Origin of the sequence: Bradyrhizobium sp. BRP19, assembly GCF_020194195.1 — a bacterium.
Taxonomy (GTDB): Bacteria; Pseudomonadota; Alphaproteobacteria; order Rhizobiales; family Xanthobacteraceae; genus Bradyrhizobium; species Bradyrhizobium yuanmingense.
In genome coordinates this window covers 1-228707 of record NZ_JADYVZ010000001.1, presented here as the reverse complement: position 1 = coordinate 228707, position 228707 = coordinate 1, and the positions used below count along the sequence as shown (strand labels likewise).

General features: G+C 64.8%; 213 protein-coding genes, 2 tRNA genes and 3 pseudogenes (1 of these 218 running past the window's edge). 117 read left to right on the top strand and 101 right to left on the bottom strand.

The window, feature by feature from the left end; translation table 11 throughout:
* From I6F36_RS01090 to gltX, 7 genes are all read right to left on the bottom strand, one after another.
* On the bottom strand, positions 1–311 hold the beginning of the coding sequence (locus I6F36_RS01090; protein ID WP_225170904.1) for an ABC transporter ATP-binding protein. The gene continues 799 nt to the left of window position 1, outside the view; only the first 311 of its 1110 coding nucleotides appear in the window; the start codon lies at positions 309–311; the stop codon falls past the left edge of the window.
* A gap of 10 nt (positions 312–321) precedes the next feature.
* On the bottom strand, positions 322–1179 hold the full coding sequence (locus tag I6F36_RS01085) for a carbohydrate ABC transporter permease (protein ID WP_036010046.1): 858 nt from the start codon (positions 1177–1179) through the stop codon (positions 322–324).
* Positions 1172–2095, bottom strand: coding sequence for a carbohydrate ABC transporter permease (locus tag I6F36_RS01080; protein ID WP_225112529.1), 924 nt, complete (start codon positions 2093–2095; stop codon positions 1172–1174). The genes I6F36_RS01085 and I6F36_RS01080 overlap by 8 nt, the downstream gene beginning before the upstream one ends.
* Positions 2092–3378, bottom strand: a complete 1287-nt coding sequence (locus I6F36_RS01075; protein WP_036025220.1) for an ABC transporter substrate-binding protein — start codon at positions 3376–3378, stop codon at positions 2092–2094. Before I6F36_RS01075 ends, I6F36_RS01080 begins: the two co-directional genes overlap by 4 nt.
* A gap of 60 nt (positions 3379–3438) precedes the next feature.
* On the bottom strand, positions 3439–4617 hold the full coding sequence (locus tag I6F36_RS01070; protein WP_193374984.1) for an ROK family transcriptional regulator: 1179 nt from the start codon (positions 4615–4617) through the stop codon (positions 3439–3441).
* 178 nt (positions 4618–4795) lie between these two features.
* Positions 4796–6097, bottom strand: a complete 1302-nt coding sequence (gltA, locus tag I6F36_RS01065; RefSeq protein ID WP_036009984.1) for a citrate synthase — start codon at positions 6095–6097, stop codon at positions 4796–4798.
* Between the two features lie 144 nt (positions 6098–6241).
* The gene (gene gltX, locus I6F36_RS01060) at positions 6242–7669 is read right to left on the bottom strand and encodes a glutamate--tRNA ligase (RefSeq protein WP_225125209.1); all 1428 of its coding nucleotides are present in this window, start codon (positions 7667–7669) and stop codon (positions 6242–6244) included.
* 165 nt (positions 7670–7834) lie between these two features.
* Between gltX and I6F36_RS01055 the strand changes: the two genes are divergently transcribed.
* The 3 genes from I6F36_RS01055 to I6F36_RS01045 all read left to right on the top strand — a co-directional run bounded on the left by I6F36_RS01055 (position 7835) and on the right by I6F36_RS01045 (position 12318).
* Complete coding sequence (locus I6F36_RS01055; RefSeq protein WP_036009979.1) at positions 7835–9511, top strand: glutamine--tRNA ligase/YqeY domain fusion protein; 1677 nt, start codon at positions 7835–7837, stop codon at positions 9509–9511.
* Positions 9512–9528: 17 nt separating this feature from the next.
* Positions 9529–9915: an SgcJ/EcaC family oxidoreductase gene (locus I6F36_RS01050; RefSeq protein WP_036009976.1), complete on the top strand. Its 387-nt coding sequence runs from the start codon at positions 9529–9531 to the stop codon at positions 9913–9915.
* Positions 9916–10038: 123 nt separating this feature from the next.
* Entirely contained in the window at positions 10039–12318 is a 2280-nt protein-coding gene (locus tag I6F36_RS01045) for a ComEC/Rec2 family competence protein (RefSeq protein ID WP_225170903.1), read from the top strand.
* Positions 12319–12324: 6 nt separating this feature from the next.
* Here the strand turns inward: I6F36_RS01045 and I6F36_RS01040 are convergent, their stop codons facing one another.
* From I6F36_RS01040 to I6F36_RS01010, 7 genes are all read right to left on the bottom strand, one after another.
* Positions 12325–13266, bottom strand: coding sequence for a GAF domain-containing protein (locus I6F36_RS01040; protein ID WP_225170902.1), 942 nt, complete (start codon positions 13264–13266; stop codon positions 12325–12327).
* 217 nt (positions 13267–13483) lie between these two features.
* Positions 13484–13918 (bottom strand): hypothetical protein, encoded by a 435-nt coding sequence (locus I6F36_RS01035; RefSeq protein ID WP_025036527.1) that lies wholly within the window; start codon positions 13916–13918, stop codon positions 13484–13486.
* A 385-nt stretch (positions 13919–14303) separates the two neighbouring features.
* The gene (gene lexA / locus I6F36_RS01030) at positions 14304–15005 is read right to left on the bottom strand and encodes a transcriptional repressor LexA (RefSeq protein ID WP_036009965.1); all 702 of its coding nucleotides are present in this window, start codon (positions 15003–15005) and stop codon (positions 14304–14306) included.
* Positions 15006–15181: 176 nt separating this feature from the next.
* On the bottom strand, positions 15182–16390 hold the full coding sequence (gene glp / locus I6F36_RS01025) for a gephyrin-like molybdotransferase Glp (protein ID WP_225170901.1): 1209 nt from the start codon (positions 16388–16390) through the stop codon (positions 15182–15184).
* 219 nt (positions 16391–16609) lie between these two features.
* Complete coding sequence (locus tag I6F36_RS01020) at positions 16610–16813, bottom strand: hypothetical protein (protein ID WP_036009959.1); 204 nt, start codon at positions 16811–16813, stop codon at positions 16610–16612.
* A 158-nt stretch (positions 16814–16971) separates the two neighbouring features.
* Positions 16972–17595, bottom strand: a complete 624-nt coding sequence (locus tag I6F36_RS01015) for an HAD family phosphatase (protein ID WP_225112522.1) — start codon at positions 17593–17595, stop codon at positions 16972–16974.
* A 28-nt stretch (positions 17596–17623) separates the two neighbouring features.
* Positions 17624–18757, bottom strand: a complete 1134-nt coding sequence (locus I6F36_RS01010; RefSeq protein WP_225125219.1) for an alpha-hydroxy acid oxidase — start codon at positions 18755–18757, stop codon at positions 17624–17626.
* Positions 18758–19061: 304 nt separating this feature from the next.
* Between I6F36_RS01010 and I6F36_RS01005 the strand changes: the two genes are divergently transcribed.
* Entirely contained in the window at positions 19062–20396 is a 1335-nt protein-coding gene (locus I6F36_RS01005; RefSeq protein ID WP_225125221.1) for a S41 family peptidase, read from the top strand.
* 81 nt (positions 20397–20477) lie between these two features.
* On the opposite strand, the gene I6F36_RS01000 is transcribed toward I6F36_RS01005, so the two are convergent.
* The 5 genes from I6F36_RS01000 to I6F36_RS00980 all read right to left on the bottom strand — a co-directional run bounded on the left by I6F36_RS01000 (position 20478) and on the right by I6F36_RS00980 (position 27679).
* Positions 20478–23210 carry an EAL domain-containing protein gene (locus I6F36_RS01000; RefSeq protein WP_225170900.1) on the bottom strand — a complete coding sequence of 911 codons (2733 nt, stop codon included), beginning with the start codon at positions 23208–23210 and terminating at the stop codon, positions 20478–20480.
* A gap of 177 nt (positions 23211–23387) precedes the next feature.
* Positions 23388–23921: a cyclic pyranopterin monophosphate synthase MoaC gene (gene moaC / locus I6F36_RS00995; RefSeq protein ID WP_225170899.1), complete on the bottom strand. Its 534-nt coding sequence runs from the start codon at positions 23919–23921 to the stop codon at positions 23388–23390.
* A gap of 1 nt (position 23922) precedes the next feature.
* Positions 23923–24744, bottom strand: coding sequence for an indole-3-glycerol phosphate synthase TrpC (gene trpC, locus I6F36_RS00990; protein WP_225133721.1), 822 nt, complete (start codon positions 24742–24744; stop codon positions 23923–23925).
* 8 nt (positions 24745–24752) lie between these two features.
* Complete coding sequence (gene trpD / locus I6F36_RS00985; protein WP_036044310.1) at positions 24753–25766, bottom strand: anthranilate phosphoribosyltransferase; 1014 nt, start codon at positions 25764–25766, stop codon at positions 24753–24755.
* A 14-nt stretch (positions 25767–25780) separates the two neighbouring features.
* Positions 25781–27679: a SurA N-terminal domain-containing protein gene (locus tag I6F36_RS00980; RefSeq protein ID WP_225170898.1), complete on the bottom strand. Its 1899-nt coding sequence runs from the start codon at positions 27677–27679 to the stop codon at positions 25781–25783.
* 222 nt (positions 27680–27901) lie between these two features.
* Between I6F36_RS00980 and tpiA the strand changes: the two genes are divergently transcribed.
* From tpiA to I6F36_RS00965, 3 genes are all read left to right on the top strand, one after another.
* A complete protein-coding gene (gene tpiA / locus I6F36_RS00975; RefSeq protein WP_225170897.1) occupies positions 27902–28657 on the top strand; it encodes a triose-phosphate isomerase in 756 nt (251 codons plus the stop codon).
* 140 nt (positions 28658–28797) lie between these two features.
* Entirely contained in the window at positions 28798–29181 is a 384-nt protein-coding gene (secG, locus tag I6F36_RS00970; RefSeq protein WP_036009912.1) for a preprotein translocase subunit SecG, read from the top strand.
* 166 nt (positions 29182–29347) lie between these two features.
* Positions 29348–30979 (top strand): CTP synthase, encoded by a 1632-nt coding sequence (locus tag I6F36_RS00965; RefSeq protein WP_057030501.1) that lies wholly within the window; start codon positions 29348–29350, stop codon positions 30977–30979.
* A gap of 42 nt (positions 30980–31021) precedes the next feature.
* Here the strand turns inward: I6F36_RS00965 and I6F36_RS00960 are convergent, their stop codons facing one another.
* Positions 31022–32680, bottom strand: coding sequence for a hypothetical protein (locus I6F36_RS00960; protein ID WP_225170896.1), 1659 nt, complete (start codon positions 32678–32680; stop codon positions 31022–31024).
* A 215-nt stretch (positions 32681–32895) separates the two neighbouring features.
* Between I6F36_RS00960 and I6F36_RS00955 the strand changes: the two genes are divergently transcribed.
* From I6F36_RS00955 to I6F36_RS00945, 3 genes are all read left to right on the top strand, one after another.
* Positions 32896–33222 carry an NIPSNAP family protein gene (locus tag I6F36_RS00955; RefSeq protein WP_057030503.1) on the top strand — a complete coding sequence of 109 codons (327 nt, stop codon included), beginning with the start codon at positions 32896–32898 and terminating at the stop codon, positions 33220–33222.
* A 113-nt stretch (positions 33223–33335) separates the two neighbouring features.
* Entirely contained in the window at positions 33336–34184 is an 849-nt protein-coding gene (gene kdsA / locus I6F36_RS00950) for a 3-deoxy-8-phosphooctulonate synthase (RefSeq protein WP_225170895.1), read from the top strand.
* Entirely contained in the window at positions 34184–35392 is a 1209-nt protein-coding gene (locus I6F36_RS00945; RefSeq protein ID WP_225170894.1) for an MFS transporter, read from the top strand. The genes kdsA and I6F36_RS00945 overlap by 1 nt, the downstream gene beginning before the upstream one ends.
* 57 nt (positions 35393–35449) lie before the next feature.
* Here I6F36_RS00945 and I6F36_RS00940 read toward each other — a convergent pair whose 3' ends face one another.
* Complete coding sequence (locus tag I6F36_RS00940) at positions 35450–36523, bottom strand: GTP-binding protein (protein ID WP_225170893.1); 1074 nt, start codon at positions 36521–36523, stop codon at positions 35450–35452.
* A 116-nt stretch (positions 36524–36639) separates the two neighbouring features.
* On the opposite strand from I6F36_RS00940, the gene I6F36_RS00935 reads away from it, so the two are divergent.
* Together I6F36_RS00935 and I6F36_RS00930 are read left to right on the top strand one after the other, a co-directional pair.
* On the top strand, positions 36640–37728 hold the full coding sequence (locus I6F36_RS00935; protein ID WP_225170892.1) for a cyclase family protein: 1089 nt from the start codon (positions 36640–36642) through the stop codon (positions 37726–37728).
* A 60-nt stretch (positions 37729–37788) separates the two neighbouring features.
* Positions 37789–38034, top strand: coding sequence for a cyclic nucleotide-binding domain-containing protein (locus I6F36_RS00930; RefSeq protein WP_225125250.1), 246 nt, complete (start codon positions 37789–37791; stop codon positions 38032–38034).
* Between the two features lie 199 nt (positions 38035–38233).
* Here the strand turns inward: I6F36_RS00930 and I6F36_RS00925 are convergent, their stop codons facing one another.
* The gene (locus I6F36_RS00925) at positions 38234–39121 is read right to left on the bottom strand and encodes a helix-turn-helix domain-containing protein (protein WP_036009887.1); all 888 of its coding nucleotides are present in this window, start codon (positions 39119–39121) and stop codon (positions 38234–38236) included.
* Between the two features lie 312 nt (positions 39122–39433).
* On the opposite strand from I6F36_RS00925, the gene I6F36_RS00920 reads away from it, so the two are divergent.
* Together I6F36_RS00920 and I6F36_RS00915 are read left to right on the top strand one after the other, a co-directional pair.
* A complete protein-coding gene (locus tag I6F36_RS00920; RefSeq protein WP_225125252.1) occupies positions 39434–41074 on the top strand; it encodes an NAD(P)/FAD-dependent oxidoreductase in 1641 nt (546 codons plus the stop codon).
* 55 nt (positions 41075–41129) lie between these two features.
* Positions 41130–42323 carry a serine hydrolase gene (locus tag I6F36_RS00915; RefSeq protein WP_225170891.1) on the top strand — a complete coding sequence of 398 codons (1194 nt, stop codon included), beginning with the start codon at positions 41130–41132 and terminating at the stop codon, positions 42321–42323.
* A gap of 78 nt (positions 42324–42401) precedes the next feature.
* On the opposite strand, the gene queF is transcribed toward I6F36_RS00915, so the two are convergent.
* Together queF and I6F36_RS00905 are read right to left on the bottom strand one after the other, a co-directional pair.
* A complete protein-coding gene (gene queF / locus I6F36_RS00910; protein WP_192893427.1) occupies positions 42402–42878 on the bottom strand; it encodes a preQ(1) synthase in 477 nt (158 codons plus the stop codon).
* A gap of 112 nt (positions 42879–42990) precedes the next feature.
* Complete coding sequence (locus I6F36_RS00905) at positions 42991–43968, bottom strand: lyase (RefSeq protein ID WP_225170890.1); 978 nt, start codon at positions 43966–43968, stop codon at positions 42991–42993.
* Positions 43969–44142: 174 nt separating this feature from the next.
* Here I6F36_RS00905 and eno point away from each other — a divergent pair, with 174 nt between their 5' ends.
* From eno to I6F36_RS00830, 15 genes are all read left to right on the top strand, one after another.
* Positions 44143–45426 (top strand): phosphopyruvate hydratase, encoded by a 1284-nt coding sequence (gene eno / locus I6F36_RS00900; RefSeq protein ID WP_036009930.1) that lies wholly within the window; start codon positions 44143–44145, stop codon positions 45424–45426.
* A gap of 46 nt (positions 45427–45472) precedes the next feature.
* Entirely contained in the window at positions 45473–46606 is a 1134-nt protein-coding gene (locus I6F36_RS00895; protein ID WP_225170889.1) for a zinc-binding dehydrogenase, read from the top strand.
* A 202-nt stretch (positions 46607–46808) separates the two neighbouring features.
* A complete protein-coding gene (locus tag I6F36_RS00890) occupies positions 46809–47360 on the top strand; it encodes an NADPH-dependent FMN reductase (RefSeq protein ID WP_225112505.1) in 552 nt (183 codons plus the stop codon).
* Positions 47361–47538: 178 nt separating this feature from the next.
* Entirely contained in the window at positions 47539–47856 is a 318-nt protein-coding gene (locus tag I6F36_RS00885) for a septum formation initiator family protein (protein WP_025036496.1), read from the top strand.
* Between the two features lie 220 nt (positions 47857–48076).
* Positions 48077–49036: a GAF domain-containing protein gene (locus I6F36_RS00880; protein WP_036009867.1), complete on the top strand. Its 960-nt coding sequence runs from the start codon at positions 48077–48079 to the stop codon at positions 49034–49036.
* Positions 49037–49303: 267 nt separating this feature from the next.
* Complete coding sequence (adh, locus tag I6F36_RS00875) at positions 49304–50821, top strand: aldehyde dehydrogenase (RefSeq protein WP_225170888.1); 1518 nt, start codon at positions 49304–49306, stop codon at positions 50819–50821.
* A gap of 265 nt (positions 50822–51086) precedes the next feature.
* Positions 51087–52109, top strand: a complete 1023-nt coding sequence (gene pdhA / locus I6F36_RS00870; RefSeq protein WP_225170887.1) for a pyruvate dehydrogenase (acetyl-transferring) E1 component subunit alpha — start codon at positions 51087–51089, stop codon at positions 52107–52109.
* Between the two features lie 28 nt (positions 52110–52137).
* The gene (locus I6F36_RS00865; protein ID WP_036009859.1) at positions 52138–53520 is read left to right on the top strand and encodes a pyruvate dehydrogenase complex E1 component subunit beta; all 1383 of its coding nucleotides are present in this window, start codon (positions 52138–52140) and stop codon (positions 53518–53520) included.
* Positions 53521–53523: 3 nt separating this feature from the next.
* Complete coding sequence (locus I6F36_RS00860) at positions 53524–53826, top strand: DUF5076 domain-containing protein (RefSeq protein ID WP_008547332.1); 303 nt, start codon at positions 53524–53526, stop codon at positions 53824–53826.
* A 2-nt stretch (positions 53827–53828) separates the two neighbouring features.
* Positions 53829–54281, top strand: coding sequence for a nucleoside deaminase (locus I6F36_RS00855; protein ID WP_225112501.1), 453 nt, complete (start codon positions 53829–53831; stop codon positions 54279–54281).
* A gap of 62 nt (positions 54282–54343) precedes the next feature.
* Positions 54344–55693, top strand: a complete 1350-nt coding sequence (locus I6F36_RS00850) for a pyruvate dehydrogenase complex dihydrolipoamide acetyltransferase (protein ID WP_036044339.1) — start codon at positions 54344–54346, stop codon at positions 55691–55693.
* Positions 55694–55742: 49 nt separating this feature from the next.
* Positions 55743–55949, top strand: coding sequence for a hypothetical protein (locus tag I6F36_RS00845; RefSeq protein WP_225171080.1), 207 nt, complete (start codon positions 55743–55745; stop codon positions 55947–55949).
* Positions 55950–55966: 17 nt separating this feature from the next.
* Positions 55967–57388, top strand: a complete 1422-nt coding sequence (gene lpdA, locus I6F36_RS00840) for a dihydrolipoyl dehydrogenase (protein ID WP_225170886.1) — start codon at positions 55967–55969, stop codon at positions 57386–57388.
* A gap of 144 nt (positions 57389–57532) precedes the next feature.
* Positions 57533–58774 (top strand): threonine synthase, encoded by a 1242-nt coding sequence (locus tag I6F36_RS00835; RefSeq protein WP_036031649.1) that lies wholly within the window; start codon positions 57533–57535, stop codon positions 58772–58774.
* 176 nt (positions 58775–58950) lie between these two features.
* Positions 58951–59922 carry a tripartite tricarboxylate transporter substrate binding protein BugD gene (locus I6F36_RS00830; protein ID WP_225143401.1) on the top strand — a complete coding sequence of 324 codons (972 nt, stop codon included), beginning with the start codon at positions 58951–58953 and terminating at the stop codon, positions 59920–59922.
* A gap of 55 nt (positions 59923–59977) precedes the next feature.
* Here the strand turns inward: I6F36_RS00830 and I6F36_RS00825 are convergent, their stop codons facing one another.
* From I6F36_RS00825 to I6F36_RS00815, 3 genes are all read right to left on the bottom strand, one after another.
* A complete protein-coding gene (locus I6F36_RS00825) occupies positions 59978–60364 on the bottom strand; it encodes a response regulator transcription factor (RefSeq protein ID WP_109143649.1) in 387 nt (128 codons plus the stop codon).
* A 96-nt stretch (positions 60365–60460) separates the two neighbouring features.
* Complete coding sequence (locus I6F36_RS00820; RefSeq protein WP_128265721.1) at positions 60461–61132, bottom strand: response regulator transcription factor; 672 nt, start codon at positions 61130–61132, stop codon at positions 60461–60463.
* On the bottom strand, positions 61129–63114 hold the full coding sequence (locus tag I6F36_RS00815) for a PAS domain S-box protein (RefSeq protein WP_225170885.1): 1986 nt from the start codon (positions 63112–63114) through the stop codon (positions 61129–61131). Before I6F36_RS00815 ends, I6F36_RS00820 begins: the two co-directional genes overlap by 4 nt.
* A gap of 640 nt (positions 63115–63754) precedes the next feature.
* Here I6F36_RS00815 and I6F36_RS00810 point away from each other — a divergent pair.
* The 3 genes from I6F36_RS00810 to I6F36_RS00800 are packed head-to-tail and all read left to right on the top strand — an operon-like array spanning position 63755 to position 64691.
* Entirely contained in the window at positions 63755–64147 is a 393-nt protein-coding gene (locus I6F36_RS00810; protein ID WP_036031659.1) for a hypothetical protein, read from the top strand.
* The gene (locus I6F36_RS00805; RefSeq protein ID WP_036009825.1) at positions 64144–64332 is read left to right on the top strand and encodes a hypothetical protein; all 189 of its coding nucleotides are present in this window, start codon (positions 64144–64146) and stop codon (positions 64330–64332) included. Before I6F36_RS00810 ends, I6F36_RS00805 begins: the two co-directional genes overlap by 4 nt.
* On the top strand, positions 64329–64691 hold the full coding sequence (locus tag I6F36_RS00800) for a hypothetical protein (protein ID WP_225156881.1): 363 nt from the start codon (positions 64329–64331) through the stop codon (positions 64689–64691). Before I6F36_RS00805 ends, I6F36_RS00800 begins: the two co-directional genes overlap by 4 nt.
* Positions 64692–64867: 176 nt before the next feature.
* Here the strand turns inward: I6F36_RS00800 and I6F36_RS00795 are convergent, their stop codons facing one another.
* Complete coding sequence (locus tag I6F36_RS00795) at positions 64868–67048, bottom strand: lytic transglycosylase domain-containing protein (protein WP_225170884.1); 2181 nt, start codon at positions 67046–67048, stop codon at positions 64868–64870.
* A gap of 317 nt (positions 67049–67365) precedes the next feature.
* Between I6F36_RS00795 and I6F36_RS00790 the strand changes: the two genes are divergently transcribed.
* From I6F36_RS00790 to I6F36_RS00765, 6 genes are all read left to right on the top strand, one after another.
* Positions 67366–69102, top strand: a complete 1737-nt coding sequence (locus I6F36_RS00790; protein ID WP_225170883.1) for an adenylate/guanylate cyclase domain-containing protein — start codon at positions 67366–67368, stop codon at positions 69100–69102.
* A 123-nt stretch (positions 69103–69225) separates the two neighbouring features.
* Positions 69226–69402, top strand: a complete 177-nt coding sequence (locus I6F36_RS00785) for a hypothetical protein (RefSeq protein WP_192893196.1) — start codon at positions 69226–69228, stop codon at positions 69400–69402.
* Between the two features lie 151 nt (positions 69403–69553).
* The gene (locus tag I6F36_RS00780; protein WP_109143656.1) at positions 69554–69766 is read left to right on the top strand and encodes a hypothetical protein; all 213 of its coding nucleotides are present in this window, start codon (positions 69554–69556) and stop codon (positions 69764–69766) included.
* 121 nt (positions 69767–69887) lie between these two features.
* Complete coding sequence (locus tag I6F36_RS00775) at positions 69888–70145, top strand: hypothetical protein (RefSeq protein WP_036009816.1); 258 nt, start codon at positions 69888–69890, stop codon at positions 70143–70145.
* Between the two features lie 1532 nt (positions 70146–71677).
* Positions 71678–73399, top strand: coding sequence for a dihydroxy-acid dehydratase (gene ilvD, locus I6F36_RS00770; protein ID WP_036012786.1), 1722 nt, complete (start codon positions 71678–71680; stop codon positions 73397–73399).
* A complete protein-coding gene (locus tag I6F36_RS00765) occupies positions 73386–74213 on the top strand; it encodes a tetratricopeptide repeat protein (RefSeq protein ID WP_225112491.1) in 828 nt (275 codons plus the stop codon). The genes ilvD and I6F36_RS00765 overlap by 14 nt, the downstream gene beginning before the upstream one ends.
* A 15-nt stretch (positions 74214–74228) precedes the next feature.
* On the opposite strand, the gene xth is transcribed toward I6F36_RS00765, so the two are convergent.
* Positions 74229–75026: an exodeoxyribonuclease III gene (xth, locus tag I6F36_RS00760; protein ID WP_036028256.1), complete on the bottom strand. Its 798-nt coding sequence runs from the start codon at positions 75024–75026 to the stop codon at positions 74229–74231.
* Positions 75027–75179: 153 nt separating this feature from the next.
* Here xth and I6F36_RS00755 point away from each other — a divergent pair, with 153 nt between their 5' ends.
* The gene (locus I6F36_RS00755; protein WP_225170882.1) at positions 75180–77489 is read left to right on the top strand and encodes an ATP-binding protein; all 2310 of its coding nucleotides are present in this window, start codon (positions 75180–75182) and stop codon (positions 77487–77489) included.
* Positions 77490–77494: 5 nt separating this feature from the next.
* Here the strand turns inward: I6F36_RS00755 and erpA are convergent, their stop codons facing one another.
* Positions 77495–77824: an iron-sulfur cluster insertion protein ErpA gene (gene erpA / locus I6F36_RS00750; RefSeq protein WP_024342679.1), complete on the bottom strand. Its 330-nt coding sequence runs from the start codon at positions 77822–77824 to the stop codon at positions 77495–77497.
* Between the two features lie 110 nt (positions 77825–77934).
* Between erpA and I6F36_RS00745 the strand changes: the two genes are divergently transcribed.
* The 12 genes from I6F36_RS00745 to surE all read left to right on the top strand — a co-directional run bounded on the left by I6F36_RS00745 (position 77935) and on the right by surE (position 90032).
* Positions 77935–79143, top strand: a complete 1209-nt coding sequence (locus I6F36_RS00745) for a deoxyguanosinetriphosphate triphosphohydrolase (RefSeq protein ID WP_225170881.1) — start codon at positions 77935–77937, stop codon at positions 79141–79143.
* A 9-nt stretch (positions 79144–79152) separates the two neighbouring features.
* Positions 79153–80943: an arginine--tRNA ligase gene (argS, locus tag I6F36_RS00740; RefSeq protein ID WP_225170880.1), complete on the top strand. Its 1791-nt coding sequence runs from the start codon at positions 79153–79155 to the stop codon at positions 80941–80943.
* 140 nt (positions 80944–81083) lie between these two features.
* A complete protein-coding gene (locus I6F36_RS00735) occupies positions 81084–82643 on the top strand; it encodes an SPOR domain-containing protein (protein WP_225125345.1) in 1560 nt (519 codons plus the stop codon).
* Positions 82644–82689: 46 nt separating this feature from the next.
* Positions 82690–83718 carry a beta-N-acetylhexosaminidase gene (gene nagZ, locus I6F36_RS00730; RefSeq protein WP_036028239.1) on the top strand — a complete coding sequence of 343 codons (1029 nt, stop codon included), beginning with the start codon at positions 82690–82692 and terminating at the stop codon, positions 83716–83718.
* Entirely contained in the window at positions 83715–84554 is an 840-nt protein-coding gene (locus tag I6F36_RS00725; protein WP_225125276.1) for a ScpA family protein, read from the top strand. The genes nagZ and I6F36_RS00725 overlap by 4 nt, the downstream gene beginning before the upstream one ends.
* Before the next feature lie 21 nt (positions 84555–84575).
* Positions 84576–85331, top strand: a complete 756-nt coding sequence (gene scpB, locus I6F36_RS00720; RefSeq protein ID WP_036012763.1) for an SMC-Scp complex subunit ScpB — start codon at positions 84576–84578, stop codon at positions 85329–85331.
* 165 nt (positions 85332–85496) lie between these two features.
* On the top strand, positions 85497–85730 hold the full coding sequence (locus tag I6F36_RS00715; RefSeq protein ID WP_036012762.1) for a twin-arginine translocase TatA/TatE family subunit: 234 nt from the start codon (positions 85497–85499) through the stop codon (positions 85728–85730).
* A 90-nt stretch (positions 85731–85820) separates the two neighbouring features.
* Positions 85821–86315: a Sec-independent protein translocase protein TatB gene (gene tatB / locus I6F36_RS00710; protein WP_225125278.1), complete on the top strand. Its 495-nt coding sequence runs from the start codon at positions 85821–85823 to the stop codon at positions 86313–86315.
* On the top strand, positions 86312–87124 hold the full coding sequence (tatC, locus tag I6F36_RS00705) for a twin-arginine translocase subunit TatC (RefSeq protein ID WP_036044242.1): 813 nt from the start codon (positions 86312–86314) through the stop codon (positions 87122–87124). The genes tatB and tatC overlap by 4 nt, the downstream gene beginning before the upstream one ends.
* Positions 87125–87342: 218 nt before the next feature.
* Entirely contained in the window at positions 87343–88674 is a 1332-nt protein-coding gene (gene serS / locus I6F36_RS00700) for a serine--tRNA ligase (RefSeq protein ID WP_057029283.1), read from the top strand.
* Positions 88675–88793: 119 nt separating this feature from the next.
* Positions 88794–89156, top strand: a complete 363-nt coding sequence (locus I6F36_RS00695; RefSeq protein WP_057029282.1) for a hypothetical protein — start codon at positions 88794–88796, stop codon at positions 89154–89156.
* 108 nt (positions 89157–89264) lie between these two features.
* A complete protein-coding gene (surE, locus tag I6F36_RS00690) occupies positions 89265–90032 on the top strand; it encodes a 5'/3'-nucleotidase SurE (protein ID WP_036012754.1) in 768 nt (255 codons plus the stop codon).
* Between the two features lie 3 nt (positions 90033–90035).
* Here surE and I6F36_RS00685 read toward each other — a convergent pair whose 3' ends face one another.
* Entirely contained in the window at positions 90036–90407 is a 372-nt protein-coding gene (locus I6F36_RS00685) for a response regulator (RefSeq protein WP_036044248.1), read from the bottom strand.
* Positions 90408–90636: 229 nt separating this feature from the next.
* Between I6F36_RS00685 and I6F36_RS00680 the strand changes: the two genes are divergently transcribed.
* On the top strand, positions 90637–91287 hold the full coding sequence (locus I6F36_RS00680) for a protein-L-isoaspartate(D-aspartate) O-methyltransferase (RefSeq protein ID WP_085969151.1): 651 nt from the start codon (positions 90637–90639) through the stop codon (positions 91285–91287).
* A gap of 109 nt (positions 91288–91396) precedes the next feature.
* Entirely contained in the window at positions 91397–92779 is a 1383-nt protein-coding gene (locus I6F36_RS00675; RefSeq protein ID WP_225125279.1) for a LysM peptidoglycan-binding domain-containing M23 family metallopeptidase, read from the top strand.
* 176 nt (positions 92780–92955) lie between these two features.
* Here the strand turns inward: I6F36_RS00675 and I6F36_RS00670 are convergent, their stop codons facing one another.
* Positions 92956–93936 (bottom strand): ATP-binding protein, encoded by a 981-nt coding sequence (locus I6F36_RS00670; RefSeq protein WP_225125280.1) that lies wholly within the window; start codon positions 93934–93936, stop codon positions 92956–92958.
* Positions 93937–94118: 182 nt separating this feature from the next.
* On the opposite strand from I6F36_RS00670, the gene yajC reads away from it, so the two are divergent.
* The 6 genes from yajC to I6F36_RS00640 are packed head-to-tail and all read left to right on the top strand — an operon-like array spanning position 94119 to position 99754.
* Entirely contained in the window at positions 94119–94487 is a 369-nt protein-coding gene (gene yajC / locus I6F36_RS00665) for a preprotein translocase subunit YajC (RefSeq protein ID WP_036012751.1), read from the top strand.
* A 47-nt stretch (positions 94488–94534) separates the two neighbouring features.
* A complete protein-coding gene (gene secD, locus I6F36_RS00660; protein WP_036012748.1) occupies positions 94535–96139 on the top strand; it encodes a protein translocase subunit SecD in 1605 nt (534 codons plus the stop codon).
* A gap of 10 nt (positions 96140–96149) precedes the next feature.
* The gene (secF, locus tag I6F36_RS00655) at positions 96150–97169 is read left to right on the top strand and encodes a protein translocase subunit SecF (protein ID WP_036012746.1); all 1020 of its coding nucleotides are present in this window, start codon (positions 96150–96152) and stop codon (positions 97167–97169) included.
* 60 nt (positions 97170–97229) lie between these two features.
* The gene (locus tag I6F36_RS00650) at positions 97230–97613 is read left to right on the top strand and encodes an Mth938-like domain-containing protein (protein ID WP_028179505.1); all 384 of its coding nucleotides are present in this window, start codon (positions 97230–97232) and stop codon (positions 97611–97613) included.
* Complete coding sequence (locus I6F36_RS00645; RefSeq protein WP_225170879.1) at positions 97610–98467, top strand: phytoene/squalene synthase family protein; 858 nt, start codon at positions 97610–97612, stop codon at positions 98465–98467. The genes I6F36_RS00650 and I6F36_RS00645 overlap by 4 nt, the downstream gene beginning before the upstream one ends.
* A 45-nt stretch (positions 98468–98512) precedes the next feature.
* A complete protein-coding gene (locus I6F36_RS00640) occupies positions 98513–99754 on the top strand; it encodes a threonine ammonia-lyase (RefSeq protein ID WP_225170878.1) in 1242 nt (413 codons plus the stop codon).
* Positions 99755–99761: 7 nt separating this feature from the next.
* Here the strand turns inward: I6F36_RS00640 and I6F36_RS00635 are convergent, their stop codons facing one another.
* Positions 99762–100940 carry an aminotransferase class V-fold PLP-dependent enzyme gene (locus I6F36_RS00635; RefSeq protein WP_036028214.1) on the bottom strand — a complete coding sequence of 393 codons (1179 nt, stop codon included), beginning with the start codon at positions 100938–100940 and terminating at the stop codon, positions 99762–99764.
* 148 nt (positions 100941–101088) lie between these two features.
* Between I6F36_RS00635 and I6F36_RS00630 the strand changes: the two genes are divergently transcribed.
* Positions 101089–101562, top strand: a complete 474-nt coding sequence (locus I6F36_RS00630) for a VOC family protein (protein ID WP_225170877.1) — start codon at positions 101089–101091, stop codon at positions 101560–101562.
* Between the two features lie 12 nt (positions 101563–101574).
* On the opposite strand, the gene I6F36_RS00625 is transcribed toward I6F36_RS00630, so the two are convergent.
* The 6 genes from I6F36_RS00625 to I6F36_RS00600 all read right to left on the bottom strand — a co-directional run bounded on the left by I6F36_RS00625 (position 101575) and on the right by I6F36_RS00600 (position 107363).
* The gene (locus tag I6F36_RS00625) at positions 101575–102126 is read right to left on the bottom strand and encodes a CAP domain-containing protein (RefSeq protein ID WP_036028219.1); all 552 of its coding nucleotides are present in this window, start codon (positions 102124–102126) and stop codon (positions 101575–101577) included.
* A gap of 95 nt (positions 102127–102221) precedes the next feature.
* Positions 102222–103316 (bottom strand): serine/threonine protein kinase, encoded by a 1095-nt coding sequence (locus I6F36_RS00620; protein WP_109145786.1) that lies wholly within the window; start codon positions 103314–103316, stop codon positions 102222–102224.
* A gap of 7 nt (positions 103317–103323) precedes the next feature.
* Positions 103324–104751 carry a methylenetetrahydrofolate--tRNA-(uracil(54)-C(5))-methyltransferase (FADH(2)-oxidizing) TrmFO gene (gene trmFO, locus I6F36_RS00615; RefSeq protein WP_225170876.1) on the bottom strand — a complete coding sequence of 476 codons (1428 nt, stop codon included), beginning with the start codon at positions 104749–104751 and terminating at the stop codon, positions 103324–103326.
* 127 nt (positions 104752–104878) lie between these two features.
* Positions 104879–105031 carry a DUF1127 domain-containing protein gene (locus I6F36_RS00610; protein WP_007590701.1) on the bottom strand — a complete coding sequence of 51 codons (153 nt, stop codon included), beginning with the start codon at positions 105029–105031 and terminating at the stop codon, positions 104879–104881.
* A 479-nt stretch (positions 105032–105510) separates the two neighbouring features.
* Complete coding sequence (locus I6F36_RS00605) at positions 105511–106335, bottom strand: lytic murein transglycosylase (protein ID WP_036028201.1); 825 nt, start codon at positions 106333–106335, stop codon at positions 105511–105513.
* 119 nt (positions 106336–106454) lie between these two features.
* Complete coding sequence (locus I6F36_RS00600) at positions 106455–107363, bottom strand: DUF2189 domain-containing protein (protein ID WP_225170875.1); 909 nt, start codon at positions 107361–107363, stop codon at positions 106455–106457.
* A gap of 338 nt (positions 107364–107701) precedes the next feature.
* Here I6F36_RS00600 and I6F36_RS00595 point away from each other — a divergent pair, with 338 nt between their 5' ends.
* Positions 107702–108100, top strand: coding sequence for a DUF3597 domain-containing protein (locus tag I6F36_RS00595; RefSeq protein ID WP_036028199.1), 399 nt, complete (start codon positions 107702–107704; stop codon positions 108098–108100).
* Between the two features lie 54 nt (positions 108101–108154).
* On the opposite strand, the gene I6F36_RS00590 is transcribed toward I6F36_RS00595, so the two are convergent.
* Positions 108155–108430 carry a GNAT family N-acetyltransferase gene (locus tag I6F36_RS00590; protein ID WP_036044205.1) on the bottom strand — a complete coding sequence of 92 codons (276 nt, stop codon included), beginning with the start codon at positions 108428–108430 and terminating at the stop codon, positions 108155–108157.
* Between the two features lie 276 nt (positions 108431–108706).
* Here I6F36_RS00590 and I6F36_RS00585 point away from each other — a divergent pair, with 276 nt between their 5' ends.
* The gene (locus I6F36_RS00585) at positions 108707–109147 is read left to right on the top strand and encodes an SPW repeat protein (protein ID WP_311735376.1); all 441 of its coding nucleotides are present in this window, start codon (positions 108707–108709) and stop codon (positions 109145–109147) included.
* Between the two features lie 48 nt (positions 109148–109195).
* On the opposite strand, the gene I6F36_RS00580 is transcribed toward I6F36_RS00585, so the two are convergent.
* Positions 109196–109471 carry a GNAT family N-acetyltransferase gene (locus tag I6F36_RS00580; RefSeq protein ID WP_036028195.1) on the bottom strand — a complete coding sequence of 92 codons (276 nt, stop codon included), beginning with the start codon at positions 109469–109471 and terminating at the stop codon, positions 109196–109198.
* Positions 109472–109554: 83 nt separating this feature from the next.
* Positions 109555–110010 carry a hypothetical protein gene (locus I6F36_RS00575; protein WP_225170874.1) on the bottom strand — a complete coding sequence of 152 codons (456 nt, stop codon included), beginning with the start codon at positions 110008–110010 and terminating at the stop codon, positions 109555–109557.
* Here I6F36_RS00575 and I6F36_RS00570 point away from each other — a divergent pair.
* From I6F36_RS00570 to I6F36_RS00545, 6 genes and pseudogenes are all read left to right on the top strand, one after another.
* Entirely contained in the window at positions 110009–110503 is a 495-nt protein-coding gene (locus I6F36_RS00570) for a hypothetical protein (RefSeq protein WP_225170873.1), read from the top strand. The genes I6F36_RS00575 and I6F36_RS00570 overlap by 2 nt on opposite strands.
* Before the next feature lie 105 nt (positions 110504–110608).
* Positions 110609–112210 (top strand): acyl-CoA synthetase, encoded by a 1602-nt coding sequence (locus I6F36_RS00565; RefSeq protein ID WP_225170872.1) that lies wholly within the window; start codon positions 110609–110611, stop codon positions 112208–112210.
* 9 nt (positions 112211–112219) lie between these two features.
* Positions 112220–113080 (top strand): DUF296 domain-containing protein, encoded by an 861-nt coding sequence (locus I6F36_RS00560; protein WP_225170871.1) that lies wholly within the window; start codon positions 112220–112222, stop codon positions 113078–113080.
* 96 nt (positions 113081–113176) lie between these two features.
* Positions 113177–113943: pseudogene (locus I6F36_RS00555) on the top strand (AAA family ATPase).
* A 1039-nt stretch (positions 113944–114982) separates the two neighbouring features.
* Positions 114983–115546, top strand: a complete 564-nt coding sequence (locus I6F36_RS00550; RefSeq protein WP_225112469.1) for an SRPBCC family protein — start codon at positions 114983–114985, stop codon at positions 115544–115546.
* Between the two features lie 2 nt (positions 115547–115548).
* Positions 115549–116502, top strand: coding sequence for a cytochrome D1 domain-containing protein (locus I6F36_RS00545; protein WP_109143677.1), 954 nt, complete (start codon positions 115549–115551; stop codon positions 116500–116502).
* Between the two features lie 63 nt (positions 116503–116565).
* On the opposite strand, the gene I6F36_RS00540 is transcribed toward I6F36_RS00545, so the two are convergent.
* Both I6F36_RS00540 and I6F36_RS00535 read right to left on the bottom strand, forming a co-directional pair.
* Positions 116566–117381, bottom strand: coding sequence for a DUF3313 domain-containing protein (locus I6F36_RS00540; RefSeq protein WP_306469099.1), 816 nt, complete (start codon positions 117379–117381; stop codon positions 116566–116568).
* A 29-nt stretch (positions 117382–117410) separates the two neighbouring features.
* Entirely contained in the window at positions 117411–118517 is a 1107-nt protein-coding gene (locus tag I6F36_RS00535) for an acetylhydrolase (RefSeq protein ID WP_225151696.1), read from the bottom strand.
* 105 nt (positions 118518–118622) lie between these two features.
* Here I6F36_RS00535 and I6F36_RS00530 point away from each other — a divergent pair, with 105 nt between their 5' ends.
* Positions 118623–119267, top strand: a complete 645-nt coding sequence (locus I6F36_RS00530; RefSeq protein WP_036028176.1) for a TetR/AcrR family transcriptional regulator — start codon at positions 118623–118625, stop codon at positions 119265–119267.
* A 53-nt stretch (positions 119268–119320) separates the two neighbouring features.
* On the opposite strand, the gene I6F36_RS00525 is transcribed toward I6F36_RS00530, so the two are convergent.
* Positions 119321–119968, bottom strand: coding sequence for an HAD-IA family hydrolase (locus I6F36_RS00525; RefSeq protein ID WP_036012680.1), 648 nt, complete (start codon positions 119966–119968; stop codon positions 119321–119323).
* 558 nt (positions 119969–120526) lie between these two features.
* Here I6F36_RS00525 and I6F36_RS00520 point away from each other — a divergent pair.
* Positions 120527–121063 (top strand): RNA 2'-phosphotransferase, encoded by a 537-nt coding sequence (locus I6F36_RS00520; protein WP_036028168.1) that lies wholly within the window; start codon positions 120527–120529, stop codon positions 121061–121063.
* A 1-nt stretch (position 121064) separates the two neighbouring features.
* On the opposite strand, the gene I6F36_RS00515 is transcribed toward I6F36_RS00520, so the two are convergent.
* The 5 genes from I6F36_RS00515 to I6F36_RS00495 form a co-directional block, all read right to left on the bottom strand.
* A complete protein-coding gene (locus I6F36_RS00515) occupies positions 121065–121634 on the bottom strand; it encodes a DinB family protein (protein ID WP_225125297.1) in 570 nt (189 codons plus the stop codon).
* Between the two features lie 82 nt (positions 121635–121716).
* Positions 121717–124698 carry an excinuclease ABC subunit UvrA gene (gene uvrA, locus I6F36_RS00510; protein WP_057029260.1) on the bottom strand — a complete coding sequence of 994 codons (2982 nt, stop codon included), beginning with the start codon at positions 124696–124698 and terminating at the stop codon, positions 121717–121719.
* 277 nt (positions 124699–124975) lie between these two features.
* On the bottom strand, positions 124976–125731 hold the full coding sequence (locus I6F36_RS00505) for an outer membrane protein (RefSeq protein WP_036028173.1): 756 nt from the start codon (positions 125729–125731) through the stop codon (positions 124976–124978).
* A 224-nt stretch (positions 125732–125955) separates the two neighbouring features.
* Entirely contained in the window at positions 125956–126654 is a 699-nt protein-coding gene (locus I6F36_RS00500) for an outer membrane protein (protein WP_157286061.1), read from the bottom strand.
* 239 nt (positions 126655–126893) lie between these two features.
* Positions 126894–127676, bottom strand: a complete 783-nt coding sequence (locus tag I6F36_RS00495; protein ID WP_225125298.1) for an outer membrane protein — start codon at positions 127674–127676, stop codon at positions 126894–126896.
* Positions 127677–128124: 448 nt separating this feature from the next.
* Between I6F36_RS00495 and I6F36_RS00490 the strand changes: the two genes are divergently transcribed.
* Both I6F36_RS00490 and gyrA read left to right on the top strand, forming a co-directional pair.
* Positions 128125–128619 carry a single-stranded DNA-binding protein gene (locus I6F36_RS00490; RefSeq protein WP_025036423.1) on the top strand — a complete coding sequence of 165 codons (495 nt, stop codon included), beginning with the start codon at positions 128125–128127 and terminating at the stop codon, positions 128617–128619.
* Positions 128620–128978: 359 nt separating this feature from the next.
* Complete coding sequence (gene gyrA, locus I6F36_RS00485; protein WP_225125299.1) at positions 128979–131711, top strand: DNA gyrase subunit A; 2733 nt, start codon at positions 128979–128981, stop codon at positions 131709–131711.
* A 179-nt stretch (positions 131712–131890) separates the two neighbouring features.
* Here the strand turns inward: gyrA and I6F36_RS00480 are convergent, their stop codons facing one another.
* Positions 131891–132148, bottom strand: a complete 258-nt coding sequence (locus I6F36_RS00480; protein ID WP_036012649.1) for a hypothetical protein — start codon at positions 132146–132148, stop codon at positions 131891–131893.
* Between the two features lie 267 nt (positions 132149–132415).
* Between I6F36_RS00480 and coaD the strand changes: the two genes are divergently transcribed.
* The 5 genes from coaD (at position 132416) to queA (ending at position 135626) form a co-directional block, all read left to right on the top strand.
* On the top strand, positions 132416–132910 hold the full coding sequence (coaD, locus tag I6F36_RS00475) for a pantetheine-phosphate adenylyltransferase (RefSeq protein WP_036012646.1): 495 nt from the start codon (positions 132416–132418) through the stop codon (positions 132908–132910).
* Between the two features lie 39 nt (positions 132911–132949).
* A complete protein-coding gene (locus tag I6F36_RS00470) occupies positions 132950–133513 on the top strand; it encodes a peptidylprolyl isomerase (RefSeq protein ID WP_036012644.1) in 564 nt (187 codons plus the stop codon).
* Between the two features lie 8 nt (positions 133514–133521).
* Complete coding sequence (locus I6F36_RS00465) at positions 133522–133947, top strand: hypothetical protein (RefSeq protein ID WP_225112461.1); 426 nt, start codon at positions 133522–133524, stop codon at positions 133945–133947.
* Entirely contained in the window at positions 133944–134408 is a 465-nt protein-coding gene (locus I6F36_RS00460) for a peptidylprolyl isomerase (RefSeq protein ID WP_018642141.1), read from the top strand. Before I6F36_RS00465 ends, I6F36_RS00460 begins: the two co-directional genes overlap by 4 nt.
* Positions 134409–134552: 144 nt before the next feature.
* Positions 134553–135626 carry a tRNA preQ1(34) S-adenosylmethionine ribosyltransferase-isomerase QueA gene (gene queA / locus I6F36_RS00455; RefSeq protein ID WP_225156863.1) on the top strand — a complete coding sequence of 358 codons (1074 nt, stop codon included), beginning with the start codon at positions 134553–134555 and terminating at the stop codon, positions 135624–135626.
* 121 nt (positions 135627–135747) lie between these two features.
* Here the strand turns inward: queA and I6F36_RS00450 are convergent, their stop codons facing one another.
* From I6F36_RS00450 to I6F36_RS00435, 4 genes are all read right to left on the bottom strand, one after another.
* The gene (locus I6F36_RS00450; RefSeq protein ID WP_225112459.1) at positions 135748–136773 is read right to left on the bottom strand and encodes an aspartate-semialdehyde dehydrogenase; all 1026 of its coding nucleotides are present in this window, start codon (positions 136771–136773) and stop codon (positions 135748–135750) included.
* A 258-nt stretch (positions 136774–137031) separates the two neighbouring features.
* A complete protein-coding gene (locus I6F36_RS00445; protein WP_225170870.1) occupies positions 137032–137634 on the bottom strand; it encodes a PepSY domain-containing protein in 603 nt (200 codons plus the stop codon).
* A gap of 253 nt (positions 137635–137887) precedes the next feature.
* Positions 137888–138634 carry a TetR/AcrR family transcriptional regulator gene (locus I6F36_RS00440; protein ID WP_036012628.1) on the bottom strand — a complete coding sequence of 249 codons (747 nt, stop codon included), beginning with the start codon at positions 138632–138634 and terminating at the stop codon, positions 137888–137890.
* Between the two features lie 134 nt (positions 138635–138768).
* The gene (locus I6F36_RS00435) at positions 138769–139953 is read right to left on the bottom strand and encodes a patatin-like phospholipase family protein (RefSeq protein WP_225147084.1); all 1185 of its coding nucleotides are present in this window, start codon (positions 139951–139953) and stop codon (positions 138769–138771) included.
* Positions 139954–140168: 215 nt separating this feature from the next.
* On the opposite strand from I6F36_RS00435, the gene tgt reads away from it, so the two are divergent.
* Positions 140169–141314: a tRNA guanosine(34) transglycosylase Tgt gene (gene tgt / locus I6F36_RS00430; protein ID WP_225170869.1), complete on the top strand. Its 1146-nt coding sequence runs from the start codon at positions 140169–140171 to the stop codon at positions 141312–141314.
* Positions 141315–141329: 15 nt separating this feature from the next.
* Here the strand turns inward: tgt and I6F36_RS00425 are convergent, their stop codons facing one another.
* Positions 141330–141548 carry a hypothetical protein gene (locus tag I6F36_RS00425; RefSeq protein ID WP_036028144.1) on the bottom strand — a complete coding sequence of 73 codons (219 nt, stop codon included), beginning with the start codon at positions 141546–141548 and terminating at the stop codon, positions 141330–141332.
* A 222-nt stretch (positions 141549–141770) separates the two neighbouring features.
* Here I6F36_RS00425 and cysK point away from each other — a divergent pair, with 222 nt between their 5' ends.
* A complete protein-coding gene (gene cysK, locus I6F36_RS00420; RefSeq protein WP_036012610.1) occupies positions 141771–142748 on the top strand; it encodes a cysteine synthase A in 978 nt (325 codons plus the stop codon).
* A 3-nt stretch (positions 142749–142751) separates the two neighbouring features.
* The gene (locus I6F36_RS00415; RefSeq protein WP_225156860.1) at positions 142752–142991 is read left to right on the top strand and encodes a BrnA antitoxin family protein; all 240 of its coding nucleotides are present in this window, start codon (positions 142752–142754) and stop codon (positions 142989–142991) included.
* 191 nt (positions 142992–143182) lie between these two features.
* Here I6F36_RS00415 and I6F36_RS00410 read toward each other — a convergent pair whose 3' ends face one another.
* Positions 143183–144616: a caspase family protein gene (locus I6F36_RS00410; protein WP_225170868.1), complete on the bottom strand. Its 1434-nt coding sequence runs from the start codon at positions 144614–144616 to the stop codon at positions 143183–143185.
* A 201-nt stretch (positions 144617–144817) separates the two neighbouring features.
* Positions 144818–145693 carry a DMT family transporter gene (locus I6F36_RS00405; protein WP_036012600.1) on the bottom strand — a complete coding sequence of 292 codons (876 nt, stop codon included), beginning with the start codon at positions 145691–145693 and terminating at the stop codon, positions 144818–144820.
* A gap of 153 nt (positions 145694–145846) precedes the next feature.
* On the opposite strand from I6F36_RS00405, the gene I6F36_RS00400 reads away from it, so the two are divergent.
* Positions 145847–146245 (top strand): RidA family protein, encoded by a 399-nt coding sequence (locus tag I6F36_RS00400; RefSeq protein WP_036012586.1) that lies wholly within the window; start codon positions 145847–145849, stop codon positions 146243–146245.
* 50 nt (positions 146246–146295) lie between these two features.
* Here I6F36_RS00400 and I6F36_RS00395 read toward each other — a convergent pair whose 3' ends face one another.
* The 3 genes from I6F36_RS00395 to I6F36_RS00385 all read right to left on the bottom strand — a co-directional run bounded on the left by I6F36_RS00395 (position 146296) and on the right by I6F36_RS00385 (position 147964).
* A complete protein-coding gene (locus I6F36_RS00395; protein ID WP_074447965.1) occupies positions 146296–146841 on the bottom strand; it encodes a hypothetical protein in 546 nt (181 codons plus the stop codon).
* Entirely contained in the window at positions 146786–147136 is a 351-nt protein-coding gene (locus I6F36_RS00390; protein ID WP_036012597.1) for a hypothetical protein, read from the bottom strand. The genes I6F36_RS00395 and I6F36_RS00390 overlap by 56 nt, the downstream gene beginning before the upstream one ends.
* A gap of 240 nt (positions 147137–147376) precedes the next feature.
* Positions 147377–147964 carry a formyltransferase family protein gene (locus I6F36_RS00385; RefSeq protein WP_036012580.1) on the bottom strand — a complete coding sequence of 196 codons (588 nt, stop codon included), beginning with the start codon at positions 147962–147964 and terminating at the stop codon, positions 147377–147379.
* A 638-nt stretch (positions 147965–148602) separates the two neighbouring features.
* On the opposite strand from I6F36_RS00385, the gene I6F36_RS00380 reads away from it, so the two are divergent.
* Together I6F36_RS00380 and I6F36_RS00375 are read left to right on the top strand one after the other, a co-directional pair.
* Entirely contained in the window at positions 148603–148818 is a 216-nt protein-coding gene (locus tag I6F36_RS00380; RefSeq protein ID WP_036012594.1) for a hypothetical protein, read from the top strand.
* Positions 148819–148944: 126 nt separating this feature from the next.
* A complete protein-coding gene (locus I6F36_RS00375; RefSeq protein ID WP_225170867.1) occupies positions 148945–149391 on the top strand; it encodes a hypothetical protein in 447 nt (148 codons plus the stop codon).
* A 24-nt stretch (positions 149392–149415) separates the two neighbouring features.
* Here I6F36_RS00375 and I6F36_RS00370 read toward each other — a convergent pair whose 3' ends face one another.
* Together I6F36_RS00370 and I6F36_RS00365 are read right to left on the bottom strand one after the other, a co-directional pair.
* Positions 149416–149718, bottom strand: coding sequence for a hypothetical protein (locus I6F36_RS00370; RefSeq protein WP_036012577.1), 303 nt, complete (start codon positions 149716–149718; stop codon positions 149416–149418).
* Between the two features lie 102 nt (positions 149719–149820).
* Positions 149821–150048, bottom strand: coding sequence for a hypothetical protein (locus tag I6F36_RS00365; RefSeq protein WP_057029249.1), 228 nt, complete (start codon positions 150046–150048; stop codon positions 149821–149823).
* A gap of 220 nt (positions 150049–150268) precedes the next feature.
* Between I6F36_RS00365 and I6F36_RS00360 the strand changes: the two genes are divergently transcribed.
* Complete coding sequence (locus I6F36_RS00360; protein ID WP_036012571.1) at positions 150269–151354, top strand: AI-2E family transporter; 1086 nt, start codon at positions 150269–150271, stop codon at positions 151352–151354.
* Positions 151355–151499: 145 nt separating this feature from the next.
* On the top strand, positions 151500–151892 hold the full coding sequence (locus I6F36_RS00355) for an NUDIX hydrolase (protein WP_225170866.1): 393 nt from the start codon (positions 151500–151502) through the stop codon (positions 151890–151892).
* Between the two features lie 4 nt (positions 151893–151896).
* On the opposite strand, the gene I6F36_RS00350 is transcribed toward I6F36_RS00355, so the two are convergent.
* Positions 151897–152142: a hypothetical protein gene (locus tag I6F36_RS00350; protein ID WP_346656641.1), complete on the bottom strand. Its 246-nt coding sequence runs from the start codon at positions 152140–152142 to the stop codon at positions 151897–151899.
* Positions 152143–152681: 539 nt separating this feature from the next.
* On the opposite strand from I6F36_RS00350, the gene I6F36_RS00345 reads away from it, so the two are divergent.
* Complete coding sequence (locus I6F36_RS00345) at positions 152682–155780, top strand: DEAD/DEAH box helicase (RefSeq protein WP_225171079.1); 3099 nt, start codon at positions 152682–152684, stop codon at positions 155778–155780.
* Between the two features lie 1275 nt (positions 155781–157055).
* Positions 157056–157727 (top strand): hypothetical protein, encoded by a 672-nt coding sequence (locus I6F36_RS00340; protein ID WP_225170864.1) that lies wholly within the window; start codon positions 157056–157058, stop codon positions 157725–157727.
* Positions 157728–157740: 13 nt separating this feature from the next.
* Here the strand turns inward: I6F36_RS00340 and I6F36_RS00335 are convergent, their stop codons facing one another.
* The 8 genes and pseudogenes from I6F36_RS00335 to I6F36_RS00300 all read right to left on the bottom strand — a co-directional run bounded on the left by I6F36_RS00335 (position 157741) and on the right by I6F36_RS00300 (position 165962).
* Complete coding sequence (locus I6F36_RS00335; RefSeq protein WP_193374992.1) at positions 157741–157911, bottom strand: hypothetical protein; 171 nt, start codon at positions 157909–157911, stop codon at positions 157741–157743.
* Positions 157912–158235: 324 nt separating this feature from the next.
* On the bottom strand, positions 158236–158394 hold the full coding sequence (locus tag I6F36_RS00330) for a hypothetical protein (RefSeq protein ID WP_164936882.1): 159 nt from the start codon (positions 158392–158394) through the stop codon (positions 158236–158238).
* 207 nt (positions 158395–158601) lie between these two features.
* Positions 158602–158795 (bottom strand): annotated as a pseudogene (locus I6F36_RS00325) (hypothetical protein).
* Positions 158796–160242: 1447 nt separating this feature from the next.
* Positions 160243–160434, bottom strand: a complete 192-nt coding sequence (locus I6F36_RS00320; protein WP_225112455.1) for a hypothetical protein — start codon at positions 160432–160434, stop codon at positions 160243–160245.
* Positions 160435–160550: 116 nt separating this feature from the next.
* Positions 160551–160898 (bottom strand): response regulator, encoded by a 348-nt coding sequence (locus tag I6F36_RS00315; protein WP_036012559.1) that lies wholly within the window; start codon positions 160896–160898, stop codon positions 160551–160553.
* Positions 160899–162088: 1190 nt separating this feature from the next.
* Positions 162089–162164, bottom strand: a tRNA-Lys gene (locus I6F36_RS00310).
* A gap of 315 nt (positions 162165–162479) precedes the next feature.
* Positions 162480–165143 (bottom strand): glycosyltransferase, encoded by a 2664-nt coding sequence (locus I6F36_RS00305; RefSeq protein WP_109143693.1) that lies wholly within the window; start codon positions 165141–165143, stop codon positions 162480–162482.
* A 231-nt stretch (positions 165144–165374) separates the two neighbouring features.
* Entirely contained in the window at positions 165375–165962 is a 588-nt protein-coding gene (locus tag I6F36_RS00300; RefSeq protein WP_036012549.1) for a hypothetical protein, read from the bottom strand.
* 327 nt (positions 165963–166289) lie between these two features.
* Here I6F36_RS00300 and I6F36_RS00295 point away from each other — a divergent pair, with 327 nt between their 5' ends.
* Positions 166290–167849: a beta-1,6-glucan synthase gene (locus I6F36_RS00295; RefSeq protein WP_036012546.1), complete on the top strand. Its 1560-nt coding sequence runs from the start codon at positions 166290–166292 to the stop codon at positions 167847–167849.
* Here the strand turns inward: I6F36_RS00295 and I6F36_RS00290 are convergent.
* Positions 167809–168189 carry a hypothetical protein gene (locus tag I6F36_RS00290; RefSeq protein WP_036012544.1) on the bottom strand — a complete coding sequence of 127 codons (381 nt, stop codon included), beginning with the start codon at positions 168187–168189 and terminating at the stop codon, positions 167809–167811. The genes I6F36_RS00295 and I6F36_RS00290 overlap by 41 nt on opposite strands.
* Positions 168190–168330: 141 nt before the next feature.
* Between I6F36_RS00290 and I6F36_RS00285 the strand changes: the two genes are divergently transcribed.
* Positions 168331–168477, top strand: a complete 147-nt coding sequence (locus I6F36_RS00285; RefSeq protein WP_156447140.1) for a hypothetical protein — start codon at positions 168331–168333, stop codon at positions 168475–168477.
* A 35-nt stretch (positions 168478–168512) separates the two neighbouring features.
* On the opposite strand, the gene I6F36_RS00280 is transcribed toward I6F36_RS00285, so the two are convergent.
* The 3 genes from I6F36_RS00280 to I6F36_RS00270 form a co-directional block, all read right to left on the bottom strand.
* Complete coding sequence (locus I6F36_RS00280) at positions 168513–168668, bottom strand: hypothetical protein (RefSeq protein WP_162131179.1); 156 nt, start codon at positions 168666–168668, stop codon at positions 168513–168515.
* A gap of 117 nt (positions 168669–168785) precedes the next feature.
* Complete coding sequence (locus I6F36_RS00275; protein WP_036012541.1) at positions 168786–169226, bottom strand: MgtC/SapB family protein; 441 nt, start codon at positions 169224–169226, stop codon at positions 168786–168788.
* Between the two features lie 133 nt (positions 169227–169359).
* Positions 169360–170739 carry a hypothetical protein gene (locus I6F36_RS00270; RefSeq protein ID WP_225170863.1) on the bottom strand — a complete coding sequence of 460 codons (1380 nt, stop codon included), beginning with the start codon at positions 170737–170739 and terminating at the stop codon, positions 169360–169362.
* Between the two features lie 175 nt (positions 170740–170914).
* Here I6F36_RS00270 and glmU point away from each other — a divergent pair, with 175 nt between their 5' ends.
* Positions 170915–172270 (top strand): bifunctional UDP-N-acetylglucosamine diphosphorylase/glucosamine-1-phosphate N-acetyltransferase GlmU, encoded by a 1356-nt coding sequence (glmU, locus tag I6F36_RS00265; protein WP_225170862.1) that lies wholly within the window; start codon positions 170915–170917, stop codon positions 172268–172270.
* Positions 172271–172276: 6 nt separating this feature from the next.
* Here glmU and I6F36_RS00260 read toward each other — a convergent pair whose 3' ends face one another.
* Positions 172277–172495: a hypothetical protein gene (locus tag I6F36_RS00260; protein WP_225170861.1), complete on the bottom strand. Its 219-nt coding sequence runs from the start codon at positions 172493–172495 to the stop codon at positions 172277–172279.
* A 220-nt stretch (positions 172496–172715) separates the two neighbouring features.
* Between I6F36_RS00260 and glmS the strand changes: the two genes are divergently transcribed.
* From glmS to I6F36_RS00245, 3 genes are all read left to right on the top strand, one after another.
* Positions 172716–174542: a glutamine--fructose-6-phosphate transaminase (isomerizing) gene (gene glmS, locus I6F36_RS00255; protein WP_225170860.1), complete on the top strand. Its 1827-nt coding sequence runs from the start codon at positions 172716–172718 to the stop codon at positions 174540–174542.
* An 83-nt stretch (positions 174543–174625) separates the two neighbouring features.
* Entirely contained in the window at positions 174626–175396 is a 771-nt protein-coding gene (locus tag I6F36_RS00250; RefSeq protein ID WP_225170859.1) for a DUF502 domain-containing protein, read from the top strand.
* A gap of 103 nt (positions 175397–175499) precedes the next feature.
* Positions 175500–176357 (top strand): NAD(P)-dependent oxidoreductase, encoded by an 858-nt coding sequence (locus I6F36_RS00245; RefSeq protein WP_225170858.1) that lies wholly within the window; start codon positions 175500–175502, stop codon positions 176355–176357.
* A gap of 160 nt (positions 176358–176517) precedes the next feature.
* Here the strand turns inward: I6F36_RS00245 and recG are convergent, their stop codons facing one another.
* A complete protein-coding gene (gene recG / locus I6F36_RS00240) occupies positions 176518–178626 on the bottom strand; it encodes an ATP-dependent DNA helicase RecG (RefSeq protein ID WP_225170857.1) in 2109 nt (702 codons plus the stop codon).
* Between the two features lie 253 nt (positions 178627–178879).
* Between recG and I6F36_RS00235 the strand changes: the two genes are divergently transcribed.
* Positions 178880–179170, top strand: coding sequence for a succinate dehydrogenase assembly factor 2 (locus tag I6F36_RS00235; protein ID WP_225170856.1), 291 nt, complete (start codon positions 178880–178882; stop codon positions 179168–179170).
* Positions 179167–182685 (top strand): transcription-repair coupling factor, encoded by a 3519-nt coding sequence (gene mfd, locus I6F36_RS00230; RefSeq protein WP_225170855.1) that lies wholly within the window; start codon positions 179167–179169, stop codon positions 182683–182685. Before I6F36_RS00235 ends, mfd begins: the two co-directional genes overlap by 4 nt.
* A gap of 132 nt (positions 182686–182817) precedes the next feature.
* On the opposite strand, the gene I6F36_RS00225 is transcribed toward mfd, so the two are convergent.
* The 3 genes from I6F36_RS00225 to I6F36_RS00215 form a co-directional block, all read right to left on the bottom strand.
* The gene (locus I6F36_RS00225) at positions 182818–184041 is read right to left on the bottom strand and encodes a hypothetical protein (RefSeq protein WP_109143700.1); all 1224 of its coding nucleotides are present in this window, start codon (positions 184039–184041) and stop codon (positions 182818–182820) included.
* An 87-nt stretch (positions 184042–184128) separates the two neighbouring features.
* Positions 184129–185631 carry a class I adenylate-forming enzyme family protein gene (locus tag I6F36_RS00220; RefSeq protein ID WP_225170854.1) on the bottom strand — a complete coding sequence of 501 codons (1503 nt, stop codon included), beginning with the start codon at positions 185629–185631 and terminating at the stop codon, positions 184129–184131.
* A gap of 4 nt (positions 185632–185635) precedes the next feature.
* Complete coding sequence (locus I6F36_RS00215) at positions 185636–187480, bottom strand: extracellular solute-binding protein (protein WP_225171078.1); 1845 nt, start codon at positions 187478–187480, stop codon at positions 185636–185638.
* Between the two features lie 258 nt (positions 187481–187738).
* Between I6F36_RS00215 and I6F36_RS00210 the strand changes: the two genes are divergently transcribed.
* Positions 187739–188569, top strand: coding sequence for an invasion associated locus B family protein (locus tag I6F36_RS00210; protein ID WP_036012492.1), 831 nt, complete (start codon positions 187739–187741; stop codon positions 188567–188569).
* Between the two features lie 74 nt (positions 188570–188643).
* Here the strand turns inward: I6F36_RS00210 and hspQ are convergent, their stop codons facing one another.
* Entirely contained in the window at positions 188644–188976 is a 333-nt protein-coding gene (gene hspQ, locus I6F36_RS00205; RefSeq protein ID WP_024341905.1) for a heat shock protein HspQ, read from the bottom strand.
* A gap of 106 nt (positions 188977–189082) precedes the next feature.
* Here hspQ and I6F36_RS00200 point away from each other — a divergent pair, with 106 nt between their 5' ends.
* Complete coding sequence (locus I6F36_RS00200; RefSeq protein ID WP_036012489.1) at positions 189083–190036, top strand: AEC family transporter; 954 nt, start codon at positions 189083–189085, stop codon at positions 190034–190036.
* A gap of 19 nt (positions 190037–190055) precedes the next feature.
* Here I6F36_RS00200 and I6F36_RS00195 read toward each other — a convergent pair whose 3' ends face one another.
* A complete protein-coding gene (locus I6F36_RS00195; RefSeq protein ID WP_225170853.1) occupies positions 190056–191240 on the bottom strand; it encodes a UbiH/UbiF family hydroxylase in 1185 nt (394 codons plus the stop codon).
* A gap of 129 nt (positions 191241–191369) precedes the next feature.
* Between I6F36_RS00195 and pcsA the strand changes: the two genes are divergently transcribed.
* The 3 genes from pcsA (at position 191370) to I6F36_RS00180 (ending at position 193890) form a co-directional block, all read left to right on the top strand.
* The gene (gene pcsA / locus I6F36_RS00190) at positions 191370–192107 is read left to right on the top strand and encodes a phosphatidylcholine synthase (protein WP_225131431.1); all 738 of its coding nucleotides are present in this window, start codon (positions 191370–191372) and stop codon (positions 192105–192107) included.
* On the top strand, positions 192104–192829 hold the full coding sequence (locus I6F36_RS00185) for a TerC family protein (protein WP_036012482.1): 726 nt from the start codon (positions 192104–192106) through the stop codon (positions 192827–192829). Before pcsA ends, I6F36_RS00185 begins: the two co-directional genes overlap by 4 nt.
* An 86-nt stretch (positions 192830–192915) precedes the next feature.
* Positions 192916–193890 (top strand): quinone oxidoreductase, encoded by a 975-nt coding sequence (locus tag I6F36_RS00180; protein WP_225158504.1) that lies wholly within the window; start codon positions 192916–192918, stop codon positions 193888–193890.
* A gap of 1 nt (position 193891) precedes the next feature.
* Here I6F36_RS00180 and I6F36_RS00175 read toward each other — a convergent pair.
* The 4 genes and pseudogenes from I6F36_RS00175 to I6F36_RS00160 form a co-directional block, all read right to left on the bottom strand.
* Positions 193892–193967: transfer RNA gene (locus I6F36_RS00175), tRNA-Arg, on the bottom strand.
* 116 nt (positions 193968–194083) lie between these two features.
* Positions 194084–195274 carry an acetylornithine transaminase gene (locus I6F36_RS00170; protein WP_225170852.1) on the bottom strand — a complete coding sequence of 397 codons (1191 nt, stop codon included), beginning with the start codon at positions 195272–195274 and terminating at the stop codon, positions 194084–194086.
* Positions 195275–195538: 264 nt separating this feature from the next.
* Positions 195539–196182 (bottom strand): annotated as a pseudogene (locus I6F36_RS00165) (hypothetical protein).
* Positions 196183–196284: 102 nt separating this feature from the next.
* A complete protein-coding gene (locus I6F36_RS00160; protein WP_225170851.1) occupies positions 196285–197442 on the bottom strand; it encodes a tetratricopeptide repeat protein in 1158 nt (385 codons plus the stop codon).
* Between the two features lie 123 nt (positions 197443–197565).
* Between I6F36_RS00160 and I6F36_RS00155 the strand changes: the two genes are divergently transcribed.
* Complete coding sequence (locus tag I6F36_RS00155) at positions 197566–198507, top strand: hypothetical protein (protein WP_057029232.1); 942 nt, start codon at positions 197566–197568, stop codon at positions 198505–198507.
* 100 nt (positions 198508–198607) lie between these two features.
* Here I6F36_RS00155 and rimO read toward each other — a convergent pair whose 3' ends face one another.
* Positions 198608–199927, bottom strand: coding sequence for a 30S ribosomal protein S12 methylthiotransferase RimO (rimO, locus tag I6F36_RS00150; RefSeq protein ID WP_225170850.1), 1320 nt, complete (start codon positions 199925–199927; stop codon positions 198608–198610).
* A 280-nt stretch (positions 199928–200207) separates the two neighbouring features.
* Here rimO and I6F36_RS00145 point away from each other — a divergent pair, with 280 nt between their 5' ends.
* The 6 genes from I6F36_RS00145 to I6F36_RS00120 all read left to right on the top strand — a co-directional run bounded on the left by I6F36_RS00145 (position 200208) and on the right by I6F36_RS00120 (position 206878).
* On the top strand, positions 200208–200771 hold the full coding sequence (locus I6F36_RS00145; RefSeq protein WP_036028100.1) for a hypothetical protein: 564 nt from the start codon (positions 200208–200210) through the stop codon (positions 200769–200771).
* Positions 200772–201018: 247 nt separating this feature from the next.
* On the top strand, positions 201019–201609 hold the full coding sequence (locus I6F36_RS00140) for an ANTAR domain-containing response regulator (protein ID WP_036012463.1): 591 nt from the start codon (positions 201019–201021) through the stop codon (positions 201607–201609).
* A complete protein-coding gene (locus I6F36_RS00135) occupies positions 201606–202769 on the top strand; it encodes a CmpA/NrtA family ABC transporter substrate-binding protein (protein WP_225131410.1) in 1164 nt (387 codons plus the stop codon). Before I6F36_RS00140 ends, I6F36_RS00135 begins: the two co-directional genes overlap by 4 nt.
* Before the next feature lie 334 nt (positions 202770–203103).
* The gene (locus I6F36_RS00130) at positions 203104–204888 is read left to right on the top strand and encodes a NirA family protein (RefSeq protein WP_074447961.1); all 1785 of its coding nucleotides are present in this window, start codon (positions 203104–203106) and stop codon (positions 204886–204888) included.
* Positions 204885–206501: a sulfite reductase subunit alpha gene (locus I6F36_RS00125; protein WP_225143710.1), complete on the top strand. Its 1617-nt coding sequence runs from the start codon at positions 204885–204887 to the stop codon at positions 206499–206501. Before I6F36_RS00130 ends, I6F36_RS00125 begins: the two co-directional genes overlap by 4 nt.
* Positions 206502–206725: 224 nt before the next feature.
* Complete coding sequence (locus tag I6F36_RS00120; RefSeq protein ID WP_036012446.1) at positions 206726–206878, top strand: hypothetical protein; 153 nt, start codon at positions 206726–206728, stop codon at positions 206876–206878.
* Positions 206879–206987: 109 nt separating this feature from the next.
* On the opposite strand, the gene I6F36_RS00115 is transcribed toward I6F36_RS00120, so the two are convergent.
* Genes I6F36_RS00115 through pxpB form a run of 3 tightly spaced genes read right to left on the bottom strand, consistent with a single transcriptional unit; the run spans position 206988 to position 209556 of the window.
* Positions 206988–207758, bottom strand: coding sequence for a LamB/YcsF family protein (locus I6F36_RS00115; RefSeq protein ID WP_225170849.1), 771 nt, complete (start codon positions 207756–207758; stop codon positions 206988–206990).
* Between the two features lie 32 nt (positions 207759–207790).
* Positions 207791–208828: a biotin-dependent carboxyltransferase family protein gene (locus tag I6F36_RS00110; protein WP_225170848.1), complete on the bottom strand. Its 1038-nt coding sequence runs from the start codon at positions 208826–208828 to the stop codon at positions 207791–207793.
* Entirely contained in the window at positions 208825–209556 is a 732-nt protein-coding gene (pxpB, locus tag I6F36_RS00105) for a 5-oxoprolinase subunit PxpB (RefSeq protein ID WP_225131385.1), read from the bottom strand. Before pxpB ends, I6F36_RS00110 begins: the two co-directional genes overlap by 4 nt.
* A gap of 257 nt (positions 209557–209813) precedes the next feature.
* On the opposite strand from pxpB, the gene I6F36_RS00100 reads away from it, so the two are divergent.
* Positions 209814–210512 (top strand): ribonuclease activity regulator RraA, encoded by a 699-nt coding sequence (locus I6F36_RS00100; RefSeq protein ID WP_036012452.1) that lies wholly within the window; start codon positions 209814–209816, stop codon positions 210510–210512.
* Between the two features lie 23 nt (positions 210513–210535).
* Positions 210536–210940, top strand: coding sequence for a cupin domain-containing protein (locus tag I6F36_RS00095; protein ID WP_036012436.1), 405 nt, complete (start codon positions 210536–210538; stop codon positions 210938–210940).
* Positions 210941–211079: 139 nt separating this feature from the next.
* Here the strand turns inward: I6F36_RS00095 and I6F36_RS00090 are convergent, their stop codons facing one another.
* Together I6F36_RS00090 and I6F36_RS00085 are read right to left on the bottom strand one after the other, a co-directional pair.
* Positions 211080–211436, bottom strand: coding sequence for a hypothetical protein (locus I6F36_RS00090; RefSeq protein WP_225170847.1), 357 nt, complete (start codon positions 211434–211436; stop codon positions 211080–211082).
* Between the two features lie 179 nt (positions 211437–211615).
* Positions 211616–212476, bottom strand: coding sequence for a DUF2147 domain-containing protein (locus I6F36_RS00085; RefSeq protein ID WP_225170846.1), 861 nt, complete (start codon positions 212474–212476; stop codon positions 211616–211618).
* Positions 212477–212777: 301 nt separating this feature from the next.
* Between I6F36_RS00085 and I6F36_RS00080 the strand changes: the two genes are divergently transcribed.
* Positions 212778–213275, top strand: coding sequence for a DUF1993 domain-containing protein (locus I6F36_RS00080; RefSeq protein ID WP_225143752.1), 498 nt, complete (start codon positions 212778–212780; stop codon positions 213273–213275).
* A 4-nt stretch (positions 213276–213279) separates the two neighbouring features.
* Here I6F36_RS00080 and I6F36_RS00075 read toward each other — a convergent pair whose 3' ends face one another.
* The 6 genes from I6F36_RS00075 to I6F36_RS00050 all read right to left on the bottom strand — a co-directional run bounded on the left by I6F36_RS00075 (position 213280) and on the right by I6F36_RS00050 (position 219405).
* Positions 213280–213771, bottom strand: a complete 492-nt coding sequence (locus I6F36_RS00075) for a hypothetical protein (protein ID WP_036028083.1) — start codon at positions 213769–213771, stop codon at positions 213280–213282.
* A gap of 166 nt (positions 213772–213937) precedes the next feature.
* Positions 213938–214927 (bottom strand): hydroxyacid dehydrogenase, encoded by a 990-nt coding sequence (locus tag I6F36_RS00070; protein WP_225138492.1) that lies wholly within the window; start codon positions 214925–214927, stop codon positions 213938–213940.
* Between the two features lie 37 nt (positions 214928–214964).
* Positions 214965–216065 (bottom strand): ABC transporter ATP-binding protein, encoded by a 1101-nt coding sequence (locus I6F36_RS00065; RefSeq protein WP_036012409.1) that lies wholly within the window; start codon positions 216063–216065, stop codon positions 214965–214967.
* A gap of 20 nt (positions 216066–216085) precedes the next feature.
* Positions 216086–216997: a carbohydrate ABC transporter permease gene (locus tag I6F36_RS00060; RefSeq protein ID WP_225152665.1), complete on the bottom strand. Its 912-nt coding sequence runs from the start codon at positions 216995–216997 to the stop codon at positions 216086–216088.
* Complete coding sequence (locus tag I6F36_RS00055) at positions 216997–217935, bottom strand: carbohydrate ABC transporter permease (protein ID WP_225152666.1); 939 nt, start codon at positions 217933–217935, stop codon at positions 216997–216999. The genes I6F36_RS00060 and I6F36_RS00055 overlap by 1 nt, the downstream gene beginning before the upstream one ends.
* A 129-nt stretch (positions 217936–218064) precedes the next feature.
* Complete coding sequence (locus I6F36_RS00050) at positions 218065–219405, bottom strand: ABC transporter substrate-binding protein (RefSeq protein ID WP_225170845.1); 1341 nt, start codon at positions 219403–219405, stop codon at positions 218065–218067.
* A 476-nt stretch (positions 219406–219881) separates the two neighbouring features.
* On the opposite strand from I6F36_RS00050, the gene I6F36_RS00045 reads away from it, so the two are divergent.
* A complete protein-coding gene (locus I6F36_RS00045; protein ID WP_109143715.1) occupies positions 219882–220685 on the top strand; it encodes a Spy/CpxP family protein refolding chaperone in 804 nt (267 codons plus the stop codon).
* Positions 220686–220797: 112 nt separating this feature from the next.
* Positions 220798–221175, top strand: coding sequence for a response regulator (locus I6F36_RS00040; protein ID WP_036012398.1), 378 nt, complete (start codon positions 220798–220800; stop codon positions 221173–221175).
* 33 nt (positions 221176–221208) lie between these two features.
* On the opposite strand, the gene I6F36_RS00035 is transcribed toward I6F36_RS00040, so the two are convergent.
* Positions 221209–221421 (bottom strand): hypothetical protein, encoded by a 213-nt coding sequence (locus I6F36_RS00035; protein WP_036012396.1) that lies wholly within the window; start codon positions 221419–221421, stop codon positions 221209–221211.
* A gap of 139 nt (positions 221422–221560) precedes the next feature.
* On the bottom strand, positions 221561–222532 hold the full coding sequence (gene glk / locus I6F36_RS00030; RefSeq protein WP_225170844.1) for a glucokinase: 972 nt from the start codon (positions 222530–222532) through the stop codon (positions 221561–221563).
* Between the two features lie 266 nt (positions 222533–222798).
* Between glk and pncA the strand changes: the two genes are divergently transcribed.
* The 5 genes from pncA to I6F36_RS00005 all read left to right on the top strand — a co-directional run bounded on the left by pncA (position 222799) and on the right by I6F36_RS00005 (position 228547).
* Complete coding sequence (pncA, locus tag I6F36_RS00025; protein WP_036028076.1) at positions 222799–223425, top strand: bifunctional nicotinamidase/pyrazinamidase; 627 nt, start codon at positions 222799–222801, stop codon at positions 223423–223425.
* A gap of 16 nt (positions 223426–223441) precedes the next feature.
* A complete protein-coding gene (locus I6F36_RS00020) occupies positions 223442–224557 on the top strand; it encodes an alpha/beta fold hydrolase (RefSeq protein WP_036028075.1) in 1116 nt (371 codons plus the stop codon).
* A gap of 142 nt (positions 224558–224699) precedes the next feature.
* Complete coding sequence (locus I6F36_RS00015) at positions 224700–226733, top strand: NAD(+) synthase (RefSeq protein ID WP_225170843.1); 2034 nt, start codon at positions 224700–224702, stop codon at positions 226731–226733.
* A gap of 30 nt (positions 226734–226763) precedes the next feature.
* The gene (locus I6F36_RS00010) at positions 226764–227147 is read left to right on the top strand and encodes a GrlR family regulatory protein (protein ID WP_036012369.1); all 384 of its coding nucleotides are present in this window, start codon (positions 226764–226766) and stop codon (positions 227145–227147) included.
* Between the two features lie 104 nt (positions 227148–227251).
* Entirely contained in the window at positions 227252–228547 is a 1296-nt protein-coding gene (locus tag I6F36_RS00005) for a DUF1236 domain-containing protein (RefSeq protein WP_036012366.1), read from the top strand.
* The last annotated feature ends 160 nt before the right edge of the window (positions 228548–228707 follow it).

Genomic DNA, 228707 nt, shown 5'->3' with positions numbered 1-228707 from the left:
TGACGGCATTCCATCCCGAAGGTGATGTTCTGGCGCACGGTCATCGAGGGATAGAGCGCGTAGGACTGGAACACCATGGCGATGTCGCGGTCTTTCGGCGCGACGTCATTGACGACGCGCCCGCCGATTTCGATCGTTCCCGCGCTCGGGCGGTCGAGCCCGGCGACGATGTTGAGCAGGGTGGACTTGCCGCAGCCGGACGGGCCGACCAGCACGGTGAACTCGCCGCTCTCGATGTCGAGCGCGATGTCCTTCAGCACCTCCAGATTGGCGTAACGCTTGGACAGGGCGCGAATGCTCAGTGCTGCCATGACAACTCCATCATTTCACGGCCCCGGCAGTCAGGCCGCGGACGAAGTACTTGCCGCCGAGCAGGTAGATCAACAGCGTGGGCAGCGCGGCGATGATTACCGCTGCGCTCTGCACGCCATGCTGCGGGATATCCGCGACGGCGGCGGACAGCGCGATAAGCGCTGCGGTGACGGGCTGCTGCTGGCCGGTGGTGAACGTCACGCCATAGAGGAACTCGTTCCAGATATGGGTGAACTGCCAGATCACCGTGACGATCAGGATGGGACCTGAGAGCGGCAGGATGATGCGCCAGAAGATGCGGAAGAAGCCGGCGCCGTCGATGCGGGCGGCCCTGATCAGTTCATGGGGAATGGCGACATAATAATTCCGGCAGAACAGCGTGGTGAATGAGAGCCCCTGAATGGTGTGAATCAGCACGAGGCCGGTCAGGGTGTTGATGAGGCCGACGTCCCGCAGCACGATGGTCCAGGGCAACAGGCGCATCTGCTGGGGGAGGAACAGGCCCAGCGTCACGATGCCGTAGATCCAGTTGTCGCCGCGAAAACGCCAGAGCGACACAGCGTAACCGGCGATTGCGCCGAGCAGGGTGGAGAAGATCGTGGCGGGAATCGTGACCAGCGCGGAGTTCAGCATGTAGGGCCGGATGCCGGCGCAGGTCTCGGCGACACAGAAGCCGCTCCAGGCTGCGGCGTAGTTGCTCCAGGCCAGATGCTGCGGCCAGCCGATCATCGATCCCTGCGCGATCTCCTCGTTGGTCCGCAGCGAGTTCAGCACCACGACCACGAGCGGCGCGAGCCAGGCCGCGGCGATCAAGAAGACGGCGAGATAGATCAGGATCCGGGTCGGTGCGAAGCTGCGGTCAGGCATGGGCGCCTCGCCGTCGCTGGATGTATCGCCACGCCGCGTAGGGCAGCAGCACCGCGAGAAGAATGAGCAACATCAGCACGGCCGCCGCCGCGCCGCGGCCGAGCAGGCTGCGCTGGAACATCAGGTCGTAGACGACGAGTGCCGGCAGCTGGGTCGCGATTCCCGGTCCGCCGTTGGTGAGCGCGCGCACGAGGTCGAAGGTCGAGATCGCGAACTGCAACTGGATCACCACGACGGTGACCGTGATCGGCCACAGCGACGGCAGGATGATACGCCGGTAGGTTCGGACCGGTCCCGCGCCGTCGATCTGCGCGGCCTTGATGATGTCGGGATCGACCGAGCGAAGGCCGGCAAGGAACAGCGCCATGGCAAAGCCGCAGGATTGCCAGATCGCGGCGATGACAATGGTCCAGATCGCCATGTCGCGGTCGATCAGCCAGTCGAACTTAAAGGAGGTCCAGCCGAGGTCGTGCACCAGCTTCTGGATCCCGAGACCGGGATTGAGCAGCCAGCTCCAGACCGTGCCGGTGACCACGAAGGACACCGCCAGGGGATAGAGGAAGATGGAGCGCAGCACGTTTTCGCCACGAATGCGCTGATCGAGCAGGATCGCGAGGATGAGGCCGGTCGCTGCGCTCAGCAGCACGAAAGCGCTGCCGAACAGCAGCAAATTGTCGAAGGCGATTTGCCAGTTGCGCGATGCCGTGACCGCCGTGTAGTTGCGCAAGCCGACCCAGCCCGCAACGGGAACGAGGGTGGACGGCGTGAACGAGATCCAGATGGTCCAGAGCGAAAACGAGACGAGGTGCGTCGCCGACAGCAGCAGCGGCACCCAGATCGTCAGATATTCGGGCAGCCGACGCACCCATTCGGGAAGCGCCGGCCGGCCCGGTCTCATCGTGGCGGCATTGCTCAACGCGCGCCCTCGACGGCCTCGGCGAGGCGGGTGGCTGCCTGCTCCGGCTTGATCGTCTTGTTCTTCACGTACTCCGTGATTACGTCGATCATCGCCGCGGTCATTCCGTTTTCCTGCGCCATGTTGTGCGCCATGCTGAGGACGGCCTGATTGCTGGCGATGGCCTCCTTCAAGGCCTTCGAGGTTGTTCGTTGCCCCTCCGACCAGCCTTCGCCTGATAGATCGACGTCAGTGCGCACGGGGATGGAGCCGGTGATCTGCGAGTACATGGTCTGGATCGCCGGATCCATGACGAGCTGAGCCATCAGGGTCTGGCCGGCTTGCAGGTCCGCCTCCTTGCGCTGCCAGAAGATGAAGGCGTCGGCATTCAACAGGAAGACCGGCTTGCCGTTGTCGCTCGGGCCTGGCGCAATCATGAAGTCCTCGAGCTTGAAGCCGGCATTGCGCAATACGCCCTGCGCCCATCCGCCCATGATCATCATGCCCATGTCGCCGTCGATGAAGCGCTTCAGGTTGGTCGAGAAATGCTGGGCGCCGACGTTGGGGTCCATCCAGTCGGCGATCTTGCGCACCTGGGCGAACGCGGCCTTGATCTCCGGACCCTCGAGGGCCTTCTTCTCGAGATTCATGATGGCCGCGCGATAGGCGAGCGGACTGATGCCCGCGAGAGCCGCCTCGAATTTCTGTCCGTCGTCCGGGCGGGTGCCGCCATTGGCGATGGGAGAAGCGACTCCGCCCGCCTTCATCTTTTCGGCGAGGTCGTTGAAGTCGGCCCAGGTGACGGGGACCTTGTCCGCCTTCGCCTTGTCCATCGCGCGCTTGGACAGGAAGAGCATGTTGGTGCTGTAGATCTGTAGCGGCAGCGCAATCCATTTGCCGCCGGGCTTGTGCAGCTTTGCAAGGTCCGGAGCGACGACCTTCTCGTAGCCGGCGGCCGCGACGAGGGCATCGAGATTTACGGTGGGCGCAATCTTCGACCAGGCCGCAATCTCGGGCCCCTTGAGCTGCGAGCAAGCCGGCGGATCGCCGGCCATGATCTGCGCGCGCAGCTTGTTCATCATCTCGGTGGTGAAGCCGGGGACGGGCGAGTGCTGCCAAACGCCGCCCTTCTCCTCGAATTTCTTGCCGAGCGCCGTAATGGCCGCCCCGTCGCTGCCCGCCGACCATTGCGAGATCGCGGTCAGTCGCGGCTTGGCCGCGCCTTGCGCGCGGGCAAGGTGCGGAAATGCGAGCGCGGCAGCAGATCCAGCGAGCAGACGACGCCTTGTTGTTGTGATCGGCATGGCAGTTCCTCCCGGTGTGAAATCTTTCGCGCTTTACAGGCCGTTTGGGCTCAGCGCATGTCAGGCCGCCTCCGTCGATGCCGCGGGCATGCCGCCACGGCTGGCGAGACAAAAGGCGGCGAAGGCGAGCGCAGCCTGCGGATCGTTGCCGGTCGACGGCGGCACGAAGGCGAGGGAGACCTGCGCCAGTTTGCGTCCGCCCAGCAGGCAGGCGTCGATGCCATCGACCAGTGCTTGCCGATCCTCTTCAGCGAGAAGCGACGGCCAGCCGCTGATCGCAACGCCGCCGCACGGCTTGACGTTCAGCGTATTGCCGATCGCAAGGCCGAGCCGGAACAGCCGACGGCGCAAATCCTGCCGCACGCGCGATGAGATCGGGACCGTGTTGACCCATTCGTTGCCGAGCTGGAGCAGCTCGGTCTCGGAAACGCCGAGAAGCGCAGCCAGCGCGGGAATCGACGTATAGGCCTCGACGCAGCCGTGATGTCCGCAGCGGCAGCGCGGTCCGTCAGGCCCGAACACCATGTGGCCGAGCTCGATTGGCTGCAGAGCATCGGTCTCGGCCGGATCATCCATCCAGGCGCCGGCGACGCCGTGGCTGACGAGCACGAACAGATGCGTGTCGTTGAACGGGTAGTTTTCCGTGCGGCAGCGGTGAAAGGTGGCATGCGCGACAACCGAATTGGTGAATTCGAGCGGCACGCCGGCGAACATCTCGCCGAACATGTCGCTGATGCGAGCGACGTCGCAGGGAATGATCGGATTGGCCGATATGCTGAGACGGCCGAGGCCGGGAATCGAGACGCCGATCTGCGAGAGGGTGATCCGGCGGCGCCGCGTCCAGTCGCGCAACAACGTCATCGCTTCGCGAAATGCCCGGCCGACGGTCTCGACGTCAGGCGTCTTCGGGAGCGGCACACGCTCGGTGTAGTGCAGCTCACCCGACAGGCCGCCGACCCCGACGCTGAGCCGCTGCGTCGTCAGCTCGAAGGCTGCCAGCGCCACCGCGTGGTCCAGCGACACGAGACCGGTCGGGCCGCCGACGTAAGGGGCAGGGCGCCGCACTTCCTCGATCAGGCCTTCGGCCTTCAGGTCAAGCAGGATGCGCGACAGGCTCGCTTCCGACAGACGCACGGCCTTGGCCAGTGGCGGACGAAACGAGCCGCCCGACTGAAGCAGATGAGTCAAAATGGCAGCGCGCGTCTGCCGCCGACTTCTCGGCTGCTCCGGCATTTCCATCCCTGTCGTCATTCTTACTTAGAGTAAGAATGCGCGCGGAGCATTTAGGCTGTCAAGGCGCTTGCCGCCGTGAGCATGGACTTGTTGTTGTGCGCGGCAGCACGAGGAAAGTGCGGGCGCAAAACAAAACGGCGCCATCTTGCGATGGCGCCGCTGCGAAAGGCGTGATGGCCTGACGTTAGCGCTTGTCGATCGGCACGTAATCGCGCTTGGCGACGCCGGTGTAGAGCTGGCGCGGGCGGCCGATCTTCTGTTGGGGATCCTCGATCATCTCGCTCCACTGGCTGATCCAGCCGACGGTGCGGGCGACCGCGAACAGCACGGTGAACATCGAGACCGGGAAGCCCATCGCCTTCAGCGTGATGCCCGAATAGAAATCAACGTTCGGGTAGAGCTTGCGGTCGATGAAGTACTGGTCGCTGAGCGCGATCTTCTCGAGCTCCATCGCCACCTTCAGCATCGGATCGTCGCCATGGCCGGTCTCCTTGAGCACGGCATGACACATCTTCTGCATGATCTTGGCGCGCGGATCGTAGTTCTTGTAGACCCGGTGGCCGAAGCCCATCAGGCGGACTTCGGAATTCTTGTCCTTCACCTTGGCGATGAACTCGGGGATCTTGTCGACCGTGCCGATCTGATAGAGCATGTTCAGCGCGGCTTCGTTGGCGCCGCCATGGGCCGGGCCCCAGAGGCAGGCGATGCCGGCCGCGATGCAGGCGAACGGGTTGGCGCCCGAGGAGCCGGCGATGCGCACCGTCGAGGTCGAGGCGTTCTGCTCGTGGTCGGCGTGCAGGATGAAGATCTTCTCCAGCGCGTCGGCGAGCACCGGGCTGACCTTGTAGTCTTCGCAAGGCACCGCGAAGCACATGTTCAGGAAGTTCTCGGCAAAGCCGAGCGAGTTCTTCGGATAAACGAAGGGCTGGCCGACGGTGTATTTGTAGGCCATCGCAGCCAGCGTCGGGATCTTCGCGATCATGCGCATGGAGGCGATCATGCGCTGCTTCGGATCGTTGATGTCGGTGCTATCGTGATAGAACGCGGCGAGGGCGCCGACGGCGGCAACCATGATCGCCATCGGATGGGCATCGCGGCGGAAGCCCTGGAAGAAGCGGGCCATCTGCTCGTGCACCATCGTGTGATGGGTCACGCGGTAGTCGAAATCCTTCTTCTGCGCGGCGGTCGGCAGGTTGCCGTAGAGCAGGAGGTAGCAGGTCTCCAGGAAGTCGCCATGCTCGGCGAGCTGCTCGATCGGGTAGCCGCGGTATTCCAGCACGCCCGCGTCGCCGTCGATATAGGTGATCTTGGACTGGCAGCTCGCGGTCGAGGTAAAGCCCGGATCGTAGGTGAACAGGCCGGACTGGCCGTAGAGCTTGCCGATATCGATGACGTCAGGCCCGACGCTGCCGCTGAGGATCGGAAGATCGAAATTCTTGTTTCCGACCGTCAGCGTCGCGGTCTTTGGGCTTTCTTTTGCGTCCATCAGAGGTCCCCGATGTGTGGTGAGACGGGCCGGAGCCGGAGACCCCCAGGGCGACCATGGGGGCAGGCCGGATGTTCCAGAATGTGGAGGAGATGGGTATATTATTGCTATGTGCGCTGCAAGATCGCCGCACGCATGGTCGACTTACGTCGTAGACTGATCCCTAAGTCGGCCGAGGCTTTCCTGGCGTCCAAGCACCTCCAAAACCTCAAATATACCAGGGGACGTCGTCCGTCCGGTGAGCGCCGCCCGAAGCGGCTGGGCGACCGCGCCGAGCTTGAGACTATTTTCCTCGGCAAAGGCGCGCAGCGCGGCCTCGGTGGTGGCGCCGCTCCACGTCTCGACTTTCTCCAGCGCGGAATGTAGCTGGCCGATCAGCTTGCGGTTCTCGGGCGTCAACAGCGCCTGCGCCTTGGGATCCGGCGCCAGCGGCCGGTCGGCGAAGATGAAATGGGCGCCGTCGATCAGCTCGATCAATGTCTTGGCGCGCTCCTTGAGCGCCGGCATGGCCTTGAGCAGCTGCGCGCGCGTGGTGTCGTTTAACTTGGCCTTGATCTCGTCGCGGCTCGGCACGACGTGGTCGAGCACGTCCTCGAACATCTTCACGAGCGATTGATCGTCGGCGTGGCGGATGTAGTGGCCGTTGAGGTTTTCCAGCTTGGCGAAATCGAAGCGGGCGGCGGCGCGGCCGACGCTGCCGAGATCGAACGCGTCGATCATCTCCTCGGTCGAGAAGATCTCCTGGTCGCCGTGGCTCCAGCCGAGCCGGACCAGGTAGTTGCGCAGCGCAGCCGGCAGGTACCCCATCGCGCGGTAGGCATCGACGCCGAGCGCGCCGTGCCGCTTGGAGAGTTTCGAGCCGTCCGGGCCGTGGATCAGCGGGATATGGGACATGCTGGGCAGCTCCCAGCCCATCGCATCGTAGATCTGCTTCTGGCGGGCGGCGTTGATCAGGTGGTCGTCGCCTCGGATCACATGGGTGACGCCCATGTCGTGGTCGTCGACCACCACGGCGAGCATGTAGGTCGGGTTGCCGTCGCCGCGCAGCAGGACGAGATCGTCGAGGTTCTCGTTCTGCCAGACCACGCGGCCCTGGACCTGGTCCTCGATCACGGTCTCGCCGGTCTGCGGCGCGCGCAGGCGGATGGTGGGCTTGACGTGGCTCGGAGCCGTGGCCGCGTCGCGGTCGCGCCACATGCCGTCATAGAGGCGGGTGCGCCCCTCGCTGCGCGCCTTCTCGCGCATGGCGGCGAGCTCTTCGGCGGTGGCGTAGCAACGGTAGGCCTTGCCATCGGCGAGCAGCTGCTCGGCGACCTCGCGGTGCCGGGCGGCGCGGGCGAACTGGTAGATGACCTCGCCGTCCCAGCCGAGCTCGAGCCACTTCAACCCGTCGAGGATGGCGCCGATCGCCGCTTCCGTGGAGCGTTCCCGGTCGGTGTCCTCAATCCGCAGCAGCATCTTGCCGCCGTGCTTCTTGGCATAGAGCCAGTTGAACAGCGCCGTGCGGGCGCCCCCGATATGGAGGAAGCCGGTCGGCGAGGGAGCGAAGCGCGTGACGACGGAATCGGACATTCTTGGCAGGGCCTATGCATTGGAGGCGGTGGTGTATAGCAGGAACGGGACATAACTAAAGGGCGACGGCGGACCCGGCAGGCCTTGCTTAAGCTCTTGTAAGCTCTTGGCGCGGCCACGCGAATTTGGCAGAAGGACCGCTGATTTCCCTACAGGATTTTCGTAATGACAGAACCGGTGGCAGCTGAGGTTGGGCGCGATTTCATTCGTGACATCATCCAGGCCGACCTCGATCAGGGCAAATACAAGGAGATCGTGACCCGGTTCCCGCCGGAGCCGAACGGCTACTTGCATATCGGCCACGCCAAGTCGATCGCACTCAACTTCGGCGTCGCCCAGGAGTTTCCGGGCCGCTGCCACCTGCGCTTCGACGACACCAACCCGGTCAAGGAAGAGCAGGAATATATCGATTCAATCCAGGCCGACGTGCGCTGGCTCGGCTTTGACTGGGGCAAGAACCTGTTCTTCGCCTCGGACTATTTCGACCGCCTGTACGAATGGGCGGAGCAGCTGATCCGCGACGGCCTCGCTTATGTCGACGACCAGACCCAGGAGGAGATCCGCCTCTCGCGCGGCACGTTGACCGAGCCCGGCAAGAATTCGCCGTTCCGCGAACGCTCCGTGGAGGAGAACCTCGACCTGTTCCGCCGCATGAAGGCGGGCGAATTCCCCAACGGCGCGCGCGTGCTGCGGGCCAAGATCGACATGGCCGCGGGCAACATCAACCTGCGCGACCCCGTGCTGTACCGCATCCTGCATGCCCACCATCCGCGCACCGGCAACGCTTGGTGCATCTATCCGAGCTACGACTATGCCCACGGCCAGTCGGACGCCATCGAAGGCATCACGCATTCGATCTGCACGCTGGAGTTCGAGGACCACCGGCCGCTCTACGACTGGTTCATCGAGAAGCTGCCGGTGCCCTCACAGCCGCACCAGTACGAATTCGCGCGGCTGAATCTCACCTATACGCTGCTGTCCAAGCGCGTGCTGACCCAGCTGGTCCGCGACGGCCATGTCGCGGGCTGGGACGATCCGCGCATGCCGACCATGGCGGGCATGCGTCGCCGCGGCGTGCCGCCGGCTGCACTTCGCGAGTTCGTCAAGCGCATCGGCGTCGCCAAAGCCAACAGCGTGGTCGATGTCGGCATGCTGGAGTTCTGCATCCGCGAGGAGCTGAACCGCACGGCGCAGCGGCGCATGGCGGTCTTGAAGCCGCTCAAGGTGGTGATCGAGAATTATCCGGAAGGGCAGACCGAGGAGCTCGAGGCGATCAATCATCCCGACGATCCCTCGGCCGGCACGCGGAAGATCACGTTCGGCCGTGAGCTCTATATCGAGCAGGACGACTTCATGGAGAACCCGCCGAAGAAGTTCTTCCGCCTGTCGCCTGGCAACGAGGTGCGGCTGCGCTATGCCTATTTCGTCAAGTGTACCGGCGTGATCAAGAACGACAAGGGTGAGGTGGTAGAGCTGCGCTGCACCTATGATCCCGCGACCAAGGGCGGCAACGCGCCCGACGGCCGCAAGGTCAAGGCGACCATGCACTGGCTGCCGGCGGCGGCCTCCAAGCCGGCGGAGATCCGCATCTACAACCAGCTGTTCGCCAATCCGAGCCCGGATGCCTCGAACTTCGCGACCGATCTCAACCCGAACTCGCTGGAGATCCTCGCCGATGCGCGGGTCGAGGCGTCCGTTGCGGAGAGCAATTCGACCGAGCCGATGCAGTTCGAGCGCCAGGGCTATTTCGTGCGTGACAAGGACTCGACGCCCGGCAAGCCGGTGTTCTCGCGCACGATCGGTCTGCGCGACACGTTCGCGAAGGAAGTCGCCAAGGGTTGAGAAGGGCTGAGCAGGACATGAGCAGCGAGGCCGACGCCATCGTTTCCGCCATCATCGCGAAATGGTGCGCCGGCTTCGCGACGCTCGATGCGGCCGCGCTGTCCTCGCTCTATGCGAAGGACGCATTCTTCTTCGGCTCCAACCCGAAGCTCTATCGCGGCCGGGACGGCGTCGCCGAATACTTCAACGGCCTGCCGCGCTGGCGCAGGCCAAGCGCCGCGTTCTCCGATGTGCACGCCGCGCAGGCCGGCCCTGATCTGATCAACATGGCCGCGACCATCACGTTCGATCTCGCGGGCGAGCGGGATGATCTCGTCGTCAAGATGAGCTGGGTCATCATCCGCGAGGACGGCGAGTGGAAGATCGTCAATCACCACGCCTCCTCGCAGGCGCCGCTGATCTAGCAACGGGCGCCAGCCCGGAGAAAAGTAGGGCGCTCTTCGCCTGTTCCCGATCCGTACCGCTATTCGTGCAGCCGCACGGTCCGGTAGCCTCCGCAGCCGTCGCGTATCGTAAGGTGCAGGGGAATGGCGGAGCCGGGCCGGCCAGGACGGTCCCAGGGAGTTGCCGGGACGTGGCCGGTCGGCCGCGCCGCCCCGGCCGGCGGCTTGGCGCCAGCGGGCCTCGGCATCTGGCCGGCGATCATCGAGACGCTGCGCCAATGGGCTCGGGGCGAGGCCGGGCCTGGCCGGCTGTTGCCGTGGGTGCCGGTCGCCTTCGGCGGCGGCATTGCGCTTTATTTCGCCGCCGATCATGAGCCGGTGCTGTGGGTGGTTGCCGCCACAGCCATCGCGCTGATGCTCGGCGCGGTGCTGCTCCGGCGGAGCCGGCTGTTTGCGCCCGCCATCATGCTCGCGGCGGTCGCGGCTGGTTTTGCCGTGGCGACCTGGAAGACCGCGCGTATCGCGCACACCGTTTTGGCAAAACCGCTCTATTCGGTGTCGCTGTCGGGCTTCGTGGAAGCGCGCGACATCCGCGAGCGCACCGATCGCTTCGTGCTGCGCGTCAGCGCGATGGAGGCGCAGCGCAGCGACGTCAAGCTCGAGCGCGTCCGCCTCTCGGTGCGCAAGGGCACGGCGCCGGAGGTCGGCAGCTTCGTGCAATTGAAGGCGCGGCTGATGCCGCCGATCTCGCCGGTGCGCCCCGGCAGCTATGATTTCTCGCGCGACATGTTCTTCCAGGGCATCGGCGCCTCCGGCTTCGTGATGGGCGCGATCACGGCGTCCACACCGCCGGATGGCGGCGGCCTGCGGCTGCGCTATGCCGCCTTCATGCAGGGCCTGCGCGACGCGATCGACGCGCGCATCCGCGCAACGCTCGAAGGCGACAACCGCGCGATTGCGACGGCGCTGCTCACGGGGCGGCGCGATGCGATCACCGCGCCCGTGAACGATGCCATGTTCGTCTCGGGACTCGGCCATGTGCTGTCGATCTCCGGCTATCACATGGCGGTCGTCGCCGGCGTCGTCTTCTTCGCGGTGCGCGCGCTGCTGGCCTTGATCCCGGGGCTGGCGGCCGGCTCTGCCATCAAGAAATGGTCGGCCGCCGCGGCGCTGGTCGCGGCCGCGTTCTACCTGTTGCTGTCGGGCGCGGAGGTTGCGACGCAAAGATCGTTCTTCATGACGGCGGTGGTGCTGATCGCAGTGATGGTCGACCGCCGCGCCATCACCTTCCGCACGCTGGCGGTTGCCGCGCTGATCGTGCTTGCGGTCGCGCCGGAGGCGTTGGTGCATCCAAGCTTCCAGATGTCGTTTGCGGCAACGCTCGGGCTGGTGGCGCTGGTGCAGATCGGCATGCCGAATCTGCTCGCATCGCCCGATCATTCCGCGACGGCGCGGATCGCGTTGTGGGGCGGCCGCGAGATCGCGATGCTGTTCCTGGCCTCGCTGATCGCGGGGCTCGCGACCACGCCATACGCCGCCTTCCACTTCCATCGCGTGACCCCATACGGCGTGCTCGCCAATCTCGGCGCCATGCCGGTGGTCTCGGCGCTGGTGATGCCGGCCGGGCTGTTGGGGCTGCTCGCGGCGCCCTTCGGGCTCGACGGCGTGTTCTGGTGGTTGATGGGGATCGGCATCGAGTGGATGGTCCTGGTCGCGCGCTGGGTGGCGGCCCTGCCGGGCGCCGTCGGCCGCATTCCCGCCTTCGGGATCGCGCCGCTGATCGCAGCGAGCCTCGGGCTCATCGTGATGGGCCTGTTGCGCACGCCCTTGCGCTGGTCCGGCGCCCTGGTGCTGCTGGCAGCGATCCTCTGGGGACTGTCGGTGCGGCAGCCCGATATCCTGATTGCCGGGGATGGCGCGAGCGTCGCGATCCGGGGCGGGGATGGGCGCTTGCAGGTGATCCGCGCCAGCAAGGACAGCTTCCTGCTGAAGGAGTGGTTGGCTGCCGATGCCGATCCGCGCGATGCCGGCAACGCCTCGTTGGCGAGTGGGGTGTCCTGTGACGAGTCCGGCTGCGTGGCGCCGCTCGCGGACGGACGACTGATCGCGTTGGCGACGCGTATCGACGCGCTGGCCGATGATTGCAGCCGCGCCGCGCTGGTGGTGACGGCGCGGCCTGCGCCACCCGATTGCGCGGCGATGGTGGTCGATCGGGCGCGTCTTGCCAGTCAGGGCGCACTGGCTCTGACGAGACGCGGCGAGGGCTTTTCGGTGCAGGCGGTGAGGACGAGGGGAGCAAGCCGTCCCTGGCTGCCGGCCGGCGCCGGCGAGGGAGATTTCGACGGCAGCCTCGTGCCGAAGGCGGCCGTGCCCCGCAATCGGGACGCAACGCCATCGGAGGCCGACTTGCAGGCCGACGATTGACGCGGATCACAAATACCAGGCCAGCACGGCGTCAAGCCTTCCGTTGCCGATGACCGGCAGGGCCACCATTCGGCTCAGCCCGGCTGCGCGGGCTTCGGAGCCGGCGATCGAGCCGTCACAGGTGAGATCGTCGTTGAGCGCGGGCATGCCGGCGGCCCAGGCGCCGCCGATGCTGCCTTCGCCCCTGGCGATGGACTGCGCCGCATAGCGTGCGGCGAGGTCGGTCTGCGCGCTGCAATCGCCGGCGCGAAAGACCAGCGCCGAACGGTCCTCGTTCGGGACCCAGATCTCGAAGCGTCGTGCAATCGGCGTTGCCTGCGCGGAGAGGAATGTCAGAACCCAGGTCTGTTTGGTACCGGTTCGGTAGGGCACGCCGACGCCGAGATTGATCCCGACCTTGGCGGCGTCCTCCCAGCGCAGGAAACTCTTGGCGTCGTGCAAGTCCTTGATGATCAGCGGCAGGCCCGCCTTCCAGGTGCGTCCGGGCAGGCCGAAGCCGCGCGGAAATCTGGTGTGGCGGGAGTTGAATTCGAACATGTCCGCGGTGCCGTAATAGCCATCGACGAGCCCCATCTCATGCGAGAGATCAGGATCGTTGTGCCAGAGTTCGATCGCGCCGACGTGCGCCTCGTCGTCGCCACAGAACAGCACCAGCACGGCTTGCAGGAATTCGCCCGCGAACACCGGCACCGCCACGCCGCAGGTGAGGCCGGCCGCAGCGGCCTGATCGGTCCGCTTGAAATAGGAGTTGGCGAATTTCGTGAGGATGACGGGGTGGCCACAGGCCCAGGCCTTGCCGGGAAGTCCCTCGTCATATCCGAAGTGCAGCTCTTCGCTGACGGCTTTGAACGCGGACAGCCCATCGTCGTAGAGGCCGCCGCCGAATTCCAGCCGCATGCGCGTCCGGTCGGGTACCCAAAGTTCAACGACGCGAATGAAGGTCTTCATCGAGCGTGTCCGCCGCCTCAAACCACGACAGCATCGGTCATTTGGCTGCGGAGCGGACGTTCAAAATGCGGGCAGCACGGCCCAAACTTCGTGCGACGACGAGGCGCGGCGGTGGGCTCGCCGATCGAATGTCCTGAAACACAAACTTACCGGGCTCGCCGGCCTCGGCCGGCGACGGCAATTTCAATCCCGGGCTCGGCCTGTTGGCCGAAGGGCGTCAGCCGATCGGCAGGCGCGTGATCGTGGGCCGCGTGTCGGCGACGATCTGCGGCTTGTGCTCGCGCTCGGGGGCTGGCTGCGTCACCGGCAATTGCAGCACGGTCGCGCGCTGGCCTTCGACGAGCTGCGTCACCAGCACGTATTTGCCGTCGGGGAATTCGATCGCGTCATGATGGCGATCGGGAATGTGCGGGTCGATCTTGCCGAACTTGCCGACGCGAGAGTTCACGGTGCGCGTCCAGATCCAGCGGTTGTCGTAGCGGACGTTGTCGGCGAAAGCGAGCTCCGTCCCCGGCAGCAGACAGACCGCGACGGAGGGATCGGCTTCGGAAGCGAAACCGCGCGTCGAGGTGCCGCGGAAGGTTGTCGTGACGATCGTCTCGCCGACTTCGGCGGGGCGCGTCGCGACGGCATGCAGGCTGTAGTCACACATCGGGTGCTCCTCATGCTGGGATAGCGACCCGCGTCTCTTTCGAGGCGCAGGCCTCTATCAGAGTGGAAGCATACAACGCTCTGCTCGGTTATGGGCAAATCTGCGGCTCGCGTCCGCAGCGCGCGATCACATTATCTTTCCCGGATTCGATAGGAACAAACCTCGCGTCCTTGCATTCGGCCGGAGCTATCAGCACTGCCGGCACAACTCTACCGGCGAAGCAGAAATGGCTGCGCGCCTGCGCGGGGGAATGTCGCGCGGGAAGATGGACCGGACAGCCGGCGCAGAACCAGAGAAACCGTCCAGCCGGAGCGGACAAGTATCCGCTCCGATCCTGGATCGCCGATGCCGATCGAAACGCGCGCGGCGCTTGATGTTTCCCGTATCAGTACTTCCGGTAAAGCCCGATCAGCTTGCCCTGGATCTTCACGCGGTTCGGCGGAAGAATGCGGACCTCGTAGGCGGCATTGGCGGGCTCGAGCGCGATCGAGGCGCCGCGGCGGCGGAAGCGCTTGAGCGTGGCCTCCTCGTCGTCGATCAATGCCACCACGATGTCACCGGTATTTGCGGTCTCGTTGCGCTGGATCAGCGCCATGTCGCCATCGAGGATGCCGGCCTCGACCATCGAATCGCCGCGCACTTCGAGCGCGTAGTGCTCGCCCGAGCCGAGCATGTCCGGCGGCACGCTGATGGTATGGCTGCGGGTCTGCAGCGCCTCGATCGGCGTGCCGGCGGCGATGCGGCCCATCACGGGCACCGCGACGGGGCGTTCGCCCTCGTCGGCGGGCGGGCTGGAGCTCGCGCGCACCTTGCCGAGATTGCCCTCGATCACGCTCGGGGTGAAGCCGCGGCGATTGCCGGCGGCGGCCTGGAGCTCGGGCAGCTTGATCACCTCGATGGCACGGGCGCGGTTGGGCAGGCGGCGAATGAAGCCGCGCTCCTCGAGCGCAGTGATCAGGCGATGGATGCCTGACTTCGAGCGCAGGTCGAGCGCATCCTTCATCTCGTCGAAGGACGGCGGCACGCCGCTTTCCTTCAGACGTTCGCTGATGAACCGCAGAAGCTCGTATTGTTTGCGCGTCAACATCTCGACCAAAGTCCCCCGGTTGATGTCGTTCGATTCCGACACGATGAAGCCGGCACTAAGCCGCTACATCCTCGAAACAAATCATGAACGGACACTATATGTTCGATATGTGTTCCGCAACTGCTTAATTTATGGTGAACGCGGCCAAGCTCGCGGAATGCGTGTGGCTGGGCGGCTCAGACGGGCAGCCGGAGCACCTCGCAAGGCGTGCCGGCCTCGGCCTTCGGCGCGAACGGTGCGCGCACCAGAAGTACCTGTGCCGCAGCGAGATTCGCAAGAAGGGAGGAGTCCTGATGGCTGACCGGAAGGGCGACGCGCGTGCCGTCGTCGCGCTCCTCCAGCCGCGCACGCAGATAGTCCTCGCGCTGGTCGTTGGCGGCGAGATCGCGGCCCAGCACGGCGCGCTCGCGCCGATGATGAATCGCTGAACGGCCCGACAGGGCGCGAATCAAGGGGACCATGAACAGGAAGGCGCACACGTAGGACGACACGGGATTGCCGGGCAGGCCGATCACGCGCATCGCGCCTATCCGACCGTGCATCATCGGCTTGCCCGGCCGGATCGCGATCTTCCAGAACGCCATCGCGATGCCTTCGCCCTTGAGCGCCTGCTGGACCAGGTCGTGGTCGCCGACCGAGGCACCGCCGGTCGTGATCAGGATGTCGGCGCCGCTCTCGCGCGCGCGGCGGATGCCGGCGGACGTCGCCTCCAGTGTATCGGCGGCAATTCCGAGGTCGATGGTCTCGGCGCCCTCGCTGCGGGCGAGCGCATGCAGGGCATAGCCGTTGGAATAGACGATCTGGCCGCGACCAGGCGTGGTGCCCGGCATCACGAGCTCGTCGCCGGTGGCGAGAACGGCAACCCTCGGGCGGCGGATGACGGCGAGATGCGGATGATTCATTCCGGCGGCAAGGGCGAGATCGCGCTCGGTGAGGCGGATTCCCTTGCGCAGCAGCACGTCGCCTTCGCGGAAGTCGACGCCTGCAGGGCGGATGTGGCGGCCGTAAATGGCGGCTTCCTTGATCGTGACATGTTTGCCGTCGGCAGCCGTGTCCTCCTGGATCACGACGGCATCGGCGCCGTCGGGAACGACGCCGCCGGTGAAGATCCGCACGGCTTCGCCGGGGCCGACGCTTCCCGCGAACGGCCGGCCCGCTGCGACCTCACCGACGACGGTCAGGCTGGAATCGATGGCTGCGTCGGCCGAGCGCACGGCATAGCCGTCCATCGCCGACATTGCCTCCGGCGGCTGCGTGCGCCGTGCCGCGACATCGCGGGCGAGCACACGATGGTAGGCCTCGTCGAGGCAAACCATCTGTTCAGCCAGCGGCTCGACGCCGGCCAACACCGCGGCGAGCGCGTCAGAAACCGGCATCAGGGCCAAGAGCGAACTCCTGCTGAGCACATCAGTCAATGGGCGGCGAGAGTTCTAGCCGAGTGCAGGCGTGAGGCAAAGCAGCACGCGGGATGATTTATCCTGCGTGATCGCGGGGTGGAGGAGGTCGGCTCAACTCTGCCACGGCATGATGCGGAAGGCGAGACAGACCGGAACGAGGATTGCCATGGCAAGGACGAGAATGACGAGCGCCACGGCCAACATCGTTCAACGCCCCGTCGGATCGCCCGGACTGATGTCCGCGACGTCGGGCGGCTTGGGACCCTGATCCTTGTCCGGCAGCGGGTCCGCCTGGGATTTTAGGTCGGCGGCCTTGCTGATCAGCTTGGCGGAGAGGTCAGAATCCGAGGTGGTTCTGGCGAATTCGAGCAGGAGAGAGGCTTGCTTGGTGAGATAGGTCTTGCCCAGCACGTCGATCAGTCCAATGTAGAAGTCCCAACGGACTCATGAGTCCGAAGGGTGGTATTCCGTTCCCGGAACTCTGTATAAAAATGCACAAAGTGATCAGGTTCCACATTTTCAGCAGTTTTTGTTCCGGCAAGTGAGCGCGCTCCGGGCTTTCCCGCGGCTCAGATCCCCAGTGCTTTCAATGCGTTCCCGACATCACGCGGCGAGGTGACATGCACGGCGGTCAACCCGCGCGCCCGCGCTCCCTCGATGTTCTCGGCGAGGTCGTCGAAGAACACGATGCGCTCGGCCGGCACGCCGATCGCCGCCACGACATGGTCGAAGGCCTCGGCATCCGGTTTGCGCAGGCCGATGCTGGAGGACAGATACAGCTCGCGGAAATGGCCGAGCAGACCGGCATATTCCTTCGAGAAATAGTCGACGTGCGGCCGATTGGTGTTGGAGAAGGCATAGAGCGGCATCTGCTTCGCCGCTCGCGGCAGCAGCTCGGCGATATCAGGCATCTCGCCGGCGAAAATCGCGTTCCAGCCTTCCAGGAATTGCGCATCCGAGATGCCGATCCCAAGCGAGGACCGCAGCGAGGCGAAATAGTCCCCATCGCTGATCTTGCCCATCTCGTGCAACCGGTAGGCCTCGTCGCGCACATAGCGCGCGATGATGGCCTCGGGCTGGCAGCCGGCATGTCCCGCCCAGCAGGCGATCGCCTTGGAGAAGTCGATGTCGAGCACAACGCGCCCGAGGTCGAACAGCAGCGCATCCGCGCTGCCGGGAGAGAGCGATGTCATTGCGTCCTTTTCACTTCAGTATGGCGCGTCAGTAACGATAGGGCTCGTGGTCGAACAGCGGGAACGCGCTGAACACGCTGGGCGCGTTGGTGGCGGCCGCCGGATGCAGGCAGGATTTGTCGAGCTCGGCGAATGAGGTGGCGCCCAGGAGGCCGAGGCAGCGCAGCACCTCGTCTTCGAGCAACTCCAGCATCCGCGCGACGCCGGCTTCGCCGGCTGCCGCCAGCGCCCAGCATTGCAGCCGGCCGATGCCGACGAGGTCGGCGCCCGCCGCAATCGCCTTCACGATGTCGGTGCCGCGGCAAAAGCCGCCGTCGACCATGATCCTGGCGCGGCCCTTCACGGCGTCGACGATCTCCGGCAGCACGTGCATGGCGCCGCGGCCGTGGTCGAGCTGGCGTCCGCCATGGTTGGAGACGTAGATCCACTCGACGCCGTGATCGAGCGCGATCTGCGCATCCTCGGCCGTGGCGATACCCTTGAGGATCAGCGGAATTTTGAACGTGTCCTTGATCATCTTCACGGTCCGCCACTCCAGGCCCTTCTGGAAATCGCCGCCGGTGGCGCGCAGGCGGCTCTCGCGAACGTAGCGCTTGGCGATGTCACGTTCACGACGGCTGTAATGGGCGGTGTCGACGGTCAGGCAGAAGGCGGCATAGGCGTTCTTCTCGGCCCGGCTGACGACGTCGGCGACGAAGGCATCGTCGCCGCGGACATAGAGTTGATAGAGACGCAGTGCATCGGGGGCAGCCTCGGCGGTCGTCTCGAGGCCGGGCTCGGACACCGAGCTCAGCATGTGCGCCGCGCCGAACCTGCCCGCAGCGCGCGCGACGCTCGCCGCGCCATCCGGATCGAAGATCTCGAGTGCGCCGACGGGAGCCAGCACCACCGGCAGACGCAGCTTGCGGCCGAACTGCTCGACGCTGCCATCGATCCTGCGCACGTCGCGCAGCACGCGCGGGCGGAAGGCGATCTCGTCGAGCGCCATGCGGTTGCGCCGCATCGTGGTCTCGGTCTCGGCGGCGCCGATGATGTAGTCCCAGGCATTCTGGTTGAGGTTGGCGCGCGCCTTCCGGATGAACTCGTGCAGGTTCTGGAACGGCTCGTCGCTAGCGCCGAGCTCGACGTTCCGTTCCGGCCGGATGCGGGGCGCTTCATTCATTGTTGTCCTCCCGAGAATTTGAAGTCTTGTCGCCATCGCCTATCGCGTCCGGCCCTCCAAAACCATCCTAAAATCGCATAGCTGCGAAGCGTGGGCGGCCCGGACCGGTGTCGTGTTGCTTCGAAACAGTTTCGGAACGTTGCCAAAAGTTTAGGCCAAGGCGAAGGGATTTCTTCGGTGTACCCGCCAGCGCGGCATCCCGGCCTTGAAGAAACCAGAATGGTATTGTGAGAGATGGACTGGATCGCCATTTGCATGGCGTCTCCCAGCCTCAAGAGAAACGCCAAGCACAAAAGGCACCTTCATGCGGAAAACCCTGCTGTTCCCCCTGGGCACGCTCACGGGAGCGTGCCTGACCCTTCTGGTAGCCAGCCCGCAGGGCGGCGTATGGGCAGCGCGGGCGGCAGTGAGTGCGGGTGATGCTTATTCCCAGCTCAATCTGTTCGGCGCGGTGTTCGAGCGGGTCAAGGCCAGCTATGTCGAGAAGCCGGACAATGCCAAGCTGATCGAGGGGGCGATCACCGGCATGGTGACCTCGCTCGACCCGCATTCGCGCTACATGAACGCCAAGGCCTGGACCGAGATGCAGGAGACCACCTCCGGCGAGTTCGGCGGGCTCGGCATCGAGGTCACGATGGAGGATGGCCTCGTCAAGGTCGTCTCGCCGATCGACGACACGCCGGCTTCGAAGGCCGGCATCATGTCCGGCGACCTCATCGGCAAGATCGACGGCGAGGCCGTGCAGGGCATGACGCTCGAGCAGGCGGTCAACAAGATGAAGGGACCGGTCGACACCAAGACCAAGCTGACCATCATCCGCAAGGGTGCGGATGCGCCGCTCGAGGTTGCGATCACGCGCGAGATCATCCATGTGCGTCCGGTGCGCTTCCGCGTCGAGAACGGCGACATCGGCTATATCCGCATCACCTCGTTCAACGAGCAGACCGCCGACGGCCTGAAGAAGGCGATCGCCTCGGTCTCCAAGCAGGTCCCGCCGGAGAAGCTCGCCGGCTACGTGGTTGATCTGCGCAACAATCCGGGCGGCCTGCTCGACCAGGCCGTGTCGGTGTCGAGCGCCTTCTTGCAGCGCGGCGAGGTCGTTTCGACCCGCGGCCGCAGTCCGGAAGAAACCCAGCGCTTCACCGCCCATGGCGGCGACCTCACCAAAGGCAAGCCGATCGTGGTGCTGATCAACGGCGGCTCGGCCTCGGCCTCGGAGATCGTTGCCGGTGCGCTGCACGACCACAAGCGCGCGACGTTGATCGGCACGCGATCGTTTGGTAAGGGCTCGGTGCAGACCATCATTCCGCTCGGCTCCGGCAATGGCGCGCTGGCGCTGACCACGGCGCGCTACTACACGCCGTCGGGCCGCTCGATCCAGGCCCAGGGCATCGCGCCCGACATCGAGATCCTCCAGGACGTGCCGCCCGAGCTGAAGGGGCGGATGGACACCATGGCGGAATCCCAGATGCGCGGGCATCTGTCGGCCGACGGCACCGAGCAGACCGGATCGCAGTCCTACGTTCCGCCGGAAGAGAAGGACGACAAGGCTCTGCACGCAGCCTACGACTTCCTCCACGGCGTTACGGCAAATGCGGTCGCCGCCAAGCGCGCGACGAAGGCTGCAGTGCCGAACTAGATCTTACGACGTTCCGGATCATGTTTCGCCCGGGAGCGGAGGACCGCTTCCGGGCGATTTCGTTTGCAGCGCCGTTTCGACCTAACCGACCTCGCGGCGGCGGCTCTCGCTGCCTTCGCGCCGGGCGAGCCGGCTGCGATGCAGCGCGAACAACTCCAGCATCTTGTCGGCGGGCTTGGCGGCGCTGAACAGATAGCCCTGCATCTCGGAGCATCCGAGGGTGCGCAGCAGGCGCTGCTGCTCCTCGGTCTCGACACCCTCGGCCGTCGTTGTCATGCGACGGGCGGCCGCCAGGTTGACGACGGCTTGAACGATGCTGGCGGAGCCGTCGGGACGGGCGATGTCCTCGACGAAGCAGCGGTCGATCTTGATCTTGTCGAACGGGAAGCGGTGCAGATAGCTCAGTGACGAGTAGCCGGTGCCGAAATCGTCGAGCGCGATGCGCACGCCGATGGCGCGGAGCTGGTGCAGGATGGCAAGCGCGGCATCGTCGTCGCGGATCAGGACCGCCTCGGTGATCTCGAGCTCGAGTCGGCTCGCCGGCAGGTTCGACGCGGCGAGCGCCGCCATGATCTTCAGCGCCAGCGTGCCGCTCTTGAACTGCACCGGCGAGACGTTGACGGCGAGACGGATGTCGTCGGGCCAGCTTGCCGCGTCCCGGCACGCGGTCGCCAGCACCCATTCGCCGATCTCGTTGATCAGGCCGGTGTCTTCGGCGATCGGGATGAAATCCGCCGGCGAGACCCAGCCGCGCTCGGGATGGCGCCAGCGCACCAAAGCCTCGCAGCCGGTGATGCGGTCGTCCTTCAGGCCGAGGCAGGGCTGGTAATATACCTCCAGCCCGCCTTCGCGATCTCCTTGCGCGATGGCGTGGCGCAGGTCGCCCTCGAGGTCGCGGCGTTCGCGGACCTTGGCGTCCATGTCCGGCTCGAAGAAGCGATAGGTGCGGCGCCCGGCGGACTTGGCCGCGTACATTGCCATGTCCGCGTTCTTCAGGATCTGGTCGAGCGCCGTGCCGTGTTCCGGCGCGAGCGCGATGCCGATGCTGGCGTCGCTGGTGAGATGATGGCCCATGCAGTCGATCGGCGTGCGGATGGTTTCGAAGACGCGCGCGACGAGCTCGTTGACCTGATCCAACGACGTCACCGCGCCTTGCACGATGGCGAATTCGTCGCCGCCGAGGCGCGCCACGAAGTCCGCCGGGCCGGCACAGCGGCGGAGGTTCGTCGCGATCGATTTCAACAGCTCGTCGCCGACGAGATGGCCGAGCGCGTCGTTGACGCCCTTGAACTCGTCGATGTCGATGTAGTGCACCGCGGTCTGCTCGCCGTCGCGCGCCGTGGCCAGCTCCTGCCGCAGATGCTCGTGGAACATAGCGCGGTTGGGCAGGTCAGTCAGTGCGTCGTAATGGGCGAGGTGGGTGATGCGCTCCTCGATGCGCCGGCGCTCCGTGATGTCCTCGTGGGTCGCCACCCAGCCGCCATCCGCGAGCGGCTCGTTGAGGATGTGGATCGAGCGGCCGTCGGCGGTATCGACCACCATGGAGTTGCGGAGATGAATGTCCTTCAGGACGCGCGCGGCGTAGGCATCGACGTCGCCGGTAAACGAGCCGGTCGTCTTGCGATGGGCGATGATGTCGCGAAAGCTGCAGCCGGGCTTCACGATCTCGGCCGACAAGCCGTACATCTCGATGTAGCGCTGATTGCAGACCACGAGCCGCTGCTCGGAATCGAACAGCAACAGGCCCTGCGTCATGTTGTTGACGGCGCGGTCGAGCCGCTGCTTCTCCAGCGTCAGCTGTTCGCGCGAAAGGCGGTGCTGCTCCAGCAGCTTGCGCACGACGGCAATCAGCACGCCTGCGATCGCGAGCGCGGAAGAGGCTGCGATCGAGATCAGAATGCCGATCTGCTCGCGCCAGTCAGCCAAGGCCGCTGCGCGCGTCGTGGTGGCCATCACCAGGATCGGGAAGTGGGGCAGGGCACGGGAGGAGATCAGCCGGTCCTCGCCGTCGACGGGGCTGTTGAAGCGGCCGGCGAAATGATCGAGCCCGAACACCCTTTGATGCTCGAACGGTCCGGTCTTGAAGTTTCGCCCCATCAATTCGCCGGACTGCGGATAGCGGGCGAGCAGTGTGCCGTCGCGATGCAGCATCGAGATCGTCGCGCCTTCGCCGAGCACCACGGAGGCGAAGAATTTCTCGAAATTGGCGGGCTCGATCCCGCGTCCGACCACGCCGAGGAACTCGCCGCGTGGCCCGACGACCCTCCGGGCCACCAGAATGGTCCACGCACCGGAGACGCGGCTGTGCAGCGGCTCGATCAGGACATCAGGTGCATTGGGATCGTACTTGAAAGTGCGGAAGTAGGCGCGATCGGCGACATTCACCTTGGGCGTCGGCCATGCGGTCGACGAATTGATCAGATTGCCTTCGGCATCGATGATGTTGAGACCGCCCATATAGGGCAGCGCCTCGATCTTCGACCGCAGCATCCGGTGCACGTCCTCGCCCGAGAGGCGCTTGCGATACTCCTCTCCGGAGGTAATTCCGGTGGTGCGGACGTAGTCGACGAAACCCTTCTGGATGACGGCGAAATCCTGCAATTGCTGATCGAAATGATGAGCAAGCAGCAGCACGGTGTTTTCCAGCTCGCGACCGGAATTGCGCAGCGCCCGCTCCCGGAAGTTCTGCGCCATCAGGACCGAGCCTATGGCGATGGCCGCGATCAGCAGCGTGCCGCCAACCACAAGCCAGCGGATCGGGCCGCTGCGCACGAAGACCTGGTCAAAGAGACGACTGCCGAGTTTCATCTTCATGCTGGATTCGTTGCCGCGCACACGTCAGGATCAATTCAGGACCCCGAGAACATCCGTTGGTTTACGGTGACGGTGTGGAAGCAAAGTTAGGAAGCGCGGTTAACGAGACGTGAATACTCGCGCGCAAAAGCAATCCATGCGCGCGGCGCGAAAGTGGGGCGCTAACGCAAGCCCGCTTCAGGCGCGGTAATGGCCGGATTTGCCGCCGAGCTTCTCGACCAGATGGATGCCCTCGATGCGCACGCCGCGCTCGACGGCCTTGATCATGTCGTAGATGGTGAGGCAGGCGACCGACACCGCCGTGAGCGCCTCCATCTCGACGCCGGTCGGTCCCGTCACCTTCACGGTGGCCCGTACCACGCAGCCCGGCAGCTTGGCGTCAGGCTCGATATCGACAATGACCTTCGACAGGGCGAGCGGATGGCAGAGCGGGATCAGCTCCGAGGTGCGCTTGGCGGCCATGATGCCGGCGATGCGCGCGGTGCCGAGCACGTCGCCTTTCTTGGCGTTGCCCGACACGATCAGATCGAGCGTCGCCTTGGTCATGACGACGTGGCCCTCGGCGACCGCCAGCCGCTCCGTCGCTGGCTTGTCCGAGACGTCGACCATCCGCGCCTCGCCGGAGGCGCCGATATGGGTAAGGGCCGGCCCGGCCTTTGCTTTGGCCTGCTTCGTCTTGGCTGAAATGGTCTTCGCCGGCTTGCGCGCCATGTCAGCGCGTGCCCGCCGCGCGCGCCGTCGCCTCGCGCGCGAGCAGCGCGCGCGTCGCCGCCGTGACGTCGGCCTGCCGCATCAGGCTCTCGCCGACCAGGAACGTCGACATACCGACGCGCTCGAGCCGGGCGAGGTCGGCGGGCGTGAAGATGCCGCTCTCGCCGACCATCAGCCGGTCCGAAGGGATCAGCGGCGCCAAGGCCTCGCTGGTCGCGAGCGTGGTTTCGAAGGTCCGAAGATTACGGTTGTTGACCCCGATCATCGGCGAGCGAAGTCTCAGCGCCCGGTCGAGCTCGGCGCGGTCATGGATCTCGATCAAGACGTCCATGCCGTAGGCGAGGGCGGCGTCTTCGAGGTCTCTTGCCGCGGCGTCATCGAGCGCCGCCATGATGATCAGGATGCAGTCGGCGCCGTGTGCGCGGGCCTCGACCACCTGATAGGGATCGAACAGGAAATCCTTGCGCAGCACGGGGAGCGAGGTTGCTTCGCGCGCGGCTACCATGAAGTCGAGATGGCCCTGGAACGAGGGCGTGTCGGTCAGCACCGACAGGCAGGCAGCGCCGCCGGCTTCATAGGCCTTTGCGAGTGCCGGCGGGTCGAAATCGGCGCGAATGAGTCCCTTGGAGGGCGAGGCCTTCTTGATCTCGGCAATCAGCGCGTAGCCGCCCTTGGCGTGCTTTGCCTTGATCGCGCGCAGGAAGCCGCGCGGCGCGGAGGCGGCCTTGGCCTGCGCCTCGACGGTGGAGAGCGGACGCGCTCGCTTCGCCGCCGCGATCTCCTCGCGCTTGTAGGTCTCGATCTTGGTCAGGATGTCGGACATGCGGGAGTTCAGCTCTTGGAGATCGTGACCAGGTGCTTCAGCTTCGCGTTGGCCGCGCCGCTGTCGATCGAGCGGACGCCGATCGCGACGCCCTCCTTGAGGTCCTTGGCGCGGCCGGCCACGACCAGCGCGGCGGCTGCGTTGAGCAGCGCCACGTCGCGATAGGGGCTCGGCTTGCCGTCGAGCACGCTCTGCAACGCGATCGCGTTGGCATCGGCGTCACCGCCTTTGAGCGCACCGGCCTCGCAACGCGGGAGCCCGGCTTCCTCCGGCGTCACCTCGAAATTCCGGATCTCGCCGTTGTGGAGCGCGGAGACGAAGGTCGGGCCGGTGAGGGTGATCTCGTCGAGACCATCGGACCCGTGCACCACCCAGGCGGAGTCGGAGCCGAGATTCTTCAGCACCTGCGCCAGCGGCTGCACCCATTGCCTGGAGAACACGCCGACCATCTGCCGCTTCACGCCGGCCGGGTTCGACAGCGGCCCGAGCAGATTGAAGATCGTGCGCGTGGCGAGCTCGACCCGGGTCGGGCCGACGTTCTTCATGGCGGGATGGTGGGCGGGGGCGAACATGAAGCCGATGCCGCATTCGCGCACGCAGCGGCCGACCTGCTCCGGCTTGAGATCGATCTTCACCCCGAGCGAGGCCAGCACGTCGGCAGCGCCCGAGCGCGACGACAGCGCGCGGTTGCCGTGCTTGGCCACGGGCACGCCGGCGCCCGCGACGATGAAGGACGCGCAGGTCGACACGTTGACCGAGCCGGAGCCGTCGCCGCCGGTGCCGACGATGTCGACCGCCTCCGGCGGCGCCTGTACGGTCAGCATCTTCGCGCGCATCGCCGCGACCGCGCCGGTGATCTCGTCCACGGTCTCGCCGCGCACCCGCAGCGCCATCAAGAGCCCGCCCATCTGCGAGGGCGTGGCCTCGCCGCTCATCATGGCATCGAAGGCGGAAGCGGCTTCGTCACGCGACAGGCTCGCGCCGGTCGCCACTTTTCCAATGATCGATTTCAGGTCGTCCATCGCGTGCTTTCAACTCACTGGTTCGCGCCGGTCACCTGCGCGAAGGCGGCCTGATTAATGGTGGTCCCGATGTCGGTTTCAAGCTTGTTGACGTAGGAAGCGACCTGCTCCTCGGTCTGGGCGCGGTCGAGGCTCTCCTTGAGCTTCTTGACCGCGTCCGAGGCAATGTCGACCGCAGGATCGACGATGTCGGTGACGCGGAAGACGATCACCTCGCTGCCGCCGCTCACGGCCGTCTGTCCGATGCCGTCCTTGGCGGTGCGGAAGGCGGCCGCCACGACGGTGCCGGCCACGCCAGCGGGCGAGTCGTCGCGCTTGAAGCTGGCCGCGGTCTCGACCTTGGCGCCGACAGCGGTGGCCTCGTCGGCGAGCTTGCCGCCCGCATCGAGCTTTTGCACCATCTCGGTCGCCTTGGCCTTCAGCTTGGCGGCGATCTGGTCCTGGCGCCATCGCGCCTCGACCTGATCGCGGACCTCGTCGAGATTGCGGTCGCGCGAGGGGGTGATGGCGAGCACGTCGTACCAGACATAGCCGCCTTTGAACGAGATCGCGTCGTTGTCGACGCCGACATCGGTGTTGAAGGCCTGCGATACCACGTCGAGGCCCTGCGGGATGCTGGCGACCGGCTGGCCGTTCGGGGCGCGACCGGAGCGGTCGACGGCCTCGATGGTCACGGCGGTGAGGCCGAGCTTCTGCGCCGCGTCGATCACGCTGGAGCCGCCGCCACGCTCGTCTTCCATCTTGTCGCGGAGGTCGGCGACCTTGACGCGTGCACGCTCAGTCGCGATCTCGCGCTTGATGTCGCCGGCAAGCTTGGCGTAGTCGGCCTCGGCGCCCGGCTCGATCTTGTCGACCCTGACGATCGCAACGCCGAGCCCGCTCTGGATCGGCTGGCTGATCTCGCCGGCAGGCAGCGCGAACGCGGCATCGCCGACGGCGGGCGCGAGCGAAGACTTGGTCACCAGTCCCAGGTCGACGTCGGAGGCGCTCAGCCCGCGTTCCTTGCCGATGTCCTCGAACGACGTCCCGCCGACGAGGCGCTCGCGAGCGCCCTGCGCTTCGGCAACGTTCGGAAACACGATCTGCTGGATCTGGCGCTTTTCCGGCGTGCCCAGCCGATCCTTGCGCTGCTCGAACACCTTCCGGGCATCCTCGTCCGAGACCTCGGTCCATTTGCCGATCTCTTCCGGCGAGACCACGACGAAGGAGATCTTGCGATATTCGGGCGCGCGGAACTGGACCTTGTGATCCTCGAAATAGGCGGCAAGCGCCTCGGGCGAGGGCGGGTCGATCGGACCGGCCTGCGCGGCGTCGAGCCGGACGAATTCAATCGAGCGTTGTTCGTTCTGGTAGCGCGTCAGGACGTCGACCATGGCCTTCGGGGGCTCGAGGCCGGCGCCGACCGTGCCGGTGATCTGCCGGCGCAGCGATACCTTGCGCTGCTCGGCGACATAGCGCTGCTCGGTGTAGCCGAAATTGCGGATCAAGGCTTGGAAGCGATTGGGGTCGAAATTGCCGCCGATTCCCTTGAAGTTGGGGTCGTTCATGATGAGCTGGCGGATCTGCTCGTCGGATTGGCCAAGGCCGAGCCGGCGCGCCTCTTCGTCGAGCGCGGCCTCGGCAATGGTCTGCTGCAGCACCTGGCGGTCAAGGCCGAACGCGCGCGCCTGGTCGGGCGTCAACGGACGGCCGAACTGGCGGCTGATCTGTTGCAGGCGGTCGGTGTAGATCTGGCGGAACTCGTTGAGCGAGATCTCGGTGCTGCCGATCTTGGCGACCGTGGACTGGCCGAAGCCCTTGAAGATGTCGGCAATGCCCCAAATGCCGAAACTGATGATCAACACGCCCATCACCACGGCCATAACGATCTTGCCGAGCCAGTTCGATGAGGCCTTGCGTATTCCTCGGAGCATTTGGTCCAACTTGTTTGGTCAGGAGGGGAACGGAGCGCGTCTTAATGCAGATTCCGCAAAAGCGCGTCACCAAATTGATAGATCATCATAAAGTGGTGGCTTTCCCCCCGCAACCTCGCCCCGGGTGACCACTTGAAGCTGCGGCGAAAGGGCCTCTGCTCTCTAGAACTGCGGGAGCACCTCTGCTAGCGCAAGAACAAACCTCTTCTGCTGGACATTGACATGACTGACGCCATCCGACCGCTGATCGCGGGCAATTGGAAAATGAACGGCCTGAAAGCCCAGGCTGCTGAATTCGACGCCATGCTCAACGGCGCGGCAGACGTGGCTGGCAAGGCCGACCTGCTGGTCTGCCCGCCGGCGACCCTGGTTGCGGCGTTCGCCGAGAAGGCGCGCGGCAAGAAGGTCGCGGTCGGGGCCCAGGACTGCCACCCCAAGGCCTCCGGCGCCCACACCGGCGATATCGCCGCCGAAATGCTCGCCGATGCAGGCGCGACCGCCATCATCGTCGGCCATTCCGAGCGCCGCGCCGACCACGGGGAGGGCGACGCGCTGATCCGGAAGAAGGCCGAGGCGGCCTGGCGCGCCGGGGCCGTTGCGATCGTCTGCATCGGCGAAACGCAGGGCCAGCGCGACGCCGGCCAGACCCTGGACATCCTGCGCGGCCAGCTCGACGGCTCGCTGCCAGAGGGCTCGACGGCGGCCAATCTGGTCGTGGCCTATGAGCCGGTCTGGGCGATCGGCACCGGGCTGACCCCCACAGCCAAGGATGTCGAGCAGATTCATGGGTTTATCCGGGAACTACTGACCATCAGGTTCAAGGCTGAGGGCGCGAAGATGCGAATCCTCTACGGCGGCTCGGTCAAGCCCTCGAACGCGGCCGAACTGATGGCGGTGAAGAACGTCAACGGGGCTCTGGTCGGCGGTGCCAGCCTGAAGGCGGCCGATTTCCTTGCGATCGCCAAGGGCTGCCCCTAGCTAAGTCCAAACCGCGGGACCGGGCCCGATCGGGGGTGGCAATGCCACCTCCGATCGTGTAACACCGCGCAACTTCAGGAAAACCCGCGAAGCGCGATCGGCCGCCGTCAGGCGCCGCCCGCTTGTGACGGAAGGATATCATGCAGACCGTTGTCATCGTCATCCACCTCATGATCGTCGCCGTCATGATCGGTGCCGTCCTGCTCCAGAAGTCGGAAGGCGGCGGCCTCGGCATGGGCGGCGGCGCGGGCTTCATGTCGAGCCGCGGCACGGCGAACCTTCTGACGCGGACCACCGCGATCCTGGCCGTCGGCTTCTTCCTCACCAGCCTGTTCCTGTCCTGGTATGCCGGTTACGACCGCAAGCCGTCGTCGATCATCGGCCAGCCCTCGCAGACCCAGCCGGCCGGCGGGTCGCCGATCGCGCCGCCGACCTCGGGCGGCATCCTGGATTCACTGAAGAAGGCCGACGAGCAGCAGCAGGCACCGGCTCCGACCGGTCCTCAGGTGCCGCGCTCGCAATAAAGCAGGGGGGCCATGCAGGGCGGTGGCTACCGTCCTGCATCAACAATCCCCATCAAGGCACTGTCATCACTCTTCGTTTCGGCTCACCCACAGGCCCGCAAAATCTTTGGGGCGGAATACGAATCGCTTTGGCGAATCGTATTTAGGGGATTAGAGGTTAAGTCCCATGGCGCGGTACATATTCATCACCGGCGGCGTGGTTTCTTCGCTCGGCAAGGGTCTGGCTTCGGCGGCACTGGGTGCCCTGCTGCAGGCCCGAGGCTACAAGGTCCGCCTCCGCAAGCTCGACCCCTATCTCAACCTCGATCCCGGAACGATGTCGCCGTATCAGCACGGCGAAGTGTTCGTGACCGATGACGGCGCGGAGACCGATCTCGATCTCGGTCACTACGAGCGCTTCACCGGCCGTCCCGCGACCAAGGCCGACAACATCACGACCGGACGCATCTACCAGGACATCATCTCCAAGGAGCGCCGCGGCGATTATCTCGGCGCGACCATCCAGGTTGTTCCGCACGTCACCAATGCCATCAAGGAATTCGTCCTCGACGGCAACGACGATTACGACTTCGTGCTGGTCGAGATCGGCGGCACCGTCGGCGACATCGAGGGCCTGCCGTTCTTCGAGGCGATCCGCCAGCTCAAGAACGAGCTGCCGCGCGATCACGCCGTCTACATCCATCTGACGCTGCTGCCCTATATTCCCAGCGCCGGTGAGCTGAAGACGAAGCCGACGCAGCATTCCGTGAAGGAGCTGCGCTCGATCGGCATCCAGCCGGACATCCTGCTCTGCCGCACCGACCGCGAGATCCCGAAGGAGGAGCGGCGCAAGCTCGGGCTGTTCTGCAACGTGCGCGAAAGCGCCGTGATTGAGGCGCGCGACGTCGACAATATCTATGCGGTCCCCGAGGCCTACCACAATGCGGGCCTCGACGACGAAGTGCTCGCCGCCTTCGGCATCGCCTCGCGGATTCCGCCGGAGCTGCGCAGCTGGCAAGAGATCAACGAGCGCATCCGCAACCCCGAGGGCAACGTCACCATCGCCATCGTCGGCAAGTACACCGGCATGAAGGATGCGTATAAGTCGCTGATCGAGGCGCTCTCGCATGGCGGCATCGCCAACAAGGTGAAGGTCAATCTCGACTGGATCGAGAGCGAGATCTTCGAGAAGGAGGATCCGGCGCCGTTCCTCGAGCACGTCAACGGCATCCTGGTGCCCGGCGGATTCGGCCAGCGCGGCGCAGAGGGCAAGATCAGGGCGGCGCAGTTCGCGCGCGAGCGCGACGTGCCGTATTTCGGCATCTGCTTCGGCATGCAGATGGCGGTGATCGAGGCCGCGCGAAACCTCGTCGGCATCGAGGACGCCAACTCCACCGAGTTCGGCCCGACCAAGGAGCCGCTGGTCGGCCTGATGACGGAATGGCTGCGCGGCAACGAGCTCGAGAAGCGCTCGCAGGCAGGCGACCTCGGCGGCACGATGCGGCTTGGCGCCTATCCTGCAACGCTCAATCGCGGCAGCCGCGTCTCGCAGGTCTATGGCGGCGCAACCGAAATCTCCGAGCGTCACCGCCATCGCTACGAGGTCAACACCGCTTACAAGGACCGCCTCGAGCAGCACGGCTTGAAGTTCTCAGGCCTCTCGCCCGACGGCGTGCTGCCTGAAATCGTCGAGTACGAGGATCACCCCTGGTTCATCGGCGTCCAGTTCCACCCCGAGCTGAAGTCGCGCCCCTTTGAGCCGCATCCGCTGTTCGCTTCGTTCATCGAGGCGGCGGCGAAGCAGAGCCGGCTGGTGTAGCCGGCTCGGTCTGCCCTGACAAAGTCTTGCTCGCACCTCCGGCTACGCGGCCGCGATGTCCATCCTGCGGCAGAAGCAAGATGCCTTGATCGGCACCTCCGCGCGCGACTGGGCGAGGTCAAGTCGCTGCTTGATCAGCGGCCTCTCGGCGCTGTCGCCACGCCGCATGAGACATTCGTGCAAGCCGTGAAGCGACCACAGATTGTCGGGATGCTGGCAGGCCCGGCTCAGCTTTCCATCGAGGCCGAGATCGGAACGGTACACTGCCTCGGCTTCCTCGATCCGTCCCTGCTCCAGCAGCAGCGCGCCGAGTGCGTGACGCGGTGGCTGCATCCATCCCCACGGCTCGTCATAGGGCAAGGCGTCGCTGAGTGCGACCGATCTGCGCAGCTCAGCGAACGCGAGGTCGTAATTGGCTTTGCGATATTCCAATTCGCCATTCAACATGGCTTCGGCCACGCCGAGCAGGGCGACGACCTTGTTGTTGTGCACGAGCCGGCTCTCCGGCACGCGTGTCTTCGCCTGAGCGAACAACGCTTTCTCGGTTTCGGCCTCAGTGACGTGGCCAAGCGCTGAATGAGCCACCGCCTTGGCGTAGTGGATCATTGCCGTCACGGAGCAGTATAGCTCGCGATCCTCCGGCAGCTGTTGGGCAATGATGTCGTGCCATTTGCCGAAACGCACGAGAACGTGCTGCTTCATCGTCAAATAGCCTTCCAGGAAGTCCGCCATGGGGGGCGATTGAATGCGCAGCACTGGCTCGGGCACGGTGGCAATGAGTTCCTCGGCCGCTGCGATAGCGGGGGCGTATTGACCCAGGAACATCGCGCCGTAGATGGCGAAGTGGAAGTTGTGGATGACATAGACCAGGTAGACACCCGGATCGTCCGAATAAGCGAGGAATCTGCGGTCGGTCGCCAGCGCCTTCTGATTGTAGAGCAGGACGTCGTTGTACTGCCCGCACAGCACGTCGAGATGCGTCGGCATGTGGATCAGATGGCCGCTATCGGGGGCGATCCCGCGCAGCCGGTCCCCAGCCCGCATCGCCTTTTGCGGGAAGGGCGACATCTCCATGAGGTGGACGTAGAGATGGAGCAGCCCCGGATGATTCCACGCAGCCGGCCATCGATCGAAAGCTTGTTCGAGCACGGCCCTGCATTCCTCGGTGCCAGCGCCCTTGGTGGGTTCTCCAGACTCGAGGTCCCACATCAGCCACGGCGTCTCGTTCATGATCGATTCGGCAAAGATGGCTCGGACCTCGAGATCTTCGGGATACGTGGCGAAGACCTTTCGCATCTCTCGCGTGAAGGCCTTGTCCCACGGCGCCATGTCCTCGATCGCTTCACGCTGCGGATAGCGCGCCGACAAGGCGCGGATCAGCGCTTGCTCGACCGGGCTCGCCCTCTCCGCCTGCGCGAGGGCGTCCTGCGTCGCATCGTATGATCCCGCCAGCGCCAATTGACGGCCTTGTGCGTCATAGCGGACCCAGGGCAGGTTGTAGTTGGGACCCGCGGCGTAGCCGATGCCCCAATGCGCCATCGCGCAGCTGCTATCGAACTCGAGCGCCTTGCGAAAACATTTGATCGCCTCGCCGTGGTTGAATCCGAACACCCAGTTGAGCCCTCGGTCAAACCAGAGCTGCGCATCGGGCGAAGTCGTGGTGATTTTGCGGCTGTAGGGTCCGAGATCAAAATAGGTCATTGCCTTCGCCCCCTTTGATCGCTTCGGTCGTTTTGCCGATTGCTCTCGGGCCGTCGGCGGCTGAAGCGCCCTGACCGAGCCTGCACATTATCAAGAGCGCCGGCCCCGCGCTATCGAGCTATGCGCGGAACGCCATGAGGGGGCCCCGGGTGAGGCTCAAGACAGAGTTGTGGCCAGCGGGTATAACCGCCGCTCCTGTCAGGGAGGGAGCAAGAATGATCTACGAAATGCGCGTCTATCGTTGCGTGCCCGGCCGCCTACCGGCATTGCTCAAGCGGTTCGAGACCGCCACGCTGAAGATCTGGGAGAAGCATGGCATCAAGCAGGCCGGGTTCTTCACCACCCTGATCGGCGAATCCAACCAGGAGCTGACCTATTTCCTCGCCTGGGACTCGCTTGCCGAGCGCGAGAAGAAGTGGGGCGCGTTCATGACCGATCCGGACTGGATGAAGGCGCGCGCCGAGAGCGAAGCCGACGGCCAGATCGTCGCCAACATCGTCAGCCAGATCCTGGCGCCGACCGCCTTCTCGGCGGTGAAGTAGCAGGCAGCGGACAGGGAACCCTGGCGCAACCCTGATATTCGGACCGTCCGGGCGGAAGAGGGTTGATCCAACCCTCATGCCGGCTATGGTCGCGCCGAAACGAGGGATGTGCCTTGAGCTCTTCGAATTCAGCGGCGCCGGTTATCACCATCGGCAGGGTCAAATTCGGCAATGATTTGCCGATTGCGGTCATTGCTGGGCCCTGCCAGCTCGAGAGCCGCCAGCATGCGCTGGAGGTCGCCTCCGCGCTGAAGGAGATCGCGGAGCGGCTGAACATCGGCCTCGTCTACAAGACCTCGTTCGACAAGGCCAATCGCACCAGCGCGGCGGCGGCGCGCGGGCTGGGTCTTGCGCCGTCGCTGCCGATCTTCGCGGAAATCCGATCCTCGCTCGGCTTGCCTGTTCTGACCGACGTGCACGAAGCCACGCAATGCGCCGAGGTGGCGCAGGCCGTGGACATCCTGCAGATTCCAGCCTTTCTGTGCCGGCAGACCGATCTGCTGCTGGCGGCGGCCGCGACCGGCAAGGTCGTCAACGTCAAGAAAGGTCAGTTCCTGGCACCCTGGGACATGGCCAATGTCGTGACCAAGATCACGAGCGCTGGCAATTCCAACGTGCTCGTCACCGAGCGCGGTGCGTCCTTCGGCTACAACACGCTCGTCTCCGACATGCGCGCGCTGCCGATCCTGGCGCGCACCACCGGCGCGCCCGTGATCTTCGACGCCACTCATTCGGTGCAGCAGCCGGGCGGGAAGGGGACGTCCTCGGGCGGCGAGCGCGAATTCGTCCCGGTGCTGGCGCGTGCAGCTGTCGCGGTCGGCGTTGCCGGCGTCTTCATCGAGACCCATCTCGATCCCGATCGCGCGCCGTCCGACGGTCCCAACATGGTACCGCTGCGCGAGTTCGAAGGGCTCATCGCCCGGCTGATGGCGTTCGACGCACTGGCAAAGAATCCGCGCTGATGCAGCAGAGCGAGGCGGGGCCGCAAGATCACGGCTTGCCGGCGGCGCTCTACGTCATCTCAGGCGCAAGCTTTGCCGCCGCCTTGTCGGCGCGCGCGCTCGATCCGGTGCTGCCGCACGTCGCCGACGATTTTGGCGTCAGCATCGCGACCGCCGCGGGCTTTGCCGCGGTGTTCGCCTTCACCTTCTCGATCATCCAGCCGATCATCGGGGCCGCCGCCGACCTGTTCGGCAAGACGCGGCTGATGATCGGCTGCCTCGCGCTGCTCGGCCTCGCCAACATCCTGGGCGCATTCTCGACGTCGTTCTCGTTTCTGTTTGCGACCCGCATCCTCGCGGGCATCGGCTCCGGCGGCGTATTTCCGGTGGCGCTCAGCCTGACCAGCGATCTCGTCGGTCCCGAGAAACGTCAGGTTGCGATCAGCCGCACGCTCGCCGGCGCCATGACGGGCAATCTGCTCGGCGCCTCGGCCTCAGGCCTGATCGGTGATTTCCTCGGCTGGCGCGGCGTGCTGGCGGTGCTCGGTGTCCTCGTGATCATCGCATCGATCGCGGTCGCGGCCGGCTTTCGCGGCGCCAAGGTCAAGCATCCGCCGAAGACGAGCCTCTCGGCGCTGAAGGCCGGCTATCGCACCATCTTCACCAACCCGAATGCCTATGTCTGCTATTCGGCGGTGTTCATCGAAGGCTGCTGCGTGCTCGGCCTGTTTCCTTACATCGCTTCGTTCCTGTTCGAGCTCGGCCAGACCTCGCTGTCGATCGCCGGCATCGTCATCGCCGGCTTTGCGGTCGGCGGCCTGTTCTACACGCTCACGGTGTCGCGCCTGCTGCCTTGGCTCGGCGTGAAGGGCATGATGATCGCAGGGATGACGCTGGTGGCCTCACAGCTCATCGCCGTCGCCTTCGGTCCACGCTGGGAAGTGCAGGCGCTGAATCTCGTCGTGATGGGCTGGGGCTTCTACATCGCCCATGGCTGTCTCCAGGTCTTCGCCAGCGAGCTCTCGGTCGAGGCGCGCGCCACGGCAATGTCGCTGCATTCGTTCTTCTTCTTCATGGGACAGACGGTGGGACCGCTCGCCTATGGCTTCGGGCTTCAGCATGCCGGCAAGATGGCGACCCTGTCTTCGAGCGCCGCGATCATGGTGCTGCTCGGCCTCGTCTGCGCGCGGCTGCTCAAGCAGCGGGCGCCGTCAGACGCCCGCGTCTGAGGCCGCGTCCGGACGAAGCGCCCTCTCAAAAACCTTCGCGAGCGGTCTTTGTGGCGCTCAAGCGCCCGCGTGGGCCTCCTGCCAGAGGTCAAGCACCTCGTGACGCGGAATGCCACGGGTGATGAACACGATGCGCGAACGGCGGTCGGCAGCATGGGGCCATTTTGCAAGCGCCACCGGCGGATGGAAGACGTGGTGGACGCCATGGACCGCGACCGGCGTCGCTTCATCGCGAAGATTCAAGATGCCCTTGACCCGCAAGAGGTCCTCGCCCCGGGTGGCGCGCAGATGTGCGAGCCAGCGCGATACGGCCATCCAGTCAAGGGGATCGTCGAATGCGATCATGAAGTTAAGGATCGATGCATCGTGGCTATGATGCTCGTGATGGGCATGACCGTCATCGTGATGGGGGCCGCTCTCATGTGCAGCCTTGGCGGCGTCGGCGAACGCCTGCTCGTTGAGCCAGCGCTCGATATCGGCTGTCTTCTTTTCGGGGTCAATGAGGGCTGCGCCGAACAGCTGAGCCGGATCGACATCGCCATGCGCCACGTTCTCGATCCTGGCGCTGGGATTGAGCCGACGAAGCCGCAAGTCCAGTGCGTCAGTATCATTGACCAAATCGCGTTTGGTGATCAGCAGCCGGTCAGCGAGCGCGACCTGCTTCACCGCCTCGTATTGGCGGTCGAGCTGCCGCGCAGCATTGACCGCGTCGACGGTCGTCACCACGGTGTCGAGCCGCAGGAAATGCGAGACCAAGGGGTTGTTCAGCAGCAGCTGAGCGATGGGAGCGGGATCAGCCAACCCCGTCGTCTCGACCAAAATCCTGCGGAACGCCGGTACCTCGCCACGATCGCGGCGCACCAGCAGCGCGCGCAGGGTTTCTTCCAGATCGCTTCGAATAGTGCAGCAAATACAACCACTCGCAAGCACGGCGACTTCGCCATCCACGCGTTCCACGAGGAGGTGGTCGAGGCTGACCTCGCCATATTCGTTGATGACGACGGCGCTGTCCTTCATCGCGTCGTGGCGCAGCAGGCGGTTGAGCAGTGTGGTCTTGCCGCTGCCAAGAAAGCCGGTGATCAGTGACACCGGAGTCCGCTCGGCGGATTTGTCGCTCTCGAACAGGCTCATCGGCGTCCTCAACCCTGGTCTTATTTTTGTCGCTGGACAACAGCCTAATGGAGGACGAGCATTCCGAAAACAGGATCTTAAGCCCGATCTTAGCGGGCGCACCCCGGGAGGAAGCGATGGACGATACCAAAGGCGATGAAGAGAAGGGCGGTGCGGCGACCGATCGGCGGACCTTGCTCCGCACGGCAGGCCTTGCTGGTGCGGCCGGGGCGGCATTCGCAGGTGCGATGCACGGCAAGTTCTCACTTGCACCGATCACCGCGGCCCAAGCCCAAACCCCGGCGATGCCAAAGGGCGTGGACAAGCCTTGGTGGCCCTCGAAATGGGGCAAGGACGACGAGGCTGGCGCGTCGAACCACATCACGCCGGCGAAGGTTCTCGATGCCGTGAAGTGGATCAAGGATGGCAAGATCTACAAGATCGGCCGCGTTTACGAGCAAGGCATGCCGTTGTTCGGCGCCCGCGCATTTTCGTTGCGCATTCCCGGCGGGCCGACTGGCGGCCCGTTCGGCGACAACAAGCTCGTCTATCACGACGAGTTTCTCGCCACCGAAATCGGCCAGACCGGCACACAATTCGACGGGCTCGGCCATATCGGCATCCAGCTGGGCAAGGACGGCGACAAGAGCGAGATGCGCTTCTACAACGGCTTCACTGCCGCTGAGATCGGCGACGCCTACGGCCTGAAGAAGCTTGGCACCGAGAAGCTCAAGCCGCTGTTCACACGCGCCCACCTGATCGACATGGTCGCGCTGAAGGGCGGCATGATGGACGCGGGCCAGGAGATCACCTCGGCCGATATCAAGGCGGCGCTAGCGAAGCAAAGCATCGCGGAGGGCGACATCAAGCCAGGCGATGCGATCATGTTCCACACCGGCTGGGGCTCACTGTGGATGAAGAACAACGATCGCTATAATAGCGGCGAGCCTGGAATCGGCCTCGATGCCGCGAAGTGGATCATCGAGAAGGATCTCGCGCTGACTGCGGCCGACACCTGGGCGGTCGAAGTGGTGCCCAATCCCGACAAGTCGCTCGCCTTCGTGGTTCACGCCGAATTGCAGACCAAGCACGGCATTCTCAACCACGAGAACCTGATCTTCGACGAGTTGATTGCCGACAAGAAGTACCAGTTCGTCTACTGCTTCACGCCGTCGCCGATCAAAGGCGCGACCGGCAGCAATGGCTGTCCGATCGCGATCACCTGAGGCGGATAAAAAAGCGGGTGGGCGGGACGTCCCCGCCCACCACGCGAGCTGCGGAGCGGCGTGCGGCTCGCCTCGCATGGTCCCGGCATGGAATTCGGCGAGATGGCGATCCTGGAGCACAGCCGCAGCGCCGACGTCTTCGCCGACACGCCTGTCACCTGCCTCGAACTGCCGCTCGACAGCTTTGCCGATTACCGCCGCCTGCACCCGGAAACGTCGTTGAAGATCATGCGCAATCTTGCCGCCATCCTGGCGCGGCGGCTGGTGCTGGCGAATGCCAAGGTGGATTTGCTGAGCGCCTACTGACTATACCGAGACATTGTTTTTCGTTCCCCTGATGCGACGCAGCGCGCCGCACTTGCGGCGTGGTGCGTTGCTGATCCGGGGTCCGGAATTCTTGGCGCTCGGTCCCGGCTGTGCGGGGCGCAGCGTTTCGCGCTGCACCTTGCGCGGAACACGGGTGGGGGCTGTCTCACTTCGTCCACGTCACACTGGGCGGAGGAGGCTAGCTCGCGCAGCTCTTGCGATACTCAGCCGGCGTGACGTTCATGTGTCTGCGGAAAATCCGATTGAGATGGCTTTGATCGGAAAATCCGCTCAAGAGCGCAATTTCCTTCAGGGCGAGCCGATCCTTGCGCAGATGTTGGCGGGCGCGCTCCACCTTGCGGCTCAGGACATAGGCATGCGGCCGCATGCCATAGTGCACCTGGAACTTGCGCGCGAACTGCACCGGCGAGCAGTTGCAGATGTTGGCTAGCTCCTCGAGCGTGATGTTCCTGGAGATGTTCTGTTCGACATAGTCCTCGATCAGCCTTGCATGCGCTGGCCTGAAGCGCCCCTGCGGACAGGGCAGCTTGAATTCCACCGAGGCGTATTTTCGCAAGATGTGCACGCTCGCCTGAAGTGCCAGCGCATCGTAGCAGAGCCGGCCGCCCGGGCCGCCTTCGGACACTTCCTGCACCATCCGGTCACCGATCCAGGTCAGCACCGGATCTTCGATCCTGAGCAGATCGTGGAGTTCGACGCCGTCTGACTCGCGGTCGAATGCCTCGCTCGCGGTCTTCGTCATCAGGCTCGGCGAGATGTAGAAATGGCTGACTTCGAGGTCATTGCTCCAGCGCCAGTTCGAAGGCTCCGCACGTGTCAGCAGGGTTGTGACACCGCGTCCGACGTGATCCTGCTTCCACGCGCCGGTCACACGGCGGTTCATTGACGTGGTGCCTTCGCGATAGACGACGATCAGGAAATTCTCGGACGGCGGCACCCAGATGTCGGACGGCGCATAGCGGAAGACGCGCAACCGAAAGTCAGCCTTGCCCACGGCGGAACTGTCCAGCATCAATTGGCCGGGAGCGTAGCGGGGGAGCTCCTCAACCGTGATTAATTGGCCCATCGCGCGCGACTCCTTCCCTGATTCTAAGGCGCGGTTGACCGCTTCTGCTTCTCATTGGCCGAACGGCGGAGACGAGCATAAGCCGGTTTTGCCATTTGCCAAGCGAGCCGCGTTGCCGAACTGCAGAACCGGCAACGGACGTCCGGCTTCGTTCAAAGAATTGTCCGATTTGTTCAAGCTCCAGCCGCCGGAATACTCATAGCTTCCCCCGTCCCGCACTGATGGGATCAACAATGACGCGCTGCACCACCATCCGATCGTATGACGGATGGGGAAGGTCGTGCGCACTCAAAAATCACCGAGGAGGAAGAAATGGCGGAAGCCCTGACCAAATCCAATGGAAGCAACGGTTCGCATGGACCAGCGAGATTCGATGCCGTGGTTGTCGGAGCCGGCGTCGCCGGGCTCTATCAACTCTATCGTCTGCGCGAGCAGGGATTGAGCGTCAGGGGGATCGACGCCGCGTCAGGCGTAGGCGGCACGTGGTATTGGAATCGATATCCCGGCGCGCGCTTCGACTCCGAGGCCTACATCTATCAGTATCTTTTCTCCGAGGAGCTCTACAAGGATTGGAGCTGGAGCGAGAAGTTTCCGGGCCAGCCCGAAATCGAGCGCTGGATGAACTACGTCGCCGACCGTCTCGATCTGCGCAAGGACATCCAGTTCAGTACGACGGTCAAGAGCGCGCACTTCAACGAGGCCACGCAGCGCTGGCTGGTCACGACCGACCGGGGCGACGTGATCGACACCCAGTTTCTGGTCACCTGCTGCGGCATGCTGTCGGCTCCCTACGTGTCGTTTCCGGGGCAGGAGACTTTCAAGGGACGGTTGTTCCATACGGCGCGCTGGCCGGAGCAACCTGTCGACCTCGCAGGCAAGCGCGTCGGAGTCATCGGCAACGGTGCGACCGGCATCCAGGTCATCCAGACGATCGCCGGCGATGTCGGCCATCTCAAGGTGTTCATCCGCACGCCGCAATACATCATCCCGATGAAGAATCCGAAATTTGGGGCCGCGGAGGTCGAGGACTACAAGTCGAGATTCAAGTCACTCACCGAACGCCTGCCGCGCACATTCACCGGCTTTGAATACGACTTCGAGCACGCCTGGGCAGACCTCACGCCGGAGCGCCGCCGCGCGGTGATCGAGGCCTGCTGGAATGACGGTTCTCTGAAGCTATGGATATCCTCGTTCGCCGAGCTGTTCTTCGACCCGGAGGTCAATGCCGAGATCTCCGAATTCGTGCGCGGGAAGATGCGCGAGCGGCTCGGGGATCCGAAACTGTGCGATGCGTTGATTCCTGCCGATTATGGCTTCGGAACGCACCGTGTGCCGCTCGAGCAGAACTTCCTCGAGGCCTTCCATCGCCCCAACGTCGAGATCGTCAGCGTCAAGAGCAATCCGATCGATCGCGTCACGCCCACTGGTATTCAGACCGCTGACGGTACGGTCCATGAGCTGGATGTCATTATCCTAGCAACCGGCTTCGACGCCGGCACCGGTGCCTTGACGCGCATCGATATCAGGGGCCGCGACGGCCGATCGCTGAGGGAGGACTGGGGCAGGGACATCCGCACCACGATGGGCCTGCAGGTTCACGGCTATCCCAACCTGTTCACGACCGCCGTTCCGCTCGCTCCATCGGCCGCGCTGTGCAACATGACCACGTGCCTGCAGCAGCAGGTCGAATGGATCGATGACTGCATCAAGTACATGCGCAGCAAGGATCTGAAGATGGTCGAGCCGACAAAGGACGCCCAGGACAGCTGGGTGGCCCATCACGATGAGATCGCAAACGCGACGCTGATCGCGAAAACCAATTCCTGGTACCTGGGCTCGAACGTCGAAGGCAAGCCGCGCCGTGTCCTGTCGTACTGCGGCGGCGTCGGCGCGTATCGACAGAAGTGCGACGAGGTCGCGGTGAACGGTTACGAGGGCTTCGCGATGCAATGAGCGCTCGCGACGCGAGCGTCGACCACATCAAACAATCCAGCACGGGAGGACGATCATGATCATGAATTTTGGCGCGACGGCAGATGCCGTTCTCGACGGCGTCGTCACATCCACGCCGCGCGTGCCCGGCGTTGTCGCGATGATGACGGACCGCCGGCGCAACATCTATGAAGGCGCAGCCGGCAAACGCCGTCTCGATCGGCCGGCGGACATGACCACCGACAGCGTCTTTGCCCTTTTCTCCACCACCAAGGCGATTACCGGCACGGCCGTTCTGCAACTCGTCGAGGAGGGCAAGCTCGATCTCGATGCGCCCGCGAAGCGTTACGCGAACGAGATCGGAAAGCTGCAGGTGATCGAGGGCTTCGATGCAGCGGGCGAGCCGATCCTGCGTGCACCGAAGCGCGATATCACCACGCGCATGCTGATGACCCACACGGCGGGCCTGAGCTACGATTTCATCAACCACACCTACAACCGGCTGGCGCAGGAGAAGGGGCAGCCCAGCGTGATCACCGCGACCAAGGCCTCCCTGATGACCCCGCTGCTGTTCGATCCCGGCGAGCGCTGGGACTATGGAACAAATCTCGACTGGTGCGGCCAGATCGTCGAGGCCATCACGGGCAAGCGACTCGGTGAAGTCTTCAAGACACGCATCTTCGAACCGCTCGCGATCGAGGACATGACCTTCGAGCTGACCGATGCGATGCGCCAGAAACTGGCCGGCATCCACGCGCGGAATGCCGACGGGTCCCTGGCGCCGATGGATTTCGAGCTTCCGGCAAAGCCCGAAGTCCATATGGGCGGCCACGGCCTGTACGGCACGCTCGGCGACTACATGCGTTTCATCCGCATGTGGCTGAATGATGGGGTTGGCGAACACGGCCGCGTGCTGAAAGCCGAAACCGTTCGGATGGCGGAAAGGAACCATCTGGGCGACAGGAAGGTAACGCCGATCACGGGTGTCATCCCGTCACTGTGCAACGACGCGGAATTCTTTCCGGGCCAATCCAAATCCTGGGCGTTGAGCTTCATGGTCAACGACGAGGAAGCCCCGACAGGACGTCCCGCCGGCGCGCTGGGCTGGGCCGGGCTTGCCAACCTGTTCTACTGGATCGATCGGCAGAACAACGTCGGCGGGTTCTGGGCCACCCAGATTCTGCCCTTCGGTGATCCGACATCATTCATCGGCTATATGAACTTCGAGACGGCGCTCTACCAGAGCCTGAGGCAGCGCTTGGCAAGCTAGGACCGTGCTGCGAGAGCGGCCTCGTCGCTGTCGACCGAGGCCGTTTTCTCTTGATGGTCACACGTGACCGAGCATGCCCTAGCCCCGCCCGCGATAGGGCGCCACGCCTTGCTCCGGCACCCAGAGTCCCTTCGGCACGCGGCCGGTCTGCCAGAACACGTCGATCGGGATGCCGCCGCGCGGATACCAATAGCCGCCGATGCGCAGGAATTTCGGCTTGATCTCGGACGCGATACGCTTGCCGATCATCACGGTGCAGTCCTCGTGGAAGGCGCCGTGATTGCGGAAGCTCGCGATGTAGAGCTTGAGCGATTTCGATTCCAGCAGCCAAGCGCCTGGCGCGTAGTCGATCATCAGATGCGCGAAATCCGGCTGGCCCGTAACCGGGCAGAGCGAGGTGAATTCCGGCACGGTGAAGCGCACCAGATAATCCGTGCCTTTCTGCGGATTGGGCACGCGGTCGAGTTGGGCCTCTTCCGGCGTGTGCGGCCATTCGACCGCGCGGCCGAGCTGGAGGGACTTTTTCGCCATCGTCGTCAACATCCTGTGGAGCATGATCCGGAAAAGTGGGCACCGGTTTTCCGAAAGATCATGCTCAATTAAGCAATAGGAGCGCGATAAGATCGCGCTCCAGAGGATGCCGGGATGGACGCAAACGGGCTCGTCGTCAACCGGCGGCGATTGTCTGGATCATGACGATGCGGTCGTTGCCGGACTCGCAGCCCCAAAGCTCGCCCGGCCGCCCGTCGAGCTGGCGGACATTGGCGTTGGCCTTGTCGCTGGCGAAGACGTTGAACTTCTCGGTGGCGGGATCGAAGCGCACGATGGCGTTGGCGGAGAAATCGGTCAGCCAGACCTTGTCCTTGTCGTCGACATAAACGGCATAGGCGCGGGGACGTTCGCCTGGCAGCTTCCAGGTCTTCCACGAGCGGTCCGCGGGATCATGCACCGAGACGTGGCCGCTGTTCCACTCGCTGACCCAGATCCGGCCCCTCGAATCCGACCAGACGCGCCGCGACCCCTGGTTCGGGGTCGGCGGCTCGACCACGGTCGCATTGCCGCCCGCGCGGTCGATCTTCGCGATATGGCTGCCGCCGAGGGAGGCGTACCAGATATCGCCCTTGGGCGTGACCGTGATGCCGTAGGGGCCGACCCCCTTCGGTGCCTTGAACACGTTCATCTCGCCGGTCTTCGGAGACAGCCGGCCGTAATAGCCGGACTGGCCGGTGAACCAGTAGGTGCCATCCCTGTCGAACACGCCGGTGTTGAGATTGGCGGAGGCTAACTTTTCCGGCAGGCGGAACAGCGTCACCTTGAGATCGGCAGGGTCGACCCGCGCAATCGCGTTCTGGCCGCCTTCGGTGATCCAGGGCGCACCGTCGGGCCCGACGGTCACGCCGTGTGGGGCTGCGCCCTGGCCGAGGCTGACCGTCTTGAAACGGCCATCGCGTGGATCGAGACTGCCGAGCAGACCCTTGCCCTGCGCCGTGAACCAGATGGTGCCGTCAGGGGCGGGCGTGAGATCGTGCAGGCCGATACCCGGACTGATCGGGTAGTATCTCGTCGGGAACGGGCCTTCCTGCGCAAAACCTGGGCGGGCGGCAAGCAGCGCGGCACTCGAAGCAAGAAATTGGCGGCGATTCATGGCGTTACCCCGACTGTTTGAGATTGAGGTTGGGCACGCGGACCAGATGCGGTCGAGCATATTCTGAGGCGCCTTTCGCGTCAGTCGGAGCCGTGCGTCCAAGCGTTCACATTTGCTTGCGGCCCGTGTAAGACCCGCGGCACCGATCAGCCCCAACGAACGGAAGTGGACATCATGACCGCCATCATCGACATCATCGGCCGCGAAATTCTCGATAGCCGGGGCAATCCCACCGTCGAGGTCGATGTCGTGCTGGAGGACGGGGCGCTCGGCCGCGCCGCGGTTCCGTCCGGCGCCTCCACCGGCGCCCATGAGGCCGTGGAACTGCGCGACGGCGACAAGGCGCGCTATCTCGGCAAGGGCGTGACCAAGGCGGTCGGCGCCGTCAATGGCGAGATCTTCGAGGCCCTGAGCGGCCTCGATGTCGAGCAGCAGGCCCAGATCGACCAGATCATGATCGACCTCGACGGCACGCCGAACAAGAGCCGGCTCGGCGCCAACGCCATCCTCGGCGTCTCGCTGGCCTGCGCCAAGGCGGCCGCGAATTCGCTCGACATGCCGCTCTATCGCTACGTCGGCGGCACCTCCGCGCGCCTGCTGCCGGTGCCGATGATGAACATCATCAATGGCGGCGTGCACGCCGACAACCCGATCGACTTCCAGGAATTCATGATCCTGCCGGTCGGCGCCTCGAGCTTTGCCGAGGGCCTGCGCTACGGCGCGGAAGTCTTCCACACGCTGAAGTCCGAATTGAAGAAGGCCGGCCACAACACCAATGTCGGCGACGAGGGCGGTTTCGCTCCGAACCTGCCGTCGGCGGACGCCGCGCTCGACTTCGTCATGAACGCGATCGGCAAGGCCGGCTTCAAGGCGGGCACCGACATCATGCTCGGCCTCGACTGCGCCTCGACCGAGTTCTTCAAGGACGGCAAATACGTCTATGAAGGCGAGGGCAAGACCCGCTCGATCTCCGAGCAGGCGAAGTATCTTGCCGACCTCGTCGCGCGCTATCCGATCGTGACCATCGAGGACGGCATGTCGGAAGACGACATGGACGGCTGGAAGGAGCTCACCGACCTGATCGGCAAGAAGTGCCAGCTGGTCGGCGACGACCTCTTCGTCACCAACGTCAAGCGCCTTGCCGAAGGCATCAAGACCGGCCGCGCCAACTCGATCCTGATCAAGGTCAACCAGATCGGCACGCTGACCGAGACGCTCGCCGCGGTCGAGATGGCGCACAAGGCCGGCTACACCTCGGTGATGTCGCACCGCTCCGGCGAGACCGAGGATTCCACCATCGCCGACCTCGCGGTCGCCACCAATTGCGGTCAGATCAAGACCGGCTCCCTTGCAAGGTCCGACCGGACCGCCAAATACAACCAGCTCTTGCGCATCGAGCAGCAGCTCGGCAAGCAGGCGCTCTATGGCGGCAGGGCGGCACTGAAGGCGCTGGCGTAAGCCGGCGTCTCCATCCGCGCGAACAGAAGGACAGGGGAGGATCGACATGAGTGACGGCAAGACCGGACTGGAATTGCGTTCGCTGCTCAAGAAGAGCGGCGAGCTGGAATTGTCTCTCGTGACGGTCCCGATCGCGGAGCCGGCCGACGATGAGGTCGTGGTTCGCGTCGAGGCCACCCCGATCAACCCGTCCGACCTCGGGCTCCTGATCGGTCCCGCCGACATGTCGGCCGCCAAGGCTTCCGGCAGCAAGGAGATGCCGGTCATCACCGCCACGATGCCGGAGGCGGCGATGCGGATGATGGCGGCGAGATTCGATCAGTCGCTGCCGGTCGGCAACGAGGGCGCCGGCACGGTGATACGGACCGGATCGTCGGATGCGGCCAAGGCCCTGATGGGCAAGACGGTGTCGATGATCGGCGGCGCGATGTACACGCAGTACCGCGTGCTCAAGGTCCGCGACGTCATGGAGCTGCCGCCGGGCACCACGGCGGCGGACGGCGCTTCCTGGTTCGTCAATCCGCTGACTGCACTCGGCATGACCGAGACGATGCGGCGGGAGAACCACAAGGCGCTCGTGCACACGGCCGCAGCCTCCAATCTCGGTCAGATGCTCAACAAGATCTGCATCAAGGACGGCATCGGCCTCGTCAACATCGTCAGGAACAAGGAGCAGGCCGACATCCTGCACAAGATCGGCGCAAAGTACGTCGTGGATTCCAGCGCGCCCAGCTTCATGGACGATCTGACCAACGCGCTGGTCGAGACCGGCGCCACCATCGCCTTCGACGCCATCGGCGGCGGCAAGCTGGCGAGCCAGATCCTGACCGCGATGGAGATCGCGGCCAACAAGACCGCGAAGGAATACAGCCGCTACGGCTCCAACGTGTACAAGCAGGTCTACATCTATGGCAGCCTCGACACGCGGCCGACGGAGCTGAACCGCTCGTTCGGGCTCAGCTGGGGCGTCGGCGGCTGGCTGCTCACGCCATTCCTTCAAAACATCGGCCCGGCCGAGATCGGCCGCCTGCGCCAGCGCGTGGCATCCGAGCTCAAAACCACCTTCGCCAGCCATTACACCAAGGTTGTCTCGCTCGCCGAGGCGCTCGATCCCGCCAATATCGCAGTCTACGCCAAGCGGGCCACCGGCGAAAAATTCCTGATCAACCCGAACAAGTGATCGCTTCGGACCGTTACCGACGGACATCAGGCCGCCGCTTGGCGGCCTGATTGCTGTTGATCTTGGCCGGATGAAGCGCGCGCGCACCCATTTCCAGAAACGCAGCGTTTCCAAATCGGACCAGTTCATGCACTTGCATCTATTGGCCCGGATGGCTTAAGTGCCGTTCCGGCATTTCCGCTCGAGCCTTCAAGGACACCCAATGGCCTACAACATCGTCACGATCGCTGGCAGCCTGCGCAAGGACAGCTTCTCGCTCAAGATCGCCAATGCGCTCGCCAAGCTTGCGCCTGCCTCGCTCAAGCTCGAGGTGATCACGCCGGCCGGCATCTCGTTCTTCAACCAGGACCTCGAGAGCGCGCCGCCCGCGGACTGGCTCGCCTTCCGCGAGAAGCTCAAGACGTCGAATGGCGTCCTGTTCGTCACGCCCGAATACAACCGCTCGATCCCGGGCGTTCTGAAGAATGCCATCGACGTCGCCTCGCGCCCCTACGGCAAGAGCTCGTTCCTCGGCAAACCGGTCGGCATCATCTCTAATTCGCCGGGGCTGCTCGGCGGCGTCAGCGCGGCCAAGCATCTGCAGAACATCCTGCCGGGCATTTCCGGTCCGGTCCTCCAGCAGCCGGAAATCTATCTCAGTAGCGTCGGCGATGCCTTCGATGCGGACGGCAACCTGACCAAGGACTCCCTCAAGACGGTGCTGCAGCAATACATCGACGCCTTCGCCGCGCATGTGGCGAAGAATCAGGGCTGAGCTTCCGGCCAAGCCGACGCTCCGTCATGCCCGGGCTTGTCCCGGGCATCCACGTTCTTCGTTATCGCCGGCAAAGCACGTGGATGGCCGGGACAAGCCCGGCCATGACGCGTCGTGGGGATAGTGCCTCTTTCTGGCAATTAGCACTCCCTTAACCAACCTGTCCCATCTTCCGAAGATGGTCTCCCGCGCGCGCCTGAAATCGATCCTGACCGGTCTTGCCCTCTATGCGATGGCGGCGGCGATCGTTGGCTATTTCGGCGTCAACGCCTACACCGGCAAATACGGTCTCAACGCCCGCCAGGAGCTCGACCAGGAGATCATCGCGCTGACCAGCGAGCTGGCTCAGCTCAAGCGCGAGCGCGCCAGAAGCGAACAACGGGTGTCGCTGCTGCGGTCCGAGAAGATCGACCCGGACATGCTGGACGAGCGGGCGCGCTTCCAGCTCGACTATGTCCATCCGCGCGATCTCGTTCGAATGATCCCGGCGAACTAGCGGCATCCGCAGCTTTCGAACGCCGCAGGGAAAGTCGCTGCTGACATCCGACCACCACAACTTTGCCTCCTCCTGCGAAGGTCGTAACCCCCGAACCGGGCGGTTCCCTTGACGGCGGCGCCGCGGCGGGCTCATGCCTTTGCTGGCGCGCGCTGAAGTTGACGCAGATCAACCGGGGAGCACCGGCGCGTCCTACAATCGATATCCGGAGGAAACTGTGATGAATGGGACAATGCCCCGGCATCACGCGGCCCGCGTCGAGGCCGCCATCGCGTCAGGCCAGGCGGCCCGGTCCGCGCTCGTGGCCTCGTGGCGCCGTTCCTCCCGATTGCACCATCTCGATCCCGGCGGCCACGCCGCGCCGATGCGGCTGACCGAGGCCGAGCTGCAGCAGGCGCGCGAGCGCATCGCGCCGCTTCTGGCGGCCGCCCAGGGCGCCATGGACCGGCTTTATCAGGCTGTCGGCGCTGCGGGCTGCTGCGTGCTGCTCGCCGATCGCGAGGGCGTGCCGGTCGATCGCCGCGGCACGGTGGCGGACGATGCGACGTTTCAGTCCTGGGGCCTTTGGACCGGTGCACTCTGGAGCGAGGAGCACGAGGGCACCAACGGTATCGGCACCTGTCTCGTCGAGCAGCGTCCGCTGACGATCGATCGCGACCAGCACTTCTTTGCGCGCAACACGCTTCTGAGCTGCACCGCCGTTCCGATCTACGATCACGAGGCGGCGCTCGCGGGCGTGCTCGACGTCTCCTCCTGCCGCGCCGACCGCACCGACGCCTTTGCCAGCCTGATCGCGCTCGCGGCAGGCGAGGCGGCCAGGCGGATCGAGGCCGACCTGTTTCGCAAGGTCTTCGCCCATGCCCGCATCGTGCTGACACAGGCGGCGGATGGAAGCTGCGGCGGCCTCGTTGCGGTCGATGCGGACGATCTCGTGATCGGCGCAACGCGCTCCGCCCGGCTGGCGCTCGGCATCGCGCCCGGCGGTGCGTTGCGGCCGGTGCCCGCGGCCGATCTTCTCGGCGGCGATGCCGCGCGCGATCATCTTGCCGGCGGCCAGCGCGCGGTGCTGCAGCGGGCGCTGCTCCGCGCCGGCGGCAATGTCTCCGCCGCCGCCAAGGCCCTCGGCGTCAGCCGCGCCACGCTCCATCGGAAGCTGAAGCGGTTCGAGCTGAACCACTGAGTTCATCCGTCATTGCGAGCGCAGCGAAGCAATCCAGAATCTTTCCGCGGAGGGACTCTGGATTGCTTCGCTGCGCTCGCAATGACGGTAGGGTGGCCGTGAGCGCTCCATCTCACGCTTACCTCGTCCACGACTGTCGCAGTTCTGCGACAGGTCCGCCCCACCATCGCTTCCGCCCGGGCTGACAGAAAACACCTCCCGCATCATCGTCGGCGCAAGTCGCGAACAGGCGACGACAAGCGCAAACAGCAACATCGGGAGTGATCAATGAACAAGGTGGAATTCCTCAGCGTCACCAAAGTGCCCTTTGCCGAACGCTACGACAATTTCATCGGCGGCAAGTTCGTCGCGCCGATCTCCGGGAAATATTTCGACAATGCCTCCCCCCTGACCGGCCGGGTGGTCTGCAAGATCGCGCGGTCCGACGCGCAGGACATCGAGGCAGCGCTCGACGCGGCGCATGCCGCCAAGTCCGCCTGGGGCTGCACCAGCGTCGCCGAGCGCGCCGCGGTCCTGAACCGGATCGCCGACCGCATGGAAGAGAACCTCGAGCGCCTCGCGATTGCCGAGACCTGGGACAACGGCAAGCCGATCCGCGAGACGCGCGCCGCCGACCTGCCGCTCGCGATCGACCATTTCCGCTATTTCGCCGGTGTCGTCCGCGCCCAGGAAGGCTCGATCGGCGAGATCGACCACGACACCATCGCCTATCATTTCCACGAGCCGCTCGGCGTGGTCGGCCAGATCATTCCCTGGAACTTCCCGCTTCTGATGGCCTGCTGGAAGCTCGCGCCGGCGCTGGCCGCCGGCAATTGCGTGGTGCTCAAGCCCGCCGAGCAGACCCCGGCCTCGATCATGGTCTTCGCCGAGGTGATCGCCGACCTGCTGCCGGCAGGCGTGCTCAACATCGTCAACGGCTTTGGCCTCGAGGCCGGCAAGCCGCTGGCGTCGAGCCCGCGCATTGCCAAGATCGCCTTCACCGGCGAGACCACGACGGGCCGGCTGATCATGCAATATGCCAGCCAGAATCTTATTCCGGTCACGCTAGAGCTCGGCGGCAAGTCGCCCAACATCTTCTTCAAGGACGTCACCGCCGAGGACGACGATTTCTTCGACAAGGCGATCGAGGGATTCGTCATGTTCGCGCTGAACCAGGGCGAGGTCTGCACCTGTCCGAGCCGGGCGCTGGTCCACGCCGACATCTATGACCGCTTCATGGAGCGGGCGCTCAAGCGCGTCGCTGCGATCAAGCAGGGCGATCCGCGCGATCCCACCACCATGATCGGCGCGCAGGCCTCCAGCGAGCAACTCAGCAAGATCCTCTCCTATATCGACATCGGCAAGCAGGAGGGCGCCAAGGTGCTGGCCGGCGGCGGACGCGCCGATCTCGGCGGCGATCTCACCGGCGGCTTCTACGTCCAGCCGACCGTGTTCGAGGGCCACAACAAGATGCGAATCTTCCAGGAGGAGATTTTCGGCCCCGTCGTCTCGGTCACGACCTTCAAGACCGACGAAGAGGCGCTCGCGATCGCCAACGACACGCTCTACGGCCTGGGTGCCGGCGTTTGGAGCCGCGACGCCAATCGCTGCTACCGCTTCGGCCGGGAGATCCAGGCCGGCCGGGTCTGGACCAATTGCTACCATGCCTATCCCGCCCATGCGGCGTTCGGCGGCTACAAGCAGTCGGGCGTCGGGCGCGAGACCCACAAGATGATGCTCGATCATTACCAGCAGACCAAGAACCTCCTGGTCAGCTACAGCCCGAAGAAGCTCGGCTTCTTCTGATCGGATCGGAGAGGGCGGCGCCGCTTCGGCGCCGTCCGCTCCGCATGTCGGGATTGGCGTCGTGCACCGTTCTTGATCCGGTCACGAATCTGCGCGCGCGATGGCGCTCATAGATTTGTTGCCCGATCAGCGCCAAAGATTTTGCAATATTTCGATCACGTTGCAGTGCGGCATAATGAAAGTCGTGCCATGCCGCCGCGGTGCTTTCCAAGGGCGTTTGACTTGGGTTAGAGAGGGCGAAAGTTTTCTCTGACCCGGAATTCCCATGGCCGCACCCAAGAAAGCCGCCGCAAGCGCTCCACAGGACAAGACCGACGGCGGTTCGCCCCCGGAATTCACGAAGGAGCAGGAACTCAAGGCGCTCCGCGACATGCTCCTGATCCGGCGCTTCGAGGAAAAGGCAGGCCAGCTCTACGGCATGGGCGCCATCGGCGGCTTCTGCCACCTCTATATCGGCCAGGAGGCCGTGGTGGTCGGCATGCAGATGGCCCTCAAAGAGGGCGATCAGGTCATCACCGGCTATCGCGACCACGGTCACATGCTCGCGACCGGCATGGATGCCAACGGTGTCATGGCCGAGCTGACGGGACGTCGCGGCGGTTATTCCAAGGGCAAGGGCGGCTCCATGCACATGTTCAGCAAGGAGAAGCACTTCTACGGCGGTCACGGCATCGTCGGCGCCCAGGTCTCGCTCGGCACCGGCCTCGCCTTTGCCAACCACTATCGCGGCAACGACAATGTCAGCGTCACCTATTTCGGCGACGGCGCGGCCAATCAGGGCCAGGTCTATGAGAGCTTCAACATGGCGGAGCTCTGGAAGCTGCCGGTGATCTACGTCATCGAGAACAACCGCTACGCCATGGGCACCTCGGTCTCGCGCGCCTCGGCGCAGCAGGATTTTTCCAAGCGCGGGGCGTCATTCAACATCCCGGGCAAGCAGGTCGACGGCATGGACGTCCGCGCCGTGAAGGCGGCGGGCGACGAGGCGGCGGCCTGGTGCCGTGGCGGCAAGGGTCCCTTCATCCTGGAGATGCAGACCTATCGCTATCGGGGCCACTCGATGTCCGATCCTGCAAAATATCGTACGCGCGAGGAGGTCGAGAAGGTTCGCCACGACCAGGATCCGATCGAGCAGGTTCGCAATCGGTTGCTCGCCGCCAAGGTCAGCGAGGCCGATCTCAAGGCGATCGACGCCGAAGTGCGCGACATCGTCAACGCCTCCGCCGATTTCGCCCAGCATGATCCCGAGCCGGATGCCGCCGAGCTCTGGACCGACGTGTACCGCTGAACGCGCGCAAGCTTTCTTTGGAGAAGATATGCCAATTCAAGTGCTGATGCCCGCGTTGTCGCCCACGATGGAGAAGGGCAACCTCGCCAAATGGCTGAAGAAAGAGGGCGAGACGATCAAGTCCGGCGACGTCATCGCCGAGATCGAGACCGACAAGGCGACCATGGAGGTCGAGGCGACCGACGAGGGCACGCTCGGCAAGATCCTGATCCCCGAGGGCACGGCCGACGTCGCGGTGAACACCCCGATCGCGACCATCCTCGCAGACGGCGAGAGCGCGGCTGATCTCGCCAAGGCACCCGCAGCGGCGGCGAAGGCTGCGGAGTCCGCGCCGCCGGCCGCAGCAAAGGCCGAGGCGCCCACGCCGAAAGCCGCTCCTGCTCCGCAGGCCGTCGCCGAGCCGGATCCGGAAGTCCCCGCTGGCACCGAAATGGTGACGCAGACCATCCGCGAAGCGCTGCGCGATGCCATGGCCGAAGAGATGCGCCGCGACGCGGACGTGTTCGTGATGGGCGAAGAAGTTGCCGAATATCAGGGCGCCTACAAGGTGACCCAGGGCCTGCTCCAGGAGTTCGGTGCCAAGCGCGTGATCGACACGCCGATCACCGAGCACGGCTTCGCGGGCGTCGGCGTCGGTGCCGCGATGACCGGTCTCAAGCCGATCGTCGAGTTCATGACCTTCAACTTCGCCATGCAGGCGATCGACCAGATCATCAACTCCGCGGCCAAGACGCTCTACATGTCCGGTGGCCAGATGGGCTGCTCGATCGTGTTCCGCGGTCCGAACGGTGCGGCCGCGCGCGTTGCCGCCCAGCACAGCCAGGACTATTCGGCGTGGTATTCGCACGTCCCGGGCCTCAAGGTGGTCGCGCCGTATTCCGCCGCGGACGCCAAGGGCCTGCTCAAGGCTGCGATCCGCGATCCCAACCCGGTGATCTTCCTCGAGAACGAGGTGCTGTACGGCCACACTGGCGAAGTCCCGAAGCTCGACGACTTCATCATCCCGATCGGCAAGGCGCGCATCGTGCGCGCCGGCAGTCACGTCACGATCATCTCCTGGTCGAACGGCATGACCTATGCGCTGAAGGCTGCGGACGAGCTCGCCAAGGACGGCATCGAGGCCGAGGTGATCGACCTGCGCACGCTGCGCCCGATGGACACGGAGACCATCATCAACTCCGTGAAGAAAACGGGACGTGCGGTTACGGTGGAAGAGGGGTGGGCCCAGAGCGGCGTCGGCGCCGAGATCGCCGCGCGCATCATGGAGAACGCCTTCGACTATCTTGATGCGCCGGTGACGCGCGTGTCTGGCAAGGACGTGCCGATGCCCTATGCCGCGAACCTGGAGAAGCTCGCGCTGCCCTCGGCGGCGGACGTCGTCGAAGCCGCCAAAGCCGTCTGCTACAGGTAGATCATGGCAGGCCCCAAGGAGCAGCCACTGCCGCCAGACGTCATGACCCGCGACGACGCGGTCGAGATCCTGCGCGTGTTCGTCCTAGATGGTGGGCTGTCGATGGCGTTCCAGCGCGCCTTCGAGGAGCCGGACATGTGGGGCCTCCTGCTCGTCGATCTCGCCCGTCATGCCGCGCGCGCCTATGCGCGCGAGAGCGAATATACCGAGGAGGACGCGCTGAACCGGATCCTCGACATGTTCCAGGCCGAGATCGAGCGTCCCACCGACACGGGCACCACCACGCCACGTGGCAAGGGGCACTGACCATGGCGATCGAAGCCCATCATTACGATTTCATGCTGGAGGCGATCCGCGAGGCGGAAGCCTCGATCGCGCAGGGCGGCTTGCCGATCGGCGCGGTGCTGACGCGCGACAACAAGATCATCGCCCGCGGCCACAACAACCGCGTGCAGGAGAACAATCCGATCCTGCATGGCGAGATGAGCTGCCTGCGCGAGGCCGGCGCGATCTCGTTCCACGACACCGTCATGTACACCACGCTGTCGCCTTGCTCGATGTGCGCCGGCGCGCTCGCGCTGTTCAAGGTCAAGCTGGTGGTGATCGGGGAATCCGTCACCTTCGAAGGCTCCAAGGACATTCTCGACAAGTTCGGGATTCCGTGGATCGACCTTGCCGACGACCGCTCCATCACCATGATGAAGAATTGGCGTTCCATCCCAACCAATGAGCGCCTGTGGCAGGGCGACATCGGCAACTAAACCTGGTCTGTTCGTCTTCACATCGAGGACGACGTTTTTGAGAAGTTCTTCTTGAGGTCAGCATGCCCATCAACATCCTGATGCCCGCTCTCTCGCCGACGATGGAGAAGGGCAACCTCGCCAAGTGGCTGAAGAAGGAGGGCGACAAGGTCAAGTCCGGCGACGTCATCGCCGAGATCGAGACCGACAAGGCGACCATGGAGGTCGAGGCGATCGACGAAGGCACGATCGCCAAGATCCTGGTGCCAGAGGGTACGCAGGATGTCCCAGTCAACGACGTGATCGCCGTGCTCGCCGGCGAGGGCGAGGACGTGAAGGCTGCGGGTAGCGCCAAGCCCAGCGCCTCGGCCGCGCCGCCAAAGGCCGCTGAGGCTCCCGCTGCGCCGGCTCCCGCGCCTGCGCCTGCCGCACCGAAAGCTGCTGCGCCCGCCGCGGCACCCGCGCAGCAGGCTGCAGCTCCGGCAGCGCAAGCCAATGGTCATGGCGGCCGTGTATTCTCGTCGCCGCTGGCGCGCCGTCTCGCCAAGGAGGCCGGCATCGATGTCGCCATGGTCGCCGGCACCGGTCCGCACGGCCGCGTGGTCGCCCGCGACGTCGAGCAGGCCAAGTCCGGCAAGGGTCTGAAAGCGCCCGCCGCGGCACCGTCAGGCGCGCCTGCGATTGCGCCGACCATGTCGGACAAGCAGATCCTGTCGCTGTTCGAGCCCGGCTCCTACGACATCGTCCCGCATGACGGCATGCGCCGCACCATCGCCCAGCGCCTGACCGCATCGATCCAGAACGTCCCGCACTTCTACCTCACCATCGACTGCGACATCGGCAAGCTGCTCACTGCCCGCGAGGAGATCAACGCCGCCGCGCCGAAGGACAAGGAGAAGAAGCCGCTCTACAAGATCTCGGTCAACGATTTCGTCATCAAGGCGATGGCGGTCGCGCTGCAGAAGATCCCGAACTGCAACGTCAGCTGGACCGAAAGCGGCATGGTCAAGCATCACCATTCCGACGTCGGCGTCGCCGTCGCGATGCCCGGCGGCCTGATCACGCCGATCATCCGGAAAGCGGAGACCAAGACGCTCTCGACCATCTCCAACGAGATGAAGGATTTTGCCGCGCGCGCCCGCTCGCGCAAGCTCAAGCCGGAGGAATACCAGGGCGGCACCACGGCCGTTTCCAACCTCGGCATGTACGGCATCAGCCACTTCACTGCGGTGATCAATCCGCCTCATGCCACGATCCTTGCGGTTGGCACCAGCGAGGAGCGTCCCGTGGTGCGCGGCGGCAAGATCGAGATCGCGCACATGATGAGCGTGACCTTGTCCTGCGATCACCGCGCCATCGACGGCGCGCTCGGCGCCGAGCTGATCGGCGCGTTCAAGCAGCTGATCGAAAACCCCGTGATGATGATGGTCTGAAGCGGCGGCAGAGGGGGCAACCTTGCATGTCCGGACCCGCTGGCCATGGATATCGCTATTGCTCGGAGTCATCGTCGCGCTCCACCCCGTCGGGCTCGATTTTCTTCACTCTGCGTTCTTTGCCGGCGAGCAGCTGGCACGGAACATCGCCCAGCCGATCGTGCTCACTGCGCTTGCCACCATAGTCCTGGTGGTGCTGCTCGAATGGCTGGTGAGGTCTTTTCTGGTCAAGCGCCGCGCCCGCGGCGCTTCTTGAGTTGAACGGGAGCCGCTATGGCCGACACATCCTTCGACGTCATCATCATCGGCTCCGGCCCCGGCGGCTATGTCACCGCCATCCGCGCCGCGCAGCTCGGCTTCAAGACCGCGATCGTCGAAAAATCCTATCTCGGCGGCATCTGCCTCAACTGGGGCTGCATTCCGACCAAGGCGCTGCTGCGTTCGGCCGAGATCTACCACTACATGCAGCACGCGAAGGACTACGGGCTCTCCGCCGAGAAGGTCTCGTTCGATCCGAAGGCGGTGGTGCAGCGTTCGCGCGGCGTCTCCAAGCGCCTCAACGACGGCGTCGGCTTCCTGATGAAGAAGAACAAGGTCAGCGTGATCTGGGGCGCGGCCTCGATCGATGCGCCCGGCAAGGTCACGGTGAAGAAGTCCGACGTCGAGGGCCCGAAGGGCGCGCTAGGCGAGGGGACCTACCAGGCCAAGCACATCATCGTCGCCACCGGCGCGCGGCCGCGCGTGCTGCCCGGCCTCGAGCCGGACAAGAAGCTGGTCTGGACCTATTTCGAGGCGATGGTGCCGGAGCGGATGCCGAAGTCGCTGCTGGTGGTCGGCTCCGGCGCGATCGGCATCGAGTTCGCCTCGTTCTTCCACACCATGGGAAGCGACGTCACCGTGGTCGAGGTGCTGCCGCAGATTCTGCCCGTCGAGGACGTCGAGATCGCGGGCCTCGCCCGCAAGCGGCTGGAGAAGCAGGGCATCAAGATCATGTCCTCGACCAAGGTCACCAAGCTGGAGAAGAAGGCCGACAGCGTCCTCGCCACCATCGACGACGGCAAGGGCAAGCCTGTCACATCAGAGTTCGAGCGCGTGATCTCGGCGGTCGGCGTCGTCGGCAACATCGAGAATCTCGGCCTGGAAAAAGTCGGCGTGAAGACCGACCGCGGCATCATCGTGGTCGACGGCTACGGCAAGACCAACGTCCCCGGCATCTACGCGATCGGCGACGTTGCCGGCCCCCCGATGCTGGCGCACAAGGCCGAGCATGAGGGCGTGATCTGCGTCGAAGCGATCAAGGGCCTCAATCCGCATCCCCTCGACAAGAACATGATCCCGGGCTGCACCTATTGCCACCCGCAGGTTGCATCGGTCGGCTTGACGGAAGCCAAGGCCAAGGAGAACGGCCGCGAGATCCGCGTCGGCCGCTTTCCCTTCGTCGGCAACGGCAAGGCGATCGCGCTCGGCGAGGATCAGGGCCTGGTCAAAGTCATCTTTGACAAGAAGACCGGCCAACTGCTCGGGGCCCACATGGTCGGCGCGGAGGTCACCGAGCTGATCCAGGGCTACGTCGTCGCCATGAATCTGGAGACGACGGAAGAAGAGCTGATGCACACGGTCTTCCCGCATCCGACCCTATCGGAGATGATGAAGGAAGCCGTGCTGGATGCGTATGGACGGGTGTTGAACATTTGAGGGGCGAGCGCGTCGCCCGCCGCCGTCATTGCGAGCGAAGCGAAGCAATCCAGACTGCTGCTGCGGAAAGATTCTGGATTGCTTCGCTTCGCTCGCAATGACGAGCAGAGAGAGCTGTTTGCAGAACAAGAAGGAAATCATCCCATGCACGACAACGACAATCTCACCATCGAACGTCCGACCTTCGTCACCCATCTCGAATGCGCGATGGAGGGCGATCATTACGCGGCCGACGAGGTTCACAACCTCTCCAAGGCCGGCAAGCCGCTTCTGGTCCGCTACGACCTCGCGGGCGTGAAGAAGGCGCTGACCAAGGATGCGCTCGCCCAGCGCCCAGGCGACATGTGGCGCTACCGCGAGCTCTTGCCCGTGCGCAAATGCAAGGACATTGTCTCGCTCGGCGAAGTCACGACGCCCCTGGTCCGGCTGCCGAAGCTCGGCGCAAAACTCGGCGGCGGCGAGATCATTGTCAAGGACGAGGGACGGCTGCCGACCGGCTCGTTCAAGGCGCGCGGCCTCGTGATGGCGGTGTCGATGGGCAAGGCGCTCGGCATCAAGCACATGGCGATGCCGACCAACGGCAATGCCGGCGCGGCGCTGGCGGCCTATGCCACGTCCTGCGGCATCAAGACCACGATCTTCTGCCCGGCCGATACGCCCGAAGTGAACGTCAGCGAGATCGAGCTGCAGGGCGCGACCGTCTACCGCGTCAACGGCTATATCGACGATTGCGGCAAGATCGTCGGCGAGGGCAAGGCGAAAGTCGGCTGGTTCGACACCTCGACCTTGAAGGAGCCGTACCGCATCGAGGGCAAGAAGACGATGGGCCTCGAGCTCGCCGAGCAGCTCGGCTGGGACGTGCCTGACGTGATCTTCTATCCGACCGGCGGCGGCACCGGCCTGATCGGGATGTGGAAGGCGTTCGACGAGCTGGAGAAGATCGGCTTCATCGGCTCAAAGCGCCCGCGCATGGTCGCGGTGCAGGCCTCCGGCTGCGCGCCGATGGTGCGCGCCTATGAGGCCGGGACCGAGCATGCGACGCGCTGGGAGGACGCACACACCATCGCCTCGGGCATCCGCGTGCCGCAGGCAATCGGCGATTTCCTCATCCTGCGTGCCGTGCGCGAGAGCAAAGGTTTTGCCATTGCCGTCGATGACGACAAGATCTCGGCGGCGCTGAACGAGGTCGCGCGCGAGGAGGGGCTCTTGCTCTGCCCCGAGGGTGCCGCGACCTACGCCGCCTACAAGGAAAGTCTCGCCGACGGCCGGGTCAGCAAGACCGATCGCGTCATGCTGTTCAACTGCGCGACCGGGCTGAAATATCCGCTGCCGCCGGTCACCCGCACGCTCGATCGCCACAAGCCGATTGACTATTCGAAGTTCTAACTGGCTTCTCCCTCTCCCCGTTCTTACGGGGAGAGGGTCGGGGTGAGGGGCTGCTTCCGCAAACACAGTGAAAGTTGAGTTCGCGGAGACTCCCCCTCACCCGAATTGCTTCGCAATTCGACCTCTCCCCGCAAGCGGGGCGAGGTGAAGAAAAAGACATCACTGGGGAGAAGACAATGAAGAAGGCCTTCTGGGCTGCGCTGATTGCTGTTCTCGCTGTTGCAGGCGCCGCGCGCGCCGACGATTTTCCCTCGCGTCCCATTACCATCATCGTGCCGTTCGCGGCCGGGGGCCCTTCGGACGCAATGGCGCGGGTGCTCGCCGAGCGTATGCGGGTGCCGCTGGGCCAGCCGGTCGTGGTCGAAAACGTCACCGGAGCAGGCGGCTCGATCGGTGTCGGCCGTGCCGTGCAATCGCCGCCCGACGGCTACACCATCTCGTTCGGCCATCTCGGGACCCACGTCGCCAACGGCGCCGTCTACAAGCTCAAATTCGACCTCGTTGCCGATCTCGAGCCGGTGGTGCTGCTGCCGAGCAACCCGATGATCGTGGTCAGCAAGAATGCGGTGCCCGCGACCTCGCTGAAGGAGCTGATCGACTGGCTGAAGTCGCGGCCGTCGCCGCCGACCGCCGGCACGGCCGGCGCAGGCTCCGGCAGCCACATCGCCGGCGTCTATTTCGAGAGCGTCTCCGGCATCAAGTTGCAATACGTGCCGTATCGCGGCACTGCACCGGCATTGAACGATCTCATCGCCGGCCAGATCGACATCATCGTCGACCAGACCTCCAATTCCATCAGCCAGGTCCGCGCCGGCACCATCCGCGCCTATGCCGTCACCGACGACAAACGCCTCGCCTCCGCACCCGAGATCCCGACCGCGGAGGAGGCGGGCTTGAAAGGCTTCAACATGACGCTGTGGTCGGGCATGTGGGTGCCGAAGGGCACACCGAAGGAGATCGTCGCAAAGCTCAACGCCGCGGCCGTAGAGGCGCTGAACGATCCTGCGGTGCGCAAGCAGCTCGAAAGCCAGGGTCTCGAGATGACACCCAAGGATCAGCTCACGCCCGAAGCGCTCGGCAGGCGGCAAAGGGCCGAGATCGCCAAATGGTGGCCGATCATCAAGGCGGCGAACATCAAGGTGGATTGAACCGGGCGGCGCACTCCTCGCGGCGTCACCGCCGCGTTTGCTGGCGGCGGGGCGCTCACGACGTGGTTTGGTGACCTGGTGCCAGCGCACGGTCCAGGCATTGCATCAGATCCGAGGCGGCGAACGGCTTACCGAGAAAACAGATTGCGCCCGCATCGAGCGCCCGCACACGCACGCCCTCATCCGGGAAAGCTGTGATGAATATGAACGGCGTAGCCGACCCCTGCGCCCGCATTTGCGTCAACAGATCGATTCCGCTCATCAGCGGCATCTGCACGTCGGCGATCACGCATGAGGTGTCGCTCGAATCGGTCGAGCTCAGGAACTCTTCCGCCGAGGCGAATGTGTGGACGTTGTATCCGCGCGATTCCAGGAGATTGTTGATCGCGGCCCGAACGTAGGGGTCGTCGTCAAGCACCGAGATGACCGAAGCCACTGACAAGACGTCCGCTCCTCGCCGGGAATTACGCTTGCCGTCGCCACGGCTAGAACATAAAGGCGCAAGGTGGACCTGCCGGTCACGATTGGAAACTCATACTTAGGTTTGTGCATCGGGCTTGTTCGGGCCAATCCCGAGCGCCTCGCTCATTCTCACGAGATCGGCCAGCGACTTCGCGCCCATCTTCCGCATGATCTGGCCGCGGTAGATCTTGACGGTGATTTCGGCCAATCCGAGCTGGGCGGCGACCTGCTTGTTCATCAGGCCGGACGTCACCAGTGACAATACGTCTCGCTCCCGCGAGGACAGTGACTCGAAGCGTGATCTGACCGTCGAGACCAGCCTGTTGAGGTCGCGGCGCTTGCGGTCTCGCTCGATCGCGGCCTGAACTGCGTCGAGAATGTCCTGATCGCGGACCGGCTTGGTCAAGAAGTCGATCGCCCCGCTCTTCATGGCCCGAACCGTCATGGGGATATCGCCATGACCGGTAATGAAGATGATAGGCGTGTGGATATTTGCCTTTGCAAGGTCGGCCTGCAGCTCGAGGCCGCTCGTTCCGGGCAGGCGGATGTCGAGCACCAGGCAGCTCGGGACGTCTGGCGGCTTGGCCTGGAGGAGCTGCGGCGCCGAGCCGAATGCTTCGACCTTGAGACCGACCGACTCGAACAGATTGGTGAGCGCACGGCGCATGGACGCGTCGTCGTCGACGATGAGGACAAGGGGCTGATCGCCGTCCTTCTGCGGCGGCGAAGATTCCGCGCGCTCGGTCACGATGCTTCCTCTCGGTGGAGAGGCAAGGTGATCTGAAAAGTCGCGCCGCGCTCCTGATTTGGTATGGCGGAAAGTCGTCCGCCATGGGCCTCGATGATCGATCGACAGATCGACAGGCCCATGCCCATGCCGGAGGACTTCGTGGTGAAGAACGGCGTGAACAGGCGGTCTATCGCCTGTTCGCTGATGCCGGTTCCGCAGTCGGAAACGCTCACCTGCATCGCGCTATCGCCGCTCGCCTGTGAGCGAATCGCCAGCTCGCGCGGGCGATCGTGGACGTCTGCCATGGCCTCGATCCCGTTCATGATCAGGTTGATCAGGACCTGCTGCAATTGGATGCGATCGCCAAAGATCCTCGGCAGTGCCGACGACAGCTCCATGCGGACGGACACGGCGTGGCTGGCCATCTCGCGTTGAACCAGCGCGACGGCCTCCCGCACGACCGCATTGGCGTCGAGCGGAACCATCTCGATGTCAGAACGCTTGGCGAGCGCCCGAACGTGACGGATCACGTCGCCGGCACGCCTGCCGTCCTCGATGATCCACTCGACCGAGCGGCGGGCCGCTTTGAGATCCGGCGGACTGCGCTGCAGCCAGGCGAGGCAGGCGTCGGCGTTTGCGATCACTGCAGCGAGCGGCTGATTGATTTCGTGGGCAATCGAAGCGGTCAGCTCACCCAGTGTCGTGACACGTGTCACATGGGCGAGCTCGGCCTGGGCCTTGCGCAGCGCGTCTTCGGCTTGGTTGGCCCGGATGGCGGCGGTTACGTCCGTGCAAACGCCACGGTAGCCCAGGAAAGTGCCGTCCGCGTCGAAGAAGGGCTTGCCGCTGGTCCGGACGTAGATCGGCTGCCCACTACGGTCTTTGCTGCGGTACACCAAGTCGCGGAACGGGACGTGGGCGTCGAGCGCCGCTCGATGTTGTCGCCATTTTTCGGGCTCGAGAGCGGCGTCGGGCGCAATGTCCCAACGCGTGAGCCCGATCAGGCCGGCGGGGGCGGTGTTGGTATCGGAGTGCTCGGATATCTGGGTGACCCGGTGGTCCGGCCCGGTTTCCCAGAACCAGTCAGACGCGGTTTCGGCATAGTCGCGAAAGCGCTGCTCGCTGTCACGAAGCCTGCGTTCTGCCTCCTTGGTCGCGGTGATGTCGGTGACCGATCCGACGAACTCAACGCGACCGCTCGCATCTCGCGTTGCCCGTGCCACCGCTCGGACGTATTTGATGGAACCGTCGGGCATCACCAGCCGGTATTCGTGATCATAGTCCTTGCCCTCGCGCGCCGCCCGGCCCGTCGTCTGCTGCACAGCGAGCCGGTCCTCCGGATGGATCCGCTGGAGCATGAAGGGGATCGCGGGCTTCGTCCCTTCCTCGCATTCGAAGATGTGATAGGTCTCCTTGGACCAGGTGATCTCGCGGGTTGCGGCCTTCCAGCCAAAACTACCAGTGTGGCTCAATTCCTGCGCCTGGGCGAGATAAGCCTCGCTCTGTCGCAGCGCGTTCTCGGCCTCCTTCCGTTCGGTGATGTTCTCGCAGGCGACCAGCACGATCGGCCCGCCATTGGCCCGCAGCATGGCCTTGGCGTTCTCGCGCACCCATAACTTCGAGCCGTCCTTGCGAACCTTCCGGATTTCCCAGGTGTGTGACTGATCAAGGGTCTTGAGGCACAACGCGACACAGGCGCGGACAGTGGCGCGATCTTCCGCGAGGAAGACATCCAGCACGGATCGGCCGATCAACTCCGCCGGCGTGTAGCCCAGCTGCTCGGCGCCGAATGTGTTCACGTTGATCACGGTACCGGCCGGATCGACCATGAAGTACATGACCGGCGTGTGCTCGAAGACCTGCTGCCACTGCTTGACGGCCTCGAGCAAGTCGGCAGCATTAGGATCAGTGCGCTGCTTGGCGGGAACAGCTTGCCTCAGGCAGCCTACGAGGAATTGCGCGGCTGACTTCCCGAACGTCGCTGCCCGGCCAGGCTTCATCGCTGGCGCTCCCGGCGCTCTCTGCGTGAACAGAAGTAGAGCACGTTGCGGCGAGAGGAGCAATTCCAGCCAAAGTCGGGTCGGCTATCATGACGTTCGCCTTTGGACTGTCCGCTCGCCGCCGGGTCCCTTGCGGCGCATCAAGGACACCATGCCGGCCAAGGTTTCACGGTGACCGTGCAGCCGGTGCGTCGTGCGCCGTCTCGTTGAACTCGGGCCGCGTGGGCCCGGGCGAATACGGGACAAACTTAGGTATAGCTCCTCCATGCCTAGACATGTCGGCCATTTTACCTCCGTACAATTGAGCGTTTCGTGCCCGGCGGACTAGCCTCTCGACCATCGGGAGTGTCGAAGCGAACAGCCGAGAAAAGCGCAAGCAACAGAGGGAGACAGCAATGTGCGATATGTCGGTACTTCCTGAGCGTCGCCCATCGGCGTCCGAAAGTTGCTCCTCAGTCAAGGGCTGTGCGGTGTGCGGCGGCAAGTTTGGCCTGATCCGCTACTATTCCTGGCGCACGGCGCTCTGCTCCAAGAAGTGCGTTGATCGTTTCCGCACGCGAAGCGAACGCGACCGCCGGTGGTTGTTTCGGGCCCAGGTCGCATAAGGCTGGATTGGAGAGTTGATCCGGGAGGCCGTGCGTTGAACCGCTCATGCAAGCTCTTCTGCTGGATCGTTCTCATCGCCCCCATCGCGGCCGGCCAGGCACAGGAGACGGGACACGGTGCCGTTCATCGCAAGCACCCACCCCAGGACCAGGCGCTGCACGAAAAGTTCTATTCCACCTGGCACATGCCTGATAACCCGAGCCTCAGTTGTTGCAACAGCGCCGACTGTTATCCGACCGACATCAAGTACATCGACGGCCAGATCTATGCGCGGCGCCGGGAGGACGGGAGATACATTCTGATCCCACCGCAAAAGGTGGAGCGAAACAGGGATAATCCGGACGGCCGGAACCATCTGTGCGCTCCACCGCCCGCACTGTCTCCGCTCGACAGCGTTTACTGCTTCGCTTTGGGAGGTGCCACATGAGATTCGCTTTCGTGCTGGTCAACGGCCGGACCCCCTTCCGGCAGACCTCGTGCATGCAGTGCTGCGAGCCGATCAGCGGCAGCTATTTGCGCGAGATTGCGACCCGTCTGCCTTACTGCGATCATCAGTGCTACGCGCTGTTCTGCGAGACGCTCGCCAAAGATGGCGTGAGAGCGGCTTCATGAAATTCGTGGTGGTCAATCACGAGCCGCCGTTGCACGCGGCCGCGTGCAGCACATGCTCGCGGTCGCTCCGCTCCGGCTATGTCCGCCATGCGCGGACGCAGCGCCGTTACTGTGACGACGATTGTTACCGGCGCGGCGAATTCTCCACGCTGTTCATGCAGTGGCCGGTGCCTGGGCGGACGGAACCAATTGCCGGCAAGGTCGAGCTCGCCGCTGGCAGCATGATCCAGACGTTGACGGTGATGAGTGCCGTCTGGTGCTGGGGCTGCACGATCACTGCCTGGACCTTCGCGAGAGCTTTGACCGGCGCCTATTTGGACAGTCGCGACCCGATCACGATGGAAGGAGGTGACACCTAGAGCATGATCCGGAAAAGTGTGAAGCGGTTTTCCGAAACGATCATGCTCAAACAATAACGTAAAGCGCGATGACGATTCATCCTAATCGCATCGCGCTTTAGCTGCGCGGCTGCACGCGCGTAGAAGCCGCAGCACCGTATTCTTGCAGGCGCCGCGTCCAGCCCCGGCGGCGTTGATCAGGGAATGGGTGCTGCGGCCGCCGCTGGCTCCGTTGCGCTGGCCTCGTGCGTCACCACGCGCTGGTCGCTCTTGCCGGCGATCATGCTGCTGCCCTCGAACCTTGCCCGGTAGACCAGCACGTTCTCCATCACGCGCTGGACGTAGTTGCGCGTCTCGGACAGCGGGATGCGCTCGACCCAGTCGACCGGATCGATGTTGGGGTCCCGGGGATCACCGCGCTTCTGCACCCATTCACGCACGCGGCCGCGGCCGGCATTGTATCCGGCGAAGGTCATGATCTGGTTACCGCGATATTCCGAGAACAGCGCGCTGAGCTCGGCGGCGCCCATCTGCGTGTTGTAGACGGGGTCGGAGACCATCCTGTCCCAGTCGTAAGTCAGGCCGAAGCGCTTCGCGGTGTCGCGTCCCGCTTCCGGCGTCACCTGCATCAGCCCGACCGCGTTGGCATGCGACTTGTCGCGCTGCTCGAACGAGCTCTCGGTGCGTGCCACCGAATAGATCACGCTGGTCTCGATCGCCGGTGCGACCTGCTTGTGCTCGGGGATGCCGATGGTCGGGAAGGCGTAATAGTCGAGCGCGAGCCCGCGCGCCAGCGCGGTCTTGCCGACCTCCAGCATCACGCGCGCATCGTTGCGCCGGCCCGCAAGCTCGCCGAGCGCTTCCAGCGCGGCGACGTCGGTGCTCTCTTTGGCGAAATCCTCGGCGTAATAGAACACCATGTCGCGCTCGCCGATGCCGTAGAGCATGTCGGCGGCGCGCACGCGCTCGTCCGCAAGCTGCGCATCGGCCGAGGCCAGCACCGGCGAGGGCGGACGCAGTTCGATGCCGTCGAGGCCGAGCCTGGCGCGGGCGAGCTGGCCGTAATAGGCGGTGTGATAGCGCGCCGCCGCCCGGTAGCTCATGCGCGCGTCGGCCGCCGCGCCCATGGCTTCGGCCGCGCGGCCGCGCCAGTAATGCGCCCGCGACAGCGCGATCGGATTGGACGAGCCAGCGTCGATCGAGGCGAAATGCACCATCGCCGTCTTGGGATCGTCGAGATAGCGTAGCGCGATCCAGCCGCACATGAAGTGATAGTCGACGCGGTAGACCTCCTTTTCCGGCACCGCGGCCGTGTGCACCACGTCATAGGCGATCCTGGCCTTGCCCTGATCGAGCAGCTTGCGCGCCAGCATGCGGCGCTCGCGCCACCAGGCATCGGTGTCCTGCGCGGCCATCATGTCGGGCTTGGCAGCGAGGATCACCTCGGCCGCGTCGTCGATGCGGTCGTTCTGAAGATGCCACTGCGCGCGGCACAGCACGTAACCGAGATCGCGTCGCTCCTCGGCCGCGACGTCCTCGAGCAGATCCTTGGCCTTGCTCGCCTTGCCGGTGACGGCGGCGCAGGCCTTCACGATCGCGAGCGCGTCCTCGCCGAGCCGCTTCGCCGCGCGCCGCGCGCCTGCATAATCCTTGGCGCCGAGGCGCTTGTCCATGCGCGCGCGGTGATCGTCGGCGGACAGAAGGTCGCCGAACGCCGCATAGGAGTCCTCTTCGCTCCGCTCGGACAGTTCCTCCGCGCGCCAGGTTTCCCGGACCAGCCGCGCAGCCCTGTCGGTCTCACCTTCGGCGAGCAGGACGCGCGCGAGTGCGAACTTGCCCTTGGCGCTGGTCGGGCGATCCATCGTGAACTTGTGCACGATGGCCGCGTCGGCCTTCTCCTGCCACAGCCGTGCCTCGGCACGGCGGCGAAGCAGGGCGCTGCTCGGCCAACCGGGATTGGCGGCGAGGAAGGCGGCGTAGCGCTTGAAATTCGCGGTACTGTCGGGATGGCGCAGCATGAACCAGTCGGCGAGCTTCTGTCCGGCAGGGTCCGTGATGCGGTCGCGCGCAGCGCTCGCGTCTTCGGTCTTGCCCTTGCGCGTCAGGTCGATGGCGTCCTTGAGCGCGGCAAGATCGCCGGTCAGCGGCGGCTTGGCCGCGGGCTCCTCGACCGCCTTCTTCGATTTGCGCTTGGCCTCGGCGTGCTTGCCGTGCCGCGCTTTGCCGGCGGAGGCGTGGCGGTGCTTGCCCGCTTTCGCCTCATGCGTCTTCTTCGGTGCGGATGATTTTTGACTGCTCTTCGCCGCAAGCTCGGTGGGAAGGAGGGCCATCGCGGCCACGGCAACGACACACGCGAGCGAGCGTAGGCACTGGTTCATTGGATGGTCCCCCCTGCGAAAACCATTACAAACCAAGGTCCGCGACATGCGGCTTGCGAATCAAAGTACCGAACGATGCGTCGGCATCGTGTCGCATCCTCAGGCTGTCGCAACAATGCGGCAAAATACGGATTGGAACTGGGGAACTTCCGAAGTGACGGAAGAGGCAGTGGCTTTATCCTTTGTTAACGATCTGGACTCGCGCGACGATTGCGCACGGTACAAGACGCCGGAACGGCCAGATTGCGCGTGTTCCCTCGGCGAAATCCGGTGTATGAGTTCCTTCTCTTCATCCTTTCAACCTTTGCCTTGTACCTATGCCGATTTTCAACCAGTCGATCCGGCGCAAGATCGTCGGCATCGCGCTCGGATTGATCGTCCTGATGCTGGTCACCTCGATCCTGTCGATGGTGATGTCCAGCCAGGTCGGCATTTTGCTCGACGAGCTGACCAACCGCTACATCCCGGCCTATAGCCATCTGGCGCGCGCGAACATCCGCTCGCTGGAACGGGCGCTGGCGCAGCGGCGGATGGTGATGACCAGGATGGAGGCGCCGTCGGACGAGGAGGCCTACGCGGCGCGGCTTCGCGACTTCGAGGCCTTGGACCGCAATTTCGAGCGGGAGGCCGAGGCCGCTCGCAAGCTCATCAACGCGATCATCGACGACCCCAGGACGTATTCCGACAACGCCGCGCTGGCACGGCTCGACGTCCGGATCGAAAGCTCCGTCACCGAGCTGCGGCGCGATCTGGACGAGGGCAATGCGAAACTGCTCAAGCAGGTCGACGCCAAGGATATGGCCGCGGCCCGCGGCACGCTGGAACACCTCGACACGCTGCGCGATGCGTTCAACCGGAAGGTCGATGCGATCCGCGCCGACATGCTGGCGCAGGTCTATTTCTCGACGTCTCAGGTGATCGGCCGCCAGCACCAGACCATCATCGTGTCGGGGGTCGTAACCCTGCTCGCGGCGATCGTCGGCTTCGTGTTTGCGCTGCTGGTGAGTAGCGGCATCACGCGACCGGTGCGCCTGCTGCTGGCCGGCGCCCGCGAGGTCGAGGCGGGCCGGTTCGACAAGCCCATCACCGTCTCGACACAGGACGAGATCGGCGAGCTCGCTGCCGCCTTCAACCGCATGATCGAGCAGCTCAGGCACAACGAGCGCATTCGCGAGACCTTCGGCCGTTACATCGACCCGAAGGTGGTGCAGGGCCTGATCGACCGGCCGGAGGTCGCCATCGACGGTGAGCGCCGGGTGATGACCATCTTGTTCTGCGACATGAGCGGCTTCACCTCGATGAGCGAGGGCATGACGCCGCGCGGCCTCGTCAAGGTGATGAACCACTACTTCACCGTGATGTCTGCTCCCATCAGGAACAATCGCGGGATCATCGACAAATATATCGGCGACGCCATCATGTCCTATTGGGGGCCGCCCTTCATCGAGGAGGAGGAGCAGGGTCTGCTCGCAGGGCTCGCCGCCGTCGAGATGACCGATCAGGTGCCCGCGCTGCAGAAGCAGCTGCCGGACCTGCTCGGCATCCGCGCCATGCCGGCGCCGTGCGATCTTCGCGTCGGCATCGCCACGGGCGAGGTCCTGACCGGCAGTATCGGTTCCGAGCTGATGATGAGCTTCACCGTGATGGGCGATGCCGTGAATCTCGCCTCGCGGCTGGAGGCCGTCAACAAGGTCTACGGCACCCGCATCCTGATCTCGCAGGCGACCGCGGACGGGATCGGATCGCGCCTGGAATTGCGCGAGATCGATCGTCTGGCGGTCGCGGGCCAAAGCGCGCCGCAGGCGATCTTCGAGCTGATGGCGAGACCGGGCGCGCTCAGCGATGCGCAAGTGAGCTTGCGCACGCATTATGCCGATGGTCTCGCCGCCTATCGTGCGCGGCGCTTCGACGAGGCCCGCGCCGCCTTCAACGCGGCGCTCGAGGCGGTCCCCGGCGACGGCCCCTCGCGCACGATGCTCGGCCGCATCGCTCAATTTGTGGCCAATCCGCCGGATCCCGATTGGGACGGCGTCTGGCGGCTGGAGCAGAAATAGCCGTGCTTTGCGGTCGGGCACGCCGCGCCGGAAAAAAAGATGCTACTCCATAACGATGTTCGCCGTGACCTATTTCCCGGGCTTAGGTTGGATGTCCATGAGGCGTCTGATGGGGACACGCCGATGACACATCTCGAAGACAGGCTGGAACGGTTCGAGACGCTCAGCGCCGAATGCGAGCTGATCGCCAAGCTCGCCACCGACAGCAGCAAGCGCGAGTTCTATTTGAAGCTCGGGGAACAGTACCGTCAGCTGGCCGTCGATATCCGGCAGGCGATCGCGACGACGGCTGCGGCCTGAGCCGGCTGAAATCCGTTCTTAACGTTTGGCGCGCATCCTTGGAGCAAGCGAGCATCGCCGGTCGGTGACACTCGTTGGTGGGAAGGCCGGGGTTCGCTGCAATGCAGCGCGCCTCGTGAGTGTGATTTGCCATGTCTGACAGGGCAATCCCATGCGCCTCGTTGCAGTGATCATATTCGCGCTCATGACGGCGGCCTGCGATCAGGAGCAGGACATCACCGGCTCGACGAATCCGGCCTGTCCGTTGCGCAACTACAGCTACAATCCACGCGACATGAACCAGTGCGTCAGCGCCTGCAAAACGTGCGACCGCGGCACGACGGTCACCTGCACGACCTCCTGCACCCTCAAGGGCGCCCGCTGAGCACTTTGCGGATGCGCGGAACCGGTAGGGCCCTCGAGCCAATGCCGGCGGTGCTGGAGCACCGGAACGATTCACATGCATTAATCATTGAAGGAGGCGGCAGGACGCGGAGTCCAATGGAATGGGTATGCTCGATCCCGGTCGATTTCTGGTGTCGTGCTCGCATTGCGATGCCTGGCCGATGGCGGCCAATGTGAAACGGTCGAGCTGGTCGGCGTCGCCGCACGAGGTCCGCTTCGTCTGCACGCGTTGCCGCCGCGAAGAAACGGCGATCGTCTCGGCCTCCGGCGAATTGACCCCCATCAAGCGCGTCGATGCCCCGCCACGCGATGTCGCTGTCGCCTGGGCCCAGGCGCAACGCTCGCGCGGGCGGTCCTGATGTTCGGCGTCGCCGTCTCGTCGGTGTTTCGCTTCTCTGTCAATCTGCCCGCATAAAAATATTCCGCTTTACCGAAATTCGGAAATGACGTATGTGTCGCCCATCCCGGCTCAATCTCGAGGGGCGATCATGAGGTCGTCATTGTCGCGAGCCGGGCTTGCGGTGGACGCGGCAGCGTCGTGTACGAGAGGCCAAGGGTGGGGCGGATTGCTCTCCGTGAGCCCGAGGCTTCGTACGGACGAGCGGCGCTGTCAGGTTCGTCGCGCCGGCATTTCGATGGCAACGTGCACAACGCCGTCGAACCCTGCGGCGCCAACGAACCGCGCGTACGGCAAAACCGTGTGGTCCTGGCCGTCGTTGCTACGGTCAAGCTCTGGCGAATGCGGCCCTCGCGTCAACCGGCGCGGCGCCGGTGACTTTCGCGGGAGCGAGGGAGGCCAGAGGGAACTCGGCTCCCGGGAGAGCGCGGCATAAGCCGTCCGACCATCGCGCAGGGAAGGCCGTGTGTTGGGCTTCACCTGTATGCTGCTGTGCGGTTCTTCCTGCGTGTGCTCTAGCGCAGCGGACCGCGGGTGCCGCCGGCACCCGGCCTTCCCTGCGCCCTCTTGCATCTGAGGGCGGCGAGACGAAGCAAAGCTCGGGCGAAGCAGCCGCGAGGCCGAGTACGCACGTCTGCGTCCACACATTCGGTGTCATCGCCCGGCTTGACCAGGCGATCCAGTACTCCGAGACGCCAGTGATTGAATCGAGAGGCCGCGGCGTACTGGATTCCCCGCTCCAGTGCGCGATTGCGTACAAGGCGGGGAATGACAGTGTTACTTGGAGAACGCAGCGTCGCCTCACACTCCGTCATTGCGAGCGCAGCAACTTGTCCGCCGAAGCCTTTGGCGAAGGCGGAAGCAATCCAGAATCTTTCCGCGGCGGGAATCTGGATTGCTTCGTCGCAAGGGCTCCTCGCAACGAGGAGGAGAGTGCGAGCGCTAAACTCTCTCGTGCCCCGGACGCAGCGCAGCGTCCCCCCGGCGATGCGAAGCATCGTCCGGTTCGACGATGCGCTGCCGAGCCGGGGCCCATCCATCTGCGCCGTACCATGTCGCCCTGGGTCCCGGCTCTGCGCCGCAACGCTCCACGCGTTGCAGCTTGTCCGGACACGGGCGATGCGCATCGCTTCGCGTGGGGCCGCCGCCGACTCACTTCGGGAATGCCCGCCTGTCGTCCAGAGCGGATGTTCTGTGCCTTCCGAAAGATCTCAGGTTGTGGATCGTCACTTTAGCGAGGTATCTGCGTAAGCAGACCCGTGTCTTCCCGGTAACGATTGTGCTGTCTGTGCAACACCCACATCGGATTTAACCCTTATCACCGGCGGTTCGCATCGCCGCCGCTTTTTGGCCACACCCGAACATGAATAAAATCGCTCTAATGTTTTAAGGGCAGTGGCGGTCTTCGAAGGCGACGAGAAAATCCCAAGGTCGATTCAAATCTTGGCTCTGATTTTTCGGGTCTGAAAGGGTTGGCCGGAGAAGCTGGTTGCGATGGGCGCGAAGATCAACAAGCAAAGGCTGCCGAGCCGTCACGTGACGGAAGGCCCTGCGCGCGCGCCGCACCGGTCCTATTTCTACGCCATGGGTCTGACCACCGAGCAGATCCACCAGCCCTTCGTCGGCGTCGCCTCGTGCTGGAACGAAGCTGCTCCCTGCAACATCGCGCTGATGCGTCAGGCGCAGGCGGTGAAGAAAGGCGTCGCGTCCGCCGGCGGCACGCCGCGCGAATTCTGCACCATCACCGTGACCGACGGCATCGCCATGGGCCATGACGGCATGCGCTCCTCGCTGCCGTCGCGCGAATGCATCGCCGATTCGGTCGAGCTGACCGTGCGCGGCCATGCCTATGACGCGCTCGTCGGGCTCGCCGGCTGCGACAAGTCGCTGCCGGGCATGATGATGGCGATGGTCCGCCTCAACGTGCCCTCGATCTTCATCTATGGCGGCTCGATCCTGCCCGGCAATTTCCGCGGGCAGCAGGTCACCGTGCAGGACATGTTCGAGGCGGTCGGCAAGCATTCGGTCGGCGCCATGTCGGACGAGGACCTCGACGAGATCGAGCGCGTCGCCTGTCCCTCGGCCGGCGCCTGCGGCGCGCAGTTCACCGCCAACACCATGGCGACCGTGTCTGAGGCGATCGGCCTCGCGCTGCCTTACTCGGCCGGTGCCCCCGCACCGTATGAAATCCGTGACGCCTTTTGCATGACCGCGGGCGAGAAGGTGATGGACCTGATCGCCCAGAACATCCGGCCGCGCGACATCGTTACCCGCAAGGCGCTGGAGAATGCGGCCGCCGTGGTCGCTGCATCCGGCGGCTCGACCAATGCTGCGCTGCACCTGCCTGCGATCGCGCACGAGGTCGGCATCAAGTTCGACCTGTTCGACGTCGCTGAAATCTTCAAAAAGACACCATATGTCGCGGATTTGAAGCCGGGTGGCCGTTATGTCGCCAAAGACATGTTTGAAGTAGGTGGCATACCGCTTCTGATGAAGACGCTGCTCGACAACGGCTTCCTGCACGGTGATTGCCTTACCGTCACGGGCCGCACGATCGCCGAAAACCTCAAGAGCGTGAAATGGAATCCGCACCAGGACGTGGTGCACCCGGCAGACAAGCCCATCACCGTGACAGGCGGTGTGGTCGGCCTGAAGGGCAATTTGGCGCCAGAAGGTGCGATCGTGAAAGTCGCGGGAATGTCCAACCTCAGGTTTACCGGTCCGGCCAGGTGCTTCGACCGTGAGGAGGACGCGTTCGAGGCGGTCCAGAACCGCACCTACCGCGAAGGCGAAGTCATCGTGATCCGCTACGAGGGGCCGAAGGGCGGTCCCGGCATGCGGGAAATGCTCCAGACCACGGCAGCGCTGACCGGCCAGGGCATGGGCGGCAAGATCGCGCTCATCACCGACGGCCGCTTCTCCGGCGCCACCCGCGGCTTCTGCATCGGCCATGTCGGGCCGGAGGCGGCGGTCGGCGGCCCGATCGGGCTGCTCGAGGACGGCGACGTCATCGAGATCGACGCGGTGGCCGGTACCCTTAACGTAAAATTGAGCGACGCCGAGCTCGCCCAGCGCAGAACCAAATGGAGCGCCCGCGCGACTAACCACACGTCGGGTGCGCTCTGGAAATATGCTCAGCAGGTTGGACCGGCGGTCGGGGGGGCAGTGACCCATCCGGGCGGCGCGCACGAGAAACAGTGCTATGCGGACATTTAGGCGTGCCACAGTTGCGTTTGTGTTGGGGGCGGCTGCGCTGGCCGCGCCGGCGTTCGCCTTCGACGGTGCGCCGGTCAACCCGAAGGATGCCACCATCCCGGTCGTGACGACCTTGCCCGGCGCTGCGGGTGCGGTGCGCACCAAGGTTCCGCCGCAGGTCGCGACCCAGGAAACCTCGCTCACCGCCTTGCAATATGCCGCCGAGGGCGGCCACCCCATCGCGCAATGGAAGCTCGGCCGCATGTACGCCAACGGCGACGGCGTCGCCCAGGACGATTTGCGTGCCTTCGAATATTTCAGCCGGATCGCCAACGCGCATGCCGAGGACAGCCCGTCGGCGCCGCAGGCGCAGATCGTGGCCAACGCCTTCGTCGCCCTCGGCCGCTACTATCTGGCCGGCATCCCGAATTCGAAGGTCAAGGCCGACCCGGACCGCGCCCGCGAGATGTTCTCCTATGCCGCATCCTATTTCGGCAACGCGGACGCGCAGTACGACCTCGCCCGTCTGTACCTGAAGACCCCGGACGCCTCGCGCGAGGACTACCGCTATGGCGCGCGCTGGCTTGGCCTCGCGGCGCAGAAGGGCCAGCATCAGGCCCAGGCCTTGCTCGGTCAGATGCTGTTCAACGGCGACCGCCTGCCGCGGCAGGCCGCACGCGGCCTGATGTGGCTGACGCTGGCGCGCGACAGCGCCGGTGCCGACGAGGTCTGGATCAAGGAAAGCTACAACCGCGCCTTCGCCAAGGCCTCCGACGACGACCGCGCCATGGCCCTGCAAATGCTGGAGCAATGGGTGCAGGGGCGTCGGGAGTGATCGGCTGAGGCGGCCTTAAGCCGCCTCGAGATCGAGATCCGCCCACACCGGCACGTGATCCGACGGCTTCTCCCAGCCGCGCACATAGCTGTCGATGCCGACATTGGCGAGCTTGTCGCTGGCCTGCGGCGACAGCAGCAGGTGGTCGATCCGCAGCCCCTGGTTCTTCTGCCAGGCCCCGGCCTGGTAGTCCCAGAACGTGTAGAGCCCGCCCTCGTCGGTGACGGCGCGCAAGGCGTCGCTGAGGCCGAGGCCGAGCAGGGACTGGAAGCTCTCGCGCGTCTCGGTCTTGAACAGCGCGTCCTCGGTCCAGGCGGCCGGATTGTGCACGTCGCGGGCATGCGGGATGACGTTGAAGTCGCCGGCCAGGATCAGCGGGACCTCCTCCTTGAGTCGCTCCTTCGAATAATCAAGAAGCCGCGACATCCATTTGAGCTTGTAGGGATATTTATCGGTCCCGACCGGATTGCCATTGGGCAGATAGAGGCAGGCGATGCGCAGCACCCCTCGCTTCAGCGTCACCACGCCTTCGAGGAAGCGGGCATGGCTATCCTCGTCGTCGCCGGCGAGGCCCGACTTGGTCTCGTCGAACCTGAGCTTGGAGAGCAGGGCGACGCCGTTGAACGTCTTCTGCCCGTGCGTCACCACGTTGTAGCCGAGTGCCTCGATCTCCAGCCGCGGAAAGGCCTCGTCGACGCACTTGATCTCCTGCAGGCAGACGATGTCCGGCTGGCACTCTTTCAGCCAGGTCAGGAGCAGATCGATCCGCTGCCGGACCGAGTTCACGTTCCAGGTGGCTACTCTGATGGGCATTGGCAGGGCTCCGGGCGGGGGTCTTGGTTAGAACAAAATGCAAACGCACCCGTCAAGCCGGCCGCAAAATCTCCCACAAAATTAACCCGGCTTAAGCAGGCCGCAGGCCATTGTTCGTCAAGAGGTTCCTCGGATGGATGGCCGGACAAGGCGATGAATCGAACTCAGCCGCGTGACGGCCTGATCGGCGCGTTCCTGTATTGGCTCGGCGGCTTCGAGATCGAGGACGGTCTGACCGCCGATCTCAGCGAGCGCGAGATCCGCCGCATCCGCGCCAAGCAGATCGACGCGGTGACCCAGCTGATCCCTGTGACGATGGCCGTGACGATGCTGAACGTCGCCATCGTGCTGATCCTGTTCTGGGGCAGGGGCTGGAACGACTTCCTCGCGATCTGGGGCCTGACGCTCGCCGCCACCGCTTCGCTCGCGGTGCGCGCGTGGCACAAGTCGCATCAGAACCCGCCGCAGGAGACATCGCCGCACGCGGCGCGGCAGATGCTGCGGCAGGCGTTTTTTCTCGCCGCGATCTGGGGCGCGCTGCCGCTCGCTCTGTTCAGCCGCATCGAGCCGACCAGTCAATTGCTCCTGGCCTGCCTGATGGTCGGCATGATGTCCGGCGGCGCTTTCACGCTCTCGACCTTCCCGCGCGCGGGCCTCGTCTATCTCGCGACCATGACGATCGCCTGCGCCGGCGCGCTCCTCCTGTGCGGCACCGGCCCATATCTGGTGACCGCCGTGTTCCTGCTGCTGTTCGCATTTTTCATGGCGCGTAACATCGTCTCCCAGGGCAACCTCTTCCTCGGCAATCTCAAGGCCCAGCTCGAGCTCGAGCGCCAGACCGAGATCATCTCGCTGCTGCTGAAGGATTTTCAGGAGAACGCCAGCGACTGGCTCTGGCAGACCGATGCAGAGGGACGTCTCGTCGACGTGCCGCAACGCTTCGCGGACGTCGCGCAGCTGCCGCTTCCGCTGCTGAAAGGCGCGCAGTTCGCCGACGTGCTCGACATGCTCTGCCCCGAGGACAAGTCAGCGGCCTACAACATCGTCGGCCTGATGGAGCAGGCCGAGCCGCTGCACGAGATGAATCTCAAGGTCGTCGCCGGCGGCGAGGCCCGGCTGTGGTCGCTGACGGCGAAGCCGGCCCATGATCGTGACGGTCATTTCCTCGGCTATCGCGGCTTCGGGCGCGACGTCACCGAACGCTGGCGCGCGGAAAAGGCCGAGGCCGAAAGCCGCGCCAAGTCAGACTTCCTGGCGGTGATGAGCCACGAGATCCGCACGCCCATGAACGGCGTGCTCGGTCTTGCCAGCATGCTCCTCGAAACCAGGCTCGATCCGGAGCAGCGCGAGGCCGTCACCACGATCCGCGAGTCCGGCGACAACCTCCAGCGCATCCTCAACGACATTCTCGACCTCTCCAAGCTGGAAGCAGGCCGCTTCCAGTTCGAGGCGATCGACTTCGCGCCGCAGGCGCTGGTCGAGACGGTTGCGACCGTGGTGCGCGCCAGCGCCAAGAGCAAGGGGCTCACGGTCAAGGTCGAGCTCGATCCGAACCTGCCGCCGACGCTCCGCGGCGACGTCGCGCGCATCCGCCAGGTGCTGCTCAATCTCGCCTCCAACGCGGTGAAGTTCACCGACGAAGGCGAGGTGACGATATCGGCGACCTGCCAGGCGCGGCGCGACCTGCTGGCGACCGTCGAATGGACGGTGACCGACAGCGGCATCGGTATCGCGCCCGACAAGCTCGACCTGCTGTTCAGCGACTTCGCCCAGGCTGATGCCTCGATCAGCCGTCGCTTCGGCGGCACTGGCCTCGGCCTTGCCATCAGCAGGCGGATCATCGAGCAGATGGGCGGCACGATCGGCGTCATCTCGACGCCGGGAGAGGGCTCGACCTTCCGCTTCACGCTGGTCCTGCCCTGGAGCCAGGCGCAGGCGTCCGATCAGGCTGGCGGCCGCGACGAAGCCGACGAGCTCCAGGCCCGGATCTCCGGTCTCGACCGGCCGCTGAAGGTGCTGGTCGCGGAGGACGATGCGGTCAACCGCATGGTCGTGAGCAAGATGCTGGGGGCATTCGACATCGAGCTGCGTGTCGTCACCGACGGGACCGAAGCCGTCGCGGCAGCCTGCGAGGGCAATTACGACGTCGTGCTGATGGACGTGCGCATGCCCGACATGGACGGGCTCGCCGCCACCCGCGCGATCCGCGCGCAAGGCGAGCGCTTCGAAGCCATGCCGATCATCGCGCTGACCGCCAATGCCTTCCCCGAGGACATCAAGATCTGCCGCGAAGCCGGCATGTCGGACTTCCTGGCCAAGCCGCTGCGCAAGCCGGCACTGGTCGGAGCGCTCCTGCGGGCGCTGGACGGTCACGTCATGTCGGAGGACGCACCGCTCCAGCCGACGTTGATGCCGGTCGAGGTGGCCTGGACGGACGAGGAAAGGGAGATAACGGGCGCGTAGGCGCGCTAGACCGAGAAGCTCGTCCCGCAGCCGCAGGACGCGGTGGCGTTGGGATTGTTGACGCGGAACGAGGCGCCGATCAGGTCGTCGACGAAATCGACCTGCGACCCCGCCAGGAACGGCTGGGAGGCGGAATCGACCAGCACCACCGCATTGTCCTGCTCGATCACGAGATCGTCGTCGGTGCGGGCGCGGTCGATGTCGAACTTGTACTGGAAGCCGGAGCAGCCGCCGCCCTCGACCGAAATGCGCAGCATCGCGCCCGAGCCTTCGCCCTTGAGGATCTCCCCAATCCGGCGTGCGGCCCGGTCGCTGATGGTCACGGCAGTCGTCATTGCTGGTCTCCGATAGTCCCGGCGTCATACCCAATTCATTTGGTATCCCTCGCCCGACATAGTTAAGTGCCACCATACGCAGAATCAAATGGATAGGGACTAAATTCGCCGTGTCCGTCGGAATGGCAGCCCCCCGCGCGCCCTATGCCTGCGACCCCGATCGCAGCCGCGGCCGGCTGGTCGCCGAGCCTCCGAGCCGGACCCGCAGCCCGTTCCGGCGCGATTGCGATCGGGTGATCCATTCCACCGCGTTCCGCCGCCTCAAGTACAAGACCCAGGTGTTCGTGTTCCACGAGGGCGACCACTACCGCACCCGGCTGACCCATTCGCTGGAGGTGGCCCAGATCGCCCGCGCGCTGGCCCGCCAGCTCGGGCTCGACGAGGACCTCACCGAAACTCTGGCGCTCGCGCACGATCTCGGTCATCCGCCGTTCGGGCATGCCGGCGAGCGGGCCCTGGACGCCTGTCTGAAGGCGTTCGGGGGCTTCGACCACAATGCCCAGACGCTGCGCGTCGTGGCTTCGCTCGAGCACCGCTATCCCGAGTTCGACGGGCTCAACCTGACCTGGGAATCGCTGGAAGGCATCGTCAAGCATAACGGTCCGCTGACCGACCGCAGCGGCGCCCCGGTCGGGGGCTACCGCGAGCATGGCGTTCCCGTCGGGATCGCCGACTACGTCAAGACCTACGATCTCGAATTGTGGAGCTTCGCCTCGCTGGAGGCGCAGGTCGCCGCGATCGCCGACGACATCGCCTATGATGCCCACGACATCGATGACGGTCTGCGCGCCGGCCTGTTCCAGCTCGACGATCTCAAGGTGATGCCGCTGACGGCGGAGATCATCGCCGAGACTGCGGCGCATTATCCCGATCTTGAAGACGTCCGGCGCGGTGCTGAGCTGGTGCGCGAGCTGATCTCGCACCTGATCGGAGCGGTGTTTGCGGAGACAGGGAAGAACCTCGCGGCCGTGAAGCCGCAATCGGCCCAGGATGTCCGCCGGCAGAGCCGGGCGCTGGTCGCGTTCCCCGCCGAAGTGGCCGAGGAAGAGGCCGCCATCAAACGCTTCCTGTACCAGCACATGTACCGCCACGCGCGGGTGATGCGGGTGATGGGCGAGGCCGAGCAGATCCTGTTTGACCTGTTCGCAAAATACCTGACATCTCCCAGCGAGCTGCCGCCGGAATGGCTGCTGGGGTCGGAGGCGGACGATGAGGGCGACCGGGCCCGCCGGATCGGCAATTTCATCGCCGGAATGACCGACCGTTTCGCCCTGACCGAGCACCAGCGGCTCTTTGACTCGACCCCGGATTTGCGTTAGGCGGCGGCCATGCCCCAGACATCCTCATCGCTGCATCTGTTCGCTGACGTGCTCGCACGCGTGCACGGCGCCTGCCGCGCGCTTGCGGCGGAGTCCAGCTGGCCCGAGGGCATCGATTTCTCCCGCGTGGTGGTCGAGCCGCCGCGCGATGCCTCCCATGGCGACATGGCGACCAACGCCGCCATGGTGCTTGCGAAAGAGGCAAAGGCAAAGCCGCGCGATCTCGCCGAGCAGATTGCCGAACGGCTGCGTGCCGACGCCCTCATCGCCAGGGTCGATGTCGCCGGTCCCGGCTTCATCAATCTGACGCTGAAGCCGGCCGCCTGGGCCGAGGCGCTGCGTACGGTGCTGCGCGAAGGCGCCGATTACGGCCGCATCCGGGGCGGCACCAAGGTCAATGTCGAATACGTCTCCGCCAATCCGACCGGGCCGATGCATGTCGGCCATTGCCGCGGCGCCGTGTTCGGCGACGCGCTGGCGAGCCTGCTCCAGTTCGCCGGCCACGATGTCACGCGCGAATATTACATCAATGACGCCGGCGCCCAGGTCGACGTGCTCGCGCGCTCAGCCTTCCTGAGGTATCGCGAAGCGCTCGGCGAGGATATTGGCGCGATCCCGGAAGGGCTCTATCCCGGCGACTACCTCAAGCCGGTCGGGCAGGCGCTGGCGACGGAGCATGGCGACAAGCTGCTCGCGATGAGCGAGGCCCAGTGGCTGCCGACCGTGCGCGCCAAGGCGATCGCGATGATGATGGACGAGATCAAGGACGATCTCGCCGCCCTCAACATCCGCCACGACGTGTTCTTCTCCGAGCGCTCCCTGATCGAGACCGGCAACAACAAGGTCGCCGAGACCATCGATTTCCTGAAGGCCAAGGGCGACATTTACGAAGGCCGCCTGCCGCCGCCGAAGGGCGCGCCGGTCGAGGATTGGGAAGACCGCGAGCAGCTGCTGTTCAGGGCGACCGCCTACGGCGACGACGTCGATCGTCCGCTGATCAAGTCGGACAATTCCTACACCTACTTCGCCTCCGACATCGCCTATCACAAGGACAAGTTCGACCGCGGCTTTGCCGAGATGATCGACGTCTGGGGCGCCGATCACGGCGGCTACATCAAGCGCATGCAGGCGGCGGTGAAGGCGACGACGTCGGCTAAGGGATCGCTGGACGTCAAGATCGTCCAGCTCGTGAAGCTCCTGCGCAACGGCGAGCCGGTGAAGATGTCCAAGCGGAGCGGGGACTTCGTCACCTTGCGTGACGTGGTGGATGAAGTCGGCCAGGACGCCGTCCGCTTCATGATGCTGTACCGCAAGAACGACGCGGTGCTCGATTTCGACCTCGCCAAGGTCATGGAACAGTCGCGGGACAACCCGGTGTTCTACGTCCAGTACGGCCATGCGCGCGGCCATTCGATCTTCCGTAACGCGCGGGCCGAGGTGTTCCCGGAACTCCCAGAGGATGCCGGCGCGCGGATCGCATGGCTCGCTGAGTCGGCGGTGGAACGGTTGTCGGACCCCGTCGAGCTCGATCTTCTTAAGCGCCTCGCAATTTATCCGCGCATGCTGGAAGCTGCCGCCGCGGCCCATGAGCCGCACCGAATTGCCTTTTATCTCTATGATTTAGCCAGCGAATTTCATGCGCTTTGGACGAAAGGGCGCGATTTGCCCTATTTACGCTTCATTATCAATAATGATGCAGATCTTACAAAGGCGCGATTGGCAATGGTCCAGGGCGTCGTCTCGGTCCTGGCATCGGGCCTCGCCATCCTCGGCGTCCATGCCCCGGACGAGATGCGGTAGTTTGGGGCGAACTACTTAAGGGGAATTCGGGGGTAACCGGCAGAAGCCGGATCGCTTAGACTTGGTTGAAAGCCTTGTGGGTCGAAAGCCGTGCCTTGGTCGAGGGGCGCGCGGCTTTCCCGAAGGGACGCATCATCACGATGGCCGAACGATATCAGGACAGACCGTTTCCTTCCGATGACTATGGTCGCGGCGGCGACCAGCATGGGAAGGCGGATAGCGATCCGTTGGCCGAGCTCGCCCGTCTGATCGGGCAGACCGATCCGTTTGCGGCGCAGTCGCGTCCGCCCGCGGCGCCCGCCCAGAGCTATCAGGACCACGATTACCGCCAGCTCGACGATCAGCAGGACCACGCGGAGCAGGCACCGTCGCCGCCCTCATGGATGCGGCGTGCCAACGTGCAACCGCAGCCGGCACCCGCGCCGGAGCCTGACTATCCGGTCACCGTAAGCCCGGTCCACCCGCTGCATCGCTACGCCGCCAAGTCTGCCGCGCCCGAGCCTGTCGTTTATCAGCCCCAGGCCTATCAGGACACCTATCAAGATCAGGCTCATCAAGATCAGGCTCATCAGGAGCAGGCCTATCAGCAGCATGGTCAGGCCTACCAGGAGCAATCCTATCAGGAGCCGTATGCGCAGCCCGATCCGTCGCGCTACGACGATGCGCTCTATGGTCGGCTGGAGACAGGCGAGCAGGACTATCAGCGCGAGCCGGCCTATCCCGACGACCCTTACGCCGACCAGAGCGACTATCCGGAGGACGAGGTCGAGGAGCCGAAGAAGCAGCGCGGCGGCATGATGACGGTCGCGGCGATCCTGGCGCTTGCCGTGCTCGGCACCGGTGCTGCATTCGCCTACAAGACCTATATCGGCTCGCCTCGCAGCGGCGAGCCGCCGATCATCAAGGCCGACAACACCCCGACCAAGATCGTGCCGGCGCCGACGGACTCCGCGGCCAAGGTGCCGGATCGCATGGTCAGCGGTGACGGCACTGAAAAGATCGTGCCGCGCGAGGAGGCGCCCGTCGACGTCAACGCCAAGGCGGGCGGGCCGCGCGTGGTGTTCCCGCCGCTGAACCAGAATGCGAATCCGCCCTCGGTGGCGAGCGTGTCACCATCCACCGTGCCGCCGCCGAGCGCGGGTCCGAGCCCGAGCAACGGCACGCTGCCGAACAATTCGCCGCGCGCGATCAGGACCGTTGCGGTGAAGGGCGATCAGACCGATAGCGCCGTGCCGCAATCGGCCGCCGCCAAGCCGGCGCCCGCGGCGCCGAAGCCCGTTGCCGCGCCGGTTGCGCCCGCCGCGCCGCGCAATCCGCCGACCTCGGCCAATGCCAGCGCCAACCAGCCGATGTCGCTGGCGCCGCAATCGTCCCCGGCGGCCGAGCCGCCGCAGCGGATAGCTGCGACCAACCCGACGCAGATCGCGCCCACCAGCAGCGGTGGCGGCTACATCGTGCAAGTCTCCTCGCAGCAGAGCGAGGATAGCGCCGCCGCATCCTACCGGGTGCTTCAGAGCAAATACGGCAGCGTGCTCGGCTCCCGTTCGCCCGTCATCAAGCGTGTCGACCTCACCGACAAGGGCAAGGGAGTCGTCTACCGCGCCTTCGCCGGCCCCTATGGTTCGGCCGAGGAAGCGACGCAAGCCTGCAACAATCTGAAGTCCGCAGGCCTGTCTGCCTGCTTCGTCCAGAGGAATTAACGGTCGTTTCCTTGACCCCCTCGCGGGGCAGAGTTAATCGGCCGTTATGAGCACGCGGGCCTTCATTACCGGCGTATCCGGAACGGAACTGACCGCCGCCGAGCGGGAGTTTATCCGTGCCGAACGCCCATGGGGCTTCATCCTGTTCAAGCGTAATGTCGCAACACCAGCACAAGTTGCTGCGTTGGTTGCAGAATTGCGTTCGGTCGCGAAGGCCCCCGACGCGCCGGTCCTGATCGACCAGGAGGGGGGACGGGTGCAGCGGCTGGGGCCGCCACACTGGCCGGTCTATCCGCCGGGGGCCGTATTCGCGAATTTGTACGACACTGATTCGGCCCTCGGGCTCACTGCGGCGCGCCTCAGTGCCCGCCTGATCGCAGCCGATCTCGCCGATCTCGGCATCACCGTGGATTGCCTGCCGCTGGCCGACGTGCCGGTGCCGGGCGCCGATGCGGTCATTGGTAACCGGGCCTACGGCACGGAGCCGGGCAAGGTCGCGGCCATCGCCCGTGCAGTCACCGAGGGCCTGGAGCAGGGCGGCGTGCTGCCGGTGCTCAAGCATATTCCCGGGCATGGCCGCGCCACCGCCGACACCCATTTCAAGCTGCCGACCGTCGACACGCCGCGGGACGAGCTGGAGCGGACCGATTTCGCCGCATTCAAGCCGCTGGCTGATCTGCCGATGGCCATGACTGCACATGTTGTGTTTAGCGCCTTCGACCCCGCCCATCCGGCGACGACATCTGCGACAATGATTGCTGACGTGATTCGCGGCGCAATCGGGTTCCAGGGTTTGTTAATGAGTGATGACGTGTCGATGAACGCGCTGTCGGGAAATATCGCCGAGCGGACTCGCGCGATCTTCGCGGCCGGCTGCGACGTGGCCCTGCATTGCAACGGCAACATCGAGGAGATGCGCGACGTCGCCGGCGAGACACCTGAACTGGCCGGTGGGGCGCTGGAGCGGGCGAACGCCGCGCTCGCCGCACGCAAGCCGCCGCAGCCGTTCGACCGCGTGGCCGCACGCGCCGAACTGGATGCATTGATCGCACGGGCAAACACGGCATCGGCATGACTGCAGAAATCCTATCGTTCGAAACCGGGCGGCCCGCAGAGCTCGCCGAGGGTGAGCCGGCGTTGGTGGTGGACGTCGAGGGCTATGAGGGCCCGCTCGATTTGTTGCTTGCGCTGGCGCGGCAGCAGAAGGTCGATCTCGCCAAGATTTCGATTCTCGCGCTCGCCGACCAGTACCTCCATTTCATCGAAGCCGCGCGAAAGATCCGGCTGGAGCTCGCCGCGGACTATCTGGTGATGGCCGCATGGCTTGCCTTCCTGAAGTCGCGCCTGCTGCTGCCGGAGCCGCCGAGCGCGGAAGGCCCGAGCGCCGAGCAGATGGCGACGGCGCTCGCCAACCGGCTGCGCCGCCTGGAAGCCATTCGCGAAGCCGCCAACCGGCTGATGAACAGGCCGCAATTGCAGCGCGACATCTTCGCGCGTGGCGCGCCCGAGCACATCGCCGAGATCAAGCACCCGAAATACACGGCCACGCTCTATGATTTGCTCACCGCCTATGCCGCGCAACGCCAGTCGCGCGTGCTGGCGAGCGTGCATCTGGCCAAGCGCACGGTGTGGTCGCTCGCCGAAGCACGTGCCACGCTGGAGCGGCTGGTCGGCAGCATCACCGAGCAGGACGATTGGGGTGTTCTCGACGACTTCCTGATCCGGCATGTCGCCGACCCGACGCAGCGCGCGACGGTGTTCGCCTCGAGCTTTGCCGCCGCGCTCGAACTGGTGCGCGAAGGTCAGCTCGAGCTGAATCAGAAGGAAGCGTTTGCGCCGATCTATTTCCGGAAGGGGCGCCCAAAACCGGTCCCGGACGCAGCTCCTGCGCCTGATGCGCCGGTCGCTTAAGTGCAAGAAGGAGAATCTGCCATGGCAAGCCTGGCTGAAGTGCGGGTAGAAGAGGCCGAGCCGATGGAGAACGAATCCCAGGCGCGTCCCGAGGAGTTGCGGCTGCTGGAGGCGCTGCTGTTCGCCTCGAATGAACCGCTGGACACCGCGACGCTGGCCAAGCGCATGCCCGAGGGAGTCGACGTCAAGGCTGCGCTCGAGCAGTTGCAGGCCGATTATGCCTCGCGCGGCGTCAATCTCGTTCGCGTCGCCAACAAATGGACGTTCCGCACCGCGGGCGATCTGGCCTGGCTGATGACGCGGGAGAGCACCGAGACCCGCCGCCTGTCGCGGGCCGCAATCGAGGTGCTCGCGATCATCGCCTATCACCAGCCGGTGACGCGGGCCGAGATCGAGGAGATCCGCGGCGTCGTCACGTCGAAGGGCACGCTCGACGTGCTGCTGGAGACCGGCTGGATCAAGCCGCGCGGCCGGCGCAAGACGCCGGGCCGGCCCTTAACCTTCGGAACCACCGAGGAGTTCCTGTCGCAGTTCACCCTGGAACAGCTCGGCGACCTGCCGGGCCTGGAAGAGCTGAAGGGAACGGGACTGTTGGATTCGCGTCTGCCCACCGGGTTCAGCGTGCCGACGCCGTCGGATGATCCGGCCCTGCGGGAGGACGAGGATCCGCTGGAACCGGGCGATGACCTCGATCTCGCCCTTGCGCCTGCGGTCGAGCCTGAGAGCCCGCCAGAAGGCGGCAATGAGGGTGGCAGCGAAGGCGGCGCCGAGGACTGACGTACCGGCGAAATACGGGCCCCTGCGACCAGTTAACACTAGCAAGATTGCGTAGCGCCGACAGCGAATTGGCGCTGCCTTGGTCCTTGTTTTTGAGGTCTGCCAAGCCTAGGTTTCGGTGAGATCGGCCGGGTCCCCGGCCATGCGCGTTTGGAGGGTTGCAGGATGGGTTCACTCAGCATTTGGCACTGGATCTTGGTGATCGCAGTGGTCCTGCTGCTGTTCGGCCGCGGCAAGATTTCGGATCTGATGGGCGACGTGGCTCAGGGCATCAAGGCGTTCAAGAAGGGCATGCAGGACGACGACAAGGCTGCCGAGAAGCCCGAGCCGGCGAAGTCGATCGAGCACAATGCTGCGCCGACCGCGACACGGTCCGACGTCGGCAGCAAGGCCGTCTGAGCCGGAAGAAGCACGCGAGACGCGGGTAGCGGCCCGATCCTGCGCGCAAGGGATTGGGCCGGCTCCGGCTTCGCGTGAACGGAAGACCTCATGTTCGACATCGGGTGGAGTGAACTGGTCCTCATCGGGGTCGTGGCCCTGATCGCCATCGGCCCGAAAGAGCTGCCGGGCGTGCTGCGCATGGTCGGGCAGTGGATGGGCAAGGCGCGCAAGATGGCGGCCGAATTCCAGGGCCAGTTCCAGGAGGCGATGCGTGAGGCCGAGATGGCCGACCTCAAGAAAAGCTTCGACGAGGTCAAGGAAGCCGCCACGGGTTTCAATCCGATGAGCTCGCTCCAGAAGGACGTGAGCGACGCGCTTCGCATCGATGCGCTGGACAAGCCGGCCGAGACGCCGGCCGCTACTGCCGTCGATCCGCCCGTCACGCCCACGACACCGGAGACCCCGACGCCGTCGACCTTCATGGAAGCCGAAGCGCATGCGGCCGCGAACGAGCCGCTCGCGATTACCCGTGAGGTCGAACAGGCAAAGGTTGCGCAGGACACCGCGCCATCCGAAGCGATCAAGGACGCCAAAGCGTCATGACCGACGCCGATATCGAGGCCAGCAAAGCCCCGCTGATGGACCATTTGATCGAGCTGCGCTCGCGGCTGATCAAGGCGCTGCTCGGCTTTGGCCTGGCCTTCATCTTCTGCTTCTTCTTCGCCAAGCAGATCTACAACGTGCTTGTCTGGCCGTTCGTGTGGATTGCGGGGCCGGAGAACTCGAAATTCATCTACACGGCGCTGCTCGAATATTTCATCACCCAGCTCAAGCTGGCGCTGTTCGGCGCCGGCTTCATCTCGTTCCCGATCGTGGCGACGCAGATCTACAAGTTCGTCGCGCCCGGGCTCTACAAGCACGAGAAGCAGGCGTTCCTGCCGTATCTTGTCGCGACACCGTTCTTCTTCGTGCTGGGCGCGGCGCTGGTCTATTTCGTCGTGCTGCCGATGCTGGTGCGCTTCTCGCTCGGCATGCAGCAGACCGGCGGCGACGAGACCGCGCAGATCCAGCTGCTGCCCAAGGTCGGCGAATATCTGTCGCTGATGATGTCGCTGATCTTCGCCTTCGGCATCGCCTTCCAGCTGCCGGTGATCCTGACGCTGCTCGGGCGAATCGGCATCGTCAGCTCGACAATGTTGCGCGAGAAGCGCCGCTATTTCATCGTCTTGGCCTTCGTGATCGCAGCCGTGCTGACGCCGCCCGACGTGCTCAGCCAGTGCTCCCTCGCGTTTCCGCTGATGGCGCTCTACGAGGGCTCGATCCTCGCGGTGGCGATGGTGGAGAGGAAAGCGGCCGCCGCACAGGCTGCCACCGGCACTGACGTGTCGACGCCGGCCAATCCGGCGGAGTAGGGCGACCAAGCCCACCGGTGTCATTCCCCGCCTTGTGCGCAATTGCGCACTGGAGCGGGGAATCCAGTACGCCGCGGCCCCTCGGGGAAACACTGACGTCTCTGGAATACTGGATCGCCCGCTTTCACGGGCGATGACGGAATGCTAGGGGAAAGCGCGCCAACGTAAGTTGTCGGCATAAACGTTGACTATTTACGCGCTGATCCAGGACCACAGCCATGCACGACATCAAAGCGATCCGCGACAATCCGCAAGCCTTCGACGCCGGCCTCGCACGGCGCGGTTTGAAGCCGATGTCGGCCTCGCTGCTCGCGATCGACGAGAAGCGGCGTGCGGCGATCCTCGCCTCCGAGCAGGCGCAGGCGCGGCGCAATGCAGCTTCGAAGGAAATCGGCGATGCCAAGAAGGCCAAGGACGAGCCGCGTGCGGCCAAGCTGATGGCCGAGGTCGCCGAGCTCAAGACCACGATGCCCGAGCTCGAAGCGGCGGCAAAAGCCGCTGACGATGAGCTGACCAAAGCGCTGGCCGCGATCCCGAACATTCCGTTCGAGGACGTGCCCGACGGTCTCGACGAGCACGGCAACGTGCAGCATCACGTGTTCGGCAACAAGCGCAACTATGGCTTTGCGCCGAAGCTGCATGACGATCTCGGCACCGCGCTCGGCTACATGGATTTCGAAGCGGCGGCAAAACTCTCCGGCGCGCGTTTCGTCGTGCTGAAGAAGGGGCTGGCGCGGCTCGAGCGTGCCATCGGCCAGTTCATGCTCGATCTGCACACCACCGAGCATGGCTACACCGAGATCAATCCGCCGCTCCTGGTGCGCAACGAGGTGATGTTCGGCACCGGACAATTGCCGAAATTCGAGGACGATCAGTTCTGGGCGATCAAGGGCGAGCTGCTCGCCTCGCCGGACCATGAGCGGCTGAAGACCGAGCGCCTCGGTCTGATCCCCACCGCCGAAGTGTCGCTCACCAATCTCGCCCGCGAATCCATCCTCGATGAGAAGCAATTGCCGATGCGGCTGACCGCGCTGACGCCATGCTTCCGCGCCGAGGCGGGTGCGGCGGGGCGCGACACTCGCGGCATGATCCGCCAGCACCAGTTCACCAAGGTCGAACTGGTCTCGATCACGACGCCGGAAGTGAGCAAGGACGAGCTGGAGCGGATGCTGTCCTGCGCCGAACAGGTGCTGCAGAAGCTCGACCTGCATTACCGTGTGATGACGCTCTGCGCAGGAGATATGGGCTTCTCGGCGCAAAAAACCTATGACATCGAGGTCTGGATGCCCGGGCAGGGCGAGGGCGGGGCGTTCCGCGAGATCTCGAGCTGCTCGGTCTGCGGCGACTTCCAGGCACGGCGCATGGATGCGCGCTCGCGCGGGCCCGACGGCAAGCCGCGCTTCGTGCACACGCTGAACGGCTCCGGCACCGCAGTCGGCCGCGCGCTGATCGCCGTGATGGAAACCTATCAGCAGGAGGACGGCTCGATCGCGGTCCCGGACGTGCTCCAGCCCTATATGGGCGGGCTGAAGGTGATCGCGCGCGACTAAAGCGTTTTCCCGCGAAGTGGGCACCGGTTCGCGTCCGAAAACGCGGCATGACGAGAATCGCGTTGCGAAGATCGGGCGGCCGGCTATCCTGCCGGCCCGTCCACGCGAACCCTCCCTTCATGGCCTTGCACCGCGACATCTTCTGGGTCGGAAGACAATGGGCGGTGACCGGGGCCGGGATCCAGGCCATCGACCAGCGCCTCCGCGGCGTTCTCGACATCGGGATCGCGCGGCTCTGGGACGACGATCTCGTGCAGAGCCGGCGGGCCAAGCCCGGGGTCAATGCCGCGGATTTCGACAAGGCGTTGAGCGTGGCACGCGAACGCTTTCCGCAGGAGCCGACCTCCGATCCGTTCCTCGCGCAGCTGAAGGCGCTCGGCGTCATCGAGGCTTCCGTCGTGAACCCGGTCGTGCCGGCGATGCAACTGCGTGCAGAAGGCCGGCTTGCGCGCTTCCTGCCGCAATGGCGCGTTCGCCGCTAGCGGGACCAGCCAGGGAACCAGCCGCCGGACCGCAATCGTCCGGTTTGCCTGATCGGCGCTGGCCGGATAAGACGGCTCAGACCCGCTTTCAGGAATCGAACCTTCCGCATGCGCATTCTCTGCACCAATGACGACGGCATCCACGCTCCCGGCCTCAAGGTCGTGGAGGAGATTGCGCGCGCTTTGACCGATGATGTCTGGGTGGTGGCGCCCGAGCTCGACCAGTCCGGCGTGTCGCACTCGCTGTCGCTGAACGATCCCTTGCGTCTGCGCGAGGTCGGCCCACGGCACTTTGCCGTGCGCGGCACGCCGACCGACTGCGTCATCATGGGAGCGCGCCATATCCTGGGAGCCAAGCTGCCCGATCTCGTGCTGTCCGGCGTCAATAAGGGCCGCAACGTCGCCGAGGACGTGGTCTATTCCGGCACCATTGCCGGCGCATTGGAGGGCACCATCCTGGGGTTGCCGTCATTCGCATTGTCGCAGGAGTTCAGCGTCGAGACCCGCGAACGGCCGCCGTGGGACACGGCCCGCAAATTCGGGCCCGATATCCTGCGCAAGGTGATCGCCGCCGGCGTTCCGAAGGACACCGTCATCAACATCAACTTCCCATCCTGCGCGCCGGAGGATGTGCTTGGCATCCGCGTCACGCGGCAAGGCAAGCGCAATCTCGGCTTCCTCAGGATCGACGAGCGCCGGGACGGCCGCGGTAATCCTTATTTCTGGATCGGCTTCGAGCGGACCGCGATGCTCGACACGCCCGCCGACGGCACCGATCTCGCGGCGCTGCGCGAGCGCTACGTCTCGGTCACCCCGCTCAGGCTCGACCGCACCGACGAGGCGTTTTCGGAGCAGCTTGGCCTCACCCTGAAATAAAGGTTAGCTGCCGCGAAGCGCGGCCTCGATGGTCTTGCCGAGCGCGTCGAGCTGAAACGGCTTCTGGAGCGCCGGCCGGTCGCGATATTGCTCGGGCAGGCCGGAGGAGCCGTAACCGGTGGCGAAGATGAACGGGCAGCCCTTGGCCATGATGACATCGGCGACCGGCGAGATGACCTTGCCGTTGACGTTGACATCGAGAATGGCGAGATCGAACTCGGTGGATTGCGCAAGCCGCATGGCCTCATTGATGTCGCCCGCTTCGGCGGCAACCTTGTAGCCAAGCTCCTCCAACATGTCTGCGACCATCATTCTGATCATGACCTCGTCCTCGACGAGGAAAACAGAGCGGCCCGAAAGCCCTGTCGCAGTCATGGTTGAGTCCTTGCCCATTCTCGTAAACGTTCGCAGATAACGATAGGCGACGCAATGCGCGTTTCGACGAACGCAAACCTCGCAAATGGCTTAGCGCTTTGAAGGCCTTGTTGTGGTCAAATGCTGTGCCGAAAGGATATCATGAGTTCCTGAGCCGGAACAAGATTCTCGTCTCGGGTTCTTGCGGTGCAGTACGGCGATCCGCCAGACGAGACGAGCGATAGCAGCAATGACGTCCCACCAGCACCCGCCGGAAAAGATGATGTTTCAGCTCACGCTGAGGCGTCGGGGCATCAGCGATCAGGCCGTGCTGCGGACCATGGAAGAGGTGCCGCGCGAGCTTTTCGTCGACGAGGCCGATCGCGAGGGCGCCTATCGTGACAGCGCGCTGCCGATCGCCTGCGGGCAGACCATCAGCCAGCCCTTCGTCGTCGCCTACATGACCGAGCAGCTCCAGCTCCAGAAGCAGCACCGGGTGCTCGAAATCGGCACCGGCTCCGGCTACCAGGCCGCCGTGCTGTCGCGGCTCGCCGGCCAGGTCCTGACCGTCGAGCGCTATCGCAAGCTCGCCGACACGGCACGCGCCCGGCTTGAGAAGCTCGATTGTCACAATGTCGAGGTGATGCTCGGTGACGGTCTCAATCTGCCTCCCAACATCGGCCCGTTCGATCGCATCATCGTCACCGCGGCGATGGAGCAGATACCGGAGAACCTGGTCGAGCGGCTTGAGGTCGGGGGCATCCTGATTGCCCCGGTCGGCCCGCATCAGGGCGTGCAGACGCTGACCCGCCTGGCCCGCAGCGAAACCGGAATCGAGCGCAAGGAACTCGTCGAGGTCCGCTTCGTGCCGGCACTGCCCGGGGTGGCGCGGGAGCTGTAGAATCCCGGATCGGCAGTGCCGCCAACATCTTATTGTGAGGGTTAAGCCGTTATTTACTCGCCGCGTGTTTACTTAAAACACCAGTTCTGTTGCGTACGAGTGAGTAACCATGTCCGCTGTCGCCGAGTTGCTTTACTCGCGCCGCGTGCCGCAGGTCGCGGTGCTGGCGCTGATCTCCTTCAGCTTTGCAGGGTGCAGCGCCGACATGTCGTCGCGGCTGTCCCAGACCAACTTCTCCAATCCTTTCGCCTCCGAGCAGACCGGTTCGGTGCAGCAGCCGCCGCCGCAGCGTGAGTTGCCGCAATATGCGCGGCCGCAGACGCAGCCCGGTTACTACCAGTCGCAGGCTTTGCCTCCGCCCGCGGTATCTGCCCCGCAGTCCTATCCCGTTGCCTCCGGGGGCGGGGTGTCCGGCGGCGGACGCGGCGTCAGCTCATATGCGCCCCCGGCACAACCGCACCTGGAAACCACGGCGACCGTCCCGCCGCGGTCGGTCGCGGCCGCCCAGCCGGCCGGCGGAACCAAGATCATCGTCGGGACCAGCGACACGCTCGACGTGCTCGCCAAGCGCTATCGCGTCACGCCGCAGGCGATCCTTGCCGCTAACGGCTACAAGGGTCCGCGGGCGCTCTCGCCCGGCCAGCAGTTGATCATTCCGTCTCCTGCCACCGCAGCTGCACCGGCGCCCGCGATGGCTCCGGTCGCGGCAGCGCCTGCGGCGAAGCCGGTTGCTGCCGTCGCGGCACCGCCGAGCACGCACTTCGTCAACCGTGGCGACACGCTCGCCAGCATCGCGCGCAAGAACCGCATCTCGGCGGCAGAGCTCGCCCGTGCCAACGGCATCGATCCGTCGGCAAAGCTGAAGCTCGGCACCAAGCTGACCGTGCCCGGCGCCAAGACCGCCGCCGTCGCGGCGCCGGTTGCTGCGGCTCCGGTCGCGGCTGCACCGGTGGCCGGAACGCTCCAGCCTGTTGCGGCAGCTCCGGCACCCGCGACCAAGATGGCCACTGCCGCCGCGCCCGTGCAGAGCGCGCGGCTCGCCCAGGCCACGAGCAATGTGGAAGAGAAGGCTGCCGAGACGCCGGCGAAGGCTGCGGAGGCCACCGGCGCGCTGCCGACCTTCCGCTGGCCCGTCCGCGGCAAGGTGGTCACGAGCTACGGTGCCAAGACCAATGGCAAGTCCAATGACGGCATCAATCTGGCGGTGCCCGAGGGGACGCCGGTCAAGGCGGCCGAAGATGGCGTCGTCGCCTATTCCGGCAACGAGCTGAAGGGTTACGGCAATCTGGTTCTGGTTCGGCACTCCAACGGCTACGTCACCGCATATGCCCATGCGAGTGAGCTGTTGGTGAAGCGCGGCGATACCATCAAGCGCGGCCAGGTCATTGCCAAGTCGGGTCAATCCGGGGAGGTGGCGTCGCCGCAGCTCCACTTCGAGATCCGCAAGGGATCGAGCCCGGTTGACCCGCTTCAATTCCTCAACGGGGCGTGAGACTTACGTAGCCTCCGCACGAACCGTGTCGTCGCCCGGCTCGACCGGGTGACCCAGTACGCCGCGGCCTCTCGATTGACAACAAACGTCTCTGGAATACTGCATCGCCCGCTCCAGTGCGCAAGTGCGCACAAGGCGGGCGATGACAGTTGAATTCGGGGTAACAGCTCGCGCTACTACGCCGTCAGCTTCACACCCAGCCGTCCCGCCAGCTCCTGCACGAACTGCCAGGCGACGCGGCCCGAGCGCGAGCCGCGCGTCGTCGACCATTCCAGCGCCTCGCGCTCGAGCGTCTCGTCGTCGACCCTGATCCCGAAATGGCTGCAATAGCCGCGCACCATGGCGAGATATTCGTCCTGGCTGCAGCGGTGGAAGCCGAGCCAGAGGCCGAAGCGATCCGAGAGCGAGACCTTCTCCTCCACCGCTTCGCCCGGATTGATCGCGGTCGAGCGCTCGTTCTCGATCATCTCGCGCGCCAGCAGATGGCGCCGGTTGGAGGTGGCGTAGAGGATGACGTTCTCGGGCCGGCCCTCGATGCCGCCTTCGAGGACCGCCTTGAGCGACTTGTAGGAGGCATCATTGCCGTCGAAGGAGAGGTCGTCGCAGAACACGATGAAACGGAAGGAGGAGGCCCGCAGCTGCTCCATCAGGGCCGGCAGGCTCTCGATGTCCTCACGGTGGATCTCGATCAGCTTGAGCTTGTCGGCCGGTTTGCGCTCCGCGTTGATGCTGGCATGCGCCGCCTTCACCAGTGACGACTTGCCCATGCCGCGTGCGCCCCAGAGCAGGGCGTTGTTGGCGGGCAGGCCGTTGGCGAAGCGCTCGGTGTTCTCCATCAGGATGTCGCGCATCCGGTCGACGCCCTTGAGCAGGAACAGCTCGACGCGGCTCACGCGCGGCACCGCCGAGAGGCGTCCGTCGGGATGCCAGACATAGGCGTCCGCCCGCTTGAACGACTCGGCCTCGGTCGCCGGCTTGCCCTGCGCGGAGAGGTGCGCCGCAATGGTCTCCAGGGCGCGGACGATGCGCTCCTGCGGGAGGTCCGGGCCTGCCTTGGTGACCGCCGCCGTGGGGCGTTTTGCCGCGAGGCGGGTGGGCTTGTTGGCAGGGGTGCGGGGGCCTTTGCCGGCCGGGCTTTTGCTATGGTTTTTGGGCATGTCCGAAGTTCCTGAGAACGCAGCCTTATCGGGCCTGACGGGCCGCCGCAAGGTGGCCCAAAAGGGCAGTCTGGCAGCGTTGCAATTGGGGCAATGGCCGCTATAGTCCGCGCGAATTTGACCGAACCGGTCGCCTTTGAGGGCCTGACCGGCTTTCCCCCGTTCTCGCGAGGATCGTCCGAATGCTGATTACCCCTGCGTATGCCCAGGCCGCGGCCGCTGGCGACACCAACAGCATGTTGATGTCGCTGCTGCCGTTCGCCCTGATCTTCGTGATCATGTACTTCCTGATTCTGCGCCCGCAGCAGAAGAAGGTCCGCGACCACGCCGAGCTCGTGAAGAATATCCGCCGCGGCGACACCATCGTGACCTCAGGAGGTCTCGTCGGCAAGGTCACCAAGGTGGTCGACGACGACCAGATCGAGTTCGAGATTTCCGACGGCGTGCGCGTGCGGCAGATGCGCCAGATGATCTCGGGCGTGCGCGCCAAGGGCGAGCCGGCCAAGGAAAGCGCAAAAGAGAGCGCCAAGGACGACACCGCGGCGAAGTGAGAGCTTCACCGCGAGTCTCAAGTCTCCTGATCTGACAGGTCCAGTCGATGTTGTATTTCACGCGGTGGAAGGCGCTGGGGATTATCCTGACGGCGCTGATCGTGTGCCTCTGCGCGGTCCCCAACTTCTTCCCCGAGGCGCAAGTCAAGAGCTGGCCCGCCTGGGCGCAGCGCCGCATCGTGCTCGGCCTCGACCTCCAGGGCGGCTCCTATCTGCTGCTCGAGGTCGACGCTGCCTATGTGAAGAAGGAGCGGCTCGACCAGGTCCGCGACGACGTTCGCCGGACCCTGCGCGACGCCAAGATCGGATTCACCGGCGGCGTCACCGTGCGCAACGATGCCGTCGAGGTTCGCATCACCAAGGAGACCGATGCGCAGCCGGCGCTTGCCAAGCTGCGCGAGCTGTCCCAGCCGCTGGGCGGCCTGATGGGATCCAGCGGTCAGCGCGACCTCGAGGTGACTGATGCCGGCGGCGGGGTGATCCGCCTGAGCGTCCCGCAGGCTGCGGTGCTCGATCGCCTGCGCAAGACCATCGAGCAGTCGATCCAGATCGTCGAACGCCGCGTCAACGAGCTCGGCACCGTCGAGCCCGTCATCCAGCGCCAGGGCAACGACCGCATCCTGGTGCAGGTCCCCGGTCTTCAGGACCCGACCCGCCTGAAGGAACTGCTGGGCAGGACCGCGAAGATGGAATTCCGCATGGTCGACACCTCCGTGCCGCCGGATCAGGCGCAAGCGGGCAGGGTGCCGCCGGAATCCGAACTGCTGATGAGCGCCTCGCCTCCGCCGACGCCCTATGTGGTCAAGAAGCAGGTGCTGGTCGCCGGCGGCGACCTGACCGATGCGCAGGCGACCTTCGACCAGCGCACGGGTGAGCCGGTCGTCAGCTTCAAGTTCAACACCTCGGGCGCGCGCAAATTCTCGCAGGCCACGCAGGAGAACGTGGGACTGCCGTTCGCGATCGTGCTGGACAACAAGGTGATCTCGGCGCCCGTCATCCGAGAGCCCATCACCGGCGGCCAGGGCCAGATCTCCGGCAATTTCACGGTGCAATCGGCCAACGATCTCGCGATTCTCCTGCGCGCCGGCGCATTGCCGGCACCGCTCACGGTGGTCGAGGAGCGCACCGTGGGTCCAGGACTCGGTCAGGACTCGATCGAGAAGGGCCAGCTCGCGGCCTATGTCGGCTCGATCCTCGTCATCATCTTCATGCTGCTGACCTACCGGCTGTTCGGCGTGTTCGCCAACATCGCGGTGGCCATCAACGTCGCCATGATCTTCGGCTTATTGTCGCTGCTCAACGCCACGCTGACGCTGCCCGGCATCGCCGGCATCGTGCTCACCGTCGGCATCGCGGTCGACTCCAACGTGCTGATCTACGAACGCATCCGCGAGGAATTGCGCGGCGGCCGCAATGCGATCTCGGCGATCGACGCCGGATTCAAGCGGGCGCTCGCCACCATCCTCGATTCCAACATCACCACCTTCATTGCTGCCGCGGTGCTGTTCTACATCGGCACCGGTCCGGTGCGCGGCTTTGCCGTGACGCTCGGCATCGGCATCATCACCACGGTGTTCACCGCCTTCACCCTGACCCGGCTGATCGTCGCCTGGTGGGTGCGGTGGAAGCGGCCGCAGAGCGTGCCGATCTAGGAGCCTGATCGTGACTCACACCGTTCTCATCGGGCTCGGCGTCCTTATTGCCATCCTCACCGTGGTCTCGGCCCTCGGCCTGCTGCCGTCGCTGCGCATCGTCCCCGACGATACGCATTTCGACTTCACGCGCTTCCGTCGCATCAGCTTTCCGATCTCGGCGGCGCTGTCGATCGTCGCGATCGTGCTGTTCTTCACCCATGGTCTGAACCTCGGTATCGACTTCAAGGGCGGCACGCTGCTGGAGGTGAAGGCGAAGTCCGGCACCGCCGACATCGCGGCAATGCGTACCTCGCTCGACGGCCTGGGCCTCGGCGAGGTCCAGCTGCAGCAGTTCGGCGGTCCGGAGAACGTCCTGATCCGCGTTGCGGAGCAGCCGGGTGGCGACGCGGCCCAGCAGGCAGCCCTGCAGAAGCTTCGTGGCGCGCTTGGCGACAGTGTCGACATTCAGCGCACCGAGGTGCTGGGTCCGCGCGTCGCGGGCGAGCTCCTGGCCTACGGCATGCTCGGCCTGATGCTCGCGATCGTTGGGATCCTGATTTATCTCTGGTTCCGGTTCGAATGGCAGTTCGCGCTGGGCGCCATGATCGCCAACGTGCACGACATCGTGCTGACGATCGGCTTCATGTCGATCAGCCAGGTCGATTTCGACCTGACCAGCATCGCGGCGTTGCTGACCATTCTCGGCTATTCGCTCAACGATACCGTCGTCATCTACGATCGCATCCGGGAAATGCTGCGTCGCTACAAGAAGATGCCGATGCCCCAGCTGCTCAATGAATCCATCAACTCGACGCTGTCGCGCTCGATCATCACCCACGTCACGGTGACGCTCGCGCTGCTCGCGCTGCTCTTGTTCGGCGGCCATGCCATCCACAGCTTCACCGCGGTGATGATGTTCGGCGTGGTGCTGGTCGGCACCTACACCTCGATCTTCATTGCAGCACCGATCCTGATCTATCTCGGCGTCGGCGAGCACCGCGAAGACGCGCCCGATACGGCGACGCCGGCGAAGAAAAGCAAGGCATGATCCGAACCTCATGCCCTTGCAGGCGTTTGCGAGGGCAGTAAGCCCATTCGGACGAAGCTCATGGCCGGCGATCCCAACGCTCCGCATTTTCCGCGCTCGGCGCCGATCGATGCCTATGGCAAGGGCGGCTTCGCCTTTGCCGGCATGTCGCATCGGGGCTCGCTGCTCTGTCTGCCCGACGCGATCTGGGCTTGGGACGTGACCGACCCCGCGAAGATCGACCGCTACTCGCTGGATCGGGTGTTCACGGCGGCCAACAGCATCGACACGCTCCTGGTCGGCACTGGAACGGGGCTGTGGCTGCCGCCGCCGGAGCTGCGTCAGGCGCTCAAGGCGGTGAGGGTTGTACTGGACACGATGCAGACCGGCCCGGCCGTGCGCACCTACAACATCATGATCGGCGAACGGCGGCGGGTTGCCGCCGCGCTGATCGCCGTGCCATGAGCAACCGGCCATCCGACTCCGCCGCGTTCTGCGCCGATCTCGTGCGCAGCCACGACTTTCCCCGCTACGCCGCGACCCTGTTCGCGCCGGCCGCCGAGCGCCGCGCGTTACTGGCGATCTATGCCTTCAACGTCGAGATCGTTCGCATCCGCGACCAGGTGAGCCAGCCCTTGCCCGGCGAGATCCGCCTGCAATGGTGGACCGACATGCTGTCGGGCCACGTCCATGGCAGCGCCGAAGGCAATCCGGTGGCGGCCGAGCTGCTTCGCGCGATTCGCGATTTCGACCTGCCGGTCGAGTCGCTGTCGCTGCTTGCCGAGGAGCATCAGTTCGATCTCTACAACGACCCGATGCCGACGATGGCCGCACTGGAAGGTTACCTCGCGGCGACCTCATCGGCGCTGTTCGCCCTGGCAGCGCAGGTGTTGGGACCGCCTTCGGAGGCGGCCGAGCATGTCGCCCGCCATGCCGGGCTGGCGCAGGGTATCGTGCAGGTCATAGCCAATCTGCCGCGCGATGCCGCGCACCGGCAATTGTTCGTGCCGCAGCAGGTGCTGGAGAAGCACGATTGCAGCATGGAGGATGTCTTCGCCGGCAAGCAGACACCCAATCTCCATGCGGTGCTTGAGCAGCTCGCGGGTGAAGCCCGGCAGCATATGACTGCGGCTTCATCGCTGCTGGCGCAGCTGGCGCCGCCGTTGCGGCCGGCGTTTCTGCCGCTGCGCCAGGCGCAGGCCGATCTCGAGCGCCTGTCGCGCCCGGGACGCAATCCGTTTAGGTTGCAGCCGACCTCGCGGTTGCGCACGCTCTGGACGCTGTGGCGCGCCTCGCGATCGCGCGAATTTACCAAATAGACGCCGGCTTATCGCCTGGCCCGCCCAAATGCTCTATGCTGTCCTATGGCTGACATGTCCCAAAGCTCGTTCGATCTCAGCGGCCTTCCGGTCGCACCGGAAGACATTCACGCCGCAGCCAAGACCATACAAGGCGCCGTCGTCGAGACGCCTTGTAGCCATAGCCGGACGCTGAGCAGCATCTGCGGCTGCGACATCTGGCTCAAATTCGACAACCTGCAGTTCACCTCCTCGTTCAAGGAGCGCGGCGCGCTCAACCGGCTCGCCGCGCTGATGCCGGAAGAGCGCGCGCGGGGCGTGATCGCGATGTCCGCGGGCAACCACGCGCAAGGCGTTGCCTACCACGCCAAGCGGCTCGGCATTCCCGCCACCATCGTGATGCCGATCGGCACGCCCATGGTGAAGATCGAGAACACCCGGCATCACGGCGCCGAGGTGGTGGTCACGGGCGCGACGCTGGAGGAGGCGGCCGCCTTTGCGCGTAGCCACGGTGAAGCGCACGGCATGGTCTTCGTCCATCCTTACGACGATCCGCTCGTCATCGCCGGGCAGGGCACGATCGGGCTGGAAATGCTGAAGGCGGTCCCGGAGCTCGACACGCTGGTCGTCCCGATCGGCGGCGGCGGTTTGATCAGCGGGATTGCCATTGCCGCGAAGTCGATCAAGCCGTCGCTCAGGATACTGGGCGTCGAGGCCTGGCTCTATCCCTCGATGTACAACGCCATTCACGACGGCAATCTGCCGGCGCGCGGCGATACGCTCGCCGAGGGCATCGCGGTGAAATCACCGGGCAAGATCACCACCGAAATCATTCGGCGCCTCGTCGACGATATTGCGCTCGTCAACGAAGCCGAGCTCGAGCGTGCAGTCGCGACCCTGATCTCGATCGAGAAGACCGTCGTCGAGGGCGCCGGCGCCGCCGGCCTCGCCGCGCTGATGTCCGATCCGTCCCGCTTTGCCGGCGAGAAGGTCGGCCTCGTGCTGAGCGGAGGCAATATCGACACGCGGCTGATCGCCTCCGTGCTCACCCGCGAGCTCGCGCGCGAGGGGCGGCTGACGCAATTGTCGCTCGATATCCCCGACAGGCCGGGGCAGCTCGCCGCGGTAGCGGCACTGCTGGCCGAAGCGGGTGCGAATATCATCGAGGTCTCGCACCAGCGGACCTTCTCCGACCTGCCGGCCAAGGCGACGCTGCTGCAGCTTGTCATCGAGACCCGCGATGCCGCCCATCTCAACGAGGTGATGGCCAGGCTCAGCGCATCCGGACTGAGCGCGCGCTGCACCTGAGCACGCGCTAACGTGACGCCAAATCCGCGACGTGGTCGATCAGCCGGTCGATCTCGGCTTGGGTGTTGTAGTAGTGGGGGGAAGCTCGGACGAGCGGCGGCAGCTCGCGGTTCTCGGCATCGATGCGGGTACTCGACGGGTCTGAAGCGCCGATTGTGATGCCCGCCGCCGCGGCGCTGCTGACAATGGCCTCCGCTTCATATCCATCCAAAGTGAAGCTGACGATGGCGCCAGGCTTGCGGCCAAGGTCGTGAATAGTGATGCCGCGAATGGAAGCGAGGCCGCTGCGAAGGCGGCCCGCGAGCAGCCGGCAGCGCTCCTCGATGGCATCCATGCCGATGTCGAGCGCATAATCGACGGCAGCGCCGAGCCCAAGCCGGGCGGCGTAATTATTCTCCCATGTCTCGAAGCGGCGGGCATCGTCGCGGAGCCGGTATTCATCGCGCGAGACCCAGGGCGCTGCAAAATGGTCGATCATCGGTGGCTCGAGCTGCTGCAGGAGCGCCCCGCGCACATAGAGAAAGCCGGTACCACGCGGTCCCCGCAGGAATTTGCGTCCCGTGGCCGACAGCATGTCGCAGCCGATGGCCTCGACGTCGACCTCCATCTGGCCGACCGCCTGGCAGGCATCGAGCAGATAGGGGATGCCGTGTGCTCGCGCAATTCTGCCGATGGCCGCTGCGGGATTGGTCAGCCCGCCATTGGTCGGAACCCAGGTGATGGCGATCAGCTTCACGCGTTCGTCGATCATACGTTCGAGTGCGCCGACGTCGAACTCGCCCGTCGCATCGCTCGGCACCACATCGATGACCGCGCCTGTGCGTTTGGCGGCCTGAAGAAACGCAACATAGTTGGCGGCGTACTCCGCTTCGGCCGTCAGGATCCGGTCGCCCTCTCGAAATGAAAGCGAATAGAACGCCATCTGCCAGGCAACCGTCGCGTTCTCCACCAGGGCGATTTCATCCGGCGATGCGTTCAGGAGCCGGGCCACTGAGCCGTAAACGGCTTCGAGCCGATCTGACGCGCGATCGGCTGCGGCATAGCCGCCGATCTCGCTCTCGAGATCGATATGTCCCTTCATCGCCGCGACGACGGGCGCGGGCATGAGAGCCGCACCGGCATTGTGGAGATACGCGAGCCGGGAGGCAGCAGGCGTGTCGGCACGTATCTGGTTGATGTCGATCACGTCAGAGCCTCCATCTTCAGGTTCCTCGTAGACACAATGACGCGCGCGAGCAAGCTCGGGCAAACGACTGTTCCAGCTGGAGCATGCAGATCGGGATGCCTATGCTGATCGGAAGCGCAATCTGGCACGGAATCACAGGGAATACCCAATGGCAAAGAACACGATCTGCCTCTGGTACGACAAGGATGCTGAAGCCGCGGCCCGCTTCTATGCCGAGACGTTTCCCGACAGCGCGGTGAGTGCGGTCCATCGCGCGCCCAGCGACTATCCGTCCGGCAAGGCAGGCGATGTCCTGACCGTCGAGTTCACGGTAGCCGGCGTTGCCTGTCTCGGTCTCAATGGCGGACCCGTCTTCAAGCACAACGAGGCCTTCTCGTTCCAGATCGCCACCGACGATCAGGCGGAGACCGATTGCTACTGGAACGCCATCGTCGGCAATGGCGGGCAGGAGAGTGCGTGCGGCTGGTGCAAGGACAGATGGGGAGTCTCCTGGCAGATCACGCCGCGGGTGCTGACCGAGGCGCTGGCCGCCGGTGGCACGGAGGCCAAGCGCGCCTTCGATGCGATGATGGGGATGACGAAGATCAACGTCGCCGCGATCGAAGCCGCGCGCCGCGGCTGAGACGGTCGCGCCTCAGATGCAGAGGCCGAGCAGCTTGACGTGACAATTGCCGGACTTCGGCTTGCTCGCGGGCGGTACCTCGCGCTTCACCGCGACGACGGGCTCCTTGTCCTTTTTCTTGCCTTTGCCCTTCTCGTAGTCGCCGGCGATGACCATGGCCCAATAGGTGCGCTTGCCACTCGCATTCTTGGCGCTGGCAATGCCGACGCGGGAGGCATTGTGCAGCAACAGGTTCTTGCGGTGCCCGGAGGAGTCGATCCACTGGCCCAGCGTCTTGTCGAAACTGTCGTAGCCGTAGGCGATGTTCTCTGCGGCGCGGCCCGCGCCGGCCGGTGCGACGCGGCGATTGAATGGGCCGAGTGTGTCGTGGCTGAGGTCGTCCTTCGCCGCCATCGCGCGGGCCTGATCCATGGCGATGCGATCGAGGGTGGCGTCGCGCACGACGCGGGCCTCACCATGCTTGAGACGGAAGCTGGAGATCAGCTCCGCCGGTGAGTCGGCCAGCGCAGGCGCCCCTGCCAGCAGCACAAGGCCGGCGATCGTTCCGCCAACCATACGATGCATCATCGTCCCCCGAGCGCCCATGATCTCTGCCAACCCTTCCTGATCCAAGCGCTTCTCGATCGCCATTGTGGAGGCTTCAAGGCGCAGATTCCGCGCTAGCTCGTCGGGAGCTTCGCCTCGAAATTGAAGCGGTCGCGCAGGTTCTTGCGCTGCTCCAGGATATCCTTGAGGAAGGCGCGATCCTGCTCGTTCTTCATCATCGGCTCGATCAGGTCGAGCTGGTTCATGGCGACCAGTTGCAGGACCTCGATGCGTGGCTTGCCGCTGGCGTTGCGTGGCAGGGCGTGCACGACCTGGATGTGCTCGGGCGGCTTCGGTCCCTTGGAGGCGGCAAGCTCGCTGCGGAGCTGGCCCTCGAGCGCGGCCTGATCGGCTTCGACGAAGGCGTAAAGCCCGACACCGGAGCGACGGTCGGCAAAGGCGACGATGGCGGCGTCGCGCACGGCGGGATTCCGGCGGATCAGCTCGGCCAGCACCGGCGCGTCGTTGACGAGCCGACGGCCGCCGCCCTCGCGATCGGTGAAGTTGAACAGGCCGCGGGTGATGGCGCGATAGACCTTCTTGCCGGTGGCGAGCCATAGGCTCGCGGCGAACGACTTCCTCGCCAGGATCTTTCGCTCTCGCGGCGTCAGCGCCTCGGGCGCGTAGGAGCGCTTGTGCTTGAGCAGATGCCGGAGGTCCTCATAGGCGAGGATGCGATAGAGCCGGCCGCGGCGCTTGAAGCACGCGGCGAGCTGGAAGTCGGTGACATAGGCGCGGCCGTCGCGGCCGACCAGCCAGTTCTGCTCCTTGGCGAGATCGTTGTGGCAGATGCCGGCGCGGCGCAGCCGACGCAGTGCGGCCTTGGCGGAGCGGAAATAGGCGACATCGCCATGGGGCTTTGCCAGGTGCAGCGCGACGCCGTCGACGAAGCCGCGCACCAGAGCGCGGCGCCCGGCCCAGAGCAGCTCGGGGCCGACGTCGAGGCCTTTGGCCCGCACCAGGGCCTGCTTCTCGCGGGCGAACAGGTGGCGTGCCAGCAGAAACGACCACCATGGCACCTCGTCGAGCCGGCGCAGCACCGCGTCGATCTCGCCGCTTTCGCTGCGGAAACGGCCGCGCTCGACGGTCGAGAACACGTCGCGCTTGAGCATCACGCCTTCGGTCCAGCGCGCCGACAGCTCTGCCGCGTCGTCTTTGGGCAAGCTCATTGCAAACTCACGCGGCGGCGGCAATGCGCAGGTGATCGGCGATCCAGCGATCGAGATCGGCGAGCGCCCGTGCGCTCAGCGCCTGCTTCTTGGCCACCGTCTTCTCGTTGCCGCGCAGCCGCGTGCCGTCGGGCTTCTTCGTTGGCACGCTCGTGAGCGGTGGAAACAGGCCGAAATTGATGTTCATCGGCTGGAACGAGCGCGTGCCCGGCTCGATGGTCTCGATATGGCCGCCGGTGATGTGACCGAGCAGCGATCCCAGTGCGGTCGTAGCCGGCGGGCTGACAAGCGTCTCGCCGCGCGCTTCCGCGGCTGCATAGAGACCCGCGATCAAGCCGACGCTGGCGGATTCCACATAGCCTTCGCAGCCCGTCATCTGGCCGGCGAAGCGCAGCCGCGTCTGTGCGCGCAGCCGCAGCTGGCCGTCGAGCAGCTTCGGCGAGTTCAGGAAGGTGTTGCGATGCAGGCCGCCGAGGCGGGCGAATTCGGCGTTCTCCAACCCCGGAATGGTGCGGAAGATGCGCTGCTGCTCGCCATACTTCAGCTTGGTCTGGAAGCCGACGATGTTGTAGAGCGTGCCGAGCTTGTTGTCCTGGCGCAGTTGCACGATCGCGTACGGTTTCGTGGTGGGATCGTGCGGGTTGGTGAGGCCGACCGGCTTCATGGGACCATGGCGCAGCGTCTCGGGGCCACGTTCAGCCATCACCTCGATCGGCAGGCAGCCGTCGAAATAGGGCGTGTTGGTCTCCCATTCCTTGAACTCAGTCTTCGCGCCGGCGATCAGCGCGGCGACGAAGCCCTCATACTGCTCCTTGGTCATGGGGCAGTTGATGTAGTCGGCACCGTTGCCGCCGGGGCCGACCTTGTCGTAGCGCGATTGGAACCAGGCCACCGACATGTCGATGGATTCGCGGTGCACGATCGGCGCGATGGCGTCGAAGAAGGCGAGCGCGTTCTCGTCGGTCAGCTCGCGGATGGCGTCGGCCAGCGGCGCGGAGGTGAGGGGGCCGGTGGCGACGATGACGTTGCTCCACGCGGCCGGCGGCAGGCCCGCGATCTCGCCGCGCGCGATCTCGATCAGGGGATGATCGTTCAGCGCCTTGGTGACGGCCGCCGAGAAGCCGTCGCGATCGACCGCGAGTGCGCCGCCGGCGGGCACCTGGTTGGCGTCGGCCGCGCGCATGATCAGCGAGCCGAGGCGGCGCATCTCCGCATGCAGCAGGCCGACGGCGTTGTTGGCGGCGTCATCCGAGCGGAACGAGTTGGAGCAGACGAGCTCGGCAAGTCCGTCGGTGCGGTGCGCGTCGGTCATGCGGGTCGGCCGCATCTCGTGCAGCACCACGGGCACGCCGGACTTCGCAATCTGCCAGGCAGCTTCCGAACCGGCGAGGCCGGCACCGATCACGTGGACGAGGTTGGATTGGGGTCCTGTCATGGGGCGGACAGGTAGCGCTTTTCGGCGGAGAGTGGAATCGCCGAGATCGAGTTTTCTGCCACCAGATGCGACAACGCCCGCACGAGGCGGGCGCTATCGGTCCGTTCTAGTGAAGGGCTGAAGGATATCAGCCCTGATACTGACCGGCGGCAACGCGCGGGATGTCCGAGCGATCGAGGCCGATATCGGCCAATTCGCGATCGCTGAGCTGGGACAGCTCGGCAACATTGCGCTGATAGTCCCGGAAGGCCTGGATCATGCGGATGAGCGAGAGCAGCATTGGTAGTCTCCTGTAGTTCGATTCAGCCTTTGCTTGAGGCCTCATCGTTGAAATGAATATAGGTGAGAGTGGTGCAGTGCGAAAGTTCCGATGTTGCGATGCAGCTAAGCGCTATGCGCATGGCGTACGTAACGGATGATTAACCGGAAGGCGCTCCCGCCCAGAGCTTGGCCAAGGTCGTCCGGTGTCCGCGATAAGTACCCGTGAAATAACGGGTTTATGTCAAAGATTGATCTGGGTCATCGCGGAAATAGGTTGCCTATAAGCGGCCAGCAAGTTCAACCCAGCAGCTTATAGACTCAAGTCATGCCTGCCTGATTCGCATAGGACGCGACGCTGTTGTATGAATATAGATTCACTTTAAGATCCATTGAATACCGAAAATGCGCCCATGAGCGATGCGCTGGCGCCGCTACAGGCTAGGCCCGCTTGCCGGGGTTCGGCAGCGGCGATTCGGCGCGGTTCGGCTAGGCTGAGATCTAAGGGGCGCGTGCGAGCTGTGCGGCAAAATAGGCCACGGTCTTGGAGTAGACCTCGCTCTTGTTCCACTGCTTGAGCACCTCAAAGTTCGGGCTGCCCGGCTGCCAGTCCTTGCCCTTCTGCCAGCCATAGCCGACCAGATAATTGGCCGTGGAGGCGAGCACGTCGGGCACGTTATGCAGAAGATCGCGCTTGCCGTTGCCGTCGAAGTCGATGGCATATTTCATCCAGGATGACGGCATGAACTGGGTCTGGCCGAGCTCGCCGGCCCAGGCGCCTTTCATGTCGGCAGGCGCAAGATCGCCGCGCTGGACGATGCGCAACGCATCCAACAGCTCGGCGCGAAACTGCTCGGAGCGACGGCAATCGTAAGCGAGCGTTGCAAGCGAGCGGATCGTTGCAAACTTGCCGGTGTTGACGCCGAAATCGGTCTCCAGGCCCCAGATCGCGACCAGGACTTCGCCCGGCACGCCATAGGCCTGCTCGATGCGCGACAGCACCGAGCCGTATTGCTTCATCCTGTTGGAGCCGCGCTCCAAGCGTGGCGGCACCATGCGGCCGGAGAACTCCTCGAAACTCTGGGTAAAGACCTTTTGCGAGCGGTCGCGGTTGAGCACGCTCTGGTCGAACGTGACGCCGGCAAGCCCGGCAGTGATGGTCTGCTGCGAGATGCCCTTCGCCGCAGCGTCGGTTTTGAAATCAGCCAGCCAAGCGTCGAAATTGCCCGAGTCGCAGGCAACCGCGGCGGGCGCTGGCTGGACTGAGAGAAGGGACGCGGAGACGGCCAAGGCTGCGAGAGCAAGACGAGAAATCGTCGGAGTCATCAGATGAAATGGATTTCCGTGAATTGACCTGACCGGCAGCATAATCTCGGCTGTAACCGCGGCCAAAGCAAGGCGCGCGGCCCTGTCCGAACCGGCCAGGGCCGCACGTCACGAGATTGTCAGACGTCAGTCCGATTCCGCCACGGGAAAAGGTTGGCCGGGAAGTCGGCGGCCGGCTTGCGCGCCCGATGCGGCGGAGGGGGGACCGGACGTGCGCCCGGATCGGACGCGATCACCTTGCGGTAAAGGTGCCACGTGGCGTGCCCGAGCAGCGGGACCACAACGGCGAGGCCGAGGAAGGCCGGGATCGTGCCAAGCGCGAGCAGCACCGCCACGATTAGGCCCCAGGCCGCCATCGGCACCGGGTTTTTCGCGACCACGCGCAGCGAGGTGCTCATCGCCTCGAACGCACCGGCATGGCGGTCCAGCATCAAGGGGAACGACACGGCACTGAGACAGAGCGCGGCGAGCGCGAACAGGAATCCGGTGCCGCAGCCAACCACGATCAGCCACCAGCCTTGCTGCGTCGTCAGCACGCGCATCATGAAGTCCGAGAATCCGGTGACGCCCTCGTAGCCGAACGCCGCGACATAGATCGCCTGCGCGGTCGCCACCCAGGTGACGAACAGGGCGAGCAGCAATGTACCGAGGCCGAGCATCGCGCCGAACGACGGCGATCGCAGCACCTCCATGGCATCCCAGGCGCTGGCCGGTTCATAGCGCTCGCGCCGGCTGGAAAGCTCGTAGAGCCCGAGCGCAGCGAAGGGCCCGATCAGTGCGAAGCCCGCGGCGAGCGGAAACAGCAGCGGCAGCACCGAATAGCCCATCACCACACGGGCGAGCACGAGGCCGAGCACCGGGTAGATCACGCAGAGGATGATGGCGTGGCTCGGAACGGCCTTGAAATCCTCCCAGCCGCGCCTGAGCGCGTCGTGCAGATCGGACAATTGTATGGTTCGGATCACCAGTCCAGCCTCATCCGTGGGCTGGGCCATCGTGGGGACATTGCCCTGGTAGAGTGTGGCCATGGTCGCTAGCTCCCTTGCCAAGCGGCTGCATCCGGCGCCGGCAAACGGCACAAGCGGCCGCCCATTCTCTTGAAATCCCACGATCCCGACCAGACGCGAATTCCGGATGGATCGCGAGCTGAACGGCAAGCATACTCCCAAGTCCGAGTCCTGTCCCTCACGCTTGGGTGAAATTTCGATGCCGCGACGCAATCAATGCGGCGTCATTCTGTCGTCATTTCGCCGCAGATAAGCTGATGCTGCTGTCCGTTCGCGCAACTTCGCGGGCGCGGCGCACCAACTTCGTCTATAAGTGCCACGCAAGGCCCTTCCAATGGATTCCTTTTCGGGGAGCAGACATGAGCATTTTCGGGAAAATCATCAGCGCGATCTTCGGCGGCCAGCCGGCCTCCGCTGCGCCGGCCGGTGGCGCCGCTTCGCCGGGCGCCCCCGCAGGGTCGGCAAGTCCTTCGGCGCCGGCCGCCGCACCCATGGCTGCGGTCGACGTGGCGGCGATCGTCGACAAGGCGGCCGCCGCGCACAAGGGCGAGAAGCTGGAATGGCGTACCTCCATCGTCGACCTCATGAAGGCGCTCGACATCGATTCCAGCCTCGCTGCGCGCAAGGATCTCGCCAAGGAGCTGGGCTACAGCGGCGACATGAACGACTCGGCGAGCATGAACGTCTGGCTGCACAAGCAGGTGATGTCCAAGCTCGCCGCTAATGGCGGCAAGCTGCCGCCGGAGATCAAGCACTGACCGGACCTGGGGTAGTGCCTCAGGGGCCCGCGATCGCCGCCGGCCCTTTTGCATTCAGGCGACCAGATCCGCATCCTCCGGATGCCGATCGAGATAGTCGACGACGAAGCCGCAGCCGGCGATCACCTTCTTGCCGTCGCGCCGGATCAGGTCGAGCGCGCCCTTGACCAGCTCGGAGCCGATGCCGCGCCCGCGCAACGCGCGCGGCGTCTCGGTGTGGGTGATGATTACGGCCGACGGCGTCAGCCGGTAATTGGCGAAGGCGATGTCGTCGCCGACATCGAGCTCGAAGCGGCTCCTGTCCTTGTTGTCGCGTACCGAAGCCGCCATGCGGGGTCCCTCCGAACTGCAGGTGCCTCCTGATCTAGGAGGCTGACACGGCCCTTGCCAAGGTGAGACCAGGGGGAGATTGCGCAGACGAGATATCTGCAAATGCGCGCCGCCCTGACCGCACTGCGGTATGGCCATGGCGCCCGGCGAGCATGGTCCCGCGACTCCGCAAATAATTCCCGATACCGCTCTTGCAAGCCGGACTTCGGTTCCCACGTCCTGGAAAGGACATACGCCCGAATGCGGCCGGCAGGGTCGCCAGATATTCGGAGTGTCATGATCGCCAGCCGCAGACGTATGCCTCTTTTGCAGGAGGGTACGATGTCGGATTCTGGTTTCTTGAAGACTCATCGAACGTGGGAAGACTGGTGTGGGATGCTGCTGGGCGCGTTGATCGTGGCCTCGCCGTGGTTCCCGATCCAGGATCAGGCGATCTCCGGTCACCAGACGGCCATCCTGAACACCGTTGCGATCGGTCTCGTCGTATTTGGCATCAGCCAGCTCGAATATGTCGCCTTGCAGCGCTGGCAGGAGGTGATGACGATCCTGGCCGGACTGTGGCTCATCGCCTCGCCATACGTGATCGGCTATTCCGGTGAGGGATTTCTCCGCATCTATCACACGACCCTTGGTGCGGTGGTGGTGCTGCTCGGCATTCTCCAGCTATGGCAGGACTGGGATATGAATGACCAGGACTTGCTCAAGCACGGACAATAGACCGTAAGTACGGCGGGCCCGCCGGCCACGAGCGGCGGGCCTGGGCACTCACCGTGTCACGAGATCCGCATAGTCCGGGTGCTTGTCGATCCACGCCTTCACGAACGGGCATTGCGGGATCAGCTTCAATCCGTCGGCGCGGACCTGGTCGAGCGCGCCTTGCACCAGCTTCGAGCCAATGCCCTTGCCGCCAAGCTCCTTCGGCACGTCGGTGTGCTCGAAGGTGATGACACCGCCGTCGAGCCGGTAGTGCTCGGTCGCAAGATGACCCTCCACGTCGAGCTCATAGCGGTGATGGGCCTTGTTGTTGATGACGTCGCTCATATCATTGCCTTGCAGCTGCCGGCCTCGCGCACGAGATCGTAACGCACGGTCCGGCCGGGGTTTCCAATCCGAAGCTGTTCCGTTCAATCGGTCGCTTTGGCGAGCCTGGAATCTTCGGCCTGCGGCTGCGGGCGGAGGCAGCCCTGGCAGATGACCAGGGAGCGGTTGACCCTGGCGTCCTGTTCGGCCTCGATGCCATCCTGCGCCTGCCACCGTTCCTTCGAATGGGGCTGAGCGTCGGCTTGCAACCTGTTGCGCTCGGAGCGGCTGGAGGTTCGTGTCGGCTGCGAGGCGGCGCGGGGCCGGTTGGGATCCTCGCCGGCGCCATCCCAGGCATAACGCGCAGGCTTGACGGCGAGATCGGATGCCAGATGCGCTTGCGGAGTCGCGGCACATCCGGCGAGCGCCAGTGACAACAGAAGGAGGGCAGGCGCTTTGACCATGATGCGGCACTCTGTACGCGAGAACTGAGCGAGGTTGCGTCGATCATGTTTAAGATTTTCTGAACGATAGCGGTTATGGTTGCGACCAACGACCATGCGATATCTGATCCTTCTGCTCAGCTTGCTCGTGACCGGCGCGCGTGCCGGCGACGCAAAGCCGTTCAATCCGGCCGAATATCCGCCCGGCGTGCAGAAGGCTGTGCGCTACGCCAACGAGGAATGCGAGAGCCAGCAAGGCGGCGAGGTGACCTTCGCGCATGATACGGTGCGCAGGATCGACCTGACCGGCGATGGTCGTGAGGACTACATCGTCGATTTCCAGGACACCAAATGCGGCGATCGCGAGACGACCTATTGCGGAACCGGCGGTTGCGTTATGAAGATCCTGGTGACGCTGCCGGACGGCAATCTGCGCGAGGTGTTCGACGGCTACGTTCTTCGCTACAGGATCATGGCAGCGCCGGTGAAGCGCGGCGCCACGCGCACCATCCGCTTCGATCTGCATGGCAGTTTCTGCGGCGGCTTTGGTCCGCAAGCCTGCTGGAAGACCAAGGCCATCACGGCGACGCCTTTTGCGTTCAAGCAGTAGGCCAAGTCCGCGGCAGCCGGCCTTGCAGGGCCGCTGGCGATGGCGATAAATGGGCTGCAATGAACGGACGGCTTGCGTGCCGCCCGTCGTCGAAGAGGAAGCCCGATGCAGCCCCTGCGCATGTCCCGCCGCGTCATGAATCTCGCCTATATGCTCACCCAGAATGCGCGGCGGCATGGCGCGCGTCCCGGCTTCGTTTGGGGGGACAAGTCCTGGACCTGGCGCGAGATCGATGCGCAGGTCTCCGCCCTGGCCGCGGCGCTCGCCGCGCGGGGCATTGCCAAGGGCGACCGCATCCTCGTCCATGCCAAGAATGGCGATGAGATGTTTGTCTCGATGTTCGCCGCGTTTCGGCTCGGCGCGGTCTGGGTGCCCACCAATTTCCGTCTGCTGCCTGATGAGGTCAGCTATCTCGCGCAGGCCTCCGGCGCCAAGGCGTTCCTGTGCCATGTCGATTTCCCCGAGCACGCCGCGGCGGTGAAGGACGGTGCGCTGGAGTTCACCTGGAGCGTCGACGGCAAGGCCGCGTTCGGCGAGCGCTCGGTGGCCGATGCGATCGCCTCGCATGCGGGCGCCGTTGTGGAGAATGTCGCGGTCGAGCATGACGATCCCTGCTGGTTCTTCTTCACCTCCGGCACCACTGGACGCTCCAAGGCGGCCGTGCTCACCCACGGCCAGATGGGATTCGTCGTTACCAATCATCTCGCCGATCTGACGCCCGGCACGACCGAGCAGGATGCCTCGCTGGTGGTGGCACCGTTGTCGCACGGCGCCGGCGTGCACCAATTGATGCAGACCGCGCGCGGCGCGCGCACCGTGCTGCTGCCGACCGAGAAATTCGACATCAACGAGGCGTTCCGCCTGATCGAGGCGCATCGCGTCAGCAATCTCTTCACCGTGCCGACCATCCTGAAGATGATGGTCGAGCATCCCGCCGCCGGCAAATACGACCATTCCTCGCTGCGCTACGTCATCTATGCAGGCGCGCCGATGTATCGCGAGGACCAGAAGGCGGCGTTGAAGAAGCTCGGCAAGGTGATCGTGCAGTATTTTGGCCTCGGTGAGGTCACCGGCAACATCACCGTGCTGCCGGCGGCGCTGCACGACCCGGAGGACAGCCCGCACGCCAGGATCGGCACCTGCGGCTTCGAGCGCACCGGCATGCAGGTGTCGATTCAGGACGATGAGGGCCGCGAGCTCAAGGCCAACCAGAGCGGCGAGATCTGCGTGATCGGGCCTGCCGTGTTCGCCGGCTATTACAACAACCCCGAAGCCAATGCGAAGGCGTTCCGCAATGGCTGGTTCCGCACTGGCGACCTCGGCCACATGGACGAGGAGGGTTTTGTGTACATCACAGGACGTGCGTCGGACATGTACATCTCCGGCGGCTCCAATATCTATCCGCGCGAGATCGAGGAGAAGATCCTGACCCATCCCGGGATTGGCGAGGTCGCCGTGCTGGGCGTGCCCGACGCGACCTGGGGCGAGGTCGGCGTCGCCGTCTGCGTCGTCCGAGAAGGCGCGAAGGCGGTGACCGAAGCGGAGATGGCGGCGTTCTTGTCGCCGAAAGTGCCGCGCTACAAGATGCCGAAGCGCTTCTTCTTCTGGGACGCGCTGCCGAAATCGGGCTACGGCAAGGTGCCGAAGCGCATGGTGCGCGACGAGCTCGAGGCGCGCGGGCTGCTCGACCTCGACAAGGCGAGCTGAGCGCACCAGATGCGGAGCATCAAGCAGCCGGGCGCGCCGCTTCCCGAACGCATTCAATGGGTGGAGGCGAGGGGACGCGCTTTCTCGTTCACACTTCAGGCCGGTCTGCCGCTGCTGGAGGCCGCGCGGCGCGGCTTTGCCGCGGAGGGCTTCGCCGGCGGCGTGCTGAATTTTCGCCATGGCGCGCTCGGGCCGTTCGCCTATGTCATGCCGGCGCTGTCGAAGACCGGTGAGAATGCGGCGTTCTACAGCGATACGTTCCGGCCCGCCGGCGTGACGCGTTTGAGGCTCGGCAGCATGACGCTGGGCACGCGCGACGGTGCGCCGTTCTTTCATTGCCACGGACTGTGGACGGAGGCTGACGGCAAGACGAGCGGCGGCCACATGATGCCGGACGAGACCGTCGTCGCCGAGCCGTTTGAGGTCGAGGCCTTCGGTCTCGACGGTGCGATGTTCACGGCCGAGCCGGATGCGGAGACCAACTTCAAGCTGTTCGGACCGGTCGCGGCTGCAAGCACCGGCGTGCGCACGACGAGCCGCGCCTTCGCGCTCCGCCTGCGCCCGAACCAGGATTTTGCCGGTGCACTCGAAGCGTTCTGCCGCACGAACGGCATCGCCCGCGCGAAGATCCATGGCGGCGTCGGCTCGACCATCGGCGCGCGCTTCAGCCATGGCGGCGTGACCGAGCCGTTTGCGACGGAGCTGGCGATTACGGCAGGGACAATCGCGCCCGGCGCCTCCGGCGCGCTGGAAGCTGCGCTCGATGTCGCCCTGATCGACTATACCGGCGGCGTTGCGGAGGGGCGTCTGATCCGTGGCGACAATCCGGTGCTGATGACGATGGAGCTGGTGCTGGAGGCAGGGGACTAGCTCGTCAGCCGTAAGGGAGTGGGTGCAAGATAGCGCTTTTGCACTCCAAATGTTCCTGTTACGTTCCATCGCGGGCGCGAGGAGCGGCGGGAAGTCATGGCACGAAGAGGCAATCGAACGATCAACCTGCCAGCGCCGTATCTGAAGCGGGTATGGCTCGATCCGTCGCAGGTTCGCGACCGCGAGGCCTATCCGTTCTGCTTGCCCATCTTCCCGGATGATTTCGAGCTTAGCTTCGATAGTCCCATCACGATCATCGTTGGAGAGAACGGCACCGGGAAATCGACCATCCTCGAAGGCATCGCAGCGTTCGCCGGCTATGACGATGCCGGCGGCGGCAAGGGCTACAAGCCGGTCGATCATTCCGAAGCGCGCGAGGAGATGGGCGGCCAACTCTCCAAGGCGCTGCGCGCAAGCTGGCTGCCGAAGATCACCAACGGCTGGTTCTTTCGTGCGGAGAGCTTTTTCTCGGTCGCGCGATATCTGGACAAGGCTGCGCGCGACGCCGGCCAGGTCGGTCCCGATTTCTTGTCGCACTCCCATGGCGAAGGTTTTCTGCGCTTCTTCGAGGAGCGTTGCCAGCGCCAGGGCATCTTCATCTTCGACGAGCCGGAATCGGCGCTGTCGCCGGCGCGCCAGATCGAATTCCTCAAGCTACTGCGGCGCATGGAAGACTCCCGCATCTGCCAGGTCATCATGGCAACGCATTCGCCGATGCTCATGGCCTATCCCAACGCGCGGCGCTGCGGCTCGGCAAATACGGCCTGGAGCCTGTCACGGTGGAGCAGACCGACCATTACCGGTTGATGCGTGAGTTTTGTGTCGATCCGCGCGGGTTCGTGGAGGCGACGCTGGGGGAGTAGGTGAGGGAATCCCCTAACAGTAGCTCTCTCGGTCGTCGTTGCGAGCGCAGCGAAGCAATCCAGAATCTTTCCGCGGCAGCAGTCTGGATTGCTTCGCTGCGCTCGCAATGACGGAGTGTGGAGCAGCAGTGCGCCAACTCCCGTGTCCCGGTCAAGCTGCAACGCGTGAGCATTGCGGCGCAGAGCCGGGACTCAGAAAGCCGCAGCATCGCGGATGCATGGGCTTCGGTTCTGCAGCGCATCACCATAGCGTCGAAGACGCGCGTGAACGCGCTTATGGTGCTGCGCAGCGTCTGTGGCACGAGACCGTTATCAATTCGCTGGCGCGGCTTCACATCCTCGCGGCAGAGTCCGCCCGAGCTTTGCTGCATTCGCCACCCTCGAGAGTGCCGAGGGCGCAGGGAAGGCCGGGTGCCGGCTGGCACCCGCGGTCCACTGTGCGAAGCGTGTGCTTGAAAAAGCTGCACAGCGGCATACAGGTGAAGCCAAACATCCGGCCTTCCCTGCGCAGTGGGTTGACGGCTTATGTCGTGCTCTCCCCGGGGAGCGATGCACTATTGCCCCCGTCGCCTTGCGGATGACTGACGGTGCGGGCCCGGTCGGCCCGCAACGTCACCGCAAGCCTTTGGCGCACAGACCCCGGGCGCCAGGACCACACGATTTTGCCGTACGCAGACTGCGCCCGTCGTGTGCGCGCCTAGCCTGCTCACGGAGTGATCCGCCCTGCAAACCGCTTGCGCGCGACGCTGCCTGCGTCCACCACCTCCCATCCCGCGTTCGTGACGATCGCGATGCGCCCCTCGGCCCGGGTTGGGGTAGGCGCAACATGCGATAATTCCGAATTCGCGTAAAGCGAATTATTTCGGCTTGGCATGATTGACCCCGGTCTGGTGTTTTGCCCGTCCGCCAACCCGATCAATAGTGTGCATTGGCTTTGCCACCGCCGTGCCACGAACGGGTCTCCCCATGGCCCAAAAATGCGCTAGCATGACCTCAGCGCGCGTTCCAAGTCGCGCAGATTGAGAAACGAGGAAACGAGATGAGGATGAGAAGCAGACCGGCGATCGCCGGGGTGGCGGCGCTGGCGGTGGCGGGGATGGCTCTGATGACCGCCTTCGAGCCGGTCTGGGCCCATGGGCCGACGCGGCAGAAGGTGCGGGAATCCATCGAGATCAACGCGGCCCCCGCCAAGGTGTGGGCGGTGATCGGCAATTTCCAGGACATGAGCTGGCTTCAGCCGGTCACCAAGACCGAAGGCGAGAAGGGCAACGAGATCGGCGCGACGCGCAAGCTGACCCTGACGGGCGGCGGGACGGTCGAGGAGGAGCTCTACAAATACGAGCCCGACATGCAGAGCTATTCGTACCGGATCACCAAGGTCGACGTGAAGGTGCTGCCTGTGACCAATTATTCCTCGACCCTGACGGTCTCGCCCGCGCCTGATGGCAAGGCCAAGCTGGAATGGGCCGGCGCGTTCTATCGCGGCTATCCCAACAACGACCCGCCGCCGGAGCTGAGCGACGAGGCCGCGATCAAGGCCGTGAGCGGGCTGTACAAGGCCGGGCTCGAGGCGCTCAAGAAGAAGATCGAGAGCGGCAGCTGATCGTGCGAGCGCTGGTTCTGGCGGCGCTCGCCGCCAGCCTTTGTTACGCCGGCTTTGGAAGCGCGCGCGCCGACGAGGCGTTCGTCACCAACCAGCTCAGCGAAGATCTGATGGTGGTGGATCTCGCTGGCGCGCGCGGCGTTGCGACCATCCCAATCGGCGGCAAGCCGGCCGGCGTCGCCGTCAGCGCCGACGGGCGCTTTGCCTATGTCACGAGCCCGGATGCCAAGGCGGTGACGGTGGTCGACGCTGCCACGCGGCAGGTCGCCGGCCGCGTCGAGGTCGGCGGCGGGCCGCTCGGCATTGCCGTGGCGCCCGATGGCAAGACGGTCTATGTCGCCGATTGGTACGCGGCCGCGGTGCGGGTGATCGATACGGCCTCGCGCAGCGTTGTCGCCAGCATCGCGGTCGGCGCCTCGCCGTCGGGTCTTGCGGTGACGCCCGACGGCAAGCTGCTGCTCTCGGCGGACCGCGACGACGACAGCGTCTCGGTGGTGGAAACGGCAACGCGCCAACGCAAGGCCGTGATCAAGGTCGGCACCCGCCCGTTCGGCGTCACCATCGATGCCGAGGGCAAGCGCGCCTACACCGCCAATGTCGGCTCCGACGATGTCTCCGTGATCGATATCGCGGAAGGCCGCGAGATCGGCCGCGTGCCGGTCGGCATGCGCCCATATGCGGTGGCGCTGACGCTAGGCCGAGGCTTCGTCACCGACCAATATGGCGGCACCGTCAGCGTGTTCGACCTGGCGAGCCTCAAGCCGGTCAAGCGCATCCATGTCGGCGACTATCCCGAAGGCATTGCGGCGACTGCCGACGGCAAGCGCGTCATTGTCGCCTGCTGGGAAAGCAACACGCTAAGCATCATCGATGCGGCCGAGCTCAAGGTGATCGGCGAGATCAAGACCGGCGACGGCCCAAGGGCGTTCGGGGCGTTCCTGCGCAGGACGGAGTAGTTCGTCACAACCCGAGGCCGCTTGCTCCGGCCGGCCGAATTCAAGCGGCCATTCCGCCAGAGCTCAATTGACGTTCTGCGCTTCCAAGATCGTGTTCTCCGGCGCGCCTCGGTCGGTCCAGTCCGGCGGCAGCCCGATTCTTTCTCCGGCCAGGCCTGCCAATCCTGGCGCCCGGCCGAATGTTTCGCAGATCGCTTCCTTGGGCGCACCACCGAGAGAGGCGCTCAATCTGTCGACGGAAGGCGGCGTGGGGACCTTCCCGAACGGGCTCTCCGCGGCAACGAGAAACCTCCCGAAATCGCTTCCGAAAGCCTCGGCCAGGTCATAGGCGTCGCCATCGCTCGATACACGCGGAGCGCTGGTGAAGGAGTTCGCTCCGCGCGCCCAGATCATGGCCGCCTGTTGGTTGCCGCTGCGGTCACGGGCCTCGGCCTCGACGGACAGGCTTCCCAGTCCGATCGGAAGGCGCGGCACCGGAATGGGCACGCCGGGAGCGACGATGGACGGCACGACGCTCGCGACCTTGGAGACGCCGGCTGCCGCCGCATCGGTCGGCGCAATCTGTGTGATGACGGCGCGAACATTCAAGTCCGCAGCCTCCGTGGGAGCTACGATCCGGAAGCGCTCGCTGAGCGCAAGACACATCGCTCTGTTGATTGCGTTCTTGATCAGCCTGCGCTGCTGCGGCGTGAACGGCTGGCTGGCTGCGGTCGCCGTGAACGCGGTCGGCTCGATGCGAGCGGTCTTCGCGGCGAGAACATCAGCCTTGCTGATCCGGAGCTGCGACTTGGTCAAGAGACCATCGGACGGCGTGAGATCGTCGTAGGAGGCCAGCGACCCCGCTCGTTCCAGCGGAGCCGCCGCGCAACCGGCGGCCATCGAGCTCAAGACCGCAACTGCGAGCCACCTCATGGCGAGGGAACGAGACCGGTCGCCACTCCCTGGGCCACGCGCCGGGACTGCGCGACGGGCAGGGGAGAAGGTGCGGCGCCCGGCGCCGAGGCGAGCATGGGCTGCCAGGTCACGTTCCAGCGCGCCAGCGTGGCACCGTTGCCATCGAAAACCAGGTCGAGAAAGGCCAGGGTGAGCTCGGCCGTCGCGAGCTTCACCTTCGGGTTGAGCGCCGGACCACCGGTGAACGAACGATCGGTGAAGATGCTGTGCGAGCCGCCTTCGAACACGGCAAGCAGCTTGCGCGGTGTGGCAATGGCGTTGAAGACCTCCAGCCGGTCGGCAGCGGGTGAGTAATATCCGGGGATCTGGATGACGTCCTTCGTCGCCGTCACGTGCAGGGTTGGAACGGTGATCCTGCTCAACACCGAGGCAAGATCGGGTTCGCCATAGAATGGAGGGGCCGAAATGACAATGGCGGCGGCAAAGCGCGGGTCGCGCGCCTCGACCCACTTGCCGTCGCGCATCACGCGGGCGCCAACCGCAACAAGCGCCGTGTTCGCCCCATAGGAATGCCCCGCCGCCATGATGCGCCGGCGGTCTACGTGGGCACCATGGGGACTCGACAGCATGCGATCCAGGGCAAAGCGCAGATCCAGGGCTCGCGCCAGCGCCTCGCTCTCGTGAGCGGCACGCTGCAGGCGGTCCACGACGGCGAGGGGATTGCCCGCCCAGAGCGAGGAATCGCTGCCGGCATGCTGAACATGCAGGCTGGCGACGCCGCGGGCCGACCAATATCGCCCCAGATAGCTGTAGCCCCGGCGAGAGCCGCCGAGCCCATGGGAGAACACGATGAGCGGCACGCGCGATCCCGGCGCAACATCCGCCGGCCAGTGCAGGCGCGCCGGAACGGGCCGCGAACGCGCCGGATCGACCCAGTCGAAGTCGACGACCGCGGGGGGCGCGGACTGCGCCCGGGCTGGAGGCGCGGCGAGCGTGGCCGTGACGGCGATCGCCAGCAGCGCGGCACCGAACCGCCGTCGGGTCAGGCTTGTCGCTCCGCTCGCAGCGTCCGCGCCATTCGCGTGCGCGGATCGCACATGCCGAGAGGAAGTGTCGCTCAACCCGTTCACCATGAAGGCACCTTGTATGAAGTCGCACCGAGTGTAATCGACGTATTGCACTTAGTGTAATTTTGCAAACTGGTCGATTTCATGGCAAAACAGGTCATGAAAAGTTCATCCCGGAAGGAGGAAGGCCTGCGCGAGCGGAAGCGGCGCGAAACGCTGCATCGTATCGCCGAGCAGGGCCTTAAACTGTTTCTGACCAGGGGCTATGATGCCACCACGCTCGACGCGATCGCGGAGGCGGCGGGGATCTCGCGGCGGACGTTCTTCTACTACTTCAAGTCCAAGGAAGAGATCCTCCTGGCGTGGCAGGATGGTGGTTTCAGCGAGACCTTGCGTGCCGCCGTGCTCGAGCAAACGACCAAGCAGTCGCCGCTCGATGCCGCAAGGAACGGCCTGCTGGAGCTGACAGCCCGCTTCCCGGTCGATTACAAGCAAACAAAAGTGATCGAGCGCCTGATGTCCGCGAACGAGTCGCTTCGCATCCGGCAGCAGGCGAAATACGTCGAGAAGGAAGCTGCCGTGTTCGCGGCGCTGTCCCAGATGTGGCCGCAGCCGCATCGGCAGGCTGCGCTGCGCGTGGTCGCCATGATGTCGGTCGGAGCCTTGCGGCTTGCGATGGACAGTTGGAATCGCGACCAGGGCAAGCGGCCCTTGGCCGTCTACGTGAAAGAGGCTTTTGCGTGCCTGAACCGGGAGATCGGAGCGGGAGCCTCGCGCAAGGCTGCCGGTCGATCCGGCGAGTGAGTGAGGGCCGGCCCGGGCTCTCGATGGAAAAGCAATACGGCCGCGCGGTGGTGTTAAGCCCGCATCGGAGCTGTGACGCCGATCAGCGCCGGCGCGATGTCACGGATGTGCTCGAACACATGGTCGGGCCGAAGCGCCGTTAGCGCCGCCGGTGCCGCATAGCCCCAGCACACCGCGCCGCAGGCGATCCCGACCGCCCGCGCCGCGTCGATGTCGCGGACCTCGTCGCCGATCGAGATCACCCTGCTAGGCGCGACGCCGGCGCGGCGGATGACCCGGCGGAATTTCGCGGCCTTGCCGAACAGCGACGCTGCGCAGTCGAAATGCGAGAACAGCGCTGCGGCGTCCCCGAGCTTCTCGCGCGCATTGGCCTCGCTGTCGGACGTCACCAGCGCCAGCTGCACGCCGTTCTCGGCCAGCGTTCGCAGCATCGTCTCGACGTCTGCGAACAGCGAAATCTCGGAAGCCGCCTCCGCCTTCAGACGCCGCGCATGCCGCGCGATCGCCGGCAGCTTCCACATGGGCACTTCGAGCTTGGCGAGGATCTCGCGCGACGAGGCGTGGCGCAGCTCCTCGACATCCTCGTCCTTTACGCGGCGAAAGCCGAAGCGGTCCGCGACGTCGTTGATGGTGCGCAGGAACCACGGGAAGCTGTCGGCGAGGGTACCGTCGAGATCGAATATGGCGAGGGAATAGGGCATGAGGCCGGATTTTGAGCTCGCTGACAAGCGTGAGGTCGCGTGCTAATATTCGTGGAGTTCGAGGACAGCCATGCGACACGAGCGGATCGAAATCAACCCTGCGATCGGCCGTTACGTCGTGATCGACGGGGTTCGATTCCGATCTCGACCCCTGTAGCTCTCTCACCGCAACTTACGAACATCGACATTGATGTCGAGATCGATCTTCGCCACGCAGGTCTGGGTGCTCTTATGCGAGCCGCCTTCATGCCAGCGGCCATCCCGCGCCCGGGCACCACTGACATTGGCCAGCTTCAGGCAGCGCCATTGCGGCAGCGCCTGCTGCTTTCGCCTGCAAACTGCCAGGCCAGCACGGCTTCGTCACCGGACTTGTCGGTGCCGATGATATGCGGACAGAGCTCGCGACGGCGACCCTCGTAGACGCAAGTCACCTGTTGCTCGGCGAGGATCGCGTTCCGAAATAGCGTATAGGTTCGACTGGCTCATTGCTCCCTCCAGATCGATCATCTGGCCTTGCCAACCACTTGAGTGTAGTGATGCGGGACTGGAAGGGTAACCATGCCGATCAATGACACCCAGCTCAGCAAATTTCTGAGCCTGGTCCTGCGCCACCAGCCGGAAACGATCGGGTTGGTGCTGGATTCGCACGGGTGGGCCAGCATCGACGACCTGATCGCCAAGGCAAATGCCGCCGGCACAAAGTTTGGCCGCGATGATCTGCTGCGCGTCGTCGCAGAGAGCGACAAGAAGCGTTTCTCGCTATCCCCTGGAACTGATCGCATTCGCGCCGCGCAAGGACATTCCGTCTCGGTTGAACTTGGCTTGGCGCCGCAGGAGCCGCCGTCGATCCTGTATCATGGCACGGCGACACGGTTTGTCGAGGCGATCCTGTCCGAGGGCCTGAAGCCGCAGGCGCGCCAGCAGGTGCATCTGTCCTCCGATGAGGCAACTGCGCAGCGTGTCGGTCAGCGCCACGGCAAGCCGCACATCTTCAAGGTCGATGCCGGCAGCATGCATGCCAAGGGATTCAAGTTTTTTCGCGCAGAGAACGGTGTGTGGCTGACCGACCATGTGCCGCCGGAGTTCCTGGCGTAGCTTACGTCCTGGATTTCCAAACGGTCTCCTCGGTCCAGCCGAGTTCGGCGAATTCGGCGGCTCGCAGCGGCGCTTCGCCTTCCGCGAAGAACTCGTCGAGCTGCGGGGGCGCGACATCCGTTTCGCACAGCATGGCATGCGCCTGTCCGCGATGATGAACTTGATGCTGGAAGAGATGCATGAGCAGCCGGTCGCAGCGCTCGGTTTGAACGCTCGTATCGCGGTTGATCCGGACGAAGGCGTCGAGCCGTTCAGTTGTCAGCGCATCGCAGATCGCAATCAGGCGGTTGTCCATTGCGGCCTGGGCAGCTTTGAGCTCGGCTAACGAGGGGTACGGCACCTCGTTCTTCCAGGCTGCCGGTCCGAGCCAGCCCCCTTCAAGCGCATCGATGTAGAAGAAGTCGATGATGTAGATGTGGTTCAGCGTACGCTGCAGGCTTGGAAAGAAGCCGGTGCGGGGGGCTTCGAATTCAGATTGGGATAGCGCAGCGCAGGCGGCGAGCAGGCGATGGTTCGCCCAAGCGTTGTTGTGGGCGAAGGCGCGGTAGGTTTGTACGAGTCCAGCGGACATGTCGGTTCTTTCCCGATCGAATAGTGGCTGATTACGCTCCGCTAATCCGCCCTACAGCCCTGTGGCTTCGATGCAGCGCAATCTACTCCGCCGCCTCGCTCGCCGCACGCCTCCGCTTCGGCTTCCGCGCCTTCTCCAGCACGGGAGCCAAAAATTTGCCCGTATAGCTTCGCGGCGCCTTCGCAATGTCTTCCGGAGGTCCCCACGCCACGATCTCGCCGCCGCCGTCGCCGCCTTCGGGGCCGAGATCGATGACCCAGTCGGCGGTCTTGATGACTTCGAGATTGTGCTCGATGACGACGACCGTGTTGCCCTGCGCGACCAGCTCGTGCAGCACCTCCAGCAGCTTCTTGACGTCGTGGAAGTGCAGGCCGGTGGTGGGCTCGTCCAGGATGTAGAGCGTGCGGCCGGTGGCGCGCTTTGACAATTCTTTTGCCAGCTTGACGCGCTGGGCTTCGCCGCCCGAGAGCGTCGTCGCTTGCTGGCCGACATGGATGTAGTCGAGGCCGACGCGGTGCAATGTCTGAAAAGTCTCGCGCACGCGCGGCACCGCCTTGAAGAACTCGGCAGCTTCCTCGACAGTCATGTCGAGCACGTCGGCGATGCTCTTGCCCTTGAACAGCACCTCCAGCGTCTCGCGGTTGTAGCGCTTGCCCTTGCAGACGTCGCAGGTGACGTAGACGTCGGGCAGGAAGTGCATCTCGATCTTGATGACGCCGTCGCCCTGGCAGGCCTCGCAGCGGCCGCCCTTGACGTTGAAGGAGAAGCGGCCGGGCTCGTAGCCACGTGCTTTCGCTTCCGGCAGGCCGGCGAACCATTCGCGGATCGGCGTGAACGCGCCGGTATAGGTCGCCGGATTCGAGCGCGGCGTGCGGCCGATCGGCGACTGGTCGATGTCGATGATCTTGTCGATGTGCTCGAGGCCCTCGATGCGGTCGTGCGGGGCGGCGCCCTCGCTGGCATTGTTCAGCTTGCGGGCGATGGCGCGGTAGAGGGTATCGATCAGCAGCGTCGACTTGCCGCCGCCGGAGACGCCGGTGACGCAGGTGAACAGGCCGAGCGGAATTTCCGCCGTGACGTTCTTGAGGTTATTGCCGCGCGCGTTCACCACCTTGATGGTGCGGCGATGGTTCGGCGGACGCCGCTCCGGCACCTCGACCTCGAGCTCGCCGGTCAGGTATTTGCCGGTCAGCGATTTCGGGTTGCGCATGATCTCGGCGGGCGTGCCTTCGGCGACGATGTTGCCGCCATGCATGCCGGCGCCTGGGCCGATGTCGAGCACGTAGTCCGCAAGGCGGATGGCGTCCTCATCATGCTCGACCACGACCACGGTGTTGCCGAGGTCGCGCAGCCGCTTCAGCGTATCGAGCAGGCGGGCGTTGTCGCGCTGGTGCAGGCCGATCGAAGGCTCGTCCAGCACGTAGAGCACGCCTGTGAGCCCCGAGCCGATCTGCGAGGCGAGGCGGATGCGCTGGCTCTCGCCGCCGGACAGCGTGCCGGAGGAGCGGGACAGCGTCAGATAATTGAGGCCGACGTCGAGCAGGAAGGTGAGGCGCTCGCGGATCTCCTTCAGGATGCGGCCCGCGATCTCGTTCTGCTGCGCGTTCAGCGCCTCCGGCACGGTCTCGAACCATGCGCCGGCGCCCTTCACGGACAGCTCCGAGATTTCGCCGATATGCTTGCCGCCGACCTTGACGCAGAGCGCCTCGGGCTTGAGCCGAAAGCCCTTGCAGCCCTCGCAGGGGACGTCGTGGAAATATTTCGCCAGCTCCTCGCGGGCCCACTCGCTCTCGGTCTCGCGGTAGCGGCGGTTGATGTTGGTGATGACGCCTTCGAACGGCTTCTTGGTGTCGTAGGAGCGCACCCCGTCCTCGTAGGAGAACTTGATCTCGTCCTCGCCCGAGCCGTAGAGAATCGCGTTTTGCGTCTTCTTCGGCAGATCCTTCCACTTGGTGTCGAGCGTGAACTTGTAGTGCTTGCCGAGCGCGGTCAGCGTCTGCACGTAATAGGGCGACGACGACTTGGCCCAGGGCGCGATCGCGCCCTTGCGCAGCGTCAGATCCTTCTCAGGGATGACGAGGTCTTCGTCGACATGCTGCTCGACGCCGAGGCCGCCGCAGGCGGGGCAGGCGCCGTAGGGATTGTTGAAGGAGAACAGGCGCGGCTCGATCTCGGGGATGGTGAAGCCGGAGACCGGGCAGGCGAACTTTTCCGAGAACAGGATGCGCTCGGGCCCGCTCTTGTCGTGGATTTTCGCGGTCTTCTTCTTTTCCTCCGCAGGCGCAGCCGCCGCGGGCGCATCGGCGAACTCGACGACGGCAAGGCCTTCGGCGAGCTTCAGCGCGGTCTCAAAGCTCTCGGCGAGGCGCTGGCCGATATCGGCACGCACCACGATGCGATCGACCACCACGTCGATGTCGTGCGGGAATTTCTTGTCGAGGCTAGGGGCTTCCGCCAGCTCATGGAAGGTGCCGTCGATCTTGACGCGCTGAAAGCCCTTCTTGAGCCATTCGGCGAGCTCCTTCCTGTACTCGCCCTTGCGGCCTCGCACGACGGGGGCGAGCAGATAGAGGCGGGTGCCCTCGGGCAGCGCCAGCACGCGGTCGACCATCTGCGAGACGGTCTGGCTCTCGATCGGCAGGCCCGTGGCCGGCGAATAGGGCACGCCGACGCGGGCCCAGAGCAGGCGCATGTAGTCGTAGATCTCGGTGACGGTGCCGACGGTCGAGCGCGGGTTCTTCGACGTCGTCTTCTGCTCGATCGAGATCGCCGGCGACAGGCCGTCGATCTGGTCGACGTCGGGCTTCTGCATCATCTCCAGGAACTGGCGGGCATAGGCCGACAGCGATTCGACGTAGCGGCGCTGGCCCTCGGCATAGATGGTGTCGAAGGCGAGCGAGGATTTGCCGGAGCCGGATAGCCCGGTGAACACCACCAGCTTGTCGCGGGGAATCTCGACGTCGATATTCTTGAGGTTGTGCTCGCGCGCGCCGCGGATCGTAATTGCGCGCAGGCTGGAGCCCGCGTTCTGTTGTTGGCGCTTCGCCTTGATCACTTCATCCATCCGAGTTGCCCTCAAGGAAGCCCAAAGGTGCGCGATCGCGCCAACAAAAAAGGCGCGCTGCGCCCGGAACCGGGATCGGCGCCGATGGGTATGGCAGCGAACGTAGGAAGAACGGCGGCGGATTTCCAGTGGGACTTGCGAATCGTCAACGGATTGTTGGCGTGCTGGCGGGATCTGGCAGCAGGAACGCGCGGAACCGCTCGCGGAGCACCCAGCCAAAACAAAAAGGCCGGCGCGAGGCCGGCCTTTCGTGACGATGTGACCTCGGCAGGGAAGTTCAGTACTTCGCGACCACCGGGCCACCGAAGGTGTAGTTGAGTCGAACGGTAGCCATGTCCACGTCCTGCTTGATGCTGTCGGTGCGAGTGGTCACGCCGAGGAAGGTGAAGGTCTCGTTGTGCCTGCCCATGAACAGGTGGTTGTATTCGACAGCGACCGACCAGTTCGGGGCGAAGCCGAATTCTATGCCGGTGCCGACGGTACCGCCCCAGCGCGTTTCGTTCGCGGTGTCGAGCGTAACGCCGCCAAAACTGCCAGTGTACTTGTTGTGAGTGACGGCAGCGCCGCCCTTCACGTACCAAAGCACGTTGTTCCAGGCATAACCGACCTGGCCAGTGAAGAGGCCAATGGCGTCGATCCTGGTCTCGTTCACCAGCGGCGCGAGCGCGGCAGGCGAGCTGATGTTCGAACCCTTCAGGTCAGCCCAGTCCCCCTGGGCTTCGAGACCGAATACCCAGTTGGCGGACTGCCAGCGATAACCGATCTGGCCGCCGACGAGTGCGCCGGTCGCATTGTGACAACCTTCGGCCACCGCCGGAGCGACCACGAAGGGGCCGACACTGGTGAGATCCCAACAGTTGCGGCTCCAGCCACCGCCGGCGTTGGCGCCGAGGTAGAAACCGCTCCAGTTGTACACCGCGATCGGTGCCACCGGAGCCTTGGTGTAGGGGCGGGCTGCCAAATCGGCCGCCGAGGCCGGTGCCAACGCGCTGAGTGCGAACAAGCTGGCCGAAGCCAGCAAAAGCTTCTTCATATCCATTCCCCACTTCCATTTCTCATTCCGGTCTTCCGGAGAGCGGAAGAGCAGCGGACCTTATGACTCAAGCAACGTCATTGCTTTTACACCATTGAAGCCAAAGGTTGTGTCACCCAGCGGCCACACCCCTTCGAAAAGCGCGAGCGAACGGGCGGCCGCAACAAACAAAAAGGCCGGCGCGAGGCCGGCCTTTCGTGACGATGATGCGTCAGAGACGAAGCTCAGTACTTGGCGACGACCGGGCCGCCGAAGTGGTAGTTCACGCCGACCTGCACGGTGTGGAGGTCGAGAGTGCCGGTGTTGACCGGGAAGACGCCCGAGAAGTAGGTCTCGCCGCCCAGGCTGCGATAGAGGTACTCGCCCTTGACCGACCAGTTCGGAGCAAACATCGCCTCGACGCCCGCGCCGACCGTCCAGCCCGAATGGAACTGGCTCTCCGAGAGGCTCAGAACAGGGGGCGCGCTGACGCTGATCTTGTTGTTGATCCAGGCGTAACCACCCGTGGCGTACAGCAGGACGCTCGGGGAAGCGAGCCAGCCGATGCGACCACGCACGGTGCCGAGCGCGTCGATACGCGAACTGACCGTCGTGGGAACGAGGGCGCCACCAAAATCAACAAGACCGGTCGCCGAGGCGTTTACGTCAGCCCACGCGCCATCAGCTTCGATGCCGAACACGACGTTGGAGGTCTGCCAGTTGTAGCCAACGGTGCCGCCGACGAAACCGCCCTGCATGCGCGGATCATCGGAGCTGTTTTCCCAGGCGCCGCCACCGACGATACCCAGGTAAAAGCCGGTCCAGTTGTAGACCGAGGCAACAGGCGCAGGCGCCTTGGTGTAGGGGCGGGCTGCCAGATCAGCAGCCGAAGCGGGGGCCGCGAGAGCGAACAAACAGGCCGAAGCCAACAAAACCTTCTTCATTTTCAACTTAATCCCAGTCCCAGTTTCTGTTGTTGCCTTCCGTGGCGGAAGGGCAGCGGACTCAAACGGCCCAACTGACGCCGTCTTTACACCACCAAAGCCGCAAGTTGTGTCTCCGAAAAGCCACAACAGTCCAAAAGGTGATGGTTACTGACTTATTTACGTCCAGGCATGTGCCGAAAAAAAGAAGGGCCGGCGCAGGGCCGGCCCTTCCATTTGCTCGCGAAATGAGAGGGATATCAGTACCTCGCGACCAACGGGCCGCCGAAGCGATAATTCAGGCGGACTAGACCCATGTCGACGTCCTGACTGATGCGATCGCTCCCGAAGGCAACGCCCGCAGGCGTCGTGAAGGCGATCGTACGGTCGCCGAGGAAGATGTGGTTGTACTCGACGCCGAGCGTCCAGTTCGGAGCAAATCCGAATTCCAGGCCGGCGCCAACGGTGCCGCCCCAGCGGGTCTCGCGAGCCGACGCCAGCAGCGTGCCGGCGCCAGGCGTGCCAGGCGCGGCATAGACGTCGTACTTGTCCCCGACTACGGCGGCGCCGCCCTTCACATAGAGCAGCACGTTGTTCCAGGCATAACCGACCTGGCCCGTGATCAGGCCAAAAGCATCGATGTGAGAGCGGTTACGATCACCGGTGACCAAAGCGCTTCCAGGGAAGAGGAGGCTGACGTTGTCCCCCGAGAAGTCAGCCCAGTTGCCCTGGCCCTCGAGGCCGAACACCCAATTGGTCGACTGCCAGCGGTAGCCGATCTGACCACCGACCGTGCCGCCGGTCGCATCGTGACAGCCTTCAGCCACCAGAACGCCCGTGACCGGGGTCACGAAGTCCCAGCACTTGCGGCTCGTGCCGCCGCCGCCGTTGACGCCGATGTAGAAGCCGCTCCAGTCGTAAACCGCGGCGACCGCCGGGGCCGGAGCCTTGGTGTAGGGACGCGCAGCCATATCCGCCGCGCTTGCCGGAGCCGACAGCCCCATTGCCATTGCACTGATTACGCCGAAAAGAATCTTATTCATTGCAGTCTCCCCAAGTTTCGTCCGCTTCATGAAAGTCCCCGAAGCGGCTGATCAGACGCGACACCCATATGAATCAATTCCAAGGCAAAGGTAGCCTAAGGAAAGGGCAGAGTCCGTCTCCGGAATGCCACACTTGCGGATTGATTGAATGGGTTCCAACTTGATGAATGTTAAATGGTTTTTGCCATACTCGGGAACCCAAAAAGGTTCCATTCGAGGGCTGTCCTTTTTTGTGGCATGAGAGGACATGCGGGAAATTTCCGCTCGCTCGTGCCGAAGAACAAATCTGGAACAAACGTGCGCGCGATGCTATATGTGGGGATAACCTTGGGGGTGGCAGGCTGATCGGTGCCCGCAAGCGTATAGGGTCGCCCTAGCGGGCGCAGAGGAACGCGGGCAGCGGATTCGCCCTTTTGAAATTCAGTGGCATTCGGAGTGGAGAGCGGCGATGGCGGGAAGCGTCAACAAGGTCATTCTGGTTGGAAATCTCGGCAAGGATCCCGAAATCCGCCGCACCCAGGACGGGCGGCCGATCGCGAATTTGAGCATCGCGACCTCGGAGACCTGGCGCGACAAGAACACCGGCGAGCGCAAGGAGAAGACCGAGTGGCATCGCGTCGTGATCTTCTCTGAGCCGCTTTGCAAGATCGTCGAACAGTATCTGAAGAAGGGCGCAAAGGTTTACATCGAAGGCGCGCTCCAGACCCGCAAGTACACCGACCAGAGCGGCGTCGAGAAATACTCGACCGAGGTCGTGCTGCAGGGCTTCAACTCAACGCTGACGATGCTGGACGGCCGCGGTGGCGGCGGCGGAGGTGGCAGCTTCGGCGACGAGCCGGGCGGCGACTTCGGCTCCTCCGGACCCGTCAGCAGCGCGCCGCGCCGTCCCGTTGCCGCCGGCGGCGGCCGCAACAGCGACATGGACGACGATATCCCGTTCTGAGAGGGCGGGATTACTCGACGGAGATGCGGCGGCAACCTCGGCGCCGCTTGCGCCTCCCCGTCAGGAGACATTCCTAATTGACTGAACGGGCTCGGATTTTCCGGGCGCGCTTCATGTGTGGGGTGAGGTTCGTATCAAGCCGGGCAAAACGGGTTGACCGGAGGCCCCTTGACGCGTGTTCAGGCCGGCGTTGCGGGCGTTCATGAAGGACCGATTCCGGGGGCGTGCAGGGCGCTGTTCCGAAGCCGTAAGTTATTGGAAGAATAAGCGGAAAAAGGACTTTCCGAGGGCGGTCAGGGTGGTTATCCGACCCCGGATGCGCTATATGATTCCCAGACAAACCCTCACCGGATTCCCCCTTGGCTGACGACGATAACAAGCCCGGCGACCAGCCGGCGCACCCCTCGGACATTCGCCCCGTTTCGATCTACGAGGAGATGAAGAAGTCCTACCTCGATTACGCCATGAGCGTGATCGTGGCGCGTGCGCTGCCCGATGCCCGCGACGGGTTGAAGCCGGTCCATCGCCGCATCCTGTTCGCGATGAACAATCGCGGCGATACCCCGGATAAGAAGCACAAGAAGTCCGCCGGTGCCGTCGGCGAGGTCATGGGTAAGTACCATCCGCATGGCGACCAGGCGATCTACGACGCCTTGGTGCGCATGGCGCAGGACTTCTCGATGCGCGCGCCCTTGATCGACGGGCAGGGCAATTTCGGCTCGGTCGACGGCGATCCCCCGGCGGCGATGCGCTACACCGAGTCGCGCCTGACCAAGATCGCGCTGAAGCTGCTCGAGGACATCGACGACGATACGGTCGACTTCCAGGACAATTACGACGGCTCCGAAAGGGAGCCGGTGGTGCTGCCCGCCCGGTTCCCGAACCTCCTGGTCAACGGCGCCGGTGGCATCGCGGTCGGCATGGCCACCAATATCCCGCCGCACAATCTCGGCGAGGTGATCGACGCCTGCGTCGCGCTGATCGACAATCCGGCGCTGACGATCGACGAGCTCAACGCCATCATCCCGGGGCCTGATTTCCCGACCGGCGGCATCATTCTCGGACGCCAGGGCATCCGCAGCGCCTATCATCTCGGCCGCGGCTCCATCGTGATGCGCGGCAAGGTCACCTTCGAGACGCTCCGGAAAGAACGCGAGGCGATCGTCATCACCGAGATCCCGTATCAGGTGAACAAGGCGACGATGGTCGAGCGCATCGCCGAGCTCTACAAGGAAAAGAAGATCGAAGGCATCTCCGACCTGCGCGACGAGTCCGACCGCGACGGCTACCGCGTCGTCGTCGAGCTCAAGCGCGATGCCGTGCCCGACGTGGTACTGAACCAGCTCTACAAGTTCACGCCGCTGCAAACGAGCTTCGGCGTCAACGCCGTCGCGCTCGATTCCGGCCGTCCGCAGACCATGAACCTGAAGGACATGCTGACGATCTTCGTCGGCTTCCGCGAGCAGGTCGTGACCCGCCGGACCAAATACAAGCTGCGCAAGGCGCGCGAGCGCGCGCACGAGCAGGTCGGCCTCGCCATCGCGGTCGCCAATATCGACGAGATCATCAAGGTGATCCGGCACTCGCCGACGCCGGCCGCCGCCCGCGAGACCCTGATGACCCGCGACTGGGCCGCGCGCGATGTCGAGGACATTATCACGCTGATCGACGATCCCCGTCACCGCATCAACGAAGACGGGACGATCCGCCTCTCGCTGGAGCAGGCGAGGGCGATCCTGGAGCTGCGCCTGGCACGCCTCACCGCGCTCGGCCGCGACGAGATCGGCGAGGAGCTGTCCAAGCTCGCCGGCGAGATCAGCGATTATCTCGACATCCTGCGCTCGCGCGGGCGCATCCTCGACATCATCAAGACCGAGCTTGCCGAGGTGAAGGCCGAGTTCGCAACGCCCCGCCGCACCGTGATCATGGAGCAGGAGGGCGAGGTCGAGGACGAGGACCTGATCCAGCGCGAGGACATGGTCGTCACGGTCTCGCACGCCGGCTACGTCAAGCGCGTGCCGCTGTCGGCCTACCGGGCGCAGCGCCGCGGCGGCAAGGGCCGCTCCGGCATGCAGACCCGCGACGAGGACTTCGTCAGCCGGCTCTTTGTCGCCTCGACCCATACTCCGGTGCTGTTCTTCTCCTCGCGCGGCCAGGTCTACAAGGAAAAGGTCTGGCGGCTGCCGATGGCCGCGCCGAACGCGCGCGGCAAGGCCATGATCAACATCCTGCCGCTGGAGCAGGGCGAGCGCATCACCACCATCATGCCGCTGCCGGAGGATGAATCGACCTGGGGCCAGCTCGACGTGATGTTCGCGACCACGGGCGGCAACGTCCGGCGCAACAAGCTGTCCGACTTCGTCGACGTCCGCCGCTCCGGCATCATCGCCATGAAGCTCGACGACAACGAGGCGATCGTCGACGTGCAGATCTGCACCGAGCGCGACGACGTGCTGCTGACCGCTGCGGGCGGCCAGTGCATTCGCTTCCCCGTCACCGATGTGCGCGTATTCACCGGGCGCACCTCGATGGGCGTGCGCGGCATTGCGCTCGGCGAAGGCGACAAGGTGATTTCGCTGGCGATCCTGCGCCACGTCGACACCACCTCGGACGAGCGCTCGGCCTATTTGAAGATGCGCCGCGCGGTCGCGGGCGAAGCCGCCGCAGACGAGGCGCCGGCCGATGCCGAGGCCGAGGAGACCTCGGGCAGCTTCCAGCTCCCGCAGGAGCGCTATGTCGAGATGTCGGCGCAGGAGCAGGTCGTGCTGACCGTCTCCGTCAACGGCTACGGCAAGCGGACCTCGTCCTACGAGTACCGCACCACCGGCCGCGGCGGCAAAGGCATCGTCGCTATGAGCGTCAACCACCGCAACGGCAATCTCGTCGCCTCGTTCCCCGTGGAGGAGGCGGATCAAATCATGCTGGTCACCGACAAGGGCCAGCTGATCCGCTGCCCGGTCGAAGGCATCCGCATCGCCGGCCGCTCGACGCAAGGCGTGATCGTGTTCGACACCGCCGAGGACGAGCACGTGGTGTCAGTCGAGCACATCACGGAAGAGGCCGAGAACGGGAATGGAGCGAACGGGGAATAGAGGCTGGCGAATCGGGACTCATCCACCCGCCGTTCCTCGCAGCCGATAGTGCCCCCTGAACGAGATCGCGCCCGTCGGGCCATTCCGACGGGCGCGAGCGTCGCGTAGTCTGCGACGAGACGTCACAGAAATTCCTGGGGTATTGAGGGACCCGCCCGACACGAACCTGACAGATCCGATTACGGCGTGCGGTTGGCGGTCACGAGGCGGGCCTCGCGGACGTTGGCCTTGGTGCCGGCGCTACGCAGGCAGGACGCTTCGAAGTTCGGCCAGGCCTGCTGCGAGCAGTCACGGCCGATGCTGCGGATGTCGAGCCGGTCGCTCTTGGCCAGCGGCTGCGGCACGCTGGCTTCGACCTTCGGGGCAAAGCCGGGCAGGAGGGTGAGGGCCGCGGCAACACACGCAGACAGAGCGATCGCTGAAATGGTCTTGATCATGACAGTCCCCTGTGATGCGGCCGCCTACGCCCAGTACGCGGCCCGTCATTCGTTGGCCGGATTAGTAACCATGGCCAGTTTCCGGACGTCTTCGCCGATGTGGGAAATGGTTTCGTTCGCGCTCCGTTTTGTTTCGTGGCCGCCCGAGGACGAAACAAACCGGCTGCCGCTGACGCCCAACGGGACATTTTCGGAGGGGCTGGACCGGAAACGAGCTAGGAACCTGCCCGGCTTGCCGGCCCGGGCGGGGCGCGGTAGGACGGGGCCATGCCGCGCATCGCCTTCTACCCAGGTTCCTTCGACCCCATCACCAACGGCCATCTGGACGTGGTCCGGCACAGCGTTTCCTTGTGCGACAGGCTCGTGGTCGCGATCGGGGTGCATCCCGGCAAGAAGCCGCTGTTCTCGACCGAGGAGCGCCTCAAGATGCTCGAGGAGGTCTGCGGTCCGATTGCGGCGCAGGCCGGCTGCGTGCTGGAGGCGACGACGTTCGACGATCTGTCGGTGACCGCGGCGCGCAAACACGGCGCGACCATCATGATCCGGGGCCTGCGCGACGGCACCGACCTCGATTACGAGATGCAGCTCGCCGGCATGAACGAGGCCATGGCGCCGGAGGTGCATACGGTCTTCCTGCCGGCCTCTCCCATGGTCCGCCCGATCACCGCCACTTTGGTGCGCCAGATCGCCGGCATGGGCGGGGACGTCTCGGCCTTCGTCCCGCCGCAGGTCGCGGCACAGCTCAAGGCCAAATTCGCCTGAAAACGGCGCGCTTCCTCTTCTCTCTGATCCGGAGTTGTCATGATCCGAATTCTCGCAGTTCTTGCCGCGCTTCTGTTCGCGGCGCCGGCGGTGGCGCAGCAATTGCCGGCAAATCTCGACAAGGCCAACGCCATCGTCATCGACAGCACCAAGGGCCGCATCGTCATCAAGCTCAGGACCGACATCGCGCCCCAGCATGCCGAACGCATCAAGCAGCTGGCGCGCGAAGGCTTCTACAACAACGTGCCGTTCCACCGCGTCATGGACGGCTTCATGGCGCAGACCGGCGACGGCCAGAACGGCAACGGCACCGGCGGCTCGAAATACCCGAACCTGAAGCAGGAATTCTCCAAGGTGCATTTTGCCCGCGGCATCGTCGGCATGGCCCGGCGCGGCGACAGCGTCGACAGCGCCAACTCGCAGTTCTTCATCATGTTCGCCGACGGCGGCAGCCTCGACGGCCAGTACACCGTGATCGGCGAGGTGGTGCAGGGCATGGACGTCGTCGACAAGCTGAAGAAGGCGCCCCCCGGCTCGCCCGGCGGCTCCGTCACCGATCCCGACAAGATGGTGAAGGTGCAGGTCGCCTCAGACATCAAATAGGCGCGGCCATGGCGCGCCGCGGTGGCAGGCTCCTGCTGGTTGCCGCGGTGCTGTTGCTCGCCACCTCCCTTGCGGCCGTGGAGGCCGCCCAGGTCGACACGATCCAGGACATCTTCCGGCACCTGCGCACCTGCTGGAGACCGCCGTCGCCGGCGAGGGCCCGCCCACTCGACATCACCGTCCTGGTGAGCTTTAACCGGGCCGGAAACATTCTGGGCCATCCGAGGATTACCTATGAATCCGCGGAGGCCTCTGACAACGACCGGCTGCAATACCGGATCGCGGTGATGGAGGCGTTGCAACGCTGCACGCCGGTGCCATTTACCGATGCAATGGCCGGCGCCGCCGCGGGACGTCCATTCGCGATCCAGTTCCGCAGCCGCAAGACGTCACCCGACAAGACTTCACCCCCAACGCAAGAGAGACGAGCATGAGCGTCACCGAAAACACCCTGATCCTCGAGACCACGCAGGGCCCCGTCACCATCGAGATGCGCCCCGACCTCGCGCCCGGCCATGTCGCGCGTATCAAGGAGCTGGTCCGTGAGGGCTTCTACGACGGCATCGTGTTTCACCGCGTGATCGAGGGCTTCATGGCGCAGACCGGCTGCCCGCACGGCACCGGCACCGGCGGCTCCGGCAAGAAGCTGAAGGCCGAGTTCAACAAGGAGCCGCATGTGCGCGGCACCGCCTCGATGGCCCGCGCCGCCAATCCCGATTCCGGCGACAGCCAGTTCTTCATCTGCTTCGACGACGCCCGCTTCCTCGACAACCAGTACACGGTGTGGGGCAAGGTCACCGAGGGCATGGAGAACGTCGACAAGATCAAGCGCGGCGAGCCGGTGCAGAACCCCGACAAGATCGTCAAGGCGCGGATGGCCGCAGACAAGGAATAGTCACTCGATCGTCATCCTGAGGAGCGCGGAACGCGCGTCTCGAAGGATGAAGGCCCCACTGCTGCAACCCGGCCTTCATGGTTCGAGACGGCGCTAAGCGCCTCCTCACCATGAGGGTCTGGCTGTGTCGCACCAAGCCTGCTCATGCGCACCGATCTCTTCGATTTCGATCTGCCGCCCGAGCGCATCGCGCTGCGCCCGGCGAGCCCGCGCGATTCCGCGAGGATGCTGGTCGTCGAGAATGGCGCGCTGCGCGATCAGATCATTTCCGACCTGCCGCAATGGCTGAGGCCGGGCGACCAGCTCGTCGTCAACGACACCAAGGTGATTGCGGCGCAATTGAAGGGTCGCCGCATCGGCCGCGAGACCGAGCCGAAGATCGAGGCGACGCTGATCAAGCGCCTCGACGGCTCGCGCTGGCAGGCGCTGGTGAAGCCGGCCAAGAAGCTCGCCCCCGGCGACCGCATCCGCTTCGGCAACGACGGCAAGGTCTGCCTGCTCGGCCATCTCGACGCCGAGGTCGAGGCCAAGGGCACCGAGGGCGAGGTGACGCTGTCGTTCTCGTTCCATGGCCCGGCGCTGGACCAGGCCATCGCCGATCTCGGCAGCCCGCCGCTGCCGCCCTACATCGCCTCCAAGCGCACGCCAGACGATCAGGACCTCGCTGATTACCAGACCATGTTCGCGGCGAATGAAGGCGCAGTTGCAGCGCCGACCGCGGGGCTGCATTTCACGCCCGCGCTGGAGCAGGCGCTGCGCGACCGCGGCGTCGGCCTCAATCGCGTGACGCTGCATGTCGGGGCAGGGACGTTCCTGCCGGTGAAGGTCGACGACACCGAAGCCCACAAGATGCACGCCGAGTGGGGCACGATCTCGGCCGCAACGGCGGAGCGGCTCAACGCCGCGCGGAAGACCGGCGGCCGTATCGTTGCCGTCGGCACAACGTCATTGCGGCTGCTCGAAAGCGCAGCGCGCGAGGACGGCACGATCCAGCCATTCGCCGCCGAGACGTCGATCTTCATCACGCCCGGCTATCGCTTCCGCGCGATCGATATTCTGATGACGAATTTCCACCTTCCGAAGTCGACGCTGTTCATGCTGGTGTCGGCCTTCTCGGGGCTCGCGACGATGAAGCAGGCCTATGCGCACGCGATCACGCAGGGCTATCGCTTCTATTCGTATGGCGATGCGTGTTTGCTGTTTCGAGCGGTCCCGTAGGGTGGATTAGCCGTCAGGCGTAATCCACCGCTTCTGTTTCCGCGGATACGAAAGAGGTGGGTTACGCCCAGCGGCCGCGCTTCGCGCATCCGCTAGGCTAACCCACCCTACGCACGTCCCGTTACGCCATCACCTTCTGCGGCAACAGCTCGGCGATCTGCACGGCGTTCAGCGCCGCGCCCTTGAGCAGCTGGTCGGCTGCCACGAACATCGAGATCGAATGGCCGGTGGGGTCGCTGAGATCCTTGCGGATGCGGCCGACCAGGACGTCGTCCTGGCCCGAGGCGTCGATCGGCATCGGGAAGTAGTTCTTGGCGCGGTCGTCGACCACCTTGACGCCGGGCGCGCGCGCCATGATGGCACGGACCTGGTCCTCGCTGATCGGCTTCTCGCATTCGAAGGTGATGGCTTCGCAATGGGCGCGCAGCACCGGCACGCGCACGCAGGTGACGCCGACGGCGATGCTGTCGTCCTCGAAGATCTTGCGGGTCTCCTTGATGACCTTGGTCTCTTCGTCGTTGTAGCCGGTCTCGGGGTCGATGGCGGTGTTGTGGTTGAACAGGTTGAAGGCGTAGGGGTGTGGCATCACCTTCGGCGTATAGACCTGCCCGTTGAGGTTGGCGCGGGTGGATTCGACGAGCTCCTCCATCGCGGCGGCGCCGGCGCCGCTGGCCGCCTGATAGGTCGAGATGATCACGCGCTTGATGCGGTTCTGCTGGTGGATCGGCCACAGCGGCACCAGCGCGGTGATCGCGGCGCAGTTCGGGTTGGCGATGATGCCCTTGTGGTCGCGGATGCGGCTCGCGTTGATCTCGGGGATCACCAGCGGCACGTTTGGGTCCATGCGGAAGGCCGAGGAATTGTCGACCACGACGGCGCCGGCCTTCACCGCGATCGGTGCATACTTCCTGGAGATGCTGCCGCCGGCGGAGAACAGCGCGATGTCGACGCCGTCGAAGGAGCGCTCGGTCAACTCCTCGATGGCCACGCTCTGCCCGCGGAACGACACCGTCTTGCCGGCCGAGCGGGCGCTCGCCAGTGCCTTGAGCTTGCCGACGCGAAAGCCGCGCTTGTCCATGGTGGCGATGAATTCGGCGCCCACCGCACCGGTGACGCCGACAATCGCGACGACGGGATCGTTACTCACTTTGTCCTCCGTTGCATTGAGAATTTAGACAACAAAAAAGCCCCGGACCATCGAGGGCGGGGCTTGCCGTAGAGCTGATGCGTTTAAGTCGACGACCTACGCGCGCACGCCTCCCCGGGCCCCTTCGGCCGTGGTGGTTTTGGTCGTGCGTTTGGTAGTCGTGAACATGGCGGCGACTTATGCGGGAGAGTCTTGCGGCCGTCAATGGCTTTTCGGCCCGGCCGATGCCGGGGGCAGCCTGCCGCTATTTGGCACCCGCTATTTCCCCTTGGCGCCAGGCGGCTCCAGGGTGACCTCCTTGAGGTCGTCGCCGCTGACGACGACGATCGAGAAGTTCAGCCGGCCGCGCTCGCGGACCAGCCCGCCGCTGATGGCCTTGCCTGCGGCGGCGCGCTCGGCGACGCGTACGGCATCGGAGAGGCGGTGCCTGATCGCACCCAGCGCTGCGAGGTTGCTGCGGTCCTCGCGGTCGAGCTCGGTGAGGGGTAGGGCCGCTTCCCCGCCGACCAGTTCGCCGGTCGAAGCATTGATGGTGTGGCGCCAGATCCGGTCGTTGTGCAGTGTCTTCACCCGGTAGACCGGCACGCCCGAGCCGCCATCGAAGCTCACATCGGCGGTGGTGGCGCCGGCATGGCGGGCTTCGGCAATCGCCATGGCCTGGCTGATCGTGATCGAGGAGCTGCGGAATCGCTCTATTTCGCGGCTGACTGCCTGGCGGTCCGCTTCGGCATCACCATCTATGTCGCTGTGAAGCGCGGTCGGCGTGCTCGCGGTCACGATGGCCTGTGCCGGCGCGGCGATGAGCAGCGCGGGCAATGCGATCGCAAGCAGGTGCGAGGTCCATGGTTGGGCAGTCGTCATGCTCGAAACCCTCGGCCAGCGAGTGTGCCGGATGATCGTAAAGAATTCGCGGCCGGCCTTGGGCATCGGCCGGCCGCGGAGCGCCGCGGCAGGCTGTACCCGCCGCGGCGATCGAAGCGGGTCCGGACCTCTTTGGGGCTGGTGAAAAAAGCGACCCGAACCGACTGTAATGAAACCATACGGTATCGTTTTATTTCGGTCAATGACGCCGCATCGTCGCCCCCTGGGGAAAGCACGCAAGCTCACGGAATTGTCAGCGGGAGGAGCGGCGCCGTGGCGCGAGTTTCGAGGTGTCCTGGACGCGGTCGGCAGGTCCCAGCGCGCCAGCCAGGAACAGCTTGATCGCCGCGCGCATGCGCTTCTCGGCAGCCTTCAGCTCCAGCGCCGTTCCGAACGTCGCCATGCGGTGGGTGTGACCGACGACGACGTCGAGGAACACCTCGGCTGCGATGGTGGTGTCATCGACATCGAGCGCGCCTTGCGCCACCAGATGGTCGAAGAAGCGAGCCGTGGTGGCGACGGCCTTGAGCCAGCCTTCCTCCTTGCCGAGCTTGGCGACGTCGGGGAAGTTGATGGCCTGCGCCGTCATCATGCGGCTGAAGGCGACGGCATCCGGGCCGCAGGTGAAGGTCAGCATCTCGCGTCCGATCTCGACCAGCCGCTGCTCGACCGGGATGTTCGAGGCGCTGGAGAGCTGCGTCTCCGCCGCCGCCGACAGCGGCGCAAGCCAGCGCTCGATCTCGCGCCTCAGCACGGCCGCGAACAGGCCGCGCTTGTCGCCATAGCGGGAATAGACGGTGGGCTTGCTGACCCGCGCAGCTTCCGCGACCGCATCGAGCGAGGTCGCATCAAAGCCGCGATCAAGGAACAGGCGGGTGGCGACCTCGATCAGCCGCAGATCGCGCTCGATCGCAGCGGTCTTCGTCGGCCGGCCACCACGCGATTTCGGCACCTCGCGCCGTGGCGCTGCCGGTCTTGTCCTGGTCGCAGTCAATCCCATCCCCAATGATTCCTGCGCGGTCGTGATATCGGTCATTCGCTCTATATCGCGCAGGAGCGGAGGCGTCATCGCGAATCTGGCCGAATTGGCCATATCGTCAACGGTTTCGGTATTGCCTCTTCCGTCACGAGGGATCACGGCAGCGTCGAGGTCCAGGCCTGGCCGGATGCAGCCTTCTCGTATCCGTACTGGTAGAGCGCCCGCATATAGGTTGTGTCGAACCCTTCCGACGGCGGCGCAGGATAGTCGCGCGCGATGTAGGAGAGATGGAAGCCCAGCCGGTTGCGCTTAGCGAAATCGTAGGTCGAGAAGATGATCGAGCGCGTCTGCGATTGGGTGATCGCCGACAGGCTGCGCGAGGCGACGTCGATGGTGCCGTTGGAGACGAGCTCGAAGTTGCGTTCGATCTTCTTGTTGACGAGGATGTAGATGTCCACCTTCGCATTGCCGGGCAGACGGCCACTCTGGAACAGCAGAGCTTCGGGCAAGGTCAGCACCGGCGCGGTCACGCCGCCATCGACATGCATCTCCTGAAACTTGCGGCCCCCGCCTTCGGCATCGATCATGATGGGCGGAAACACCAGGGGAATGCTGGCGGAGGCCGCCATCACGTCGCGAAACAGCTTGAGCGCCTCGGGCGTTCCGACCGCGGCAATCTTGCCCATGTCCCAGATCGCGGTGCGCTGCGTGTCGAGGTCGGTCGTCACCACGAGCAGCCTGCGGCCCTTGGCGTGCTCGCGCGCGACCTGCGCCATGATCTCGGGCCCGACATAGCGTGCGACGAGTTCGCGCAGCCTGGTGTTGCCGAACAGGCCGGATCCGAACAGCACGCGCATGATGCTGGGATCGTTCAGGAGGCTCTCCGCGATGCCGCTGGTGTAGACCTCCTTCAGCGTGTCGTCATATTGCGGTCCGAGAAACGCGAACGGCGCAATCAGGCCGCCGGTGCTGACGCCCGAGACGACCGAGAAGGTGGGGCGGGTTCGGGCCGCGGTCCAGCCGTTGAGCACGCCGACGCCATAGGCGCCGTCAGCGCCGCCGCCGGACAGCGCCAGATAGGTTCTCGTCGCAGTGCTGTTGTCTTTCTCCAAGCTGAACTTGGTGGCCGGCTCGTCGGCGTAGCGCCGGAGGCCGTCGATATCCAGCACGCGCGAGGCGCTGGCTTCAGCGGCCGTGTAGGGCGTGCGGGGCAGGGCGGTGCAGGCGCCGAGCGCCAGGCTGCAGATCAGGACCACCGATCCGATCAGCCCGACGCCAGTCTGCCTGATCCGGTCACGCGAGGAGACGGATGCGTCGGTCGAACACGGAGGGTACGGCATTGTCGGTGGCTGGCGATCACGCATCTACCGCCGCCGGCAAGTTCGCTGCGGCATCTCGTTCCAGCCCCCAGACAAAAACTACACTGTATCGTTTCGTTTGACAAGGGTGCGGGCACACGATCCTTGTGTGGGTCGTTGTCCAGTCTGATGCACAAACCGGCCCGAGCGCGGTCGGCGGGTTGATCAGCCTGCTCCGACACGCAATAAGCACCGCCATGAATCCCGACAATGACCTTCCCAATCACTTTGAGTTGCTCGCCACCGACGGGGCGGCGCGCACCGGGCGCCTGACCACCCCGCATGGCGTGGTGCGGACCCCGGCCTTCATGCCGGTCGGCACCGCCGGTGCCATGAAGGGCATGCACTGGCGCGAGGTGCGCGATGCCGGCGCCGACATCGTGCTCGGCAACACCTACCATCTGATGCTGCGTCCAAGCGCCGAGCGGATCGCGGCGCTCGGCGGCCTGCAGACGTTCACAGGCTGGAACGGACCGATGTTGACCGATTCCGGCGGCTTCCAGGTGATGTCGCTGGCGGATTTGCGCAAAGTCAGCGAGCACGCCGTCACGTTCCGCTCGCACATCGACGGCGCCAAGGTCGAGCTGTCGCCGGAGCGGTCGATCGAGGTGCAGCGTTTGCTCGGCTCCGACATCGCCATGCAGATGGATGAATGCGTACGGTTGCCTGCCGAGCGCGCCGACATCGAGCGCGCGATGCAATTGTCGCTGCGCTGGGCGGAGAGAAGCAAGCGCGCCTTCGCGAGCGCCCCGGATGGCTACATGCTGTTCGGCATCGTGCAGGGCGGCGACGTGCCCGAGCTGCGCCATGCGAGCGCGCAAAGCCTGGTCGGGATCGGCTTCCATGGCTATGCGATCGGCGGTCTCGCCGTCGGCGAACCGCAGGCGGTCATGCTGGCGATGATCGACGAGACCGCGCCGCTGCTGCCGAAGCAGCGGCCACGCTATCTGATGGGCGTCGGCACGCCCGACGACATCCTCGAGGCGGTGAAGCGCGGCATCGACATGTTCGACTGCGTGATGCCGACCCGCAACGGCCGGCACGGCGTCGCCTTCACCCGCCACGGCCAGGTCAATTTGCGCAACGCGCGCCATGCCGACGATCCACGCCCGCTCGATGAAGAGAGCTCATGGCCGTCGACGCGGAACTGCGCGCGCGCCTATCTGCATCATCTCGTCAAGGCCGGCGAGACGCTGGGCGCGATGCTGCTGTCCGAGATCAATGTCGCGTACTACCAGTCCCTGATGCAGGGCATCAGGGACGCGATCGCGCAAGGAAATTTCGAGGAGTTCTATCAGCGTACGCGCGCGGACTGGGCGAGGGGCGATATCGCCCCGCGCTAGCTCAACAGTCCAAACTCAGTTGCACACGAGCCGCCGCTTCACGGCATGCTTGGTCACGAAGCCGTAGCCGCAATTGTCGCAAGTCCAGAGGTAGCTGATGATGTGGTCCGAGACGTAGGCAGATGCTTCAGCGGCGACCATGGAGTCGGCGCAGACGGGACAGGTCGGCAACTCGCTGCAACGCGGATCACGCCTTAGCGCTACGGTCGACATCACTTCAGCAACCGCTGACATCGTGGTGACCTCCCTGCTTTGAGACCTAAGTCTAACATAAGCAGAATCAGTTGACGAGGTCGCAACACAAATGCGTTGGTTTTCTGCTAATTAAAGCTCACGCGATTTTGCGATGCAGCGTATTTAACATGTGCTGCATTGCCGCTTGCGTGTCGCCGCAAGCTGTCCGTAACTGCGCAGGGCCGCGACAGACGTGCAGATCGTCGCCACAGGGAGTTCATCATGGACGTATCGTCCAACACGGGTGCAGCGCACCAACCCGGCCGTGGCCGGATCTATGACTCGATCGTCGATGCCTTCGGCAACACGCCCATCGTGCGCTTGCGCCGGCTGCCCGGCATGCACGACGTGAACGCGACCATTTTGGCAAAACTTGAATATTTCAATCCTGCCGCGAGCGTGAAGGACCGCATCGGCGCGGCCATGATCATCGCGATGGAGAAGGCGGGCATCGTCAAGCCGGACACCGTGCTGATCGAGCCGACCTCCGGCAATACCGGCATTGCGCTCGCCTTCGTCGCGGCCTCCCGCGGCTACCGGCTCAAGCTGGTGATGCCGGAATCGATGTCGATCGAGCGACGCAAGATGCTGGCCTTTCTCGGCGCGGAGCTGGTGCTGACGCCGGCGGCGCAGGGCATGAAGGGCGCCATCGCGGCCGCCGAGGAGCTCTTGAAGACGACGCCGAATTCAGTGATGCCGCAGCAGTTCAAGAACCTCGCCAATCCGGAGGTGCACCGCCGCACCACCGCGGAGGAGATCTGGAACGACACCGGCGGCAGCATCGACTTCTTCGTGGCCGGCGTCGGCACCGGCGGCACGATCACCGGCGTCGGCCAGGTACTCAAGCCGCGCAAGCCGGGCTTGCGTGTGGTCGCGGTCGAGCCGGAGGAGAGCCCGGTGCTCTCGGGGGGACAGCATACTCCGCACAAGATCCAAGGCATTGGTGCCGGCTTCGTCCCTGACATCCTCGACCGCTCCGTGATCGATGAGATCGTGAAGATCAACTCGACCACCGCGATCGAGACCTCGCGCGCGCTGGCGCGGCATGAGGGCATTCCGGGCGGCATCTCCTCGGGCGCCGCGATCGCCGCCGCACTCGAGATCGGCAAGCGGCCGGAAGCTTCCGGAAAGACCATCCTGGCGATCGTGCCGTCCTTCTCCGAGCGGTATCTTTCGACGGCTCTGTTTGAGGGAATCTAGGACATGGTGGATCAACCGAGACGGCCGCGCACGCTGGGCGATGCCAGGACCGAGGCCGAGGCGGCGTTCAAGAAGGTGACGGCCAAGGTCGCCACGGCGCCGCCCAAGCAAAACGCCGTGCCCGGCATCAAGGAGCAGGTCACGCTGCGCATCGACCAGGACGTGCTGGAGTTCTTCCAGGAGGGCGGTCCCGGCTGGCAGGATCGCATCAACGAGGCGCTGCGCAAGGTGGCAGGGAAGTAGACTTCGCGGATGGGCTGTAGCTCCTCATCCTGAGGAGCTTGCGAAGCAAGCGTCTCGAAGGATGAAGGCCCCGCTGGTCGAGGCGCGCCTTCATGGTTCGAGACGGCGCTTCGCGCCTCCTCACCATGAGGATCACAAACGAAAAAGCCCGGCGCGAGCCGGGCTTCTGTCGTCTGGGATCCGTCTCGCTCTCAGCGGCGGAACATGCCGCCCATCATGCCGCCGACGACGCCACCGACGAAGGCCGCACCGGCAGCATCGCCGGGATTGCTGCGTGGCTGGGGAGCCGGTGCCGGCGCGCTGCTCTGAGCCGGGGCGGTGGCGGCGCGCCGAGCCGGCTTCTGGCTGCCGTCGCTCGCCGTTGCCGGGGCAGCCACGATTTCCGAGAGCAGGGCCTTGTGCTGGTTCTTGTTGAGATAACCCGACGAGGGATAGCCGCGCGCAGTCTGCCAGCGCTTGAGCACGGACCGCGTTTCGTCGTTGAAGACGCCGGTCTGGTTGGTGTCGAAGCCGAGCGCCGTGAGTCGACGCTGCACGTCGCGACGCTTGTTCTTGTCGAGACCGATTTGGTCCTCGGTCACTTGGGTAGCCTCATCCGTGAAGGTGGCGGGATCGACGCCGGCATTGAGCGTGCGGGTCGCGGTCGAGGGGCCGCTCTTGATCGCCGCTAGCCGCGCCAGCGCCAGCGCCTTGAACTGGCCGTTCGGGTAAGCGGTGAGGTAGGCATTGAGCTCCTCGGCCTTGTTGGACTCCTTAACCGAGCGCCAGTATTCGAGCTCGACACCGTCCGAGCTTCCGGTCGCCCCCGGCACAATGCCGGTCGCGGTCGGGGCCGCAGCGGCGACCTGGGTGGTCGGCGCCTGATTGAGATAGACGGAGCCGGTCAGGTTGGTGTGGCCCCAGGGCAGCTGGCCCTTGCGGGTCTCTTCATTGACCTGAGCGCGCACCGACGTCATGGCCTGCTGGATCTCGACGCCGGGCTTGGTGATGTTGTCAATCAACGCCCGCGTGAACGGGCTGTTGTTGCCTTCCTGGCCGTCGAGTGCGGTCTGGCCCGGGCCGGTGGCGAACGCGATCAGCGTGCCTTCGCCGGACTTCATCTCGGCGAGGCCGCTCTGGACGTTGACGCTGCGGGTCGCCGAATTCGACTTGATCTTCGCGGCGAACGGATTGTCCCGGCAGGCGTCGAGGAAGACGAGCTTGACCTTGGCATCGCCCATGGTCTGCTCGAGCGTCAGGTCGATGTTGATGGCGGCGCCCAGCTTGACGTCCATCTCCGACTTGATGTCGGCATCGACGGGCAGCAGGTAATTGGTGCCGCTGACGGCGATGCCGTGGCCGGCATAATAGAACAGCGCGATATCGGAGCCTTGCGCCTTGCGGCCGAAATCAAGCAGCTTCTCGGTCATCTGGTCGCGGCTGAGATTGGAGCCTTCGATCACCTCGAAGCCGACATTGCGCAGCGTGGCCGCCATCGCCTTGGCGTCGATCGGCGGGTTCGGCAATTGCGCGACGTTCTTGTAGGAGCCGTTGCCGACGACGAAGGCGACGCGGCGGTCAGCCTTGGCGGCACTGATCGACAGCGCCATGCACATCAGCGAAGCGAGGAGGGTGAGATAGCGCATTCTGAAATCCCCAGAATCGAATTGCAGGCAGCAACAAATCGGCCACGAACCTACACGAAGTGCCCGACTTCGCGCCACCAAAACGGCAGTCCGTTGCGTTCAACCCGCTGCTGTGTGGCCGAATGTGCACGATGGAGTGTCGCTCCAACGTGATCCAAATCACACGGCCACTTGGTTTTGTCGCGCGAGACGGCACGAGGTTCACCTGGCCCGGGCGGGAACCGACGAAGCGGGCTTCAAATTGAGTAAATTGCCGAACAGGATCAGCGCGGCGCCGAGCACGGTCCAGGCGTCGAGCCGCTCGGAATACAACAGCCAACCGGCAGTTGCAGTCAGTGGAACCCGCAGGAAGTCCATCGGAACCACGACCGTCGCGTCAGCGTAGCGCATCGCACTGGCCAGGCAATAATGTGAGAACGTGCCGCAGACGGCGATCACGCCGACCCAGCCCCAGACATAGAGCGACGGCCACGTCCAAACCAACAGCGTCGGAATGAAGCCCGCAACCGACTGCACCACCAGCATCCAGAACAGGATCGAGAGCGCGCTCTCGGTGCGGGTCAGCGATTTGACCAGCGCCATCGCGACGCCAAATCCCATGGCGGCGCCAAGCGCGATGAGCTGCCCCGGATTGATCTCCCCGGTCGAGGGGCGAACAATGACGATAACGCCGACGAGGCCGAGCACGATGGCGGCGATCTTCCATGGCGTCATCCGCTCGGACAGGAAGCTCGCCGCGAGGACGGCCGTCCAGATCGGCATGGTGAACTCGATTGCGACCACCTGGCCGATCGGGATCAGTGTCAGTGCGAAGAACCAGCCGAGTTGGGCAACATAGTGCACCAAATTGCGGCCGACATGCTGCGGCAACCGCGATGTCTTGAGCACCTTCCAGCCGCCGGCACGGTAGATGATCGGTGAGAGCAAGACGAAGCCGGCCAGCGACCTCATTTCCATGATCTGAAAAACATTCAGCTCGCGCGTGGTCTCGCGCCCGGCCACTGCCATGATCAGCATCAGCGACAGCCAGCCGGCCATCCACAGTGCAGCCATCATTTTCGACGGTGTGGTGCTCATCTGCGGCGGATACGGAAAGGGATGGACAGAGGAGGGGCGGCCGGTATCGGCGACATTGCCGCCGTTTGCAACGGCCAAATCTGCGGATGCAGCGATGCTGGGCGGCATGCTAAGGCATCAGCGAACAACGACAAAGATCGGGAGACATTGCCCATGCGCATCTTGCAGCCGGCCGAGTGGAAAAAACCGCGCGGCTTTTCCCACGGCGTCGTGACCGAGGGGCCGGGCCGATGGGTGGTACTCGCCGGCCAAACCGGGGGCGACGAGGCCGGCAGTTACGATCCCGACATGGCAGCCCAGGTCGCGACGGCGCTGAAGCGGATCGTCAAGCTGCTGGGCGAGGCCGGTGCCGGCGCCGAGCACATCGTCCGCCTGACCTGGTACCTGACCAGCCGCGCCGAATACGAAGCGGCAGGTGCCGGCATTGGCGCGGCCTGGAAGGAAACGCTCGGCCGCAATTTTCCGCCCTCGACGCTGCTCTATATCGGAGGCCTCGTGGACGAGCGTGCCAAGGTCGAGATCGAGGTCACGGCGTTCGTGCCCGGCCCATGAAAAATCGATCCGGCGCGGGCGCCGGATCGATTGTCGCGTGAGCTAGCGTCTTATTTCGACATCGAGATGTGCGCGCCGCGGAACTGACTGTCCGCGCGCATCGTGACGTTCTGCTTGTTGCCGGACGTCTTGAGAGAGATGTTGGCGTTGAAGCCCGCGGTGGAGGCCACCAGCTCGTAGCTTCCGCCGCTGCCGCGGCCCTGGAGCGAACCGGAGATGTTGCGGCTGGTCTCGGACCAACTGCCTGCAATGGCGCCGCCTTCGGCCTTCACGTTGGCGCCGAGGTTGAATTTGTAGGCATCGCTGGCGCAGGTCAGCGACATCTCCATGGTCGGTCCGATCGGAGCGTATTTGGCCCGGCAGCGGATCCGCTCGGTCGAGCCGTCATCCAGCGTGACCGTGCCACTACCGCTCCAGCTGCCCGCCAGCGGGGCGAACGGGCCGGACTGGGCACTGCTTTCGGTCGCGGCGATCCCAGCCCCAAACAAAACGGCGGCCGCGATCAGCAGCCGCCGGTTCCGGGCGCGAGCCTCAATTGGTTTATTGGCGCGATGCTTCCCACCGCCCGCTGCACGGTATGCCTGCAGATGCTCCATTCCACTTCCCCGATCCGGCGTTGCCGCTGAGTTGACCGTTGGCATATGCACCATTGATCGAAACTTTCACAAGTCCCCCGCTGCCGATGGTGCCGGAAACGTTAGCGCCGGGCGCGGTGATCTTGCCGCCGGCAACCGTCAGCATCGAGCTTGCGGTCGGCTCGCACGAACCGCTCTTGGTCACGATGGTGACTTGCCAATTGCCGTCATAGGGATTCTGGGCGAAGGCGGGGGCGGCGAGGGTGCCAGCGAGAACTGGGGCGGCACAGAACACCGCAATGCGACCAAAACGCATGAATTCGTCCTTGAATGTGTCTGAGTTGTTGACGCTTATTCGGACGAAATGTGACGGAAATTTGTTGCGATGCCAAAGCGAAAATTGTTCCTTTGGGAACAATGGTTTATTTGCGCTTTTGGCTCCAATTTCCGAAGCAGAATCAAGGGCGCCGCACGTTAAGGGTAAACGTCAGGACGACTCGGAAAGAGCTTGCTCCAGGAGACTTCGGCTCCGAGGGCAGGCTCAGAGGGTCTTGGCTCAGGAGAGGCTCGGCGCGGAGGTCGCGAACTGCTCGTCCTGGACTTTGGCGGGTAGCGCCTTGTGGACCTTGGCGTAATCGATCACGTCGGCCAGCAGCTTGAGCCCGAGCGGCGCCAGCGCGCGCTCCCAAAGCTCTCGTGCGGTCTCGCCCTTCTTGACGAAGCACCAGTCCTGGGCGGCGATCGCGCCGGCATCCATGCGGTCGGCGAGATGGTAGATCGTGCCGCCAGCGATGGGGTCGCCTTCCTTGATGGTCCATTCCACCGCGGCCTTGCCGCGGTGGCGCGGCAGCAGCGAGGGATGATAGCCGATCCCGCCGAGCCTGGCGGCGGCGAGCGCATCCTTGCCGATCCTGGCATGGCTGTGCGCGGTGATGATCAGATCGGTGTCCGGGGCGATCTCGGAGGCCACCACCAGCTTGGGATTGGCTTGCACCTGCACCTCGATGCCGGCCGCCTTGGCCGCCGCGGCGAGGCGGTCGTCGGCGTCCGCCACCACGACCCGGACGACCGAGACGCTGTGCTCCCGGAGCATGTTCAGGGTGGTCACGCCAAAATGGCGGGAGCCGACGAGGGTAATTCGCATGGGTGTCCGATCCGTCTCGCAACTGCGTCATCCCCCGATAACACGTCCGCATGCCCTGTCACCACCCGCGCAGCGTTTGCGTGGGTTATCAACAATGCGCCGGGCGCCGCTTGCGCGAACGCCGGGATTGCGCCGTCGAGCCGTCCGGCGCCTTCCAAGCGGGCATGACATCGGCTTGGGAGTGAAGGCATGCGGAGCGTCGGGTTTTTTGTTGTCGCGACGCTGCTGGCGGCCACGTCGGCCCAAGCTGGCGGGCCTTACCCGGCGGTCCCGACCGGCGTTGCGCCATCAGGTGGCGCCGATCTCGGACGCCTACCGTTGCCTGGGGCGCTGCGTCGTCGACGAGAGCCTGTAGCGGGTTCCTGTGTTTCGTTCTTAACAGAGATGCCTCGGATTGGCTCATAAGGGTGCGCCAACCGGGGCTGGTGACATTCCAAACCCGCATCCGTTTTCGACTCCGGCTTTTGGCCGCCGGCGGCCTTTCATGCCCACGACTGACGAAATCATCGAACGGTAACACGATCTCAACCAGCTTGGCGTATCGACGAATCCGTCGCGGATTTGTATTGCGTACCGCGACACCGAAAGCGTCCGCCGGCGTGGGCGCGCCGCCGGGCCTTTTCGCCGGGACAGATCTCATGCCGAACGCGATCGAGCAGATCGTCGACGCCTATGTGCGTCTGAAGAACCGCCGTGGACTGGACGAGCTGATGATGCACAGGCAGCGGCTCGCGGTCGATCTGAAGAGCCGGTCCGGCTATGATTTCAGCCTGCCGATCGGTCAGATCGACGAGGAGATCGCGATCATTGAGGCGGGGCTCAGCCGGCTCAAGTCGGATAAGTCCACGATCTAGACGTCGGCATCGTGCGCGATGCCTGGCGTTGACGCATTGTCGCAGTCCGAGCCCGGTTCATGCGGGGTTCAGGCCAGCCATGCGTCAATTGCCATGTCGTTTCGTGGGACGCGAATCCTGATAGGCTTGTCCCCGTGTTTTGAAGGAATCGTCATGATCGAACTTGCGCTGGCCGGCCTGCTTGCGCTTGCAACCGGGCCTGCGGCGCCGACAGCGCCCATGGTGGAGCAGGTTCAGTTCAGGGGCGGTCCGGGCGGGCAATGTCCACACGGCTACGATTACAACCACTCGAACGGCCGCTGCTATCCCAACGACCGTCACGCGCCGGGTGTCTACACCGGGGGCCACGGCTCGGGCTATGGGCGCCGTGGTGGCCTGTGCCCGCACGGTTACGACTATAATTACTCGACAGGCGAGTGCTACCCGAATCGTGCGCACGCGCCCGGCGCTTACGGTCGCCCTCAATATTACGGACGACGCGGCGGGCTCTGTCCGGACGGCTATGATTACAATTACTCGCAGGGACAGTGCTACCCGCACGGGGCACGTGCGCCGGGCATGTATGGGCGGTAGTCATCGCCGTGCTGAGGCGGGCGCTCAGTCGCGCCGGCCGCCGTCGATCACCGTGAACAGCGGCCGCGCCGGGGTGGGTTCGACCAGCAGCTCCTCCACCAGTGCGGTTGCGGCATCGACATATTTTCGGGTCGGCTTGTCGAGAGAGCGCTTGGCCTCGTCGTCGAGCGCGACTTTTGCGGCCTCGACCAGCTTGCGCATGCGCGCGGCATGGTCGTCGCCCGCGGTCAATGTCGCGCGCGCCAGCGAGCGCAGCACGAACAGCTCGCCCTCGAGGCGAAGCAGACGGTCGTTGAGCCTGGTCAGGACGGCGTTGAGGTCGGCCATGGCGTTCGAAGCGGAGGATCCGTCCTGATCTAGCCGCGATCGGTGAACGGAGTGCAAACGGCGCCGGCGCAATTCGGCGGATCCGGCGTCACTGCAGGCGGCTTACCATTCGACGCCAGCCCAGCGCCGCCCGAACACCGGCGGCCTCGTCTTCACGGCCTGCCAGCCGAAGAAGTGGTGCTTGCCGGACCAGGCATGCACGATGCCGCTGCAGATGCCGCATTTGAAGCTGCCGCTGTGAGCCTCGCTGTGCTCCTCTCTGGTCGCGGTGTAGTTCATGCCGCAACCGGTGCAGGTGAATTCTTCGATCGTCCAGATGCTGTTGGCCATGGCCCAGAATGCGTTTCGGTGACTACGAAGAAAGGTAGTCACCAGCATTTGCAGCGGCGTAAACCGGCGCGGGGAAATCCGGTTAACCCGCGTTAGCCAAGCCGGGTTGGGACGGGCGATGCGGTATCCGGCAGCCGGTCGTCTTGACGCCAGATGCGTTGCTGGCAATAACGGCTGAGCCCGCAAGCGCGGAAGTTGCGTTCATGCCGCAAGGAAAGCTGTGCCCGTGAAAAGCCTCCGTCAGTTGCTGACGGGCGAGGACGTCATCCAGCTCGTGATCCGCCTCGGCCTGCTCGCCCTGCTGATCATCTGGACCTTCCTGATCATCCGCCCATTCGTGCCGATCCTGGCCTGGAGCGGCGTGCTGGCGGTCGCGTTCTATCCGGCATTCAGCTGGGTCGCCAAGATCCTGGGCGGCCGACCCAAAACCGCAGCAATAATCCTGACCCTGATCACGCTGGGTATCGTCATCGGCCCGGCGACCTGGCTCGGCATCAGCGCGGTGGACGGCGTGCGTGAGCTGGCGCACCAGCTCGGCACCGGCGACCTCGTGCTCCAATCGGCTCCGGAGCAGCTTAAGTCCTGGCCGCTGGTCGGCCCCTGGCTCTACGAGCTCTGGGATCAGGCCTACAACAACGTTCGGACGGCGGTGCGCGAGGTGGCGCCGTATCTTCAGCCGCTGGCCGGCCCGCTGCTCTCGCTCGCGGGCGACGCCGGCCTTGGCACGCTCCAGTTTCTCGTCTCCGTGTTCGTGGCCGGCTTCCTGTTTCCGCATGGGCCGCGCCTGGTCGCGGCCGGCCGCAACTTCCTGTTTCGCATCGTGCCGGAGCAAAGCGAGCATTTCCTCTCGCTCGCCGGTGCGACCATCCGCGCCGTGGCGCAGGGCGTCATTGGCGTGGCGATCGTCCAGGCGCTGCTCGCCGGAATCGGCTTCAAGCTCGCCTCGGTGCCGAGCGCGGGCCTTCTTGCCTTCATCGTGCTGCTGCTCTCGATCGTGCAGATCGGTGCTTTCCTGGTGCTGCTGCCAGTGATCATCTGGATCTGGACCGCTAAGGACGTCACCACCGCGCTGCTGCTCACCGTGTTCTTCGTCCTGGTCGGCTTCATCGACACCATGCTGAAGCCGCTGGTCATGGGCCGTGGCCTGACCACCCCGACCATCGTGATCTTCGTCGGCGTGATCGGCGGTACGCTGGCCCACGGCATCGTCGGACTGTTCATCGGACCGATCATCCTTTCGGTGGCCTGGGAAATGATGATGGCCTGGATCAGGACCGAGGACCGGGCGGAGACGGGGAAGGGGTGATCTCGCGCCCGCCAGCGCGCGGACTGCCCGCCATGGCGCACCGGGATCGGGTACGGTTCGGCCTGTGATCAAGCTGCGTCGCTAACTTGTCTGTTTGACTAGACAAGTTACCATTGGGTCGATTCTGTTTTCGACAACGGCAGCAATGGCAAAGTCTTCCAAGCTGGTTGCCGCCAGGCGCGGCAAGGTATTGTTGGTCAGACGCCGGTCGGACGGCCTGTGGATGTTTCCGGGCGGCCGCAAGCGTGCGCGCGAGTCGGAGAAGGACTGCCTGCGGCGCGAGATCAAGGAGGAATTGCCCAAGCTGAAGCTCGGCAGGATCAGCCTCTGGAAGGAAGTGACGGCGAGGAACAAGCGCTCCGGCCGCAAGATGAGCGACGCGATCTTCATCGCCAAGTCCGCCAAGGGCAGGCTGGCGATCGGCGACAAGAAGGAGATCGACCGCGCCGCCTGGCACAAGCCCCGCGGCATCCGCCTGACGGCGACCTCGCGCTACATCCGCGACCGCCTGTTTCCGCGCAAGCGGCGGCGAAGCTGAGCCGCTAGTCCTCCCGCGCCGCCGATCGCGTCCTGCCAGCAAACCTCCTCGACTGCGCCGCCTCCGGCTCGGGTGCGGCGAGCTTCGCGGCCTGGAGCTCCCGCATCTCCTTGCGGGCCTGGCGCGCACTGCGCATCGCCCGCTTGATGAAAGGATGCTGCGAGTCCTCGGCGAAGAACAGCACGACTTCGCAGCTCGGACATTGCCTGGAATAGCCGTCCTGCAACCGGCCGGCGCGATCGCGAAACACGTTCTTGCACCGCGTGCACTGAACCTGGACCGAACTCATGCGCGGATGACAATCACTTTGAAATGGATCGTCAGCTGATCCGAAATGTCTGAAGAAAGCTTGAATGCCGGCGTGGCTGGATGCCGCCAGATATCGCCGAGCCAACAAGACGTGTGAACCAGTTCACAAGCGCGCGGCGAAACCGCTGCTATGAAGACGTCATTGCTTAACCGATTCATTTCGAACGAAACGCCCCAGCGTGGCTCCAAGCGCTGGGGCTTTTTCGTGCCTCCATTCTCACGGCCAAGAGCAGATCGAAAGGGATCGCGCCGCCGCCTCGAACGTTATCGAGGAGGGGTGCGTTCGCAGGGCAAATCCCATATGCATGGCGCCGAGCTGCCGATTCGAGGGGCAAGGCGGCTCGCATTCAGTTTGCGGCGGTTCAAGAGCAGAAACGGGTCCAAGTGAGGCTTTCCACGAAGGCAAGGGTGGCCAAGAAGCCGCCGAAGAAGAGCAAAGGATCGCAGCGCGCCACGATCTCGTCTTCGTCGCCCCTCGGCATGATGGCCCTTCATCTGCTTGGACAATGGAAGCAGTCCGGACGCAGCGGCATCGTGTTTCTCGCCGAGAGCGAGAACAGGGCGGAGCGGCTCGGCAGCGTCATTCACGCGCTCGACCCCGCCTGCGAGGTGCTGGTGTTTCCGCGCTTGAATACCTTGCCGTTCGATCAGCTGGAGCCCTCGCACGAGCTCGCGGGGCGCAGAGCCTCCGTGCTGAGGCGCCTTGCGAAGTCCAAGAAGCCGGTGTTTCTGGTATCGACGGCCGAAGCGGTGATGGAGCGGATGCCGCCGCCGGCCAGCCTGTCGCGCCTGAGCCTGAGTTTGAAGGTGGGCGGCACGTTCTCCGAGCAGGAGCTGGAGTCCCGCCTGCAATCCCTCGGTTACGATCTTGACGATGAGCCGGATTATCCGGGCGGGGCGCTGTTCCACGGCCAGACCTTCGAGATATTCCCCGCAGGCGCGCTGGGGCCGTTCCGGATCGAGCATTCGCAGCACACGATCAAACGGATCGTGGCCTTCGACCCGCATGAGCACAGCATCATCTTCGAGACCAGGGAGCTGCTCGTCGATCCCATGTCGGAGCGGCTCGGCCTTGCCGGCAAAGGCGGTAAGCGCGCCAGCCTGTTCGATTATTGCGCGGGCGCCAGATGGATCGCCGATGCCGGCGTGCCGTCGCATGCCGACGGATGGCTCGATACGATCGAGGAGGCCGCGCCCCGCAGCGAGCGGGAGCGCGAATATCTCGGGCGCAGCGATTGGAAGCGGCTCTCCAAGGGCATCAAGGTGCTGCCGCGGACGGCACCGTTCCAGGCCATCCCGGAATTTTCGAAGCTGACATCCTCCCGGAAGGCGTTGCGTGGCTTCGTCGAGGAGACGCGCCGGGCCGGGTCGCGGCTGATCCTCGTTGCCGCGCACGAGGACGATCTGCGCGTGATGGAGCGGATGAGCGGCGTCAAGGCGGAGCGCTGCGAAGACTGGGAGGAGGCCGCGCGCGGGCGGGGCGGCGAGGCGGCGCTGCTCGCCGATCTCGATGCCGGTTTCGTCGTGCCGGCGAAGAAGCCTCTGGTCGTGGTGACGGCGTCCGACGTGCTCGGCAGCCGCGCGCATCATCCGCAGCCGATGGCGCGCGCCTGGAGCGCGGCCTTCGACCATGCCGATGCGCCGGAGCAGGGCACGGTGGTCGTTCATCTCCAGCGCGGCCTTGCCGTGCTCGACGGCCTGCAGACGGTCAACACCGGCGGCGGCGCGATGCGCGAGATGATCCGCCTGAAGTTCGCCGGCGACAATGCGGTGCTGGTGCCGCCGCCCGATCTCGCCTTGATGTGGCCTTACGCCGCCGAGCTCGGCAGGCTTTCGCTCGATAAGGCGGACGGCAGCACGTGGTGGGCGCGCCGCAGCGAGGCCGAGCGCGAGATCCAGATCGCCGGCAAGGCGCTCGCCAAGCACATCAGCCAGCGCCGGCGGCGGCGCGGCGAAAAGCTGGTGCCGCCGGGATCGGCCTACGAGAAGTTCGTCGCGCGTTTTCCTTACTTCACGACGATCGACCAGGCCCAGGCGATCCGGGACGTGCTGGATGATCTCGCATCCGGCCATCCGATGGATCGGGTGATCTGCGGCGATGTCGGCTTCGGCAAGACCGAGGTCGCGCTGCGCGCCGCAGCCGCGGTGGTGCTGTCAGGCAAGCAGGTGGCGGTCGCGGTGCCGACGACGGTGCTGGCCCGCCAGCACGTCGCGACGTTCCAGAAGCGATTTGCCCCGTTCGGCATCGAGGTCGGCAACCTCTCGCGCGCCACTTCGGGCGCGGCGCTGCGGGAGACCAAGGAGGGCCTGCGCAGCGGCCGGATCAAGGTTGTGATCGGCACGCAGGCGCTCACCGGCAAGGACGTCAGGTTCGACGATCTCGGCCTCGTCATCGTCGACGAGGAGCAGCATTTTGGCGCGGCGGAGAAGGCCAAGCTCGCGGGGCTCGCCAAGAACGTACACGTGCTGATGATGAGCGCGACGCCGATCCCGCGCACGCTGGCCGCCGGTCTCGCCGGCTTCCGTGATCTCAGCGTGATCGCCTCGCCCCCGGTGCACCGGCTTCCGGTCGCGACCCGGATCGCGCCGCTGTCGGATGCGGCGATCGCCTCGGCGCTGCTGCGCGAGCAGCGCCGCCACGGCCAAAGCTTCCTGATCTGCCCGCGCATCCAGGATCTCGATCCCATGCTGGCGCGGGTGCGGGCCGTGGCGCCGGACCTGCGCATCGTCTGCCTGCACGGCAGGCTGGCCGCGGACGAAATCGACGACCGCATGATGAGCTTCGTCGAAGGCCATGCCGACGTCCTGCTCGCGACCAACATCGTCGAGAGCGGCCTCGACATTCCACGCGCCAACACCATCGTGGTGTGCTGGCCGGAAAAGTTCGGCCTCGCCCAGCTGCACCAGCTGCGCGGACGCGTCGGCCGCGGCGGCATCCGCGCCTTCGCGCATCTGCTCACCGAGACGGAGTCCGGACAATCCGAGAAGCGCCTCGCCGTGCTCGAGGAGTTCAGCCGGCCGGGCGCGGGCTTTGCCATCAGCGAGCGCGACCTGGATCTGCGCGGCGCGGGCGATTTGTTCTCTGAGCAGCAATCCGGCCACGTCCAGGTGTTCGGGCCGGTGCTCTACAGCCACCTGCTGAAGATGGCCTCGGAGAAGAGCGACGAGCAGCTGTGGGTGCCCGACCTCAACCTGCCGGTCGGGGACATGCTGCCCGAGAGCTACGTGCAGTCCGAGCCGGTGCGGCTCGAGCTCTATGCCCGCGCCGCGCGATGCAACGACGAGGACGATCTCGACGACCTCGAGGAGGAAACCTCCCGCCGCTTCGGACCCTTGCCGAAGCTCGCGCGCGACTTCTTCGCCGCGGCCAAGCTCAGGATCGAATGCAAGCGACGCGGCATCATCCGCCTCGACGTCGGGCCTGAAGCTGCGGCCGCGACGTTCCTGCCCGGACGCCTGCGCAAGTCGCGAGGCAAGTCACTGCAACGCGACGGCGACCGCGTCGTCTATCACAGCCCGATGCGCGATGCGCCGTTCGAGCGGGTGGAGGAGCTGTTCGAGCTGCTGGATGAGGGGTAGGGGCTTGCGCGTTCGTCAGCGCTCGCAACTGCGAATTCGTAGCGGAAACCCTGCTCCACCATTATAGTTAATTTGGGCGTGGCGAAGGAGATCGTCCGATGTCACATGCCATTCGTCCAGTGATTGCCACGATTGTCGCAGGCTCATGTCTGTTGGCCCTGGTGCAAGCGGGTGGCGCAAATGCCGGCTCCGCCGGAGCGGGCATGGGAACGGGGCAGGGTAGCGCTGGCGGCTCGGCGCCTTCTGGAATGGGGACGAGTGCGGGCAATGCAGGTCCCTCAGCCCCCCCAGGGATGGGGACGAAGGACATCGCGCCCGGCGGAGATCTGGGTACCAACAGCGAAGCGACCAATTCGAACGTCCAGCCCGCCACGCCTGCGAGGTCGCGGGCGGCAGCTCAGGCCGCGAGAAATGCCGGGGCTGGTCGCGCTCAAAATGGCCTGCCGATCGGCGCAATTGGCAGCGGCACGAGCAATGAAGATCAAAAGGCCGCTGGTTCGGCGTTCTCCCAAAGCAGATTCCGACCGGCAACACAGGCTCAAGGAAACGCCAGTGTTGGTTCAAATAGTCTGTCAGGGAGAGGCTCGAGCCTTTCGGACCAGATCAGTCGGCCGCGAGCCGCACGAGCTGGAGACAAGGTGCTGGATGCCAAGGCCCGGGTCGAGCGACGAACGACTGTGTCGCTCAAACGCGTTACGAGCCCGATAGGACCAGGTTTGTAATCTGCGAGCGACGGGGGAACAGGTCGACTCGGTGCATCGCGCTCTACCAAAGCACATGTGGCGCTCGCGGTTTGAGCGGACGCACGAGCTGTTCGAGCTGCTGGACGAGGGGTAAATCGGAAAGTGCGAAAACAACCCCATGCACAGTAGCTATGTGCTTGTGCGATAAGGCGTTCTGCATTCGGCGCGTCCATCGCGGCCGAGGTGGCCCAAGCAAGCGTGGTCCACGACCCGGATCAGGCCTATCGTGCCGAGTCCGTGCCGGAGGCGCCGTCACTTGGCCGTTGATTTGTCGGGCAAAACAGTGGCATTATGCCAACTTCGGAAAATCCGTTGCTGGCATGGCTGTTGCCGGATGCGCGGCGAGGAGCTTGCGCCGGATCCGTAATCGGCCGGGGGCGCCGGCCCGTCCGCCGGCCGCGCCGCTAACGCGGAATTAATCCAGAAAGCCGACAATTTTAGGCAGTTGTGTATGGGTGCTGCGTAAGCGGATCGTCGCGAGGGCGTTCCAGGGGGCGGCTTCCTGTTGCTCGCTCCATGGGGGTCAGTGCAAATGACCACGTCCTTCGAAACGCCAAGCTTCGCCGAAGAGCTCGACGCCGTCGCCCTTGCAGACGCTGCAGGCGCGCAGGAACCCGCAGGCCCGGAAGCTGAAACGCCGCCAATCACGCCCCGCCGCAAGACGATCCTGCCGCTGGCGGTGTGTGCCCTCGCTATCAACGGCGCGGCGGCCATCTATACGTCGCCCTCCGGCATGCCGTCATTGAATGTTGCCAGCCTCGCCGAACTGCTGCCGCGGCAGGAGGCACCGGCACCGAAACCGGATCCGGTCGTCACCGCCCTGAAGGAGATCCAGTCGGCCCAGCAGCAGCACACGGCTTCGCTGCAGGAGAACAACCAGACCCTGCAGCAGAATGCAGCCTTGCTGCAGCAGGATTCACTCTTGCTGCTGTCGCTGCGGCAGAGCATCACGGACGAGCGGGTCGACGTGAAGAAGATCTCCTCGCAGCTCACCACGCTGATCGCCAAGGTCGACTCGCTGCAGAACGTGATGATGTCGGACGTGACATCGTCCGTTCGCAGAGCGAATGCGCGCTACGGACTGTCCGCCGCGATGCGCAAGCGGCTGGTGCGTGAGCCCAAGCCCCTGGGGCCTCTAGGGCCGGTGTCGATCGGAGGGGCTCCGCTGACCGCGCCGGCTGCGGTGGCGGCGCCGGAGAGCTGAGGACGCGTTCTGGCTAGGCCGCTTCCTCCTCGAACGAGGTGTAGACCCGGCCTGTGGGATCAACGACCTGAACGTCCCAGCATCCGTCCTCGACCAGCTCCCTGGCCTTTTTGAGGGCCGCGGCGAGTGACGCCCGCTTGAGGCTGACGACGCCCGCCGTGTCGAAACCGTTGATTTCAAACATGCCGTTCCTCCGGTTTTGGGGAATCCTACACGTTTCCGGCGCGATGTCAGCGGGTTTGTCAAAGTTTCAGTTGCTGGGCCTCGGCCTCCAACCGTATTCCTGATGGGAAATCGTGGCGGTGATGTCGGCCTCTTTGTCTGCCGAGAGGCGCCAGGCCGCCACTCCGAAGCACAACGTCAGGACCAGGGCCGTCGCAAGCAGAAGCATCGAGACGAAATGGCTCACGCGCGTCACCAGCGGTTGGAAGCTCCGAGAGAGCGAACACGGGTTGCCGATTCGGAAAATACAGACGGGCTGACCTAAAGCCCTGGTTTCCACATCAAGTCACACAGGACCAAAGGCGCTCACGATCCCGATCGTGATCGGGACCAGCGCGACGATCGTCCATAAGGCGGGCGAGCTGGAAGACAGACCGGCGAAAAAGATCAAAAGACCGAAGCCCACAAGGGCCGCCGAGATGGCATAGGCGAGTGCTTTTTCCATCGTTCGATCCACGAGGAAACGGGATGGATTGCGCCTGTAGGACTCAGTGCCGATCGAAACGTTCCCATGCTGATCTGGATTGGCAGTGCATCAGCATCTCCGCAGCTCCGCTCAGCATGTCGACCACCACTGCGGCTTCGAAGCCTGGAGCCACAAAATCACTGGGCCATGTCTGCGCGGATCGGGCACCGGATCCGCGGCGTGCTTCTAAGGCCGAGACGGGTCGGTCCCGGCCTTCCGCTCAACCATCGCCATTTCCACTTGGTCAGCAAGGACCGTGAGGTGGCTTGCGAGCCTGTCGAACACTTCGCGCTTGGCTGGATCGGTAGCCAAGTCGCGGATCAGGGCGCGTTCGGCCGCATCTTTGCAAGTTTCTCGATCTGCGCCAGATAGTCCTTCATTGGCAATTGGCTTCGTTCTGCGCAAACAAAACGTACAAGCAATGTGCGAAAGCGAGCAGAAGCGATTGCCGATTTTTCCTAGTCTTCGGTGGCTTTGGCCTTCCCCAAAGGTCCAAGCACCTCCAGCGGCCCCGGCCTCACACCCCAAAAGCCCCCACGGTCGGGGCCGTCATTGGCGCTAGGCGCGATTTGCGATCGTGGCCGTGGCGCCTGCCTCTGAGCGTTCGCGGATGGAGGAGCCGAGTCGCATCGCACGAACTGCGACAACGGCGCAGCACTCTTCAAAGGAACTGACTCCATGCCTCTGCATTCCTCGATTGCATGATTTTCCCACTTTTCGGTCGGCTCGTTGACGGAGGGGGTACATGGGCACTTTCGATCACACCGCTGTTCTGAAGCAGCGTTTCGATGAGCTTGCTTCTGGGCTTTCCGCATTGGAAGATCTGCGCTCGCGCGTAGTCGCAGCCGAGCAAATGCAAGAGAGGCATAGTCACGCGGGCAAGCCGCCCCCGACAATTCGCAAGGGTGGCAACCCTAAATCGCGATCAGCAGAAACCGATCGGCCAAAGAGGCGCTAGGCGCGGCCCCCGGTTCACGCTTCAGAACAAGCGCCGCCGCTCTGGAACAGCGGCCCTACCGGGTTACGATAGATCCGAGATGAAACTTGCCAGCCCCGGTAACGACATGTTCGTCCTGGAGGGACGTTCCTGCATCAACAAACGTGAATCCAAAGGAACGGCCCCGGGCGTCCCGGGGCTGGCTGCGGACACACCGAGGCCGCCCGACGCACCACTCAGCGTGGCACGCCGGGTGATATCGTCTGCTCAAACATTCGAGCTGGGTGTCTCAAAAGATACCGTCCAGCATTAAAATTTCGAGGTCTAGGCCAGAACCAGCCCCGACGGCAACGCGAACGGCGGCCGGTGAACACGTTCGAATGCGGCGCCCGAGAAAGGAGGCCGCAACCATTGGGGCCTACCGGTTCACGCTGGCGGACCACCATCGTTCGCCGCACGCGACCTCTCCGCGCGTGAGGGCATCAGCAGAAGTAGCAATTGTTCAGCTCGCTCCTTGGTCAGATTGGCCGCCATATCGGTCCCGATCAGTGCTGGGCCCCTGCGTTCTCGATCGTAGACCATCCAACCCTTGCCTCCCATGCGAATGAAAAATCGGCTTTGCGACGGAACCTCGTCAGTCAATGAAGCATGCTCCCGATTTGCCCAGCACCTCTCAGGAAGCGGCATTCTTCTTTGTAGCTTCATTCGCATATGTGAATCGTTTCGGGAAAAAGTGGCAATTGGCCGAGTTTTCGTTCACAGCTGAGTGCACCGTCACCGTAGATTGTCAGATCCGGCGGGCGGGCTGCTTGGAACGCCTCGCTTGACTTCACGACCGTGGTCACGCGCCAGCGGTTGTTGAGTTCGTGGGGAAGCCAATGATGTGCGCATCAACCGGCGAAGCTCCGGCCTTCCTGCGTCAGCTCGAAGCTCTCGCCATTTGCGCAGAGCAAACCCGCCTCGACCATTTGCTTGGCAAATGACAGGCTGCACACCGGCTGCGAGCCGCCCGGATGATACAGCCGCGTGCCCCGCGCGATCAGGTGCCCATACAGCAGAGCGAGCCGCAGCGGCCTGACCATCCCGGGCGAGACATTTGGCATTCCTGCCAAAGCGTGCGGAAGGCCCTTCGTTCCTGTGTGGAGTCGAACGACTGACAATTGTCAGTCTGCGGAGCATTGACCGCGGCTGGCTGCAGCTAATCGCCCGCGAGCGACTGCATCGCTTCCAAGAGGCGTTCAAGCCCGAACGGCTTCTGGAGCATGATGCTGCCGGACACCGGACGCGGAGCGGCGTGCGTGTAGCCGGTGGCGTAGATCACAGGCATGCGCGGATTGGATTGCCTGCACTGGATGGCGACATCCCAGCCCGTCAGGGAGCCCGCCAACCTGATGTCGGTGAACAAGAGATCGGGTGTGGCTTCGGCACAGAGCTCGAGCGCGCGCTCGCCGCTATCAGCTTCCATCACCTCGTGCCCGTGAGTCTCCAGGATGTCGACCACCACGTCCCGGATCAGGTCTTCGTCTTCGGCTACAAGAACCCGCAAGTCTCCCTCCAGTCGCGCTCTTCGTCCACGACATGAGGACCCATGCGCAGAAAACATAGTGCCGGCTGGTCGGCGCCGCCTCCGCCAACTCGGCCGACGAGCCAGCGAGACTCAAGCTGGAACGGGTGACCTTTGTTCCTGCCCACCTGCTGAGCCGGACGGCATTTCGATTTTTGCTACTTGATTTTATTGGTGAGCGCGCTGGGCTCGAACCCAGGGCCGGGAGCCTGGATCGGGCAATGAACCAAGAGCATGCGAGGCGACTATTTCACCGACATGGAGCAGGACGACAGCGACGCTGAGGACGATGATCCGGAGGAGGCGAAGCAGCAGGCTCCGGAAATGTGCCCGTGCGCTTGATTCTGCTCATGCCATAGCAGTTGTCTCACGAGTTTCGAAATCGAACGCTGCCGGGCTCGAAATACATGTCCCGGCAGCGTGTCATTCTCAAACTGAGCGCTGAAATCCCAGTTGGCTTCGACTGTGCAACGGACATGCCACAGGCTTGTGACAGGAGCCCGCCGTTTCGCGCTGGCGGGCCTTTGATAGCTTAATAGTAATGGCGCCTTGGGCGGTGATAATAGTCGCCATAACCGTAATATCCCTGCCGGCCCTGCTGAAACTGTGGCGGCACCGTGCCGTTGGGGTAGCACCGACCGTCTCGAATATCGACGTCGGCGCCGTGGCCGCATCGGACGGGATGTCTACCGTAGCCTCCACCGTAACCTCCGCCGCCGCGATGATAGTACTGCCGCGCAGCCTGTTCTTGAGGAGGGAGGGCTCCGTTCGGATAACACATGCCGTCTCGGGCGCTCAGGTCCCAACCGTGGCCGCATGGAGGCGGGTGTCTTGGCACACCATACTGGACCTGCTGGATGGGTGGCTGAACCAGCCCCGGCACGGGCGGGCCCATAAGTAATGCTGCGGCGAGCACGGAAACGATCATCTGAGAATCTCCATGGGGCGCAGCGTGCCTCAGCACGTATGAACCCGCTGTGAATGGCACGGCTCACGTTGGCGGCTTCTTCGCAAAGCCTAGGGTTAGCACCATAACCACTGCCAAGAGAACCCAGCCGACAATATCGATGGCGGTCATGGCTGCACCCGGCGAGTGTGCACACTGTGTGCAGGCCCTAAAAATCCCCTCAACTCGAAGGGCTGAATTTTGGCTCTAGGTGCTTGATTTAGCTTGGTGAGCGCGCTGGGGCTCGAACCCAGGACCCCGTGATTAAAAGTCACGTGCTCTACCGGCTGAGCTACGCGCTCCCATGGCCGCTGATGGCTCGAAGAGATCGCCATCGTGTTCGGACATTCGAGAGGCATGTCTTGCCGCTTCGCCTAGAGATCGCGTCGCGGGGAAAACCGGCTGTTTCCGGATCATGCCTTCGGCCCGCGCTGTGTAGGGGGAGTGGCTGCGGAGGTCAATAGTGCGGGTGGTTGCCGAAGATCGCGGCAGGAGCGGGGATTTGCCTGGGCTATCCGTCGCTTAGGCCAAAATTCTCAGCTCGATTGGCGGCCGGTCATCCACGCCGGAGACCGCGTGATTCCAGGCACGAGGCCGAAGACCGGCGTGGAGCAGGATCAGTTCGTCTCCCGCCGCACCTCGCTCGGCACCGGCTGCGGCGTGCCGGTCGGGTGGGGCAGCGCGACCGGACGCAGGCCGATCAGCTCGGCGGTGCGGATCGCGCTGTCGCGCCAGAACTGGAACGAGTTGATGCGGCTGAGCTCGAGGATGGCGATGGCGACCGCGGCGAGGAACGGCAGGCTCTGCAGCACCAAGACGCCGGCGAAGATGTAGATCTCGGTGATCTGCTTGTAGCTGTTGGTGGCGATCAGCACGCCGGCGCCGACCAGGAGCAGGGTGCCGATCACGGCTTCCCAGAATGCCTGGAACTCGATCGACATGCGGGACAGGCCGCCTTTGGAGGTGCGGGCGAAGGCGATGTGCTCGGTGATCAGGCCCTGCGCCACCGCGCGCGACACCGTCCATTGCACGCTCATCGCCGCGATCATGGCGCCCAGCATCTGGCCGGGCTTGATGGCGACGCGGGCGCGGTACATCGACAGGAAGTGCACCAGCGAGACGATGAACGCGCCGACAATCGGCAGCGTCAGGATCTTGTCGGGAATGGCGATGTCGGCGAAGGCGACGATCGGCACCCAGATGAGGTTGAGCAGCGCCACGACCACGCCGAGGCTTTCGGCGCCCAGCCAGTTCAGCCAGCCGAGGCCATATTCGCGCTTCTGGTCGGGCGTCAGCCGGCTTGCGCCGGGCAGGAAGCGGCGCCAGTGCTTCTTGACGATCTGCAGGCCGCCATAGGCCCAGCGGTGCCGCTGCTTCTTGAAGGCCTCGTAGGTGTCCGGCAGCAGGCCTGCGCCGTAGCGGGTATTCGTGTAGTGGGTGGTCCAGCCGAGCTCTTGGATGGCAAGGCCGAGATCTGAGTCCTCGCAGATCGTGTCGCTCGACCAGCCGCCGGCCATGTCCATCGCGGCGCGGCGGATCAGGCACATCGTGCCGTGCACGATGATGGCGTTGGCCTCGTTGCGCTGGACCATGCCGATGTCGAAGAAGCCGGCATATTCGCCGTTCATGATGTAGTGCATGATCGACAGATCGCCGTCGCGGTGCTCCTGCGGCGCCTGCACGAGGCCGACGCGCGGGTCGGCAAAAGCAGGCACGAGGTCCTTCAGCCAATCGGGCTCGACGACATAGTCGGCATCGAGGATGCCGATGATCTCGGCATCCGCCGCGGTGCGGTCCATCGCAATCCGCAGCGCGCCGGCCTTGAAGCCCTGCACCTTCTCGGCGTTGATGAACTTGAAGCGTTCACCGAGCGCGCGGCAATGGTCCTGGATCGGCTGCCAGAAGGCGGGATCCGGCGTGTTGTTGATGATGACCACGCATTCGTAGTTCGGGTAGTTCAGCCGCGACAGCGCATCCAGCGTCTGCTTCAGCATCTCGACGGGCTCGAAATAAGCGGGGATATGGATCGAGACCTTGGGGCAGTAATCCTCGGGCACGTTCTCGACCGGCTTGTTCTTGGCGATCAGGCGCTGCGGCGGTCGGCCGAAGGCAACCGCGGCGATCTCGTCGATGCGCGCCATCGCGATGAGGACCAGCGGAACAAGGAGGATCATGCCGAGCGTCAGCGCGAAAGCCGAGCCGAACAGGAAGTAGTGGCCGTTCCAATAGGCGAACACGGTCGCGGCCCAGGCGCCGACGCCGTTGGCGGTCGCCGACAGCAGGAAGGCTTGCCTCGCGGTCGCTTTCTCGATCCGCAGGATCGGCAACGACAGCAGCACGCCGACCAGCAGCGCGATGCCCATCAGCTTCCAATAGTCGGGGTTCTCGACCGGGCCGGTCCAGGCGAATTTCGGCTCGCCGCTGGCATTGAGGACGCCCCAATACGGACCGACGCCGCCTTCGAAGAATTTCCAGGGCCGATCGAGGGCTTCGACGATGTTGTAGTCCATGCCGAGCGCTTCGGCGCGGGTGACGAAGTTGCGCAAGGTCAGCGCCTGCTGGAACGGACCTGGATCTGCGTTGCGCAAATTATAGCCTGCGCTCGGCCAGCCGAACTCGGCGATCACGATGCGCTTGCCCGGGAACTGATTGCGCAGGAGGTCGTAGCGGTCCACGGCCTGGTCGACGGCCTGATCCGAACGGAAGTTTTCCCAATAGGGCAGCACGTGCGCGGCGATGAAGTCGACGCTGGAGGCGAGGTCCGGAAAATCGCGCCAGATGTTCCAGATCTCGCCCGTCGTCACGGGAACACGGACCGCGCTCTTGACCTTCTTGATCTTGCTGATGAGGTCCTCGACCTTCATCTCGCCGCGGTAGATCACCTCGTTGCCGACCACGATGCCGATCACGTTGCTGTTCTTGCGGGCGAGCTCGATGGCGGCCTTGATCTCCCGCTCGTTGCGATCCTCGTCCTTGTCGATCCACGCGCCGACCGTGACCTTGAGGCCGAACTCGGCCGCGATCGGCGGCACCAGCTCGCTGCCTTCCGTCGCGGTGTAGGACCGGATCGCTCGCGTGAGGGTCGAGAGCTTCTTCAAGTCCGCGCGAATCTTGTCGGGGTCGACCTTGAGGTCGACGACATGGCCCGGTTCGAACGGCGTATAGGACAGGCTCGGCACCAGGCCCTTGAAGTCCGGCGCAGGTTCCCTGTCGCGCAGGACTCCCCAACTGCCTGCGTGGAGCGCAGACACGAGCAACAGAACGGCGGCGACAACGCGCATCGCGGCTAAACCAATAGGGGCTGAGGTGGCAGGGAAGCGGATCCGACCCCGAGATCCGACCAAGTCCGCGGCAAAGGGAGCATATCTCTGCCGCGCGGTTTCACAACTGTCATGGCCTCATGTCCTTATGAGGGCATGGCCTTTTCGAACGACGCGCGGCAGTGCCAACCGTCTCTATGGCCGGTCGTTCCTGAACGGCAGCTGAAACGACCGGAGCGATTTTGGCTTGGGCTATTTCGCCGGCGTCGGGGACGGGCTTGCCGCAGGCGAGGGGCTCGCGGCCGGCTGCGGCTGCGCATTGGCGGCCGGCGCTGCCGGCTGAGCGGCCGCGGCCGCCGCCTGCTGCGGCTGGGCGGCCGGGTTGATCCAGCACGCGTGCACGCGGCTATCCAGAGTTTCGGCCACCTTGGGGTCGATCTGGCCGCCGAAACGGGTCAGGCAGCGGAACGCGGCCTGGATGTGGCCGCCGGGACAGCCGAAGCGGTCGTAGAGGTCGAGATGACGGAATGCGGTATCGAGGTCGTCCCGCCACATCAGCCGCACCACGCGCCGGCCGAGCCAGACGCATTCGGGATTGCCGGCCGGGCCGTTGATGACCTGGGCGGCTTCTGCGAACTCGTCGGTGCGGCGCTGATTCTGGGCGGCGTCCTTGGCGGCGTCGGCGGGCTGGGCGGCCGCCTTGCCCTGTTCGGGGCCCGGCGGACCGCTCTGGGCGGAAGCGCCGCCAGCACCGGTCAGAACGAGCAGGCAGGAGACGGCCAAGGTGGCGGCGAACTGCCGCAGGACCGCATTTCGTGACTCGAACACCCGTTGCCGCATGAATTCCCCAATGTATCCGCTGGCCGTCCGCGTCAGGAGCCCCGCGGACGCGCTAGCTGATGGCGTCCAAATGGGTCTCCAATGCGGCGGAAAAGTCTTTCGGAGTCCATGACCTGTATTTCGAATTTTGTCCAGCAAAGTCACGATCCTAGATCCCGGTGAACTGGCGCAGGTAAATTCCTTGGGGGCGCAAGGGATCCACCGGACGTGCCCCCTTGGCAGACGGCGTGCGAGAAGGTAATCGACGGCCCTTCGCGGAGGACGGAACCGATTTCTCTTCGTACGCCACTGGCGCTTCTGCTCGTCTCACTGGGTGCGATCGCTGCCGTGTGGTGGTGGCTTGCCACGCCGATCACGCTCGCGCGCGCCCCGATCGATCCCGCCGACAAGGTTCAATGCGTCTCCTACGCGCCGTTCCGCGGCGAGCAGTCGCCGCTGGAGGCATGGACCCATATCGATGCCGACCAGATCGAACAGGACCTGCGCCAGCTCAAGGAGATCACCGACTGCGTCCGCACCTATTCGCTGGAGAACGGGCTCGACCAGGTGCCGGCGATCGCCGCCAAGGTCGGCGGGATGAAGGTGCTGCAGGGCATCTGGCTCTCGAGCAACCGCACCAAGAACTACGAGCAGGCCGGGCTCGCCATTCGCCTCATCAAGCAATTCCCTGACGTCATCACCTCCGTCATCGTCGGCAACGAGGTGCTGCTGCGCGGTGAGATGACGACGGCGGACCTCGTCGCTCTCATCCGCCTGGTTAAGACCCAGGTCGGCGTGCCCGTGACCTATGCCGATGTGTGGGAATATTGGCTGAAGAACCGCGAGGTGTATGACGCCGTCGACTTCGTCACGATTCATATCCTGCCCTATTGGGAGGATTTCCCGATCAGGGCGAAGTTCGCTGCCGCCCATGTCGAACAGATCCGCGAGCGCATGGCGGTGGCGTTTCCCGGCAAGGAGATCCTGATCGGCGAAACCGGCTGGCCGAGCGCGGGCCGCATGCGCGACGGCGCACTGCCCTCGCGCACCAATCAGGCGCGCGTCGTCTCGGAAATCCTCGGCCTTGCGAAGGCGCAGAAGTTCCGCGTCAATCTCATCGAGTCCTACGACCAGCCCTGGAAGCGCAGGCTGGAAGGCACCGTCGGCGGCTATTGGGGCCTCTACGACTCGGTGCGCAGGAGCCTGAAATATCCGCCGGGACAGCCGATCAGCAATTTCCCGTACTGGAAATGGTACATGGGCGCCGGCATGGGGCTTTCCGTGCTGGTGTTCGCTGTCGCGCTGATCACGCTGCGCCGCCGGCCGTGGACACCGCGTTTCCCGGCCTGGCTCGGCGTCGGCATCTCGGCGACGACCGCCGGAATCCTGCTCGGGATCGGGGCCGACAAGATGTACTACGAGAGCTACGGGATCGGCGGCTGGCTGCTCTGGGGCGCGTTGCTGCTGGCCGGCATCCTGTCGCCGATCTTCTGCGCGCAGGCGATGGTGATCGGCCGCAGCCTGCCGACCTTCCTCGACCTGCTCGGCCCGCGCGAGGGCCGGAAATGGTCGAAGCTCACCGCGGTGCTCGGCCTGACGCTGGCGGTGACCGCGGTGATCGCTTCCGCGACCGCGCTCGGCTTCGTGTTCGATCCGCGTTACAAGGATTTTCCTTACGCCGCGCTGACGATGGCTGTGGTGCCGTTTGCGCTTCTGATGCTGAACCGGCCGCAGATCGGCCAGCGTCCGATCGCCGAAGCGGTGTTCGCGGGGGTGCTGGCGCTGTCCGCCGTGTACGTGCTGTTCAACGAAGGTCGCGACAATTGGCAGTCGCTATGGACCTGCGCGATCTATCTGTTGTTCGCGCTCACGCTGTGGCGGGCGCGGGCCGAGCAAAGCCAAGAATAAGCAGGCCGATCGCAAGGCCCGACAGCACGACATTGTAGAGCACGATGCCGAGGCCGGCGGCGATGAGGCCGACGGTCAGCAGCACGATCGACGGCCGCATCAGGTTCAGCGTCGCAACCACCAGCGCCACGATGCCGAACACCGAATTCTTGAACAGCACGGTCGAGACCGAGCGCGACTTGCAGACCAGGGTCTGAAGCCCGGCGTCGCAGGCGAGCGCGACCTGCGAAAACTCGATCGCGAGATAGCGCACGTAGAGCGCGCAGCCGACGGTGACGAATCCGACCACGAGCAGGAACTGCACCTGGTAGGGCGTGAGGCGGAAGGGCTTCTTTGTCATGGCCGCAATATGGTCGGGAAGGCGCGGCCAGGCAACAGGGCAGGCGAGGTTTCTGTTGATCCGCCCGGGCACTCTCCAGGAACACGCGAGCCTCCCGCTGGTTCTCAACATTGTGTTGCCAACACCGCCTAGGAGTGAGGCATGGACAAGCCGACGCAGGAGCAGCTGAGCGAGCTCAAGAGGCTGAGCAAGGAGGCGCGGGTCGAGGATTGGTCGGACATCGTCCAGTCCAAGGACGAGGCGGAGATGCGCATCCGCGATCTGAAGGAGAAGGCGCGCATGGAATAGGCCATCGCCTGCGCCAAGGGGCGATCAGCAGGCGATCAATTGCGACCTTGCGTGTTCCGGCTCTGCTCCGCCAGCCGGCGCTCGTATTTTTCAGCCAAGGCGAGCAGTCGCTTCCTGATGTGGGGATCGGCCCGCTCGGCCAGTTCGCGGATCAACGCGAGTTGCTCCCGCAGAAAGTTCGCGTCCGTCATCTCCGCTCCGAATCAAGTCCGGTACGGAGTGTGCCGTGTCAGGTTGGTCTCGTTCGTATCATTTGGTACTTGGGCGGAGGCATGAAGCCGCTCACCGGCCATGTGCGACTACCAGACTTACTTCAACCCCAGGCGACGTTCGAGCCAGCTGAGCGCGAACAGCACGAATAACGTGACTGCGATGGCGGCGCCCACCAGCAGCCAGGCGCCAAGCGCGCAGGCGATGCCAAGACCGGCAGCGATCCAGACAGTCGCCGCCGTAGTGAGGCCATGAACCGTCTTGGCCTTGACGTCGTGCAGGATGACGCCCGCACCGATGAAGCCGACGCCGCTCAGCACGCCGGTAACAATGCCTTGGACCACCCTCGAGACTGCATCCGGGTGGTCGCGCAAATTCTGAAACTCGATCACGGAAATCGAGATCAGCGCAGAGCCCAAGGCCACCAGCGCCAGGGTGCGCATGCCCACCGGCTTGTCGTTCATGTCGCGGTCGATGCCGATCACGAGGCCCGTAGCCGCCGCGACGAGCAGTCTCAGCACATCATCCAGTTCGTTCATCAAGACCCGCGTTTCTGGAGGGGCGACGCTTCGCGCACGTCGGACATGGACCTGCGAACTTGCTGCCAAGCGCGGCCGAGGTCCAAGCGTCCGTTGGTCGCATGCTGGCTGCGTGCGCGCCGGGACCGAGGCGTCATTGTCGCCTGAAGAACGACGACAGCGTCGATCCCGCGGACGACGCTGCCGCCTCCGGTTTCGCCGGTGCTGGCGCCGGCTGCGCGGCGGGAGCGGGGGCGGGCTCGTCGCGCTTGGTGCGTTTTGAGGAGTAGCTGCGGCGGCGTTGCGGCTTTTCAGGCTTCGCGCTCGACACAGGCGCCGTTTCGGCTGGAGGGCCAGCGTCCTGGCTTGTCTCCGAACCCTTGTCCGGGACTCTGTCCTGAGTCTTCTCTTGCGTCTTGTCTTGTACCTTGTCCGGACCGCCACGCATCGACAGGCGCTGGCCATCGAACACGGTGGTCTCGCAGTGACGATTGCTCTCGGCGAGACCCGCGCAGAATTTTGCGGCGGCGGCGGCATTGACCAGGGGACCGGCGCCCAGGCGGAGCTGCATGCCGAGGCCGGTGTTGCCTTCCTTGATCATGATGATCGGCCGCAGCGCTGCGATCTCCGGGTTGGACTTGGTCACGCCGCGCCAGAGCGCGCGCAGGCCGTCGACCGAGTTGGCGCCGCCGAGATCGATCGCAAAGCGCGTCTGCTGAACGGCGATGGCAGGGGATTCGCTCTCGGCTGGCTCTGGCGGCTTGGTTGCTGCCGCCACGATTTCGGCTGCGGCGGGCGCCGGCTCGGCCTTCTGCTCGGCTGTCTCAGGTTGAATCAGTTTCGATGCGGCCGGATCAGGTGGCGCCATGAGCGACTTGGCGGGCACCAGCGGAATGGTCGGCAGCGCCGAAGTCATGGCCGGATTCTGTTGCACGAGCGAGGCGGCGGCCGCGGTCTGCGGCGGCGGGCTCGGCGGCTCCTTCAACGTTTCCTTCTGAGCATCCTTTGGCGAATCCTTCTGAGCATCCTTGGCGGCTTCGCTGCGCGGCTTCTCGCTCGTCGCCGTCGGCGTCGAAGCGACCGGCGCGACATTGGGAGCCGCGGGTGCTGCGTCCTGCGGCTTCGCGCCCGGCGGCGGCGCGGCCGCTTGCTTGGCAATGGCGCCGGTGACGGAATCGAGCCCTTGCTCCAGCACGGTGACGCGCGAATACAGCCGGTCGCGGTCGCTGTTCAGCGTCTCGATCGCGGCGGTGAGCCGGCGCGCTTCGTTCTGGCTCTCCTTGGTCAGCAGCTGCAGCCGGTCGGCCTGGCGCACGAGATCGGCGGACGCAACCTGGTCGCGCCGCCAGCCGAGCTGGGCCTGGTTGGCCATCAGGGCAATGACGACGGCGCCGACGGCCGCCACGCCCCACGAGCCCAGCCGCCACATCATGCGCCGGTCGAAGGCGCTTTCCTCGGCCAAAAGTCCGGAGAACAGCCCGCCGGTCTCCTTGGTGGAGAAAGCGTCCGCCAGTGGGTCGGATTCCTTTGCCATGAATGTTAAGCGCCCAGCCCCGTCCGGCTTCCCCGAATCAATCAGGGAACATTAACAGGAAAAGCGCGCCGCACTTGAATTCCGGGCGTTTGCGGGGGTAGCAAGGCGATAGCTTCCGAGGGCGGTTGCCGCCCGTCCGCGCCAATTTGATTCGGCCATAGCTGTCAGGATTTCGATGACCGCCCGTTCCAGCCTCACGATCGTGCTCGCCGCCGGCGAAGGCACGCGCATGCGATCGAGCCTGCCGAAGGTGCTGCATCCGGTCGCGCACCGGAGTCTGCTCGCGCACGTGCTCGCCGCCGCACCCAAGGGAACCGGCACCTCGCTCGCGGTGGTGATCGGCCCCGATCATCAGGCAGTCGCGGATGAAGCCAAGCGCATCCGTCCCGACGCGCTGACCTTCGTGCAGGCCGAGCGGCTCGGCACCGCGCATGCGGTACTGGCGGCGCGCGAGGCGATCGCGAGCGGCGCCGACGATCTCCTCATCGCGTTCGGCGACACGCCGCTGATCTCGGCCGAGACCTTTGCGCGGCTGCGCGCGCCGCTCGCCCGCGGCGCAGCCATTGCCGCGCTCGGCTTTCGCGCCGCCGACCCGACCGGCTACGGCCGCTTCATCGTCGAGGGCGACAGCCTGGTTGCGATCCGCGAGCAGGCCGACGCCAGCGCGGACGAGCGCAAGATCGATTTGTGCAACGCCGGCGTGATGGCGATCGACGGCCGCCGTGCGCTCGACATTCTCGGGCACATCGGCAATGCCAATTCCAAGGGCGAATATTATCTGACGGATGCGGTCGAAATCGTCCGCAGGCAGGGATGGGAGTCGGTGGTGATCGAAACCAGCGAAGACGAGGTGCGCGGCATCAACACCAAGGCGCAGCTCGCCGAGGCCGAAGCCGTAATGCAGGCGCGTTTGCGCAAGGCGGCGATGGAGGCCGGCGTCACGCTGATCGCGCCGGAGACGGTGTATCTGTCCACTGACACCGTGTTCGGCAAGGACGTGACGATCGAGCCGTTCGTGGTGATCGGCCCCGGCGTGTCGATCGCGGACGGCGCGGTGATCCACTCGTTCTCGCACATCGTCGAGACGACGCTCGGCAAGAAGGTCTCGATCGGACCCTATGCGCGGCTGCGTCCCGGCACCTCGCTCGGCGACGGCGCGCGCATCGGCAATTTCGTGGAGACCAAGGCGGCGACGCTGGAGGCCGGCGTCAAGGTCAACCATCTCTCCTATATCGGCGACGCCACGGTCGGCGCCAATTCCAACATCGGCGCCGGCACCATCACCTGCAACTACGATGGCTTCAAGAAGCACAAGACGGTGATCGGAAAGGGCGCCTTCGTCGGCACCAACTCCTCGCTGGTCGCCCCGGTGACGATCGGCAATGGTGCCTATATCGGCTCGGGCTCGGTGATCACGAAGGACGTACCCGACGACGCGATGGCGCTGGAGCGGAGCCCGCAGACGATCCGGGAAGGCGGCGCGGCGCGCTATCGCGAGATGAAGACCGGCGGCAAGAAGCCGGAGACGTGAGCGGCGCTATTCTTCGTCGGCGAATTCGGAGAAGATCGCGCGGGTCAGGCGCCAGCCGCGCGGCTTGGCGCGCTTCACCGGTTCGCCTTCGGGATGCTTGATGAAGAGGGGCTTGTTCTCTTTGCTGCGCAGCGGCGGCGGCCAATGCGCAAGGTGCGTGCCCGTGGTCTCGCTGGCGCGCAGATTCATCGACGACAGACCCTTGCGGTCGGATGAGCCTTTCATGGCCTGGTTCTCCTGACCGGAATCGTTGGCCAAATGTATTGACAATCGGTTAACGTGCGCGGTTTAAGCCGGCCAATTCGACGCAGACGACGCAGCGGTCGCGGGCCCGTGCTGTCTCAATCAGCAATAATTATTGAGTATCTGGTTCCCTGCGATTTTCGCTAAAAACCGGGCGTGTCGTTTAGGCGATTTTTCGACGATTTGGGGGATAGTGATCCGCATGTGCGGGATTGTCGGCATTCTCGGGCTCGAGCCGGTTGCAGAGCAATTGGTGGATTCGCTCAAACGCCTCGAATATCGCGGCTACGATTCCGCGGGCGTGGCCACGCTCGAAGGCAAGCACCTGGAGCGCCGCCGCGCCGAGGGAAAGCTGAAGAATCTGGAGAAGCGGCTGGAGGCCGAGCCGCTCAAGGGTACCACCGGCATCGGTCACACGCGCTGGGCCACCCACGGCAAGCCGACCGTCAACAACGCCCACCCGCACGCGACCGAGCGCGTCGCCGTGGTCCACAACGGCATCATCGAGAATTTCCGCGAGCTGCGCGAGGAGCTCGAAAAGAAGGGCACGGTGTTCCACACCGAGACCGACACCGAGATCGTGCTGCATCTCGTCGACGATTTGCTCACGCGCGGCAATAAGCCCGTGGAAGCGGTGAAGCTGACGCTGGCGCGCCTGCGCGGCGCCTTCGCGCTCGGCTTCATCTTCGCCGGCGACAACGACCTCATGATCGGCGCCCGCAACGGCCCGCCGCTGGCGATCGGCTACGGCGACGGCGAGATGTATCTCGGCTCGGACGCCATCGCGCTCGGCCCGTTCACCGACACGATCAGCTATCTCGAGGACGGCGACTGGGTGGTGCTGACCCGCAAGAGCGCCGCGATCTTCGACAAGGACGGCCATGCCGTCCAGCGCGACAAGATCAGGCACGCCGCCTCGACCTCGCTGGTCGACAAGGCCAATTACCGTCACTTCATGGCCAAGGAGATCCACGAGCAACCGGAGGTGGTCGGCCACACGCTGGCGCGCTACGTCGACATGGCAACCGAGCGCGTCGCGCTGCCGGTCGCGCTGCCGTTCGATTTCAAGAACATCCAGCGCATCAACATCACCGCTTGCGGCACAGCGAGCTATGCCGGGTTCGTCGCCAAATACTGGTTCGAGCGCTTTGCGCGCCTGCCGGTCGAGGTCGACGTCGCCTCCGAATTCCGCTACCGCGAGGCGCCCTTGCGCAAGGGCGACCTCGCCATCTTCATCTCGCAGTCGGGCGAGACCGCCGACACGCTGGCGGCGCTGCGCTATGCCAAGGCCGAGGGCGTGCACACGATCGCGGTCGTCAACGTGCCGACCTCGACGATCGCGCGCGAGAGCGAGACGGTGCTGCAGACGCTGGCGGGACCCGAGATCGGCGTCGCCTCGACCAAGGCGTTCACCTGCCAGCTCATGGTGCTGGCAAACCTTGCGATCGCGGCCGGCAAGGCGCGCGGCGAATTGTCGGACGAGGACGAGACCAAGCTGGTCCACGGGCTCGTCGAGGTTCCGCGCCTGATGGCCGATGCGCTCACGAGCGAGCTCCAGATCGAGAAGCTAGCGCACCGGATCGCCAAGTCGCGCGACGTGCTCTATCTTGGCCGCGGCACCAGCTTCCCGCTGGCGCTCGAAGGTGCGCTCAAGCTGAAGGAGATCTCCTACATCCACGCCGAGGGCTATGCCGCCGGCGAGCTCAAGCACGGCCCGATCGCGCTGATCGACGAGACCATGCCGGTCGTCGTCATCGCACCCCACGACCGCGTGTTCGAGAAGACCGTCTCCAACATGCAGGAGGTCGCCGCGCGCGGCGGCAACATCATTCTGATGACCGATGCCAAGGGCGCGGCGGAGGCGACGGTCGAGTCCCTCGTCACCATCGTCATGCCCGATATGGCAGCAGCCTTCACGCCGATGGTCTATGCCGTCCCGGTGCAGCTGCTCGCCTATCACACGGCCGTCGTGATGGGGACCGACGTCGACCAGCCGCGCAACCTCGCAAAATCGGTGACCGTGGAATAGGCAATCTGGATATCGATCGGCCGCTCTCTTCCAAAACCTGCTAGAAGACCCTAGCTTGTGGTAGCGACCGACCTGGAACCCGAATGACCCCCCGCGACGACGCGCCTGCGCCTCTTGATCCCGTTCCGGAACCGCATACCGGCCTGATGGGCCGTTCCCGCAATTATTTCCTGACCGGCCTCGTGGTGACGGGGCCGATTGCGATCACCCTCTATCTGGTCTGGTGGTTCGTTACCTGGGTCGACGGCGTGGTGCGGCCGTTCGTGCCGCTGGCCTACCGGCCGGAAACCTATCTTCCCTACGTCATTCCCGGCTGGGGACTGATTGTCGCATTCTTCACGCTGACGCTGGTCGGCTTCCTCGCGGCCAATCTGATCGGCCGCACGCTGGTCGATGTCGGCGAGACCTTTCTCGGCCGGATCCCGGCGGTGCGCGCGATCTATCGCGGCCTGAAGCAGGTGTTCGAGACGCTGTTCTCGGGCAAGGGCTCGAGCTTCCGGAAAGTGGGCCTCGTCGAGTTTCCTTCGCCGGGCATGTGGTCGATCGTGCTGATCTCGCAGTCGCCGAACGAGGACATCTCGCGCAGCCTGCCGGGGCAGGAGGAGCACGTGTCGGTGTTCCTGCCGTGCTCGCCGAACCCGACAACCGGCTTTTTCTTCTATGTCCCCAAGAGCAAGATCATCGAGGTCGATCTCACCGCCGAGGACGCCGCGACGCTGATCATGTCGGCCGGCGTGGTGCAGCCGGGCTCGTCGCCCGATCCGAAGAAGGCGGCCGCGCTTGCGGGCATGGCGAATGCCGCGCGTATCGCCAATGCCTCCACGCTCCGGCCCGAGCCTGCGAAGGCGGAGTAGGGCCATTCCGTTGCGGGATGGTCGCGTTCACGCGGGCGCATTCGTCCTCTGCTAGGCTCAGGTCGACCGAACCTGCCGCTCGGAATTCGACCTGGAGTGCACGATGTCCAAAACCATTGCGATCCTCGCCCCCGGCGCCATGGGCAGCGCCGTGGCCCGCCGCCTCAGCGAGAACGGTGCGCGCGTGCTGACGTCGCTCAAGGGGCGGAGCGAGGCGACGCGCAAACGCGCCGCGGACGCCGGAATGGTCGGCGCCGAGGACGATGCGATCGCGGACGCCGACATCATCCTCTCGATCGTGCCGCCGGGCGAAGCCGTCGCGCTGGCCGAACGGCTGGCCGCGCTGATCGTCAGGCGCGAGAAGAAGCCGGTCGTGGTCGATTGCAACGCCGTCAATGTCGATACCGTGCAAAGAATTGAGGAGATCATCGGGTCGGCGCAGGCGCCGTTCGTCGATGCCGGCATCATCGGCTTTCCGCCGCAGCCAGGTGGCAAGAGCCCGGCCTTCTACATGTCGGGCGAGCATGCCAAGGACGTTGCCGTGCTTGGGGATCTCGGCCTCGACGTGCGGATCGTCGAAGGCCCGGTCGGCGCGGCCTCGGCGTTGAAAATGTCCTATGCCGGCATCGTCAAGGGCCTCGCCGGCATCGGATCGGCGATGGTGATCGCAGCCACGAAGGCGGGCGCGGCCGATGCACTGCGCGACGAGCTCGCGCTGAGCCAGCCCGCCATCTTGGCGCGGCTCGAAGTCGCGCTGTCCGACATGATCCCGAAGGCCTATCGCTGGGTCGCCGAGATGCGGGAGATTTCAGGATTCCTCGGGCCCGATCATCCGGCCAGCCAGATCTACGAGGGCTTTGCGCGGTGGTTCGAGCATCTGGCGGAGGATGCGAAGGGGGAGGCTGTGGATGCCGCGTTGATGAAGACCTTCGCGGCGAGCATCGCGCGGAAGAAGGCCTGATCGCGCGCATTCTCGCTCTCTCAACACGTCATTGCGAGCGCAGCGAAGCAATCCAGGCTGCCTCCGCGGAAAGATTCTGGATTGCTTCGCTGCGCTCGCAATGACGTGGAGGTTCCGGTGCCTTTGCGTCTGTCACGAACCTTGCGGCACTGCCTCAAAGTTAGCCCGCTCCGATCAACGGGATCGCTTCGTCTCGTTCGTACAGATACATCAGGCAGCGCAGCGCCTCGCCGCGCTCGCCCTTCAGCTTCGGATCCTCCTTGAGGATTCGCAGCGCCTCGTCTCTTGCCTGGGCGATCAACTGGCCATGCACCTCCGGGCGCGCGATGCGGTAGCCGGGCAGGCCGCTCTGGCGCACTCCCAGCACGTCGCCTTCGCCGCGCAGCTTCAGGTCCTCCTCGGCGATGCGGAAGCCGTCGGTGGTCTCTCGGATCACTTTCAGCCGCGCCTTCGACATCTCGCCGAGCGGCTCGCCATAGAGCAGGATGCAGGTCGAGGCCTCCGAGCCGCGTCCGATGCGGCCGCGCAGCTGGTGCAGCTGGGCAAGACCGAAACGCTCGGCGTTCTCGATCACCATGATGGTGGCGGCCGGGACGTCGACGCCGACCTCGACCACGGTGGTGGCGACCAGGAGGCCGATGTCGTGCGCGGCGAACTGGACCATGACGCGGTCCTTCTCGGTGCCCTTCATCTGGCCGTGGACGAGGCCGACGCGATCGCCGAAGCGCTTTTGCAGGGTCTCGAAACGCTTGGTGGCGTTGGTGAGATGCTCGGTGCCCTCAGCCTCGGACTCCTCGACCAGCGGGCAGATCCAGTAGACCAGCTTGCCGGCTTCGAGCGCACGGCCGACGCCTTCCATGACCTCGCCGATGCGGCTCATCGGCACGGCGCGGGTATCGATCGGCTGGCGGCCGGCCGGCTTTTCGCGCAGCTCGGAAATGTCCATGTCGCCGAAATAGGTCAGCACCAGCGTGCGCGGGATCGGCGTTGCGCTCAGCACCAGCACGTCGACAGCCTCGCCCTTGGACGTCAGCGCGAGGCGCTCGCGCACGCCGAAACGGTGCTGCTCGTCGACGATGGCGAGCGCGAGATCCCTGAACACGACATCGTCCTGGATCAGCGCATGGGTGCCGACGAGCAGGTCGATCCCGCCGTCGGCGAGCTCAGTGATGATCTCGCGCCGCTCCTTGCCCTTCTCGCGGCCGGTAAGGATCGCGACCCGCAATCCCGCGCGCTCGGCGAGCGGAGCGATGGTCTTGATGTGCTGGCGCGCCAGGATCTCGGTCGGGGCCATCAACGCGGCCTGCTTGCCGACCTCGGCGACCGCGGCGGCCGCGAGCAGCGCCACCACGGTCTTGCCGGAGCCGACGTCACCTTGCAGCAGGCGCAGCATGCGCAGCGGCTGCTTGAGGTCTTCGGCAATCGCCGCCGCAGCGTTGCGCTGTGACGGTGTGAGCGCGTAAGGAAGGGCATCGATGATCTTGTTGCGCAGATGCCCGTCGCCGGCATTGCGCACGCCCGCAGGACGGCGCAGCTGCGCGCGGATCAGGGCGAGCGCGAGCTGGCCGGCCAAGAGCTCGTCGAAGGCGAGGCGCGACCAGAACGGCCGGTCGGGCAAGATGTCGGTCAGCTCGACCGGCTGGTGCACGCGATTGAGCGCCTCCGCGATCGGCGGGAAGTCACATCGGCGCAGCACCTCCGGGCTGATCCATTCCGGCAGCGCGGGAAGCTTTTGCAGCGCCTGCGCGATCGCGCGGCGGAGCGAGCCGAGCGCGAGCCCTTCCGTCAGCGGATAGACCGGGTCGATCCCTGACAGCTTCGAGATCGCCTCCTCGTCGAGCACGCGATCGGGATGCACGATCTGCGGGATGCCATCGTACATTTGCAGCGTGCCGGAGACGAAGCGCTTCTCGCCGACCGGCAAGAGCTTCTCGACAAAGCCCGGCTTGGCGCGGAAGAAGGTCAGCACCACGTCGCCGGTATCGTCGCTGGCGTAGACCAGATACGGCGCGCGCGAACTGCGCGGCGGCGGCGGGCGGTGACGATCGACCGTGACCTCCAGCGTCACCATGGTTCCAACGGCCGCGTCGCGGATCTTCGGCCGGGTCCGGCGGTCGATCACCTGGCTCGGCAGATGCAAGAGCAGATCGACCAGCCGCGGCGTCTCGCTGCGGCTGAGCAGGTACTGCAACAGCTTGTCCTGCTTCGGACCGACGCCGGACAGGCTGGTCACGGGAGCAAACAGTGGATTGAGCAGGCTGGGGCGCATTCGGGGAATCTAAGATCGTTCCTCGCAGTCATGCCCGGCTTTATGCCGGGCATCCACGGCTTTTTTTCCGCGCGACGTGGATGGCCGGGACATAGGCGAGCGGAAGCGACGCCGTCCTTCAGACGGCTATGCCCGGCCATGACGGATTGGAGGGACGACCTCCCGCAACAAAGGGCTGACACCGGGGGTCCGAGTGGCTATATCACCCCCGCCCGGCACGTCCGGGCTTTCTGCGTTTGACTGGATTTGAGACATGACGGGAACGACACGATCGAGCAGCGGGCTGGATGACCGCCGCAAGCGGCTTCTGTTCCGCTGCTGGCACCGCGGCACGCGCGAGATGGACCTGATCCTCGGCCGCTTCGCGGATGCCGAGATCGGCAATCTGTCCGACGACGAGCTGAGCCATCTCGAGACCTTGCTCGAGGTCAACGATCCCGATCTCTATGCCGCCATCACCGGTGACAAGGTGCTGCCGGCCGACGTCACCGGCGCGCTGTTTGCCCGCATCAAGGCGTTCCCGATCGCGGACGGCAACGCATGAAGCAGGGGATGAAATCTCCGGCCGAGCTGCTCGCGCCCGGCCGCGCGCTGACGCTCGCCAATGTCGCGGAAGGTGCCGAAGGCCTCGTCGTCTCCGATCTCGCCCGTGCCATCGCGGCGCGGCCGAAGAAGCCGGCGGTCAGCCTCGCCGTGGTCTGCCGCGACGGCGGGCGCATGCAGTCGCTCGAACGCGCACTTAGGTTCTTCGCGCCCGATCTGCCGGTGCTGACCTTCCCGGCCTGGGACTGCCAACCCTATGACCGCGTCTCGCCGCATGGCGGCGTTCTCGCCCAGCGCCTGACCACGCTGGCGCGGCTGGCCTCGCTCACCGGCAGCGACAAGCCGCTGATCGTGCTGACCACGGTGAACGCGGTGGTGCAGCGCGTGCCCGCGCGCGAGCTGGTCGCGGCGCAGGCGCTGTCGGTCGCGCCGGGCAATGTCGTGCCGATGGACACCGTTGTCGCCTGGCTCGAGCACAACGGCTACAACCGTTCCTCCACCGTGCGCGAGCCCGGCGAATATGCCGTGCGCGGCGGCATTTTGGATCTGTTTCCGGCCGGCCTCGAGCAGCCAGTGCGGTTCGACTTCTTTGGGGACAGCCTGGAATCGATCCGCTCCTTTGACGCGGAGACCCAGCGCACGCTGCTCGACATGCGCTCGCTCGACCTCGTGCCGGTCTCCGAGTTCCAGCTCGTCACCGACACGATCCGCCGTTTCCGCATGGGCTATGTCGCCGAGTTCGGCGCGCCCGAGCGCGACGATGCGCTGTATGAAGCGGTCAGCGAAGGGCGCCGCCATCCCGGCATGGAGCACTGGCTGCCGCTGTTCCAGGACCGGATGGACACGCTGTTCGACTATCTGCAAGGCGCTGCGATCGCGATCGAGCCGCAGGCCGAGGACGCCGTGCGCGAGCGCTTCAAGCAGATCCTCGACTATTACGAGGCCCGGCGCGAGGCGATGGAGCATCCCGGCGGCGGCGCGATCTACAAGCCGCTGCCGCCCGACCGGCTGTATCTGACCGAGGAGGAATGGAGCAAGCGCCTCGGCGCGATCCCGCTGGCGCGGCTGACGCCGTTCTCGGTGCCGACCGACGGCATTGGCATAGTCGATGCGGGTGCGCGCAAGGGCCGCGACTTCGCGCCGGAGCGCAACGACAGCAATGTCAACGTGTTCGAGTCGGTCGTCAGCCACGTCATGGCGTTGCAGGCGCAGCGCAAGAAGGTCGTGATCGCGCTGTGGACGGAGGGCTCGCGCGACCGCATGACGTCGATGCTGCGCGACCACAAGCTCGCCCACGCTACCAGCGTCAACTCATGGCGGACGGTGCAGGCGACGCCGCGCAACGAGACCATGCTCGCCGTGCTCGGCCTCGAGAGCGGCTTCGAGACTGACGAGATCGCCGTCATCAGCGAGCAGGACATTCTGGGCGACCGCCTGGTGCGGCCGCGCAAGGCCAGCCGCAAGCTCGACAATTTCATCTCGGAGGTGACGAGCCTCACCGCCGGCGACATCGTCGTCCACGTCGATCACGGCATCGGCCGGTTCATCGGCCTGCAGACGCTGGACGTCGCCGGCGCGCCGCATGACTGCCTCGAGCTGCATTATGCCGCCGAGACCAAACTGTTCCTCCCGGTCGAAAACATCGAGCTGCTGTCGCGCTACGGCTCTGATCAAACCACGGTCGAGCTCGACCGCCTCGGTGGCTCGGGCTGGCAGACCCGAAAAGCAAAACTGAAGAACCGCATCCGCGAGATCGCGGGCGAGCTGATCAAGATCGCGGCCGAACGCATGCTGCACGAAGCGCCGAAGCTGCCGGTGCAGCAGGGCGTCTACGACGAGTTCTGCGCACGCTTCCCCTATGACGAGACCGAGGACCAGCTGGGCGCGATCGAGTCCACGCTGAAGGATCTCGAAAAGGGCCGCCCGATGGATCGCCTGATCTGCGGCGACGTCGGCTTCGGCAAGACCGAGGTGGCGCTGCGCGCCGCCTTCGCCGTGGCGCTCGACGGCAAGCAGGTCGCGGTCGTGGTGCCGACCACGCTGCTGGCGCGTCAGCACTACCGGACCTTCAGCGAGCGCTTCAAAGGCTTCCCGGTCAATGTCGCGCAGGCCTCGCGCCTGATCCCGACCAAGCAGCTCAACGAGGTCAAGAAGGGTATCGCCGACGGCTCGGTCGACATCGTCGTCGGCACCCACGCGTTGCTCGGCAAGGCGATCAAATTCCGCGACCTTGGCCTGCTCATCGTCGACGAGGAGCAGCATTTCGGCGTCAGCCACAAGGAGCGGCTGAAGGCACTGCGCGCCGAGGTGCACGTGCTGACGCTGTCGGCAACCCCGATCCCGCGCACGCTCCAATTGGCACTGACCGGCGTCCGCGAGCTCTCGATCATTGCCTCGCCCCCGGTGGATCGCTTGGCGGTGCGCACCTTCGTCGCCCCGCACGATCCCCTGATGATCCGCGAAGCGCTCCTGCGCGAGCGCTATCGCGGCGGCCAGGCGTTCTACGTCGTGCCGCGTATCGACGATCTCGCCGAGGTCAAGGACTTCCTCGACAAGAACGTGCCCGAGATGAAGGTCGCGGTCGCGCATGGCCAGATGCCGCCGGCCGTGATCGAGGACATCATGACCGCGTTCTACGACGGCAAGTTCGACGTTCTGTTGTCGACCACCATAGTCGAGTCCGGCCTCGACATCCCCAACGCCAACACGTTGATCGTGCATCGCGCCGACATGTTCGGCCTTGCCCAGCTCTACCAGCTGCGCGGCCGCGTCGGCCGCTCCAAGCTGCGGGCCTATGCGCTGTTCACGCTGCCGGCGCAGCAGAAGATCACCGCGCAGGCCGAGCGCCGGCTCACCGTGCTGCAGTCGCTGGAGACGCTGGGCGCCGGCTTCCAGCTCGCCTCCCACGACCTCGACATCCGCGGCGCCGGCAATTTGCTCGGCGAGGAGCAGTCCGGCCACATCAAGGAGGTCGGCTTCGAGCTCTATCAGTCGATGCTGGAGGAGGCGATCGTCAATCTCAAGGCCGGCGTCTCCGAGCCCGCCGCCGACCGCTGGTCGCCGCAGATCACCATCGGCATGCCCGTGCTGATTCCGGAGGACTATGTCAGCGATCTCTCGGTGCGGCTGTCGCTGTACCGGCGCCTGGCCGATCTCGACACCGAAGAGGAGATCGAGAATTTCGGCGCCGAGATGCGCGACCGCTTCGGCGTGCTGCCGGACGAGGTGCGCTATCTGTTCAAGGTCGCCGCGATCAAGGCGTTCTGCCGCCGGGCCAATGTCGAGAAGATCGACGCCGGCCCGAAGGGCGCCGTCATCGTCTTCCGCGACAATTCCTTCGCCCATCCCGAGCGCCTCGTGAGCTTCATCCGCAGCTACGGCCAGGCCGCCAAGGTGCGGCCCGACATGAAGGTGGTGTTCCTGCAGGACTGGGAGACCCCGGAAGAGCGTCTTGCCGGCACCACGGAGATCATGCGGCAGCTGGCGCAGCTCGCCGAGAGCAAGAAGGCGGCGTAGAGGCACCGGCCTCACCGCGTCATTGCGAGGAGCCCTTGCGACGAAGCAATCCAGAGTCTTTCCGCGGAGGGATTCTGGATTGCTTCGCTGCGCTCGCAATGACGGTGGTTATTGCGACAGCCCGCGAGAAAGCTAAGACGCCGCCCTTGACGCGTCCGCCGACAGTCGCGCCAGCAAGGACCTTGCCGTATCCGACGGCGACAGCGAGTCCACGCTGACCACGGGATCGCTGCGCATCTCGTGCTTGCCGTTGGAGGTGTGCCGCATCACCGCCGACAGGCGGCGCGCGATCATATGCGCGGTGCGGAAGTCGGTCTCGGCGAACACGACGATGACCGAGCCGTCCTTCTGCGCGGCGCCAAAATCCATCTGCCGCATCAGGCGGCTGAGGATGCGGGCGGCGTCGAGCTGGGCGCGGGGATTGTTGGGATCGAAGGCGAAGCGCGCGACCGAGAGGCCGCCGCCGCGGGCGAGCGTCTGCTCGACCGCCTTGGCGAAATCGCGGGCGAAGGCTTCCACCGTGAGCAGGCCGCTGCGCGGATCGAGCCAGCCGCCGGCATCGATCGAGCGCAGCGTGCGGCTCAGCTGCGCTTCCATGGCGTGCTGGCGGATCAAGGGCAGTGCGTTGGCGGCGATCCTCGGCGGCTCGCCGGTGATCAGCTCGAGATTGGGCAGGTCGTAGCTCTGGGTGAGCTGGTGGGCGGTGACGACCACGGGCAGGCTGCGGAAGCGGGTGTCCTCGGCGAGCACGGTCAGAAACGCATCGGTCACGCGCGCGGTAAAACCTTCGGCGAGCACGACGCCGTCGAGATCGCGGGTGTTGAGGTGTTTCGCGGCAGCCTCGATCGAGAGCGCACCGACCACGCCGACGCGTTCGCCGAACGCGACGGAGAGCGCAGGGTAAGCCGCGCCGCGGCCGATCAGGAGCACGGTGGCATCGCGTGCGGGATCGCCCTGCGGCAGCGCGATTTTCACTTCGGGCAGCCGGCGCAGAACCGTTGCGTGTAATGTCCGCACGCGCAGCGCCGCCCGGAGCCGCGCGATCAGCCGGTCGGGATTGCCGCCGCGCGAGGAGAAGGGCAGGGCGTTGTGCGGCAGCGTGCCCGCCGCATCCAGGGCCACGAAGGGCAGGTAAGGCGATTGAGCGGTGATCGTCTTTGCGAGCCGCGTCACATGCGGCTCGTGTCCGGCATGGACCGCAGCGAGAACCGCGGCCGGCTGCACCTCTTCGACCGCGCGCGGCGCGCTGGTCCAGTCGGTGTCGACGACGGGAAAGAGCCGGGCCTCGTCCAGCGCCGCCACGAAGGCGGGGCGTTCGGCATCGGACACAAACAGGATCGGGCCCGCCTGGGACATGTAAAAACTCTGATCGCGCAACAATTTGCCGCCGCAATCTAGTTTGGCCGCCTTAATGCTGCGTCAACGCAGGCGCTGAAACCGCGCCTAGACCGGCCCGGAGCGGTCGCGAAAAGCTTCGACCATCAAGGGGTTAAGCCCGAGCTCGCTGAGCGCCTCGCGGGCGCGGGCATTGTCCTGGGCGCGCCCGGCGAGCCGGTGGCCGGAGAGGCGGTCGGGCAGCGCCGTGAGCAGCGCGCCCTGGCCGAGCCGGCGCGCCCATTCCTGCAGATCGTTGGAGAGGAAGCGATAGCCGCCGACGGCCATGATGCCGGAGGGCGGCGCTGTGATGCAGATCGCGCCGCTCGGGCGATCGAGCCGCGCGGCATAGCCCGTGTCGACATAGTCGCGCGGCGGCTGCGCCGTCAGCGTCTCGCCGACCGGCTGCGGCGGGGCGTAGGCCGCGATCGGCACCATCGCGCCGCGCAGGCCAAGCGTGCCCTTCGGCGTCAGCAGGATCTCGCCGGCGATGGAGGAGCCGGACTGCTCGCGCGGAGTGCCGTGCGGCCCCGGCATCACCGGCACCGGCATGCCGTCCTCGCCGCGGCGGGCGCCGAACAATCCGGCCTCGCCGAACAGGTAGACGTCGGTCAGCGGCGCATGCGGCGCAATCCAGGCATCGCTCGCCGCGACCTGCTCGGGCGCGCGCCACAGGCCGATGACGTTGCGCAAAGTGGGCATCCGCGCCGCGAGGTCGGCATCGCCGAGCCGTAGCGCAAGCTGCGCCGGCGCGATCAGCACCTCGCATTCGTGCTCGTTGATCTGCTGCTCCAGCACATCGTTTTCGAACGGATGATGCAGCGCCATCGTGCCGCCCGAGAGCAGCCACACCGCGAGCGAGGAGGCGAGCCCGGCGAACGACATCGGCGTGAACGCCGCCATCACGGTCGCGCCCTGCTTGATGTCCGCTTCGAGCGACATCGCAAGGCCGCCCGCGATCAGGCTGAAATGCGGCCGCGGCACCGGACGGAAGCCCTCCGCCGTGACGTCGAAGGAGATCATGGCCGCCTTGCGGCCGTCCTGGATCACGGCGCGCGTGGTGCCGGGCGGGCGTGCCAGGACGTCGTCGAGCGAAGCCATGCCTTCGGGCAGGTCGCTTCCGAAGCCGTAGACGTGCCGGATCGAGAACGCCTCGGCCGCGGCGTGCATGGCGAGATCAGCATAGCTGACGCCGTCGACCGTGCTCATGGTAACGATGGCGCGCGCGGCGGTGCGGTTGAGCGCTGCGGTCAGTTCCGCATGGCGCCAGAGCAGCGGCAGCACGGCGACAACGAGGCCGGCGCGATGGGCCGCGAGCACGGTCAGCACGAACTCGACAGTATTCGGCAGCTGGATCGCGATGACGGAATTGGCCGGCAGGCCGGATTCGACGAAATGCGCCGACAGCGCCTCGATGGCGGTATCGGCCTCGGTATAGGTCATCCGCCGCGGCCGGTGCCCGGTGATGCGTGCCTTGTTGAGCGGATCGAGCAGGGCGGTCGCGTGGGGCTGCCGCATCAGCGTGCGCTGAAACAGTGTGTCGAGCGTCGGCGATATTGCTGGCTGGTTCACGGCGTCACTTCGCTTGATGAGCTTGCGGCTGCCCCTTCGACCACCAGGTCTCCGGCAAATAGCCCGAGAGCGAGGTGGTCTTGGGCCGTTCTATCCGATTCCAGCGCGCGATCCATTGCTCCGATACGTTAAACAGCGGGATTGTGTAGAAGCCCGCGATCAGGGCGCGGTCGAGCGCGCGCACCGCCGCAACGAAATCCGTATGTTCACGGGCCTCGAGCAGGGCGGCGATCATGGCATCGACGGCGGGATTCCTCGCGCCCATGTAGTTGCGGGTGCCCGGATTGTCCGCCGCCGCACTGCCCCAATAGAAGTACTGCTCGTTGCCGGGCGACAGCGACTGGTCCCAGCGGTTCTGGATCATGTCGAACTCGTAGGCGAGCCGGCGCTGGTCGAATTGCACGGGATCGACCGAGCGCACGCTGGCCTCGATGCCGGCGCGTCTGAGGTCGCGCTGGAAGGCGAGCGCGATGCGCTCCTGGTCGCGCGTCGTGACCATGATCTCGAAGGTGAAGGGGCTCTTGGTCGCGCGATTGCGCAGCACGGTGCCGTCGAGATCGTAGCCGGCCTGCGACAGCAGCTTCAGCGCGGCGCGCAGCGTGGTGCGGTCGCGGCCTGATCCGTCAGTGACCGGCAGGCGGTAGCTGCCGTCCAGGATGTCGGGCGTAATCCGTGCGGCGAACGGTTTGAGCAGCTCACGCTCGCGCGCATCCGCAGGCTTGCCATAGGCCGACAGCTCCGAGCCGGCGAAATAGCCGGCCACGCGCGAATAGAGCCCGAAGAAATAGCTGCGGTTGACCAGCTCGAAGTCGAAAAGCAGCGTCAGAGCCTGCCGCACGCGGATGTCGGCGAAGACAGGACGGCGGATGTTGAACACCAGGAATTCGGACGGCTGCGGCAGGCCGGGCTTGACGGTGTCGCGGATCACCTCGCCGCTTTTGGCTGCCGGAAAGTCATAGCCATCGTGCCAGCGCAGCGGCTCGTGCTCGACGCGGAAATCGTAGAGGCCGCGCTTGAACGCCTCGAACTGCCCGTTGGCCTCGCGAAAATAGTCGAGCCGGATCTCGTCGAAATTGTAGAGCCCGCGATTGATGGCGAGGTCGCGGCCCCAATAATCGGGATTGCGCGCAAGCGTCACGCTGGCGCCGGGCTTCACCGCGGTGACGCGATAGGGGCCCGAGCCAATCGGCGCGGTCAGCGTCGTTTCCTCGAAGGTCGCGACGTCGATCGCGTGCTTCGGCAGGATCGGCATCAGGCCGAGAATCAGCGGCAGCTCGCGGTCGTTGGCGCCTGTCAGGTCGAATCGGACGGTGAGGGGGTCGGGCGCTTCGGCCTTGGCGACCTTGCCGTAGTACTGCCGGTGATTGGGGCGGCCGTGGTCGCGTAGCAGCTGCCAGGAGAACAGCACGTCCTCGGCCGCGACCTGCTTGCCGTCGGAGAAGCGCGCGCGGGGATCGAGACGGAAAGTGACGAAGCTTCGCTCGTCATTGGTTTCGACGGTCCTGGCGAGCAGGCCGTAAAGCGTGAACGGCTCGTCCTGCCCGCGCGCCAGCAGGCTCTCGACCACGTAGTTGCGGACCGGCTGCACCGCCAATCCCCTCACGATGAAGGGATTGAGGCTGTCGAAGGTGCCGAGAATGCCCCAGGTCAGACGGCCGCCCTTGGGGGCATCGGGGTCGGCGTAGGGCATGTGGCTGAAGTCGGCGGGCATCGCCGGCTTGCCGTGCATGGCGATCGCGTGGGCCTCCTCGGCCGCGGCGGTGCCCGCCGACAGTATCCCGGCAAGCGCAAGGGCAAGCGTATAGAGGCGGAGGCCGGGGCCCTCGAAGAGGCGCTGGAACATGAACATCGGCACAAGGTGATTCGAGGACCGTCGGGCGAATCTTATCACAGGGAATTTGATGGGGCTTTCGCGCCAGACCGGCCAAAGACGCTTGTCGGCATTGATCTTTTCGTCGGCCACGTTAAGAAGGCACCCGATCGCGCAAGAGCGTCGAGACCGTCACTTATCCGCCTCAATTGACGGGGAGAGAGCCGCGCCCAAGGCGGCCAGGTTCGGCGCTTCGGAGCGGTTCGGGCACTTCCCGTTCAGAAAGGGTTTTCCGCAATGAATTTCCGTTACTTGGCCGCGTCCGTCCGGCCGCGCGGGCGACTTCTCGCCCTGTTGACGGCGACGGCGTTGGCCGTTCCGTTTGCCGCCGAGGCCCAGACCCCTGCGCCGGCCCCCGGCGCCCCCGCCGCGCCCAAGGCCTCCCCGGCCCCGGCTCCGAAGGCGGCTGCTCCCAAGGCAGCTCCCAAGGCTCCGGCGCCCGCAGCATCCCCGCAGGCTCCCCCGCAGCAAGGCGCCCCGCAACAGGGCGCAGCTCAGCCCGCCGATCAGCAGATCCAGCTGATCTATGCGCCCTGGACCAAGTTCTGCCTCAAGGGCCAGGACGCCAATGCCAAGCAGGTCTGCTTCACCGGCAAGGACGGCCGTATCGAATCGGGCCAGCCGGTCATCGCGGCCGTGATCATCGAGCCGGAAGGCGAGCCCAAGAAGATCCTGCGCGTGACGCTGCCGCTCGGCATGCAGCTCGTGCACGGCACCCGCATCATCGTCGACAGCAACGCGCCGCTGCAGCAGCCCTATGTGATCTGCTTCCAGAACGGCTGCATGTCCGACTACGAGGCCACGCCCGAGCTCATCAACAACATGAAGAAGGGCCAGAATCTCGTTGTCCAGGCGATCAATGCCAACGGCGCGCCGCTGACGCTGCCGCTGCCGCTCGCCGGCGAATTCCAGAAGGCCTATGACGGTCCGCCGACCGATCCGAAGGTGTTCGAGGAAACCCAGAAGAAGCTGCAGGAAGAGCTGCAGAAGAAGGCCGAAGAGCAGCGCAAGAAGCTCGAGCAGCAGGGTGGTGGCGCACCGGGCGCGGCTCCGACCGGTCAGAAGTAATCGGGAGCAAATCCCGGACGTGAAAAAGGCGCTCGGTTCGAGCGCCTTTTTTGCTGGCCGACGATCGGCGACGATCAGTTCAGCGAGGGATTGCGCGGGCGATAGCCGCCGGCCTTGTCCTTGACGAAGATCTCGGCGACCTGGGAATGCCGGACCGGCTCGCCGGAATCGTCCGGCAACAGGTTCTGCTCAGAGACATAGGCGACGTATTCGGATTCCGCGTTCTCCGCGAGCAGGTGATAGAACGGCTGGTCCTTGTGGGGCCGCACTTCCTCGGGAATCGACAACCACCATTCCTCGGTGTTGTTGAATTCCGGATCGATGTCGAAAATCACCCCCCGGAACGAGAAGATCCGGTGGCGAACGACCTGTCCGATCTGGAATTTGGCGGTCCGCGCTTTAATCATCCCCCGTCGATAGACCAGGATTGTGGCCGATGCTAGTGCCCTCAGCTGGAATTAACCTTCGTCTCCGGGGCGGATAGCCCCCAAGCCTTCAGAAAAAACTTCAGCAATGGTCGATATCCTCAATCTGGCGCTGCCTTATTTCGGCTTGATCTTCGTCGGTTTCGCTTGCGGGAAGGTCAAGTCCATCCCGGAATCGGGGCTCGCCTGGATGAACTTCTTCCTGCTCTACGTGTCGCTGCCGGCGCTGCTGTTCGCGATCATGTCGAAGACGCCGTTTTCGGAATTGAATAACCCGCCGTTCCTGGTGGCGACGACGCTCTCGACCGTCGCGGCATTCACGCTGGCGCTGGTGGTCGGCAAGCTATTCGGACGGCTGACGCTGCGCGAAGCGACGCTCGCGGGCCTCTCCGGCGGCTACGGCAATATCGGCTATATGGGCCCGGGCCTCGCACTTGCGGTGCTGGGGCCGAAGGCGGCTGCGCCGACCGCGCTGATCTTCTGCTGCGACAGCATCTTCCTGTTCACGATCGTGCCGCTCTTGATCGAGCTTTCCGACCGCGACCATCCCTCGCTCGTCCATGCTTTCGGCGTCGTGCTGAAGCAGATCGTGCTCAATCCGCTGATCATGTCGGCTTGCTTCGGCGCGGCGGTGGCGGCGCTGCATATCGAGCTGCCGGTCGCGCTCGACCGCACCATCACCTTCCTGCAGAACGCGGCCGCGCCGACCGCGCTGTTCGTGCTCGGCGTGACCGTGGCGCTCCGCCCGTTCGATCGGGTGCCGTGGGAGGTGCCGGGCGTGATCGCGGTCAAGCTGCTGATCCATCCGCTCGCGGCGTTCGCCCTGATGCTGGCGTTCGGCCCGTTCGCGCAGCCCTGGGCCGCCACCGCCGTGCTGATGGCCGCGCTGCCGCCGGCGCTCAACGTGTTCGTCATCGCCCGGCAGAACGATGCCTGGATCGAGTCCGCCTCCGTCGCGGTGCTGCTCGGCACCTTCGCCTCGGTGGTCACGCTGACCAGCGTGATGTGGGCGATCCAGACGGGACGGTTGGCGTTTCCTTAAGCGAGCTTGGCCGCCAAACCTACCTGCGCCAGGTCGGCGTCAGGCCTTCGCGCATGGCGAAGCGCCGGAGCGGGCCGATGGCACCGAGGAGGTGCATGCCGACGGCGCGGACGGGCTGGAGCGGCAGGAAGTCGTTGAGCAAGGAGCGGTTGGCGATGTCGATCGCAAAGGTACGGCTCAAGATGTCCGGACGCCGCGCGCGGTCATAGCGCTTGAGCACATCGTCGGCGCCGGGATCCTGTCCCGCGGCGATGGCCTCGCCCGCGAGCCGGGCAATGTCGGCGGCATCGCGCAGGCCGAGATTGAGGCCCTGGGCGCCGATCGGCGGCACCACATGGGCGGCTTCGCCGACCAGCGCGATACGGTCGCGGCCGAAGCATTTCGGACGCTCGATCGTGAGCGGGAACAGGTTGCGGCCAGGCTCCACATTCATCCGTCCCAGGATCGAATGCGACTGTTTCTCGATCGCCGCCGACAGCGCCTCGTCGCTCAAGCCGCGCAGCCGTTCAGCCTCCGCAGGCGCTGCGACCCAGACGATGCTGGAGCGGTCGCCGGGCAGGGGCACGAACACGCAAGGCCCGTGCGGCGTGTGGAACTCGGTCGAGACGTTGCGATGCGGCCGGGCATGGCTGATGTTGAAGGTCAGCGCAGTCTGGTTCAGCTCGCGCCGCGTCACGGCGATGCCAGCAGCCTCGCGGCACAGCGAGTGCCGGCCGTCGGCGCCGACCACGAGGCGCGCCGAGAGAAACTGTCCGGACGCCGTGCGCAGCGCGACGTCGTCGGCCTCGATGACGACGCTTTCGGCCTCGTCGTCGAAGCGGACGAGATTGGGCAGCTCGGCCGCGCGCGCTTCCAGCGCCAGCATCAGCGAGCGGTTGTCGATGTTGTAGCCAAACGCATCGAGGCCGATTTCGTGACAGGAGAAGCGCACCTCGGGGCTGCGGAACAGCCGGCCGGTGTCGTCGACGAGGCGCATGACTTCCAGCGCAGCCGCCTTGTCCCTGCAGCGCGACCAGACGTCGAGGCCTTCCAGTAGATCGATGGAGGCGCCGAGCAATGCGGTGGTGCGATTGTCGGCATAGGAAACGCGGCGCGCCACCAGTGCGGTCCGGGCACCCGCCTGCGCCAGGGCGATCGCCGCGGCAAGGCCGGCAGGTCCGCCGCCGATCACGGCCGCGTCATGGAGTGTCGATGCGTCTACCATGGAACGACATTTGACACGCCGGGCGGCAAATTCAAGCCCACCTATATTTCCCTGATTTTATGGCGAATTTTGCGATCGTGCGCCGCAATGGCGGATGTGCAAACCGGTCGCATTCTGATAGCAGAAGCCATGGATATTCAGCAGGATTCCCTGAAGCCGAGACCGGTGATCCGCGCCGCAGCCTTCTCGGTACACATCTTCACCGCCTTCGGCGCGGCAATCGCGCTCCTGGCGATGCTGGAGGCCGTGCGCGAGCACTGGGCGGCGATGTTTCAATGGCTGGGCGTCGCCCTGATCATCGACGCGATCGACGGGCCGATCGCGCGGCGGCTCGACGTCAAGAACGTGCAGCCCAACTGGTCGGGCGACGTGCTCGATCTCGTGGTCGACTTCTGCACCTATGTCTTCGTGCCGGCCTATGCGATCGTCGCGAGCGGCATGCTGCTGCCGGTAGCGGCTCCCTTGCTCGGCATCGCCATCATCGTCACCAGCGCGTTGTATTTCGCCGACCAGCGCATGAAGGCCGACGACAATCATTTCCGCGGCTTCCCGGCGCTTTGGAACGCGGCCGCGTTCTATCTGTTCCTGCTGCATTGGCCGCCGCTGTGGGCGACGCTGCTGGTCGCCGCGCTGGTCGTGCTGACGTTCGTGCCTTTCCATGTGCTGCACCCTGTCAGGGTGGTGCGGCTGCGCTGGCTGACGATGTCGCTGATCGCGGTCTGGGCGCTGCTCGCCTTCTACACGCTGCAAATGGATTTTCGCGTCGGCACCGGGGTGACCGTCGTGCTCTGCGCCATCGCGCTCTGGATCAGCTTCAGCGATGCCTTGATCCGGTTGGCGAAATCCCTGGCGAGATTATCGGCGTGATGGAGCTGCTGACCAGCCCGGAAGCCTGGGCCGCGCTGCTCACCTTGACGGCGCTCGAGATCGTGCTCGGCATCGACAACGTCATCTTCATCTCGGTGCTCGTCTCGCGCCTTCCCGAGAAACCGGCGCAGCGCGCCCGCCAGATCGGGCTTGCGCTGGCACTGGTCTTTCGCCTCATCCTGCTCAGTCTCCTGGTCTGGCTGATCGGCCTGACCGCTCCGGTGCTCTCGATTCAGGGCTATGCTTTTTCCTGGCGCGATCTCATCCTGATCGGCGGCGGCCTCTTCCTGATCGCCAAGGCCACACATGAGATTCACGGCGAGGTCGAATCCGATCACGACGCGAGCGAGAAGGACTCCACAGGCAGCGCCTTCTTCTGGGTGATCGTCCAGATCGTGATCATCGACATCGTGTTCTCGCTGGACTCGATCATCACTGCGATCGGCATGGCCGAGGACATCAAGATCATGATCGCGGCGGTCGTGATCGCATGCGCGGTCATGTACGTTTCGGCGGGTCCGGTGGCGCGATTCGTCGCGGAGCATCCGACCACCAAGATGCTGGCGCTGGCCTTCCTGGTGTTGATCGGCGTCGCGCTGGTTGCGGACGGATTCCACTTCCACATTCCGCGCGGCTACATCTATTTCGCAATAGCGTTCTCGGCGGCGGTGGAGTTCTTCAATGTGCTGGCCAGGCGCAACCGCCGGAAAGCCGCCAAGTAGTCGCGTTGGGTCGTTTCCAGTCGGCGTCGAGTTGACAAGGCGGGCGCGATAGCTTTCGCTCAGCCGCACGAAGAGGAGGTCAGGTGATGACGAAAGCCATCCGTGTGCACAAGGTCGGAGGCCCCGAAGCCCTGGTCTATGAGAGCGTCGACGTGCCGGCGCCCGGGCCCGGCGAGGTGCGCATCCGCCAGCACGCGGTCGGCCTCAACTTCATCGACGTCTATTACCGCACCGGCCTCTACAAGGCGCCGGAGCTGCCCTTCATCGCCGGCAATGAGGCCTCCGGCGAGGTGGTCGCGGTCGGGCCAGGCGTGACGAATTTTCATCCCGGCGACCGCGTCGCCTATTACCACAATCTCGGCGCCTATACCGGCGAGCGCAACATCCCCTGGGAGAAGCTGGTCAAACTGCCCGATCACATCACCTACGAGCAGGGTGCCGTGCTGATGTTGAAGGGGCTGACGGTCTGGTATCTCCTGCACAAGACCTTCAAGGTCGAGCCGCATCATCGCGTGCTGGTCCACGCCGCCGCCGGCGGCATCGGCCTGCTCGCCTGCCAGTGGGCGAGGGCGCTTGGCGCGCATGTCATCGGCACCGTCGGCTCGCGCGAGAAGGCCGAGCTTGCGGAGGCCAATGGCTGCGATCACGTCATCCTCTACAACGAGGAGGATTTCGTTGCGCGCGTGAAGCAGATCAGCCGTAACGAGGGCTGCGACGTCGTCTATGACGGCGTCGGCAAGGCGACGTTCCCGGGCTCGCTGTCCTGCCTGAAGCCGCGCGGCATGTTCGTCTCGTTCGGCAATGCGTCGGGCCCCGTGCCACCGTTCGCGATCGCCGAGCTCAACAATCACGGCTCGCTGTTCGCGACGCGGCCGAAGCTCAACGATTATGTCGGCACGCGCAAGGAACTGCTCGAAGGTGCCGACACCCTGTTCGCCGCGGTCATCAACGGCAAGCTGCACGTGCCGATCAACCACGCCTACGCGCTCAAGGACGCCGCCAAGGCGCATATCGATCTCGAAAGCCGCAAGACCACGGGGGCTTCGATCTTGAAGCCGTAGATGGTGGTCCCGCGAGGAGTCGAACCTCGAACCTCCGCGCCCGCAACGCGGTGCTCTGTCCATTGAGCTACGGAACCCTACCACCTTCGAACTGGCTGTCGTAGGGTGGGGCAAAGGCGTAACGCGCCGTGCCCACCAATTCGCAACGACAGTTTGAATGGTGGGCACGCTTCGCTTTGCCCACCCTACAGCACTACGCGACGCGTCTTGCCGCGCCGGCCTTGGTCAAGATCGCGTCGAGACATTCGATCATCTCGGCGATCTCGCTCCTCGTGACGTTCAGCGCCGGCATGAAGCGCAAGCTGTCGAGCTGTGGGGCATTCAGCAGCACGCCGGCTTCGAACGCCTGTGCGACGATGCCCGGTGCGATCGGCAGCTTGAGGTCGAGCGCGAGCAACAGGCCGCGTCCTCGCACGCCGCCGAGGCCATGCCGGGCCGAAATCTTCTGCAGCTCGCTTTCGAGCAAGAGGCCGGTCTCGGCCACCTGCTTCAGGAAGTCGGGCTTCTTGATCTCCTCAAGCACCGCAAGGCCTGCCGCGCACATGATCGGGTTGCCGTTGAACGTGCCGCCCTGGTCGCCGTGCTCGAAGCATGAGGCGCGTTCGGTCGCGAGCAGGGCTGCGAGCGGCACGCCGCCGCCGATGCCCTTGCCGAGCGTCATGATGTCGGGCGCAATCCCCGTATGCTCATAGTGGAAGAGCTTTCCGGTCCGGCCCATGCCGGTCTGGATTTCGTCGAAAATGAGCAAGAGGCCGTGCGCCTCGGTCAGCGCGCGCAGCTGCTGCAGGAACTGATCGGTCGCAGGCCACACGCCGGATTCGCCCTGGATCGGCTCGAGCATCACGGCGACGGTGTTGGCGTTGATCAGCTTTTCCACTGAGGCGATGTCGTTCAGCTTCGCCTTCTTGAAGCCCGCGACCTTCGGCTCGAACAGCGGCTCGAACGCCTTCTTGCCCGAAGCCGACATCGTCGCCAGCGTCCGGCCGTGGAAGCCGCCTTCGAAGCTGATGATCTCGAACGCGCCGCCTTTGTGCAGGCTGCCGTATTTGCGCGCGAGCTTGATCGCACCCTCGTTGGCTTCCGCGCCCGAATTGGCAAAGAACACCTGGTCGAACGCGCTGTTCTCGACCAGCGCCTGCGCCAGCTTCAGGCTCGGCTCGTTGTAGAAGGCCGGGCTCGGCGTCAGCAGCCGCTTGGCCTGAGCTGCGAGCGCATCGGCGATCGCGGGCGGGGAATGGCCGAGGCAGTTCACGGCCCAGCCCTGCACGAAGTCGAGATAGCGCTTGCGGCTGTCGTCCCAGAGGTAGGAGCCGGCGCCGCGGACGAACACGGTCTTTGGCCGTGCGGTGATGTCCATCAGCGCGTTATACGGATGCGTGGTCATGTCGTACTCCAGGGGTGGAAAAAAAGGGCGCAAAAAGCAGAAAGGCCGCACCTTGCGGGTGCGGCCTTTCTCGAAAACTAGCTGAATTCAGTGGTTCAGCGGCGTCCTCGGACATGGCGCACCCTCTCGTCGTCGCGGGAGCGACGGCGGAGCATTTCGGTGCGCTGGTTGGTCCGGGCGTTGATCATGGGGCGGGTCCGTACAGCCGAATGGCAGGACTTGTCAAGCAGGCTTTTTTCAAGATGCACGCCGAGCGTGCATCGGTCAGGTCGGGTGCGCGGCTTCCTCGGCCTCTGCATCGCCCCAATCCGCGTCCGCGATTGCGGTGTCGATCAGCTCGCCCCGCAGCAGCTTGAGCGGCGAATTCCAGTACAGCGCGATGTTGTGGAAGGGGTCGGTCAGCACCTTGAACACCCAGACCAAGCCCGTGGTGACGTCGCGGGTGGCGAAGAGCTGCAGCATGCGCGCAAGTCCGCCGCGATGCCGATGGCGAGCCAGAGCGCGCCGACATGCCGGACGAAATCGAGGCGGGACGCCGGCGCATCGAACAATCCGAACAGCGTCGGAAAAGCGAACAGCGCAAGCGGCGCGCTGCCCCAGACCAGCAGCAGCAGCACGATCTTGCGGGTCTGGTTGTAGCCGACCTTGACCGCTTCCTTGTAGTGGTTGCTGACGTCGTTGACGGCGTCATAGCCGTTCGGCTCGAAGAAGAAATGCCCGGTCTGCCGCGTCAGCATCGCGAGCCAGCCGACGATGCCGGCGAGAGCAGGGTCCTTGAACAGCAGGGCATAGCAGCCGAGGAAGATGACGGCGCTGATCAGGTGCAGCGTCTGGTTGACGGTGCTTTGGTGGTAGAAGCGGTAATCGTCGAAGCGCTGCGTGCGCAGCATGTCCGAGAGGCGGCTCATCCTCATTCCTCGCTCGCGCTGAAGACGCGGGCAGAGTTAGGCCGAGTCCGTGACCGCTGCGTGAATGCATTATAGTGTCACATTCCTAACGTGACGTGACGCTTACTCCACGCCATAGTGCGAGAACACATCGGCGATGCCGGCGTTGATCGCCTTTGCGGCCGCGATGTCGCGCACGGCGCCTTCGCTGTCACCGTTCTTGCGCTTCGCCAGTCCGCGGCCGTAGAGCGAGCCGTCGAGCCCCGGCTTGATGCTCAGCGCGGCATCGTAATCGGCGATCGCCGCGTCGAGATTGCCGAGCTTGAGATGGGCAAGGGCGCGGCTGTCCAGCGTGTAGGCATCGTTGGGAGCCATCTTGAGCGACTGCTCGCAATCGGCCAGCGCCTCCTGCAGACGGCCGACGATCGCGCGGGTGAAGCAGCGCGAATTGAACACGTCCGCGCGGTTCGCATTCGCTCTGATGGAGCGGTCGTAATCGTCGAGTGCCAGCGCATAATCGTGCGTATCGAAATACATGTTCGCGCGCGCATAGTAGTCGCGGTCGTTGTTCGGACTGAGATCGACCGATTTGGCGAAATCGGCCAGCGCTCGGGGGCGGTCGCCGCGGTCGCGATAAATGCGGGCGCGGTTGCCGTAGGCCGGCCCGTAGTTCGGGTCGAACTTGATCGACAGATTAAAGTCCGCAAGTGCACGCGCATCGTCGCCGTGGTTGCTGAAGGCGGTGCCGCGATTGAAATAGGCGAGCGCGAATTTCGGATCGAGCTCGATGGCCCGATCGTAGTCGGCCATCGCGAGCTCGTAAGCGTTCTTGTGAATGTAGGAGTTGCCTCGGTTGTTGAAATAGAGCGGGTCGCGGGCGTTCAGCCGAATGGCGCGCGTGTAGTCGGCAATGGCGCGATCGGCGTCGCCGAGATCGTCATTGGCGATGCCGCGATTGTACAGGATGTCGGGATCCTTCGCACCGAGGTCGATGGCACGGCTGAAATCCGCCACGGCGCGCTCGGGCTCCCCACGTCGCCGAAACATTTCGCCGCGATTGGCGAGCGCGTGCACATCGTCGGGATTGGCCGTGAGCAGGGCCGAGCAGCCGGCGAAGCGCCGGTCGTCACTGCCTCCGCCGTCATTTGCGAAGCACCACTGGCGGGCCTGCGCGGCGGATGGTGATCGCGCGTAGGCGGGGGCTGGCAGCGCGAGCAGGGCCATCGTCAGGCCGATTGCGGACAGCTTGAGGAGAATCCCTGACGTTTCATCGTGTTTCATTGTTTCTCGCGTCGAAACCATTGCGCCTCTAGCGCGTTTGTGATCGAAGGACGCGACTTGGTTCGAACCGAATGCATCACCGCCCAGACCAAGAAGGCGGGACCAACCAGATAGCTCAAAGCCTTGTCCGATACGCCCTATCCGATCGACCTCGACAGCATTCGCGGCGCGTTTCCGCCTGGCATCGAGGCGCCGCCGCTGCTGGTCGACTTTGCGGCCTGGCTGAAGGGGCGTCCCTGGGGCAGCGTCGGCTGCTTCTCGCTGCAGGGCCAATTCTCGGACTCCGCGCCGATCGTCGACGGCAGTTCCTTGCGCGACCGGTTCTCGCTATTCATGCGCCTGCCTGACGGCTCGGCCGTTGGCGGCTGGTATGGCGCGGGTCTTGATCGTGACAATCCACCGATCGTCGGGCTGGGATCCGAGGGTGACTACGAATTGCTGGCGCCGAGCCTCGATGCGCTGCTGACGAGGCTGACGTCGCAGCAATTCGACAGGGCCTGGAGCGATTTGAAGCCGCATGACGAAGTCGAGCCTCAGACCGTCGAGCTTGCGCAGTGGCTCGCTGGACAGCCCGTTGGCGACAAGGCGGCGTGTGACGACGGGCCCCCGGAGCTGCCTGATTTCCGCGGCTTCATGGAAAAATGGAGCCGGGACCGTGAGGACTATTGGGCTAACCATCGCATGATGGCCGAACTCGGCTGGCGGCTGGCCGCCCATCTGCCCAAGGGCAAGAATGCCTGGGATAAGACGCGTTTCGAGGTCGCGATCGTCGGCAAGCAATACCAAGCGCGCGTGCTGACGCGCGGGCCGCAGCCGTTCGAGGAAGCCGCTTCGATCGAATCCCTGCTGCGCGAGCTGCGCGAACAGATGTGGAAGGCTCAGCCTGAGCTCGGGTTATGGTATGCGATGAGGTTCGGCCTCTACGCCGACGGCCGCGTCATGCCGAGCTTCGAATACGATGCGCGCCCGACCATCGACGGCGAACCGGCATTGCTCTCCGAGGCGAAAGCCGATCTCGCCCGTGCACCAAGGCCGGAGCGCTGGGTGCCGAAATGGCTGGCGTGATTGTCTCCACACTGTCATTGCGAGCGTAGCGAAGCAATCCAGACTGTTCCCGCGGAGGGATTCTGGATTGCTTCGCTACGCTCGCAATGACGGAACGCGGTCAGAACCCCGCGACGCTGCCGTGCAGATCGTATGCGTCGGCGCGCTCGATCTTCGCCGTGACGATCTCGCCGACGCGCAGCGGGCGGCGGCTCGTCAGGTACACCGCGCCGTCGATCTCCGGCGCATCGGCTTTGGAGCGGCCCTTGGCGACGGTCGGGCCGACCTCGTCGATGATGACCTGCTGCCGCGTGCCGACCTTGCGCTTCAGCCGGCGCGCCGAGATCTTCTGCTGCCGGGCCATCAGCGCGTTGTAGCGCTCCTGCTTAACCTCTTCGGGCACCGGGTTTTCGATCGCGTTCGAGGTGGCGCCGGCGACCGGCTCGTATTTGAAGCAGCCGAGGCGATCGATCTCGGCTTCATCGAGCCAGTCGAGCAGATAGGCGAAGTCGGAATCGGTCTCGCCGGGGAAGCCGACGATGAAGGTCGAGCGCAAGGCGAGATCCGGACATTCCTCGCGCCAGCGCTTGATCCGCGCCAGCGTCTTGTCCTGCGCCGCCGGACGCTTCATCGCCTTCAGCACCTCGGGGCTCGCATGCTGGAACGGGATGTCGAGATAGGGCAGTACCTTGCCCTCGTTCATCAGTGCGATGACCTCGTCGACATGCGGGTAGGGATAGACATATTGCAGCCGGACCCAGGCCCCGAGCTCGCCGAGCTCGCGCGCGAGGTCGAGGAATTTGGCGCGGACCTGGCGGTCCTTCCACGGGCTCTCGGCATATTTGAGATCGACGCCGTAGGCTGAGGTGTCCTGCGAGATCACCAGGAGCTCTTTGACGCCGGCGCCGACGAGGCGCTCGGCCTCGCGCAGCACGTCATCGGCGGGGCGCGAGACGAGGTCGCCGCGCAGCTTCGGAATGATGCAGAAGGTGCAGCGGTTGTTGCAGCCTTCGGAGATCTTCAAGTACGCGTAGTGGCGCGGGGTCAGCTTGATGCCCTGCGGCGGCACCAGGTCGAGATGCGGATTGTGCGCCGGCGGCAGCGCGCGGTGCACGGCGTCCAGTACGCTCTCATATTGCTGCGGGCCGGTGATGGACAGCACGCCCGGATAGGCCTGCTCGATCGCTTCCGGTTCCGCGCCCATGCAGCCGGTCACGATCACCTTGCCGTTCTCGGCCATGGCCTCGCCGATCGCCGAGAGCGATTCCTGCTTGGCGCTGTCGAGGAAGCCACAGGTGTTGACGATGACGATGTCCGCCCCGTCATGCTTGCGGGCGAGCTCATAGCCCTCCGCGCGCAGCCGCGTGATGATGCGCTCGGAATCCACTAAGGCCTTGGGACACCCGAGTGACGTGAATGAAATGCGCGGCGCTCTGTCCATGTAATCGCCTGGAGCCTATCTGAATTGTCTGGATTTGCGATCCAAGTAATTGAACCGATGGCGAAATTCAACAACTAACGTATGCGGCGCGTGGCTAAAGCAGTACGCGCGCGTAGTTGGCGTGATCGGCCAGTCACCAGCGACGGTATTACTGACTGACGGTTCCTGGTCTGGAAGCTCATTCGGATCGAGCGAGTGGAGGATCCGAGGTGAATTGCTCGAACACGCCCGTTTTGGTTGTTATTCGGTTTCTTGCTTGATTTCACGGAGCTTAACCACTATGCGCCGCTTCATCTTCGGCTTGGCTTTCGTTACCGTTTCCTATGGCGCCATGTTTCCGGCCCGCGCTGAAGTCGACAAGATCATCCATGTCTGCGATCGGCAGGAACGATTGTGTCCGGAATTCAGGCCTCGCGTGAAGGCACCCGACGGGTGGACGAGGGATGAGGCCGCGAGTCTCAAATACGGCGCATCGATGTTCGTTCCCAAAGGGAAGACATTCGGTAAAGCAGAAGCAATCATCTATGCCGAAGGCCGCTATAACGAGGACCGCACCGAACTGGTTCAATGGATCGCAACGAGCGATAGCGATTGGGCGACGACATCCGGCAAGAATGCCAAGATCACTACGCTTCCCTCGGTCAACCCCAAGGTCGTCATCAACCGCTACGACAATCCATCCCTGAAGGACCAGCCGGTTGAAGTGATCGCGCATTACGCTGATCTCGACAAGGACGGCAATTCCTACGTCGTGCGGCTAGCGGTCTCCGGCCGCACTGAGGCGGCGGTGCTGGCCGCGGTGCCACTTCTCGACAAGATGATCGTTGGCGCGAAGATTCCGTGAGAGCATGAGTTCTGCTTCGCAGCTGAAGGCTGCGCGAGCGTTTTCTTGCGGGAGGGCGGCACGGAGAGTTTACATTCGTCGTGTCAGGGACACCCGAGCGACCCGAAGCTGACCTTGGGCGCAGCCGTCTGATCCATATCTAATCTGCCTGATTGACCGGCCTGAGCTAGTCCCAATTGCCCATAATTACAACCCTTTGCAGGGCGATCCGGCGTGCTATGGATGAATCAGCTGCCGTGAGTGAGCCATGAGCGCCGAACAGTCGCCCAAAATCGTGATCGTCGACGAAAGCCCGATCCGGGCCGCGATCCTGGAGGAGGGATTGCGCGAGGCCGGGTTTACCCAAGTCGTCCATATCAGCGAGATGCAGAGCCTGCTGGCCCGTATTTATGCGGCGGACCCCGACATCATCGTGATCGATCTCGAAAACCCCAGCCGCGACGTGCTGGAGGCGATGTTCCAGGTCAGCCGCGCGGTGAAGCGGCCGGTCGCCATGTTCGTCGACCAGAGCGATTCAGCCTCGATCCAGGCCTCGGTCGAGGCGGGGGTGTCGGCCTATATCGTCGACGGGCTGAAGAAGGAGCGCATCAAGCCGATCCTCGACCTTTGCGTGTCCCGTTTCAACGCCTTCGCCAAGCTCCAGGAGGAACTGGAGCGCACCAAGTCGCAGCTCGAGGACCGCAAGATCATCGAGCGCGCCAAGGGCATTCTGATGAAGGTGAAGGGCCTGACCGAGGACGAGGCCTATGTGCTGCTGCGCTCCACCGCGATGCGCGAGAAGAAGAAAATCGGCGAGATCGCGCAGTCGATCATCACCGCGTCGGAGATGCTGAAATGACCGTTCCCCTCCGCATCGGGTTCATTCCGCTGGTCGATGCCGCCGCGCTGATCGTCGCGGTCGACAAGGGCTTTGCCGCCGCCGAGGGGCTCGAGGTCGAGCTGGTGCGCGAGGTCTCCTGGTCCAACGTCCGCGACAAGCTCAATATCGGCCTGTTCGATGCCGCGCATCTGCTCGCGCCGGTGGCGATCGCGTCCTCGCTCGGGCTCGGTCACGTCAAGGTGCCGATCGCCGCGGCCTTCAATCTCGGCATCAACGGCAATGCTATCACGGTGTCGCCGGCGCTCCATGCCGCGCTGATGGAGGAGATCGACGGCGATCGCTTCGACCCGATGGCGACGGCGAAAGCGCTGGCGAAGGTGGTTGCCAAGCGCCGCAAGGCAGGGGCCGAGCCGCTCACCTTCGGCATGACCTTCCCGTTCTCCACCCACAATTATCAATTGCGGTTCTGGATGGCGGCGGCGGGCGTCGATCCCGACGAGGACGTGCGCCTCGTGGTGCTGCCGCCGCCCTATATGGTCGACAGTCTCAAGAACGGCCATGTCGATGCGTTCTGCGTCGGCGCGCCCTGGAACTCGGTCGCGGTCGATCTCGGCATCGGCCATATCCTGCATTTCGTCGCCGACATTCTGGTGCGTGCGGCGGAGAAGGTGCTGGCGGTCCGCCAGACCTTTGCCGACAAGAACCCGGACGTGGTCGCAGCCCTGGTGCGGGCAGCCGTGAAGGCCGCCGAGTTCATCGAGCATCCCGAGAACCGGACCGAGGCGGCGCAGATCCTGGCCCAACCCGAACGGATCGGCGTCGACGCCGAGGTCATCCAACGCACCCTGACGGGGCGCCTGAAGATCTCGCCCGATGGCACCTTCCGCGAAAGCGGCCGCTACCTGCTGGTCGGACGCGAAGGGGCAGGGCGTCCCGATTCGGTCCAGGCCGCCTGGCTCTATGCCCAAATGGTGCGCTGGGGCCAGACGGCGCTCACCCCTGACGGGGTCAAGACGGCGATGGCGGTGTTCAGGCCCGATCTCTACGACGCGGCGCTCGGCAACAGGGCGCCGCCTGAGGGTCCCGCAGCGTTCGGCGCCTTTGCCGGTCCGGCCTTCGACCCCAACGATATCCGCGGGCATCTCGAGGCCTTCGGGGTCGGGCGCTGGAAGGCCTGATTCGCGGTTGCTTCGCTTTTGAGCAACTAAGATCCTTGGCTAATGTTTGAGCTGGCTGCTCGTATTTCGGGAGAGTTCCCAAGCCGGCAGTTTCCGGGTGACGTCCTAATTATCTGAAACTTCATTGGTTTTTATTTCGACCAAGCTGGCACGCAACTTGAATGTTGCGCTGCGGCCAGCTTGTCATAGGTGCCTGCTGAGCCAAGTCCCGCAGCAACGAAGCTGATCGGACCGTGAGTAACGAAGCCGGCTCCTGAGCCAGCCTGACGTTCCTCGCGGGTCGCGCAATCCGTCGAAGCCACCGAAGGTGGCCGCAGGAGCTTCGTTACACACCATGAAAATCGATACGGTCTCAGTCGACTTTACCGACGAGCAGAAACGCTATCTCGAAGGCTTCACGACCGGCCTGCAGATCAGCCGCGTCGGCCGCGGCCTTGGTGGTGGCGGCAGCGGCAAGGCGAATGCCGAGCCTGTGGGTCCCGATGCCGTGCACATCAAGGCGCAGGACAAGGTGATCGCGTCGGGCAAGAAGCTCGCCGATCAGGAGAAGTTCAAGCGCGACGAGCACCCCTTCGACGCCTATCCGCGGCTGCGCCAGCAGGCCCTCGACAACACCCCGCCGAGCCCGGCGGATAATTTCCGCTGGCGCTATTACGGCATCTTCTACGTCGCGCCGACGCAGGACTCCTACATGTGCCGCCTGCGCATCCCGAACGGCATCATGAAGCATTGGCAGCTGTCGGGCCTTGCCGATCTCGCCGACGAGCTCTGCGGCCCCTACAGCCACGTGACGACGCGCGCCAATCTCCAGCTGCGCGAGATTCCGCCGAAGCACGCGATCAGAATGATCGAGGGCATCCAGGAGCTCGGCCTGTGCTCGCGCGGCTCCGGCGCCGATAACATCCGCAACGTGACGGGAACGCCGACCGCCGGCATCGATCCGCAGGAAATCATCGACACGCGGCCCTATGCCCGCGAGTGGCACTACCACATCCTCAACGACCGCTCGCTCTACGGTTTGCCGCGCAAGTTCAACGTCGCCTTCGACGGCGCCGGCCGGATCGCGGTGCTTGAAGAGACCAACGACATCGCCTTCACGGCCTATGAGGTAAAGGACGGTTTCGGCGTCGAGCCCGGCGTCTGGTTCCGGCTCGGCCTCGGCGGCATCACCGGTCACAAAGACTTTGCGAAATATTCCGGCATCATCGTCAAGCCGGAGCAGGCGACCGCCGTCGCCGACGCCATCGTGCGCGTGTTCATCGAGCATGGCGACCGCACCAACCGCAACAAGGCACGGCTTAAATACGTGCTCGACGCGATGGGCCATGACGGCTTCCTCAAGCTGGTCGAGGAGCGGTTGAAGACGCCGTTCACGCGCGTGCCGGAAGAGGCGTTCGCGCCGCGTCCCGCGGCGGATCGCATGGCACATATCGGCGTGCACAAGCAGAAGCAGGACGGCCTCAACTGGATTGGCGTATCGCTCACGCTCGGCAAGCTCACCTCCGATCAGATGCGGGGCCTCGCCAAGGTGGCGCAAGATCTCGGTGACGGCGAGATCCGGCTCACGGTCTGGCAGAACCTGTTGATCTCGGGCGTGCGCGACGCGAATGTCGAGCTCGCCATTGCCGCGATCAAGCAGATCGGGCTCGCGGTCGAGGCCTCGCACATCCGCGCCGGCCTGATCGCCTGCACCGGCAATGCCGGCTGCCGCTTCGCGGCGTCCAATACCAAGCGCAATGCCGCGGAGATCGGTGACTGGTGCGAGCCGCGCGTCGCGATGGACAAGCCGGTGAACATCCACCTGACCGGCTGCCATCATTCCTGCGCGCAGCACTACATCAGCGACATCGGACTGATCGGCGCGCGCGTGCCGATCAATGAGGAGGACACCGTCGAGGGCTATCACCTCTTCACTGGCGGCGGGTTCGGCCCCGACGCCGATGTCGGGCAGGAGGTCTATCACGACCTCAAGGCCGAGGACGCGCCGAAGACGGTCGAGGCGCTGCTCAAGGCCTATCTCGCCCACCGCGCCTCGCCCGACGAAACCTTCCTCTCCTTCGCGCGCCGCCATGACGGCGAAACGCTGCGCAAGCTTGCCGATGCACAGGTGTCCGCATGAACCAGATCACGCCTCCGCCGAAACTCGATATCATCCCCGCCAGCGCCCCGTTCTCGGATGCGCAGCGCTCCTGGCTGAACGGCTTCTTTGCCGGGCTTTTGTCGCCTGACGTCGCAACGCCGCTGTCGGCAGAGCAGGGCGCCGCCGTCATGCAGGCCGGTGACGGCGACGACGGCGAAGCGCCGTGGCACGACCAGACCATGCCGATCGCCGAGCGGATGAAGCTTGCCGAAGGCCGTCCCTTGCGCCGCAAGATGATGGCGGCGATGGCACAGCAGGATTGCGGCCAGTGCGGCTACAATTGCCACGATTATTCGGAAGCAATCGCGAGCCGTAGCGAAGCGCGGCTCAATCTGTGCGTCCCCGGCGGCAAGGAAACCGCGCGGATGCTGAAATCGCTGTACGAGGAGCTGGACAAGGCGCCCGCGGCCAAGACCACCGACAAGAGCACCGACAAGGCCGGCGCTCCGGCGCCGGCTGTGACCGTGACGATCGCAGAGCCCGGCCGCTCGCGGGACAATCCGATCCAGGCGACCTTCCTGTCGCGCCGTCTTCTCAACAAGGGCAAGTCGGAGAAGGAGACCTATCACATCGAGTTCGATCTCTCCGAGGGCAAGCTCGACTATGTGGTTGGTGACAGTTTTGGCGTCTTCCCGCGGAACGACGTCGGCCTCGTCGACCAGGTCATCGCGCTGCTCGGCGCCTCCCACACGACCAAAGTCAACGGCAAGACGCTGCGCGAGGTGCTGATCGACGACGTCTCGCTGTCGCCGGCGCCCGACACGCTGTTCGAGCTGATCTCCTTCATCACCGGCGGCGCGCAGCGCGAGAAGGCGCGGGCGCTGGCGCAGGGAGAGGATCCCGATGGGGATGCCGCGACGCTCGACGTGATGGCGGCACTGCAGAAGTTTTCCGGCACGCGGCCGCATCCCGAGGCCTTCGTCGAGGCGCTGGAGCCGCTGCAGCCGCGGCTCTACTCGATCTCGTCCTCGCACAATGCGACGCCGGGAAAGCTGTCACTGACGGTGGACTCGGTGCGCTACGTCATCGGCAAGCGCAGGCGGCTCGGCGTCGCCTCGACCTTTCTCGGCGAGCGGATCAACGAAGGCGAGAAGCTCAAGGTCTATGTGCAGAAGGCGCACAATTTCGGCCTGCCGCAGGACCCGAAGACGCCGATCATCATGGTCGGTCCCGGCACCGGCATCGCGCCGTTCCGCGCCTTCCTGTTCGACCGCAAGGCGACCGGCGCGCCCGGCAAGAACTGGCTGTTCTTCGGCCATCAGCGCAGCGATTGCGACTTCTTCTATCAGGACGAGCTCAACGCCATGAAGACCTCAGGGCTTCTGACGCGTCTGTCGCTGGCCTGGTCGCGCGACGGCGAGAAGAAGTTTTACGTGCAGGACCGCATGCGCGAGGTTGGCCGCGAATTGTGGACCTGGCTCGCCGAGGGCGCGCATCTCTACATCTGCGGCGATGCCAAGCGCATGGCCAAGGACGTCGAGCGCGCGCTGGTCGACATCGTCGCGCAGTTCGGGGCACGTTCGACCGATGAAGCCGTCAGCTTCGTCGCCGAGCTCAAGAAGACCGGCCGCTTCCAGGCTGACGTGTACTAGTCGGACGACTCCTCTCGGGGTTGGGCGTCATCCGATTGTCATCCGTCCCGGTTCCAACTGGCTTGGATTCTAACGAATAAGATTCTCGGAACCTGCTGGTGAAGAGAATTTGCATCTGCGATGGGGGGCCTCCAGAGAACCCTCATCGCTATTTCCGCCACCGTCTTGCCTCCCGCTCTGGTTGATCCTTCATACTCCCGCAAATGGGGCGTTGGAGATCGACCATGCGCGGACTATCGGCGGAAGCCAGGCTGCACTTCTACGCGCGCTCGCTCTCGCGCCGGACCGGGGCGAGCATGCACCACGTTGCGATGTACAGCGCGTTTGCGGTGATCGCGGCGATCGTGTTCGGGACCCTCTCGGTGCATCCGTTTTGATGTGTCTGCGTAGGGTGGGTTAGCCGAAGGCGTAACCCACCACTTGTATGGCTGCAGCAGAAGAGGTGGCTTACGCTTCGCTAATCCACCCTACGACACCGAACCCTGCTCACGCCCCGCGCATGAACGGCGCCACATCGATCCCCGCAGCTTTCAACGCCTGCCGCACGCCGCGCGCGATCTCGACCGCGCCGGGCGTGTCGCCATGGATGCACACTGTATCCGTGCGCATCTTGATGACCTTGCCTGTGACCGACACCACCGCGCCGTCCTGCACCATGCGCACGACGCGGTCGGCGATCGCCTTGGCATCGTGCAGCACCGCGCCGGGCTTCTTGCGTGAGACGAGGTTGCCGTCATCCTCATAGGCGCGGTCGGCGAACACCTCGTGCACCATCGGCAGGTTGGCGTCTTCGCCGGCCTTCACCAGCTTCGAATTGGCGAGCACGACGAAGATCAGGCTGGGATCCACCGCCTTGATGCCGGCGGCGATCGCCTTCGCCGTCATGTCGTCCTCGCAGGCGACGTTGGAGAGCGCGCCGTGCGCCTTCACATGGGTGACTTTGTAGCCGGCCGCGGTCGCGATCGCCTGCAACGCGCCGATCTGATAGGCGACGAGGTTCTCGATCTCGGAGGCCTTGAGCCCTGCGATCGGATGCCGGCCGAAGCCGTGCAGGTCGCGATAGCCGGGATGCGCGCCGACCGAGACGCCGCGCGCCTTCGCAAGCTCCACCGTCCGGCGCATGATGTCGGGGTCGCCGGCATGGAAGCCGCAGGCGACGTTGACCGAGCTTGCCAGCTCGATCATCGCGGCGTCGTTGCCCATCTCCCACGCGCCAAAACCTTCGCCGAGGTCGCAATTCAGATCGACTGTCTTCATGGGTTGCTCTCCGCCTCTGGTCTTGTTGTCGCTTACGGCTCCGCCGTGACCTGCCACGTCCCGGCATCGACCGCGCTGACCGCATAGCCCGCCACGTTAGCATCGCTGAGCGCCTCGATGTTGAGGGCGACGATGTCGGAGGAGCGCAGGCGATCGGGCAGGCTGCGGATCGCTTGCGCGAACTTGCGCGCCTCGTCCTGCGCTTCGGCCATGCTGACCGCCTTGAAGCGGAACGCGGTTCCTGCCGAGGTCTGGGCGAGGCGGCCGATGTCGGCCGTGATCACGGTTGCGATCTTCGGATAGCCGCCGGAGGTGCCGCGATCCATCATCAGCGCGATCGGCGCGCCGTTGCCGGGCACCTGGATGCTGCCGTTGACCGTGCCGTCGGAGACGATGTTGTGGCCGTGCAGATGCTTGATCGCGGGGCCCTCGAGGCGGTAGCCCATGCGGTCGGAGGTCGCCGAGATCTTCCATTCGCTGTCCAAGAACAGCGCCTTGTTGGCGTCGTCGAACTCGTCGTCCTGAGGACCCAGCAGCACGCGGATCGGGCCGCTCGCCGGCTTCGGCAGCTCGATGCGCAGCTCCGGTGCGCCGCTGGCGGCATCGACCGTGAACTCGTCGCCGGCCTGGAGCGGGCGCGGATAGGGGCTGCCGAGGCCGGCGCGGGCGTTCACCGCGAGGCTGCCGAAGACCTTCTCGCCCTTGATGGCGCCTTCGATCGCGAGATAGGTGAAGGCGCCGCCGCGGGCAAAGCCGAGCGTCAGCGTCTCGCCATCCTTGAGCGTCACCGAGGTGTCCATCGCGACCGGGCTGCCGGCGATGTCCGCATTGCGCGGCGCGCCCGATATCGCCACGCGCACGGCGCCGTCGCGGGCGGTGAAGGAGGCACCGAACGGGCCGATCTCGATGGCGGCCGCGAACGGCTCGTTGCCGACCAGCGTGTTCGCCGCCGCAAGCGACAGCCGGTCCATCGCTCCGCTCACGGTCAAGCCGTAGCGCTGCGCGCCGTGGCGGCCGCCGTCCTGGACCGAGCTGGCAGGGCCGATGCTGGCAACGACGAGCCGGCTCATGCGTCCACCTGCTCAGCGACGATCTCGCCGGCTTCCGCAGCGCGGTCCATGTCCTCGAATGTCTTGTGGTCGATCGGGTAGAACGTGACGCGGTCACCGGGCTCGGTGAGGAAGGTCGGATTGCGGTGGAGCTGATAGGTTCGCACCGGGGTGCGGCCGAGCAGGTGCCAGCCGCTCGGGGCGGCCAAGCACTGGATGCCGGCCTGGACGCCGCCGATCGAGATCGTGCCTGATGGCGTCAGCAGCCGTGGCGATTGCCGCCGCGACATGTGCAGGAATTTGTCGAGACCGCTGAGATAGGACCAGCCCGGCGTGAAGCCGATCATGGCGACTTTATAGTCGCCGCGCGAATGCCTGACGACGATGTCATCCGGCGTGGTGCCCAACGTCTTGGCGACGTCCTCGAGGTCGATGCCGTGCTCGCCACCATAGGCGACGGGAACGCGCCAGCGGCGCGCTTTGGTGACCGGCGGCAGCGGCCGGGTGGCGATCGGGAGGATCTTTTCGCCGAGCGCCTCAAAGCCGATCTCGCCGGGATCGTAATGGACCAGCAGCGAGCGATAGGTCGGCACGGTCTCGGTGATGCCGTCGATGGGCGCAGCTAGCAGCGCCTTGTCGAGCGCCAACACGCGCTGGTTGGCATCGTCGTCGATGGTGCGGCTGAACTCGACCGTGACGGCACTGTCGCCGCTGGGCAGAAGGCGGGGCGGGGGAAGCGTCGCGGCCATTGAGCTGTCAGAGCGCTGTCGTAATCGGGCTTCTCGGGAATGCGGGCTCGACCTTGAGTTCCGCTTGTCCCTGCTTCGCGTAAATGTGCCCGCAAGTCCAATAAATTAATGCAAGGGGAAGCGATAAAGCCTTGTTATCGCATCGCATAACGGCGCTGCGGCCCTGCGTAATTGCTAGCCTCTTGGCCCTTGACGCAAAGCTCGCGGCTCGCAAGATGCGCGCGTTCTGTCCCGCACCTTGGAGCTCGTTCTCGTCCATGTCGCTGTCCCCCGAAGCCCGCAAGACCCTCGCCGGCATCACCACCGCCACCATCACCACGGTCCTGCTGAAGAAGGGCCTGCGCAATGTGTGGATGCGCGGCGCGCGTCCGTTGCGGCCGGGCCTGCCGCGGCTGGTGGGACCGGCCTTCACGCTGCGCTTCGTGCCGGCGCGCGAGGATCTGGCGACGCCGGAATCCTGGTCGTCGCCGATCTCGACCCGCACCGCGATCGAGGCGATGCCGGAGGGCTGCATCGCCGTGGTCGATGCCATGGGCATCACCGATGCCGGCATCTTCGGCGACATCCTTTGCGCGCGCATGGTCAAGCGCGGCGTCACCGCGCTTGTCACCGACGGCGTGGTGCGTGACGTCGAGGGCGTGCTTGGCACCAATTTGCCGGTTTGGTGCGACGGCTATGCCGCGCCGCCGTCGGTTGCAGGCCTCACTTTCGTCGGCTGGGGCGAACCGATCGGCTGCGGCGGCGTTGCCGTCTTCCCGAACGACATCGTGGTCGCCGACCAGGACGGCTGCGTGCTGATCCCGCAGGCGATGCTCGATCATGTCCTCAATGAGGGCGTCGAGCAGGAGCGGATGGAAGCCTGGATCGTCAACGAGGTGAACAACGGCGCGGTGCTGCCGGGCCTCTATCCCATGAACGCCGAAACCAAGGCGCGCTACGCCGCCAGCAAGAAGTAACGGACAAAGGAACGAGGACCCTCATGGACATCACGCTCGCCGGCACGCGGCCGACCCGCCGCGCGCCGAAGGAACACTTCACCGGCACCGTGTGGCAGGACCCCATCAACATGGCGCCGGCGCCTGCACGGCTGAACGTCTCGCGCGTCGCATTCGAGCCGGGCGCGCGCACCAACTGGCACCACCATCCGCTCGGGCAGACGCTCTACGTGATCTCGGGCGTCGGCCGCGTTCAGACCAAGGGCGGCCCGGTCCAGGAAATCCGTCCCGGCGACACCGTCTGGATTCCGCCGGGTGAAGTGCACTGGCACGGCGCATCGCCGACCAACGGCATGTGCCACATCGCCATGCAGGAAGCGCTCGACGGCGTCTACTCGACCTGGCTGGAGCCGGTCACCGACGCGGAGTATGGCGCGGCGGTGGGCTGACTCTCGTGTCCCGGACAAGACGCATCGCCCAAGGCGATGCGTCGCCGATCCGGGACCCAGATCTTCGACCCACTGAGAGCACTGGTTCCCGGCTCTGCGCGGCAACGCTTCGCGCTGCCGCTTGTCCGGGACACGGCACCTAAATCTTCTCCGCGGTCCACGTGCCCGTGCACATGGCGCCGCGCCAGGTGCCGGAGCCGGACGCGCCGCTGAGCCGGCCGAAGCCGACGGCACGCTTGATGCCGGTGCTCAGGGTGACCTTGATGTTGCCGGCATCGGCGACACGGCCCGACGCCGTCACCGCGGTGCTGCTCGATGCGATCTGACCATTATTGATGCCGATGGAGACAGTCGCGCCGTTGCCGCAGGCCTGGCTTGATGACGCGATGCGGACGTTCCACGCGCCATCGAACGTGCTTGTCGCAGCGTCGGCCTGCGCGAGCGGGACAGCGATGACGACGGCGGTGGCGAATAGAGCCTTGCGAAACACGTTCATGACACGCCCCTGTGGTTGACCATGCGGGGGACCGTGACACGCGTGCGGAACCGGCGATGTGAGGGCTGTCACGTGCGCAGGGGGCTGTGTGAGCCTGCGCACGCCGGCACGGCAGGGCGCAAAAGCAAAGGGATCCGCATCGCGGGCCCCTTGTCTGCGTAAGAACGATCAGGCGGATCTCAGTTCACCCGCGTCCAGGTCTGGCCGCCGCAGAACATGCCGCCGAAGGCGCAGCCCTGCACGCGCAGCCGGTCGGTGCCCTTCATGGCGATGGTCGAATCGTAGGTCGAGCCCGAGTTGGGATCGAGGATGCGGCCCGACCATTTCTGGTCCTTGCCCGCCTTCATGTTAATCAGCACCTGCTCGCCGTTCTGGTTCGACTTGCTGTCGACCGAATAGCCGCAGAGGTTGGTGCCGCATTGCTCGATGCGGACCTTGCCTTCCTTCTCCTCGGTGAGCCAGACGCCGACCGGCGAATTGAGGTCGCGCGTCGGCGCAGTTGCAGGTGCAGGCGGCACTGCGGCCGCCTGAACGCGAGCGGGAGCAGGCGCAGGTGGCGGAGGCGGGGCTGGCGGAGCCGCAGCCACGGCCGGGGCGGGCGGCGGGGCCACGGCGGGCGCGGCTTGCTGCTCGACCGGCGCAGGAGCCGGAGGTGGTGCAGGTGGCGGCGCAACCGCCGTTTGGGCCGGCATATTGGTCGCGGTCGTTGCCGCCGGGGGAGCCGGCGGGGGAGGCGCAGGCGGCGGCGCGACGGCGGCAGCCGCAGGTGCCTGCACGGCTGCGGGCGGCGCAGCAGGAGCGGGAGCTGGGGCCGGAGCAGCCGGCGCCTGCGGGTCGACCGTGGCCTGCTGCGGCGCCGTCTCGTTCTTCTTGGCCTTCTTGGGCTTATTCTGGCCTGTGTTGTCGTAGACGCCGGGGATCTGCACCGTGCCGCGGTCCGGATCGATGCGGATGGTGCGCCCGCCATATTCAAACGTGTACTGCGCCTGCGCGGCAGTGCTCGCCAAAAGGAATGCGGCCGTGGCCAACAGCTTCCTCATTTCCGTCTCCTGAACAGGTGGTCCCCGCACCGACGCTTACGCGCCGGCTCGCTTGCAAAAAGTGATCTAGATCACTGTCGTTGCTGTGAGTCGTCTCCCGGCGGTTCCGGGTTCAATAGGCCCGGAGCCGGTCCAAAGTTTGGCGAGGCAAAGCGACGGAAGGACACGGCCTTATCGAACCAGGCCGGGTAGATCTTCTTGCAGGCGCCGTCTTCCATGGCAATGTGCAGCCACTGGTCGACCGAAAAGCGGACAACTCGGAAGGCAGAAATCGAAGGGAATCCTTGAAGTGACGATCTCGATCTACGAGGCCTCGGTCGGCCTGTTCGTGCCCTATTTGCGTAACCTGTCGGCGCTGCTCGACAAGGGCGTCGCGTATGCCGAGGCCCGGAAGTTTGATCCGGCGATTTTGCTCGGCATGCGCCTTGCGCCGAACATGTATGACCTCGCCCAGCAGGTCGGCGAGGCCTGCCGCCATGCCACGGTCGCGCCGGCCCTGCTGGCGCAGTGCGAGCCGGTGACGCTGCCGGCGCTGGAGCATGACATGGCCGGGCTGCAGGCGCGCATCGCAACGTCGATCGAGTTCATCGAGAGCCTGCCGCGCGCGGAGATCGATGTGGCGGCGGATCGGAATGTCTTCTTCAGATTGAAGAACGGCACCGAGCTGCCCTTCACCGGGCGGACGCTGCTGCTGACGTTCAGCGTCCCGCAATTCTTCTTTCACGTCACCACGGCCTACGACCTGCTCCGGCACGCCGGCGTCGAGCTGGTGAAGAAGGATTATCTCGGCAGGAAGTGAGGTCTTACGCTTCGCCCTTGCGTTCGTAATCGGCGAGCGAGCTGCGGCCGGCGATCTCGCTGCGCAGCAGCTCGAAGCGCCGCTGCGCCTCGTCTTGCTGGGTGTCGACGAAGCGCACCGCGGCCTCGCTCGTCATGGGACCGCTGACCACGGGCGCGGATTGCTCGCCGATGGTCTCGTGGACATAGTACTGGCCGTCATCGCCGCGATGAACCGTCCATTTCAGACGGATCGCGACCATGGGTCCGGGACCAACCTTGCTGTAGCCATCGGCATCGGTGTGCTCCGGCGCCAGCGGCTGCTCCTCGACCACGGGATGCTCGTCGATCACCGGATGCTCGTCCACGATCGGCGGTTCGTCCGACGCGATGTGCTCACGCTCTCCGGCGACCACGATTTCGGTCTCGGTCTGGCGAATGACGAGAACGGGCTCGGGGTGCTCCAGGATGCTGGCGATGGTCGCCAGCGCGTGGTCGGTCGGGTCGATCTCTGACAAGGGTCCATCCTCCAGCTCGCCGCGCCGGCCAGTCTGTCCCACCGCCGCCGCGTTTCAAGCCCATTACGCGCGTTTGATTAAGGCTGAGTTGGGGCCCGATCTGCACCAAAATGGGACGCTTTCTGGCCTTCCGAAGGCGGGCGAGCGCGCGCCGACCTTCATAATCTCAGCCCAGCACGTCCTGGTTGATGACGTTCTGCCTGATGGGATCGCCGTCCAGCACGCTCAAAATATTGCGCGCGGTCTGCTCGCTCATGCGGCTCACCGCCTCGACCGTGACGCCGGCCACGTGCGGGGCCATGATGACGTTGGGCAGCGCGAACAGCGCGTTGCTGACCGGCGGCGGCTCCACCTCGAACACGTCGATGCCGGCGCCGGCGAGCTTTCCGGACGTCAGTGCGTCATAGAGCGCCGCTTCCTTCACGATGCCGCCGCGCGCGGTATTGATGAGGTAGGATCTATCCTTCATGCGGCCGATCCTGTCGGCATCGAACAGGCCGACGGTCTCCGGCGTCTTCGGGCAGTGGATGGTGACGAAGTCGGCGTGAGGCAGCGCGGCATCGAGGTCGGTGACCGGCTCGCATCCGGCCGCCCTAATGTCGGCGGCGTCCTTGTAGGGATCGTAGACCTGCACCTTCATCTCGAACGCCAGGCAGCGCTTCGCTGTGCGGCTGCCGATGCGGCCGAAGCCGATGATCAGCACGGTCTTGCCGTAGAGGTCGAACGGCAGCATGCCGAGCCGGTCGGCCCAGGTGCCCTCCTTGACGCAGGAATGCAGCTCCTGCGCGCGCTTAGCCAGCGTCAGCATCATGAACAGCGCCGCCTCCGCAACCGAGGGCGAATTGGCGCTGCCGGCGACCATCAGCGGCACCTTGCGGCGGGAGAGGGCGGGCACGTCGACGGCGTCGTAGCCGACGCCGATGCGGGTTACCACCTTCATGTCACGCGCGGCCTCGAGCTCGGTCTCGCCGAAGGCGGTGGCGCCCAGCGCCACGCCATGGACCGGCGCATGGCTCTTCAACAAGGCCTCGAAATCCTTCGCCGAGATCAGGTTCGGAAACTCGACGAGCTCGATATCGTCCCGCTGGGTGAGGAGGGCGCGAGCCCCTTGCGACAAAGTCTGCGTAACGAAAATCTTCTTCTTGTTGGTCGCCATCGCTCCCCTACCTGCTCGCTTTTCTTGGATCGCGGCGTCACAACACGACGCCGGTCTCCTCATTTAGCAGGTGCATGTTGTTGAGGTCCATCGCCAGGCGCATGGGTGCCCCGTCCTTGGCGCCGGCATTGGGATCGACGCGGCCGCAGACCGGCGTGCCCTCGAGCCCGAAATAGACCAGCGTCTCCATCCCCATCGGTTCGGTGACGTCGAGCACGGTGTCGAAAGTCTCGACGCCGGGCGCCAGATGCGCATGCCACTCGGTGAGATGCTCGGGACGGAGGCCGAGCAGCAGCTTGTCGGTGCGTGGCAGCGCGTTGTAGCGCGCGGCGCGGGCCGGCGGCAGCGCGAAGGCGAGGCGGTCGGTGAGGCGCAGCTGAAGCGTGCCGCCGACATCCTCGAGCCGGCACGGGATGAAGTTCATCGCGGGTGAGCCGATGAAGCCGGCAACGAAGCGCGTCGCCGGCTTGTGGTAGAGCTCGTTCGGCGTGCCGATCTGCTCGATTTTGCCCTTGTTCATGACAACGACGCGATCGGCCAGCGTCATCGCCTCGACCTGGTCGTGGGTGACGTAGACCGTCGTGGTGCGCACCTTCTGGTGCACCTTCTTGATCTCGATCCGCATCTGCACGCGGAGCTTCGCGTCGAGATTGGACAGCGGCTCGTCGAACAGGAAGACCTTGGGATTGCGCACGATGGCGCGGCCCATGGCGACGCGCTGGCGCTGGCCGCCGGAGAGCTGCTTCGGCTTGCGGTCGATCAGATCGGTGATGTCGAGGAGGCGGGCGGCTTCCGTCACCCGCGCCTTGATCTCGGCCTTGGGATAGTGCTTCAGCCGCAGCCCGAACGACATGTTCTCCGCGACCGTCATGTGCGGGTAGAGCGCGTAGTTCTGGAACACCATGGCGATGTCGCGGTCCTTCGGCGGCACGTCGTTGACGATATCGCCGCCGATCATGATGTCGCCGTCGCTGATGTCCTCGAGGCCTGCGATCATGCGCAGCGTGGTCGACTTACCGCAGCCGGAGGGGCCGACCAGCACAATGAACTCATGGTCGGCGATGTCCAGGTCGATGCCGCGCACGGCTTCGACATCGTCGTAACGCTTGACTACCTTCCGCAAGGAAACGTCGGCCATTTCAGTTCAACCCCTCGCTTTCAACCCTTTGTCGCACCGGCGGTAAGGCCGGCAATGTAGTAGTCCATCAGGAAGGCGTAGATGATGAGCGGCGGCGCGGCTCCGAGCAGCGCGCCGGTCATGATCTGTCCCCAATTGAAGACGTCGCCCTTGATCAGCGTGGTGATGATGCCGACCGGCAGAACGAGCTGGTCCGTTGAGGTCGTGAACACGAGTGGATAGAGGAATTGCGCCCAGGATACGGTGAAGGCGAAGATGGTCGCGGCAATCAGCCCGGGCAGCGCGACCGGAATGAAGATCCGCGTCAGTGTCTGGAACCAGGACGCTCCATCGATGATGGCGGCCTCGTCGAGCTCCTTCGGGATCGAGGCGAAATAGCCGATCATGATCCAGGTGCAGAACGGGACCGTCAGCGTCGGATAGATGAAGAGCAGCACGTACCAGCGGTTGATGAGCTGGATGCCGGTCCAGTCGCCGAACAGGGCGAACACCTTGAACAGCGGAATGAACAACAGGCTGTCCGGAATGAGGTAGGTCAGGAACACGCCGGTCGCCAGCGTGGCCGACCCCCAGAACCGCATGCGAGCGAGGGCGAATGCCGCGGGCACGCTGATCAGCATCGTGATGGTGACCACGAAAATCGAGACCAGCGCCGAATTCCAGAAGAACCGCAGGAACTGGTTCGACGTCAGCAGGCCGATATAGTTCTCGAGAGTCGGGTGAAAGACCCACCAGGGATTGGTCGCCGCAGAGATTTCGGCGCTGCTCTTGAGCGAGGTGATCAGCATGTAGATGGGCGGCAGCAGCGAGAAGATCGCAAACAGCGTCAGGAAGAAATACGACCATCTCAGCGCCCATTTGCGGTCGCGGCTCATGCTGCCATATTTGACCGTGCGTGTCGGCGCGGCCTTGTCGATCGTGACTGAGCTCATCAGGCTTCATTCCCGCGCTTGTTGACGTCCCGCAGGATGAAGATCGCTGCGATCGCCAGGATTGGCACCATGAACAGGGAGACGCTGGCACCGAGCGGAATGTCGCTTCCTTCGATGCCGATCCTGAACGCCCAGGTGGCGAAGATGTGGGTGTGGTCGAGCGGGCCGCCGGCGGTCAGGATTCGCACGATATCGAAATTGGCGAAGGTGACGATCAGCGAAAACAGCGTCGTGATCGCGATGATGTTGCGCATCATCGGCAACGTCACGTACCAGATCCGCTGCCACCAATTGGCGCCGTCGATCGCCGCGGCTTCATAGAGCTGGTCGGGCACCGATTTAAGGGACGCCAGATACATGATCATGAAGAACGGCGCGCCGTACCAGACATTGACCAGAATGACGGAGAAGCGCGCCCAAGCTGCGTCGCCGGTCCACGGGATCGGGCCTATTCCGAAGAACGACAGCGTATAGTTGAATGCACTGTAGGAGGGATCGAACAGCCAGAGCCATGCCAGTGTGCTCATGGCGGGCGGGATCACCCATGGGACCAGCAGCATGCCGCGCCATTTGCGCTGGCCCTTGGCCGGAATGTTGTGGACGAAGTGTGCGACGATGAACCCGATCAGCGCCTTGAAGACCACGGCGGTGATCGCAAAGATGCAGGATTGCTTGACGACCAGCCAGAAAGTGTCTCGCCTGAACAGGAACTCAAAGTTGCCGAGGCCGACGAATTTCTGCATCGACTTGTTGAGGGTCGCCAGGTGAAGCGAATAGAACGCTGGATAAATCACCAGAAGGGCGATGAGGATGATCAGCGGTAGCGTCATCAGGAACGCCGCGGTCGATCTGCGTTTGAGCGCCTTTTGCAAACCGGAGCGTTTTCGCGCCGGTCGCGTGGCCCCAATCCTGTCCGGCCGCAATGCCACATCCGCCATGATGCATATTCCTCGCGCGGTTTAGTACAAAGAGCTCGATATCGGAACGAGAGCCGAACTGCTCGCGGCTCGCGCCGAGGTGTCGCCGCAAGACGACTTGCGGCCGCTTGCGGCGACACCTTGGCCGTCTCAGCTCCGCATGAAGCCTTCACACTCGCCTTCGGCCCAGGCAAGCGTCTTTTCCATCGCTTCACCTTGATGATAACGCAAACACATCTTGGTCAGCGTGGCCTGCGCGTAGATTTGCTGTGCAATCTTCGGCGGCGCGGGAGAGGCTGCAATCGACAGCGTCTGATGCTTGTAGGGGTTGGGATAGTGATAGAGCGTACCCTTCGGCGGCCCTTCCTCCTGCCACACCTTCAACGTCGTCAGCTTCTCGTAGGCCGGTAGATCGTAGCCGCCGCTTGCGACCACCATCTTTTCGATGGACGCCGGCTTCGAGAGTTGGACCAGGAGGCTCTTCGCCGCGTCCTTGTTCTTCGAGAAATTCCAGATGCTCCAGAAGTACGGCAGGTAGGGGGCAAAACGCCCCTTGGGTCCGGCCGGGAAGCCGTGAGTCCAGCATTGCTCCGCAACCTGCGGCGCGTCGCGTTTGGCAACTGCCCAGGCGCTCGGCGGGTTCATGATCATCGCCCCCCTGCCGGAGACCAGCCATTTATTGTTAGATGCGTCATCCCAGGCTGCGGCGTCGGGCGGCAGGAAGCTGATCAGCTTCTTGTAGAATTCGAGTGCCTGACGAACCGCATCGGTCTTGACGGTGAGATTGCCCTTGGCGTCAACGAGCTGGGCGCCGAACGACAGGAAGATCGCGCCCGCCGTATCGACGTTGTCGGTGGTCTCGCCGAGGCCGATGCCGAACGGGACGCCAGCCTTGTGACAGGCTTCGGCAGCCTTCAGGAATGTTTCCAGCGTCCAGTTATCAGCTTTTGGTTCAGAACCGACCGGATACATCGCCTGCACGTCGATGCCAGCATGCTTCTTCATCAGGTCGATGCGGGAGCAGGGACCCTTGATCTGGCTGCCGACGGAGGCCGGAACTCCAAGCCATTTGCTCCCGGCCGTGCCCAGATACTTGGCCGTGCCGTTTACCTCGCCATTCTCGGCGATGATCGGCCCCATGATGTCGCTGACGTTCTCCAATTGGTCGGCATTGGCGTGGGCCCACCACGTCGGCATCGCGAAAATATCGTGGCCCGACTTCGCCTGCGCTTCGGCAGCAATGGTGAGCAGGTTCTTGTTGCCCTGGCTGGGGATGTAGTCGATCGTGACTTCGACCTTCTCCTTCGCCGCCCATTCGTTGACGAGCTCGGTCGAGGCCTTGTTGGCGCCCGGCACCCAATGGTCCCAGAAGCCGATCGAGAGCTTGCCGGCGGCGTAAGCGCCCCGGACATAGGGCGCCGAGATCAGCGCCGCGGAGGACATTGCAGTGGCAGCCACAAATTGACGTCGCGTCAGTGTCTTGCGTGACATCTCGTTTCCTCGCTTGGGTGTTGTTGTTGGAGTTTCCTCTGGGACTTCTTTCTTGAGTTCTTGTTGTCGATTTTCTTGTTGGTGCCGTCGGCCCGCGTGGGCAATTCACGCCTGTCGCAGCAAATTGGTAGCGCGATCAGATCATGATTGATCGCGTCTGTCGAGAAAGCCGAACGGCTCCGCGTCCAAAACTCATGTTGTGCCCGGAAAGGTCGCAACGTCTGGCAAGGCGATAGGGCCGCAGGCGCAGCGCACGGTGTTTTTTTGCGACGCACACTTCGCGCCAAACGGCCTCGAACGCTGCCGTGCGCAATTGCGCCTCAGTTTCGCAAGAGGCTGGATAACCGCTTCGCGTGAAAGACCTTTCGGGCGTGGACAGCAATCGGCCACGTCTGGACCTCGAAGCGGCGGAAACGATAGAGTTGCGCCTAGCGGCTGATCCTCGCTGACAGGCCAGATCGATGATGGAGACGAGAATGATCAAACCGGCGGCACCAGCGCGGCTTCATCTGCGGCGATGCCTGGCGCTGGGGTCTATGCTCGCGCTGTTGCTCGGGGCCGGCGCGGTGGCGAATGCTCAAGGTCTGGTCAAGGGCGTTCAGGAAGGCGCCGCAGCCGGCAACAAGGCGGCAGGTCCGGTCGGTGGTGTGCTCGGTGGCGCCATCGGTGGCGTGGTTGGCGTTTTCACCGGCGTGCTCGGTGTCGGCAACACCAACACCGGCAATCAGGCGCCGCCGCCCAAGGAGGCCGGCAAGGACGCGGCTAAGGATTCCAAGCAGCAGGGCGGGGCCAAAGACAAGGATGGCAAAAGCGCCAAGGGCAAGAGCGCCAAGGCGACCAAGGAGGCGAAGAACGCGCCGCAGGACAACAAGGGTAAAGACAACAAGGAAGTCACGGTTCTGACCCAGCCCGGTGCGCCGCAGCTGACTGCCGAGCAGATCGTCGCGAACAGCGATTCCTACATCGAACGGATCAAGAGCGAGCTGAATCTCACGCCGGATCAGGAGAAGCACTGGTACGGATTCTCGAGCGCGATGCACTACCTCGGGCATAATGGCGCAGAGCGACTCAACCTGAGGATTGCGCGCGCCAAGCGCGATCCGCCCGACGACATCATCGAGCAGATGCGCAACGAGGCCCAGTTCCTGATCGATCGCGCCGGCGATCAGCGCAACGTCGCCGATGCCGCCGAGCCGCTCTTTTCGAGCCTCGACGACAAGCAGAAGCAGGTGTTCATCCAGGCGATGGTGCGGCTCAGCCACGAGCGCGGACTGGATTGATCAAGTTGAATCGGTTCGGGCGCGTGTGAATTAACGGCGCCCGCCACGAATTCGTGTATCTACAGCGCAATTCGGTTATGCTTAGCTTCGCACGGCTGATTGCGGGGTTGATATGGCGGACGGACTCTCCGTTTTCCTGGTCGAAGACGAGGCGTTGATCCGGATGATGATCGCCGACATGGTGGAGGAACTCGGCCACCACGTCGTTGCGGAGGCAGACAATGTGCGCGACGCCAGCGCCTTTGCCATGACCGCGCAGTACGATCTGGCCATCCTCGACATCAATCTGATGGGCGTCTATGTCGACCCCGTCGCCGATTTGATCGAACGTCGTGGAAAACCGTTTCTGTTCGCCACAGGCTACGGTCCGGAACTGCTGCCGTCCTTGCTCCGGCGCAGGCCGATCCTGCGCAAGCCGATCGCGATGGATCAGCTCAAGGCGATGATCGATTCGATGTTTCCCGAGCCGTCAGCCACTATCCCGAGCTGACCGATCGCGCTTTTGCCGCCTGGCGGGAAGAACTCAACCGCCAGGGCTGCGGCCGTTCCTCAGCACCCTGGCAATGGTATGAGCCGTCATGGCCGCGCGGTCCGAAGCGCGCTGGGCAGCCAGCTGGTCGCGGGCCTTTTCCTCGATCAGGAGCTCGATGAGCGCCAGCCGCTTGTCTTCGCTGTCCGCTTCGCGCAACAGGCGGTGATAGCGGTGATAGTCGAAACCCGAATCCTGCTTACGCATGTCACGCCCCCGCAACTACGCCACACACGGGTAGATCGTTTCTCATCGGGAACACACAGGCAAGCAGAACCTGCGTGGAACCGCAGGTGCGCCGCAAATCAGCTGTGCATGACGGGAACTCGCCGCCTGAGACCGCTACTCAGCCGGAATTGTGCTCGGCAAACGTCGTCAGGCCGAGGAAGCTCGCATCGGGCTTGATCACGAGCCTGGTCGGGATGTTGCGCAAATAATCCTGGAACCGTCCCTTGGCTTCGAAGCGTGCCCGGAACGCAGAGGCGGCGAGGAACTCGCGGAAGCGCGGCACGATTCCGCCGGCGACATAGACGCCGCCGCGGGCGCCGAAGGTCACCGCGAGATTGCCGGCGACCGAGCCGAGGATGGCGCAAAACATTTCGAGCGTCGCGCGGCTGACCGGACAGCTGTTCTCCAGGGCCGCCTTGGTGATCCCGGCGGCATCGCGATGCGGCACCTGAACGCCGTCGATCTCAGCCAACGCTTCATACAGGTTTTGCAGCCCCGAGCCCGAGAGGGCACCGCGCTCGATCGAGACATGGCCGAGGCGCTGCCGCAAGCAGGCGATCACGCGCTCCTCGCGCTCGTTCTCCGCCGGCAGGGTCGCATGTCCAGCCTCGGTGACGACGGCCAGTCGCGAACCATGGCGGTCGACCAGGCAGGACACACCAAATCCGGTTCCAGGCCCCACGACCAGCAACGGCTCGCCGGCCAAGCCGTCGCCGCCGCCGAGTGGGACCAGGTCGGCAGGCTCCAAGGCGGGCAGGGACCAGGCCACGACCTCGAAATCGTTCAGCACATGGACGCTGTCGAAGCCGAGCGCGGACTGCAGCTCGTTGCCGTCGATGACCCAGGGACTGTTGGTCATGACGCAGCGATTGTTGGTGACGGGACCCGCCACGGCCAGCACCGCGCGATGGGGCTGCTCGCCGTTGGACCGGCGCGCCAAAACGTCCGCGATGGCTTCGCGCACGGTCGGGAAGTCGGCGACCTTGACATAGTCGATCGGTCCGGTCTGACCGCTCGGGCTCAGCGCGAAGCGCGCATTGGTGCCGCCGATATCGGCGAGAAGAATTTTTCCGGTCTTGCCGATATTCATGGCCTCATCGCCGCCACGACCTTCAGGCCCTGGCAGCCCTGTCCTCCGCTGCTTCGACCCGATCCGCCTGGCGCGGGCGGTGCGAGAATCTGCCCTTGGGTGCGCCTAGTCAACACGGACGAGGTCAAACCGTTGCATCGTGGCGGCCACGGTGACCAATTCGCGCAGCTGCCGCCCGTCCCAGTGGTTGCGAAGCCGCGCGGGAAGGCCGACACTGAGGTGGTCGCCCGGCGCCGTCGCGCCCGGCAGATCGAAATGGGACGGCGATGAAGATTTCCGACCGCGACGTGTTGCTGGTGATCGACGTGCAGAACGACTTCTGCACCGGCGGGGCGCTCGCCGTTCCCGGTGGCGAGAAGGTCGTGCCCGCCATCAACAGGATCGCCCAAAAATTCGCCAATCTGGTGCTGACCCAGGACTGGCATCCGAGCGACCACGTCTCGTTCGCGCCGAACCATGCCGGCAAGCAGCCGTTCGAGACCATCGAGCTCGACTATGGCCGGCAGGTGCTGTGGCCGACGCATTGCGTGCAAGGCACGGCCGGCGCGGAATTTCATCGCGATCTCCACGTGACACGGGCAAGCCTCGTGGTGCGCAAGGGCTTTCGCCGCGGCATCGATTCCTATTCGGCGTTGTTCGAGAACGACCATCGGACACCGACCGGATTGCTTGGTTATTTGCGCGAACGCGAGCTGAAGACCGTCTTTGTCGCAGGTCTGGCGCTGGACTTCTGCGTCCGCTTCTCGGCGGAAGATGCGCGCAAGGCAGGGTTGGAGGTGGCCGTCATCGAGGATGCCTGTCGCGGCATCGATCTCGACGGCTCGGTCGCGGCGACCCATCGGAGTTTTCGGGACCTCGGCATTGCCGTCGTGAGCCTCGAGGCGTTTCTGTGAGGATGTCGAGGTAGCCATGGTGGACAAGACCTCCAAACCGCCACGCAGGTCAGCCCAGGCTCATGATGATCCACGGCTCTGGCCGTTTGCGGCAGCGCAGCTCGCCATGGATGCCTGCTTCTGGTGGCTGGAGCGGGCACCCGAGCAACAGGATGACAGCAGCCTGCCATGGACGACGCCGAGCCGCGTTGCGTTGGAGCTCCCGACGATGGACTTGCGCGATTGCTCGCAGACCCGGTCCGGCCAGCCGGCGCTGGTCTGCGCGCCCTATGCGCTGCACCGGGCCCTGATCGCCGATTTCGCCCCAGGCCACAGCGTGGTGCAGTCGCTGCAAAACGGCGGCATCGACCGGATCTATCTCACCGACTGGCGGTCAGCGACGCCGGACATGCGCTATCTCTCGATCGACAGCTATCTCGGCGATCTCAACGTCGCCATCGACGAGATCGGCGCGCCGGTCGATCTCGTCGGGCTGTGCCAGGGCGGGTGGCTGTCGCTGCTCTATGCCGCGCGCTTTCCAGGCAAGGTGCGGCGGCTGGTTCTGGTCGGTGCTCCCGTGGACCTGTCGATCGAGTCCTCGCTGGCCCGGCTCGCCCGCAACGCGCCCGAGCTGGTCTATGACCAGCTCGTCGCGCGCGGCGGCGGCAATGTCAGCGGCGAGGAGATGCTGCGCTTCTGGTCCAAAACCCCTGACAACGACGATATCAGGACGGCATTGCAGCGGGATCTCTCGGACGAGCAGGGCTCCGAGCTGCTGGCGCGGTTCGACCGCTGGAACACCGAGACGCTCAACCTGCCGGGCACTTATTATCTCGAGATCGTCAACGCGATCTTCCGGGAGAACCGCATCGCCGAGGGCCGTTTCGTCGCGCTCGGGCGCCCGATCGATCTGAAGGACGTCAAGGCGCCGATCTTCCTGCTCGCCGGCCTCGACGACGATGTAGTGCCAGCGACGCAAGCGCTGGCCACCGCGGGGCTCGTCGGTACGCCACCTGCCTTCGTTGCAGCGGCATCCGAGCCCAGCAACCACCTCGGCCTGTTCATGGGCGCGCGCACCCATGCGCATGCCTGGCCCCGGATCGCCGGGTGGCTGCGCGGCGATCTGCCCGGCGTGCTGGCCCGCAGCGCCTGACCTCGCCGGCACTGGACCGGATGGGGCGCAAATCCGTTATGCATGACGGCGGATGGCCTGCACGGGGCCAGATCGATGGGCTAAATATGACCGGAGCTGACGGCGGTGGCCGCCGGCGAGAGATTTGAGGGTACTGCGCTCGATGACTTTCCACTCGATTTACGCCCACGGATTTGCGCGCGTGGCAGCCTGCGTGACCACCTCCCACGTCGCCGATCCCAGCGCCAACGTGAAGGCCGTGTTGGCGGCGGCCAATGCCTGCCATGAGCAGTCGGTCGCGGTCGCGGTGTTTCCCGAGCTGTGCCTGCCCGGTTATGCGATCGAGGACCTGGTAAAGCAGGATCCGCTGCTTGATGCGGTCGAGCGCGGGCTTGCAAGCGTCGTTGCGGCCTCCGCGGGGCTAATGACGGTCCTGATCGTCGGGGCGCCGCTGCGCTTCGGCAATCGCATCTACAACTGCGCCGTCGTCATTCATCGCGGCAACGTCCTCGGCGTCGTGCCGAAATCTTACTTGCCGACCTATCGCGAGTTCTACGAGGGACGGCATTTCGCCTCCGGCGCCGGCATCGCCGGTGAGACCATCGCCTTTGGCGGCCTGCATGCGCCGTTCGGCGTTGATCTCCTGTTCGCGGCCGAGGACGTTCCGGGCCTCACCATTGGCGTCGAGATCTGCGAGGACATGTGGATCCCGGTGACGCCGGCCTCGGAGCTCGCGCTTGCGGGCGCGAGCGTGCTGATCAACCTCTCGGGCAGCCCGATCACGATCGGCCGGGCGCGCTCGCGCGCGTTGCTGTGCCAATCGACCTCGGCGCGCTGCCTCGCGGCTTACGTTTATTCCGCGGCCGGGGCCGGAGAATCCACCACCGATCTCGCTTGGGACGGTCAGACCTCGATCTACGAGAACGGCGTGCTGCTGGCCGAGGGTGAGCGGTTCCGCCAGGGCGGCCAGATCACGCTGGCTGACGTCGACCTCGACCTGCTCCGGCAGGAGCGCGCGCTGATGGGAACGTTCGACGACAACCGGCGGCAGCGCGAGGCGTTTTTCCGCAAGGTGACATTTGCCCTGAAGCCGCCGGCCGCCGATATCGGCTTCCTGCGCAAGGTCGAGCGCTTTCCATTCGTGCCGAGCGATGAGAGCCTGCTCGAGCAGGACTGCTACGAGGCCTACAACATCCAGGTCGCCGGGCTGGTGCAGCGCATGCGCGCCACCGGTACCAAGCGCGTGGTGATCGGCGTGTCGGGCGGCCTCGATTCCACCCACGCCCTGATCGTCGCCGCCAAGGCGGTCGACCTGCTCGGCCTGCCGCGCGAGAACATCCTAGCCTACACCATGCCGGGCTTTGCCACCGGCAGCGAGAGCAAGACCAACGCGCTCGCGCTGATGAAGGCGTTGCAGACGAGCTGGCAGGAGCTCGACATCCGCACCACGGCGACGCAGATGCTGAAGGATATCGGCCATCCCTTCGGCAAGGGCGAGAAGGTCTACGACGTCACCTTCGAGAACGTGCAGGCCGGCCTGCGCACGGATTATTTGTTTCGGCTCGCCAACCATCACGGCGGCATCGTGATCGGAACCGGCGATCTCTCCGAGCTCGCGCTCGGCTGGTGCACCTATGGTGTCGGCGACCAGATGGCGCATTATAACGTCAACGCCGGCGTGCCGAAGACGCTGATCCAGCATCTGATCCGCTGGGTGATCTCCTCCAAGCAGTTCAGCGACGACGTCAACCGGACGCTTGGCTCGATCCTTGTGGCCGAGATCTCGCCGGAACTCGTGCCCGTCGAGGCCGGCCAGAAGCCGCAGAGCACGGAAGCGTCCGTCGGACCTTACGAGCTGCAGGACTTCAACCTGTTCTATACGCTGCGCTTCGGCATGCGGCCGTCAAAGATCGCCTTCATGGCGCTTCAGGCATGGAAGGACGTTGCCAAGGGCGAATGGCCACCGGCCTTCCCGAGCGATCGGCGCCGGGCCTATGACCTGCCGGATATCCGCCGCTGGCTCGAGGTGTTCCTGCGCCGCTTCTTCGCCTTCAGCCAGTTCAAGCGCTCGGCCATGCCGAACGGGCCGAAGGTCTCGGCCGGCGGTTCATTGTCGCCGCGTGGCGATTGGCGCGCGCCCTCGGATTCGAGTGCAGCGGCATGGCTCGAGGATCTCGAGCGGAACGTGCCGAACTGATCGGGGCAGCGGATCGGTGGGGATGATCGGATGTCAGCTGGCGATGAAGCGGAAGCGGGTGAGGAGGCCAGGGTCGTCAACGGCCTCTACATCTTCGACATCGAGATGCGGGACGGCAAGCGTGGGCAGGCCAGGGGCGTGGTCGTGCTCAGCGACGGCCGCATCATGGGCGGCGACAGCTACTTCTACTACACCGGCAGCTACACCTTCCGGAACGGCAAGTGGCGGGGCGACATGATCGTCAATCAGCACACCGAGGCGGTCGGCAGGACGCTCGCATTCGGCGGCAGGGAGGTCACCTGCGGCTTTTCCGGCGACTATTTCCCCGGCGGTGCGGAAGTCGAAGGCATGGCGCTGGTCGGCAAGACCAGCGTGACGTTCACGGCGCGGCTGACGCTGAAGGATGCGATGTAATGGCGACTTGATTGGCTCACCTCCACGACTGCGTTCCTGCTCAGGAACCTTCGTACGAACAGAACGTTCGCGTTTATTGTTGCGAATTGTCGAGGAGAGGGACCATGCGTCAACATTTGATGTTATCGACTGCGGCCGTCGGGCTCATGCTCGCATCCGGCCTTGCCTATGCCCAGGCGCCCGGTGAGCGCAGGGACGAGCCGAAACGGACCGAGGAGCCGGCCAAGGGCGCTTCTCCGCAGCGCGGTGGTGCGGCTCAAGAACGCGTTCAAGAGCGCGCGCAAGGCGCCCAAGAGCGGCTTCAGGGCGCAGGCCGCGAGGATCGAGGCGGCGCTGCCAAGAGCGAGGCAAGTGACGACAAGCGCCAGCCGGCGACGGCCTCGGAGCGCAATCAACCGAAGGCGAGGGACCAGGCACAAGACTCTCGTGAGCCTTCGCGCGATCGCAACCGGGAGGCCGAGAGCGCCAAGCCCGGACGCGATGCGGGCAAGAGCAGTGCGGAAACCAAGCAGGACAAGGCTGCGCAGGACAAGGCTGCGCCGCAGAAATCGACCGCCGAATCCGAGAGATCCAAGACTGGCCCGACGACTGGCCCGGCTGGCCAGCAGAACGAGCGCACCGGAGCTACGGCCAACCAGAACGAGCGCAACCAGGCCCAGCCGCCGCGCAGTGCCGCCGAGCAGCAGCCGCCGGAGCAACAGAGCAACCAGCCGGCCACTGCGACGGATACCAGCCGCGCGGCTCCGACCAACAATGCACAGACCGGACCCGGCTCCACGGGCACGCAGACCAACCAGGCCAATCAGACCACGCAGACCAACACGCAGGTCAACCAGCAGGCCCAGGTGACCACCGAGAGGCAGGTGCGGATCTCCGAAACGGTGAGCCGCGCACGCCTGGCGCAGCCGGAGCGCAATCTGAACATCTCGATCCGGGTTGGCGAGACGATTCCCTCGCGCGTGCGTCTGCATCGGCTGCCGCCCGAGATCGTCTCGATCGAGCCTGCATATCGGGGCTACGAATATTTTACGACGGAAGACGAGGTCATTATCGTGGAGCCGCGCTCGCATCGCATCGTCAGCCAGGTACCCCGCGATCCGTCGCGGGCCCGGGCCCAAATGGGTGGCAGCACCTCCTCGTCGTCAGGCATGGCGGCGGCCGGCGGAAACACCATGGTGAACTGCCAGATCATGCGACGTGATGCTTCCGGCAACGTCGCCCAGGCGGAGCCGACCACCGTGGGCTCGACTGCGCGCACCGATTCCCTCAGCGTGATCGTCCAGATGCCTGGCGGCGGCTCGTCCGCGCCGATCGCTCTCGGCGCTCCCGCGGGCAACATCGTGGTCGCGACGCAAGGGCAGGGCGATTGCACCGTGACGCTGGAGCCGCAGACGCGCTAAGCGCCGAAACAAAGAGGCTCTGAAACGACAACGCGCCGCCCGGATGCCCCACCGGACGGCGCGTTGCTGCGTTCAATCTAAAAAGTTTCGAGGTCCGGAGTGCCTAGGAGTCCGGACCTCGTCACCTTGCCCCAGCCTTCAATCCCCCGCCCCATGTGGT

Bases quoted from the DNA above. Each gene is read 5' to 3' on its own strand.
- I6F36_RS01085 (WP_036010046.1), bottom strand. From the start codon at position 1,179: ATGCCTGACCGCAGCTTCGCACCGACCCGGATCCTGATCTATCTCGCC.
- I6F36_RS01075 (WP_036025220.1), bottom strand. From the start codon at position 3,378: ATGCCGATCACAACAACAAGGCGTCGTCTGCTCGCTGGATCTGCTGCC.
- I6F36_RS01070 (WP_193374984.1), bottom strand. From the start codon at position 4,617: ATGGAAATGCCGGAGCAGCCGAGAAGTCGGCGGCAGACGCGCGCTGCC.
- gltA (WP_036009984.1), bottom strand. From the start codon at position 6,097: ATGGACGCAAAAGAAAGCCCAAAGACCGCGACGCTGACGGTCGGAAAC.
- gltX (WP_225125209.1), bottom strand. From the start codon at position 7,669: ATGTCCGATTCCGTCGTCACGCGCTTCGCTCCCTCGCCGACCGGCTTC.
- I6F36_RS01055 (WP_036009979.1), top strand. From the start codon at position 7,835: ATGACAGAACCGGTGGCAGCTGAGGTTGGGCGCGATTTCATTCGTGAC.
- I6F36_RS01050 (WP_036009976.1), top strand. From the start codon at position 9,529: ATGAGCAGCGAGGCCGACGCCATCGTTTCCGCCATCATCGCGAAATGG.
- I6F36_RS01045 (WP_225170903.1), top strand. From the start codon at position 10,039: ATGGCGGAGCCGGGCCGGCCAGGACGGTCCCAGGGAGTTGCCGGGACG.
- I6F36_RS01040 (WP_225170902.1), bottom strand. From the start codon at position 13,266: ATGAAGACCTTCATTCGCGTCGTTGAACTTTGGGTACCCGACCGGACG.
- I6F36_RS01035 (WP_025036527.1), bottom strand. From the start codon at position 13,918: ATGTGTGACTACAGCCTGCATGCCGTCGCGACGCGCCCCGCCGAAGTC.
- lexA (WP_036009965.1), bottom strand. From the start codon at position 15,005: ATGTTGACGCGCAAACAATACGAGCTTCTGCGGTTCATCAGCGAACGT.
- I6F36_RS01015 (WP_225112522.1), bottom strand. From the start codon at position 17,595: ATGACATCGCTCTCTCCCGGCAGCGCGGATGCGCTGCTGTTCGACCTC.
- I6F36_RS01010 (WP_225125219.1), bottom strand. From the start codon at position 18,757: ATGAATGAAGCGCCCCGCATCCGGCCGGAACGGAACGTCGAGCTCGGC.
- I6F36_RS01005 (WP_225125221.1), top strand. From the start codon at position 19,062: ATGCGGAAAACCCTGCTGTTCCCCCTGGGCACGCTCACGGGAGCGTGC.
- I6F36_RS01000 (WP_225170900.1), bottom strand. From the start codon at position 23,210: ATGAAGATGAAACTCGGCAGTCGTCTCTTTGACCAGGTCTTCGTGCGC.
- moaC (WP_225170899.1), bottom strand. From the start codon at position 23,921: ATGGCGCGCAAGCCGGCGAAGACCATTTCAGCCAAGACGAAGCAGGCC.
- trpC (WP_225133721.1), bottom strand. From the start codon at position 24,744: ATGTCCGACATCCTGACCAAGATCGAGACCTACAAGCGCGAGGAGATC.
- trpD (WP_036044310.1), bottom strand. From the start codon at position 25,766: ATGGACGACCTGAAATCGATCATTGGAAAAGTGGCGACCGGCGCGAGC.
- I6F36_RS00980 (WP_225170898.1), bottom strand. From the start codon at position 27,679: ATGCTCCGAGGAATACGCAAGGCCTCATCGAACTGGCTCGGCAAGATC.
- tpiA (WP_225170897.1), top strand. From the start codon at position 27,902: ATGACTGACGCCATCCGACCGCTGATCGCGGGCAATTGGAAAATGAAC.
- secG (WP_036009912.1), top strand. From the start codon at position 28,798: ATGCAGACCGTTGTCATCGTCATCCACCTCATGATCGTCGCCGTCATG.
- I6F36_RS00965 (WP_057030501.1), top strand. From the start codon at position 29,348: ATGGCGCGGTACATATTCATCACCGGCGGCGTGGTTTCTTCGCTCGGC.
- I6F36_RS00960 (WP_225170896.1), bottom strand. From the start codon at position 32,680: ATGACCTATTTTGATCTCGGACCCTACAGCCGCAAAATCACCACGACT.
- I6F36_RS00955 (WP_057030503.1), top strand. From the start codon at position 32,896: ATGATCTACGAAATGCGCGTCTATCGTTGCGTGCCCGGCCGCCTACCG.
- I6F36_RS00945 (WP_225170894.1), top strand. From the start codon at position 34,184: ATGCAGCAGAGCGAGGCGGGGCCGCAAGATCACGGCTTGCCGGCGGCG.
- I6F36_RS00940 (WP_225170893.1), bottom strand. From the start codon at position 36,523: ATGAGCCTGTTCGAGAGCGACAAATCCGCCGAGCGGACTCCGGTGTCA.
- I6F36_RS00935 (WP_225170892.1), top strand. From the start codon at position 36,640: ATGGACGATACCAAAGGCGATGAAGAGAAGGGCGGTGCGGCGACCGAT.
- I6F36_RS00925 (WP_036009887.1), bottom strand. From the start codon at position 39,121: ATGGGCCAATTAATCACGGTTGAGGAGCTCCCCCGCTACGCTCCCGGC.
- I6F36_RS00920 (WP_225125252.1), top strand. From the start codon at position 39,434: ATGGCGGAAGCCCTGACCAAATCCAATGGAAGCAACGGTTCGCATGGA.
- I6F36_RS00915 (WP_225170891.1), top strand. From the start codon at position 41,130: ATGATCATGAATTTTGGCGCGACGGCAGATGCCGTTCTCGACGGCGTC.
- queF (WP_192893427.1), bottom strand. From the start codon at position 42,878: ATGCTCCACAGGATGTTGACGACGATGGCGAAAAAGTCCCTCCAGCTC.
- I6F36_RS00905 (WP_225170890.1), bottom strand. From the start codon at position 43,968: ATGAATCGCCGCCAATTTCTTGCTTCGAGTGCCGCGCTGCTTGCCGCC.
- eno (WP_036009930.1), top strand. From the start codon at position 44,143: ATGACCGCCATCATCGACATCATCGGCCGCGAAATTCTCGATAGCCGG.
- I6F36_RS00895 (WP_225170889.1), top strand. From the start codon at position 45,473: ATGAGTGACGGCAAGACCGGACTGGAATTGCGTTCGCTGCTCAAGAAG.
- I6F36_RS00890 (WP_225112505.1), top strand. From the start codon at position 46,809: ATGGCCTACAACATCGTCACGATCGCTGGCAGCCTGCGCAAGGACAGC.
- I6F36_RS00885 (WP_025036496.1), top strand. From the start codon at position 47,539: ATGGTCTCCCGCGCGCGCCTGAAATCGATCCTGACCGGTCTTGCCCTC.
- I6F36_RS00880 (WP_036009867.1), top strand. From the start codon at position 48,077: ATGAATGGGACAATGCCCCGGCATCACGCGGCCCGCGTCGAGGCCGCC.
- adh (WP_225170888.1), top strand. From the start codon at position 49,304: ATGAACAAGGTGGAATTCCTCAGCGTCACCAAAGTGCCCTTTGCCGAA.
- pdhA (WP_225170887.1), top strand. From the start codon at position 51,087: ATGGCCGCACCCAAGAAAGCCGCCGCAAGCGCTCCACAGGACAAGACC.
- I6F36_RS00865 (WP_036009859.1), top strand. From the start codon at position 52,138: ATGCCAATTCAAGTGCTGATGCCCGCGTTGTCGCCCACGATGGAGAAG.
- I6F36_RS00860 (WP_008547332.1), top strand. From the start codon at position 53,524: ATGGCAGGCCCCAAGGAGCAGCCACTGCCGCCAGACGTCATGACCCGC.
- I6F36_RS00855 (WP_225112501.1), top strand. From the start codon at position 53,829: ATGGCGATCGAAGCCCATCATTACGATTTCATGCTGGAGGCGATCCGC.
- I6F36_RS00850 (WP_036044339.1), top strand. From the start codon at position 54,344: ATGCCCATCAACATCCTGATGCCCGCTCTCTCGCCGACGATGGAGAAG.
- lpdA (WP_225170886.1), top strand. From the start codon at position 55,967: ATGGCCGACACATCCTTCGACGTCATCATCATCGGCTCCGGCCCCGGC.
- I6F36_RS00835 (WP_036031649.1), top strand. From the start codon at position 57,533: ATGCACGACAACGACAATCTCACCATCGAACGTCCGACCTTCGTCACC.
- I6F36_RS00830 (WP_225143401.1), top strand. From the start codon at position 58,951: ATGAAGAAGGCCTTCTGGGCTGCGCTGATTGCTGTTCTCGCTGTTGCA.
- I6F36_RS00815 (WP_225170885.1), bottom strand. From the start codon at position 63,114: ATGAAGCCTGGCCGGGCAGCGACGTTCGGGAAGTCAGCCGCGCAATTC.
- I6F36_RS00805 (WP_036009825.1), top strand. From the start codon at position 64,144: ATGAGATTCGCTTTCGTGCTGGTCAACGGCCGGACCCCCTTCCGGCAG.
- I6F36_RS00800 (WP_225156881.1), top strand. From the start codon at position 64,329: ATGAAATTCGTGGTGGTCAATCACGAGCCGCCGTTGCACGCGGCCGCG.
- I6F36_RS00795 (WP_225170884.1), bottom strand. From the start codon at position 67,048: ATGAACCAGTGCCTACGCTCGCTCGCGTGTGTCGTTGCCGTGGCCGCG.
- I6F36_RS00790 (WP_225170883.1), top strand. From the start codon at position 67,366: ATGCCGATTTTCAACCAGTCGATCCGGCGCAAGATCGTCGGCATCGCG.
- I6F36_RS00785 (WP_192893196.1), top strand. From the start codon at position 69,226: ATGACACATCTCGAAGACAGGCTGGAACGGTTCGAGACGCTCAGCGCC.
- I6F36_RS00780 (WP_109143656.1), top strand. From the start codon at position 69,554: ATGCGCCTCGTTGCAGTGATCATATTCGCGCTCATGACGGCGGCCTGC.
- I6F36_RS00775 (WP_036009816.1), top strand. From the start codon at position 69,888: ATGGGTATGCTCGATCCCGGTCGATTTCTGGTGTCGTGCTCGCATTGC.
- ilvD (WP_036012786.1), top strand. From the start codon at position 71,678: ATGGGCGCGAAGATCAACAAGCAAAGGCTGCCGAGCCGTCACGTGACG.
- I6F36_RS00765 (WP_225112491.1), top strand. From the start codon at position 73,386: ATGCGGACATTTAGGCGTGCCACAGTTGCGTTTGTGTTGGGGGCGGCT.
- xth (WP_036028256.1), bottom strand. From the start codon at position 75,026: ATGCCCATCAGAGTAGCCACCTGGAACGTGAACTCGGTCCGGCAGCGG.
- I6F36_RS00755 (WP_225170882.1), top strand. From the start codon at position 75,180: ATGAATCGAACTCAGCCGCGTGACGGCCTGATCGGCGCGTTCCTGTAT.
- erpA (WP_024342679.1), bottom strand. From the start codon at position 77,824: ATGACGACTGCCGTGACCATCAGCGACCGGGCCGCACGCCGGATTGGG.
- argS (WP_225170880.1), top strand. From the start codon at position 79,153: ATGCCCCAGACATCCTCATCGCTGCATCTGTTCGCTGACGTGCTCGCA.
- I6F36_RS00735 (WP_225125345.1), top strand. From the start codon at position 81,084: ATGGCCGAACGATATCAGGACAGACCGTTTCCTTCCGATGACTATGGT.
- nagZ (WP_036028239.1), top strand. From the start codon at position 82,690: ATGAGCACGCGGGCCTTCATTACCGGCGTATCCGGAACGGAACTGACC.
- I6F36_RS00725 (WP_225125276.1), top strand. From the start codon at position 83,715: ATGACTGCAGAAATCCTATCGTTCGAAACCGGGCGGCCCGCAGAGCTC.
- scpB (WP_036012763.1), top strand. From the start codon at position 84,576: ATGGCAAGCCTGGCTGAAGTGCGGGTAGAAGAGGCCGAGCCGATGGAG.
- I6F36_RS00715 (WP_036012762.1), top strand. From the start codon at position 85,497: ATGGGTTCACTCAGCATTTGGCACTGGATCTTGGTGATCGCAGTGGTC.
- tatB (WP_225125278.1), top strand. From the start codon at position 85,821: ATGTTCGACATCGGGTGGAGTGAACTGGTCCTCATCGGGGTCGTGGCC.
- tatC (WP_036044242.1), top strand. From the start codon at position 86,312: ATGACCGACGCCGATATCGAGGCCAGCAAAGCCCCGCTGATGGACCAT.
- serS (WP_057029283.1), top strand. From the start codon at position 87,343: ATGCACGACATCAAAGCGATCCGCGACAATCCGCAAGCCTTCGACGCC.
- I6F36_RS00695 (WP_057029282.1), top strand. From the start codon at position 88,794: ATGGCCTTGCACCGCGACATCTTCTGGGTCGGAAGACAATGGGCGGTG.
- surE (WP_036012754.1), top strand. From the start codon at position 89,265: ATGCGCATTCTCTGCACCAATGACGACGGCATCCACGCTCCCGGCCTC.
- I6F36_RS00685 (WP_036044248.1), bottom strand. From the start codon at position 90,407: ATGACTGCGACAGGGCTTTCGGGCCGCTCTGTTTTCCTCGTCGAGGAC.
- I6F36_RS00680 (WP_085969151.1), top strand. From the start codon at position 90,637: ATGACGTCCCACCAGCACCCGCCGGAAAAGATGATGTTTCAGCTCACG.
- I6F36_RS00675 (WP_225125279.1), top strand. From the start codon at position 91,397: ATGTCCGCTGTCGCCGAGTTGCTTTACTCGCGCCGCGTGCCGCAGGTC.
- I6F36_RS00670 (WP_225125280.1), bottom strand. From the start codon at position 93,936: ATGCCCAAAAACCATAGCAAAAGCCCGGCCGGCAAAGGCCCCCGCACC.
- yajC (WP_036012751.1), top strand. From the start codon at position 94,119: ATGCTGATTACCCCTGCGTATGCCCAGGCCGCGGCCGCTGGCGACACC.
- secD (WP_036012748.1), top strand. From the start codon at position 94,535: ATGTTGTATTTCACGCGGTGGAAGGCGCTGGGGATTATCCTGACGGCG.
- I6F36_RS00650 (WP_028179505.1), top strand. From the start codon at position 97,230: ATGGCCGGCGATCCCAACGCTCCGCATTTTCCGCGCTCGGCGCCGATC.
- I6F36_RS00645 (WP_225170879.1), top strand. From the start codon at position 97,610: ATGAGCAACCGGCCATCCGACTCCGCCGCGTTCTGCGCCGATCTCGTG.
- I6F36_RS00640 (WP_225170878.1), top strand. From the start codon at position 98,513: ATGGCTGACATGTCCCAAAGCTCGTTCGATCTCAGCGGCCTTCCGGTC.
- I6F36_RS00630 (WP_225170877.1), top strand. From the start codon at position 101,089: ATGGCAAAGAACACGATCTGCCTCTGGTACGACAAGGATGCTGAAGCC.
- I6F36_RS00625 (WP_036028219.1), bottom strand. From the start codon at position 102,126: ATGCATCGTATGGTTGGCGGAACGATCGCCGGCCTTGTGCTGCTGGCA.
- I6F36_RS00620 (WP_109145786.1), bottom strand. From the start codon at position 103,316: ATGAGCTTGCCCAAAGACGACGCGGCAGAGCTGTCGGCGCGCTGGACC.
- trmFO (WP_225170876.1), bottom strand. From the start codon at position 104,751: ATGACAGGACCCCAATCCAACCTCGTCCACGTGATCGGTGCCGGCCTC.
- I6F36_RS00610 (WP_007590701.1), bottom strand. From the start codon at position 105,031: ATGCTGCTCTCGCTCATCCGCATGATCCAGGCCTTCCGGGACTATCAG.
- I6F36_RS00605 (WP_036028201.1), bottom strand. From the start codon at position 106,335: ATGACTCCGACGATTTCTCGTCTTGCTCTCGCAGCCTTGGCCGTCTCC.
- I6F36_RS00600 (WP_225170875.1), bottom strand. From the start codon at position 107,363: ATGGCCACACTCTACCAGGGCAATGTCCCCACGATGGCCCAGCCCACG.
- I6F36_RS00595 (WP_036028199.1), top strand. From the start codon at position 107,702: ATGAGCATTTTCGGGAAAATCATCAGCGCGATCTTCGGCGGCCAGCCG.
- I6F36_RS00590 (WP_036044205.1), bottom strand. From the start codon at position 108,430: ATGGCGGCTTCGGTACGCGACAACAAGGACAGGAGCCGCTTCGAGCTC.
- I6F36_RS00585 (WP_311735376.1), top strand. From the start codon at position 108,707: ATGATCGCCAGCCGCAGACGTATGCCTCTTTTGCAGGAGGGTACGATG.
- I6F36_RS00580 (WP_036028195.1), bottom strand. From the start codon at position 109,471: ATGAGCGACGTCATCAACAACAAGGCCCATCACCGCTATGAGCTCGAC.
- I6F36_RS00570 (WP_225170873.1), top strand. From the start codon at position 110,009: ATGCGATATCTGATCCTTCTGCTCAGCTTGCTCGTGACCGGCGCGCGT.
- I6F36_RS00575 (WP_225170874.1), bottom strand. From the start codon at position 110,010: ATGGTCGTTGGTCGCAACCATAACCGCTATCGTTCAGAAAATCTTAAA.
- I6F36_RS00565 (WP_225170872.1), top strand. From the start codon at position 110,609: ATGCAGCCCCTGCGCATGTCCCGCCGCGTCATGAATCTCGCCTATATG.
- I6F36_RS00560 (WP_225170871.1), top strand. From the start codon at position 112,220: ATGCGGAGCATCAAGCAGCCGGGCGCGCCGCTTCCCGAACGCATTCAA.
- I6F36_RS00550 (WP_225112469.1), top strand. From the start codon at position 114,983: ATGAGGATGAGAAGCAGACCGGCGATCGCCGGGGTGGCGGCGCTGGCG.
- I6F36_RS00540 (WP_306469099.1), bottom strand. From the start codon at position 117,381: ATGGCCGCCGGTTGCGCGGCGGCTCCGCTGGAACGAGCGGGGTCGCTG.
- I6F36_RS00530 (WP_036028176.1), top strand. From the start codon at position 118,623: ATGAAAAGTTCATCCCGGAAGGAGGAAGGCCTGCGCGAGCGGAAGCGG.
- I6F36_RS00525 (WP_036012680.1), bottom strand. From the start codon at position 119,968: ATGCCCTATTCCCTCGCCATATTCGATCTCGACGGTACCCTCGCCGAC.
- I6F36_RS00520 (WP_036028168.1), top strand. From the start codon at position 120,527: ATGCCGATCAATGACACCCAGCTCAGCAAATTTCTGAGCCTGGTCCTG.
- I6F36_RS00515 (WP_225125297.1), bottom strand. From the start codon at position 121,634: ATGTCCGCTGGACTCGTACAAACCTACCGCGCCTTCGCCCACAACAAC.
- uvrA (WP_057029260.1), bottom strand. From the start codon at position 124,698: ATGGATGAAGTGATCAAGGCGAAGCGCCAACAACAGAACGCGGGCTCC.
- I6F36_RS00505 (WP_036028173.1), bottom strand. From the start codon at position 125,731: ATGAAGAAGCTTTTGCTGGCTTCGGCCAGCTTGTTCGCACTCAGCGCG.
- I6F36_RS00500 (WP_157286061.1), bottom strand. From the start codon at position 126,654: ATGAAGAAGGTTTTGTTGGCTTCGGCCTGTTTGTTCGCTCTCGCGGCC.
- I6F36_RS00495 (WP_225125298.1), bottom strand. From the start codon at position 127,676: ATGAATAAGATTCTTTTCGGCGTAATCAGTGCAATGGCAATGGGGCTG.
- I6F36_RS00490 (WP_025036423.1), top strand. From the start codon at position 128,125: ATGGCGGGAAGCGTCAACAAGGTCATTCTGGTTGGAAATCTCGGCAAG.
- I6F36_RS00480 (WP_036012649.1), bottom strand. From the start codon at position 132,148: ATGATCAAGACCATTTCAGCGATCGCTCTGTCTGCGTGTGTTGCCGCG.
- coaD (WP_036012646.1), top strand. From the start codon at position 132,416: ATGCCGCGCATCGCCTTCTACCCAGGTTCCTTCGACCCCATCACCAAC.
- I6F36_RS00470 (WP_036012644.1), top strand. From the start codon at position 132,950: ATGATCCGAATTCTCGCAGTTCTTGCCGCGCTTCTGTTCGCGGCGCCG.
- I6F36_RS00465 (WP_225112461.1), top strand. From the start codon at position 133,522: ATGGCGCGCCGCGGTGGCAGGCTCCTGCTGGTTGCCGCGGTGCTGTTG.
- I6F36_RS00460 (WP_018642141.1), top strand. From the start codon at position 133,944: ATGAGCGTCACCGAAAACACCCTGATCCTCGAGACCACGCAGGGCCCC.
- queA (WP_225156863.1), top strand. From the start codon at position 134,553: ATGCGCACCGATCTCTTCGATTTCGATCTGCCGCCCGAGCGCATCGCG.
- I6F36_RS00445 (WP_225170870.1), bottom strand. From the start codon at position 137,634: ATGACGACTGCCCAACCATGGACCTCGCACCTGCTTGCGATCGCATTG.
- I6F36_RS00440 (WP_036012628.1), bottom strand. From the start codon at position 138,634: ATGGGATTGACTGCGACCAGGACAAGACCGGCAGCGCCACGGCGCGAG.
- I6F36_RS00435 (WP_225147084.1), bottom strand. From the start codon at position 139,953: ATGCCGTACCCTCCGTGTTCGACCGACGCATCCGTCTCCTCGCGTGAC.
- tgt (WP_225170869.1), top strand. From the start codon at position 140,169: ATGAATCCCGACAATGACCTTCCCAATCACTTTGAGTTGCTCGCCACC.
- I6F36_RS00425 (WP_036028144.1), bottom strand. From the start codon at position 141,548: ATGTCAGCGGTTGCTGAAGTGATGTCGACCGTAGCGCTAAGGCGTGAT.
- cysK (WP_036012610.1), top strand. From the start codon at position 141,771: ATGGACGTATCGTCCAACACGGGTGCAGCGCACCAACCCGGCCGTGGC.
- I6F36_RS00415 (WP_225156860.1), top strand. From the start codon at position 142,752: ATGGTGGATCAACCGAGACGGCCGCGCACGCTGGGCGATGCCAGGACC.
- I6F36_RS00410 (WP_225170868.1), bottom strand. From the start codon at position 144,616: ATGCGCTATCTCACCCTCCTCGCTTCGCTGATGTGCATGGCGCTGTCG.
- I6F36_RS00405 (WP_036012600.1), bottom strand. From the start codon at position 145,693: ATGAGCACCACACCGTCGAAAATGATGGCTGCACTGTGGATGGCCGGC.
- I6F36_RS00400 (WP_036012586.1), top strand. From the start codon at position 145,847: ATGCGCATCTTGCAGCCGGCCGAGTGGAAAAAACCGCGCGGCTTTTCC.
- I6F36_RS00395 (WP_074447965.1), bottom strand. From the start codon at position 146,841: ATGGAGCATCTGCAGGCATACCGTGCAGCGGGCGGTGGGAAGCATCGC.
- I6F36_RS00390 (WP_036012597.1), bottom strand. From the start codon at position 147,136: ATGCGTTTTGGTCGCATTGCGGTGTTCTGTGCCGCCCCAGTTCTCGCT.
- I6F36_RS00385 (WP_036012580.1), bottom strand. From the start codon at position 147,964: ATGCGAATTACCCTCGTCGGCTCCCGCCATTTTGGCGTGACCACCCTG.
- I6F36_RS00380 (WP_036012594.1), top strand. From the start codon at position 148,603: ATGCCGAACGCGATCGAGCAGATCGTCGACGCCTATGTGCGTCTGAAG.
- I6F36_RS00370 (WP_036012577.1), bottom strand. From the start codon at position 149,718: ATGGCCGACCTCAACGCCGTCCTGACCAGGCTCAACGACCGTCTGCTT.
- I6F36_RS00365 (WP_057029249.1), bottom strand. From the start codon at position 150,048: ATGGCCAACAGCATCTGGACGATCGAAGAATTCACCTGCACCGGTTGC.
- I6F36_RS00355 (WP_225170866.1), top strand. From the start codon at position 151,500: ATGGCAAAGTCTTCCAAGCTGGTTGCCGCCAGGCGCGGCAAGGTATTG.
- I6F36_RS00345 (WP_225171079.1), top strand. From the start codon at position 152,682: ATGATGGCCCTTCATCTGCTTGGACAATGGAAGCAGTCCGGACGCAGC.
- I6F36_RS00340 (WP_225170864.1), top strand. From the start codon at position 157,056: ATGACCACGTCCTTCGAAACGCCAAGCTTCGCCGAAGAGCTCGACGCC.
- I6F36_RS00335 (WP_193374992.1), bottom strand. From the start codon at position 157,911: ATGTTTGAAATCAACGGTTTCGACACGGCGGGCGTCGTCAGCCTCAAG.
- I6F36_RS00330 (WP_164936882.1), bottom strand. From the start codon at position 158,394: ATGGAAAAAGCACTCGCCTATGCCATCTCGGCGGCCCTTGTGGGCTTC.
- I6F36_RS00320 (WP_225112455.1), bottom strand. From the start codon at position 160,434: ATGGTCAGGCCGCTGCGGCTCGCTCTGCTGTATGGGCACCTGATCGCG.
- I6F36_RS00305 (WP_109143693.1), bottom strand. From the start codon at position 165,143: ATGCGCGTTGTCGCCGCCGTTCTGTTGCTCGTGTCTGCGCTCCACGCA.
- I6F36_RS00300 (WP_036012549.1), bottom strand. From the start codon at position 165,962: ATGCGGCAACGGGTGTTCGAGTCACGAAATGCGGTCCTGCGGCAGTTC.
- I6F36_RS00290 (WP_036012544.1), bottom strand. From the start codon at position 168,189: ATGACAAAGAAGCCCTTCCGCCTCACGCCCTACCAGGTGCAGTTCCTG.
- I6F36_RS00285 (WP_156447140.1), top strand. From the start codon at position 168,331: ATGGACAAGCCGACGCAGGAGCAGCTGAGCGAGCTCAAGAGGCTGAGC.
- I6F36_RS00280 (WP_162131179.1), bottom strand. From the start codon at position 168,668: ATGACGGACGCGAACTTTCTGCGGGAGCAACTCGCGTTGATCCGCGAA.
- I6F36_RS00275 (WP_036012541.1), bottom strand. From the start codon at position 169,226: ATGAACGAACTGGATGATGTGCTGAGACTGCTCGTCGCGGCGGCTACG.
- I6F36_RS00270 (WP_225170863.1), bottom strand. From the start codon at position 170,739: ATGGCAAAGGAATCCGACCCACTGGCGGACGCTTTCTCCACCAAGGAG.
- glmU (WP_225170862.1), top strand. From the start codon at position 170,915: ATGACCGCCCGTTCCAGCCTCACGATCGTGCTCGCCGCCGGCGAAGGC.
- I6F36_RS00260 (WP_225170861.1), bottom strand. From the start codon at position 172,495: ATGAAAGGCTCATCCGACCGCAAGGGTCTGTCGTCGATGAATCTGCGC.
- glmS (WP_225170860.1), top strand. From the start codon at position 172,716: ATGTGCGGGATTGTCGGCATTCTCGGGCTCGAGCCGGTTGCAGAGCAA.
- I6F36_RS00250 (WP_225170859.1), top strand. From the start codon at position 174,626: ATGACCCCCCGCGACGACGCGCCTGCGCCTCTTGATCCCGTTCCGGAA.
- I6F36_RS00245 (WP_225170858.1), top strand. From the start codon at position 175,500: ATGTCCAAAACCATTGCGATCCTCGCCCCCGGCGCCATGGGCAGCGCC.
- recG (WP_225170857.1), bottom strand. From the start codon at position 178,626: ATGCGCCCCAGCCTGCTCAATCCACTGTTTGCTCCCGTGACCAGCCTG.
- I6F36_RS00235 (WP_225170856.1), top strand. From the start codon at position 178,880: ATGACGGGAACGACACGATCGAGCAGCGGGCTGGATGACCGCCGCAAG.
- mfd (WP_225170855.1), top strand. From the start codon at position 179,167: ATGAAGCAGGGGATGAAATCTCCGGCCGAGCTGCTCGCGCCCGGCCGC.
- I6F36_RS00225 (WP_109143700.1), bottom strand. From the start codon at position 184,041: ATGTCCCAGGCGGGCCCGATCCTGTTTGTGTCCGATGCCGAACGCCCC.
- I6F36_RS00215 (WP_225171078.1), bottom strand. From the start codon at position 187,480: ATGTTCATGTTCCAGCGCCTCTTCGAGGGCCCCGGCCTCCGCCTCTAT.
- I6F36_RS00210 (WP_036012492.1), top strand. From the start codon at position 187,739: ATGAATTTCCGTTACTTGGCCGCGTCCGTCCGGCCGCGCGGGCGACTT.
- hspQ (WP_024341905.1), bottom strand. From the start codon at position 188,976: ATGATTAAAGCGCGGACCGCCAAATTCCAGATCGGACAGGTCGTTCGC.
- I6F36_RS00200 (WP_036012489.1), top strand. From the start codon at position 189,083: ATGGTCGATATCCTCAATCTGGCGCTGCCTTATTTCGGCTTGATCTTC.
- I6F36_RS00195 (WP_225170853.1), bottom strand. From the start codon at position 191,240: ATGGTAGACGCATCGACACTCCATGACGCGGCCGTGATCGGCGGCGGA.
- pcsA (WP_225131431.1), top strand. From the start codon at position 191,370: ATGGATATTCAGCAGGATTCCCTGAAGCCGAGACCGGTGATCCGCGCC.
- I6F36_RS00180 (WP_225158504.1), top strand. From the start codon at position 192,916: ATGACGAAAGCCATCCGTGTGCACAAGGTCGGAGGCCCCGAAGCCCTG.
- I6F36_RS00170 (WP_225170852.1), bottom strand. From the start codon at position 195,274: ATGACCACGCATCCGTATAACGCGCTGATGGACATCACCGCACGGCCA.
- I6F36_RS00160 (WP_225170851.1), bottom strand. From the start codon at position 197,442: ATGAAACACGATGAAACGTCAGGGATTCTCCTCAAGCTGTCCGCAATC.
- rimO (WP_225170850.1), bottom strand. From the start codon at position 199,927: ATGGACAGAGCGCCGCGCATTTCATTCACGTCACTCGGGTGTCCCAAG.
- I6F36_RS00145 (WP_036028100.1), top strand. From the start codon at position 200,208: ATGCGCCGCTTCATCTTCGGCTTGGCTTTCGTTACCGTTTCCTATGGC.
- I6F36_RS00140 (WP_036012463.1), top strand. From the start codon at position 201,019: ATGAGCGCCGAACAGTCGCCCAAAATCGTGATCGTCGACGAAAGCCCG.
- I6F36_RS00135 (WP_225131410.1), top strand. From the start codon at position 201,606: ATGACCGTTCCCCTCCGCATCGGGTTCATTCCGCTGGTCGATGCCGCC.
- I6F36_RS00130 (WP_074447961.1), top strand. From the start codon at position 203,104: ATGAAAATCGATACGGTCTCAGTCGACTTTACCGACGAGCAGAAACGC.
- I6F36_RS00125 (WP_225143710.1), top strand. From the start codon at position 204,885: ATGAACCAGATCACGCCTCCGCCGAAACTCGATATCATCCCCGCCAGC.
- I6F36_RS00120 (WP_036012446.1), top strand. From the start codon at position 206,726: ATGCGCGGACTATCGGCGGAAGCCAGGCTGCACTTCTACGCGCGCTCG.
- I6F36_RS00115 (WP_225170849.1), bottom strand. From the start codon at position 207,758: ATGAAGACAGTCGATCTGAATTGCGACCTCGGCGAAGGTTTTGGCGCG.
- I6F36_RS00110 (WP_225170848.1), bottom strand. From the start codon at position 208,828: ATGAGCCGGCTCGTCGTTGCCAGCATCGGCCCTGCCAGCTCGGTCCAG.
- pxpB (WP_225131385.1), bottom strand. From the start codon at position 209,556: ATGGCCGCGACGCTTCCCCCGCCCCGCCTTCTGCCCAGCGGCGACAGT.
- I6F36_RS00100 (WP_036012452.1), top strand. From the start codon at position 209,814: ATGTCGCTGTCCCCCGAAGCCCGCAAGACCCTCGCCGGCATCACCACC.
- I6F36_RS00095 (WP_036012436.1), top strand. From the start codon at position 210,536: ATGGACATCACGCTCGCCGGCACGCGGCCGACCCGCCGCGCGCCGAAG.
- I6F36_RS00090 (WP_225170847.1), bottom strand. From the start codon at position 211,436: ATGAACGTGTTTCGCAAGGCTCTATTCGCCACCGCCGTCGTCATCGCT.
- I6F36_RS00085 (WP_225170846.1), bottom strand. From the start codon at position 212,476: ATGAGGAAGCTGTTGGCCACGGCCGCATTCCTTTTGGCGAGCACTGCC.
- I6F36_RS00070 (WP_225138492.1), bottom strand. From the start codon at position 214,927: ATGGCGACCAACAAGAAGAAGATTTTCGTTACGCAGACTTTGTCGCAA.
- I6F36_RS00065 (WP_036012409.1), bottom strand. From the start codon at position 216,065: ATGGCCGACGTTTCCTTGCGGAAGGTAGTCAAGCGTTACGACGATGTC.
- I6F36_RS00060 (WP_225152665.1), bottom strand. From the start codon at position 216,997: ATGAGCTCAGTCACGATCGACAAGGCCGCGCCGACACGCACGGTCAAA.
- I6F36_RS00055 (WP_225152666.1), bottom strand. From the start codon at position 217,935: ATGGCGGATGTGGCATTGCGGCCGGACAGGATTGGGGCCACGCGACCG.
- I6F36_RS00050 (WP_225170845.1), bottom strand. From the start codon at position 219,405: ATGTCACGCAAGACACTGACGCGACGTCAATTTGTGGCTGCCACTGCA.
- I6F36_RS00045 (WP_109143715.1), top strand. From the start codon at position 219,882: ATGATCAAACCGGCGGCACCAGCGCGGCTTCATCTGCGGCGATGCCTG.
- I6F36_RS00040 (WP_036012398.1), top strand. From the start codon at position 220,798: ATGGCGGACGGACTCTCCGTTTTCCTGGTCGAAGACGAGGCGTTGATC.
- I6F36_RS00035 (WP_036012396.1), bottom strand. From the start codon at position 221,421: ATGCGTAAGCAGGATTCGGGTTTCGACTATCACCGCTATCACCGCCTG.
- glk (WP_225170844.1), bottom strand. From the start codon at position 222,532: ATGAATATCGGCAAGACCGGAAAAATTCTTCTCGCCGATATCGGCGGC.
- pncA (WP_036028076.1), top strand. From the start codon at position 222,799: ATGAAGATTTCCGACCGCGACGTGTTGCTGGTGATCGACGTGCAGAAC.
- I6F36_RS00020 (WP_036028075.1), top strand. From the start codon at position 223,442: ATGGTGGACAAGACCTCCAAACCGCCACGCAGGTCAGCCCAGGCTCAT.
- I6F36_RS00015 (WP_225170843.1), top strand. From the start codon at position 224,700: ATGACTTTCCACTCGATTTACGCCCACGGATTTGCGCGCGTGGCAGCC.
- I6F36_RS00010 (WP_036012369.1), top strand. From the start codon at position 226,764: ATGTCAGCTGGCGATGAAGCGGAAGCGGGTGAGGAGGCCAGGGTCGTC.
- I6F36_RS00005 (WP_036012366.1), top strand. From the start codon at position 227,252: ATGCGTCAACATTTGATGTTATCGACTGCGGCCGTCGGGCTCATGCTC.